224 protein-coding genes, 1 tRNA gene and 1 pseudogene (1 of these 226 cut by a window edge) are annotated in these 229,309 nt (G+C 57.3%); 97 read left to right on the top strand and 129 right to left on the bottom strand.

Annotation, left to right across the window (positions count from 1 at the left end; genetic code table 11):
- Positions 1-372, top strand: the end of a protein-coding gene (locus ACR0LN_RS04110; protein ID WP_480427950.1) for a hypothetical protein. It extends 1,335 nt beyond the left edge of the window; the window shows 372 of its 1,707 coding nt (coding positions 1,336-1,707); its start codon lies off the left edge, out of view; the stop codon is at positions 370-372.
- 96 nt (positions 373-468) lie between these two features.
- Positions 469-1,158, top strand: a complete 690-nt coding sequence (locus tag ACR0LN_RS04105) for a M48 family metallopeptidase (protein ID WP_480427949.1) — start codon at positions 469-471, stop codon at positions 1,156-1,158.
- Between the two features lie 69 nt (positions 1,159-1,227).
- Here ACR0LN_RS04105 and ACR0LN_RS04100 read toward each other — a convergent pair whose 3' ends face one another.
- Genes ACR0LN_RS04100 through ACR0LN_RS04080 form a run of 5 tightly spaced genes read right to left on the bottom strand, consistent with a single transcriptional unit; the run spans position 1,228 to position 6,442 of the window.
- Positions 1,228-1,770 carry an RSP_2648 family PIN domain-containing protein gene (locus ACR0LN_RS04100; protein WP_480427948.1) on the bottom strand — a complete coding sequence of 181 codons (543 nt, stop codon included), beginning with the start codon at positions 1,768-1,770 and terminating at the stop codon, positions 1,228-1,230.
- Entirely contained in the window at positions 1,767-2,969 is a 1,203-nt protein-coding gene (locus tag ACR0LN_RS04095) for an RSP_2647 family RNA methyltransferase (RefSeq protein ID WP_480427947.1), read from the bottom strand. Before ACR0LN_RS04095 ends, ACR0LN_RS04100 begins: the two co-directional genes overlap by 4 nt.
- Before the next feature lie 38 nt (positions 2,970-3,007).
- Positions 3,008-3,280: a hypothetical protein gene (locus tag ACR0LN_RS04090; RefSeq protein WP_480427946.1), complete on the bottom strand. Its 273-nt coding sequence runs from the start codon at positions 3,278-3,280 to the stop codon at positions 3,008-3,010.
- A complete protein-coding gene (locus ACR0LN_RS04085) occupies positions 3,267-6,056 on the bottom strand; it encodes a [protein-PII] uridylyltransferase family protein (RefSeq protein ID WP_480427945.1) in 2,790 nt (929 codons plus the stop codon). The genes ACR0LN_RS04090 and ACR0LN_RS04085 overlap by 14 nt, the downstream gene beginning before the upstream one ends.
- Complete coding sequence (locus tag ACR0LN_RS04080) at positions 6,053-6,442, bottom strand: DUF4440 domain-containing protein (protein WP_480427944.1); 390 nt, start codon at positions 6,440-6,442, stop codon at positions 6,053-6,055. Before ACR0LN_RS04080 ends, ACR0LN_RS04085 begins: the two co-directional genes overlap by 4 nt.
- Positions 6,443-6,594: 152 nt before the next feature.
- Here ACR0LN_RS04080 and ACR0LN_RS04075 point away from each other — a divergent pair, with 152 nt between their 5' ends.
- The 4 genes from ACR0LN_RS04075 (at position 6,595) to ACR0LN_RS04060 (ending at position 8,814) form a co-directional block, all read left to right on the top strand.
- On the top strand, positions 6,595-7,017 hold the full coding sequence (locus tag ACR0LN_RS04075) for a DUF2852 domain-containing protein (RefSeq protein ID WP_480427943.1): 423 nt from the start codon (positions 6,595-6,597) through the stop codon (positions 7,015-7,017).
- A gap of 66 nt (positions 7,018-7,083) precedes the next feature.
- Positions 7,084-7,515, top strand: a complete 432-nt coding sequence (locus tag ACR0LN_RS04070; RefSeq protein ID WP_480427942.1) for an RDD family protein — start codon at positions 7,084-7,086, stop codon at positions 7,513-7,515.
- Positions 7,516-7,593: 78 nt separating this feature from the next.
- Positions 7,594-8,418 (top strand): arginyltransferase, encoded by an 825-nt coding sequence (locus ACR0LN_RS04065; protein ID WP_480427940.1) that lies wholly within the window; start codon positions 7,594-7,596, stop codon positions 8,416-8,418.
- 6 nt (positions 8,419-8,424) lie between these two features.
- Positions 8,425-8,814: a VOC family protein gene (locus tag ACR0LN_RS04060; RefSeq protein ID WP_480427939.1), complete on the top strand. Its 390-nt coding sequence runs from the start codon at positions 8,425-8,427 to the stop codon at positions 8,812-8,814.
- A 133-nt stretch (positions 8,815-8,947) separates the two neighbouring features.
- Here ACR0LN_RS04060 and ACR0LN_RS04055 read toward each other — a convergent pair whose 3' ends face one another.
- From ACR0LN_RS04055 to ACR0LN_RS04045, 3 genes are all read right to left on the bottom strand, one after another.
- Positions 8,948-11,302, bottom strand: a complete 2,355-nt coding sequence (locus tag ACR0LN_RS04055; protein WP_480427937.1) for a TRAP transporter large permease — start codon at positions 11,300-11,302, stop codon at positions 8,948-8,950.
- Between the two features lie 17 nt (positions 11,303-11,319).
- The gene (locus ACR0LN_RS04050; protein WP_480427936.1) at positions 11,320-12,255 is read right to left on the bottom strand and encodes a TRAP transporter small permease subunit; all 936 of its coding nucleotides are present in this window, start codon (positions 12,253-12,255) and stop codon (positions 11,320-11,322) included.
- A 121-nt stretch (positions 12,256-12,376) separates the two neighbouring features.
- Complete coding sequence (locus tag ACR0LN_RS04045) at positions 12,377-13,462, bottom strand: TRAP transporter substrate-binding protein (protein ID WP_480428357.1); 1,086 nt, start codon at positions 13,460-13,462, stop codon at positions 12,377-12,379.
- A gap of 234 nt (positions 13,463-13,696) precedes the next feature.
- Between ACR0LN_RS04045 and ACR0LN_RS04040 the strand changes: the two genes are divergently transcribed.
- Positions 13,697-15,130, top strand: coding sequence for a cache domain-containing protein (locus ACR0LN_RS04040; protein ID WP_480427935.1), 1,434 nt, complete (start codon positions 13,697-13,699; stop codon positions 15,128-15,130).
- Positions 15,127-15,765, top strand: a complete 639-nt coding sequence (locus ACR0LN_RS04035; RefSeq protein WP_480427934.1) for a response regulator transcription factor — start codon at positions 15,127-15,129, stop codon at positions 15,763-15,765. The genes ACR0LN_RS04040 and ACR0LN_RS04035 overlap by 4 nt, the downstream gene beginning before the upstream one ends.
- Positions 15,766-15,844: 79 nt before the next feature.
- Here the strand turns inward: ACR0LN_RS04035 and ACR0LN_RS04030 are convergent, their stop codons facing one another.
- A complete protein-coding gene (locus ACR0LN_RS04030; protein ID WP_480427932.1) occupies positions 15,845-16,228 on the bottom strand; it encodes a bleomycin resistance protein in 384 nt (127 codons plus the stop codon).
- Between the two features lie 45 nt (positions 16,229-16,273).
- A complete protein-coding gene (locus tag ACR0LN_RS04025) occupies positions 16,274-17,119 on the bottom strand; it encodes a HalD/BesD family halogenase (RefSeq protein WP_480427931.1) in 846 nt (281 codons plus the stop codon).
- Positions 17,120-17,542: 423 nt separating this feature from the next.
- Here ACR0LN_RS04025 and ACR0LN_RS04020 point away from each other — a divergent pair, with 423 nt between their 5' ends.
- The 3 genes from ACR0LN_RS04020 (at position 17,543) to ACR0LN_RS04010 (ending at position 20,965) form a co-directional block, all read left to right on the top strand.
- Positions 17,543-19,294 carry an acetolactate synthase 3 large subunit gene (locus tag ACR0LN_RS04020; RefSeq protein WP_480427929.1) on the top strand — a complete coding sequence of 584 codons (1,752 nt, stop codon included), beginning with the start codon at positions 17,543-17,545 and terminating at the stop codon, positions 19,292-19,294.
- Between the two features lie 60 nt (positions 19,295-19,354).
- Positions 19,355-19,915 (top strand): acetolactate synthase small subunit, encoded by a 561-nt coding sequence (ilvN, locus tag ACR0LN_RS04015; protein ID WP_480427928.1) that lies wholly within the window; start codon positions 19,355-19,357, stop codon positions 19,913-19,915.
- Positions 19,916-20,212: 297 nt separating this feature from the next.
- Complete coding sequence (locus ACR0LN_RS04010) at positions 20,213-20,965, top strand: helix-turn-helix domain-containing protein (RefSeq protein ID WP_480427927.1); 753 nt, start codon at positions 20,213-20,215, stop codon at positions 20,963-20,965.
- 2 nt (positions 20,966-20,967) lie between these two features.
- Here ACR0LN_RS04010 and ACR0LN_RS04005 read toward each other — a convergent pair whose 3' ends face one another.
- The 6 genes from ACR0LN_RS04005 to ACR0LN_RS03980 form a co-directional block, all read right to left on the bottom strand.
- Complete coding sequence (locus ACR0LN_RS04005) at positions 20,968-21,750, bottom strand: DUF2189 domain-containing protein (protein ID WP_480427926.1); 783 nt, start codon at positions 21,748-21,750, stop codon at positions 20,968-20,970.
- 28 nt (positions 21,751-21,778) lie between these two features.
- Positions 21,779-23,173 (bottom strand): amidase, encoded by a 1,395-nt coding sequence (locus tag ACR0LN_RS04000; RefSeq protein WP_480427925.1) that lies wholly within the window; start codon positions 23,171-23,173, stop codon positions 21,779-21,781.
- Between the two features lie 174 nt (positions 23,174-23,347).
- Positions 23,348-24,472 carry a peptide chain release factor 2 gene (prfB, locus tag ACR0LN_RS03995; protein WP_480427924.1) on the bottom strand — a complete coding sequence of 375 codons (1,125 nt, stop codon included), beginning with the start codon at positions 24,470-24,472 and terminating at the stop codon, positions 23,348-23,350.
- An 89-nt stretch (positions 24,473-24,561) separates the two neighbouring features.
- Entirely contained in the window at positions 24,562-27,048 is a 2,487-nt protein-coding gene (locus tag ACR0LN_RS03990) for a penicillin-binding protein 1A (protein ID WP_480427922.1), read from the bottom strand.
- A 95-nt stretch (positions 27,049-27,143) separates the two neighbouring features.
- Positions 27,144-28,364 (bottom strand): N-acetylmuramoyl-L-alanine amidase, encoded by a 1,221-nt coding sequence (locus ACR0LN_RS03985; RefSeq protein ID WP_480427920.1) that lies wholly within the window; start codon positions 28,362-28,364, stop codon positions 27,144-27,146.
- A 66-nt stretch (positions 28,365-28,430) separates the two neighbouring features.
- Positions 28,431-29,594 (bottom strand): pyridoxal phosphate-dependent aminotransferase, encoded by a 1,164-nt coding sequence (locus tag ACR0LN_RS03980; RefSeq protein ID WP_480427918.1) that lies wholly within the window; start codon positions 29,592-29,594, stop codon positions 28,431-28,433.
- On the opposite strand from ACR0LN_RS03980, the gene ACR0LN_RS03975 reads away from it, so the two are divergent.
- The 3 genes from ACR0LN_RS03975 to ACR0LN_RS03965 all read left to right on the top strand — a co-directional run bounded on the left by ACR0LN_RS03975 (position 29,593) and on the right by ACR0LN_RS03965 (position 32,516).
- The gene (locus ACR0LN_RS03975; protein WP_480427917.1) at positions 29,593-30,975 is read left to right on the top strand and encodes a M48 family metalloprotease; all 1,383 of its coding nucleotides are present in this window, start codon (positions 29,593-29,595) and stop codon (positions 30,973-30,975) included. The genes ACR0LN_RS03980 and ACR0LN_RS03975 overlap by 2 nt on opposite strands.
- Positions 30,972-31,730 carry a DsbA family protein gene (locus ACR0LN_RS03970; protein ID WP_480427915.1) on the top strand — a complete coding sequence of 253 codons (759 nt, stop codon included), beginning with the start codon at positions 30,972-30,974 and terminating at the stop codon, positions 31,728-31,730. Before ACR0LN_RS03975 ends, ACR0LN_RS03970 begins: the two co-directional genes overlap by 4 nt.
- 213 nt (positions 31,731-31,943) lie before the next feature.
- Positions 31,944-32,516 (top strand): Rieske (2Fe-2S) protein, encoded by a 573-nt coding sequence (locus tag ACR0LN_RS03965; protein ID WP_480427914.1) that lies wholly within the window; start codon positions 31,944-31,946, stop codon positions 32,514-32,516.
- 15 nt (positions 32,517-32,531) lie between these two features.
- Here ACR0LN_RS03965 and ispG read toward each other — a convergent pair whose 3' ends face one another.
- From ispG to hemA, 3 genes are all read right to left on the bottom strand, one after another.
- Positions 32,532-33,653, bottom strand: a complete 1,122-nt coding sequence (gene ispG, locus ACR0LN_RS03960; RefSeq protein ID WP_480427913.1) for a flavodoxin-dependent (E)-4-hydroxy-3-methylbut-2-enyl-diphosphate synthase — start codon at positions 33,651-33,653, stop codon at positions 32,532-32,534.
- A 71-nt stretch (positions 33,654-33,724) separates the two neighbouring features.
- Positions 33,725-34,936: a helix-turn-helix domain-containing protein gene (locus ACR0LN_RS03955; protein WP_480427912.1), complete on the bottom strand. Its 1,212-nt coding sequence runs from the start codon at positions 34,934-34,936 to the stop codon at positions 33,725-33,727.
- A gap of 128 nt (positions 34,937-35,064) precedes the next feature.
- Entirely contained in the window at positions 35,065-36,288 is a 1,224-nt protein-coding gene (gene hemA / locus ACR0LN_RS03950; RefSeq protein WP_480427910.1) for a 5-aminolevulinate synthase, read from the bottom strand.
- Between the two features lie 315 nt (positions 36,289-36,603).
- Here hemA and ACR0LN_RS03945 point away from each other — a divergent pair, with 315 nt between their 5' ends.
- The gene (locus tag ACR0LN_RS03945; RefSeq protein WP_480427909.1) at positions 36,604-37,989 is read left to right on the top strand and encodes a M20/M25/M40 family metallo-hydrolase; all 1,386 of its coding nucleotides are present in this window, start codon (positions 36,604-36,606) and stop codon (positions 37,987-37,989) included.
- A gap of 132 nt (positions 37,990-38,121) precedes the next feature.
- On the opposite strand, the gene lpdA is transcribed toward ACR0LN_RS03945, so the two are convergent.
- Entirely contained in the window at positions 38,122-39,516 is a 1,395-nt protein-coding gene (gene lpdA / locus ACR0LN_RS03940; RefSeq protein WP_480427908.1) for a dihydrolipoyl dehydrogenase, read from the bottom strand.
- Positions 39,517-39,732: 216 nt separating this feature from the next.
- Here lpdA and ACR0LN_RS03935 point away from each other — a divergent pair, with 216 nt between their 5' ends.
- Positions 39,733-40,167 carry a hypothetical protein gene (locus ACR0LN_RS03935; protein ID WP_480427906.1) on the top strand — a complete coding sequence of 145 codons (435 nt, stop codon included), beginning with the start codon at positions 39,733-39,735 and terminating at the stop codon, positions 40,165-40,167.
- On the opposite strand, the gene ACR0LN_RS03930 is transcribed toward ACR0LN_RS03935, so the two are convergent.
- From ACR0LN_RS03930 to ACR0LN_RS03915, 4 genes are all read right to left on the bottom strand, one after another.
- Entirely contained in the window at positions 40,164-40,742 is a 579-nt protein-coding gene (locus tag ACR0LN_RS03930; RefSeq protein WP_480427905.1) for a DUF924 family protein, read from the bottom strand. The two genes, ACR0LN_RS03935 and ACR0LN_RS03930, sit on opposite strands and share 4 nt — an antisense overlap.
- Before the next feature lie 110 nt (positions 40,743-40,852).
- Positions 40,853-42,124, bottom strand: a complete 1,272-nt coding sequence (locus tag ACR0LN_RS03925; RefSeq protein ID WP_480427904.1) for an MFS transporter — start codon at positions 42,122-42,124, stop codon at positions 40,853-40,855.
- Between the two features lie 111 nt (positions 42,125-42,235).
- Positions 42,236-43,282: a tRNA preQ1(34) S-adenosylmethionine ribosyltransferase-isomerase QueA gene (gene queA, locus ACR0LN_RS03920; protein WP_480427902.1), complete on the bottom strand. Its 1,047-nt coding sequence runs from the start codon at positions 43,280-43,282 to the stop codon at positions 42,236-42,238.
- A gap of 31 nt (positions 43,283-43,313) precedes the next feature.
- Positions 43,314-46,697 (bottom strand): YhdP family protein, encoded by a 3,384-nt coding sequence (locus tag ACR0LN_RS03915; RefSeq protein WP_480427901.1) that lies wholly within the window; start codon positions 46,695-46,697, stop codon positions 43,314-43,316.
- Positions 46,698-46,765: 68 nt separating this feature from the next.
- On the opposite strand from ACR0LN_RS03915, the gene ACR0LN_RS03910 reads away from it, so the two are divergent.
- The 6 genes from ACR0LN_RS03910 (at position 46,766) to aqpZ (ending at position 51,839) form a co-directional block, all read left to right on the top strand.
- Complete coding sequence (locus tag ACR0LN_RS03910) at positions 46,766-47,227, top strand: peroxiredoxin (RefSeq protein WP_480427900.1); 462 nt, start codon at positions 46,766-46,768, stop codon at positions 47,225-47,227.
- 85 nt (positions 47,228-47,312) lie between these two features.
- Positions 47,313-48,128, top strand: coding sequence for a ferritin-like domain-containing protein (locus ACR0LN_RS03905; protein WP_480428355.1), 816 nt, complete (start codon positions 47,313-47,315; stop codon positions 48,126-48,128).
- A gap of 179 nt (positions 48,129-48,307) precedes the next feature.
- Positions 48,308-49,633 (top strand): DUF5930 domain-containing protein, encoded by a 1,326-nt coding sequence (locus ACR0LN_RS03900; RefSeq protein WP_480428354.1) that lies wholly within the window; start codon positions 48,308-48,310, stop codon positions 49,631-49,633.
- Positions 49,623-50,123, top strand: a complete 501-nt coding sequence (locus tag ACR0LN_RS03895; protein ID WP_480427898.1) for a bactofilin family protein — start codon at positions 49,623-49,625, stop codon at positions 50,121-50,123. The genes ACR0LN_RS03900 and ACR0LN_RS03895 overlap by 11 nt, the downstream gene beginning before the upstream one ends.
- Before the next feature lie 96 nt (positions 50,124-50,219).
- Positions 50,220-51,029: a M90 family metallopeptidase gene (locus ACR0LN_RS03890; protein ID WP_480427897.1), complete on the top strand. Its 810-nt coding sequence runs from the start codon at positions 50,220-50,222 to the stop codon at positions 51,027-51,029.
- Between the two features lie 123 nt (positions 51,030-51,152).
- Complete coding sequence (aqpZ, locus tag ACR0LN_RS03885) at positions 51,153-51,839, top strand: aquaporin Z (protein WP_480427895.1); 687 nt, start codon at positions 51,153-51,155, stop codon at positions 51,837-51,839.
- Positions 51,840-51,881: 42 nt separating this feature from the next.
- Here the strand turns inward: aqpZ and ACR0LN_RS03880 are convergent, their stop codons facing one another.
- Both ACR0LN_RS03880 and ACR0LN_RS03875 read right to left on the bottom strand, forming a co-directional pair.
- Entirely contained in the window at positions 51,882-52,430 is a 549-nt protein-coding gene (locus ACR0LN_RS03880; protein ID WP_480427894.1) for a peptidylprolyl isomerase, read from the bottom strand.
- Complete coding sequence (locus ACR0LN_RS03875) at positions 52,423-52,929, bottom strand: peptidylprolyl isomerase (RefSeq protein ID WP_480427893.1); 507 nt, start codon at positions 52,927-52,929, stop codon at positions 52,423-52,425. The genes ACR0LN_RS03880 and ACR0LN_RS03875 overlap by 8 nt, the downstream gene beginning before the upstream one ends.
- Before the next feature lie 135 nt (positions 52,930-53,064).
- Between ACR0LN_RS03875 and ACR0LN_RS03870 the strand changes: the two genes are divergently transcribed.
- The 5 genes from ACR0LN_RS03870 (at position 53,065) to ACR0LN_RS03850 (ending at position 58,547) form a co-directional block, all read left to right on the top strand.
- Complete coding sequence (locus tag ACR0LN_RS03870; protein ID WP_480427891.1) at positions 53,065-54,255, top strand: phosphoglycerate kinase; 1,191 nt, start codon at positions 53,065-53,067, stop codon at positions 54,253-54,255.
- A gap of 124 nt (positions 54,256-54,379) precedes the next feature.
- Positions 54,380-54,679: an FtsB family cell division protein gene (locus ACR0LN_RS03865; RefSeq protein WP_058280581.1), complete on the top strand. Its 300-nt coding sequence runs from the start codon at positions 54,380-54,382 to the stop codon at positions 54,677-54,679.
- Between the two features lie 176 nt (positions 54,680-54,855).
- On the top strand, positions 54,856-55,845 hold the full coding sequence (gene pdhA / locus ACR0LN_RS03860; RefSeq protein ID WP_480427890.1) for a pyruvate dehydrogenase (acetyl-transferring) E1 component subunit alpha: 990 nt from the start codon (positions 54,856-54,858) through the stop codon (positions 55,843-55,845).
- Positions 55,846-55,860: 15 nt separating this feature from the next.
- The gene (locus ACR0LN_RS03855; RefSeq protein WP_480427889.1) at positions 55,861-57,231 is read left to right on the top strand and encodes a pyruvate dehydrogenase complex E1 component subunit beta; all 1,371 of its coding nucleotides are present in this window, start codon (positions 55,861-55,863) and stop codon (positions 57,229-57,231) included.
- Between the two features lie 14 nt (positions 57,232-57,245).
- A complete protein-coding gene (locus tag ACR0LN_RS03850; protein ID WP_480427888.1) occupies positions 57,246-58,547 on the top strand; it encodes a pyruvate dehydrogenase complex dihydrolipoamide acetyltransferase in 1,302 nt (433 codons plus the stop codon).
- A gap of 66 nt (positions 58,548-58,613) precedes the next feature.
- Here the strand turns inward: ACR0LN_RS03850 and cysE are convergent, their stop codons facing one another.
- On the bottom strand, positions 58,614-59,423 hold the full coding sequence (gene cysE, locus ACR0LN_RS03845; RefSeq protein ID WP_480427887.1) for a serine O-acetyltransferase: 810 nt from the start codon (positions 59,421-59,423) through the stop codon (positions 58,614-58,616).
- Positions 59,424-59,507: 84 nt separating this feature from the next.
- On the opposite strand from cysE, the gene ACR0LN_RS03840 reads away from it, so the two are divergent.
- Positions 59,508-59,846: a TraR/DksA family transcriptional regulator gene (locus ACR0LN_RS03840; protein WP_480427886.1), complete on the top strand. Its 339-nt coding sequence runs from the start codon at positions 59,508-59,510 to the stop codon at positions 59,844-59,846.
- Here the strand turns inward: ACR0LN_RS03840 and ACR0LN_RS03835 are convergent.
- Complete coding sequence (locus ACR0LN_RS03835; RefSeq protein WP_480427885.1) at positions 59,827-60,123, bottom strand: DUF7742 family protein; 297 nt, start codon at positions 60,121-60,123, stop codon at positions 59,827-59,829. The two genes, ACR0LN_RS03840 and ACR0LN_RS03835, sit on opposite strands and share 20 nt — an antisense overlap.
- 8 nt (positions 60,124-60,131) lie before the next feature.
- The gene (locus ACR0LN_RS03830; protein ID WP_480428353.1) at positions 60,132-62,402 is read right to left on the bottom strand and encodes a phage tail protein; all 2,271 of its coding nucleotides are present in this window, start codon (positions 62,400-62,402) and stop codon (positions 60,132-60,134) included.
- Positions 62,403-63,345: 943 nt separating this feature from the next.
- On the opposite strand from ACR0LN_RS03830, the gene ACR0LN_RS03825 reads away from it, so the two are divergent.
- Positions 63,346-64,602, top strand: a complete 1,257-nt coding sequence (locus ACR0LN_RS03825; protein WP_480427884.1) for a DEAD/DEAH box helicase — start codon at positions 63,346-63,348, stop codon at positions 64,600-64,602.
- A gap of 34 nt (positions 64,603-64,636) precedes the next feature.
- On the opposite strand, the gene mltG is transcribed toward ACR0LN_RS03825, so the two are convergent.
- The 7 genes from mltG to fabD all read right to left on the bottom strand — a co-directional run bounded on the left by mltG (position 64,637) and on the right by fabD (position 70,955).
- Positions 64,637-65,797, bottom strand: a complete 1,161-nt coding sequence (mltG, locus tag ACR0LN_RS03820) for an endolytic transglycosylase MltG (RefSeq protein WP_480427883.1) — start codon at positions 65,795-65,797, stop codon at positions 64,637-64,639.
- Positions 65,798-67,063, bottom strand: coding sequence for a beta-ketoacyl-ACP synthase II (gene fabF, locus ACR0LN_RS03815; protein WP_480427881.1), 1,266 nt, complete (start codon positions 67,061-67,063; stop codon positions 65,798-65,800).
- 194 nt (positions 67,064-67,257) lie between these two features.
- Entirely contained in the window at positions 67,258-68,001 is a 744-nt protein-coding gene (locus ACR0LN_RS03810; protein WP_480427880.1) for a 1-(5-phosphoribosyl)-5-[(5-phosphoribosylamino)methylideneamino]imidazole-4-carboxamide isomerase, read from the bottom strand.
- A gap of 119 nt (positions 68,002-68,120) precedes the next feature.
- Positions 68,121-68,660, bottom strand: coding sequence for a GNAT family N-acetyltransferase (locus ACR0LN_RS03805; RefSeq protein ID WP_480427879.1), 540 nt, complete (start codon positions 68,658-68,660; stop codon positions 68,121-68,123).
- A gap of 136 nt (positions 68,661-68,796) precedes the next feature.
- Positions 68,797-69,030, bottom strand: a complete 234-nt coding sequence (locus ACR0LN_RS03800; RefSeq protein WP_008756330.1) for an acyl carrier protein — start codon at positions 69,028-69,030, stop codon at positions 68,797-68,799.
- Positions 69,031-69,238: 208 nt separating this feature from the next.
- Entirely contained in the window at positions 69,239-69,976 is a 738-nt protein-coding gene (fabG, locus tag ACR0LN_RS03795; RefSeq protein WP_480427878.1) for a 3-oxoacyl-[acyl-carrier-protein] reductase, read from the bottom strand.
- A gap of 40 nt (positions 69,977-70,016) precedes the next feature.
- A complete protein-coding gene (gene fabD / locus ACR0LN_RS03790; RefSeq protein ID WP_480427877.1) occupies positions 70,017-70,955 on the bottom strand; it encodes an ACP S-malonyltransferase in 939 nt (312 codons plus the stop codon).
- A 170-nt stretch (positions 70,956-71,125) separates the two neighbouring features.
- On the opposite strand from fabD, the gene ACR0LN_RS03785 reads away from it, so the two are divergent.
- Positions 71,126-72,352, top strand: a complete 1,227-nt coding sequence (locus ACR0LN_RS03785) for a cytochrome b/b6 domain-containing protein (RefSeq protein ID WP_480427876.1) — start codon at positions 71,126-71,128, stop codon at positions 72,350-72,352.
- Positions 72,353-72,408: 56 nt separating this feature from the next.
- Here the strand turns inward: ACR0LN_RS03785 and ACR0LN_RS03780 are convergent, their stop codons facing one another.
- From ACR0LN_RS03780 to ACR0LN_RS03770, 3 genes are all read right to left on the bottom strand, one after another.
- Positions 72,409-72,993 (bottom strand): YceI family protein, encoded by a 585-nt coding sequence (locus tag ACR0LN_RS03780; protein ID WP_480427875.1) that lies wholly within the window; start codon positions 72,991-72,993, stop codon positions 72,409-72,411.
- Positions 72,994-73,291: 298 nt separating this feature from the next.
- Positions 73,292-73,882: a YceI family protein gene (locus ACR0LN_RS03775; RefSeq protein WP_480427874.1), complete on the bottom strand. Its 591-nt coding sequence runs from the start codon at positions 73,880-73,882 to the stop codon at positions 73,292-73,294.
- Between the two features lie 126 nt (positions 73,883-74,008).
- Positions 74,009-74,518 (bottom strand): hypothetical protein, encoded by a 510-nt coding sequence (locus ACR0LN_RS03770; protein WP_480427872.1) that lies wholly within the window; start codon positions 74,516-74,518, stop codon positions 74,009-74,011.
- Positions 74,519-74,820: 302 nt separating this feature from the next.
- On the opposite strand from ACR0LN_RS03770, the gene rpsF reads away from it, so the two are divergent.
- The 6 genes from rpsF to ACR0LN_RS03740 all read left to right on the top strand — a co-directional run bounded on the left by rpsF (position 74,821) and on the right by ACR0LN_RS03740 (position 78,573).
- Entirely contained in the window at positions 74,821-75,174 is a 354-nt protein-coding gene (rpsF, locus tag ACR0LN_RS03765; protein ID WP_155151103.1) for a 30S ribosomal protein S6, read from the top strand.
- Positions 75,175-75,201: 27 nt separating this feature from the next.
- A complete protein-coding gene (gene rpsR / locus ACR0LN_RS03760; RefSeq protein ID WP_005608650.1) occupies positions 75,202-75,429 on the top strand; it encodes a 30S ribosomal protein S18 in 228 nt (75 codons plus the stop codon).
- Between the two features lie 12 nt (positions 75,430-75,441).
- Positions 75,442-76,062, top strand: a complete 621-nt coding sequence (gene rplI / locus ACR0LN_RS03755; protein WP_480427871.1) for a 50S ribosomal protein L9 — start codon at positions 75,442-75,444, stop codon at positions 76,060-76,062.
- A 151-nt stretch (positions 76,063-76,213) separates the two neighbouring features.
- Entirely contained in the window at positions 76,214-76,690 is a 477-nt protein-coding gene (locus ACR0LN_RS03750; protein ID WP_480427869.1) for a transglycosylase SLT domain-containing protein, read from the top strand.
- A gap of 235 nt (positions 76,691-76,925) precedes the next feature.
- The gene (locus ACR0LN_RS03745) at positions 76,926-77,627 is read left to right on the top strand and encodes a LuxR family transcriptional regulator (protein WP_480427868.1); all 702 of its coding nucleotides are present in this window, start codon (positions 76,926-76,928) and stop codon (positions 77,625-77,627) included.
- A 97-nt stretch (positions 77,628-77,724) separates the two neighbouring features.
- Positions 77,725-78,573, top strand: a complete 849-nt coding sequence (locus ACR0LN_RS03740) for an acyl-homoserine-lactone synthase (RefSeq protein WP_480427867.1) — start codon at positions 77,725-77,727, stop codon at positions 78,571-78,573.
- A gap of 98 nt (positions 78,574-78,671) precedes the next feature.
- Here ACR0LN_RS03740 and tig read toward each other — a convergent pair whose 3' ends face one another.
- From tig to ACR0LN_RS03725, 3 genes are all read right to left on the bottom strand, one after another.
- Entirely contained in the window at positions 78,672-80,003 is a 1,332-nt protein-coding gene (gene tig, locus ACR0LN_RS03735) for a trigger factor (RefSeq protein ID WP_480427866.1), read from the bottom strand.
- Positions 80,004-80,186: 183 nt separating this feature from the next.
- The gene (locus ACR0LN_RS03730) at positions 80,187-81,311 is read right to left on the bottom strand and encodes a porin (RefSeq protein WP_480427865.1); all 1,125 of its coding nucleotides are present in this window, start codon (positions 81,309-81,311) and stop codon (positions 80,187-80,189) included.
- Between the two features lie 304 nt (positions 81,312-81,615).
- A complete protein-coding gene (locus ACR0LN_RS03725) occupies positions 81,616-83,352 on the bottom strand; it encodes an NAD(P)H-hydrate dehydratase (RefSeq protein WP_480427863.1) in 1,737 nt (578 codons plus the stop codon).
- Between the two features lie 169 nt (positions 83,353-83,521).
- Between ACR0LN_RS03725 and ACR0LN_RS03720 the strand changes: the two genes are divergently transcribed.
- Complete coding sequence (locus ACR0LN_RS03720; protein ID WP_170325301.1) at positions 83,522-83,860, top strand: P-II family nitrogen regulator; 339 nt, start codon at positions 83,522-83,524, stop codon at positions 83,858-83,860.
- A 33-nt stretch (positions 83,861-83,893) separates the two neighbouring features.
- On the top strand, positions 83,894-85,300 hold the full coding sequence (gene glnA / locus ACR0LN_RS03715) for a type I glutamate--ammonia ligase (RefSeq protein WP_480427862.1): 1,407 nt from the start codon (positions 83,894-83,896) through the stop codon (positions 85,298-85,300).
- 53 nt (positions 85,301-85,353) lie between these two features.
- Here the strand turns inward: glnA and ACR0LN_RS03710 are convergent, their stop codons facing one another.
- Positions 85,354-86,715, bottom strand: coding sequence for an MFS transporter (locus ACR0LN_RS03710; protein ID WP_480427861.1), 1,362 nt, complete (start codon positions 86,713-86,715; stop codon positions 85,354-85,356).
- Between the two features lie 191 nt (positions 86,716-86,906).
- Between ACR0LN_RS03710 and ACR0LN_RS03705 the strand changes: the two genes are divergently transcribed.
- Positions 86,907-87,704, top strand: coding sequence for a lytic murein transglycosylase (locus tag ACR0LN_RS03705; protein ID WP_480427860.1), 798 nt, complete (start codon positions 86,907-86,909; stop codon positions 87,702-87,704).
- A gap of 199 nt (positions 87,705-87,903) precedes the next feature.
- The gene (locus ACR0LN_RS03700; protein WP_480427858.1) at positions 87,904-88,818 is read left to right on the top strand and encodes a hypothetical protein; all 915 of its coding nucleotides are present in this window, start codon (positions 87,904-87,906) and stop codon (positions 88,816-88,818) included.
- Between the two features lie 36 nt (positions 88,819-88,854).
- On the opposite strand, the gene ACR0LN_RS03695 is transcribed toward ACR0LN_RS03700, so the two are convergent.
- Entirely contained in the window at positions 88,855-89,595 is a 741-nt protein-coding gene (locus ACR0LN_RS03695) for a heme-dependent oxidative N-demethylase family protein (protein WP_480427857.1), read from the bottom strand.
- Positions 89,596-89,718: 123 nt separating this feature from the next.
- Here ACR0LN_RS03695 and dddP point away from each other — a divergent pair, with 123 nt between their 5' ends.
- On the top strand, positions 89,719-91,062 hold the full coding sequence (gene dddP / locus ACR0LN_RS03690; protein ID WP_480427856.1) for a dimethylsulfonioproprionate lyase DddP: 1,344 nt from the start codon (positions 89,719-89,721) through the stop codon (positions 91,060-91,062).
- A gap of 4 nt (positions 91,063-91,066) precedes the next feature.
- Here dddP and ACR0LN_RS03685 read toward each other — a convergent pair whose 3' ends face one another.
- Positions 91,067-91,258, bottom strand: coding sequence for a hypothetical protein (locus ACR0LN_RS03685; RefSeq protein ID WP_480427854.1), 192 nt, complete (start codon positions 91,256-91,258; stop codon positions 91,067-91,069).
- A gap of 223 nt (positions 91,259-91,481) precedes the next feature.
- Here ACR0LN_RS03685 and ACR0LN_RS03680 point away from each other — a divergent pair, with 223 nt between their 5' ends.
- On the top strand, positions 91,482-92,696 hold the full coding sequence (locus ACR0LN_RS03680; protein WP_480427852.1) for a bifunctional alpha/beta hydrolase/OsmC family protein: 1,215 nt from the start codon (positions 91,482-91,484) through the stop codon (positions 92,694-92,696).
- A 10-nt stretch (positions 92,697-92,706) separates the two neighbouring features.
- Here the strand turns inward: ACR0LN_RS03680 and ACR0LN_RS03675 are convergent, their stop codons facing one another.
- From ACR0LN_RS03675 to ACR0LN_RS03665, 3 genes are all read right to left on the bottom strand, one after another.
- Complete coding sequence (locus ACR0LN_RS03675) at positions 92,707-93,045, bottom strand: hypothetical protein (RefSeq protein WP_480427851.1); 339 nt, start codon at positions 93,043-93,045, stop codon at positions 92,707-92,709.
- A 12-nt stretch (positions 93,046-93,057) separates the two neighbouring features.
- The gene (locus ACR0LN_RS03670; RefSeq protein WP_480427849.1) at positions 93,058-93,618 is read right to left on the bottom strand and encodes a hypothetical protein; all 561 of its coding nucleotides are present in this window, start codon (positions 93,616-93,618) and stop codon (positions 93,058-93,060) included.
- A gap of 140 nt (positions 93,619-93,758) precedes the next feature.
- Positions 93,759-94,091 carry a hypothetical protein gene (locus ACR0LN_RS03665; RefSeq protein WP_480427848.1) on the bottom strand — a complete coding sequence of 111 codons (333 nt, stop codon included), beginning with the start codon at positions 94,089-94,091 and terminating at the stop codon, positions 93,759-93,761.
- Positions 94,092-94,179: 88 nt separating this feature from the next.
- On the opposite strand from ACR0LN_RS03665, the gene purB reads away from it, so the two are divergent.
- The 4 genes from purB (at position 94,180) to ACR0LN_RS03645 (ending at position 98,588) form a co-directional block, all read left to right on the top strand.
- Positions 94,180-95,484: an adenylosuccinate lyase gene (gene purB, locus ACR0LN_RS03660; protein WP_480427847.1), complete on the top strand. Its 1,305-nt coding sequence runs from the start codon at positions 94,180-94,182 to the stop codon at positions 95,482-95,484.
- Positions 95,485-95,863: 379 nt separating this feature from the next.
- The gene (locus ACR0LN_RS03655; protein WP_480427846.1) at positions 95,864-96,409 is read left to right on the top strand and encodes a tetratricopeptide repeat protein; all 546 of its coding nucleotides are present in this window, start codon (positions 95,864-95,866) and stop codon (positions 96,407-96,409) included.
- 68 nt (positions 96,410-96,477) lie between these two features.
- A complete protein-coding gene (locus ACR0LN_RS03650) occupies positions 96,478-97,566 on the top strand; it encodes a flagellar motor switch protein FliG (RefSeq protein WP_480427844.1) in 1,089 nt (362 codons plus the stop codon).
- A gap of 98 nt (positions 97,567-97,664) precedes the next feature.
- Complete coding sequence (locus ACR0LN_RS03645; RefSeq protein WP_480427843.1) at positions 97,665-98,588, top strand: lysophospholipid acyltransferase family protein; 924 nt, start codon at positions 97,665-97,667, stop codon at positions 98,586-98,588.
- On the opposite strand, the gene ACR0LN_RS03640 is transcribed toward ACR0LN_RS03645, so the two are convergent.
- On the bottom strand, positions 98,589-99,290 hold the full coding sequence (locus ACR0LN_RS03640; protein WP_480427842.1) for a DUF1223 domain-containing protein: 702 nt from the start codon (positions 99,288-99,290) through the stop codon (positions 98,589-98,591).
- 221 nt (positions 99,291-99,511) lie between these two features.
- Here ACR0LN_RS03640 and acnA point away from each other — a divergent pair, with 221 nt between their 5' ends.
- Positions 99,512-102,202, top strand: a complete 2,691-nt coding sequence (acnA, locus tag ACR0LN_RS03635; protein WP_480427841.1) for an aconitate hydratase AcnA — start codon at positions 99,512-99,514, stop codon at positions 102,200-102,202.
- 111 nt (positions 102,203-102,313) lie between these two features.
- Here acnA and ACR0LN_RS03630 read toward each other — a convergent pair whose 3' ends face one another.
- The 10 genes from ACR0LN_RS03630 to yajC all read right to left on the bottom strand — a co-directional run bounded on the left by ACR0LN_RS03630 (position 102,314) and on the right by yajC (position 109,210).
- The gene (locus ACR0LN_RS03630; RefSeq protein WP_480427840.1) at positions 102,314-102,850 is read right to left on the bottom strand and encodes a DsbE family thiol:disulfide interchange protein; all 537 of its coding nucleotides are present in this window, start codon (positions 102,848-102,850) and stop codon (positions 102,314-102,316) included.
- Positions 102,843-103,001, bottom strand: a complete 159-nt coding sequence (gene ccmD, locus ACR0LN_RS03625) for a heme exporter protein CcmD (protein ID WP_480427839.1) — start codon at positions 102,999-103,001, stop codon at positions 102,843-102,845. Before ccmD ends, ACR0LN_RS03630 begins: the two co-directional genes overlap by 8 nt.
- Positions 102,998-103,771 carry a heme ABC transporter permease gene (locus ACR0LN_RS03620; protein WP_480427838.1) on the bottom strand — a complete coding sequence of 258 codons (774 nt, stop codon included), beginning with the start codon at positions 103,769-103,771 and terminating at the stop codon, positions 102,998-103,000. The genes ccmD and ACR0LN_RS03620 overlap by 4 nt, the downstream gene beginning before the upstream one ends.
- A gap of 61 nt (positions 103,772-103,832) precedes the next feature.
- Entirely contained in the window at positions 103,833-104,489 is a 657-nt protein-coding gene (gene ccmB / locus ACR0LN_RS03615; protein WP_170414442.1) for a heme exporter protein CcmB, read from the bottom strand.
- Positions 104,486-105,100, bottom strand: coding sequence for a heme ABC exporter ATP-binding protein CcmA (gene ccmA, locus ACR0LN_RS03610; RefSeq protein ID WP_480427837.1), 615 nt, complete (start codon positions 105,098-105,100; stop codon positions 104,486-104,488). Before ccmA ends, ccmB begins: the two co-directional genes overlap by 4 nt.
- 56 nt (positions 105,101-105,156) lie before the next feature.
- Positions 105,157-105,510, bottom strand: a complete 354-nt coding sequence (locus ACR0LN_RS03605) for an Mth938-like domain-containing protein (RefSeq protein WP_480427836.1) — start codon at positions 105,508-105,510, stop codon at positions 105,157-105,159.
- A gap of 8 nt (positions 105,511-105,518) precedes the next feature.
- Positions 105,519-106,277 carry a sulfite exporter TauE/SafE family protein gene (locus ACR0LN_RS03600; RefSeq protein ID WP_480427835.1) on the bottom strand — a complete coding sequence of 253 codons (759 nt, stop codon included), beginning with the start codon at positions 106,275-106,277 and terminating at the stop codon, positions 105,519-105,521.
- Positions 106,258-107,226 carry a protein translocase subunit SecF gene (secF, locus tag ACR0LN_RS03595; protein ID WP_480427833.1) on the bottom strand — a complete coding sequence of 323 codons (969 nt, stop codon included), beginning with the start codon at positions 107,224-107,226 and terminating at the stop codon, positions 106,258-106,260. The genes ACR0LN_RS03600 and secF overlap by 20 nt, the downstream gene beginning before the upstream one ends.
- A gap of 1 nt (position 107,227) precedes the next feature.
- Positions 107,228-108,889 (bottom strand): protein translocase subunit SecD, encoded by a 1,662-nt coding sequence (secD, locus tag ACR0LN_RS03590; RefSeq protein WP_480427831.1) that lies wholly within the window; start codon positions 108,887-108,889, stop codon positions 107,228-107,230.
- Positions 108,890-108,922: 33 nt separating this feature from the next.
- A complete protein-coding gene (yajC, locus tag ACR0LN_RS03585) occupies positions 108,923-109,210 on the bottom strand; it encodes a preprotein translocase subunit YajC (protein ID WP_480427830.1) in 288 nt (95 codons plus the stop codon).
- Positions 109,211-109,412: 202 nt separating this feature from the next.
- Between yajC and ACR0LN_RS03580 the strand changes: the two genes are divergently transcribed.
- Together ACR0LN_RS03580 and serS are read left to right on the top strand one after the other, a co-directional pair.
- Positions 109,413-111,077 (top strand): mechanosensitive ion channel family protein, encoded by a 1,665-nt coding sequence (locus ACR0LN_RS03580; RefSeq protein WP_480427829.1) that lies wholly within the window; start codon positions 109,413-109,415, stop codon positions 111,075-111,077.
- Positions 111,078-111,148: 71 nt separating this feature from the next.
- On the top strand, positions 111,149-112,441 hold the full coding sequence (serS, locus tag ACR0LN_RS03575; RefSeq protein WP_480427828.1) for a serine--tRNA ligase: 1,293 nt from the start codon (positions 111,149-111,151) through the stop codon (positions 112,439-112,441).
- Positions 112,442-112,496: 55 nt separating this feature from the next.
- On the opposite strand, the gene ACR0LN_RS03570 is transcribed toward serS, so the two are convergent.
- The 5 genes from ACR0LN_RS03570 to ACR0LN_RS03550 form a co-directional block, all read right to left on the bottom strand.
- Entirely contained in the window at positions 112,497-113,099 is a 603-nt protein-coding gene (locus tag ACR0LN_RS03570) for a helix-hairpin-helix domain-containing protein (protein ID WP_480427826.1), read from the bottom strand.
- Positions 113,100-113,192: 93 nt separating this feature from the next.
- Entirely contained in the window at positions 113,193-114,179 is a 987-nt protein-coding gene (locus ACR0LN_RS03565) for a fatty acid desaturase (protein WP_480427825.1), read from the bottom strand.
- Between the two features lie 163 nt (positions 114,180-114,342).
- The gene (der, locus tag ACR0LN_RS03560) at positions 114,343-115,806 is read right to left on the bottom strand and encodes a ribosome biogenesis GTPase Der (RefSeq protein ID WP_480427824.1); all 1,464 of its coding nucleotides are present in this window, start codon (positions 115,804-115,806) and stop codon (positions 114,343-114,345) included.
- Positions 115,807-115,854: 48 nt separating this feature from the next.
- Positions 115,855-117,177: a PQQ-like beta-propeller repeat protein gene (locus ACR0LN_RS03555; RefSeq protein ID WP_480427823.1), complete on the bottom strand. Its 1,323-nt coding sequence runs from the start codon at positions 117,175-117,177 to the stop codon at positions 115,855-115,857.
- Positions 117,178-117,212: 35 nt separating this feature from the next.
- The gene (locus ACR0LN_RS03550) at positions 117,213-117,884 is read right to left on the bottom strand and encodes a hypothetical protein (RefSeq protein WP_480427822.1); all 672 of its coding nucleotides are present in this window, start codon (positions 117,882-117,884) and stop codon (positions 117,213-117,215) included.
- A gap of 224 nt (positions 117,885-118,108) precedes the next feature.
- Here ACR0LN_RS03550 and ACR0LN_RS03545 point away from each other — a divergent pair, with 224 nt between their 5' ends.
- Positions 118,109-119,341, top strand: coding sequence for an efflux RND transporter periplasmic adaptor subunit (locus ACR0LN_RS03545; protein WP_480428352.1), 1,233 nt, complete (start codon positions 118,109-118,111; stop codon positions 119,339-119,341).
- Positions 119,338-123,120 (top strand): efflux RND transporter permease subunit, encoded by a 3,783-nt coding sequence (locus tag ACR0LN_RS03540; RefSeq protein ID WP_480427821.1) that lies wholly within the window; start codon positions 119,338-119,340, stop codon positions 123,118-123,120. The genes ACR0LN_RS03545 and ACR0LN_RS03540 overlap by 4 nt, the downstream gene beginning before the upstream one ends.
- Before the next feature lie 58 nt (positions 123,121-123,178).
- On the opposite strand, the gene ACR0LN_RS03535 is transcribed toward ACR0LN_RS03540, so the two are convergent.
- The 3 genes from ACR0LN_RS03535 to ACR0LN_RS03525 all read right to left on the bottom strand — a co-directional run bounded on the left by ACR0LN_RS03535 (position 123,179) and on the right by ACR0LN_RS03525 (position 126,643).
- Positions 123,179-123,583: a DUF2147 domain-containing protein gene (locus tag ACR0LN_RS03535; protein ID WP_480427820.1), complete on the bottom strand. Its 405-nt coding sequence runs from the start codon at positions 123,581-123,583 to the stop codon at positions 123,179-123,181.
- 63 nt (positions 123,584-123,646) lie between these two features.
- Positions 123,647-125,452 carry an ABCB family ABC transporter ATP-binding protein/permease gene (locus ACR0LN_RS03530; protein ID WP_480428350.1) on the bottom strand — a complete coding sequence of 602 codons (1,806 nt, stop codon included), beginning with the start codon at positions 125,450-125,452 and terminating at the stop codon, positions 123,647-123,649.
- A 78-nt stretch (positions 125,453-125,530) separates the two neighbouring features.
- Entirely contained in the window at positions 125,531-126,643 is a 1,113-nt protein-coding gene (locus ACR0LN_RS03525) for a LysM peptidoglycan-binding domain-containing protein (protein WP_480427819.1), read from the bottom strand.
- 255 nt (positions 126,644-126,898) lie between these two features.
- Here ACR0LN_RS03525 and ACR0LN_RS03520 point away from each other — a divergent pair, with 255 nt between their 5' ends.
- Positions 126,899-127,450, top strand: coding sequence for an LOG family protein (locus ACR0LN_RS03520; RefSeq protein ID WP_480427818.1), 552 nt, complete (start codon positions 126,899-126,901; stop codon positions 127,448-127,450).
- Between the two features lie 35 nt (positions 127,451-127,485).
- Here the strand turns inward: ACR0LN_RS03520 and ACR0LN_RS03515 are convergent, their stop codons facing one another.
- The 3 genes from ACR0LN_RS03515 to ACR0LN_RS03505 all read right to left on the bottom strand — a co-directional run bounded on the left by ACR0LN_RS03515 (position 127,486) and on the right by ACR0LN_RS03505 (position 129,637).
- Complete coding sequence (locus tag ACR0LN_RS03515) at positions 127,486-127,944, bottom strand: host attachment family protein (protein ID WP_480427817.1); 459 nt, start codon at positions 127,942-127,944, stop codon at positions 127,486-127,488.
- 208 nt (positions 127,945-128,152) lie between these two features.
- A complete protein-coding gene (locus ACR0LN_RS03510; protein ID WP_480427816.1) occupies positions 128,153-129,034 on the bottom strand; it encodes a metallophosphoesterase in 882 nt (293 codons plus the stop codon).
- Positions 129,035-129,037: 3 nt separating this feature from the next.
- Positions 129,038-129,637, bottom strand: coding sequence for a superoxide dismutase (locus ACR0LN_RS03505; RefSeq protein WP_480427815.1), 600 nt, complete (start codon positions 129,635-129,637; stop codon positions 129,038-129,040).
- A gap of 102 nt (positions 129,638-129,739) precedes the next feature.
- Here ACR0LN_RS03505 and ACR0LN_RS03500 point away from each other — a divergent pair, with 102 nt between their 5' ends.
- Positions 129,740-130,501 carry an FkbM family methyltransferase gene (locus ACR0LN_RS03500; protein WP_480427814.1) on the top strand — a complete coding sequence of 254 codons (762 nt, stop codon included), beginning with the start codon at positions 129,740-129,742 and terminating at the stop codon, positions 130,499-130,501.
- Positions 130,502-131,348: 847 nt separating this feature from the next.
- Here the strand turns inward: ACR0LN_RS03500 and ACR0LN_RS03495 are convergent.
- The 4 genes from ACR0LN_RS03495 to ACR0LN_RS03480 form a co-directional block, all read right to left on the bottom strand.
- The gene (locus tag ACR0LN_RS03495; RefSeq protein ID WP_480427813.1) at positions 131,349-131,915 is read right to left on the bottom strand and encodes a sarcosine oxidase subunit gamma; all 567 of its coding nucleotides are present in this window, start codon (positions 131,913-131,915) and stop codon (positions 131,349-131,351) included.
- Positions 131,908-134,922 (bottom strand): sarcosine oxidase subunit alpha family protein, encoded by a 3,015-nt coding sequence (locus tag ACR0LN_RS03490; protein WP_480427812.1) that lies wholly within the window; start codon positions 134,920-134,922, stop codon positions 131,908-131,910. Before ACR0LN_RS03490 ends, ACR0LN_RS03495 begins: the two co-directional genes overlap by 8 nt.
- A 43-nt stretch (positions 134,923-134,965) precedes the next feature.
- Positions 134,966-135,295: a sarcosine oxidase subunit delta gene (locus ACR0LN_RS03485; RefSeq protein ID WP_480427811.1), complete on the bottom strand. Its 330-nt coding sequence runs from the start codon at positions 135,293-135,295 to the stop codon at positions 134,966-134,968.
- 76 nt (positions 135,296-135,371) lie between these two features.
- Positions 135,372-136,616, bottom strand: coding sequence for a sarcosine oxidase subunit beta family protein (locus tag ACR0LN_RS03480; RefSeq protein WP_480427810.1), 1,245 nt, complete (start codon positions 136,614-136,616; stop codon positions 135,372-135,374).
- 196 nt (positions 136,617-136,812) lie between these two features.
- On the opposite strand from ACR0LN_RS03480, the gene ccmI reads away from it, so the two are divergent.
- The 3 genes from ccmI to ACR0LN_RS03465 are packed head-to-tail and all read left to right on the top strand — an operon-like array spanning position 136,813 to position 138,740.
- Positions 136,813-138,033 carry a c-type cytochrome biogenesis protein CcmI gene (gene ccmI, locus ACR0LN_RS03475; RefSeq protein WP_480428349.1) on the top strand — a complete coding sequence of 407 codons (1,221 nt, stop codon included), beginning with the start codon at positions 136,813-136,815 and terminating at the stop codon, positions 138,031-138,033.
- Positions 138,030-138,494, top strand: coding sequence for a Holliday junction resolvase RuvX (gene ruvX / locus ACR0LN_RS03470; protein WP_480427809.1), 465 nt, complete (start codon positions 138,030-138,032; stop codon positions 138,492-138,494). The genes ccmI and ruvX overlap by 4 nt, the downstream gene beginning before the upstream one ends.
- 18 nt (positions 138,495-138,512) lie before the next feature.
- The gene (locus ACR0LN_RS03465; protein ID WP_480427808.1) at positions 138,513-138,740 is read left to right on the top strand and encodes a DUF1289 domain-containing protein; all 228 of its coding nucleotides are present in this window, start codon (positions 138,513-138,515) and stop codon (positions 138,738-138,740) included.
- A gap of 274 nt (positions 138,741-139,014) precedes the next feature.
- Here the strand turns inward: ACR0LN_RS03465 and ACR0LN_RS03460 are convergent, their stop codons facing one another.
- From ACR0LN_RS03460 to dusA, 4 genes are read right to left on the bottom strand one after another with little or no spacing between them, the layout of a single operon-like run.
- Positions 139,015-139,743, bottom strand: coding sequence for a SpoIIAA family protein (locus ACR0LN_RS03460; protein WP_480427807.1), 729 nt, complete (start codon positions 139,741-139,743; stop codon positions 139,015-139,017).
- A 34-nt stretch (positions 139,744-139,777) separates the two neighbouring features.
- Positions 139,778-140,560 carry a hypothetical protein gene (locus tag ACR0LN_RS03455; RefSeq protein ID WP_480427806.1) on the bottom strand — a complete coding sequence of 261 codons (783 nt, stop codon included), beginning with the start codon at positions 140,558-140,560 and terminating at the stop codon, positions 139,778-139,780.
- Positions 140,557-141,381 carry a sulfite exporter TauE/SafE family protein gene (locus ACR0LN_RS03450; RefSeq protein WP_480427805.1) on the bottom strand — a complete coding sequence of 275 codons (825 nt, stop codon included), beginning with the start codon at positions 141,379-141,381 and terminating at the stop codon, positions 140,557-140,559. Before ACR0LN_RS03450 ends, ACR0LN_RS03455 begins: the two co-directional genes overlap by 4 nt.
- 35 nt (positions 141,382-141,416) lie before the next feature.
- Positions 141,417-142,412: a tRNA dihydrouridine(20/20a) synthase DusA gene (gene dusA / locus ACR0LN_RS03445; protein ID WP_480427804.1), complete on the bottom strand. Its 996-nt coding sequence runs from the start codon at positions 142,410-142,412 to the stop codon at positions 141,417-141,419.
- Between the two features lie 442 nt (positions 142,413-142,854).
- On the opposite strand from dusA, the gene ACR0LN_RS03440 reads away from it, so the two are divergent.
- From ACR0LN_RS03440 to ACR0LN_RS03420, 5 genes are all read left to right on the top strand, one after another.
- Positions 142,855-143,958, top strand: a complete 1,104-nt coding sequence (locus ACR0LN_RS03440) for an ABC transporter ATP-binding protein (RefSeq protein WP_480427803.1) — start codon at positions 142,855-142,857, stop codon at positions 143,956-143,958.
- The gene (locus ACR0LN_RS03435; protein WP_480427801.1) at positions 143,958-144,887 is read left to right on the top strand and encodes an ABC transporter permease; all 930 of its coding nucleotides are present in this window, start codon (positions 143,958-143,960) and stop codon (positions 144,885-144,887) included. Before ACR0LN_RS03440 ends, ACR0LN_RS03435 begins: the two co-directional genes overlap by 1 nt.
- Before the next feature lie 3 nt (positions 144,888-144,890).
- Positions 144,891-145,700, top strand: a complete 810-nt coding sequence (locus ACR0LN_RS03430) for an ABC transporter permease (protein ID WP_480427800.1) — start codon at positions 144,891-144,893, stop codon at positions 145,698-145,700.
- Between the two features lie 19 nt (positions 145,701-145,719).
- Positions 145,720-146,757, top strand: coding sequence for an extracellular solute-binding protein (locus ACR0LN_RS03425; RefSeq protein WP_480427799.1), 1,038 nt, complete (start codon positions 145,720-145,722; stop codon positions 146,755-146,757).
- A 99-nt stretch (positions 146,758-146,856) separates the two neighbouring features.
- Positions 146,857-147,219, top strand: a complete 363-nt coding sequence (locus ACR0LN_RS03420) for a cupin domain-containing protein (RefSeq protein ID WP_480427798.1) — start codon at positions 146,857-146,859, stop codon at positions 147,217-147,219.
- A gap of 130 nt (positions 147,220-147,349) precedes the next feature.
- On the opposite strand, the gene argE is transcribed toward ACR0LN_RS03420, so the two are convergent.
- The 7 genes from argE to ACR0LN_RS03385 form a co-directional block, all read right to left on the bottom strand.
- Positions 147,350-148,498: an acetylornithine deacetylase gene (gene argE, locus ACR0LN_RS03415; protein ID WP_480427797.1), complete on the bottom strand. Its 1,149-nt coding sequence runs from the start codon at positions 148,496-148,498 to the stop codon at positions 147,350-147,352.
- A 124-nt stretch (positions 148,499-148,622) separates the two neighbouring features.
- Positions 148,623-149,561, bottom strand: a complete 939-nt coding sequence (locus ACR0LN_RS03410) for a LysR substrate-binding domain-containing protein (RefSeq protein ID WP_480427796.1) — start codon at positions 149,559-149,561, stop codon at positions 148,623-148,625.
- 25 nt (positions 149,562-149,586) lie between these two features.
- Positions 149,587-151,083, bottom strand: coding sequence for an aldehyde dehydrogenase (locus tag ACR0LN_RS03405; RefSeq protein WP_480427794.1), 1,497 nt, complete (start codon positions 151,081-151,083; stop codon positions 149,587-149,589).
- Between the two features lie 15 nt (positions 151,084-151,098).
- A complete protein-coding gene (locus tag ACR0LN_RS03400) occupies positions 151,099-151,773 on the bottom strand; it encodes a DUF1028 domain-containing protein (RefSeq protein ID WP_480427793.1) in 675 nt (224 codons plus the stop codon).
- An 84-nt stretch (positions 151,774-151,857) separates the two neighbouring features.
- The gene (locus tag ACR0LN_RS03395; RefSeq protein WP_480427792.1) at positions 151,858-152,274 is read right to left on the bottom strand and encodes a RidA family protein; all 417 of its coding nucleotides are present in this window, start codon (positions 152,272-152,274) and stop codon (positions 151,858-151,860) included.
- A gap of 17 nt (positions 152,275-152,291) precedes the next feature.
- On the bottom strand, positions 152,292-153,572 hold the full coding sequence (locus ACR0LN_RS03390; protein WP_480427791.1) for a flavin-containing monooxygenase: 1,281 nt from the start codon (positions 153,570-153,572) through the stop codon (positions 152,292-152,294).
- Positions 153,573-153,745: 173 nt separating this feature from the next.
- Positions 153,746-154,543: a helix-turn-helix transcriptional regulator gene (locus ACR0LN_RS03385; RefSeq protein ID WP_480427789.1), complete on the bottom strand. Its 798-nt coding sequence runs from the start codon at positions 154,541-154,543 to the stop codon at positions 153,746-153,748.
- 157 nt (positions 154,544-154,700) lie between these two features.
- On the opposite strand from ACR0LN_RS03385, the gene ACR0LN_RS03380 reads away from it, so the two are divergent.
- Positions 154,701-156,770, top strand: a complete 2,070-nt coding sequence (locus tag ACR0LN_RS03380) for an oxidoreductase (RefSeq protein WP_480427788.1) — start codon at positions 154,701-154,703, stop codon at positions 156,768-156,770.
- Positions 156,771-156,923: 153 nt separating this feature from the next.
- Here ACR0LN_RS03380 and ACR0LN_RS03375 read toward each other — a convergent pair whose 3' ends face one another.
- Entirely contained in the window at positions 156,924-157,841 is a 918-nt protein-coding gene (locus ACR0LN_RS03375; protein WP_480427787.1) for a LysR substrate-binding domain-containing protein, read from the bottom strand.
- A 131-nt stretch (positions 157,842-157,972) separates the two neighbouring features.
- Between ACR0LN_RS03375 and ACR0LN_RS03370 the strand changes: the two genes are divergently transcribed.
- Complete coding sequence (locus ACR0LN_RS03370) at positions 157,973-159,130, top strand: aromatic ring-hydroxylating oxygenase subunit alpha (protein ID WP_480427786.1); 1,158 nt, start codon at positions 157,973-157,975, stop codon at positions 159,128-159,130.
- Complete coding sequence (locus ACR0LN_RS03365) at positions 159,127-160,260, top strand: aromatic ring-hydroxylating oxygenase subunit alpha (RefSeq protein ID WP_480427785.1); 1,134 nt, start codon at positions 159,127-159,129, stop codon at positions 160,258-160,260. The genes ACR0LN_RS03370 and ACR0LN_RS03365 overlap by 4 nt, the downstream gene beginning before the upstream one ends.
- Before the next feature lie 99 nt (positions 160,261-160,359).
- Here the strand turns inward: ACR0LN_RS03365 and ACR0LN_RS03360 are convergent, their stop codons facing one another.
- The 5 genes from ACR0LN_RS03360 to ACR0LN_RS03340 all read right to left on the bottom strand — a co-directional run bounded on the left by ACR0LN_RS03360 (position 160,360) and on the right by ACR0LN_RS03340 (position 164,381).
- Positions 160,360-161,016 carry an SDR family NAD(P)-dependent oxidoreductase gene (locus ACR0LN_RS03360; RefSeq protein WP_480427784.1) on the bottom strand — a complete coding sequence of 219 codons (657 nt, stop codon included), beginning with the start codon at positions 161,014-161,016 and terminating at the stop codon, positions 160,360-160,362.
- A gap of 173 nt (positions 161,017-161,189) precedes the next feature.
- The gene (locus ACR0LN_RS03355; protein WP_480427783.1) at positions 161,190-161,696 is read right to left on the bottom strand and encodes a nuclear transport factor 2 family protein; all 507 of its coding nucleotides are present in this window, start codon (positions 161,694-161,696) and stop codon (positions 161,190-161,192) included.
- An 86-nt stretch (positions 161,697-161,782) separates the two neighbouring features.
- Entirely contained in the window at positions 161,783-162,730 is a 948-nt protein-coding gene (locus ACR0LN_RS03350) for an alpha/beta hydrolase (RefSeq protein WP_480427781.1), read from the bottom strand.
- A 129-nt stretch (positions 162,731-162,859) separates the two neighbouring features.
- Positions 162,860-163,747: a helix-turn-helix domain-containing protein gene (locus ACR0LN_RS03345; RefSeq protein WP_480427780.1), complete on the bottom strand. Its 888-nt coding sequence runs from the start codon at positions 163,745-163,747 to the stop codon at positions 162,860-162,862.
- Between the two features lie 25 nt (positions 163,748-163,772).
- Entirely contained in the window at positions 163,773-164,381 is a 609-nt protein-coding gene (locus ACR0LN_RS03340) for a TetR/AcrR family transcriptional regulator (protein WP_480427779.1), read from the bottom strand.
- Between the two features lie 139 nt (positions 164,382-164,520).
- Here ACR0LN_RS03340 and ACR0LN_RS03335 point away from each other — a divergent pair, with 139 nt between their 5' ends.
- The 7 genes from ACR0LN_RS03335 (at position 164,521) to ACR0LN_RS03305 (ending at position 173,370) form a co-directional block, all read left to right on the top strand.
- On the top strand, positions 164,521-164,985 hold the full coding sequence (locus ACR0LN_RS03335; protein ID WP_480427778.1) for a (2Fe-2S)-binding protein: 465 nt from the start codon (positions 164,521-164,523) through the stop codon (positions 164,983-164,985).
- A gap of 3 nt (positions 164,986-164,988) precedes the next feature.
- A complete protein-coding gene (locus tag ACR0LN_RS03330; protein WP_480427777.1) occupies positions 164,989-167,175 on the top strand; it encodes a xanthine dehydrogenase family protein molybdopterin-binding subunit in 2,187 nt (728 codons plus the stop codon).
- A gap of 137 nt (positions 167,176-167,312) precedes the next feature.
- Entirely contained in the window at positions 167,313-168,632 is a 1,320-nt protein-coding gene (locus ACR0LN_RS03325; RefSeq protein ID WP_480427775.1) for a glutamine synthetase family protein, read from the top strand.
- A gap of 58 nt (positions 168,633-168,690) precedes the next feature.
- On the top strand, positions 168,691-169,371 hold the full coding sequence (locus ACR0LN_RS03320; RefSeq protein WP_480427774.1) for a type 1 glutamine amidotransferase: 681 nt from the start codon (positions 168,691-168,693) through the stop codon (positions 169,369-169,371).
- Positions 169,371-170,729: a glutamine synthetase family protein gene (locus tag ACR0LN_RS03315; RefSeq protein WP_480427773.1), complete on the top strand. Its 1,359-nt coding sequence runs from the start codon at positions 169,371-169,373 to the stop codon at positions 170,727-170,729. Before ACR0LN_RS03320 ends, ACR0LN_RS03315 begins: the two co-directional genes overlap by 1 nt.
- An 8-nt stretch (positions 170,730-170,737) precedes the next feature.
- Positions 170,738-172,042, top strand: coding sequence for an NAD(P)/FAD-dependent oxidoreductase (locus tag ACR0LN_RS03310; protein WP_480427772.1), 1,305 nt, complete (start codon positions 170,738-170,740; stop codon positions 172,040-172,042).
- Between the two features lie 113 nt (positions 172,043-172,155).
- Positions 172,156-173,370 carry a DegT/DnrJ/EryC1/StrS family aminotransferase gene (locus ACR0LN_RS03305; protein ID WP_480427771.1) on the top strand — a complete coding sequence of 405 codons (1,215 nt, stop codon included), beginning with the start codon at positions 172,156-172,158 and terminating at the stop codon, positions 173,368-173,370.
- Here ACR0LN_RS03305 and ACR0LN_RS03300 read toward each other — a convergent pair whose 3' ends face one another.
- The 4 genes from ACR0LN_RS03300 to ACR0LN_RS03285 form a co-directional block, all read right to left on the bottom strand.
- Complete coding sequence (locus ACR0LN_RS03300; protein WP_480427770.1) at positions 173,371-174,126, bottom strand: trypsin-like serine peptidase; 756 nt, start codon at positions 174,124-174,126, stop codon at positions 173,371-173,373. It lies immediately after the preceding gene.
- 10 nt (positions 174,127-174,136) lie between these two features.
- Positions 174,137-174,691, bottom strand: a complete 555-nt coding sequence (gene phaR, locus ACR0LN_RS03295; RefSeq protein WP_480427769.1) for a polyhydroxyalkanoate synthesis repressor PhaR — start codon at positions 174,689-174,691, stop codon at positions 174,137-174,139.
- 135 nt (positions 174,692-174,826) lie between these two features.
- On the bottom strand, positions 174,827-175,273 hold the full coding sequence (locus tag ACR0LN_RS03290) for a phasin family protein (RefSeq protein WP_480427768.1): 447 nt from the start codon (positions 175,271-175,273) through the stop codon (positions 174,827-174,829).
- Between the two features lie 130 nt (positions 175,274-175,403).
- Positions 175,404-177,206, bottom strand: a complete 1,803-nt coding sequence (locus ACR0LN_RS03285; RefSeq protein WP_480427767.1) for a PHA/PHB synthase family protein — start codon at positions 177,204-177,206, stop codon at positions 175,404-175,406.
- Positions 177,207-177,319: 113 nt separating this feature from the next.
- On the opposite strand from ACR0LN_RS03285, the gene phaZ reads away from it, so the two are divergent.
- Positions 177,320-178,591: a polyhydroxyalkanoate depolymerase gene (gene phaZ, locus ACR0LN_RS03280; RefSeq protein ID WP_480427766.1), complete on the top strand. Its 1,272-nt coding sequence runs from the start codon at positions 177,320-177,322 to the stop codon at positions 178,589-178,591.
- A 4-nt stretch (positions 178,592-178,595) separates the two neighbouring features.
- Entirely contained in the window at positions 178,596-179,180 is a 585-nt protein-coding gene (locus ACR0LN_RS03275) for a DUF6151 family protein (protein WP_480427765.1), read from the top strand.
- Here ACR0LN_RS03275 and ACR0LN_RS03270 read toward each other — a convergent pair.
- The 4 genes from ACR0LN_RS03270 to ACR0LN_RS03255 all read right to left on the bottom strand — a co-directional run bounded on the left by ACR0LN_RS03270 (position 179,171) and on the right by ACR0LN_RS03255 (position 182,349).
- The gene (locus tag ACR0LN_RS03270) at positions 179,171-179,887 is read right to left on the bottom strand and encodes an alpha/beta fold hydrolase (protein ID WP_480427764.1); all 717 of its coding nucleotides are present in this window, start codon (positions 179,885-179,887) and stop codon (positions 179,171-179,173) included. The two genes, ACR0LN_RS03275 and ACR0LN_RS03270, sit on opposite strands and share 10 nt — an antisense overlap.
- Positions 179,888-179,972: 85 nt before the next feature.
- Positions 179,973-180,587 carry a hypothetical protein gene (locus ACR0LN_RS03265; RefSeq protein ID WP_480428347.1) on the bottom strand — a complete coding sequence of 205 codons (615 nt, stop codon included), beginning with the start codon at positions 180,585-180,587 and terminating at the stop codon, positions 179,973-179,975.
- A 20-nt stretch (positions 180,588-180,607) separates the two neighbouring features.
- The gene (locus ACR0LN_RS03260; protein ID WP_480427763.1) at positions 180,608-181,600 is read right to left on the bottom strand and encodes an alpha/beta hydrolase; all 993 of its coding nucleotides are present in this window, start codon (positions 181,598-181,600) and stop codon (positions 180,608-180,610) included.
- Positions 181,600-182,349: an alpha/beta hydrolase gene (locus ACR0LN_RS03255; RefSeq protein ID WP_480427762.1), complete on the bottom strand. Its 750-nt coding sequence runs from the start codon at positions 182,347-182,349 to the stop codon at positions 181,600-181,602. The genes ACR0LN_RS03260 and ACR0LN_RS03255 overlap by 1 nt, the downstream gene beginning before the upstream one ends.
- A 216-nt stretch (positions 182,350-182,565) precedes the next feature.
- Here ACR0LN_RS03255 and thrS point away from each other — a divergent pair, with 216 nt between their 5' ends.
- The 5 genes from thrS to ACR0LN_RS03230 all read left to right on the top strand — a co-directional run bounded on the left by thrS (position 182,566) and on the right by ACR0LN_RS03230 (position 187,245).
- Positions 182,566-184,524 (top strand): threonine--tRNA ligase, encoded by a 1,959-nt coding sequence (gene thrS, locus ACR0LN_RS03250; RefSeq protein ID WP_480427761.1) that lies wholly within the window; start codon positions 182,566-182,568, stop codon positions 184,522-184,524.
- A 222-nt stretch (positions 184,525-184,746) separates the two neighbouring features.
- On the top strand, positions 184,747-185,034 hold the full coding sequence (locus ACR0LN_RS03245) for a BufA1 family periplasmic bufferin-type metallophore (protein WP_480427760.1): 288 nt from the start codon (positions 184,747-184,749) through the stop codon (positions 185,032-185,034).
- Positions 185,035-185,105: 71 nt separating this feature from the next.
- Positions 185,106-185,963 (top strand): MNIO family bufferin maturase, encoded by an 858-nt coding sequence (gene bufB / locus ACR0LN_RS03240; protein ID WP_480427759.1) that lies wholly within the window; start codon positions 185,106-185,108, stop codon positions 185,961-185,963.
- Positions 185,960-186,721 (top strand): HvfC/BufC family peptide modification chaperone, encoded by a 762-nt coding sequence (locus ACR0LN_RS03235; RefSeq protein WP_480427757.1) that lies wholly within the window; start codon positions 185,960-185,962, stop codon positions 186,719-186,721. The genes bufB and ACR0LN_RS03235 overlap by 4 nt, the downstream gene beginning before the upstream one ends.
- Positions 186,718-187,245 (top strand): DoxX family protein, encoded by a 528-nt coding sequence (locus tag ACR0LN_RS03230; protein WP_480427756.1) that lies wholly within the window; start codon positions 186,718-186,720, stop codon positions 187,243-187,245. The genes ACR0LN_RS03235 and ACR0LN_RS03230 overlap by 4 nt, the downstream gene beginning before the upstream one ends.
- Position 187,246: 1 nt before the next feature.
- Here ACR0LN_RS03230 and ACR0LN_RS03225 read toward each other — a convergent pair whose 3' ends face one another.
- Genes ACR0LN_RS03225 through ACR0LN_RS03215 form a run of 3 tightly spaced genes read right to left on the bottom strand, consistent with a single transcriptional unit; the run spans position 187,247 to position 188,139 of the window.
- Entirely contained in the window at positions 187,247-187,615 is a 369-nt protein-coding gene (locus tag ACR0LN_RS03225; protein WP_480427755.1) for a hypothetical protein, read from the bottom strand.
- 41 nt (positions 187,616-187,656) lie between these two features.
- Positions 187,657-187,974 carry an ArsC/Spx/MgsR family protein gene (locus ACR0LN_RS03220; protein WP_480427754.1) on the bottom strand — a complete coding sequence of 106 codons (318 nt, stop codon included), beginning with the start codon at positions 187,972-187,974 and terminating at the stop codon, positions 187,657-187,659.
- A gap of 24 nt (positions 187,975-187,998) precedes the next feature.
- Positions 187,999-188,139 (bottom strand): hypothetical protein, encoded by a 141-nt coding sequence (locus ACR0LN_RS03215; RefSeq protein WP_480427753.1) that lies wholly within the window; start codon positions 188,137-188,139, stop codon positions 187,999-188,001.
- A 51-nt stretch (positions 188,140-188,190) separates the two neighbouring features.
- Here ACR0LN_RS03215 and ACR0LN_RS03210 point away from each other — a divergent pair, with 51 nt between their 5' ends.
- Positions 188,191-188,397, top strand: a complete 207-nt coding sequence (locus tag ACR0LN_RS03210; protein ID WP_008758035.1) for a cold-shock protein — start codon at positions 188,191-188,193, stop codon at positions 188,395-188,397.
- Between the two features lie 83 nt (positions 188,398-188,480).
- Here ACR0LN_RS03210 and ACR0LN_RS03205 read toward each other — a convergent pair whose 3' ends face one another.
- Both ACR0LN_RS03205 and thyX read right to left on the bottom strand, forming a co-directional pair.
- Positions 188,481-188,681 carry a hypothetical protein gene (locus ACR0LN_RS03205; RefSeq protein ID WP_480427751.1) on the bottom strand — a complete coding sequence of 67 codons (201 nt, stop codon included), beginning with the start codon at positions 188,679-188,681 and terminating at the stop codon, positions 188,481-188,483.
- Positions 188,682-188,842: 161 nt separating this feature from the next.
- Entirely contained in the window at positions 188,843-189,754 is a 912-nt protein-coding gene (thyX, locus tag ACR0LN_RS03200) for an FAD-dependent thymidylate synthase (RefSeq protein WP_480427749.1), read from the bottom strand.
- A gap of 176 nt (positions 189,755-189,930) precedes the next feature.
- Between thyX and ACR0LN_RS03195 the strand changes: the two genes are divergently transcribed.
- From ACR0LN_RS03195 to ACR0LN_RS03185, 3 genes are read left to right on the top strand one after another with little or no spacing between them, the layout of a single operon-like run.
- Complete coding sequence (locus ACR0LN_RS03195) at positions 189,931-190,359, top strand: VOC family protein (RefSeq protein WP_480427747.1); 429 nt, start codon at positions 189,931-189,933, stop codon at positions 190,357-190,359.
- Positions 190,356-191,057, top strand: coding sequence for a DUF1194 domain-containing protein (locus tag ACR0LN_RS03190; RefSeq protein WP_480427745.1), 702 nt, complete (start codon positions 190,356-190,358; stop codon positions 191,055-191,057). The genes ACR0LN_RS03195 and ACR0LN_RS03190 overlap by 4 nt, the downstream gene beginning before the upstream one ends.
- Positions 191,057-191,767 carry a DUF1194 domain-containing protein gene (locus ACR0LN_RS03185; protein ID WP_480427743.1) on the top strand — a complete coding sequence of 237 codons (711 nt, stop codon included), beginning with the start codon at positions 191,057-191,059 and terminating at the stop codon, positions 191,765-191,767. Before ACR0LN_RS03190 ends, ACR0LN_RS03185 begins: the two co-directional genes overlap by 1 nt.
- On the opposite strand, the gene ACR0LN_RS03180 is transcribed toward ACR0LN_RS03185, so the two are convergent.
- From ACR0LN_RS03180 to ACR0LN_RS03170, 3 genes are all read right to left on the bottom strand, one after another.
- Positions 191,768-192,265, bottom strand: coding sequence for a MarR family winged helix-turn-helix transcriptional regulator (locus tag ACR0LN_RS03180; RefSeq protein ID WP_480427741.1), 498 nt, complete (start codon positions 192,263-192,265; stop codon positions 191,768-191,770).
- Positions 192,266-192,342: 77 nt separating this feature from the next.
- On the bottom strand, positions 192,343-192,600 hold the full coding sequence (locus tag ACR0LN_RS03175) for a succinate dehydrogenase assembly factor 2 (RefSeq protein ID WP_480427739.1): 258 nt from the start codon (positions 192,598-192,600) through the stop codon (positions 192,343-192,345).
- The gene (locus ACR0LN_RS03170; RefSeq protein WP_480427737.1) at positions 192,597-192,989 is read right to left on the bottom strand and encodes a helix-turn-helix domain-containing protein; all 393 of its coding nucleotides are present in this window, start codon (positions 192,987-192,989) and stop codon (positions 192,597-192,599) included. Before ACR0LN_RS03170 ends, ACR0LN_RS03175 begins: the two co-directional genes overlap by 4 nt.
- 91 nt (positions 192,990-193,080) lie before the next feature.
- Here ACR0LN_RS03170 and ACR0LN_RS03165 point away from each other — a divergent pair, with 91 nt between their 5' ends.
- The gene (locus ACR0LN_RS03165; protein ID WP_480427735.1) at positions 193,081-194,283 is read left to right on the top strand and encodes a pyridoxal phosphate-dependent aminotransferase; all 1,203 of its coding nucleotides are present in this window, start codon (positions 193,081-193,083) and stop codon (positions 194,281-194,283) included.
- Between the two features lie 12 nt (positions 194,284-194,295).
- Complete coding sequence (locus ACR0LN_RS03160; RefSeq protein WP_480427733.1) at positions 194,296-194,697, top strand: hypothetical protein; 402 nt, start codon at positions 194,296-194,298, stop codon at positions 194,695-194,697.
- Between the two features lie 4 nt (positions 194,698-194,701).
- On the opposite strand, the gene ACR0LN_RS03155 is transcribed toward ACR0LN_RS03160, so the two are convergent.
- The 3 genes from ACR0LN_RS03155 to ACR0LN_RS03145 form a co-directional block, all read right to left on the bottom strand.
- A complete protein-coding gene (locus ACR0LN_RS03155) occupies positions 194,702-196,066 on the bottom strand; it encodes an MATE family efflux transporter (RefSeq protein WP_480427732.1) in 1,365 nt (454 codons plus the stop codon).
- Between the two features lie 94 nt (positions 196,067-196,160).
- Positions 196,161-197,084, bottom strand: coding sequence for a polyphosphate kinase 2 (gene ppk2, locus ACR0LN_RS03150; protein ID WP_480427731.1), 924 nt, complete (start codon positions 197,082-197,084; stop codon positions 196,161-196,163).
- A 129-nt stretch (positions 197,085-197,213) separates the two neighbouring features.
- A complete protein-coding gene (locus tag ACR0LN_RS03145; RefSeq protein WP_480427730.1) occupies positions 197,214-197,822 on the bottom strand; it encodes a carboxymuconolactone decarboxylase family protein in 609 nt (202 codons plus the stop codon).
- A 124-nt stretch (positions 197,823-197,946) separates the two neighbouring features.
- Between ACR0LN_RS03145 and ACR0LN_RS03140 the strand changes: the two genes are divergently transcribed.
- Positions 197,947-198,780, top strand: coding sequence for a class I SAM-dependent methyltransferase (locus ACR0LN_RS03140; protein WP_480427728.1), 834 nt, complete (start codon positions 197,947-197,949; stop codon positions 198,778-198,780).
- A 148-nt stretch (positions 198,781-198,928) separates the two neighbouring features.
- The gene (parE, locus tag ACR0LN_RS03135) at positions 198,929-200,887 is read left to right on the top strand and encodes a DNA topoisomerase IV subunit B (protein WP_480427726.1); all 1,959 of its coding nucleotides are present in this window, start codon (positions 198,929-198,931) and stop codon (positions 200,885-200,887) included.
- A 55-nt stretch (positions 200,888-200,942) separates the two neighbouring features.
- On the opposite strand, the gene ACR0LN_RS03130 is transcribed toward parE, so the two are convergent.
- Complete coding sequence (locus ACR0LN_RS03130; RefSeq protein WP_480427725.1) at positions 200,943-201,593, bottom strand: hypothetical protein; 651 nt, start codon at positions 201,591-201,593, stop codon at positions 200,943-200,945.
- Between the two features lie 387 nt (positions 201,594-201,980).
- On the opposite strand from ACR0LN_RS03130, the gene ACR0LN_RS03125 reads away from it, so the two are divergent.
- Entirely contained in the window at positions 201,981-202,262 is a 282-nt protein-coding gene (locus ACR0LN_RS03125) for a hypothetical protein (RefSeq protein WP_480427724.1), read from the top strand.
- A 14-nt stretch (positions 202,263-202,276) separates the two neighbouring features.
- Here ACR0LN_RS03125 and ACR0LN_RS03120 read toward each other — a convergent pair whose 3' ends face one another.
- The 11 genes from ACR0LN_RS03120 to ACR0LN_RS03070 all read right to left on the bottom strand — a co-directional run bounded on the left by ACR0LN_RS03120 (position 202,277) and on the right by ACR0LN_RS03070 (position 213,690).
- Complete coding sequence (locus tag ACR0LN_RS03120) at positions 202,277-202,717, bottom strand: alpha/beta hydrolase (RefSeq protein ID WP_480427723.1); 441 nt, start codon at positions 202,715-202,717, stop codon at positions 202,277-202,279.
- Positions 202,698-203,045 (bottom strand): alpha/beta hydrolase, encoded by a 348-nt coding sequence (locus ACR0LN_RS03115; protein ID WP_480427722.1) that lies wholly within the window; start codon positions 203,043-203,045, stop codon positions 202,698-202,700. The genes ACR0LN_RS03120 and ACR0LN_RS03115 overlap by 20 nt, the downstream gene beginning before the upstream one ends.
- A 67-nt stretch (positions 203,046-203,112) precedes the next feature.
- Positions 203,113-203,952: an EamA family transporter gene (locus ACR0LN_RS03110; RefSeq protein WP_480427720.1), complete on the bottom strand. Its 840-nt coding sequence runs from the start codon at positions 203,950-203,952 to the stop codon at positions 203,113-203,115.
- Between the two features lie 75 nt (positions 203,953-204,027).
- Positions 204,028-205,173 carry an iron-containing alcohol dehydrogenase gene (locus tag ACR0LN_RS03105; RefSeq protein WP_480427718.1) on the bottom strand — a complete coding sequence of 382 codons (1,146 nt, stop codon included), beginning with the start codon at positions 205,171-205,173 and terminating at the stop codon, positions 204,028-204,030.
- Positions 205,170-206,552: an aldehyde dehydrogenase family protein gene (locus tag ACR0LN_RS03100; RefSeq protein WP_480427716.1), complete on the bottom strand. Its 1,383-nt coding sequence runs from the start codon at positions 206,550-206,552 to the stop codon at positions 205,170-205,172. Before ACR0LN_RS03100 ends, ACR0LN_RS03105 begins: the two co-directional genes overlap by 4 nt.
- Before the next feature lie 90 nt (positions 206,553-206,642).
- Positions 206,643-208,004 (bottom strand): glutamine synthetase family protein, encoded by a 1,362-nt coding sequence (locus ACR0LN_RS03095; RefSeq protein ID WP_480427714.1) that lies wholly within the window; start codon positions 208,002-208,004, stop codon positions 206,643-206,645.
- A gap of 57 nt (positions 208,005-208,061) precedes the next feature.
- The gene (locus tag ACR0LN_RS03090; RefSeq protein ID WP_480427713.1) at positions 208,062-209,747 is read right to left on the bottom strand and encodes a Na/Pi cotransporter family protein; all 1,686 of its coding nucleotides are present in this window, start codon (positions 209,745-209,747) and stop codon (positions 208,062-208,064) included.
- 146 nt (positions 209,748-209,893) lie between these two features.
- On the bottom strand, positions 209,894-210,928 hold the full coding sequence (locus ACR0LN_RS03085) for a TRAP transporter substrate-binding protein (RefSeq protein ID WP_480427712.1): 1,035 nt from the start codon (positions 210,926-210,928) through the stop codon (positions 209,894-209,896).
- A 52-nt stretch (positions 210,929-210,980) separates the two neighbouring features.
- Positions 210,981-212,300 carry a TRAP transporter large permease gene (locus ACR0LN_RS03080; RefSeq protein ID WP_352988147.1) on the bottom strand — a complete coding sequence of 440 codons (1,320 nt, stop codon included), beginning with the start codon at positions 212,298-212,300 and terminating at the stop codon, positions 210,981-210,983.
- Positions 212,297-212,881, bottom strand: a complete 585-nt coding sequence (locus ACR0LN_RS03075; protein ID WP_480427711.1) for a TRAP transporter small permease subunit — start codon at positions 212,879-212,881, stop codon at positions 212,297-212,299. The genes ACR0LN_RS03080 and ACR0LN_RS03075 overlap by 4 nt, the downstream gene beginning before the upstream one ends.
- Positions 212,878-213,690, bottom strand: a complete 813-nt coding sequence (locus ACR0LN_RS03070) for an N-formylglutamate amidohydrolase (protein WP_480427710.1) — start codon at positions 213,688-213,690, stop codon at positions 212,878-212,880. Before ACR0LN_RS03070 ends, ACR0LN_RS03075 begins: the two co-directional genes overlap by 4 nt.
- Before the next feature lie 108 nt (positions 213,691-213,798).
- Here ACR0LN_RS03070 and ACR0LN_RS03065 point away from each other — a divergent pair, with 108 nt between their 5' ends.
- Together ACR0LN_RS03065 and ACR0LN_RS03060 are read left to right on the top strand one after the other, a co-directional pair.
- A complete protein-coding gene (locus tag ACR0LN_RS03065) occupies positions 213,799-214,659 on the top strand; it encodes a MurR/RpiR family transcriptional regulator (RefSeq protein ID WP_480427708.1) in 861 nt (286 codons plus the stop codon).
- A gap of 67 nt (positions 214,660-214,726) precedes the next feature.
- Positions 214,727-215,473, top strand: a pseudogene (locus tag ACR0LN_RS03060) (hypothetical protein); the annotation flags it as partial.
- 7 nt (positions 215,474-215,480) lie between these two features.
- Here the strand turns inward: ACR0LN_RS03060 and ACR0LN_RS03055 are convergent.
- Positions 215,481-216,155 (bottom strand): TIGR04283 family arsenosugar biosynthesis glycosyltransferase, encoded by a 675-nt coding sequence (locus ACR0LN_RS03055; protein ID WP_480427707.1) that lies wholly within the window; start codon positions 216,153-216,155, stop codon positions 215,481-215,483.
- A gap of 73 nt (positions 216,156-216,228) precedes the next feature.
- Here ACR0LN_RS03055 and ygfZ point away from each other — a divergent pair, with 73 nt between their 5' ends.
- On the top strand, positions 216,229-216,966 hold the full coding sequence (gene ygfZ, locus ACR0LN_RS03050) for a CAF17-like 4Fe-4S cluster assembly/insertion protein YgfZ (protein ID WP_480428346.1): 738 nt from the start codon (positions 216,229-216,231) through the stop codon (positions 216,964-216,966).
- Between the two features lie 105 nt (positions 216,967-217,071).
- Positions 217,072-218,016 carry an ABC transporter transmembrane domain-containing protein gene (locus tag ACR0LN_RS03045; RefSeq protein ID WP_480427705.1) on the top strand — a complete coding sequence of 315 codons (945 nt, stop codon included), beginning with the start codon at positions 217,072-217,074 and terminating at the stop codon, positions 218,014-218,016.
- Positions 218,017-218,074: 58 nt separating this feature from the next.
- Here ACR0LN_RS03045 and efp read toward each other — a convergent pair whose 3' ends face one another.
- A complete protein-coding gene (gene efp, locus ACR0LN_RS03040; RefSeq protein WP_480427704.1) occupies positions 218,075-218,638 on the bottom strand; it encodes an elongation factor P in 564 nt (187 codons plus the stop codon).
- A 218-nt stretch (positions 218,639-218,856) separates the two neighbouring features.
- Between efp and ACR0LN_RS03035 the strand changes: the two genes are divergently transcribed.
- Positions 218,857-219,177, top strand: coding sequence for a DUF6280 family protein (locus ACR0LN_RS03035; RefSeq protein ID WP_037310273.1), 321 nt, complete (start codon positions 218,857-218,859; stop codon positions 219,175-219,177).
- Positions 219,178-219,244: 67 nt separating this feature from the next.
- Here ACR0LN_RS03035 and ACR0LN_RS03030 read toward each other — a convergent pair whose 3' ends face one another.
- Positions 219,245-219,814, bottom strand: a complete 570-nt coding sequence (locus ACR0LN_RS03030; protein ID WP_480427703.1) for a cobalamin biosynthesis protein CobQ — start codon at positions 219,812-219,814, stop codon at positions 219,245-219,247.
- Positions 219,815-219,874: 60 nt separating this feature from the next.
- Here ACR0LN_RS03030 and ACR0LN_RS03025 point away from each other — a divergent pair, with 60 nt between their 5' ends.
- Positions 219,875-221,332 (top strand): cobyric acid synthase, encoded by a 1,458-nt coding sequence (locus tag ACR0LN_RS03025; protein WP_480427702.1) that lies wholly within the window; start codon positions 219,875-219,877, stop codon positions 221,330-221,332.
- Positions 221,333-221,335: 3 nt separating this feature from the next.
- Here ACR0LN_RS03025 and ACR0LN_RS03020 read toward each other — a convergent pair whose 3' ends face one another.
- The 3 genes from ACR0LN_RS03020 to ACR0LN_RS03010 form a co-directional block, all read right to left on the bottom strand.
- Positions 221,336-222,133, bottom strand: coding sequence for a hypothetical protein (locus ACR0LN_RS03020; RefSeq protein ID WP_480427701.1), 798 nt, complete (start codon positions 222,131-222,133; stop codon positions 221,336-221,338).
- 75 nt (positions 222,134-222,208) lie between these two features.
- Positions 222,209-223,627, bottom strand: a complete 1,419-nt coding sequence (locus tag ACR0LN_RS03015; RefSeq protein ID WP_480427700.1) for a TolC family outer membrane protein — start codon at positions 223,625-223,627, stop codon at positions 222,209-222,211.
- Positions 223,628-223,723: 96 nt separating this feature from the next.
- The gene (locus ACR0LN_RS03010; protein ID WP_480427699.1) at positions 223,724-224,377 is read right to left on the bottom strand and encodes a protein-L-isoaspartate O-methyltransferase family protein; all 654 of its coding nucleotides are present in this window, start codon (positions 224,375-224,377) and stop codon (positions 223,724-223,726) included.
- Between the two features lie 229 nt (positions 224,378-224,606).
- Between ACR0LN_RS03010 and ACR0LN_RS03005 the strand changes: the two genes are divergently transcribed.
- Positions 224,607-224,680 (top strand) — tRNA-Cys (locus tag ACR0LN_RS03005).
- 83 nt (positions 224,681-224,763) lie between these two features.
- Positions 224,764-225,567 (top strand): site-specific integrase, encoded by an 804-nt coding sequence (locus tag ACR0LN_RS03000; protein WP_480427697.1) that lies wholly within the window; start codon positions 224,764-224,766, stop codon positions 225,565-225,567.
- Between the two features lie 328 nt (positions 225,568-225,895).
- Here the strand turns inward: ACR0LN_RS03000 and ACR0LN_RS02995 are convergent, their stop codons facing one another.
- Entirely contained in the window at positions 225,896-226,687 is a 792-nt protein-coding gene (locus tag ACR0LN_RS02995; RefSeq protein WP_480427696.1) for a hypothetical protein, read from the bottom strand.
- 336 nt (positions 226,688-227,023) lie between these two features.
- Between ACR0LN_RS02995 and ACR0LN_RS02990 the strand changes: the two genes are divergently transcribed.
- Together ACR0LN_RS02990 and ACR0LN_RS02985 are read left to right on the top strand one after the other, a co-directional pair.
- Entirely contained in the window at positions 227,024-227,722 is a 699-nt protein-coding gene (locus tag ACR0LN_RS02990; RefSeq protein ID WP_480427695.1) for a hypothetical protein, read from the top strand.
- A gap of 366 nt (positions 227,723-228,088) precedes the next feature.
- The gene (locus ACR0LN_RS02985) at positions 228,089-228,733 is read left to right on the top strand and encodes a thermonuclease family protein (protein ID WP_480427694.1); all 645 of its coding nucleotides are present in this window, start codon (positions 228,089-228,091) and stop codon (positions 228,731-228,733) included.
- The last annotated feature ends 576 nt before the right edge of the window (positions 228,734-229,309 follow it).

The following is a 229,309-nucleotide window of genomic DNA, read 5'->3' as shown; positions in this document are numbered from 1 at the left end:
GCTGCAGCGAATGAGTACTATGACTTGCGATCCGACCTGTACGATGCCCGTCGCGACCTGCGTGACTTGAACGAACGATATGATGGGCGCAGCAGCGACGAGATCGCGGATGACATCACCGACCTTGATCCAGGCGATCCGAATTATGACGAAAAACTCAGCAATTTGGAGAAAGAACTACGCGCAGCGACGATATACGAAGAAGCCCGCGATGATCTGCGTGCAGACGTAAAATCTCTTCGAGTTGATACGGCAGTCGCACAGAAGCAAGCCGAACATGCGTTTTTTGATGCGTCGAAAGGTGCAGTTTTAACGCCAGAAGCACTAGCCGAACTAATGAAGGTATTGGAACTTTCTTCAGCAGCAAACTGATTGTTGCAGACGGTGCAATCCTTTCCCGAGCGGCAAATTGGAAGGGCTAAGCAATTGCGGCTTGCTTCAAGGTTCGGCGTTGCCCATATCTTAACCATGCTCCGACTTACACCAATCCTTTTGGCCATAGCATATGCGTTTGTAATGTATCGGATTTCCGTCTGGCGCACGCATCGCGAACTGGATGCCAAATCAACCGAACTGGCGGACCCGGCACTCAAGCGCATGACCGACCGATTGGCTGCCGCGCTCGAGATCGATCGGGTGCCAGTTTATATCTATGAGATTGATCCGGTGAACGGGTTGGCCGCACCAGACGGTCGGATATTTATTACCCGTGGATTTTACCGCAAATTCCGAAGCGGAGAGGTCTCGGCCGAGGAAATGGCTAGCGTCATCGCGCATGAGTTGGGGCATGTGGCGCTGGGGCATGCGCGGCGGCGGATGATAGATTTTTCCGGCCAGAATGCGATGCGGGCCGCGTTGATGATGCTGCTAAACCGGTTCATTCCCTTCATCGGCGCATGGATTGCCAATATGTTGACCCACCTTCTGGCCTCGCGCCTGTCGCGGGGGGATGAGTATGAGGCAGATGAGTACGCAGCTGCCCTGTTGACCAAAGCTGGAATTGGAATCGGGCCGCAGAAATCGTTGTTTCACAAACTGGAAGACCTGACGCAGCAGCGCGCTGGTGTTGTGCCCGCGTGGTTGATGAGTCACCCCAAAACAGATGAGCGGATCGCGGCGCTGGAGGCGCTTGAACGGCGTTGGGGCGCTGGCGGATAGGTCTGAAAGCGAGGGGCCAGCCCCTCGCGCTCCCCGAGGTATTTTTAGCCAGATGAAGTTAGATCCTGTTTAGGCGGTGAGGGCTTTGCCTAGCCTTGGCAAGCGGGCTTTTTTCATCAGCGCGCGCAATGTCCATTGGTGGCCGGACAGTCGGTTGGCCTCTGCCAAAACGCGATTGGCTAAGTCGATCATGCCCTCGGGGTCGGTTTGCCAGAAACTGTGCAAAAAGCTATCGGGGTCGCGGCGGTCGAGACCTTCTTCCAACAGGATGTTCTTTGGAAAATCTTTTGCGTTGACGGTGACGACAATATCAGCCGAGGCCGCCACAGCAGTTGCAAGAACGTGGATATCTGCGCTGTCAGGCAGCCAGAGGCGCTGTTCGAGCCCCGGATTGGCCGGACGTTCAGCTTTTGGCCAATGCGCTTGTGTCAGAGCAATTTCAGCACGGGCTTGAGCTTCCCCTTCCGGACCCAATTTGCGAGCGGCGCGGGCCCATTCTTCGAGGATACGGGCGGACCAAATGGGGGTGAAATGACCGATTTTGGCCGCACCCAGCAACATCTCACGCATCACCGTGGGATAGATGACACAGGTATCCAGAACCGCCTTCACAGCCGGTAGAACACGGCTTTGAGGTATCCGCTTTCGGCCAGTTGCGGAAGTTGCGGGTGGTCGGGACCTGCGAACCCGGTGTGGATCAGTTGCGCCTGCCGCCCTGCCCGGCCAATCCCCCGGGAGGAAGCGTCACGGAAGCGGCCAAGATCGGCCGCGTGAGAGCACGAGCACAAACCCAGATACCCACCTGGCTTAACCAGAGGTGCTGCCAGCCGGGCGATCCGCTCATAAGCGCGCAGGCCAGCGTCCAGGGCCTGTTTCGATGGCGCAAAGGCGGGCGGGTCGCAAATGACCACATCAAATTGCGCACCCTCTTCACCCAGTTGGGTCAGCACTTCGAAGGCATCGCCCTGTCGGGTTTGGAAGCGGTCGAAAAAGCCGGACGCCTCAGCGCCCTGTGCGGCCAGTTCCAAAGCAGCGGCGGAACCATCCACGGCAAGCGCCTGCCCGGCCCCACCAGCCAGCATGGCAAGACCGAACCCACCTACGTGGCTGAATACGTCCAACACTTGCGCGCCCGGATGCACCAATCGTGCGGCAAAGGCGTGGTTTGGGCGTTGGTCATAGAACAGGCCGGTTTTCTGGCCTCCTTTCAGGTCGGCCATATAGGTCGCGCCGTTCATTGGTACCGGCAGCGGCGCGTCAGGGGCGGCGCCGCGGAGCGTTTGGTTCACGTCGTCCAGCCCCTCAAGGCCACGTGTCCGGCCCGATGCGTTTTTCAGAACGGTTGTCACCCCCGTGACGGCGACCAAAGCCTCGGTCAGTGTTTCCAGATGCGCCTCGGCCCAGGCGGCGTTGGGTTGGATTACGCAGGCGTCTCCGAACCGGTCGATGATCACGCCGGGAAAGCCATCAGCCTCGGCATGGATCAGGCGGTAGTAGGGGGCGTCAAACAGCCGTTCGCGCATCCGGAGTGCGCGGCGCAGGCGAGTTTCGAACCACGTGGCGTTCAGGTCGGCGTCAAGGTCGCGATCCAGCACGCGGCACATAATTTTGGACTCGGGATTTACCGCCACCAATGCGATGGGCGAGCGCTTTTCATCCTCAAGCACTGCAAGCGCCCCAGCCGGAATTTTGCGGGTACGCCGGTCGGTGACAATGTCATTGGCGTAGACCCAAGGGAAACCGTGGCGCAAGCCGCGCGCGTTGGCTTTGGGTTTCAGGCGGATACGGGGACGGTCGGAGGCTTGGGTCATGACGCCCTCTTAGAGGCGAACGCGCCGGGGGGAAAGCCCTAGCGGGGCCGGGAACGCCAGCCGCCGCGCCGTTTAGGGGCCTGCGCCGCTTGCAACCCTTCGGCCAGCACTTGTGTCATCGGATGATCGGCCTCTTGCGCGGCATATAGCGCGTGCAAATCAGTCAGAGCCTGCGTTTGATCGCGGTCAGCAGGCAGGCTGAGAGCCCAATCCAGAAAGATGCTGCGACACTCGGGCAGCGATATGCCCTCGATCCGATAAGCCTCGCGGATCAGGCCCTTGTGATCATTTGGGTCGTCATTGCGCGGCATCTTTGCCCTCCCCGATGACGCGACCGATGATCTCGGCCGCGGCGGTGTATCGTTCCTGTAATGCGGCCTGAAGCTGTTCGACCTGTTCGAATCCGGTGGCGCGGCACAGGAATGCCGCACCGCCTTCGCCGATCTTGTCCGCCTCAATAACTTTACCAGACAGCAACCGGGCTGCGCATTGCACCGACCAGCATAGATCGTAGCAGTCTTTCAATGTTTGCGCCTGAGCGACGTCAAGTAAGTCGGCAGCGACAGCGCCATCCAGCCCCGAAGACACGTCACGATGCGTGACGCCGGACAACAGCGCCCCGGTTTCAGCCATCAGCTCGATATCCATCATCCGGCCCGCGCCGTTCTTGGCATCCCATATCCCCGCCGGAGACTTGGCCGCCGCCAAACGGGCCCGCATTTCAGCCACTTCTCTCAGAACTTTCTGACGGTCTTCGGGCTGCGACAGAAAATCGGCACGGAAGATTTCGATATCCCGCGCCAGACTTGGGTCTCCTGCGACGACTCGGGCGCGGGTAAGGGCCAGATGCTCCCACACCCAGGCTTCGTTCTGCTGGTAGTTGGTGAAGCTGGCCAAGCTGGTCGCCACCGGACCTTGGTTGCCCGAGGGGCGCAGGCGCATATCAACCTCGTACAACCGCCCCTGCGACATCGGCGCGGACAGCGCTGTGATCAGCGCCTGCGTGAACCGTGCATAGTAGGTGCGCGTCGCCAGAGGGCGCGGACCATCGGACATATCCTGATCCAGCGGATCATAGATCACGATCATATCCAGATCGGACTGGGAATTGATCCGCCTTGCGCCAATCGAGCCCATGCCTAGCACGGCTGCGCCCCGACCGGGCGCAGGCCCATGTTTCTTTGCGAATTGCTGGGTCACACAGGGCAGGATGGCCGCGATGACCGCACTCGCCAGTTCCGCATATTGCTGCCCCGCCTGGGTTCCGTCGATCAAGCCCCGCAAATGATGCACGCCGATCCGAAAGTGCCATTCCTTGCACCAACGGCGCGCGAAATCGAGTTGGGTTTCGTAATCCGCCTCTTGCTCAAGCGCCCGCTCCAGTTCCGCCTGCAAAGCGGCTTGGCCCGGCCATTCGGTGAAAAAACTACCTCCAATTACTGCATCAAACACTGAAGCATTGCGCGAGAGATGCGCCGCCAAAGCGTGAGAGGTGCCCACAATGTCCACCAGCAGGTCGATCAGATGTGGGTTGGCTTCGAACAGAGAAAATAGCTGCACTCCGGCGGGCAAGCCAGACAGGAACCCATCCAGCGCCAAAAGCGCCTCGTCTGGTTTCGCGGTTTTCGAAAGGCGCGAGAGAAGTTCGGGCTTGAGACGTTCAAATATCCGCGCGCCCCGCTGCGACCGCAGGGCCGGATAGGTCGGCCAGCGGGCCAGAACGCTCTTGTCAAAGTCGACCTCTTTGGCCGGAATCGGGGTGGAAGACCCAGGCGCAAAGAACCCCTCGGTCAACTCATGCACCTCGGTCAGGCGGTGGGTCAGTTTGGCAGTGAGTTCGGCACTGTCGATCCCCATCAGACAAGCGACCCGTTCGATCCCGTCTGGAGACTGAGGAACTTTGTGCGTTTGCGCGTCGTGCACCATCTGGATGCGGTGTTCGACCTCACGATGGGCACGGTAGTGGTCGGTCAGTTTCACTGCCACGTCCTGTGGTATCCAGTCTTTTCCGGCCAACGCGGCCAAACCCGGCACAGTGCCGCGTACACGCAGATCAGGATCGCGCCCGCCCGCAATCAACTGGCGGGTCTGAGTGAAAAACTCGATCTCGCGGATACCGCCCTGCCCGAGCTTCATGTCATGCCCGGGAATCGTCAACGCACCACCGGTGCCCTTATTTTCGCGAATGCGAAGGCGCATGTCATGAGCGTCCTGAATGGCGGCAAAGTCCAAATGTCGACGCCAGACAAAGGGGCGCAACGTGTCCAAAAACCGCTGCCCAGCCTCCAAGTCGCCCGCACAGGGGCGGGCTTTGATATAGGCCGCCCTCTCCCACGTGCGGCCAAGGCTTTCATAATAACGCTCGGCCGCCTCTGTCGCCATGCAGACGGGAGTCACCGCCGGATCGGGTCGCAGACGCAAATCCGTGCGGAAGACATAGCCATCAGCGGTCTTGTCGCTCAGCGTGGCGCAGAAATTGCGCGTTGCCCGAACCATTCCCTGCCGGGCGTCGTAAAAATCATCGGGGTCAAAGCGGGTTTCATCAAACAGCACGATCAGGTCGATATCTGAACTGTAGTTCAGCTCATGCGCCCCCATCTTACCCATCGCCAGAATGATCATCCCGGCAGCGGTTTCCACGTCGCCCTCGGTCATCCCCGGCAGTTTGCCACGCCGGATCAGCGCCGCGATCTCGGTCTTGGCTGCAACATCCGCAGCCAAAGCACCGAAATCAGTCAGTTCAGCTGTCACCTTTTCCAACGGCCACGCCCCGGCCAGATCAGCCAGAGCCGTCAGCAAAGCCATGCGCCGCTTGGCCTGACGCAACCCGGGCTTCAGCTGATCCGGTGGCAACATGCGCGCTTCGGTCATCACATCGGCCAGTGCCTGCTCGGGCTGGTGCAGAGCCTGCGGCAACCACGCGCATTCACGCTCGATCAGACCTTTAAGGTAAGGGCTGGATCCCGCCGTACCGGCGACCAATTCCCTCTGCTCGGCGGTTAGGTCCGATAGCCCATTCAGCACCTCGCTTCCCAGCGATTTGTCAAAGGCACGTGGAACGCGATGGATGGCAAGCGAGTCAGTCATTGCACCTCCAGCGGGGTGTCCTGGCTGAAACTGTTGACCCAGACGCCATGGCGTCGCTCCCACAGGGACGAGATCAACATAGCCTCCCACGTCTCATTCCCAGGTCGCTGATAGTCGGCACGATAGGACAGCAGCACTATGTCAGGAGTTAGAATGCGCAACTGCGTTTCGCTCAGCTCGTAACGTGCCATCGTCGGAGCATCCGCAAATTGCCCAACATGATCATCCCGGTTGGCAAAGCCAGTGGTGTAGACCCCCAGAAAATCTGCGCTCAACAACGCACGGTCTGCTTGAGGATCACCTTCAACCAGTGCGGACCAGACCTGTTTTTCCAAATCCAGAATTTCGGCAAGCGATGGGGCGGTTTTTCGTTCTGTGACAGACATTTTTGCAAATTGCTTGGTTCCCCGAGTGACGTCAACCAAGCTTGGCTGATACACCCAATGTAAATCTTTTTCACATCCCCCTCTTGCAACCTGCAATACACTTCCCATCTATTCAATGTGAAAACGATTTACATCAACCCCGGAGACACCAAATGACCGCACTGTCCGACCACGCCGTCCCTGAAAACCCGGGATGGCTCTATCGTGCCGAAGCCTGGATGGATGACAAGGGCAAAGGGGCCTGGATCGCCGCCATGGTCCTTGGTTTCATCTTCTTCTGGCCCGTGGGCCTGGCCCTTCTGGCCTACATGATCTGGAGCAAACGCATGTTCAGCAAATCCTGCAGCCGCCGCAAATCCTGGCAAAGTCACATGAGCACCATGAAGCCCTCGGGCAACAGCGCATTTGATGCCTATAAGGCGGACACACTGGCACGGCTGGAGCGTGAACAAAAAGACTTCGAAGCCTTCTTGCGCCGCCTACGCGATGCAAAGGACAAAGCAGAATTTGACCAGTTCATGGACGAACGCGCTCGTGAAAACCACGACGAGGTTGAAAACGGCGAACGCGCCTGATCAAGACTTGCCCTGTTCCGCCAATCGGGACAGGGTGATTTCCAATCAATATCCGGACATTATAATATGAATAACCTGCCCGATCCCGACAGCCAGCCCGAGTTCTACCAGTCGGTGGCGACCAAACGCTTTGTCGCGTGGCTCTTTGATATCGCCTTCATTTCGCTGCTGTGCATTGTACCGGTTTTACTAACACTCGGCGCAGGGGTATTCTTTTTACCCCTGATTTATGGTGTCGTCAGTTTCATCTATCGGGTCGTCACAATCTCAAACGGCTCGGCAACTTTAGGCATGCGTTTCATGGGCATCGAACTGCGGGACGCATTCGGGTCTCGTATGGATATGGGCAAAGCCGCCGCCCACACCGCCGGATATTTCATCAGCATGACCTTTTTCGTTGTTCAGCTCATCTCAGTCATCATGATGCTGACCAGTGCCCGCTGTCAGGGGCTGACGGACTCGTTCCTTGGAACGGTGATGATCACCCAACGGGCGTGAGAAAAATCAGCAGCGTGAATCACTTGGCGGCTTGGGGAACCGTTGTTATCATCCCTGCTCAGGAAACACGGAACCTACATGCGACACACGCTGCCAATCGCGCCGCAATTCTATGTGACGGCTCCCCAACCCTGCCCTTACCTCGAGGGCAGGATGGAGCGTAAGTTGTTCACGGCCTTGCAGGGCGAAGGTGCGGATCAGTTGAACAACTCGCTTTCCCAACAGGGGTTTCGCCGATCCCAGAATGTGCTCTACCGCCCTTCATGCACCGATTGCGCTGCCTGTTTGTCGGCACGTATAGACGTGTCGGCCTTTCGGCCCAGCAAAAGCCAGAAACGCGCCACCAAACGGAACGCCTACCTACAACGCCGGGCGAATTCACCCTGGGCAACAGATGAGCAATACGATCTGTTCCGCCGTTATTTGGATACCCGCCACGCAGATGGCGGTATGGCAGACATGGACGTGTTCGAATTCGCTGCGATGATTGAAGAAACTCCGATCCGCAGTCGCGTGGTGGAATATGCCGACCCTGACACCGGCAATTTGATTGCCGTCAGCCTGACTGATGTTCTGGATGATGGGCTCAGCATGGTCTACTCATTCTATGACCCGGAACAGCCGCAAAGCTCTCTGGGGACATATATGATCCTCGATCACATCGACATCGCACGCGAGGCTGGACTGCCCTACGTTTACTTGGGCTATTGGGTGCCAGGCAGCCCCAAGATGGGTTACAAAGCACGGTTTTCGGGGCTCGAAGCCTATATTCAGGGCGACTGGAAACGCATCAAAAACCCTTCCGCTTTGACGGACGGCAATCATCATCCCCTTTCCACGGCACCGATTGCCGAACAGGTGGCCAGCATCCAACTGCCAGATCGCCATCCGACCAAAGGCTAACCGACAATGCGTCAAACCCTGCATGCGGTCACCCTTGTGGTGCCGGACTACGATGCCGCTATCGCATTCTATACCCAAACCCTGAACTTCACGCTGAGTCAGGACATGGATCTGGGCGATGGCAAACGCTGGGTGCTGGTAACCCCTCCGGGATCAGAGGGCGGCTCCTTACTGCTGGCTCAAGCCATCGGGCCGGATCAGATCGCCGCCGTCGGCAACCAATCCGGAGGTCGCGTCAGCTTCTTCCTGCAAACCGATGATTTCAAACGCGATCACGCCGCGATGCTGGAAGCGGGTGTAGAATTCGAGGAAGTTCCGCGCCATGAACCCTACGGGTCCGTTGCCGTTTGGCGTGACCCGTTCGGTAATCGCTGGGATCTGATCCAGTTCACCTGATCCGATCTTCATCTGGCCCGAAATATCTCGGGGTTGAATTGGCCAACGGCCAAGAAGGGGCTGGCCCCTTTCTACAACCAATAAAGCAAAGGGGGCCAACCGGCCCCCTTTTTCTTTGGATCGCACTGTACAATCACTTCGGTATCAGATCCGGCACAATTGTCACGATTGACGGGAAGGACCACAGGATCGCAATCCCCACAACCTGAATGATCACGAAGGGTATAATCCCGCGATAGATATGACCTGTCGTCACCTCTTTCGGCGCGACCCCCCGCAAATAGAACAGCGCAAATCCGAACGGAGGCGTCAGGAACGAGGTCTGCAGGTTCACCGCCACCATGATCGTAACCCATTTCGGATCGAACGACCCCCCATAGATCACCGGCCCCACGATGGGGATCACGATGTAGATGATCTCAAGGAAATCCAGCACGAAGCCCAGAATGAACAGCACCAGCATCACGATCAGGAAGACCGTGAACTCGTTGTCAAAGCTGCGCAGGAACTGCTGGATATAGTGCTCGCCCCCGAACGAAATCACCACCAGGTTCAGCAGCTGCGATCCGATCAGAATGGTGAACACCATCGAGGTCACCTTGGCTGTCTCACGCACCACGGGCGTCAGAACCCCGCTCGAGAACAACACCCAGCAGGCATAGATCAGCCCGAACAGCGCATAGAGATAGGCCGCATAAGCAAAAAGGAAGGCGATCCAGCTTTCAACCGAGACATCACCCTGATTGATCCGCAGGTCGAAATTGATCCCCATCAGCATGCAAATGATGATGGCAAAGGTCGACCAGATGATGACCTTGCCCGAGCGCCCCTGATCCTGCAGCTTGCGATAAGCCGCCAGCATGATCGCACCGCCCGCCCCTAACGCCGCCGCTGGAGTCGGGTTGGTGATACCGCCCAGAATCGAGCCCAGCACCGCGATGATCAAAACCAGTGGCGGGAAGACCACGCGGATCAGATCGTTGGTGGCGCAGCGCTCGGCCGCGAATTTGCACCCGTAGATGGCCAGCGCAAAAGGTATCGCCAAGATCAGGAAGGTCGCCCCGGACGATGTTGTCGGAGATATTACGACAAGATCAACCAGCAACATCAGCAGCAAACCAATGGCCCCAAGGATCAACGGTTGCGTCGATTTCGAAGGAGCGATACCGCGTCCCATCAGCAAAGTCAGTCCCAACAGGACAACAATCACCGCAACGCCGGTTCCAATGGGCGCAGCGGCAGCGATCTTGGCCTCGTGTGCGGCGGCCAGTTCTTCCTCGGTCAGACGCACAGCCTGACCGACACCACCGGCTTCGTCCAGCGCTTGCTGCTCGGCCACGGCCTGATCCCAGGCGGGTTGACCGTGCAGCTCGATCATCGATGCCTTGCACTCTTCCGACACATTGGTACGCAGCGAAGCCCCTTCGCCGATATCCGAAAACGCCGAAACGGTGATGTTCTGGTTTCCGATTACGCCCGCGCTGCCAAGCAAAAATGCACCAACGATCAGAGCAACCGGCGCACCCAACAACCACGTCAGACCTTCGCCGCGAGTGATCGGTTCACCGCCACCGCCGCCCAGTTCCACCGCAGGGGCCTTCTCGGGATTCATCAGCGCATAGCCAAAGGCATAAAGCGCATAGAGCAAGGCCAACATAATCCCTGGCAACAGCGCCGCCTGAAACAGCGTCCCCACCGAGACGACCGCAGGCTCACCCAGATAGGTCAGCGCATCGGTACACCCGGCCTCAACCGCACGGGTTTCCTGAGCGGTCGAATACAGGTCTCCGGCCAACGTGCCCAGAAGAACGATCACGATAGAGGGCGGGATGATCTGCCCCAGCGTACCTGAGGCCGCGATCACACCGGTCGCCAATTCTGGTGAGTAATTGTTCCGCAGCATGGTTGGCAACGCCAGCAGGCCCATCGTTACAACGGTCGCGCCCACAATCCCGGTGGAGGCCGCCAGAAACGCGCCCACAACAACGATCGAAACAGCCAAACCACCCGGCAACGGACCAAAGACACGCGCCATTGTGGTCAGCAGGTCATTCGCGATTTTCGAACGCTCTAACGTGATACCCATCAGAACGAACATCAAAACGGCCAGCAGGGTTTCGATAGATTGACCAGCCAGAACCCGCTCGTTGATACGGTTCACGATAAAGGAAACGTTGCGGTCCAACGCAGTTTCCCAGCCTGATGGGAAGACCGGTTCGCCATAGGTTGGTAATTCCGGGTATCGGAACACAGATATCGTTTCCGGCTTGACGCCAGAATTCACAAGGTCCCGATAAGCTTGAGTGCCTGTGTCCACCGCCTGATGGATCAGCAACCCAGCGCTGTCTAACGCTGCGATGATCCCAAAGGAAATGATACCGGCGCCACCGATGGCAAAGGCCACCGGAAACCCGGAAAGGATGCCTCCGAAAAGGCAGAAGAATACGATAATGAGGCCTATTTCGACGCCATCAAGTCCGAATAGCATTGTCTGGGTCTCCGTCCTTAATGCGCGCCTTCGTAGGCTTCTTCACCCTCACCAAGGCTGTCCTTGTCGAGGTACTTTCCTTCACTCTCTGGCCCTTCCACGTATTCCAGATACGACCGGTACAGGAATGCGATCGCCTGCAGGAACACGAGCCCGGCAAAGGCCACCAACATGATCTTGAACAGGAAATACGCGGTGAATCCGTTGGGGCTGAAGCCGATGGTTTCGACATTCCAACGCATCGCTTTCGACTTCAGCAAAAGACGATCCAATGTGTCACTGGCCGAGGGTTTCGGCACGATCAGGTGCCGCCACATGAAGTACCAGCCATACATCCAGACCATCACCGCCAAGGGCATCATGAAGAATACCGAGCCCAGCATGTCGATCACCTTCTTGGTGCGGAACCGTGCCGGGGCATAAAACAAATCGACCCGTACATGCCCGCCCTGCACAAAGGTATAACCTACACAAAGTGACACAACCAAAGCGTTGTAAAACTTCAACATTTCAGCATACCAGCTGATGTCGTACTGCAATGGGATACCAAAGGCGATCACAATGTCAGGTCGGGTAAAAATCCGTTGCATGATCACGATGATGATCTGTTGCAACACCATCAGAAGACCGGCCCAGGCAAAGAAACGGCCCAGAGTGTTGGTGAACCCCTCCAGCCCCCGCACACAACCCCACATGAAGTTGGTGCGGACCATTCCGATGATCGTGATGACAAGAAAAATCGCAAAAACTGCAAAGAAGAACTCAACCGATCCGCCGTAGTAGACGAAGCGCATGACAGCTTCTTTGTCAGACCAGTCCAGCCAAAGGCTGGGATGGGTCACCGCATAGCCAATATTGTAGAAGGCTTGCGCCACATTTTGCAGAACCCAGACAATCCCGCCGCCCACTGCGGCAAGAGCGTCGGTCAAACCAACCGAGCTGCTGTCGTCCATGATGTCCCTCACTCAGCTGAATATCTGTCGCCTCTACCTTAGCAGGGGCTACAGGATTCAGAGAATTTGTATTGAAAAGAGGCCTCACTTGCGTGAGACCTCAGAGATTTCAAGGGCTTACTCAGCCGCCCAGAACGCGAACACGCTGCTGGACATAGTAGCCGTCCGACTTGTTGATCCACGACGCCGACGTGGCCAGCGAGTCTTCGAACGAACCACGGATTTTGGCGAACAGTTCGTCACCCATATTCTCGTCCATGACCTCAGCCGAGGCTTTGCCGAACGCATCCCAGACATCGTCCGAGAATTGCAGCGTTTTGACGCCTTGGGACTGCAGACGCGCCAGCGCCGCACCGTTGTTGGCCAGTGTTTCGGCCAGCTGATAGTGAGTCGTTGCCATCGACGCATAACGCATGATCGCCTGTTGAGCTGGCGTTAGCTCGTTCCAAACATCCAAGTTGACCGACGCGGCTAGACCCGAGCCCGGCTCGTGGAAGCCCGCAGTGTAATAGACCTTGGCAACCTCTTGGAAACCCGCGCGTTCGTCAGCCATCGGGCCAACCCACTCCAGTCCGTCCAGCGCACCCGAAGACAGCGCCTGATACAGTTCGCCGCCCGGAATGTTCTGAACCGATGCGCCCAGTTTACCCAGCACCTTGCCGCCCAGACCAGGCATACGGAACTTCAGACCGTTGAAGTCTGCGGCCGAGTTGATCTCATTCCGGAACCAGCCACCAGACTGCGAGCCCGAGTTACCAGCCAGCAGGCCCTTGAGATTGAAGATCTGACCCAGTTCATCGTGCAGCTCTTCGCCGCCGCCGAAATAGTACCAGTTGGTCAGTTCCTGCGCGGTGCCACCAAAGGGCACGGCAGTGAAGTAGGCATAACCCGGGTGCTGACCGATAAAGTAATAGTCCGCCGAGTGATACATGTCGGCCTGCCCCGACGACACGGCGTCGAATACTTCCAGCGCGCCCACCAGTTCGCCCGGTGCTTTCTTTTCGATGGTCAGCTGACCGTCGGACATCTCGCCGACCATCTGCTCCATATAGCTGGCAGCGTCATCCAGAACGGCGAAGCCGCGCGGCCAGGATGTCACCATGGTCAGGGTCCGCTTGCCCTGCGCATAAGCCGGAGCCGCCAGTGTTGTCGCAGCGGCAGCGGTGCTTCCCAGTGCGGTGGTTTTCAAAAATGAACGACGATCCATCAAGTCAGTCCTCCCAAAGTCGTGATCTGCCTCTTGGGGCAGTTGATCGTTGTCGATGGCGTGGATCATATCGCCGCATTCATTGATGAAAATACCTACTACTACGTAGAAAGGCCCAATATTGCGCCCAAACCATTGGATTTACCGCGAAATTGACCTGCTCTGACCTTTGCGCACCCCACCCCACCCGGCTGGACTTTGCATTTTTCGTGAAATTTGCCTATCGCAGATAGCATGGGGAGATTCCGCAACGCCTTTCGACCAAACTATGCGCAGAAGTTGTCTCTGCTGGCGACGTTGCCGCTGATCGTGGCCGTGGCTGCAATTGCAATTCTCGTCGCGCATCAATCCCGCAAACTGGCCGAGCGCGAGATTGACCAACTTGAGGCACAGCTGATCGAAGCCAAGAAAGCCGAGTTGCGGAACTACGTCACACAGGCGCGTAATGGCTTCTATTTTGTCTACGGCTCCGCCCAACCCGATGATCAGAACGCCAAGGATCAGGTCGCGCAGATATTGTCGGCGATGATCTACGGCGATGACGGGTTCTTTTTTGTCTACGACTATGACGGTACAAATCTGGTCAGCCCACGCCAGACCGAGTTCATCAACAAGAACTGGAGCGGCTTGACCGACAGCGAGGGCACGCCAGTCGTGGACGAGTTGATCAGGATCGCGCGTCAAGGCGCAGGGTATCACACTTATCTGTGGCCCAAACCCTCGACAGGGGAAGAGGCACAGATGATCTCTTATGTCACAAGTTTCCCAAGCTGGCAGTGGGCGGTGGGCACCGGGGTTTTCATCGACGACGTCGTTGCCTCGATCGCTGCTGCTCGGGCCGAAGTTGAAGCCCGCGTACGCCGGACATTCTACTATATCGGTGGGATCACCCTTGCAGCGGTCTTGATCGTTTTTGCTTCGGGCATGGTCCTGAATTTCCGTGAGCGGCGTCTGGCGGACGCCAAGCTGAAGGAACTCACCCAACGGGTTCTGGATACCCAAGAGGAAGAGCGCGGTCGCGTCGCACGCGAATTGCACGATGGGATCAGCCAGATTCTCGTTGGTGTGCGCTATGCGTTGGACAATGCCCGGCGCCGTCTTGAACGCGGCGATGATGACGGTGCCCAAGATCCCCTGAACAAAGGTATCGACAATCTGGGCACCGCCATTACCGAAGTCCGCCGCATCAGCCGCGATCTGCGCCCCGGCGTGTTGGACGATCTGGGCCTTGGCCCGGCGGTCAAGGCTCTGACCGACGATTTCAGCGAACGCACCGGGATCGAAACTGAATTCTCAACCGTCGTTTTCCGTAACCGGCTGGACCAGGACGCCAAAATCGCTCTGTACCGTATCGCGCAAGAGGCCCTGACGAATATCGAGCGCCACGCAGACGCGACGCGTGTTACAATAGACCTGCGCGGCCACAAAAAGGGCGCGACCATGCGCATCACCGACAATGGCCGCGGCCTGCCCCGCGAGACGGACGGCGTCAGCACCGGAATCGGGTTGCGCAACATGCAGGAACGTATCGAACAGCTTGACGGGTCCCTGCGCATTCTGTCATCACGCAGCCCGCATGGCGGAACCGTCATCGAAGTCACCCTGCCGCTGAGCCACCTGCTCCCGCCGCAGGAGGACGCAAGTCAGAACCGAAAGGCCGGCACATGACCATCCGAGTTCTCATTGTCGATGACCACCCGATGGTGGCCGAAGGGATACAATCGATCCTCGAAAGCTATGATGAGATCGATGTGGTCGGAACACTCGGAACCGGGCAAGAGGCTGTCGATCAGGTCAGCGCCCTCGCCCCCGACGTCATCCTGATGGATCTGAACATGCCCGGCCTGGGCGGGCTCAGCGCCACCGAGATCATTCTGGAACGATTGCCAAACACGCGCATTCTCATCCTGTCGATGCATGACAGCCCGGAATATATCTCGACCGCGCTAAGCCACGGCGCCAAGGGGTATGTCCTCAAAGACGTCCCCACCGACGAGATCAAACAAGCCATCGACGCAGTGATGCGCGGTGAACAATACCTCTGCACGGGGGCCAGCGGATCATTGCAACCCAAGGAAGGCGGTGCTCGCGAAGCTTTGACCGGGCGCGAGCAAACCATCCTGCTGGAGCTTGCCCAAGGCAAATCCAACAAAGAGGTCGCGCAGACGTTGGAAATTTCGGTTCGCACGGTCGAAACCCACCGCAAGAACATCAAGCGAAAGCTGGGCATTTCATCCACTGCGGGCCTGACCCGCTATGCACTGGAACACGGCGTCCTACAGGGCACCAGCCCCGGTTTCTAGGCGCACCCGCAGCGCGCAGCGCTGCCCGGCCCAACCGGCGAAGATGCGCCGCAGGCGCATCGACGACGGGCGGGAGCCCTTACCCCTTCGGTCGAATGTCCTGCCCAAAGAACACCAACGTCCCGTCTTCGTCGATGACGTGGAACTCGCGCTGCAAATAGGGCTGATCGAAGGGCGGCCTGACACGCTCCTCAGGCAGGTCCACAAGACCCGGGCGCAGAGTTTCGAACAGCGCGTCGATCTCATCCACATCTATGTAGAAAGACTGATTGTCCCCTAACGGGCGACCGTCATCCCTGGGCGGACACTCCAACAGCCGAATGGCCACTGATCCAAGTGACAGAAACGCGTAATTGCCCTCCCGAAACCCGCAGGAAAACCCTAAACGGTCACAATAGAAATCAATCTGCTTTTGCAAGGAAGAGCATAAAACAAATGGTGTAAGCTGCAAAATCTTGGGCACCAGAGCCTCCGGTCATCAATTGATCCGGTGTCAGTCTACCACAGCTCAATCCAGCAACTGATCCTTTCTCAACCCTTCGCGCTCATGATGATGCGGCAACACGCGCCCATAAAGCTGCCGCGTGCGCTCGACGCCGCCACACATCCCTTCGGCTTCTACGAAGGAGAAAATTCCGACGTACCGGCTACGTTCGCCCTTCACCGGAGCAACCCTATGCAGGGAATATCGCCCTTTGAAAATCTGCAGATCACCCGGTTGCAGCTCCAACTCTCGAACCCGCGCCCTGTTTCCATCCAAAATCGCAGAAACGGACTTGAAATTCTCGTCCTCTGATGTGCGCAGGTTCGGCACGTATTCAAACATGCCCCCGGCCTCACCGTTCTGAATTGCCAAAGTGACGGTGTAATTGTTCGTATCGAAATGCCAGGGAAAGCCCTGCCCCTCTTCCACCACATTGATGATCACGTCGGCCAATGGATCATCATAGCGAAAAAACCGGTCTTCGGGTTCGTTCAGCGCATCCCTTACAAAGGGCATAAACCACTCATATTCATAGATACGGCGCAGCGGCCCGGAGGTGGGAAAATTATCCGCGGGGACAAAGGCGTTTGAACGGTCATAAAAACGGCGGACCGGATGTCCGATCCCAAAGCGCGGGTCATCCTTAGTGAAATAAGCATTTGTTCTATTGAAGGACCGGTGCGCGTTGGGGGCGACCTCGTCCGCTTCACGCACCAGCAGTTCCAATCCCTCCGCATGAACAAAACCGGGCAGTACCGCGCACCCATCCTGATCCAGTTCCCGCCGCAAATCGGCAATCATCTGGTCATAGGCCCGAGAACCCGGCCGATCGATCGGATATCGCCCAAGATCAACCAAGTCTTGTAGCATACTGCGCCTCCCTGAAGTGTTCCCTGAAGATCAGCCTGCCGCAGAGAACCGGGCCGCTCATGTCAAATTTAGACATTGCGTTGACGCTTTCTGACCTAAAGAAATCACGTGCAAGCCCTTCGCCACGGCAGGAATTCGCGGAAATTCCCAACCTGCGGCAATCTGCGCAATAAAATGTCGCAAAATTCGTCATTCAAGTTACAAAATTGGTGCGATTGCCTGTTGACGCCTTCATCGCCCGCCCATAATGTCCCTGCACGCAAAAAAGGAGCCTCTGGCGATGAAAACGCTAGTCGTAATCGTAGGAACCACGCGCATGGGCCGGTAACGGTAAACCATAATCGAACCCATGCGCCTCCGAAAAATCTCGGGGGCTTTTTTTTGGCAAAACGCAAGACACATGTCGCGAACGGAGCAAAGCAGATGACACGTGAGATGACCGGCGCAAAGATGGTGGTTCAGGCCCTCAAGGATCAGGGTGTGGACACGGTATTCGGATACCCCGGCGGCGCCGTCCTACCCATCTATGATGAGATCTTTCTGCAGAACGATATCCGCCACGTCCTGGTGCGGCATGAACAAGGCGCGATCCACGCTGCCGAAGGGTATGCCCGCTCGACCGGCAAGCCCGGCGTTGCACTGGTGACATCCGGCCCCGGGGCCACCAACGCGGTGACTGGGCTGACAGACGCGTTGCTGGATTCGATCCCGATCGTGGTTCTGACCGGTCAGGTTCCGACCTTCATGATTGGTTCGGACGCATTCCAAGAGGCCGACACCGTTGGCATCACTCGCCCCTGCACCAAGCATAACTGGCTGGTGAAGGACACGGATTCTCTGGCCGAGACCATGCACGAAGCATTCCACGTAGCCACTTCGGGCCGTCCCGGTCCGGTGCTGATCGACATCCCAAAAGACGTTCAGTTCGCTTCCGGAGAATACAGCGCGCCGAAACCGTCAACATCGCACTACCAACCTGTTCTGAAGGGCGATCTGGAAGAGATCACTGAACTGGTTGCCGCAATGGAAACGGCGAAGAAGCCTATATTCTACACAGGTGGCGGCGTGATCAACTCTGGCCCTGCAGCCAGCCAGTTGCTGCGCGAATTGGTGGACGCGACTGGTTTCCCGGTGACTTCGACATTGATGGGCCTTGGTGCCTATCCCGCGTCGGGTGAGAACTGGCTGGGTATGCTGGGGATGCACGGTCTTTATGAGGCCAACCTGGCGATGCATGACTGCGACCTGATGATCAACATCGGCGCGCGGTTCGACGACCGGATCACCGGGCGCATCGACGCGTTCTCGCCGAACTCGAAAAAGGCGCATATCGACATTGATCCCTCGTCGATCAACAAGGTCATCCGCGTGGACATCCCGATTGTTGGGGACGTGGCTCATGTGCTTGAAGATGTGCTGAAGGTTTGGAAGGCCCGCGGTCGCAAAACCGATGCAGCGGCGGTCAAGGCATGGCAGGGCCAAATCGCCGATTGGCGCAAGGTTAACTGTCTGGCCTACACCAACAGCGAAAAGACCATCAAACCTCAATACGCGCTGCAACGCCTTGAAGAACTGACCAAAAAACACGACCGCTACATCACCACCGAGGTCGGTCAGCATCAAATGTGGGCCGCGCAGTATTTGGGCTTTGAAGACCCCAACCGCTGGATGACTTCGGGCGGTCTGGGCACAATGGGCTATGGCTTCCCGGCGTCGGTCGGCGTGCAGATGGCGCACCCCGACGCATTGGTGATCAACGTGGCTGGTGAGGCGTCCTGGCTGATGAACATGCAGGAAATGGGCACCGCCGTTCAGTACCGCCTGCCGGTGAAACAGTTCATCCTGAACAACGAGCGCCTGGGCATGGTCCGCCAATGGCAGGAGCTGTTGCATGGCGAGCGCTACTCGCATTCGTGGTCCGAGGCACTGCCGGATTTCGTCAAACTCGCCGAGGCGTTTGGCGCGAAAGGTATCCTGTGTTCCGACCCAGCCGATCTGGACGACGCGATCATGGAAATGATCAATTACGACGGTCCGGTGATCTTTGATTGCCTGGTTGAAAAGCATGAAAACTGCTTCCCCATGATCCCATCGGGCAAGGCGCATAACGAGATGCTGTTGGGTGAAGCCGAGACGCAAGGCGTAATCGATAGCAAAGGATCGGTTCTGGTTTGACGAAATACAGTTGGGCGTCCCGTTACGCCCAGCACCACAAGGATGATGAAAGGGACATAAATGTCTGCCCTACATATCAAAAAAGGCTCTACACGTCACTCGGCCTACAACCTACGCCCCACCTTCTCGGACGTGCAGGAACGGCACACGATTGCGGTTCTGGTCGAAAACGAACCGGGCGTTCTGGCTCGCGTGATCGGCCTGTTCTCGGGCCGCGGTTACAACATCGAAAGCCTGACCGTAGCCGAAGTTGATCACACAGGCCATCTCAGCCGCATTACCATCGTCACCACCGGAACACCGCAGGTGATCGAACAAATCAAGGCGCAGTTGGGTCGCATCGTAACAGTGCACGATGTGCATGATCTGACCGTCGAAGGTGACGCGGTCGAACGCGAACTGGCGATCATCAAAGTCGTTGGTGCCGGTGACAAGCGGGTCGAGGCGCTGCGTTTGGCGGATATCTTCCGTGCTAATGTGGTGGACAGCACCCTGAGTTCCTTCATCTTCGAAATCACCGGCGCGCCTGACAAGATTGACGCCTTTGCTGATCTGATGCGCCCGCTGGGTCTTGTCGAAGTGGCCCGTACTGGCGTTGCAGCGTTGCTGCGCGGCGAGTAAATGGAGCCCCCACCCTGCCCGTATCATCGATCGGGGTGGGGGAAGCTCAGGCAAACCCATTCGACCTTCAGGCCAGATTTCGCCTATGGGAACATTTTGAATGCAATTGCCAGCAAAAGATCACACAAAATAAGATAAAGCCTATTGCGTTTGTAGCTTTGAACGTTAGCCTCAGGGTACAATGCGGCGTTGGGATGCGTCCGTTTGTGCAATCTATACGTTGTTAAATAGTGCCGACCGACTGGTCGAATGTGTAGCGTTTACAAAAAAAACGAGTCGCTAGAACCTGGGACGCCAATGACCAAAGACATCCGTAACCCGGACGAATTGCGCAGGATGTTCGGAGCCAACCTCAGACACCTTGCCCAGCAATACACGTCTGTGTCAGAGCTTTGTCGGCACTTGGGGATAAATCGAACGCAGTTCAATAGGTATTTGGGCGGTGAAAGCTTTCCCCGCCCCGACGTGTTGGACCGGATATGCCGTTTTTTCGAAGTTGATGCCCGAATTCTGCTGCGGCCATTGGACGAGATCGACCGCCCGCCCACGCATCCGGCAGCATCGGCTCTGATTGATTTCTTGGGGTCAGGTCCCTCAACCCTGAAAGAGAGCCTATTTCCGGCTGGTTTTTATTATGCCACCGAAACCGAGTTAAATGAGACGCAGCCCTCGCGACATCGGCTATTCCACGCGCGTCGACTGCCGCAATGCACCTTGGTTCGAGGATACGAACCTCGCCCCGGTATGCCCGGTGCAGCCCCAAATGAGCGCGAGGTTCAAGGCATCGCCGCCTGCGCCGGACGGCAGATTTACATCCTGATGTCCAGCCGAGCATCCCAGAACAGTCGTATCTATCTGGTGACGCGCGGGTCAGAGAACAATTCGGACCGCTGGCGTGGCGTTGCAATCTGTCTGTCAAAAACCACGGCCAACGCGACGACGACCCGGCGTATTTTGCTGCGGCATTTAGGCGAAGACCCATCAGCCGTTCTGGCCGCGGCACGCACAGCGCGCCGTTCAGAAAACGTGATGCCGCAACCTGTCGGCTAACGCTAAGCACCGCCTTCTTTTGGAGCCTGAGTGATCAAGCGGTAGAGATGCCAACTTGCGTGCCCAAGCAGAGGTAGCACTACCAGCAACCCCAAAAACCACGGGATCATCGCCACAAAAGTAAGAATTGCGATGAATGCGCCCCAGACCAGCATCACGCCCAGATGGTCGCGAACATAGCCAAAACTGGCAATCATGGCGGTCACAAAATCCAATTCCCGATCCAGTAACATTGGGATCGAAAGCACGGTAATCATGTACAAAACCGTCGCAAACACAGCCCCCACGACCGTGCCCACTGCAAGCATCGTCAAGCCGTTAGCGGTCAGGTAGACCTCTAAAGACGTGGACACATTGGTCATGGTCGATAGCCCCATGAACAGCGCAAATATCATGTGCCCCAGAAAGAACCAGAACAAAAACATCACCACAATGATTGCGCAGATTGATGGCAATTGCCGCCGCCCTTGCTGGACGACAACACCAAAAATCGAACCGAAGTCCAGCGGCTCGCCCTGCTCTAGCCGATGCGAGACTTCATACAAACCCACTGCCGCAAACGGCCCCAACAACGGAAACCCGATTGCCGCCAGCACCAACCAGTATGAAGTACCCGTCCGGACAGTGACCCAAGCGATCGCCCAACCTGCAAGCACATAAAAACCTGCGAACAGCAGGCCGAAGACGGGCGCACGGCGAAAATCGGCCCAGGCCCGGCGCAGTGCCTCGCGTAGCATTCCCACATTGACTGCTCCCATGTCAGGAACACCAAATGGCTTGTCCATCTTGTCTCTCCTCCCTTGCCAGCCTTGTTTAAGCCGGTCGTTTTTGCGGCCACGTTGTGGCTAGGTGATAGGCCTCGCCAATCGACAGAATGCGGGCGTCTGAACCACGTGTGCCAAAAATCTGCATCCCCATCGGCAGGCCATTCGTACCAAATCCAACCGGGACTGACAGACACGGCAAACCGATCAAGCTAACCGGCACCATCACCTCCATCCAACGATGGTATGTATCCATTTGTTTCCCGGCAATTTCTGTTGGGTACGGCGTTTCGATTTCAAATGGCCAGACCTGCGCCGACGGCAGCACCATCGCATCAAAGTCCTGCATCAAGTCGGTCGCACGCCGGAACCAAGCTGTCCGAATGACGCTGGCCTCATGCACCTGCATCGCAGTCAGCGCCATACCCCGGTCCAACTCCCACAACGCGGTGGCCTTCAGCGTCGCGCGATGCTCGGTCAGCGGGGCCAGACCGGCCGCAATACTCCACGACCGCAAGGTAACCCAGCTCTCCCAAATGTCTTCGGCTTGGAATGGCGGCGCTACGGGAATGACCTCGGCCCCCAGCCGCCTGAAAATGGAAAGCGCCTCGCCGCATAAATCACGGATGCCGTCCTCAAACGGATAGGCACCACCCCAGTCATCCAGCCACCCGATCCTCATTCCCCGCAAATCCGCCGCCTGTACCGGAGAAACCACCGGGCTGACATCCCCGTACGGCTGCCGTGGATCGGGACCAGAGATCACATCAAGCAGCAAAGCCAAGTCCGCGGGGCTTCGCGCCATCGGCCCCAGCGTGGAAACCCGGTGCAGGTACCCATCACCCAAAGGCTCGGACGGAACACGTCCCCAGCTAGGCCGGAATCCATAAACGTTGTTCCAAGCGGCCGGGTTGCGCAGGCTGCCCATCATGTCAGACCCATCCGCCAAAGAGACCATACCAGTTGCCAGCGCCACGGCCGCACCGCCGGACGATCCTCCGCAAGTTCGCGTTGGGTCATAAGGGTTCCTTGTGGCCCCGTAAACCGGGTTGAAGGTATGAGAACCCAACCCAAACTCGGGAACATTGGTCTTGCCAATCAGGATCGCGCCAGCCGCCCGCAGCCGTGCAGCAATCAAATCGTCGCGCTCCGGCACGTGGTTCTGAAAAATAGGCGATCCCTGCGAGGATACGATCCCGGCAACATTGGCCAGGTCCTTGATCGCAATGGGCAATCCCTGAAGCGGCCTCTTGGTCCCCCCGGCATCCGACGCTCGAGCTTCTGCCAGCAGGTCGTCTGCCGCACGCAGGGCCACGATCGCATTGGCCGCCCCGTTGACCGCCCCTATTCGATCCAGCGTGTGCTGCATCAACTCCTCGGCAGTCAGCGTCCCTGCGGAAATCGCATCCACCAAGTCAGAAGCAGTCGTTTGGCTCAAATCCATCCCAGGCTCATCTCCCTTGTAAGATCAGCCTAGCGGGGGCATTCCCCCAATTAAACCCACAGTTTCAATGTATCTTTTCCAGTCCCGAGCAGAACCGGGATCCGCTTCATCTGGCTAAAAATATCTCGGGGGAGTCTCCGCCTGCGGAGACGGGGGCAGAGCCCCCTGCCCACCTCAGTCGCCTTGCGCCTCGGACCGGCTTTTGCCCGCGACGTTCAACGCCAGCGTTGCCGCCATGAACCCGTCCAAATCCCCATCCAGAACGCCTTTGGTGTCCGACGTCTCATGGTTGGTGCGCAAATCCTTGACCATCTGATACGGCTGTAACACGTATGACCGGATCTGGTTGCCCCAGCCCGCATCGCCCTTCGCCTCATGCGCCGCGTTGATATCAGCGTTCCTGCGATCCAGCTCCTGCTGGTACAGGCGCGATTTCAGCGCCTTCATGGCAATGTCACGGTTCTGGTGTTGCGACTTCTCGGACGAGGTCACAACGATCCCTGTCGGGATGTGCGTGATCCGAACCGCCGAGTCCGTGGTGTTCACATGCTGACCACCCGCACCCGAAGACCGATACGTATCGATACGGATATCCGACGGGTTCACCTCAATCTCGATATTGTCGTCGACCACTGGATAGACCCAGACCGAGCTGAAGGAAGTATGCCGCTTGGCCGCCGAGTCATACGGCGAAATGCGCACTAGCCGGTGAACACCACTTTCCGACTTCAGCCAGCCATAGGCATTATGGCCGGAAATCTTGTAGGCGGCGGATTTGATCCCGGCCTCTTCGCCTGCGGTCTCGGACTGCAGCTCGACCGTATAGCCCTTTTTCTCGGCCCAACGCACATACATCCGCGCCAACATCGAGGCCCAGTCGCAGCTTTCTGTGCCGCCCGCACCCGAGTTGATTTCGAGGAAGGTGTCATTTCCGTCGGCTTCACCGTCCAACAGAGCCTCAAGCTCTTTCTTGGCCGCTTTGGCTTTCAACTTTTTAATGGCGTCTTCCGCATCGGTGACGACTTCTTGATCCTCTTCCATCTCACCCAATTCAATCAGCTCGATATTATCGTTCAGATCGGTCTTGATGGATTCATAGGTCTCGATGGCGTCAACCAGCAACTGGCGCTCGCGCATCAGTTTCTGCGCGTTTTCGGGATTGTCCCACAGGTTCGGGTCCTCAACGCGCGCATTGAATTCCTCTAGACGATGAGGGGCGGTTTCATAGTCCATACGCTGCGCCAGCAGCTCCAGCGACTTTTCGATTTCCGCCACGGTATTCTGGGTTTCGGCGCGCATGGTCTTGTCCCAACTTGCTCAATCAGGCCTGCGTGATAGCAAGAGGTTCGGGGCACCACAAGACAGCGGAGCCCCGAAACCGTCAGTTGTCAGTAAAGGCCGCCGCCCTGTAGATCGCCCTGGCTTGCATTGGGGCCAACAGTGATCGTGTCGCCCGTCGAAGTGGTGACCTGACGGCCTGAGCTGGCTTCCTCGAACAGCGGCAAATCTGACCCCATCGCAAATCCGCCATCGTAGACACGGTCGATAAACCCGTCGACGCCGTCACGGAAGTACTCGGCTACAACATAGTCACCGGTCGCATCCGCGGGCAGGCGTGCACCGCTGAAACGGTCGATCTTGATGAAGTGACCACCCTCGGGCACTTCGAACGGGCCACCACCATATTTCTCAACGGCTTTTTCCATGAAACTCTGGAACACCGGCCCGCACATGGTGCCACCGTAAGCCCCCCGCCCCATCGGACGAGGGCGGTCATAACCGATATAGCATCCCGCCACGATGTTCGAGGTGAAGCCAATGAACCAGGCATCCTTGGATTCGTTGGTCGTGCCAGTCTTACCGGCGGTCGGCACCGGCAGGTTGATATGGGCCGACGCGGTGCCACGTTCCACCACACCCTTCATCATCGAGGTCAGCTGGTACGCGGTGATCGCGTCCATAACCTGTCTACGGTCGGTCTCGATCGTCGGGGATTCGTCCGGCTCCAGCCAGCTTGAGTTACAATCAAGGCACCGCCGGTCATCGTGGCGATAAATCGTTTTCCCGAACCGGTCCTGAATACGGTCGACCAGCGTGGGTTCGAGCCGCTCACCACCGTTGGCGAACATCGCATAGGCGGTGACCATCTTGTAGAGCGTCGTTTCCTCTGACCCCAACGAATTCGCCAGGAAGGCACCCATCCGGTCATAGACACCGAAGTGTTCCGCATAGCCTGCGACAACCGGCATCGTGACCTCTTGCGCCAGACGGATGGTCATCAAGTTCCGCGACTGCTCGATCCCGGTACGCAGAGGTGTCGGGCCGTAGAATTTGTTTGATGAGTTCTTGGGCCGCCACAGACCTTGCGGTGTGTTCACCTCGATCGGCGCGTCGACCACGATTGTTGCCGGGCTGTACCCACTGTCCAACGCGGCAGCATAGACGAAGGGCTTAAAGCTCGACCCCGGCTGACGCTGCGCCTGCGTGGCGCGGTTGAACACGGAGTCCTGATACGAGAACCCGCCCTGCATCGCAAGAACCCGGCCCGAGTTCACGTCCATCGCAACAAAGCCGCCCTGCACTTCGGGTACCTGACGGGCGGACCATTGGCCCTCTTCCCCGGCCATCACCAGAATGACGTCGCCGCGTTTGAAGTTTTCTTGGAAATTGCCCTGCATCCACTGGATGTCCGAGCGGGGGATCACACCATCCGACGGTCCGTCCTCAATTCCCACGGTCAGGGATTGGTCGGCCACATTCAGAACAACTGCCGGATACCATTGCGTGGGCAGCACTACATCACGAGGGATTTCCATAATCGCGAGCGCCTCGCGCCACTGTGCTTCATCTGCCAGCTTTTCCTCGGCGATGACCTCGCCGGTGCCGCGCCAGCGCCCGCGAGAGCGGTCGTATTTCTGCAAAGCTGTGCGGAGCGCCTTGGCGGCCTCAACCTGCATCTCTTCATCCACCGAGGCGCGGACGGTGAAGCCGCCGGTAAAGAACTCACCCTCGCCAAAATCTTCGCTCAGTTGGCGACGGATTTCATCGGTGAAGTAATCGCGCGGCGGCAGCGCGGTACGGAAGCTTTCAAAGTCGCCGTTCTGGACCGAACGCAGGGGCATTTCGACCTCGGCCTCATAGGTCGCCTGGTCGATATACCCGTTCTGCTGCATCTCGCGCAGCACGTAGTTACGACGTGCCAACAGCCGGTCTTTCTGCCGAACCGGGTGGTAATCCGAAGGTGCCTTGGGCATCGCGGCCAGTGTTGCGGCCTCGTGCGGTTCCAATTCCTGAAGCGTCTTGTTGAAATAGGTTTGGGCTGCGGCGGTCACGCCATAGGAGTTCTGACCCAAAAAGATCTCGTTCATGTAGAGTTCGAGAATCTGTTCCTTGTCCAGCGTATCCTCAAGCCTGGTGGCGAGTATGATCTCTTTGATCTTGCGCTCAGCCCGGCGGTCGCCGGACAGCAGGAAGTTTTTCATCACCTGCTGCGTGATCGTGGACGCGCCGCGCACGTTTTCACCCTTGGACTTTACCGCCTCAACCCCTGCGGCGATGATCCCGCGCGGGTCATAGCCCTGATGGGTATAGAAATTCTTGTCCTCCGCCGAGATGAAGGCCTGCTTCACCAGATCGGGGATTTCTTCGGACGGTGTGAACAGCCGCCGTTCTTGCGCGAACTCATCGATCAGTTGCCCCTTACCCGAGTAAATCCGGCTGATCGTTGGCGGCTTGTACTGGGCCAGTGATTCATGGCTGGGCAGGTCGCGCCCATACATCCAGAATACCGCGCCGATCACCAGCGCAGCCATAAAAATACCCAAGGTGACGAGGCTGAAGATCGCCCCGAAAAACGAAAGAATGAAACGGATCACGTTACTGCCTTTTACTCGCGGTGCCGCCTATATAGTGGTGCCCCGGCGCAGGGTCAAAACACGATGGCCAATATTAGCCTGTTTGCGCCGCAGGGTCACTGTCCAATCAGGGACCTTTTGACCAGATCATCCTGTCGCCATTGGTCAAGACCGTTCAGGATACCCAACGCCATACCCTTGCGCCATTCGGGATTCATGATGTTTTTCAGATCTCTGGGGCTGGACAAAAACCCAAGCTCAACCAGCACCGACGGAATGTCTGCCGCCTTGAGAACCGAAAACGACGCCGTTCGGATCGGCCGGCTGTTCATTGGCCCACCTTGCTGTGTCATCCCCTCCGCCAATGCCCGAGCCAGCGCATCTGTGCGCGGCTTGGTTTCCTGACGCGCAATATCCAGCAAAACATCCGCCACTTGATCGTCCGCGCCGCTGAGGTCTACGCCCGAGATCAGATCGCCCCGGTCGTGCCGCTCGGCCAGTTTGTGGCTGGCAACGTCCGAGGCATCGTCAGAAAGCGTATAGACCGCCGCACCGTGCGCGCGACCCTCAGAGAGAATATCGGCATGTAGTGAAATGAACACATCCGCCCCCGCCCGGTGCGCCAGCGCGATGCGACGTTCGAGGCTGACGAAGTGGTCATCCACGCGGGTCAGCACCACCTGGTATCCCCCTGCCCGCAATAGCGTTTCGCGCAACTCGCGGGCGAAGGTCAGCATCAGGGTTTTCTCATCCGTGCCTCCCGCCTCGGCACCCGGATCAATGCCACCATGTCCTGGGTCCAGCATCACCAGCAGGGCGCGCGATCCATCGCGGCCGGGCCTTGCAGGAGTCACCGCAGGCTCGGGCAAATCCCAACCGGGTTGACGCGGCGCACCGGCAGTTGCAGTAAAGCTGTCAAAGTCTGTGCCGCGCAGGCCAAGCGATAGACTAGCCGTTCCGGCAACCTCATCCACCCTCAAGTCAGCGCTGTCCACAGCCAGCGGCGCGCCAAGCTCCAGCACCATACGCGACCAGCCCGGTACGTAGGCACCAAATTGCACACCGCTTATCCGATCGGTTTGCAGAAACGCTTCCGCATCTAACCCAGTCCAGTCGACCTCTTGAAAGTCAAGGACCACACGGTAGGGATCGCGCAATGTGAACACGCGGTATGGCACGCCTTGGCTCAGGCCAAGCTCGACCTGCACCCCAGCGCGGCCATCTTCGATAATGCGGCTTTGGTCTGGCAACACACGCGCAAGCGCGCTGAAATCATGCGCAAAGGCAGCACTGGTCAGCGTCCAGATCAGCGCGATAGCGTAGAATATCCTGCTCATGGCCTCAAGTTTTCCCGAGATCGTTTGGAAGATATCCTAGCCGACCAACGTGATTTTGTGAACGGGTTACGCGGGGGATGTGATCGCGCCTCGCTCGGCCATGAAACGTTGTAGACGAAGAAGCCCCTCCTCGATATCCGCCGACGAGCGTGCGTAGGAAAACCGCAGCGTTTGGTGGCCGCGTTCGGGATCGAAATCCAGCCCCGGCGTGACGGCCACGCCTGCTTTTTTCAGTATCTCAGCCGCGAAGGCTCGGCTGTCATCGGTCAAATCCGAGACATCCGCATAGACATAGAACGCCCCGTCAGGCGGCGCTATATTGGTGAAACCGGCTTTGGGAAGGCCATCCAGCATCAGCGCACGGTTGCGGCGATAGACATCCAGATTGGCCTGCAATTCTTCTTCGCAATCCATTGCCGCCAGAGCGGCGACCTGACTGGCATGGGGCGCGCAGATGAACATGTTCTGGGCGATGCGTTCGACCACACGCACCTGATCCTCGGGCACAACCATCCAGCCCACGCGCCAACCGGTCATCGAGAAGTACTTGGAGAACGAATTGATCACATAGCACTCATCCGTCAGTTCCAGCGCGGTGACGGCTTTGGCCTCATATTCCAGACCGTGGTAAATCTCGTCACTGATGAACGAGGCTCCCTGCCCGTGCGCGGCTTCGATCAGTGATCCCATCGCGGCGTGGTCCAGCATGGTGCCGGTGGGATTGGCCGGTGACGCCACCATCAGCCCTTGCAGGTCCAGCCCGGCGAAATCCGCAGGCACCGGCTGCAGACGATTTTCCGGAGCCGTCGGCAAATCGACCGGCACCAGACCCAGCGCTTTCAGAATCTGGCGGTAAGAGGGGTAACCCGGTGCGCCGATGCCCACGCGATCCCCACTGTCGAACAGCGCCGTGAAGGTCAGCAGAAACCCACCTGACGAACCCGGAGTGATCACCACGCGTTCGGGATTCAGATCGACATTATACCACTCGCCATAAAGCCGTGCGATCCGTTGCCGCAGCGCAGGCAGACCCAAGGCGACCGTATAGCCCAGTGGCGCTTGGTCCATTGCAGCGGAAAGCGCAGCGGTCGCTCCTTTGGGCGCACCTGTACCGGGCTGACCGACCTCCATATGAATGATGTGGCGCCCGGCCTCTTCGGCTTTGCGCGCGGCCTCCATCACGTCCATCACAATAAACGGATCGACCCCGGACCGGGTTGAGTTTCTCATGCCCATCTCCCATGTTGCACCCATGGCTTTTGAACGCTTATCCAGGGTGCCGTCAATCCCGGCCCTGTTGCTGATGGCAGTGACATTGATGGCAAGCGGTGTGCCAGCGACTGCTCAGGGCCTGATCCGAGACCCAGATATCGAACACGGGCTGCGTGAACTGGCCTTTCCGATCCTGCGCGCGGCCGGGCTGAACACTAATCGGGTCAGGATTTTCGTGGTCAACGACGGCACGTTCAACGCCTTTGTCATCGACTACAACGCGATTTACCTGAATTACGGATTGATCCTGTCCGTCGACAGCCCCGAGATGTTGCAGGCCGTTATTGCCCACGAGGCAGCCCATATTGCCAACGGCCACCTGGCCCGGAGGGTGGAAAACCTGCGGACTGCCAACCGCAATGCCGGGTATGGTACCGCGCTGGCTTTGATCGCCGCGATTGCAGGTGCAGGCGAAGCGGCCGCAGGCATCGCGGCAGGCACCCAAAGCGCGGCGCTGCGCACCTTTCTGGGGCATACCCGGGCTGAGGAATCTTCGGCCGACCGCAGTGCGGCCAGCTATCTTCGATGGGCTGGGATTTCACCTGCCGGAATGGTTGAGCTACATCGCAAATTCGCGGGTCAGGAATTGCTGAATGTCGCCAATCAGGATCCGTATATGCGCTCGCACCCGACCAGCCGAGAACGCCTGCGGGCGGCCGAAGCGTTTATGGAACAATATGGCGATTGGTCTAAGGCTGATCCGAATGCTGACTATTGGTTCGCGCGGGTCAAAGGCAAACTGTCTGCGTTCTTGAGATCACCCTCGTGGACCATGCGGCGCGCAAAAGAGGAAAGCGCGCAGGATGTCCGCCTGATGCGCGAAGCATCGGCCTATCACCAGAACCGGGATCTGATCAACGCCCGCGCAGCGATTGACGGTGCGTTGGCGATACGCCCGGATGATCCGTTCTACTATGAACTCAAAGGTCAGATTCTACTGGAAAACCTTCAGGTTCGAGACGCGATTTCGGCCTATGAGCATGCGGTCAAGATGGCGCCAAATGACTCATTGATACTGGCGGGATACGGGCGCGCGATGCTGGCTGATGGTCAGGTCAATAACGCCTTGCAAGCACTTGAAAAAGCGAGACAAAGAGACCATAGAAATGCCCGCTTGATGCAGGACCTTGGATTGGCCTATGCCAAAGTGGGGAACAACGGAATGGCCTCGGTCGTGACGGCCGAGCGATACGCGTTGCAAGGCCGTTTGGACGACGCGGGCATTCATGCAAAACGAGCTGTCAGGCAACTTCCAGAAGACTCACCGGGTTGGCAACGGGCACAGGATGTGCTGATTGCCTCAGAACGCGCTAGTAAAGCAAAAAGGAAACGGAAATGATCCTCAGACACGCAGCACCCGCCCTTCTGGGGCTTTCCATGATCACCGGCCCGGCCCATGCGCTGGACCTGAATGCGCTCAGCGAGGCAGAAAAGGCAGAATTTGGTGCGCAGGTTCGGGAATACCTGCTGGAAAACCCCGAAGTTATCATTGAGGCAATCAACGTTCTGGAACAGCGCAACGCCGTGGCCGAGGCCGCAGCAGATCAAGAACTGGTTGCAGCGAATGCCGAAGAACTGTTCAACGATGGATACAGCTGGGTTGGCGGCAATCCTAACGGCGACATCACGCTGGTTGAATTCATGGATTATCGCTGCGGCTATTGCCGACGTGCGGTGCCCGAAGTGGCCAGTTTGCTGGCCGAAGACGGCAATATTCGTTTGATTATAAAGGAATTCCCTATCCTGGGTGAGGCATCGGTCGTGTCGTCGCGCTTCGCTGTGGCCACCAAGCATGTCGCCGGAGACGATGCCTATAAACAAGTCCACGACGCCCTTTTGGAATTCAGCGGTGAACCGAACGAAGTGACGCTGCGCCGAATCTCTGACGGCTTGGGTTTGGACAGCGACGCGATCATAGCAGCGATGGATAGCGATGAGGTGTCGGAAGAAATCTCACGTACCCGAGCTTTGGCGCAACGGATGAAAATTGCTGGAACCCCATCCTTTGTATTGGGTTCGGAACTGCTGCGTGGCTTCTTGCCTGCTGATCAGATGGGGCAAATTGTCGACGCCGTGCGCGCCGAGCGAGGCTGAGCACTCGGGGCGGCCGAGCCGCCCCGCATCCCACAACCGTTTTTCGATCTCAGTGAAAGTACTCGACTTTTCCAAGTCCATTCAGGCCTCAAGAACTCGAGGGCTTTTTCAATTTATTCAGGCAGACCCTAAGCTAGCTTATCAATAGCAGTGTATTGCTCTAAAAATTCTACCAGAACGCGACTAACTGAACCAATTTAGAGCAGCTATTAAATGAAGAAGAATGTATTTCTGTACTACCTGACCGCAGGGTGGGCCCTGTTCACGGTCGCAACCGGGCTGTACTTTCTGTTTTCCAGCACGAAACCAACGGCTGACATCGTAGCCTACTACAAAAACAGGCCAGGCACTGTCCAAACAAAAAGCTGGGCGCCCGGTGATGCGAAATTGCTGAACATCAAAGGAAAGCCGGTTTTAGTTTGGCGTCGTGACCTCACAGAGATGGCGATTGCCATGGAGCAATTCGACCCCAGTATCCCTGTGGAAGATTGGTCTGAGGTGTTGAACAACGGCGCGCTTGAGCGGGAACTTGGTCCTGAACGCTTTGCACGCCTTGAGTGGTTCATCGTCAGCCCGATAAGTACAGCGGGGCTTGGGTGTATTGTGTATTCAAAGGCCGGAGACTTCGATGGATTCTTCGATCCGTGCCGAGGTGCGCATTACGATATGTGGGGCCGCCGCCGAAAAGGCCCAACCAACGAAAACTTAAAGGTGCCACCTTACAAGATCGGCGAGCACGGACAATTTGTTGTTATTGATGTCTCAAGACTGCCATCACCGAGATAGGTGACCCAACCCGCCCTACTCAGCCGCTTCTGCCGCCGCGTCCAGTTCCGCCGCTTTCTTCTCGACCTCTTCCACGATGTGGTCGATCATCTGGTCGTTGGACATCTTGTGGCTCGCCTTTCCAGCCAGATAGACCATGCCCGATCCTGCCCCGCCGCCTGTAAAGCCGACATCGGTCATCAGCGCCTCACCGGGGCCGTTCACGACGCAACCGATGATTGACAGGCTCATCGGGGTCTTGATGTGTTCCAGCCGCTGCTCCAGCGCTTCCACCGTCTTGATCACGTCAAACCCCTGTCGGGCGCAGGACGGGCACGAGATGATGTTCACGCCGCGATGACGCAGCCCCAGAGATTTCAGGATCTCATAGCCAACCTTAACCTCTTCGACCGGATCGGCGGACAAGCTGACGCGGATCGTGTCGCCGATCCCCATCCACAGCAGGTTGCCCAGACCGATGGCGGATTTGATGGTGCCGGACACCAGGCCTCCGGCCTCGGTGATGCCAAGATGAATGGGCGCGTCGGTGGCCTCGGCAATGCCCTGATAGGCAGCAGCCGACAGGAAAACGTCGCTGGCCTTCACGCTGATCTTAAAGTCGTGAAAATCGTTGTCCTGCAGAATGCGGATATGCTCTAGCCCGCTTTCGACCATCGCCTCGGGGCACGGCTCACCGTATTTTTCGAGCAGATGTTTTTCCAGGCTACCAGCGTTCACCCCGATGCGGATCGAGCAACTGTGGTCACGCGCAGCCTTGATGACCTCTTTCACACGTTTTTCATCGCCGATATTGCCGGGATTGATACGCAGACAGGCCGCACCAGCCTCGGCAGCTTCGATCCCGCGGCGATAGTGGAAATGGATGTCAGCCACGATCGGCACCGGGCTTTCGCGGACAATCTCTTTCAGAGCTTTTGAAGACGCCTCATCCGGGACAGACACCCGCACAATATCGGCCCCCGCTTCGGCCGCGGCCTGCACTTGCGCCACGGTTGCTGCCACATCAGTCGTCAGGGTATTGGTCATGGTCTGCACAGCGATAGGCGCATCGCCACCAACGGGAACATTTCCGACCATGATCTGACGGGATTTGCGGCGGTAGATATTGCGCCACGGGCGAACGTGATTAAGCGACATGAGGACGGATCCAAGACAACCTGAGTTGTGTCTTTAGATAGTCTGGCTAGGGGGCCATCGCAATGGCTAGATCACTCAGCTGGTTCTTCCGAAACCTGCGCCTGAAGTTCGGCCACCAACTGTTTGAGCGCGCTGTTCTGTTCAGCCTCAAGATCGGCTACGGCATAAGCCTCAGCAACCGCATCCTTAGACAGAACCACACCCTTTGCCACGGTCCCAGGCGCACCGACCGGTCCGAAATGTTCTCCGTTCATCGAGAAGAACACAGATCCGGCTGCACCAGCACGCAACTGCGGCGGCTCTTCGGTTAGTGGCACTTCAAACACACTGCCCTGCTCGACCGTTCCGAGTGTCCCTTCGAAAATCACACTGCCATCAGCGGCGGTAACGCGCATCCAGGCGGGGTTAACCGCGACTATCTTGAGTGTCGTATCAATCTGCTCGACCACTTGGGGTAGTGCCGGGCGTTCAACGGTGTGCACCTCGGCCACTTCGATCTTGGGTGGCTCCTGCGGCAGGAAAGTGCCAACCTTTCGCGGATCAAGCGTGGAAATTGGCGCATCGCGGGCGACCAGAACGGGAATATCCAGCGCTTGTGGGCGATACAAACGGTCCAGCGCCTCGGCACTGGGCGTATCGGCGACGGTAATCTCAGCTTCAACGCTTGTACGAGCCGCATCCAGCGGATCGAGATCAGACAAGACCACTGGCGCCTGTTCAACAGGACTGACCTGCACCTGCTGAATTTTGTTTAGAACCGACCAACCGCCGTAACCTATCCCGCAGATAACCGCGATCAGGACCAGCGATGAACCGATAGCGCGCGGCTCAATCTGGCTGACAATGGACTCGCGCCCCGGAATGTAGGGTGTATTGGGCGAAATAAACGGGTCACGGCCCATTGGACCACGCGCTGGCAAGTCACCCGAGGGTTTGCGCACCACCGAGGCTTCGGCGGACATACCATGCGCGACTTCGAATCCGCTTTCCTTGCAAAACGCTGCAAAAGTCTCGTCCGGATTCATCCCCAGATAGCGGGCATAAGAACGCACATACCCGGCGATAAAGCCGGGCGTGTCGAATGCGTCAGGATCGGCATCCTCAATGGCAGCGATGTAGTTGGCTTTGATCCGAAGTTCGCGCTGCACGTCCAATAGAGACTTGCCCATGGTAGCGCGCTCACCGCGCATCATGTCGCCTAGCCGTACCTCGTAATCGTCGTAACCTTTCGGTCCAACGTCGGTATCATCCTTGGAATCGCGCTGAGATCTGCGCCCAATCATCCCTGCTGCCCCATTCTGCCTGCGCGTGTTTCACGCTAACGGCGAATCGCCCCATTAACGATTCGTCCGTTGATTTTGTTAGCTTAAGCTTAGCACATAGCAAACACGATGCACACTTTGGCGTGAGGTTAACCCGCGAGTTCGGCGCGATTTAGCGCACAATGTGACCAAAGTTCGTCCATGGCCTGCACCAGACGGTTCATTTCGTCGGGTCCGTGAACGGGTGAAGGCGTAAAGCGCAAACGCTCGGTTCCGCGGGGTACGGTCGGGAAATTGATGGGCTGAACGTAGATGCCGAAGTCATCCAGCAACCGGTCGCTCAGGATTTTTGTATGCACCGGGTTGCCAACGATCACTGGCACAATATGGCTGCCGTGGTCGATCAACGGCAGGCCCAAACCTTTCAGGCGCAGCTTGAGGATCTTGGCTTGTGTCTGGTGCTGCTCACGCAGTTCTGGCGCAGTTTTAAGGTGCGCCACCGACGCCGCAGCACCTGCCGCAACCGCGGGCGGCAGTGACGTTGTAAAGATGAAACCCGGCGCGTAAGAGCGCACGGCGTCACACATTTTTTCACTGGCCGCAATATAACCACCCATCACGCCATAGGCTTTGGCAAGGGTACCATTGATGATGTCGATGCGATGAGCCAGACGATCGCGTTCGGTGACACCACCGCCACGCGGGCCATACATGCCAACGGCGTGCACTTCGTCAATATAGGTTAGCGCGCCGAATTCGTCGGCCAGATCGCAGATCTCTTCGATCGGACCAAAATCACCATCCATCGAATAGACAGACTCGAACGCGATCAGCTTTGGCGCTTTGGGATCGTCCGCTTCCAGCAGCTTGCGCAGATGGGCGACGTCATTGTGCCGGAAGATACGCTTGGCACCGCCATTGCGACGCACACCTTCGATCATCGAAGCATGGTTCAGCGCGTCAGAATAAATGATCAGGCCGGGGAACAGTTTCGGCAGAGTGCTCAGCGTCGCGTCATTGGCGATGTAAGCACTGGTGAACAGAAGCGCGGCTTCTTTGCCATGCAGATCGGCCAGCTCCGCCTCAAGCTTTTTGTGATAGACCGTCGTGCCAGAGATATTGCGTGTACCACCCGACCCTGCCCCGGCGGCGTCAACAGCCTCGTGCATCGCGTTCAGGACAACCGGATTTTGCCCCATGCCCAGATAGTCGTTGCCACACCACACAGTGATATTCTGCTGCGACCCATCTGGGCGCGTACGTACCGCGTGCGGGAAATGACCATTACGGCGTTCGATATCAATGAAGGTTCGGTAACGTCCTTCATCATGCAGCCTGGCAATCGCTGTATCGAGCTGAGCAGTATAGTCCACCGGTGTCTCCTTGCGTGCCCAACCAACGCTTGTATCGGCCGGACGTTCTTTTATGACACTTGCATCGGATGAATCCGAATTTGCGTCAATGCGTTCCCTTGAGCCACTACGTATAAACGACACAGAGATCACATATTTGATTTGCATCAAATATCCCTTCGCACCCGTCTCGACAAGTAAAGTTACGGCACACGGACGCGAGGAAACGACGCAGGCAACCGAACATATATCCAACATGGTATCACAAAGCATACTGGACGGCACCGATGGCGCTGTTAGGGTTCGGGCAAATATCATTCCAAGCAGGAGCCCCCTATGTCGCTGGACGCTGTTCTGAACCGCATCGACACCGATCTGCAAACCTCGATCGACCGCTTGATGGAACTGCTGCGCATTCCGTCGATTTCCACCGATCCGGCCTATAATGCGCAGGTCGATCAGGCTGCCGACTGGTTGGTCGCTGACCTGCAAAGCATTGGCATCACGGCGGAAAAACGCGAAACTACCGGCCACCCGATGGTCGTCGGCCATGTCGGCGAGGACAGCAACGCACCGCATGTTCTGTTCTACGGGCACTATGACGTGCAACCCGTTGATCCATTGGAGCTGTGGAACCGTGACCCGTTCGATCCGGCGATTGAAGACACCGACAATGGCCCTGTCATCCGTGGCCGCGGATCTTCAGACGACAAGGGCCAGTTGATGACCTTTGTCGAGGCGTGCCGCGCATGGAAAGCCGTTTATGGCTCCCTACCCTGCCGCATCACGTTTTTCTTCGAAGGCGAAGAGGAATCAGGCTCTCCGTCCCTTGTACCGTTCCTGCGTGAAAACGCGGCTGAGTTGAAAGCCGATCTGGCGCTGGTCTGCGACACCTCGATGGTCTCGCGCGGCGTACCGTCCATTGCGTCGCAACTGCGCGGCATGCTCAAGGACGAGTTCACCATCATTGGCCCCCGCATCGACCTGCATTCGGGTCACTACGGCGGTCCCGGCCTGAACCCGCTGCGCGAACTGTCGAAAATCGTCGATTCTTTCTATGACGACGAAACTGGCCGTGTGGCCGTAGAAGGCTTTTATGAAGGTGTCCACGAAGTGCCCGCCGATCAGCTGCGCCAATGGGAGAGCTGCGGCTTCGATGAAGCCGAGTACCTCAACTCAGTTGGCTTCTCTCAACCGCATGGTGAGAAAGAGTATTCCACCCTGGAACAGCAATGGGCGCGACCAACGCTCGAGGTTAACGGTCTTTGGGGAGGCTATAACGGAGCCGGGTCAAAAACGGTTATACCATCGCAAGCTCACTGTAAAATTACCTGCCGTCTGGTCGGAGATATGAATCCAGACGCCTTACGCGACAAAATCCGCAAGCACGTGGAAGAACGCCTGTCACCTGATGCCAAGGTTGAATGGGATTATGACCTCGAAGGAGCCCCTGCCTCGGTCATGAACCTAGACCGCCCGGAATTCGAAGCCGCCCGCGGAGCCCTTTCAGATGAATGGGATCGAGAAGCCGTATTTACCGGAATGGGCGGTTCGATTCCGGTTGTGGGCTATTTCAACACGGAACTCGGGTTGGATTCGATGCTGGTTGGCTTCGCCAACGATGATGACGCCATACACTCTCCGAACGAGAAATATGACGTGAAGAGCTTTCACAAAGGCATCCGGTCGTGGGCCCGCATTCTGGATGCTTTGACGAAGTAAGAATTTTGCGAGGCTCTGCCTCGCACTCCGAGATATTTTAGGCCAGATGAAGTTCGGATCCCTTGCTTCATCTGGCTCTAAATATCTCGGGGGAGTCGCGGCTTGCCGCGGCGGGGGCAGCGCCCCCTTCCGTTACATGTGAATTACGCGTCCATAAGCATCCAGCACACTTTCGTGCATCATTTCTGACAAAGTCGGGTGCGGGAATACCGTGTTCATCAGGTCTTCTTCCGTGGTCTCCAACTGGCGACCGACGATATAGCCCTGGATTAGTTCTGTAACTTCCGCACCGATCATGTGGGCGCCCAGAAGCTCTCCGGTCTTGGCGTCGAAGACGGTCTTGATCAACCCCTCGGGCTCACCCAAAGCAATGGCCTTGCCGTTTCCAATAAAGGGGAAACGACCCACCTCGATGTCATAGCCCAACTCCTTGGCCTTCGCTTCGGTGTAACCAACCGAGGCGACCTGTGGCTGGCAATAAGTACAGCCCGCGATACTTTCGGGTTTGACCGGGTGCGCGTGCTTGCCGGCGATCAGCTCGGCCACCATGACGCCTTCATGGCTGGCTTTGTGCGCCAACCACGGCGCGCCAGCGATATCCCCGATAGCATACAGCCCTTCCACACCGGTGCGACAGAACTCGTCAGTAATGACATGAGTGCGGTCGATTTTCACGCCCAGAGCTTCAAGCCCAAGATTTTCGACATTGCCGACGATGCCAACGGCTGAGATAACTGTATCAAAGTCGTGTTTCTCGACCTTACCCTTGATCTCGATATGCGCAGTGACTTTGCCCTTGGCGCGGTCCAATTGCTTGACCATCGCCTTTTCCATGATGGTCATACCTTGTTTGGTAAAGGCTTTTTTGGCCAGCCCACTAATCTCGGCGTCTTCGACGGGCAACACTCGGTCCATTACCTCGACGACAGTCGTGTCAGCGCCAAGTGTGTTGTAGAAACTGGCAAATTCGATCCCGATCGCACCCGAGCCAATGACCAGCAGCTTCTTGGGCATCCGCGGCGGCTGCAACGCGTGCTTGTAGGTCCAAACCAGGTCGCCATCAGCTTCCAGTCCCGGCAACTCACGTGCACGGGCGCCTGTGGCCAGAACGATGTTCTTGGCAGTCAGCTCTTCGGAACCTTTTTCGGTTTTGACCGACACCTTACCCTTGGCGGGGATGGTTGCCTCGCCCATCACAACCGTGACTTTGTTCTTCTTCAGCAGATGGCCAATGCCACCCGAAAGCTGCGCAGCCACCCCACGCGAACGTTTGACAACCGCATCCAGATCGTAACCGACCTTGTCAGCCTTTAGACCAAAATCCTTGGCGCGCTCCATCAAGTGGAACACCTCGGACGAGCGCAACAGAGCTTTCGTCGGGATGCAGCCCCAGTTCAGACAGATACCGCCCAGGTGTTCACGCTCAACAACGGCTGTTTTCAGACCCAGCTGTGCAGCGCGAATAGCCGCAACATATCCGCCAGGACCGGCGCCGATTACGATCAGATCAAAAGATTGTGCAGCCATGTTTTCCTCTCGGCACAGGTCGATGTGAAAATTAGTTTACCATTAAACTAAATTGAGCAACGCATCAACACACCTTACCCGCGACAAAAGCGACGCAGGGTAAAGAGCGGTGGTTTCCGCGGTTTTCAGCCTATACCGGACATTCAACAATGGCTAGAACATAGGGGTCGGGTATACTCGCTCTTTCATAAACCCAAGTCATTCGAGAGGCTTACCATGGCCAATACGCTCAAGGATCTGCTGCTTGCTCTGCTCAATGCCACTCTTATCCTGGTGGCGTTATGTTTGTTTCTGGGGTGGAAATTGGCTTCTACCGTAGAGAACGTGACCGCAGTCTTTTCTGAAAAAGTGCAAGTTGTCGCGCCATTGAAGGATGAAATTCGCGGTGTAAGAGGCGAACTTGCAGCCCTGCGAAGCGATTTGGCGACAATTCAGGCTACGGATTTTTTTGCTGATGATGCCGCCAGCGAGCGCCTGACCGCGGTGCTGAGCAAGCTTGATACTTTGGAAGAAAGAATGCAAGGCGCTCAGACCCAAGTAGCTGAGATCACCGAATCCCCGGATGCTCTTATTAACACGGCGATAGAAAAATCGGCCGACACGGTAGCCGACCGAATTATCGCTATCAGAGGATGCGTGCCGGCGTCTTAACCGGCGGCCTGCAGTTCGCGAACTGTCGCACCGTAGCCGCCCATATTCACATAGGCCACTTCATGCTCTGTCATCGGGCGTTCCAGCGCTTCATTGCGATAGGGGAAACGACCAAACTTGCGGATGACTTCACGGTGCGCGCGAGCGTGCAACAGATTGCCTTGATCGCTGTCCGTCATGTTTTGACACATTAAACGCACGCAACGTTCCTGATCGCACAGATTTTCCGAATGCATCATCGGCAGGTAAAAGAACTGCCGGGCGGGTTCGTCGATCTTCAAATCCCAACCCTTGTCCACCGCGCATTTCGCTGCTGAAAGCGCCGCCCGATCAGACGCGAAAGCCTTGGCGCTGCCCCGGAACATGTTGCGCGGGAACTGGTCCATCAGGATGATGTAAGCAAGCGAGCCGCTGGGGTATGTCAGCCAAAGCGAAAACTTGCCTTCATTCGCGGCTTCCCACGTGGTCAAAAACCGTTCGCGAATTTCGGCATCCAAAGCGTCGTCTTGTAGATACCAACCCTTGGGACCAATCTCATCTAACCAAAAACTCAATACTTCTTCAGGACCTGCCATTGCCCTAAACTCCGTCGTGTTGCCCTCCCCAGGGACGTAAGGTCATTTAAAGCCGTTTTACAGTTTTGTTACAGTAAAAAATTGCAACACTTGCGACATAATCGTGTTTCCTAAGCAACATCTTGCGCCTCGGCCTCGGCTTCGGCAGCTTCGATCGCAACTTCCTGCGCCACTTCAAGCGCCACAGGTGAGGCAGTTGGGTAGAACGGCGACATGGTTCCGGTTTCATCAACCGGAATCGCGGCACGCTGGGTCGTGCGGTACAGGGCGTAAACAGCCATAGTTACAAGCAGCGCTGCAATGAACAGGAAGAAACCTTGCGGACCGAAGACAGCATCGCCCATCAGCCAACCCGTGATGAGCGGACCTGCAATGGCACCCAAGCCGTTGATAAACAGCAGCCCACCCGAGGCTGCGGCCATATCTTCGTGATCCAAAAAGTCGTTGGCGTGGGCAATCAGCAGTGAATAGAGCGGGTTTGACATGCCGCCAATCACGAAGGCCGCACCCAAGAGGATCGGAAAAGTAAAGCCGAACATCATGCCCGCGATAGCAGCGGCTGCCCCTACCCCGGCTACAAGCATAATAAGCGTACGCCGGTCCATTCGATCTGACATCCAGCCCAATGGGTACTGCAATACCAAAGCGCCAATGTAGAACGCCGCAATAAACGTGGATATTTCAACAAGCGTCAGACCTGCCCGAGCGCCGTAAACCGACGCCATACCGAACTGTGCCGAAAACACTCCGCCCAAAAGGAACATCCCCACGCAGCCCAGCGGCGAATACCCGAACAGCTCACGCAGTGTCATCGGCTTGGTTGTGTCGAACGCCGGAGTTGGCGAGATCGAAAGCAGAATGGGTGCAAATGAAATGGAAACCAGAATGGAGGCGACCACAAAAGTGTCAAATCCAGCCGGATCACCCAACAGCACCAACCCCTGCGCAGTGATCACGCCCGTCATCTGGAAAATCATGTAAAGCGACAGAGCCTGACCTCGGTTCTCGTTACTCGCCGCATTGTTCAGCCAGCTTTCTGCCGTCACATATACACCGGAAAAGCAGAACCCGATCACCACGCGCCCCAGAATCCAGACCACCGGATTGGTCATCAACGGATACAGGATCATCACAGCAGAAATGAATGAAGCCAGCGCCGCAAAAACCCGTACATGGCCGACTCGTCGGATCATCTCAGGTGCCAGGCGCGATCCCCCCAGAAAACCCAGAAAATACGCGGACATCACAAAGGACATTTCCAGGGTGGAAAAGCCTTCAATCTCGCCACGGACACCAAGGATCGTTCCCTGCAGGCCGTTTCCGACCATCAACAGGCAAATACCGAGAAGAAGCGCCCATGCGCTGGACAGAACCTGAAGCATTTAGGTCTCCGAAAAATGCCGACCGGATTATGGATTCGTTTTGATATGAAAAACGGCTCTGGTCGTGCTTGTCTACGACATTGACATGGACCGATCCCGACAACGCGCCCCTTATGGGATCAAAAGCGACGCATCGCCATAGGAAAAGAACCGGTATTTCTGTTCGATTGCATGGGCATAGACGTCACGCATCCGGTCCTGCCCCATCAAGGCCGAAACCAGCATCAGCAGAGTTGATTTTGGCAGATGAAAGTTGGTCATCAGCGCGTCTGTCACGTGAAATTCGAAACCGGGATAGATGAAGATATCTGTATCGCCTTCCCAAGCTTCGATCTTGCCTGAGCGCGCCGCGCTTTCGATCAGACGCAGCGCAGTTGTACCCACGGGGATAACCCGCCCTCCGGCGGCTTTGGTAGCACGGATTTCCTCGGCAGCTGTGGCGCTGACCCTTCCCCACTCGGCGTGCATCTTATGGGTCGTGACATCCTCGACCTTGACCGGCAGGAAGGTGCCCGCGCCCACATGCAGCGTGACATGGCTGAGCGTGACGCCGCGCTCGGCAAGGGCCTTCATCAGCGCTTCGTCAAAATGCAACGATGCCGTCGGTGCCGCAACCGCACCCGAGTTGCGCGCCCAGATCGTCTGATAGTCGGTCTTGTCCTGCTCGTCCGCCGGGCGTTTGGCGGCAATGTATGGCGGCAGAGGCATCGCACCGGCCCGTTCCAACGCCGCGTCGAAATCATCGCCGGTCAAATTGAACCTCAGATAGGCTTGCCCTTCATCGACCCGGTCCAACGTTGCGCTAAGATCGTCCGAGAACTGGATTTCTTCACCCGGCTTGACCTTTTTTAACGGCTTGATCAGTGCCGCCCAGGTTCCATCGGCTTGAGGGTCAAGCAAAGTCGCCTCGATCGCAGCCGAAACCGGACCTTGCGCGCTGTCGCGATGGCGGCGACCATTCAGGCGCGCGGGAATGACGCGTGTGTCGTTCAACACCAGCCGATCGCCGGGCTGCAGCCAATCGGGCAAATCGAACGCATGCGCATCCGAGACGACATTGCCATGGGCCACCAGCATACGTGCGGACGACCGCGGGCTGGCAGGCCGCGTGGCAATAAGGTCTTCGGGCAGATGGAAATCAAAATCGCTGAGTTTCATGGCCGCGCCATACAGCGCCGTTCAACCCAATTCAACGTTCCTCTGCACTCGACCCGAACGTCTTTTTGGGCTGATCCGGTTTGACTGGTTGCGCATTTGGCCCATCGGAGACTTTCGGCGCTGGAGGCCTCAGCAGGTTCCGCAGAAAAAGTGGAGCCAACCCGGACAGCGGATTGACCGACACTTTCGGCTGCCGCAGTGGTCCGGTCAGGGTATAGTTGAAACCGATGACACCCTCACCCTTTTTGGTGAAAACGCTGCCAATCGCATTCACCAGATAGATCGGAGAGATCGCTCCGCGAAGGTTCAGCATCCCCGAAACGGTATCAATTGTACCGTCGAACGACAGGCCCATCGACGGCCCAACCGCGCTACCGCTAAGAACTTTTACCTCGGTCGGCGTAATCCGCATCCGGCTTTCGATAGTCGCAAAAAATATGCCCTGACCTGCCATCTCGTCCAGCAAACCAACCAGACTGATAGCGTTTAGCAAAGCAGCCATGGCCGGGGCGTCCTTGATCCGTGTGTTCGAGATTTTTGCGATTACATCGTAGTTTCCGGGTCCTGCCACCGGCTCCAGTTGCACGTTCAAGGACCCACCCCGCGCCTGAGTAATCATGCCCGCTGACCGGAGCACCGCACCCGCATCGCCAGATGTCAGCGTCACCGCACTGCGGCCCGAACGCGGAGAGACCTGCCCGCGCACAGGGGCGCCTCCGTTCACGCTGGCATTGAATGAGCCATTGACGCCGCCCGTGGTTTGAAACGCGCCTTTGAACCCGGTCAATGCTATGGTCTCGGTGACTTGCAGGCGATCCAGCGCCACATCCAGTCGGGGCCCGGCGCCAGATCCGCCGCCGCCGCCGCCGCTGCTGCCAAATGTTGCGCGCCCAAGGTTCATCACTCCGCCGAGAACGCGGATGTCGGGCACCGAACCCCCACGATTTACCAGTTCGGCCGGAACCGCCAACCAGTTCCCCAAATCGAACGAACTGAACTGAACGCGGTCAAAATCTCCCTGATTGAAAGAAATTGACCCGGTGGTGCGCAATCCTGCTGCGTTCAGCTTGAGTTCATCCACGCGCAGGTTTTCCCCTAGCGTTGCTGCAACCGTCATCGTGCCTTTTGTGCTTGCCCCCTTACGCCACCCCAACTCCGGGATCGCCAAGGAGACCCCCACCAGATCGGACGAAGCTGTGAGTTTCGGTGGCTCTCCCGCACCCATGCCCAATTCAATATCGGCAGTGCCCTGACCGGTCAGCATCCCCTGCGGCAAACCTGCCTTTAGTTCAGTCATAAGACGAGGAGACAACTCAATCTGGCCGGTCAATTCGCTGCGTTGGGTTTCAGTGCCGCCAATCGGTTGCCGCCAATTTGCCTGTATCGGAACATCACCGAACAACCCGGCACCTCCGACCTCGACCTCTGTCTGGTCACCTTCAAGCGTCAGAAGGTCGGCACTGACCGAAAAACCGGGCACAAGTCGGTCGCTTTGAACGTTGTCGATTTCACCGAGGAAATGAAATTGAGTCTCATCGAACTTGAGCCCCTTTTTCATGGGCAACGCCAAGGTTCCCGAGAGCGCCACCTGCCCGTTCGCCACATCCACTGGCAAGTTCGCCTTGGTCAGCAACTGCAATGGCGGGCGGTCGAGCAAAGACATAGCCGCCGTCACGCTGCCCTTAGCCGTAATCCGGGTGATCGAAGGGGACACACCTTTGATACTGGTATCGGGGATGATGAACGAAGTCCCCGTGGCATCAACCGCACCACCCTGATCAGCGATGACAACCCCAGCTTCCGCCGTGGCGGTAAATCGGTCATTGATCAGGCTGGCCTGACCCTGAGCTTTCTGGATAGGTGGTAGGGTCTTGGCAAACCTGATCTTGGCTTCGTCAAAGCCGAAATCCAGATAGATATCCGGTTTCGCATCGGGTTTCAGGCGCAATGCGAAATCCACGTCTGAAAACTGACCCTCGAACAGGTTTTCTGCCACCCATTTACGCGGCTTCGAGGCCAACCGTTCCGGCCAGTAGTTCAGCAAATGATCTGCGTTCATACTGTCCAGATGCGCATCCACTTGTGCCGACCATCCCTCTGATTCACCGCGTAGATTTCCCGAAGCCAGCAGCCGGTAGTTCGCGTCTTCGACCATCACTTGACCCAGGCGCATTTCGAACGGGGCAAGTTTCATCTGCAAATCAAGATCGGCGCGCGCAAGATCCAGTGGTTCAGGAAACAGGTTCGCAGGATTGATGTTGATATTGCTGAGACTCAACTGAGAGGTCAGGCTATCCAGCGCGCCGTTTTCGATACCATGCAAAAATGCCTTCCCCTCGGCCTGAAAAGCTCCCCAAGCCGAGACCACTGCCATCTCGTTGAAATCCAGTTCCTGACGGCTGGGGTCATAAGTAAAGTAGGTGCTGGCCGACTCAAACGGTATCGGGCGCGTTTCCTGCGTCGGTTGAACCGCTCCTGAACCAAGATTTAGCGTCGCATAAACCGGGCCCAAAGCTGCATCGGCATCCACGCTCCCTCGCAATGCCCCGGAAATCGGTGCCTTTAAAACCTGCATCCACGACAGCGCAAGGCTTTGACCCGCAAGATCTTCGGCGGGCAAGTCATTGATTGAAATTCCAAACTGCGCCTGCGGCGTCCCTAGAAGGCTGGTGTAATTGGCCTCAATCGAGCTGGCGTAATCTCGTCCGGTCAGAACCGAAAAGCCAGTGGCCAAATGCATCTCATCGCCGCTGCGGTTAATGGTGATGTGACCGCCGTCAAAAATCCAGGCCCGACCAAGGCGCAGGTCCTGATAGTCCAACGTCAGCGATTCCAGCTCGACCGACCGCAGACCTGACAATATGGGCGACAAAAATACATCGTCGGATTGCTCGATCAGCTGCGCCAGATCCGGCGCCTTTTGCACCGGCGCACTGCCCGCTCCGACAGTCAGTGTCAGCGCGCCGTCCAGACCGCGGGTCAACGTAAACTGCGCATCCTGTACATGAATGCGCCTTGGCCGGATCTGTCCACGCAGCAAGCCGCGCATGGACAGCCGGGTCTGCAGTTCAGACACCTGAGCAATCTGCTGACCTGCTGCGTCGCTGATCGTGACATCTGTAAGCCGCAACCGAGGCCGCCACTCTTCATTCACGATAAAGCTGGCGTCACCAAATCGGAATTGCAGACCACCAAGACTTTGCTCGAGACGATGCTCTACCTTCTTTCGCAGCCATTCGGGTGCATGCAGGTTCTGACCAAACAGAAAAAACCAGCCCGCAAACAGTAGCAGGCCCAGCGTCAGAATTGTCCAACCGGAAAAATGCGCAGCTTTACGACGGCGCGAACGGCGGTGCCGGGGCTTCTCCGGTCGCGTCGCACTTTTTTCTTCGTGCTGCACCAATTTTCTATCCACGCCTTTTAACCCGCTCGTGCCGCCCTATGATGACGGGCAGCCCTTAAAAAACTTTAGCGGAGTTTCCAATGCCCGACGTTTCAGACATCGCCCCTGATTTCACTTTGCCCCGCGACGGGGGGGGCGAAGTTACCCTGTCCGCCCTGCGCGGTGGCACCGTAGTTTTGTTCTTCTATCCCCGCGATGATACGCCGGGCTGCACGAAGGAATCCATCGGTTTCTCGGAACAACTTCAAGCCTTTGCCGATGCGGGTGCTCAAGTTTTCGGCATCTCGCGCGATAGCGTGGCCAAGCACGACAAATTCGTCGCCAAACATAACCTGACAACCCCGCTGTTGTCAGATGAAGGCTCTACCGTATGCGAGGACTACGGCGTGTGGGTCGAGAAGAACATGTACGGGCGCAAGTCGATGGGCATCGAGCGGTCAACCTTTGTCATCGACGCCGAAGGCAAGATCGCCAGGCTGTGGCGTAAGGTCAAAGTCCCCGGCCACGTGGATGAGGTACTTGAGGCCGTCCGCGCGCTGTGACCCCTCTCGACCACGGTCGTCATCCGGTTTAAGACCCGAAAAATAACGTACGCGGAGACATGCAGTGTCCAAAACACTGACTGAGATGGCGACCGAAGTTCTGAACACGGCAGATGGGCGGGAAAAAACCGCCCTGTCCAAACGCTATGCCGCCGCTTGGTTTGCGTCGCGCAAGGGCGATGCGCTCACGATCGAGGTCGGCACCGCGATACCACCATTGCAGCCAGCCCGCCCGGATCGGCCCGAACTGCTGTCTCCGCGCGAGGTGCCAAAGCGTAAACCCGGAACCGAGGCGGGCCGGATCGCCCTTCTGCACGCGGTTGCCCATATCGAGTTGAACGCAGTCGATCTACACTGGGACATCATCGCCCGCTTTGGTCACGTGCCGATGCCGGTTGGGTTCTACGACGACTGGGTCAAATGCGCCGAAGAGGAATCGCGCCATTTCGAGATGGTCTGTGATTGTCTGGAAAGCTTTGGCAGTCACTATGGCGCCCTGCCCGCCCACGCCGGGATGTGGCGCGCAGCCGAAGATACGGCCGAAGACCTGATGGGACGTTTGGCGGTTGTCCCGATGGTGCTTGAGGCGCGCGGGTTGGACGTAACTCCGGGCATGATCGACATCTTCCGAAAGGCCAAAGCCGAGCAGGCCATCGCCGCGCTAGAGGTTATCTACGCAGAAGAGGTCGGCCATGTGGCCTATGGTTCGAAATGGTTCCATTTCCTGTGCGGGCGCGAAAACGCAGACCCCAAGGACGTATTTCACCAACTGGTCCGCCGTTACTTCCATGGCGTCCTGAAACCGCCCTTCAACGAAGAAAAACGCGCCGAGGCCGGGTTGCCGCCCGATTTCTATTGGCCGCTGACCGAGGATCTGCCTGCGCCTGGATCCGTGCGATAAACGCACTCAACCTGACGTTATCGGCAATTTCCTGCCGAGAATTGGCGGGAAATAGATGGTTTCATGTGTGAACTAGTTAACATTCTTGCCCAAAGCACGCGTGCCCTCTATGCAATGCGTCCAAGGGACGGCGATCACTCATGACCGATCCCGATCTTGGGGATGAGAGGTATAGACGCGTGCGAACCCGTCTGACGATCAAATTACACTCACTGCTTGAGCGGCATTTCCCGGAGCGCCGGGTTTTCCTGAAATCTGACAATGACACGCGGTTCATCCGGCTCAGCTCGGAAACTCAGATCGCCGCGGTTGCCGGGGTTGCCGTGATCGTAGGTTGGACAGCGGTCGCTACGGCGATCCTGCTGATGGACAGCATCGGATCGGGCAATTTCCGCGAGCAGGCAAAGCGCGACCAGGCGACTTATCAGCAACGTCTGAACATCCTGTCCGCAGAGCGCGATGCTCGGGCACAAGAAGCCCTGGCTGCGCAAGACCGCTTTAACGCGGCGCTCGAACAGATTTCAGTGATGCAGTCCGAGCTTCTGGCGTCGGAAAACCGCCGCCGTGAGTTGGAAACAGGGATTGAGGTCATCCAGACAACCCTGCGAACCACAATGAAACAACGCGAAGAAGCCCGGACCGAACTGGCGGGCATGCAGGCCGAAACCGGTGACGGCGACATGTACGTGACCACTGTTGCCCATCCCGACCAAATGAATTTCATGACCGAGGCGCTGGTCCGCACGGCAGCTGAACGCGACCAGATTGCCGCCGACGCTCAAGACGCGCTTGACCAGCGCGCAGAGCTTGAGTTGGAAATCCAGCTGATGCAGGAACGCAGCGACGAGATTTTCCGCCAGCTGGAAGAGGCGATGGTGATCTCAGTCGAACCGCTGGACAAAATGTTCCGACAGGCCGGTATGCCTACCGACCGAATTATCGAAGAAGTTCGCCGTGGGTATAGCGGCATGGGTGGACCCCTCACCCCTATCTCTTTCAGCACGCGCGGTGAGGACCTGACCCCCGACGAAATCCGCGCGAACGTGTTGCTGCAACAGATGGATCAGCTGAACCTATACCGCATCGCCGCGGAGAAGGCCCCCTTTGCAAGCCCGGTACACGACGTCGTGCGTTTTACTAGCGGCTTCGGCACGCGACGCGACCCCAAGACTGGCGGTCGTCGCATGCACAATGGGGCTGATTTTGCCGGCCCCCACGGCACCGATATCTTTGCAACCGCTGATGGTGTGGTCACTCATGCAGGCTGGCAGTCCGGTTTCGGCAGGCTGGTGAAGATTAAACACGCCTTCGGAGTTGAGACACTTTATGCACACAACACAAAGATCCGGGTCAAGGTTGGCCAAAGGGTCTCGCGCGGGGATCATATTGCTGATATGGGTAGCACCGGACGGTCTACCGGCACGCATCTGCACTATGAAGTACGCGTTGACGGTGTGCCCAGAAATCCAATGACTTACATTAAGGCTGCGAGAAATGTTTTCTAAGAACAAAATCAACGAGCCCGCACCGAGCACCGCTGAAACGGCAAAGCCTGCCGCTCCGGCGACACCTGCGGCCCCTGCCCCGACGGAAAGCAAGGCCAGCACCGCGCCCAAGCCCAAACCTCCGGCATCGGTTCTGTCCTCGGATCTGCACATCACCGGCAACCTGAAGACCACCGGCGATATTCAGGTTGAAGGCACGGTTGAAGGCGACATCCGTGCGCACCTGCTGACCATCGGCGAAACCGCTACCATTAAAGGCGAAGTGACCGCCGATGACGTCGTCATCAACGGCCGCATCGTGGGCCGCGTACGTGGCCTGAAAGTGCGCCTGACCTCGACCGCACGCGTCGAAGGCGACATCATCCACAAGACCATCGCCATCGAAAGCGGTGCGCATTTCGAAGGTTCGGTGCAGCGTCAGGACGACCCATTGAACCCAGGCCGCAGCGCCAAGTCGGGCGCCAACCCGGCAGCGGAAGTCAAGCAGTAACGCTGACCTCATACTCGTATTTCCGAACGCCGCAGGACATCCTGCGGCGTTTTCTTTTGCCCTTGCCGCGGGTCATGGTCGGTATAGGGTTCTGACATGTTGATCTTTTTCTCCGCCCTGCTGTTGATCGTTGGTTTTTTCCTTTATCGCCACTGGAGCAAATCTCAGGCGCGTCAGGAACTTCTGGCCACACCGTTGACCCGACATCAGCATGCCCTCATCGAACAACAGGTGCCACTGATCCGCCGCCTTCCCTCGGACCTGCGCACAAAACTTGATGGCAAGGTGAACCTGTTTTTGAACCAAGTGCAGTTCCACGGTTGCGATGGATTGGAGGTTACGGAAGAGATGGAACTGGCTATCGCCGCGCAAGCCAGCCTGCTGCTGGTTAACAGCGACCAATGGTATGACCACCTAACGACAATTCTGATCTACCCCAGCGCGTTCAAATCCCGTCAACGCAGACAAGAGGGTTATGTCGTCAGCGAGAAAGAGATCATCCGCACCGGCGAAAGCTGGGACCGCGGGCCGGTGATCCTGTCGTGGTCCCACAGCAAGCAAGGTGCAGCGAACGACCATGACGGCCAGAATGTGGTTCTTCACGAGTTTGCGCATCAGGTCGATGACCTGTCGGGCGGCACCAACGGCGTTCCAATCCTTAGCGATGGGCAGAGCTTTGCCGAGTGGGAGCGCGTTTTTCTGACCGCCTACGACGCTCATGTGCGCGCCGTTGAACGCGGCCAGCACACTGTAATCGACCCTTATGGAGCGGTGGGGCATGAAGAGTTTTTTGCCGTCTCGGTCGAGGTGTTTTTTGAACAACCTCGCCAATTAAAAGCCGCTGTACCCGAGGTGTATGACCAATTGTCCCTATTGTTCCGTCTGGATCCGGCGAGTTGGGATTAATTGCACATTTGCCCTTCGAAGTTTTACTCCTGCACAAGGCCAACAAAATTTCCCTCACTCCATCGTTTCACAAAATGTGATTTTTGAATTAACCTTAAATCAGTGTTTTCAGGAGGATAATTTATGTCATCAAAACTTATGGCCGAGTTCTTCGGCACGTTCTGGCTGGTGCTGGGCGGCTGCGGCAGTGCCGTTCTTGCAGCAGGCGTTGCCGATGTGGGCATAGGCTGGCTGGGCGTTTCCTTTGCATTCGGCCTGACGGTTCTGACCATGGCCTATGCAGTTGGTCACATCTCGGGCGGACATTTCAATCCGGCCGTCAGCCTTGGTCTGATGATAGGCGGCAGGTTCCCAGCAAAGGATTTGATCCCCTATTGGATCGCGCAGGTAATCGGCGCGATTGCCGCCGCCGCCGTACTGTACCTGATCGTCAGTGGCGCGCCGGGCTTCGAAGGCGTCGGAGGGTTTGCCTCCAACGGGTACGGAGACGCCTCGCCCGAAGGCTATTCGATGATGTCAGCCTTGGTGATCGAGATCGTGATGACCGCGTTTTTCATCATCGTAATTCTTGGCGCAACATCCAATTTTGCCCCCGACGGGTTCGCCCCGATCGCCATTGGCCTATGTCTGACACTGATCCACCTGATTTCGATCCCGGTGACAAACACGTCGGTCAACCCGGCCCGTTCAACCGGGGTGGCCCTGTTTGCCGATAGCCCTGCTTTGGCACAGCTTTGGCTGTTCTGGGTCGCGCCGCTAATCGGTGCTGCCATCGGAGCGCTGATCTGGCAGGCAATGGGTGACGACTAAGCTAAGAAAGCCCCGATGTGATTTGCATCGGGGCTTTTTGGATTACTCGGTAACAGTGACCTTTTTCATCGCGTCCGGCTGACCAATCACCGCGCCGTTTGGGCCGTCGCCACGTTTGATCGCGTCAACCACGTCCATACCGTCTGTGACTTGACCAACGACCGTGTATTGGCCGTTCAGGAATGGACCGGGTTCAAACATGATGAAGAACTGTGAGTTCGCGCTGTCAGGGTCTTGAGCCCGCGCCATGCCCACAACGCCACGGTCGTAGTTATAGTCCGAGAACTCGGCGGGTAGATCAGGACGATCCGAGCCACCCGTGCCAGCGCGGCGCATGTCCCCACCGATACGGCCAAACTCGACATCGCCGGTCTGTGCCATGAAGCCGTCAATCACGCGGTGGAAGACCACTCCGTCATACTTGCCTTCGGCGGCCAGGGCGCTGATCTGCTCAACATGTTGCGGTGCGAGATCTTCGAACAGGTCGACGGTGACGGTGCCGTTGGCGCCCTCACCTTCGATTTCGATCTGAAGCCCAGTGGCCAGCGCGGGGCTGGCCAGCAGTGCAAAAGCAGCGGCCAACTTATACATCTGCTGCGACCTTGACGCTGATCATACGATCAGGGCTCGCAGGCGGTTCACCACGCACGATTGCGTCCACATGTTCCATGCCGTCGATGACGCGGCCATACACGGTGTATTGGCCGTTCAGGAAGTGGTTGTCTTTGAAGTTGATAAAGAACTGCGAGTTGGCCGAATTCGGGTTCTGTGAACGTGCCGCGCCCAGGGTACCGCGATCATGGGGCAGCTTGGAAAATTCCGCCGGAACGTTCGGCAGCGACGAGCCACCGGTACCCGCCATACGAATGTTGAACCCGTCTTCCATGTCGCCATGCTGCACGTCGCCGGTTTGCGCCATGAAGCCGTCGATCACACGGTGGAAGGCCACGTTGTCATACTCACCACCCCGGGCCAGCTCTTTCATCCGGGCGCTGTGCTGGGGGGCTACGTCGGGCAGCAGCTCAATGACGACATTGCCGTCTTTCAGCTCGATGATGATGGTGTTTTCGGGATCCTTGATCTCGGCCATGAGGCCCTCCTGTCGTTTGTCTTGCGCAAATACCTATGACGCGAGCACATGAATGCCAAGTGACGCATTGACCTGAGGGCAAAATGAAGGAAAAGAACCGCCTAAATCTGTTTCAAATCTCTGAAGGATCGCACGATGGGCTGGAAAACTCTGGACGATATGGACCTGAACGGCAAACGCGTGCTGGTACGCGTCGATATCAACGTGCCAGTTGTGGATGGGGTCGTGACCGACGCTACCCGCATTCAGCGCATCGTACCGACGGTTCGCGACATTCTGACCGCAGGCGGTAAACCTATCCTGCTGGCCCATTTCGGTCGTCCGGGTGGCGAACGGCGCGAGAACCTGTCGCTGAAGCAACTCGTCCCCACGTTGGAAGATGCGTTTGGCTGTACAGTCCTGTTCGCTGCCGACTGCGTTGGCACTGAGGCTGAACTGGCCGCTGACGCCCTGCAGCCCGGTCAGGTCCTGCTGCTAGAGAACACCCGTTTCCACGCAGCCGAGACCAAAAACGACGCCGATCTGGCCGCAGGTATGGCCAAGCTGGGCGACGTTTACTGCAACGATGCCTTTTCCGCCGCGCACCGCGCCCACAGCTCGACCGAGGCCATCGCCCGCCTGCTGCCTGCCTGTGCCGGTCGCCTGATGCAGGCTGAGCTGGAGGCGCTGGAAGGCGCGTTGGGTGCGCCTAAACGACCAGTGACCGCCGTTGTTGGTGGCGCGAAAGTGTCAACCAAGCTGGAACTGCTGGGCAACCTGATCAACAAGGTGGACTATCTGGTGATCGGCGGCGGCATGGCAAATACCTTCCTGGTCGCTCAGGGCCTAAACGTGGGCAAATCATTGGCCGAGACCGCCATGAAGGACACCGCGGCTGAGGTTCTTGCAAAGGCCGAAAGCGCGGGCTGTACAATCGTTCTGCCGACTGACGTTGTGGTTGCGGAAAAGTTCGAAGCCAACGCGCCGCATCAGGTGCTGCCCGCCGATCAATGCACCGATGAAGGCATGATCCTGGACGCCGGCCCCGACAGCGTCACCGCCATCAACGACATCTTCGCCAAAAGCCAGACCCTGATCTGGAATGGCCCGCTGGGTGCGTTTGAAATCGAACCTTTCGACACCGCCACAAATGCCGCCGCCCTCAAAGCGGCAGCCCTAACAAGATCCGAGCAACTGATTTCGGTCGCAGGCGGTGGAGACACCGTGGCCGCGCTGAACGCTTCAGGTGCTGCCAAGGATTTCTCCTACATCTCGACCGCTGGTGGTGCTTTCCTGGAATGGATGGAAGGCAAGACCTTGCCCGGCGTTGCCGCGCTGGAGCAATAAATTCCGACAGCCTCAGCATTTTTGTCGGATCAGGGGATTCACAACCCGAATCACCTATGACATAGTGTTCGCAGATGTCCGGAAAGGGCACGGTATTGAGGCAGTTCATACGGCGGTAAACAGAGTGTCCCGTTCCCATCGGCCCGGTTTGGGCGCAGTCGTTTTCTTCATGGTGGCATTTATGCTGGGTGTGTATTTCACCTTCGCCGCCGTGCAGGGCGACTATGGCCTGTTCAGACGGGTCGAAATCGCAGCGGAACGGGACGCCCTGTCACAGGATTTGGCCAAGCTTGAGGCTGAGATCGCTGAAATGGAGAACCTGACCCGCCGGTTGTCAGATACCTACTTGGATCTTGACCTTCTGGATCAGCAGGCGCGCTCAGTTCTGGGCATGATCCGTTCGGACGAAATCGTTATTCGGTAATCCCGAGCCAAATTTTTCATCACAATTGCCCGTCCGACTGTACACTCAGGCCGATAATTTGGCCTGATTTCGCACGAAACGACGCTGCGTCACATTTACACTCGCCAGAAAGCCGTAAATGCTTTATGAGATAGTTTAACGCTAAACTATCTGTCCGAAAGGGGGAGATCGCCACAATGGCTGCGCGAAAAACCACAAAGAAACCAAATGTTTCTGCAGAAGAGCTTAAAACCTACTACCGAGAAATGCTTCTGATCCGTCGATTCGAAGAAAAAGCGGGTCAGCTTTATGGCATGGGTCTGATCGGTGGGTTCTGCCACCTCTATATCGGGCAGGAAGCCGTTGTTGTGGGCCTTGAGGCCGCAGCTAAAGAAGGCGACAAACGCATCACATCATACCGCGACCACGGTCATATGCTGGCCTGCGGCATGGAGCCCGGCGGTGTCATGGCCGAACTAACCGGACGCATTGGCGGTCTGTCCAAAGGCAAGGGCGGCTCAATGCACATGTTCTCGAAAGAGAAGCATTTCTACGGCGGCCACGGCATCGTTGGCGCGCAGGTCCCGCTGGGTGCAGGTCTGGCTTTTGCCGACAAGTACAAAGAGAACGGTGGTGTGACCTTTACCTATTTCGGCGACGGCGCGGCAAACCAGGGTCAGGTTTACGAGACCTTTAACATGGCAGCCATCTGGAGCTTGCCGGTGGTGTTCGTGATCGAAAACAACCAGTACGCGATGGGCACGTCTCAGGAACGCTCGACCTCGACCAAAGATATCTATCACCGCGGTGAAGCGTTCGGCATCCCGGGCGAAATCGTCGACGGTATGGACGTGCTGGCCGTCAAGGCCGCCGGTGAAAAAGCAGTAGCCCACTGCCGTGCAGGCAAAGGTCCGTACATTCTGGAAATCAAGACCTACCGCTACCGCGGACACTCGATGTCCGACCCGGCCAAGTACCGTACCCGCGAAGAGGTTCAGAAGGTTCGCGAACAAAGTGACCCGATTGAACACGTGCGCGAGATGCTGCTGTCTGGCAAACACGCCACCGAAGATGACCTGAAGGCGATCGACAAAGAGATCAAAGAGATCGTGAACCAGGCCGCCGAATTCTCAAAAGAAAGCCCCGAGCCGTCGCTAGATGAGCTTTGGACTGACATTTACGCCTGAGAGGACGAATAAGACATGGCAACCGAAATTCTCATGCCCGCACTCTCACCCACGATGGAAGAGGGCACGCTGGCCAAATGGCTGATCAAGGAAGGCGATACCGTATCTTCGGGCGACATCATGGCCGAGATCGAGACCGACAAGGCGACGATGGAGTTCGAAGCCGTTGACGAAGGCATCGTCGGCAAAATCCTGATCGAAGAAGGCACCGAAGGGGTCAAAGTGAACACCCCAATCGCAGTTCTGGTCGAAGAAGGCGAAGACGCCTCTGCCCTGCCAACGGCTGCGCCCGCAGCCGCAGCGGTGGCCGAGGCCGCCCCGGCGGCGGTTGAGGCGCCCGCTCCTGCCGCTGCCCCTGCTGCGCCGGTGGTCGATCTATCGCCCGACTGGCCCGCAGATGCCGAGATGAAATCCGAAACCGTACGCGAAGCACTCCGCGATGCGATGGCCGAGGAAATGCGCGGCGATGAAGACGTCTATCTGATGGGCGAGGAAGTCGCCGAATATCAGGGTGCGTATAAAATCTCTCAAGGACTGCTGGACGAATTCGGCGCCAAGCGCGTGATCGACACTCCGATCACCGAGCACGGTTTTGCCGGTATTGCGGTTGGTTCGGCTTTTGGTGGTCTGAAACCGATTGTCGAGTTCATGACTTTCAACTTCGCCATGCAGGCGATTGACCAGATCATCAACTCTGCAGCCAAGACGCTTTATATGTCCGGCGGTCAGATGGGCTGCCCGATCGTGTTCCGTGGCCCCAACGGTGCTGCGGCACGCGTGGCCGCGCAGCACTCTCAGGACTACGCCGCATGGTACATGCAGGTACCCGGCCTGAAGGTTGTCATGCCCTACTCGGCCGCCGACGCCAAAGGGCTGCTGAAATCGGCGATCCGCGACCCCAACCCGGTCGTGTTCCTGGAAAACGAAATCCTCTACGGTCGCTCTTTCGACGTACCGCAGGTGGATGATCTGACCATTCCGCTGGGCAAGGCTCGCATCTGGCGCGAAGGTTCGGACGTAACCATCGTCAGCTTCGGCATCGGTATGCAGTTCGCATTGGAAGCCGCCGACAAGCTGGCCGAAGAAGGCATCAACGCTGAAGTGATCGACCTGCGCACAATTCGCCCGATGGACACCGGGGCAATCATCAACTCGGTGATGAAAACCAACCGTCTTGTGACTGTCGAAGAGGGTTGGCCGCAAGGCTCGGTTGGCAGCTACATCTCGTCCGTGGTGATGCAAGAGGCGTTCGATTATCTCGACGCACCAGTCATCAATTGCACCGGCAAGGATGTTCCGATGCCTTATGCCGCAAACCTCGAAAAACTGGCGCTTGTGACCACCGACGAGGTGATCTCCGCCGTCAAACAAGTGACCTACCGGTAAGGAGCGACAGACAGATGCCCACCGAAATTCTGATGCCCGCCCTTTCACCGACCATGGAGGAAGGCACGCTTGCCAAATGGCTGGTCAAAGAGGGTGACACCGTCTCCTCCGGCGACCTGCTGGCCGAGATTGAAACCGACAAAGCCACGATGGAGTTCGAAGCCGTCGACGAAGGCACCGTCGGCAAAATCCTGATCCCTGAAGGCACCGAAGGGGTAAAGGTCAACACCGCCATCGCGGTTCTGCTGGAAGAAGGCGAAAGCGCTGATGATATTTCAGCCGCGCCTGCCGCTGCACCAGCGGCTGCCCCCGCAGCCGCCGCGGGCAACGAGGCTGCCGCCCCAGCGGCGTCCGAGGCGCCCGCCCCTGCCCCTGCCGCTCCGGTCAAGGCAGATGGCGGTCGTATCTTCGCGTCCCCTCTGGCCCGTCGGATCGCAGCGCAGAAAGGTCTGGACCTTTCTCAAGTTACCGGGACAGGTCCGCACGGCCGTATCGTCAAAGCCGATGTCGAAGGTGCGACAGCGGCGGCTCCGGCCGCTGCCCCCGCGCCTGCCGCCGCAGCCCCTGCTACCGCTGCTCCGGCAGGTCCTTCTGCGGATGCCGTGGCCCGCATGTACGAGGGCCGGGAATACGAGGAAATCAAGCTGGACGGCATGCGCAAAACAATCGCTGCGCGCCTCTCCGAAGCCAAGCAGACTATCCCGCACTTCTACCTGCGCCGCGACATCAAGCTGGACGCGCTGCTCAAGTTCCGCAGCCAGTTGAACAAGCAGCTGGAAGGCCGTGGCGTTAAACTCAGCGTCAATGACTTTATCATCAAGGCCGTTGCCAACGCGCTGCAACAGGTTCCCGCCTGTAACGCGGTATGGGCTGGTGATCGCGTTCTGCAACTGAAACCGTCGGATGTGGCTGTTGCGGTTGCGATCGAGGGTGGTTTGTTCACCCCGGTTCTGCAGGACGCAGATACCAAGTCGCTTTCGGCCCTGTCGACCGAGATGAAGGACCTGGCCGGTCGCGCACGCGAACGCAAACTGGCACCGCATGAGTATCAGGGCGGCACGTTTGCAATCTCGAACCTGGGCATGTTCGGCATCGACAATTTCGACGCCATCGTGAACCCGCCGCATGCTGGCATTCTGGCCGTGGGTTCTGGCGTCAAGAAACCAGTTGTTGGCGATGACGGAGAGTTGGCAGTGGCGACCGTCATGTCCGTCACCATGTCGGTTGATCACCGGGTCATTGACGGCGCGCTGGGTGCAGAACTTCTGCAAGCCATCGTCGACAACCTGGAAAACCCGATGGTCATGCTAGCCTGACGGACCGCTTGAAACAAAAAAGCCGCCTCAGTTCCGAGGCGGCTTTTTTCGGTTACACGGCATATATTACTGGTCCTTACCCAGCATGTGGTCCATCGAAATCGCGGGCTGATCGCAACCGGCTTCGCCGACGATCTTGGCAGGAATACCAGCCACGGTCTTGCAGGCCGGAACCTCTTGCAAAACGACCGACCCCGCCGCAATGCGGCTGCAGTGACCAACCTCGATATTGCCCAGAACCTTGGCTCCGGCACCGATCAGAACGCCGTTTCCGATTTTCGGATGACGCTGCTCTTCTTCCTTGCCGGTCCCGCCCAGCGTTACCGAATGCAGCATCGACACATTGTCGCCGACCACAGCCGTTTCACCGATCACGATTGAGTGCGCGTGGTCGATCATGATCCCCTTGCCGATCTTTGCAGCAGGGTGGATGTCGATCCCAAAAATCTCGGACGAGCGCATTTGGAAGAAATACGCCAGATCGTGACGTCCCTTCTGCCAGAGCCAATGCGCCACACGATAGGCCTGCATCGCCTGATACCCTTTGAAGTACAGAATCGGCTGCAACAAACGATGGCAGGCCGGGTCGCGTTCGTAGACAGCCATCAGGTCAGCCCGTGCTGCCTCAATCAACGAGGGATCGTCGGCATAGGCTTCATCCACGATTTCACGCAGAACCATCATCGACATTTCGTTCGAGCACAGCTTGGCCGACACCCTGTATGACAGCGCGCGCTCAAGGCTGCGGTGGTGCAGGATACAGGCGTGAACCAGCCCTCCCATCAACGGCTCGCTCTCAACCGCTGCCTGAGCTTCGGTCGTGATACGGTTCCAAACAGGGTCGACAGGAGTAACCTGACTGCGCTTTTCCAACATGGGCTTTGTTCCTTTGCTGCGCCTAGAATGCCATTTAGTTGTAAAAACACCAAACGCAAACCCGTGATCTGCAAGGTAACGAAAATGAATGAAACAAAAATGGCAGAGTTTAAGTCACGGATACAGGTACGTCTGGCCGAACTGGCAGAACATTCGGAATCCGAAAAAGACGCCCAATCGATCGTCGAATTGGACCAACAGGCCGTCGGTCGCCTCAGCCGAATGGACGCGCTGCAGAATCAGGCAATGGCCAAAGCACAGCAAGCCAATCGGGATATTGAGGCGCAAAGGTTGCAAGCCGCTTTGATCCGTATTCACGACGGCGAATTTGGGTATTGCGAAGACTGTGGCGACGAAATCCCGGAAGGTCGGTTGCTCTTTGATCTCGCGGCCACAAAATGCGTCAGCTGCGCATCCGGCTGATCTTCAACCGGATCAGATGACGCAGAACCAACTCGAAACATTGACAATATTGCAGATCATCAAAGCTTGGCTCATCCACCAATCTCCTGTTCCGGGCGGCCGCCATAAGTGAGCCATTGCCAAACATCGGGTGGATTTTCCCTGTCTGGCCGACATGCTTGTCGGCCAGTTCCGCTTCGTGGATCATCCGTGTGCACAAACGGTCCCGTTCGGCCGACGGCGCGGCCAACAAGGCCCGCGCCGCGGCGCTGATATCGCCATGGAGAACAGGGCGCATCGATTGTTTCACTCTACAGTTAAGTTGGCCGCTAATCCCGGCCCATAGCTGGCCGAAATTTGCGCCACCCGAACATCGTAAGGCCCGCTTACACCATCAACTGCCTTCATCGATGCAGTGTACGCCCAGTTCGGTTGGCTCACGACATGCTCTCGCAGCAAAGAGCCGTTCTCGCGAATTTGAACCAGGTAAGACTCGCTTTCTTCCGCCAACGGAACGTCCAACGCAGCCCAATCGTCCCCATCCAAACGAGTGCGCCGTATCCAGGAAAACTGATCTCCTGCGGCCGAAATGGAAGATCTCAAGTGCACCGGAGAATATGGTCGTAGTCCATTGCCGTCGAAGGCTTCGACAAGATGAACAAATGACGGATCGTCATAACCCCTTGTCGCCGGGCCGATACGATAATGCTTGGTCACCCTGCGCTCGGACCGCAACAGGCTGGTCTGGTAGATGCGCTGATCCATAAGCACGAACATCGAACCCTCCGGCCATGCATCCGGCATGAGCGCATCCGTCCCCAACTGCCCACGCAATCGCCCGGACAAAGTGTAGATGCCGCTACCCACTAGCGTAGCATTGGCAAATTGGAAAAGCTCCCAATTGCCGGGTGTTCCGTCGCCGATTGCAGCCAGATTGGCACCATTGAGCAGTGCATGGCGTGGGCGGGATTCCAACACACCATCGATCAGATTGACGCGCAGTGACGCACCCTCGTCCCAGACGCCAGCACTCGCCCGTGTCATGGGGTTTTCCGTGAAACCGATGACAGCCTGCCCAGAAATTACTTCCTGCAGTTCGTAATCTTCGTCATTGGCGGCTGAAAAAACTGCAACGCTGCCCGGCCACGGATCGGCGGACGTGGCGAGGTATGGCGCGTGAGGCTGCTCTGATCCGGTAATAAGTGGCAGGTCCATGAACACGGGCAGTACGGGAACCGGTGCTACGAAAGGTGTGGCTGTCACGACGTCATCCGGCAGATCAGACGGCGTGTAAACGCTTGGCTCAATTCGAACCGCCTCGGCCAGTTGCAGTTCAGCCTGCTCAAGGCGATCGATGCGATAGCGATCACCGCGACCCTCCTTGCGCAAACTGACAACATCGCCTGCCCCCAAATGCAGCATCGATGGCGGCAAGGCAAATCTGGCCGTATCGCGCGAGACCCGCGCTTCGCTCAGCCAACGCTCAACGGTTTGCCGACCTTCGACGCGAGTCATCGACAGAGGCATTTCATTCTCAGATACCGAATGTGTACGGGCGTCAGGCAAAACAGCTTCTTCCGAAACCACATCGTGATCGGCATCCGACTGAACGAACCTTAATCGCACGCGACCCGTCAATTCGGCTTCGGCTTCTCTGCGAAATTCTACTTGCCCTTCAATATCAGAGCTTTCAGCCAAAGTATCGATATCCAGCTCAACTGCATGACGCCCATCGCGCATCTGGAACAGCAACACTCCGTCCCGCTCAATGGCGTCGAAACCATAGCGCAGCATCAAAGGCTGCAACGCTGCGCGGGCGCTGCTTACGTCCTCGACCGCATATCCCCGCACCACGCCATAAAGACGCGATACATCGATATCCCTAACGCCGGCTCCATGGCAGATTTCTGTGACCACTGACGCCAGCGTACGCGTGCCCGACCGTCCATTCAGCCAGTGACCGCGGGAATAGTTTTCTCCATCGCTCCACTGACTGCGCAGGTTTGGAAATGTTGGATAAGGGCGGGCATCCCAAGCCCAAACATACGCGTTCTGCATGTCTATCATCCGACCATCGTACTGATCCGAGGCTGGATTGATAGCGGGATCAGACCAATAACCCAATACGGCCTTCAGGTACTGCACCTGAATAAAGTCATCACGTTGACCATTTGAATATTGCGGCAGGCTGGATTCCGAGGATTTGGGGTCAAGGAACTTGTTCGGTTGGTTGGTGCCCTTGTCCACCGCCGCGCAACCAAGCTCATCCACCCAGGCTGCATCGAACTGAGGCCCCCTCAGCCCCTCGGGGTCATGCGCCGAGAACGCCTGCGCCTCGGCCCCGTTGGGCCAGATCAGCTTGCGCTCGGACGCCTTCCAAACCGGACGCCGATCCGGCGGCGAGCATTGCAATATCCCGCTATCGCCAAAAATCATCACATCGCGCACCTGATCAAAGGTTTCACCAACCAATGCCACACGACTGGCCTCACCCTTATCCAAAGGCTTAGCCCCTTCGACCATCGACCGTACCCATTCGGACCCCGCGCGCGTCTTACCCGCACCGCGCCCGCCCATGATCACCCAGGACCGCCAATCGCCCTCGGGCGGCAGCTGGTGCGGCAGCGCCCAGAATTCAAACAGGAAAGGGAGGGCGCACAGCCCTCCCTCCCCGATCTCACTCAGAAATCTTTCCTGCACCGCAACAGGTGCGGAGGCGAGCCAGTCTGCACCCGACCTCAAACCGAGCCCGGTCAAGGTCGAGTGCATACCCTCCTTGGGCAATTCCGGCTTGTCTGTGATGTTGTTCGACAAAGCTTGTCTCCACTTTCTGACAACTTCGGATCAGCCCCTCTAGCTGCCCAAGTTGCTTGCCTGTTCCGGCAAGGTCTGCATCCTCCCCGGCGCCGATCTGCTTGCGCAGTTCTTCCGCTGCTTGGCGCAAACCGCGAATGGACATCTCAAGCGACTGCAAAAGTTCCGCCGTCTGGGACATCCGCTCTTCCGGGGTAATCAAAGTCATGTTTGCCTGTGACCTCATGCGTGAGTTTTTCCGCACGAGAGAAACGAAAAACGGCCACCGGGTCGCCCCGGGGCCGTTGCCCACCTCTTCTAGCATGACACAAGTGATACGAAAAAAAGCGCACAAAGTCAATGATTTGCGCAACAGCGGCGCAACGGGCAGCGCACGGTCGAGATTAAGAAAACCTCAACACATCCAATTGAGATCGTTGGATTGCCGTCCCACCGGCGCAGAACCAAAGCTTGACAATCTCAGACCAAACGCGCATTAGCGCCCGACCACAGCGCTAACGCGTGAGCTATTGGGCCTTCAGCCCCCACAGCGCACTACACATCTCCTAGTTCCCCTTCACGCAGGGTTCTTGATGCGAAAGCCGGATATACGGGACTCGCCTGTATGCCCTGAGGCTTCGCAGAAACCCTGCCGGTCGCGCTGTAGGCGTGGCCTTACGCTCTTGTCCGGTGCGGAACGCTGTACCGGATCATAAAGGAATGATACTTGTTCGACTTTGACATGCTGGGCCTTGCCCCAGCCCTGAACGAGGCGCTTGAGCGCGCCAATTTCACCCAGCCAACTCCGATCCAGAACCAGGCGATCCCTCTGGCGCTGCAAGGCCACGACATTCTTGGGCTGGCCCAGACCGGCACCGGCAAGACACTGGCCTTTGGCTTGCCTCTGATCGACCACCTGTTGGCTCAACCCGGTAAACCTGCCCCCAAAACCGTCAAGGCTCTGATCCTTGCGCCTACGCGTGAACTGGTGAACCAAATCGCCGAGAGCCTGCGCAACCTCACCAAAAAGACGAAACTGCGCGTGGCAACTGTGGTCGGAGGTCAGTCGATCGGTAAGCAAATCTCTTTTCTGTCGCGCGGCACCGACATTCTGGTTGCTACCCCCGGCCGACTTATAGACCTGATGGAACGCGGAGCCGTTGACCTTAGTTCAGTGCGCCATCTTGTGCTGGATGAGGCCGACCAGATGCTGGACATGGGCTTTATCCACGCACTGCGCAAAATCGAGCCCGCTCTGGGAACACCGCGTCAGACCATGCTTTTCTCGGCAACAATGCCGAAACTGATGGAAGAGCTCAGCCAGTCCTATCTGACCAATCCACAGCGCGTTCAGGTCTCGCCTCCGGGCAAGGCGGCGGACAAGATTACGCAATCCGTGCATTTCCTCAGCCGGGCGGAAAAACCGGGAAAACTGCGCGAAATCCTCTCGGCGGACACAGACGCTCTCACGCTGGTCTTTGCCCGCACCAAGCACGGGGCCGAGAAACTGATGAAGGGGCTCGTGGCAGATGGCTTTAACGCAGCCTCGATCCACGGGAATAAAAGCCAGGGCCAGCGTGATCGCGCGATCAAGGCGTTTCGTGCTGGCGAAATCAACGTGCTGGTTGCCACCGATGTGGCCGCGCGCGGCATCGACATTCCCGGCGTAGCCTATGTGATCAACTATGACCTCCCCGAGGTGCCCGACAACTATGTCCACCGGATCGGCCGCACCGCTCGCGCCGGACGTGAGGGTGAAGGCATTGCGTTCTGCGCACCGGATGAACTGGATCAACTGCGCCAGATCCAGAAACTGATGAAAATTGAAATCCCGGTTGCTAGCGGAACGATGCCAGAGTTTGCAGAACCCAAGAAACCCCGCAATCGTGGCGGTTTCCGCGGACGGAAACCGCAGGGAGCCAATTCGGCGTCAAAACCCTCGTCATCCAAGCGTCGTCGTCAGCGCAGACGTCCAGCCGCATAAAAGAAAGGGCCGCGTTCAAACCGCGGCCCTTTTCTTAATTGCTCGAGCTGTTTCTCTCAGCCTCAATCTCACGCCATTTGGCGACGTTTCGGTTGTGCTCATCCAGAGTTTCAGCAAACGCGTGACCGCCGGTACCATCCGCAACAAAGAACACGAAGTCAGTTTGTTCCGGGGCGACGGCTGCTTCAAGACTAGCCAGTCCGGGATTGGCAATCGGAGTCGGCGGCAAACCATCAATGACGTATGTATTCCAAGGCGTTGCCCGGCGTAGTTCACTGCGGCGCAATCCGCGTCCCAACACACCCTGACCTTTGGTGACACCATAGATCACCGTCGGGTCCGTCTGCAGCTTCATACCCCGCTCCAGCCGGTTCACGAATACACTAGCCACCTGCCCACGCTCATGCGGGACACCGGTTTCCTTTTCAATGATCGACGCCAGGATAAGCATCTCTTCGGGGCTGGAGATCGGCAAACCGTCCTGCCGATTTTCCCAAACTGCATTAATCCTGAGCTGCTGCTTTTCCTGCATATCCTGCAGAACCGATGTTCGGTTGTCACCTGGCGTAACCTCATAACTGTCGGGCGCCAACATCCCTTCAGCTGGTATCTCCGTCACATCGCCACTCAGGGCGTCGATCCCCTTCAAAGCCTCGGCGACCTGCCACGAGGTCACACCTTCAGCGACCGAAACGCGATACCGCGTGTCAGCGTCCTGACGCTTTTCGGCGTATTCCGCAGGGGCGTCTTCCTCCGCAGCTTCAAAATTGGCAATCTCAACGAATTCCAAAGTCGACGGATCCAACTCGCGCACACGTGTCTGAACCCTGGTCACACCGATCCGATACTCAATCTCAGATCCGCAGGTGCTGGCACCGCTGCTGGTGATGTCGTCGATGATCTGTTCCATCGACGCGCCTTCACGAACAAGAAAACTGCCCGCTTTCAGCTGTTGCGCCTTTTCGGTGTAATCCGCAGCCAGACGGAAGATCAGAGCGCTGTTGATTGCGCCATCATCCTCAAGCTGTTGGCTGACGGCGGTCATGTTCGAACCGCGCTTTACCTGCAGGCACATGGCGGTATCAAGAGGGCCTTCGGACTTGTACTGCGACTGCCCCCATAGGATCAGACCACCAACCAGGAACAGGCCGACCACCAGGATGGTCAGCGCGTTCGATGCCAAGGCCCGCCACATTTAGCTGACCTTCCCGAAGATCACGCTGGCGTTGGTACCGCCAAAGCCGAACGAGTTCGACAGGGCGATGTTGATCTCACGCTCGCGTTTCGCATTCGGAGCAAGATCAATCGGGGTTTCGACCGCGGGGTTGTCCAAGTTGATCGTCGGCGGGGCCACCTGATCGCGGATCGCGAGGATCGAAAAGATGGCCTCAATCGCACCCGCAGCACCCAACAAGTGACCCGTGGCCGATTTGGTCGAGGTCATGGTCGCATTACCGGCATGGTCACCCAGCAGACGCTCCACCGCGCCCAGCTCAATCGTGTCAGCCATGGTCGAGGTGCCATGCGCGTTGATATAGTCCAGATCCTTCGGCTCAAGCCCGGCGCTGCGCAGGGCGGCCTTCATAGAACGCTCAGCCCCGTCGCCATCTTCGGACGGTGCGGTGATGTGATAGGCATCGCCGGACATGCCATAGCCCAGAACCTCGGCGTAAATTTTCGCTCCCCGCGCTTTGGCGTGTTCGAATTCTTCCAGAACAACGATGCCAGCACCCTCGCCCATGACGAACCCGTCACGATCAACATCGTATGGGCGGCTAGCCTTCTTAGGATCATCCGCATATTTGGTCGACAGCGCCTTGCACGCGTTGAAACCTGCGATACCGATCTCGCAGATGCAGCCCTCGCCGCCGCCCGCAACCATAACATCGGCGTCGCCCGCACGAATGATGCGGCTGGCGTCTCCAATCGCATGCGCACCAGTCGAACACGCCGTCACGACCGAGTGGTTCGGCCCCTTGAACCCATGACGGATCGAGACCTGACCCGAGGCCAAGTTGATCAGAGCGCCAGGAATAAAGAATGGCGACACACGACGCGGACCTTTGTCGCGGATCAGGTTGGCCGTGTTCGCAATCGACCCCAGACCACCAATGCCCGAACCGATCAGAACCCCAGTCCGCAAACGCGCATCTTCGTCCTCGGGCAGCCAATCGGCATCCTTGCAGGCCATTTCTGCGGCCGCGATGGAATACAGAATGAAATCTTCGATCTTGCGCTGCTCTTTCGGCGGCATCCAATCGTCAGGATTAAATGTCCCGTTGGTACCGTCGCCGCGCGGCACTTCGCAGGCATAGGTCGTGGTGACCCCACTTGCCTCAGCATCAAACTGAGTGATCGGGCCCGCACCGGATTCTCCGTCCAGCAGCCGTGACCAGGTTTCCTCGACCCCACTGGCCAACGGAGTGACCAATCCCAGACCGGTTACAACGACTCTGCGCATGAAATGCCTCTTGCCTGCTTCCTGTTTGAGAACCGCTCATACCCCGGCCCGGGGTCCGGGGGCAAGAGCAACGGTCTATTCCCTTCCGGCATCATCTTGCCAAAACCGAAAGAAATTTCACTCATTGCTATTCGAAAGGTAAAAAATGCCCCCCGCCGGAACAGGCAAGGGGCAGCTTTCTTCATGACCGTTTCTTACTGGAACTGTGCGACCGGCTCGTGTGCGGTCTTCGCCACTTCCAGCGCGTCAGCCAGGCTCAGTGTCTTGCGGAACAACGCGCGCCCGACAATTGCGCCAGAGATGTTGTGGATATACGCCAGTCGCGAGATGTCGTCTGCCGTGCGCACCACGCCGCTGGCGACAATCGGAGTGCGGGATTTTTCGGCAAGCCCCGAAATCAGCCCCAGCTGCGCCTCGACGTCTTCCATGTCACTATCGATATCAGTCACCACGATTGCAGCGAACGGAGTATCTGCGAAGGCTTCGATGAACGCTTCGGGTGTAAACGCGCTCTGACTGCGCCAGCCTTCGGTCATCACAAACCCCTGCCAGACGTCAACTGCCAGAACGATCTGATCCGGGTGCAGCTTGGCCAGTTCTTTGACCAAAATGGGGTCCCGCGCTGCAAGCGTGCCGATCACGACACGACCCGCGCCTTTGTCTATCCAATGCTCAACCTGCTCACGGCTACGCATGCCGCCGGCCAGCTGCACCGGCATCTCGGCCGAGCGGATAATCTCTTCGACCAATTCGGCATTGGTATCCCGGCCCTCGATCGCATCGAAATCCGTCAGTTGCATCCATTCCGCCCCGGCGGCAGACCAGCCGCGCGCCGTTTCTACCGGGTCCACGTGCCAAATCGTGGCATTGTCCAGACGGCCTTTGTCCAATGTAACACACCGGCCGTTCTGCAGTTCCATAGTGGGATAAACCCTCATGAGCCCGCTCCTCCGCTCAATCGCATTGCAATCCAGTGTACCATACACGCCGGACGTCGGGCTGTTTTTACCAGTTTCGGCAAACTGAGGACATTTTGCGGCATCGCCGCACACAGATTTTATACGTGTCTCGGCGGGCCGTCTCGGCGTAACAACACAACCGAAGACCCATTATACTCGCTGTCACGCATTGGGGTGTAGCCCAGCTTTTCGGCCAGCTTTTGCGAGACCGCATTCGCCGAATTGACCATTGCAACCAACGGCCCAGGCATGACGCGGTCGAACCAGTCATGGGCTGCCTGCGCGGCCTCCAAGCCCAATCCCTGCCCCTGCGCCTCGGGAACCAAAATCCACCCGGCCTCGGGAAAACTGTCAAAATCTTCTCCCAGTGCGCGGTTCCCGTAGAAGAATCCGGCCTGTCCGATCAACTGCCGATTCGACTGCTGCAGCACGCCCCAGTAACCAAACCCCGCCATCTGCCAATGTCCGGCATTCCGAAGGAAGGAATCCCAAGCCTCACCACGCGAGCGTGGTTTCCCACCGATATGACGCACGATACAAGGGTTGCGCCATATCTCGGCGAACCGGTTGAAATCCTCGGGCCGCATGGCGCAAAGCATCAAGCGTGCCGTGTTTATCGTCGGGGTGGATCGTATCATGCCCTGCCCGCTCGGAAATTTGCCTCTTTGCAAACTGTGCTTAGCGGAAATGCGTCAAGCAAGGATGAATTTGCAGTCGGCACAAAAAACGGCGCCTCCGTTGCCCGGAAGCGCCGCTTTCAAGGGTTTGAAGCGATTAGGACGCTTCAGAGATGAATTTGACGGCGTCGCCAAAGGTCTGGATGGTTTCGGCTGCGTCATCCGGGATCTCGATGCCGAACTCTTCTTCGAAGGCCATAACCAGCTCAACGGTGTCCAGGCTGTCTGCGCCCAGATCGTCGATGAAGGAAGCGTTTTCCGCTACTTTGTCTTCTTCAACACCCAGGTGCTCAACAACGATCTTTTTTACGCGATCTGCGACGTCGCTCATATCTATTCCTCATTCCATTTCAGGGCGTACTGCCCGGTTCAGCCCTTGCCCGCTCAGGCTGGCTTTGATTTGCCCGGTCCGGGCGGTTGGGTCCCGGAAGACCGGGAAAGTAGAAGGCCGACCAATCGGTCGACCTCTGCATGCATGTGCCGCCTATAGCACAGACAACGCTCGAGGCAAACGCTTTCGCGCCCACCCCGACGTGCGATCACAACATGGCCATGCCGCCATTCACATGCAAGGTCGTGCCTGTGATATAACCCGCTTCGGGGCTCGCAAGGTACAGAACTGCGGCAGCAATTTCCGACGGCTCGCCCATTCGGCCAGCCGGAACTTGACCCAGAATGCCGGATTTCTGATCGTCAGTCAGCTTGTCTGTCATCGCCGTTGTTATGAAGCCCGGAGCAACCGCATTGGCCGTGATTCCTCGGCTTGCGACCTCATAGGCCAGCGACTTGGTCATGCCGACCATACCGGCCTTGGACGCGGCATAGTTGACCTGTCCCGGATTGCCCGTAGCACCAACCACGGACGAGATATTGATGATCCGACCCCAGCGCGCCTTCATCATGCCACGCAAAACGCCTTTGCACAGCTTGGCGGTGGCGGTCAGATTCACATCGATGACGCTTTGCCATTCTTCGTCCGACATGCGCATGAACAGATTGTCCCGCGTGATACCCGCGTTATTGACAAGAATATCGACCGAACCCATCGCATCAGCGGCCTGCTTCGGCAGCGCCGCAACGGCTTCGGGATCACTCAGGTTGCAAGGCAGCACGTGCGCGCGTTCGCCCAGCTCATCGGCAAGCGCCTGCAGCGGTTCAACCCGCGTTCCAGAAAGCCCGACGGTGGCCCCAGCGCCATGCAAAGCACGCGCAATGTCGCCCCCGATACCGCCCGAAGCGCCCGTGATCAGCGCGTTCTTACCTGTCAAATCAAACATTCGGTTTCCCTCTTGGTGCGTCCGATGGGACGTTTTCAGCTTACGATTCGGCCCCGATGACCTTTTGCACGTCGTCCGGCGTACCAACGGCTTTGCCTGCGATGTCACGGTTGATCTTACGGATCATGCCCGATAGCGCTTTGCCTGCACCGATCTCCCATGTCTCGGTCACACCCTGCGCCGCCATGTACTGAACACTCTCGCGCCAACGAACCGAACCGGTGACCTGCTCGATCAGCAACTGCCGAATCAAATCGGGGTCAGAGACCGCTTCGGCGCGCACATTCGCCACCAGCGGCACAGCAGGGGCCTTGATTTCAACGGCGGCCAAGGCTTCGGCCATCACGTCGGCGGCAGGCTGCATCAACGCACAATGGAACGGAGCACTCACCGGCAGCATCACTGCGCGCTTGGCACCTTTTTCCTTCGCAATGTCAGCCGCACGTTCAACCGCGGCTTTGGCACCCGAAACCACAACTTGCGTTGGGTCGTTGTCGTTCGCAGCCTGACACACCTCGCCCTGCGCGGCCTCTTCGGCAACTGCACGCACTGCGTCCAGATTAAGGCCCAGGATGGCCGCCATAGCGCCCTCACCCACCGGTACGGCGCTTTGCATAGCCTGACCGCGGGTCCGCAGCAGACGGGCCGTATCGGCAACCGACAGCGCGCCTGCAGCAGCCAGCGCCGAGTATTCTCCCAGCGAATGGCCGGCGACAAATGCCGCATCTGTTATCGACACACTTTCGGCCTCCAGCGCACGCATCGCTGCGATCGAGGTCGCCATCAGCGCGGGCTGCGCGTTCTGCGTCAGAGTCAGGTCGGCAATGTCACCTACCCAGATCAGGGCGCTCAGCTTTTCACCCAGCGCTTCGTCGACCTCGTCGAACACAGCCTGAGCAGCCGGGTAAGCCTCGGCCAGAGCCTTACCCATCCCAATGGTTTGGGCGCCCTGCCCCGGGAAAACGAATGCGCGTGTCATTGCGACCTCTTGGATGACTTTAGGTTGCGGCGGGGTGTAAACCGTGTGACCGCGCGGCACAAGCATTGCCTGACCTCTGCACGTTGGCACCGCGACTGTGCGCATCTCGCTATTGTGTCCTGACCCCATGACCTTAACTTGATCGCAACCACCCCATCCCGGAGCAAACGATGCCCTCGACCAACACCTTTTCCAGCTACGGCAGCGTGACCAAGACCTTTCACTGGCTCACCGCGCTGTTGATCTTCACCGCCCTACCGCTGGGTTGGTTCGCCAACGAGCTGGCGCATTCGATTTACGACCCTTCCATCCCAACCACCGAAGACGACATCTCACGAGCCGTCCGCTTGTTCTCTCTCCATAAAACAGTGGGGATAACCGTTTTCTTTGTTGCGCTGGCGCGCATTCTCTGGGCCATCACCCAAACCAAACCAGGACTACTAAACGCAGACAACAAGCCCGAGGCCTTTGCCGCCGAAACCGTCCACTGGATGCTGTATTCATCACTGGTGCTTGTGCCACTGACCGGCTGGCTTCATCACGCTTCAGCAGAAGGGTTCGCTCCGATCCTGTGGCCGTTTGGTCAAAACCTGCCATTTGTGCCCAAATCGCCCTTCATGGCCGAAGTTACGGCAAGCCTGCATTGGCTGTTCATCCTGGTTCTGGCCGGATCGCTCGCGCTGCATATCGCCGGCGCCTTGAAACACCACGTCGTAGACAAAGACAGCACGCTGCGCCGTATGATGCCTGGTCGGTCCGACGCCCCCCAGCCACCGGATCAGCACCATTCGCCTGTGCCCGCCCTTGCAGCACTGTTGACATGGGGCGCGGTGCTACTTGGCGGCTGGTCTCTAGGCGTGTTCACCGATCATTCGGCCGCTGCAACGGACACTGCCGAGTTGACCGAGGTTCAATCCGACTGGCAGGTCCAAGACGGCTCGCTTTCAATCACTATCACCCAATTGGGCAGTCCGGTAACAGGTAGCTTCTCTGATTGGACAGCCGCAATCGCCTTTGAGGACCCGGCAGAGCCGGGACCGGCCGGAACTGTGGACGTCACGATTGGTATCGCTTCATTGAGCCTTGGCACGGTCACAAATCAGGCATTAGGTACTGATTTCTTTGACAGCGCACAGTTCCCAACTGCCCGGTTCAAAGCCGACATCTATAGAACGGATACCGGGTACGAGGCGCGCGGCCCACTGACAATTCGCGACAAGTCACTGGACGTTGTGCTGCCATTTACCTTGGACCTGCAAGACAATAACGCCACCGTATCTGGTGAACTGGAACTGAACCGAATGGATTTCGATGTCGGCACCTCCCAGCCGACCGAGGACTCGCTGGGCTTTGGCGTCGTTGTGACGGTCGATTTGACAGCTGAGCGTCTGGAGTAAGAAAACCGCCGGGCGACACCCGGCGGTTTCTTTTCAAATCGTAGGACTAAATCTGATCAGCCTTCTACGTCTTCTGCCTTCTGCGCCTCAACCGAAATCCGAATTTCGACCTCATCGCTAACAAAGGGTGCGAACTGACCCAGATCGAAGTCGCTGCGGATCAGTGTGGTGGTCGCATCAAACCCGGCCCATGGCTTGTTCGCCATCGGATGCTCGCCAACCTGGTTCAGTTTTGCGTCCAGAACGACCGATTTGGTCACACCGTTCATAGTCAGATCGCCGGTAATGTTGGCGGTGTTTTCGCCGGTCACCTCGATGGCTGTCGACGTGAAGGTCACCAGATCACCTTCGGCAGCACCAAAAAAGTCTCCGGTCATAAAATGGTCTTCGCGCGGTTTCCAACCCGTGATCATTTCGACAACAGGCATCGAGACAGTCACGCTGGACGCAGCAGGGTCTTCCTGGTCGAACATAATCTCGCCTTCAAAGCCCGAGAACATGCCATAGGTGGTTGAAAAACCCAGGTGGTTGTAGCTGAAGACAACCTGGCTGTGGCTGGGGTCCAGGGTGTATTTCTCGGCGCTGGCAAATGCCGACGTTGCCGACACGGCAATAGCAGCAGCAAGAAGGGTGGATTTCATGACAATCTCCGCTTTACTTTTGAGTATGTTTACGAGCAATCCGTTTTGGGTTGCTTAAAAATAAATGTGCCGCGCGGTGTCAGCACACAAGTCCAATAGAGTCACACCCTCTGTGCTTTTCTGAACAGGAGTGTGGTCAGGCTAATATTGTTACGCTTTGGCTCAATTGGCCGTTAACGTTCGGTCGGTAACCGCCGACTACAGCGGCAATTTTTTCACAAAATTGCCGCCGACGTTAACCATATTCACTTAAATATCCTCGATCTGCGCCAACCAAAGAAAGGTGGGCCTCGGTGGGCTACTGAGCCTTCAGTTCCGCATTGATAACAATTTCGAGCTCATCACCATCGGGTGGAAAGAATGCGCCCATATCCCAATCCGAGCTCTTGATCATCGTGACTGCAGTGATGCCAAGCCACTTTCCCTTGTAGTAGTCGAAAAACTGCCCAACAGGATGATCTCCGAATGCATTAACCGTTACTTCGAAAGTCGCCGGTTTCGAAATATCCTTAATTGTCAGGTCGCCAACTACGTTGAGCGTGTTATCCCCTGTCTGTTCTACCGAAGTCGACACAAATTGGACAACTGGGAAGTTCGCTTCATTGAACAAAGCCTCGCCAAGGATGTCCGAATTGAATTGATCGTTCCCTGTAACGACGCTGCTTACCGGAATGCTGAAACTTGCTTTTGCATCAGCGACAGCGCCTTCCGAGAACTCTAGTTCACCTTCAACGGTGCCAAACTCGATGGATTGCCGTGAAAAACCGGCATGGGAGTAATACACCCGAACTTCAGTGTGACCCGGATCCACTTTCCAGGTCTCTGCAATTCCTGCTGAAGCCATGGTCGCAGCGGCGAATAGCGTAGTGGCAAGAAGTTTGGTTTTCATGACAATCTCCGCAAATTTGTGAAAGCAAACCGTATGGGATGCTAAATAACCAAAATGTGCTGCCAAAGGGCAGCACACAAGTTATATTATCTCACGGTTTCTGTTCCTAGATGAACAGAGTAAAAATCAGGCGAAGATTGTTACACTTCCGCTCAATTGCCCCTTAAGCGCCCGGCTTACATCCGCCGATTGCAGTGGCAGTTTCATCAGCAAGCTGCCGTCGACATCGAACAGTTCGACCTGATCTTCGGCGAAACGGGCACCGCCCAGGGTGTCATAGCTACGGCGCAGCACGGTTTGCGGGCGACCGTTCTCGTTCTTTTGCAGAACGCGGACTTCGCGGCGGATCGGGTCAAAATATGCGTCCGGGCGAGCATCCAGAAGCTGGATGGTCAGCAGGCTGACGCCGACCAGCAAAAACAGCAACGACGCGGCAAGTTTAATTGGCCATACTTCGGTCGCCATTGCAGACCCTGGCACGAGCCACATTGAAAATGCCATCACGACGAGAAAGGCTCCGACTATGCGTGCAAGAACCATTCGAACCTTCCAGTTCGGAGCGAATGTGATCAGCACTGGTACAGATTTCTCATAGCCAGCTTTGGCCGCCGACTCTCCGAATGTATTCGTATTCATGACACTCATATCTTTCGCCCTGTCTTCAGGTTACCGTTCCGGGTTCCGTTGGTTCGGGTTGTCCCCGGTATGCAGATCAACTTTGAGCCGAAAAGCGTCAGGAATTGGGCAGTGCAATGTTAATTGGTTGTTTTTAGCGGGACACCACCAAGGCGCAGTCGTGGGCTTGCCCCCCACGCAGAAACGTGTATATGGGGCCATCCTTCGCAAATCACATGAATCGCGCAGCCTCTCGTGGCAGGGTCGCGAAGGACCAAATGGCCCCGCCTATGAAATGCGCCTTGATAGAAACAGGAGTGCACATGCCACTGTATGAGCATGTAATGATCGCGCGTCAGGACCTGTCCAACGCGCAGGCAGAAAGCCTCGTCGAACATTTCGGCACCGTTCTGGCTGACAACGGCGGCAACGTCGTCGAAAGCGAGTACTGGGGCGTCAAGACGATGGCTTACAAGATCAACAAAAACCGCAAAGGCCACTATGCCTTCCTGAAGACCGACGCTCCTGCTGGCGCCGTTCAGGAAATGGAACGCCTGATGCGCCTGCATGACGACGTTATGCGCGTTCTGACCATCAAGGTCGACGAGCACGCCGAGGGCCCCTCGGTCCAGATGCAGAAGCGCGATGAGCGCGAAGGCCGCCGCGAGCGCCGCTGATCAACGCCTGACGAAAGGACATAAACCATGGCCGCAAAACCATTTTTCCGCCGCCGCAAGGTCTGCCCGTTCTCGGGTGAGAACGCGCCGAAGATCGACTATAAAGACACCCGTCTGCTGCAGCGCTACATCTCTGAGCGCGGCAAGATCGTACCTTCGCGCATCACCGCCGTTTCGGCGAAAAAGCAGCGTGAACTGGCCCGTGCTATCAAGCGCGCCCGCTTCCTCGCCCTGCTGCCCTACGCCGTGAAGTAAGGAGAGACTGACATGCAAGTTATCCTTCTGGAACGCGTTGCGAAACTGGGTCAGATGGGCGACGTCGTTGACGTTAAGCCCGGTTATGCCCGCAACTTCCTGCTGCCCCAAGGCAAAGCTCTGAGCGCATCGAACGCCAACATCGCGTCGTTCGAAGCCCAGAAAGCTCAGCTGGAAGCGCGCAACCTGGAAACCAAGAAAGAAGCTGAAGCACTGGCTGAAAAGCTGGATGGTCAGCAGTTCATCGTGATTCGCTCGGCTTCGGATGCCGGCGCTCTGTACGGCTCGGTCACCCCGCGTGACGCCGCAGAGGCCGCGACTGAGGCTGGGTTCACCGTCGACAAGAAACAGATTGCCCTGATCGCACCGATCAAGGAACTGGGTTTGCACTCGCTGGCAGTTAAACTGCACCCCGAGGTCGAAGTTGAGATCAAGATGAACGTCGCTCGTTCGGAAGAAGAAGCCGAACTCCAAGCGTCGGGTAAATCGATTCAAGAACTGGCAGCCGAAGAAGAAGCCGCTGCTGAATTCGAAATCGCCGAACTGTTCGACGACATCGGATCCGCCGCATCTGACGACGACGAGCTGGTTGCCGAAGAAGCTCCGGCTGAAGACGACGAAGCCAAATCCTAATCCGGTTTAGCAGAATTTGAGAAGGCCGCACATTTTGTGCGGCCTTTTTTTATGCCCGCATCTGGCGGCAAAATTCGGCCAGATTTTAGACCTACGCTTGTAGCTGGCGCACAGTCTTCTATCTTCGCGCCCTGAAATTCGGAGTTCAAAGATGACATCTTTCTTGCGCCGCGGCGTGCTGGCAATGTTACTTACAATTCCCTTCGCAGCTTGCGGCGGGCCAGACACACCAACACAGGATGCGTTCGATCCGCCTCTTTATCCCAATGAGACCCCGGAACTGAGGGCCTCGATCAATAAGTGGGCCGATCATTATGAACTCCCACGCGAGCTTGTGCACAAATTGGCTATTCGGGAAAGCACCCATCGTCCTTGGGCCGTGAACCGTCCGTACTACGGCCTGCTGCAAATCCTGCCCGCTACTGCGCGCTCGATGGGGTATAGCGGCAATGCACAGGGGCTACTGGACGCGGATACAAACCTGGAATTCGCCGGGAAGTACCTGCGCGGCGCGTGGTTATTGTCAGATGGCGATCAGCAACGGGCAATATTTCTGTACGCTAAAGGCTATTACCCAGAAGCGAAGGCCAGAGGTATGTTGGTCGAAACCGGACTAGAGCCGCAATAAGGTCCCTGCACATTGGCGTTCAATCCCGCTCACTGACGCGAAATCGCGTAAACATGAGTGGATTTTCGCTCAAATCAGGCAAAATCGCGTATTTCCGGTGCTTGAGATACGCATTATGCCTGTTCGATATGAACAATCCGCTTGCGAATACCCCTATGTTGACGCAACGTAGGCTTGAAATCGGATATACTAGGCGCTCCTGGGGGTAATAGGCGTCAATGTAAAGGTTGGACAGGTGAAACTCATAGACTTGGCCGCAATCGACCATGAGGAGAAGTCGGCCGCAGACATCATAAATTCCGTCTGTGAGGAGTTGGGATTTGACTATGCCTCTTATGCGACCATGAATCCGGTCAAAGGGGACGTTCAGGGATATGCAAATTACCCTGATGAGTGGAAGATTCACTACGGCAGCCACGGTTTCCATCACTTCGATCCTACCTTGTATAAGTCGGCGCTTAGCATCGCTCCGGTAGATTGGGCGCGGTTCGAACAAGATGAAAAGTTCAACTCGGTTTTCCGGGATGCTCACGACTTTGGGATTACATCACGCGGGCTGACCGTGCCAGTGCGCGGGCCATATGGCGAGTGCGGGCTGCTGAACGTCACGCGGGATTGTTCGGATGCCGAATGGGAAAAGCTAAAAAAGCACGTTATGGCTGACCTTCAGCTGGCAGCTGTTCAGGCGCACGACACAGTCATGCAATCTGGGCTGCTCGCAAAGGCGTTGTACCTCCCTGCCCTTTCCACCCGTGAAAAAGAGATCTTGCAATGGGTGGCCGTTGGAAAGTCTCAGCAGGACATTGGCGATATCCTGTCCATTTCCCATCGAACCGTTGAAGTGCACATGCGATCCGGGCGTGAAAAACTGGGTGCATTGACCACGCCTCAAGCCATTGGACGAGCTATTGGCTTGGGCTTAATAGCACCAGGATAAAGAAAAAATCCGCAAAAATACGGGAAACCCCCAATAGCGTCTGATCACGACTTGGTTAACTCTGAGTTCATGGTAACCAGACTGCAGGGGGATGGATATGATCATCGTAATCGATGGTATCAACCAACATATGTTTAGTGACGTCCTGGACGAGATGTACAAGCTTCGCGCACGCGTGTTCGGAGATCGCTTGGGCTGGGAAGTCAATATAAAGGACGGACGCGAACGTGACATGTTCGACGACCTCAATCCTGCTCATGTAGTAAGCATCGACGACGAGGGGGAAGTCGTTGGGTGCATGCGGCTGTTGCAGACGACGGGTCCTCACATGCTTTCGGACGTCTTCAACTCGATCCTGGACGGTGAGCCACCGCTGCGCAGCTCGCAGGTGTGGGAAGCAACTCGTTTTTGCGTCGACACCAAAAGGCTCGGACGAGGTCGCGGCAAGAACTCCGTCTCTTACGTCACCAGCGAGGTTATGATTGGATCGTTCGAATACGCCAAGACGGCCGGTGTCCTGGACTCGATCGCCGTCATTGATCCTGTGATGAACCGCGTCCTCCAACGCTCGGGCAATGCGCCGTACGACTATCTGGGAACCGCCAAACCGATGGGCAAGGTGGTTGCAATGGCCGCGATGATGGATTGCTCGGACGAGCGGATTTCCGGGATACGCGACTATGCGGGTATCGAACATGATGTCTTTCTGACCGAGGAACAGGCGCTGGCGCGTTTCGCCCGCAGCCAGACCCAAAAACCTGCGAATACCGATCACAAGCCATTGACCGAACTTGAGAAATACTTTGTCGAACAGATGCATTCGGCAAGGACGAAAGCCGAGGTCAACGCTGTACTGAAATTGATCGAAGAGCTTTCAGACCGATTTACACCAGAGCAGAAAATCGCTCTGCTGAGTACCCCCCGTGCTTTTGCTCATGAGGCCTGACCCCCTCACCTCATAAGTACAAAAGCCACCCAACGGAGCCGTCTAATTTAAAGACGGCTCCGCCTTTTTGAGCCCATGCCAAGATGGGTGAAAGAGGATTATTCCTCTTCCAGTGCTTCAACGGCTTTCTGCAGGTCGTCTTTGCTGACTTCCTTGTCGGCAACCTGTGCCAGTTCGAAAACATAGTCGATGACTTTGTCTTCAAAGATTGGTGCGCGCAACTGCTGCTGCATCTGAGCGTTCTGCTGCACGAACTCAAAGAACTGGCGTTCCTGACCTGGGTACTGACGTGCTTGGTTCATGATCGCTTGGGTCATCTCGGAATCGGTGACCTCAACCTCGGCCTTTTGACCCAGCTCAGCCAACAGCAAGCCTAGGCGCACGCGGCGTTCAGCTAGTTTGTTGTGCTCCTCTGTAGGCTCGATCGGATCGTGATCGTGGCCTTCAACCTCAGGGTTTTCCTCGTGCCACAGCTGATGTGCGATCTGTTTGGCTTCGGCTTCAACCAGCGACGGCGGCAGGTCGAACGAAACCTTCTCGTCCAGCGCATCCAGCAGGGCACGCTTCATGACTGCGCGCGATGCACCGTTGTATTCTGCTTCCAGACGCTCGGCGATCTGAGCTTTCAGACCAGCCAGATCTTCGGCACCAAATTTGGTTGCCAGCTCGTCATTGATCTCAGCAGCGACAGGTTCTTTCACTTCTTTCACGGTGCAGGTGAAGACGGCTTCTTTGCCCGCCAGATGCTCAGCGCCGTATTCCTCGGGGAATTTGACGTTCACGTCTTTTTCTTCCTCGGCCTTCACACCAACTAGTTGCTCTTCAAAGCCAGGGATGAAGCTGTTGGAACCCAGAACCAGCGGATAGTCCTCAGCCGAACCGCCTTCGAACTCTTCACCATCCACTTTACCAACGAAGTCGATCACAACCTGATCGCCGTCCTTGGCTTTGGAACCCTTACGACGTGCCTTGAAGTCTTGCGCGGTTTCGGCCAGGCTTCCCAGCGCTTCTTCGATGGCCGCATCGTCAGCTTTGACGACCAGCTTTTCCAGTTCGACGGATTTCAGGTCAACTTCCGGAATCTCGGGCAGAGCCTCATAGGACATCTCGACGTGAACGTCGTCGCCTTCCTTCCAGTCTTCATTGGTCATCTTGACTTCGGGCTGCAGCGCCGGACGCTCACCGCTGTCTTCGAAGTGTTTGTTCATGGCACCGTCGATGCTTTCCTGCATCGCTTCGCCCAACAGACGCTGGCCGAACTGCTTTTTCAACAGTGCCATCGGCACCTTGCCTTTGCGGAAGCCCTTCATCTCAATCTCAGGCTGTGCTTCGACCAGTTTTTCGTTCACTTTGTCGTCCAGCTCAGCCGCGGATACGACGATGTTATAGCCGCGTTTCAGACCTTCGTTCAGCGTCTCGGTAACCTGCATTATGGTAGTCCCCATAGGATTCGGGGCGCGCAAAACGGCGCGCCGGGCAAATTTGACGCCTTCTATTTGCCCTACCGCCCGCGTGCAAGGGGCAATGCCCAAGTCAGCTTTGATTTGCCGCCGATTTGAACAAAAAAACGCCCCGGAGAGAACCGAGGCGCTTTGAATTGAAGTGGTACGTCGTCAGAACTTCCAAATTGCGCCCAAAACCCACGCTTCGTTCTTGTCGAAATCAACGGTATCGTCGAAATCGTGGTTGCGATACTTCAGGTACGCATCGGTATTGATGCTGTCGATCCGCTGAACAACCGCGATACCCCAAGACTTGGTGCTGGAGCCATCGTTCTCGAAGTCCGAGCCATCAAAGTAGTCGATACCAACACCGGTTTTACCCCAGGAGACCCAGTCCCCTTCATAGGCCAATTTGGTGTACCAGTAATCCGGGTCACTTGCCCCCGTCGCGGTATCGTCACGCGACCCGAGAGCCGCTGTAAAGCTGAAACCACTCGGCAGCAGTACCGAGGCTGAGCCGATCGTATCTTTCCGTTCACCCGGGTTATCGTCGAAGTCACGCACCGCGTAGGCAACGCTTGCCGCGAACTCCACTCCATTGGCGAAGGTGTTGCCGTAGTTGATCGCAATGTCGTAATAGTCATCGTCATCGCTGCTGGACAGGATGTTCTGCCCATAGGCAATCGCGGCCGAGAACCCGTTGAAATCTGGGGTGTCATAGCGGATGCGCCCACGACGTGCGCCATCAAAGTTGCTTGCCGAGTCCCCAACGGTGATATCGCTCAGGACACCGTCGGCACCGCGGTAGAAAAAGGCTCCGTTTTCATCGTTGGTAAACGAATACAGGGCAGTTCCTACATAGGACAGGTCTCTTTCTGCGGCCCCGTCGGACGCCATGCTTCCCTGACCGGCCGAGAATTTGCCATACCCACCTTTAAGCGAGAAATCGACATGGCGGATGTCTTCACGAGTCCACCCGTTGGTATTTGTTCCATCCTGGTTGGCCGTTCCGGTGCTTGGCAAACCCAAGCCGGTTTCAAAACGGAACATGAACTCGTTGCTGCCGTAAGGCTGCATCAAGCGCAGACCCACCCGGCTGTTGGACAGGTCGTTGTCCAGTAAACGAGTCTCGGTTTCCTCGCCGTCATCAACAGACACGATCACCGGGTCGAACTGACCATACAACAGCACATAACCGCCGCTGTTGTTTTCGTATTTCAACTCCGCCGCCGCTGGAAGTGCCGTTGTCATAACCAGCATCGCAGCGATTGAGGACAGTTTTTGTTTTTGGGTCATTTCATTCACCTTGAAAATTCCGGCTTTCGATGCTCATCAATCGCGTGCACACAGCCAAAGTACCAGCGGCCACCTCCAATACTTTCGATGTATTGCATGTCTGCCACTCAGAGTACGAAAGTCAGAAGTAATTCCCATTTTAATCAACGTATTATCTGCAGAAAGACCGCAGTCGGAGTCCCCCTCCAAGAGAATTCTGACGTCTAGCCATGCGTCTGGCAAACACTCGCTTTGACTACATCGCAGACCCGTCGGCCAATTGCCGCCGAAGGGTGACTGGATCGGCCAAAACCCGCTCAAGCAATCAAATATTCAATTGTTTAAAAGCTTTAGGCAATTGCTCGGGCAAATCTTCGGCAATCAAACCCGGGCCAAATGCTCGCGCACATTCCACATGCAACCAAGCGGCCGTTTCCGCCGCCTGCATCGCGCTGAACCCTCGGGCAAGAAGCCCAGCAATAAAGCCTGCCAGCGCATCGCCCGCACCCGCAGTTGCCAGCCAAGGAGCCGCGCGCTCATACACAGCCGCGTTAATCGAACACTGCCCATTTGAGGCGGCGATCACCGTGTCCGGCCCTTTGAACAACACCACGCACCCTGCCCTTTCGGCGGCCTCGCGGGTGGCGTCCACCTTGGAATAGGCTGGGCCTTTGGTTGGTACTGCCGCCAGTTTCTCGGCAATGTCCGGGAACAACCGCGAAAACTCTCCGCCATGTGGCGTCAGAACACAGTTTTCGTGGAGTTGAGAGAACAACACCGCCGGATCATCCGCAAAAGCGGTCAAAGCATCGGCATCCAAAACCGTCGCGCGTTTGGCCGCCAGAGCAACCGGTACCAACTCTCGCGAGCGCTCCACTCCCAGGCCGGGACCGAGGCAAAGAGCATTCAGCCGTTCATCTGCCAGCACTCCGGTCAGACCATCAGCGCCTTCAATACGCTGCAACATTATGGTAGTGACCTGAGCGGCAACCTCCAATTGGGCGGATGGAGGCACACCCAACGTCACCAACCCTGCCCCAATGCGCAAAGCACCCCGTGCCGCCAGCCGCGCAGCCCCGGTTTTCGCGGAGCCGCCTGAAAGAATGAGGGCATGGCCGTGGGTGTATTTGTGATGCTGTTTGAATTTGGGCAAACGATAGAGGGGCAGCCCGCCCCATGTTCGCTCGTCCTTCACGCGACCCGGTGACTCAGAAAGGGTCAGAAAGGCAGGGCGACTCGCCCCGGGAAAATGTGTGGGGCCAAATGTGAATGCACTGTCATATGATTCGCCGTTAAAGCGACAACGCTGCTTGGAGATACCGATGTCTTTGACAACAAGCGTGCCACACAAATCTGGCCCTTGCGCCAGAAAATGCCCGGGCTTTGGGCTGTCGAAACACACGGTCAACCGAGCAAAACGGTCGCGCAAAGCGTGCGCGCCGCCCGCGTTGGCAGCCTTGTGCCGCACCCCTGCAGGAACACTGTCTAGCAACTCGCGAGGCCATAGGCTCAAAGGCTCTTGATGCAACACCCGCCCACTGTCCAAACACAAGCCGGATGGGGCGTCGATACTGACCATTCGGTCTGTGTAGTAGTCCCCATCCACACCAGAAAGATGCCGAACGACGTTGAATAATTCACCGTCCAAACCGCGTTTCAGTCCCGTCCCGAACAGAGCGTCAACGTAAAGATCGGCAAAATCACCCTTGCGCATGCCCTGTTCGGTCAGCGGTACAACCTCCCCTGCCTCCAGCCATAGATCGTAATTCACTCGCGCATCCGGCGGCAGCTTTTCGGGATCGCCATACAGAAAAACCTCGACCTCCCACCCCTGCTCCTTCAACAGCCGCGCGACCACAAACCCATCGCCCCCATTGTTCCCCGGCCCGCACAAAACCACAGCCCGGTCAGGTGATTTTGCCAGTTCCGGCCACTCTTCAATGATCGCCTCGACAACGCCCTGCCCGGCCCGCTCCATCAACTCCAGCCCGGTCACCTCACCGGACTCAATCGCGGCCTGTTCGATGGCCCGCATTTGCGCAGCTGTCAGCAATTCCGTCATCACAAATCCCCCGGCGATTCAATTTTGATTAATTTTTGTGCAAGTCGGTTAAAATTTCACCTGCCGCCTATTTTCTCCGCACAAGGGTGCGGCCATTTTCGCAATCAGATTGCCGACCGATCTTAGACGTGTTCAGTGCCATCCTGACAAGTGTTAAAGGGAGCCCGGGATGAAGAAGATCGAAGCGATCATCAAGCCGTTCAAACTGGACGAAGTAAAAGAGGCACTGCAGGACGTTGGCGTCCAGGGCCTCAGCGTGATCGAGGTGAAAGGGTTCGGCCGTCAAAAAGGCCACACGGAACTCTATCGCGGTGCGGAATACGTTGTCGACTTTCTGCCCAAGGTAAAGGTCGAGGTCGTTTTGGATGACGATCAGGTTGATGCCGCAATCGAGGCCATCGTGTCCGCAGCCAAGACCGACAAGATCGGCGACGGCAAGATCTTTGTCTCGCCCGTAGAACAAGCCATTCGCATTCGTACCGGCGAGACCGGTTCGGAAGCACTGTAACAAACCACTCTTCAACTCAGAGGAATAGCAAGTATGAGCAAGGACGCAGTTCTTCAGCTGATCAAGGACGAAGGCGCCGAGTACGTCGACGTTCGTTTCACCGACCCGCGCGGCAAGTTGCAGCACGTGACCCTGATGGCCGACCAAGTCGACGAAGATTTCCTGGACGAAGGCTTCATGTTCGACGGTTCGTCCATCGCGGGCTGGAAGTCGATCGAAGCATCCGACATGAAACTAGTGGTCGACACCGAAAGCGCCTATGTCGATCCGTTCTATGCGGAAAAGACCATCTGCGTTCACTGCTCGGTTGTTGAGCCCGACACCGGCGAAGCCTATGAGCGTGACCCGCGCGGCACGGCGCAGAAGGCAGAAGCGTACCTGAAATCTTCGGGTATTGGCGATGCAGCTTTCTTCGGTCCCGAAGCCGAATTCTTCCTGTTCGACGACGTCCGTTTCTCGAACAGCATCAATAAGGTATCCTACGAAGTTGATGCGACCGACGCGTCGTGGAACACTGACACCGAGTACGAGATGGGCAATATGGGCCACCGTCCGGGCGTCAAGGGTGGCTACTTCCCGGTCAACCCAATCGACGAGGCGCAAGACCTGCGTTCGGAAATGCTGTCGACCATGAAGCGTCTGGGCATGAAAGTTGACAAGCACCACCACGAGGTTGCTTCGTGTCAGCACGAACTGGGCCTGATCTTCGACAGCCTGACCAAGCAAGCGGACGAGCTGCAGAAGTACAAGTACGTCATCCACAACGTCGCACACGCCTACGGCAAATCGGCGACCTTCATGCCGAAGCCGATCGCAGGCGACAACGGCACCGGTATGCACGTGAACATGTCGATCTGGAAAGACGGCAAGCCTCTGTTCGCTGGCGACAAATACGCTGATCTGTCGGACGAAGCGTTGTACTTCATCGGCGGTGTTCTGAAGCACGCCAAGACCCTGAACGCCTTCACCAACCCGTCGACCAACAGCTACAAGCGTCTGATCCCGGGTTTTGAGGCTCCTGTCCTGCGCGCCTACTCGGCTCGTAACCGTTCGGGTTGTGTCCGTATTCCATGGACTGAAAGCCCGAAAGCCAAGCGCGTGGAAGCTCGCTTCCCTGACCCAGCTGCGAACCCCTACCTGGCGTTTGCCGCTCTGCTGATGGCTGGCCTGGACGGCATCAAGAACAAGATCGATCCGGGCGAAGCCATGGATAAGAACCTGTACGATCTGCCTGCCGAAGAACTGGCCGACATCCCGACCGTCTGCGGCAGCCTACGCGAAGCTCTGGAAGCACTGGCGGCTGATCACGACTTCCTGCTGCAGGGCGACGTGTTCACTAAAGACCAGATCGACGGCTACATCGCACTGAAGATGGAAGAGGTCGAAACCTACGAGCACACGCCGCACCCGGTTGAATACGGCATGTACTACAGCTGCTAAGTCAAGCTGTGCACTAAATTTGGGGCGTCCCGCTGCGGGGCGCCCTTTTTCGTTTAGGCGCTGTCGGATCTAACGGGGTCTGTCTGCGCCAACGCGAGATAAGCGTAGATAAGGATCGCAGCGGCAAAGGCGGCAGTGATCCAGAACACCGCCGAGAAAGAGCCAGTCATGGCATAAGCCGTGCTGCAAATCGCCATCCCGAACGTCCCGCCCAGCAACTGGCTGCTGAGCACAATGCCCCCCGCCTGCCCCTGCATCCCCATCGGCACCGACATCATTACGGCGCGTTGTGGCGGCACAAACAGGAATGAAATGGCAATGCCTGACAAAAGCAACCCGGCGTAGATGAACATGTTGACCCCGACTTGCATGCCGGCAGCCATCGCGATCAGACCAATCAGCGTCCCCAGAACTCCTCCTAAAGACGGCAGTCGCGTCCCATAGAGGTCAGCTACTTTTCCGGCATAAGCCGCCGTCAGAACCGGCGGCACGACCGCTGGCAACAAGGCAACGCCGGACATCAGTGGAGATAGTCCAGACACTGTCTGAAAGTACATCGCGCCAAAGACAAAGGTGGCGATTTTCACGAACTGCGCCAGCAGAACGATCATGTTCGATGCTGCAAATGTCCCGTTCGAAAACAGCCGCATCGCGATCAACGGGGCCTGCACGCGCAGTTCGGTCATTACCAAAAGGATCAGCATCACGACGCCAATCGCCAGCGGCCCCAATACATCCAGTCGGCCCCAGCCGCGCTCGGGGCCTTCCATGATTCCAAACACTGTCAAACCAAGACCGCCGACCAGCAAAAGCAGCCCCGCCCAGTCAAAGCCCGGCTCTTCCCGGTGGGGCGGGTCACGCCAATAAATCCAGGTGATACAGGCAACGATCAGGACGATCGGCGGATTGATCCAGAAGATCCAACGCCAAGACAGATAGTCCGTCAGCAATCCGCCAACCACCGGCCCCAGAGCCAAAAAGCTGGTGCCGATGGCCCCATAGATGCCAAGTGCCATACCACGTTCAGCCTCGTCAAAGGACATCGACACAAGAACGAGCGAAAGCGGAAAGATCAACGCGGCCCCCACACCCTGCACGGCTCTTGAAACGACAAGCGCGGTTCCGCTTTGGGCGAACCCCGCCGCAAGCGACGCAAGACCGAATATCAACAGCCCCACCACCACAAGGTTGCGCGTACCGATTGTGTCACCAAGACGACCCGCCGCCCCCGCCAGTGCAGCAAGGACCAGCAGGTATATATTGACCACCCAATGCGACTCCAGACTGCTGAGGCCGACTTCGGATTGGATTGTGGGCAGCGCAACACCCACCACGGTTTCATCCAGCAAGATGACCCCAAGAATTGCGCCCATCGCCCCAAGTATCCACCAACGCCGGTTCACATCTGTACCCATGGGCAATCCACCTTAAACTAATGAATTCCACCTCATAGAACACGCCCAAGGAAAGCTCGGTCAAGGGCGCTGTGGTACAGTGGCCGGCAGAGCCCACCGTTTTCCAAGCTGCTTGGTCATTTCACTTCTATGCGATGATCGGGCCGGTTATCGTATGAATAATCGTCCTTCTGATCGAAAGTGAGTGGCATATGAAACTGTTCATCGCCCCGGTGGCTGCACTGGTCATTTCCATCGCCTCTTCAGGATTGGCTGCATCCTGCGGCAACACAGGTTCAGGCTTTGAGGCATGGAAGTCGAGCTTTGCGAAGCAAGCCCGCAAGGCCGGGGTAAAAAAGAAAGGACTGCAAGCGCTGGCCCAAAGCCAATATGCCACCCGCACTATTGCGGCAGACCGCAATCAAAAAAGCTTTAAATACTCGCTGGACAAATTCATGCGCGTCCGGGGCGCCGACACTATCGTAGCGCAAGGGCGAAAGCGCAAAGCGCGCAACCCTCAGTTTTACGCCGCGTTGGAACGCCAATACGGTGTCCCCAGCGGTGTACTGATCGCCATCCACGGGATGGAAACCGGGTTTGGGAATTTCATGGGCGATAGTCAGGTTGTGTCAGCAATAACGACTCTGGCCTATGATTGTCGCCGATCCGAGTTCTTTATCCCCCATGCCATCGGAGCCCTGAAACTGGTCGATCAAGGCAGCATTACGACGGCCACCAAAGGCGCAAAGCATGGCGAATTAGGGCACACTCAGTTCCTGCCCGGTAACGCGTTGACCTATGGTGTCGATGCCACGGGTGATGGACGCGTCGATTTCTACAATATGACCGATGCGCTGGCCTCAACCGCCAATTTCCTTCGGCAGAAAGGGTGGAAACCGGGCCGTGGCTATCAACCTGGACAACCGAACTTTCAAGTGATCCAGCAATGGAATGCAGCCTCGGTTTATCAGCAGTCCATTGCAATTATGGCAGCCCGAATCGACGGCTGACCTTTGCCACAAACTTGCGCGCGCCCTTCGCAATCCGGCCACATTATTGCCACAGACATTAAACGGCCCCTAAAATGCCTAGGTTTCCAAAGAGTAATCAATCTTAGCGTTTTCTCATTTTTCTCCATTTCTGCCCAAATCTGTCCCATATCCATTGTTAACCTGTTTCCTAAGACAGGATGCGACAAAGGAATGCGCAGTGACTCCGAAGCACAGCTATCACGGTGGTCTTCAATTTAACGGTGAGACCGAAGGCGCGATTGAACGCTTTGGCACAATCGTCGCCGCGACGTTGGAAGACTACGGCCACCTGGTTGAGCGCAAGAACATCCTTAGCGAAACCGAGGCCAGCGTTGTGTCCAGCCAGTATTTGGTGCGCCTGACCTTGGACGTTCAAGTCGCCTGCGCCGAAGACCGGTTCGAACGGTTGGACCGCGCAGTCGGGTTAAAGACCAGCCCCAGACCTATAGTGACTGTACCGAATAACCGGCTGTCGATCACCATCTCGCCCGTCTCTGCCCTGCTGGACGACACCGAGGTTTCTGAGCTTATGCTGGTGGTCATCCTGTATCGTATGGTCGATATCTGCGCGACGCAGCGCGTTGAATGGTTGTCACCCAATACAGTGCTTACCATTGAACAATTTATGAGCGCCTTTGACACTTTAACACCCACCAAATCACGCAACAGAAAACAAATCTTTGAGGCAGTTTCAGGCCCGTTTGCGGGACTGAGCATCAGCGATGACGACGAATTGGAAGAGCCACAAAAAGAGGCGCTGAAACCAGCAGCCCGGCCAATCCAACTGTCGGACGAGCAATTGCTCAACATCGCTTTTCGGACAGAACCAATCGAGCAACCTACTGATGGGGACGCAGACGCACACCCCCTCGACCACGACAAACCCAGCGATATCCTGCGACTTACCACATGGGGATTAACTGGTGCCGTGGCTAGCGTTTCGGTTCCCATTGCGGCCTCCCTCGCCGCAGTTAACCTGATCAAGGGTGAAGATTTTCGCCTTAATACTCAGGTACTTGCCTACTCCGTCGCGATCTCCGCTCTCAGCACAAGCGGAGCGCTCGCCGGTGTCGCCAATGCGTTGGGCATGTAGCACTAAACCAGAAGACCCTCCTTGGAGGCCCCGCCATCAGGCGGGGTTTTCCATTTTTGGCAGGTACTCAGCCTCAAGCACATAGGTGTGGATCGAAAAGACCACCGCCCGCGTTTCCGGCAATCGCAACAGCGTCTGTCGCTCGCTCCGCATATACGGTGCGCCCCCCGGAGTTTTGATATCGCGCGGTTCACTGGCACTACGGGGTTGAAACAGCTCGGCGTCTTCGTACCAAAGCGCGTTGAACCGCCAAAGGGGGCGTCCCGTCTGAATCCCATCAAACAAACGCTGCACTCTGCGCGCGATGCTTTCGTCATAGCTGGCCACCGGAACGTGGATGTCGATCAGTGGGCGCATGAACTTTTCTGACAAACGCCAACTGGCAGGAAAGCACAGGATGGCTCCGGTCAGTACGTGCTCGTCCCCGTGCTTTTGCAGGATGCAAAAGTCTTCTTGTACCAACTGACACAACGTCTCCAGAGGTTTTGCGCGGTCAACATCGACGACTTGCCCATCAGGACGGGTGACATAGTCCGAACTCTCTGGATAGGCATACATCAGGACTAAATCCAAAAGCTCTTGCGCGGCAGGTTCTGCACTTGGATTCAGCGCCAGAACCTCTTCTTTTCGTTGGGCCAACAACTCTGCCCGTCGCCGCATCTGGGAGGCAAATGCCTCATCACAATGCAGCCAGTCATCCATGCTGGCGGGCTGAATGCCCGGCAACGGTCTTGGCGTCAGCGGATCATATGGGATTGAAGTCTGAAGGATCGTCATAGATTGGACCTAGCACCTGTTTGCCCGGTTGTCGGTCAAAAAGCGACCGGTGCACGGTCGCAAACCAAAAAGACGCGAAGCAAATGATTCTCCACGCTGCAAAATCAGGCAGGGAGACCCAGAATGAACCAGCATTACCGCGACAGCCGCAAGATCGACCCGACCAAAGGCGCGACCCTTGGCGACGGCACCCCGAATGAGAATGACCGGATCGAGATCGGCCCAACACAACTGGCCTTTGCCGAATGGGAAGCCGCAGGGCTTGCCCTGCCCGATCTGGCACGGATGCGGGAATATCGCTGGAAGCGTTTGACCAAAGCGATCGTTGATCGCGGCTATGGCGGGCTGCTGATGTTCGATCCGCTGAACATCCGCTATGCCACCGACAGCACCAATATGCAGCTTTGGAACACCCACAACCCGTTCCGTGCGGTGCTGCTGTGCGCGGATGGATACATGGTGATCTGGGACTATAAGAACTCACCCTTCCTTTCGACTTTCAACCCGCTGGTACGCGAACAGCGTTCGGGCGCGGATCTGTTCTATTTCGATCGGGGCGACAAGGTGGATGTGGCGGCCGACGTATTCTCGAACGAGGTGCGGCTGCTGATCGAAGAACACAGCGGTGGCAACAAACGTCTGGCCGTCGACAAGATCATGCTGCACGGCTTGCGCGCGCTTGAAGCGCAAGGGTTTGAGATCATGGAAGGCGAAGAGGTCACTGAAAAGACCCGCGCCATCAAAGGCCCGGACGAGATCATGGCAATGCGCTGCGCCCACCATGCCTGCGAGTCCGCCGTGGCCGAGATGGAGAAATTCGCCCGCGCCAATGTGGGTGACGGCAAAACTTCCGAGGATGATATCTGGGCCGTTCTGCACGCCGAAAACATCCGGCGTGGCGGTGAGTGGATCGAAACCCGCCTGCTCGCCTCAGGTCAACGCACCAACCCTTGGTTTCAGGAATGTGGTCCGCGTATCACGCAAAAGAACGAAATCATCGCCTTTGATACCGACCTGATCGGGTCCTACGGCATCTGCATCGACATCTCACGCACGTGGTGGATTGGTGACGAGAAACCTCGCCCCGACATGGTTTATGCCATGCAGCACGCGCATGAACACATCAGGACCAATATGGAGATGCTCAAACCCGGCGTGATGATCCCCGAGCTAACGGCGAACGCGCATAAGCTGGATGACAAATTTCAGGCGCAGAAATACGGCTGCCTGATGCATGGTGTGGGTCTGTGCGATGAGTGGCCACTGGTCGCTTATCCAGATAAGGCCGTTGCGGGCTCTTACGATTATCCGCTTGAGCCCGGCATGGTTCTGTGTGTCGAAGCCGCCGTGGGCGAGGTTGGCGGCGACTTCTCGATCAAGCTGGAAGATCAAGTGCTTATCACCGAGGACGGGTATGAAAACCTCACCACTTACCCGTTTGATCCACAGTTGATGGGTCAGGCGTAAGGGCTCAGTCCGGCCAGGTTGAGCGCCGAACGTTGCCGTGCCAGTCTTCGGATGGAATGGCGGCTTCGACTGTTGTTGACGCCGCCGGTTTCCAGTTCTGCCCGACGGTGAAACCCAGCACTCCGGTCAATGCGATAATGACCAAAAGATCAGGGCGGAAAACAACGCCACGTGGGGCGGATGCGGTATGTGCCATGTAAGCCTCCTTGGCTTGCCGTTTGTGACAGCTGCAACATGGGGGCATTCGGTGAATAAGAAAAACGAATATTTGCGCGCACCAACATCACAAAATTTGAACTTACCATTTTTCAATTAGCCCCGAATTTTCCTCACCTTCCCGTGACGCTTCTTACAATGGGGTTGAGCCCTCAGACGGTAGCACACAATATTGGGTGCATCCCGATATGTAAGGAAGTGTCATGCCCACCGAACGCATTACTTTCGCCGGCCACGACGGCAACCAACTGGCTGCGCGCCTTGATCTGCCGGATGGGCCGGTGCTGGCGACTGCGTTGTTTGCGCATTGTTTCACCTGTTCCAAGGACATTCCCGCGGCCCGCCGGATCGCCTCCCGTTTGGCCGCTATGGGCATCGCTGTTTTGCGCTTTGACTTCACGGGCCTGGGGCATTCCGGCGGCGAGTTCGCCAACACCACCTTCACCTCGAACGTCGAAGACCTGATCGCCGCCGCACATTTTCTGGCCGGGCGCAACATGGCCCCTGCTCTGCTGATAGGTCATTCACTGGGCGGGGCTGCTGTCCTGCGCGCCCGTGCGGGTATTCCCAGCGTCAAGGCAGTGGTCACGCTGGGCGCACCTGCCGATCCGGGTCATGTCGCGCATCACTTCGAGGACGCTCTGCCGCAGATCGAACAGGATGGCTCGGCCGAGGTCATGCTGGGGGGCCGTCCTTTCCGAATTGGCAAAGCCTTTGTCGATGACATCTCGGAAACCGCTTTGATGCCCGCGATTGCCGATCTGAAGGCCGCGCTGCTGATCCTGCACGCCCCGCGCGATGAAACTGTCAGCATCGACAATGCCAGCACCATTTTCCTCGCCGCTAAACACCCCAAAAGCTTTGTTACGCTTGATGATGCCGATCACCTGATCTCGCGCGCGCCCGACGCCGAATACGCGGCGGATGTGATTGCCGCCTGGGTGAAGCGTTACGTCACCCTTTGCCCGCCAGCGCCGCCTCCGGGTGCCCCCGAAGGCGTCGTACGCGTGACCGAGGTCGACGCCGCAGGCTTCCTGCAAGACATCCAGTCCGGCCCCCGGCATCACGCCGTAGCAGATGAGCCCGAGTCTTACGGCGGCACCGACAAGGGCATGTCGCCCTATGGGTTTGTGTCCTCTGGACTGGGTGCTTGCACATCGATGACGATCCGCATGTATGCGCGGCGCAAACGGTGGCCTCTGACAGGTATCACCGTCGACGTCTGCCACAATAAGGTACACGGGCAGGATGCGGGGTTGGCCGGAGATGGCAAAATTGACCAGTTCCGGCGAAAAATCCGTCTTGAGGGCCCGCTGGATCAGGAACAACGGGCCCGTCTGTTGGAAATTGCCGATAAATGCCCCGTTCACAGAACGTTGGAAGGGTCAGCCCACATTACAACTGAATTGCTGGCCTGACCCGCATAACCTATCGCCGCGGCCTGGGTGCAGGACGATGGATCGGAGGCCTTGCCGTCGGCGGGCGCGCCACTGGTGGACGCGGTCGCGATGGGGGTTTTGCAATTGGTGGCTTTGGCCTTGCCGGAGGTTTGCCTGCGGGCGGCTTGGGACGCGGGGGGCGGTCAACGTCAATATCCACGTCAACATCGCGCCGGTAATAGTCGTTCCACAGCATCGAGTCATAGAACGGGTCATACCCGTAACCGTAGCCAACCCCGACCGACACGCCATCGCAGGCAGACAAGGTGAAACCTGCTGCCCCAAGCCCCAGGGCGAGGATGACACGTTTGATGCGTTTGGTAATCATCTGCGCCCCTCCTTACTGCAAAGCCCGAAACGACGCGAAAACGGCGTTCAAGTCGTCCGTATAGGCCGGATCGGCCCCATTGCGCAGGATAGCCACAACCACGGCCACACGACCGTTTGGCAGATCGATCACTGTGGCGGTAAAGTTGATGCCGCGCCCATCACGCGTACCGGTACCCCGGATCACCCGCGCGGGCAAACCGCCGATACGGGTATCAGAGGTGCTGGAGATTGACGGATCTTCGACCAGAAACTTGTCAATATCCTCTAGATACCGCAGCCCGCCTTCAATCGAGGCGACACCAGAAGGAGAGACAAACCCCATCCAGACATTATCATCCGTCACAGGCCGTATGGCCATGACACGTGCGACCGCGCGGAGGTCACCCAGTTCGGTGTCCTCAATCTCACGCGGGCCGCCCGTGCGCACGGCCCAGAAGTCTGGTACGGCAAAGCTGAATAACGCGCGACCTGAATCCGTATAGGTGACCGGAGTGTCCGCCGATGCCGGAGCCATAGCACCCAGCCAAAGGGCCGCACAGGCGGCTAGGGTTGAGCCAGTAACAATACGCATATCTTAATAACCTGATGATTTCTTTGGTACAGATTGAACTCTATCAACCGGTTTTGTCCAGTATCACTTGAGTGGGAAAAATCTTATGCCTTTCCCAGAGCGTTGTTCAGGCTTGATACTGGAAAGAAGGTTTAACCCTATCAATCCACAAGTTTCCCGTCAGTGGCATCGCCATTGTCATCGACAAACCGGATTTCGTCGCCGTTCCTTTGCACGTCGTAGCAGGCCCACAAATCCGACGGAGGCCAAAGCGAACAATACCGATCCTCGCGCACCGCCCAGCGCCCCGAACTGGGGCTGCCCGAGTAATACTGGGTCAGCATTGTATCGTCGAAGGTCTGCCAAACACCGTTCCCGTAATCTAGCTTTTGGCCGGTCAAAGCCGCCAGAATCTGGTCTCCGGTCAGCGCTCGGAACTCGTCTGCGGCCAAAAGGCCGGGCCAAAGGGCCAAAATCAGGGCAAACCGTCTCATACCTGCACTCGTACCTTGTTCCTTGGGGATTGCGGGTTTAAACCGCCCGCGAACGCCCTATCCCAAGCACAAAAAGGTCTCGCCGCCAATGATTCCACGTTATTCCCGCCCCGACATGGTCGCCATCTGGTCGCCCGAGACCAAGTTCCGCATCTGGTACGAGATCGAAGCCCATGCCTGCGACGCCATGGCCGATCTGGGCGTGATCCCGCGCGAAAATGCCGAGGCCGTTTGGAAAGCCAAGGATGTGGAGTTCGACGTGGCCCGCATTGATGAGATCGAGGCCGTCACCAAACACGACGTCATTGCCTTCCTCACACACCTGGCCGAGCATGTCGGCAGCGAAGAGGCGCGATTTGTCCATCAGGGCATGACCAGCTCGGACGTGCTGGACACCTGCCTGAACGTCCAGCTGACCCGCGCCGCCGACTTGCTGATCGCCGACCTCGAAGGTCTGCTGGCTGCCCTGAAACGCCGCGCAATAGAACACAAAGACACAATCCGCATCGGCCGCAGCCACGGAATCCACGCTGAACCCACCACCATGGGCCTGACCTTCGCGCGTTTTTATGCCGAGATGGACCGCAACCTGTCACGTATGCGCGACGCCCGTGCCGAAATCGCTACCGGCGCGATCAGCGGTGCCGTCGGCACCTTTGCCAACATCGACCCGCAGGTCGAGGAACATGTTTGCGACAAGCTGGGGCTGGTGCCCGAGCCGATCAGCACTCAGGTTATCCCGCGCGACCGTCACGCTGCCTTCTTTGCGACCTTGGGCGTAATCGCCAGCAGCATCGAAAACATCGCCATCGAAATTCGCCATATGCAGCGGACCGAGGTTCTTGAGGGGGCCGAGTTCTTCTCGATGGGTCAGAAAGGCTCCTCGGCGATGCCGCACAAGAAAAACCCGGTCCTGACCGAGAACCTGACCGGTCTGGCCCGCATGGTGCGCGCAGCCGTGATCCCGGCGATGGAGAACGTGGCGCTCTGGCACGAGCGTGACATCTCGCATTCCTCGGTCGAACGGATGATCGGCCCGGATGCCACGATCACGCTGGACTTTGCACTGGCCCGCCTGACCGGCGTGATCGACAAAATGCTGATCTTCCCCGAGAACATGATCGAAAACATGAACAAGTTCCCCGGTCTGGTTATGAGCCAGCGGGTTCTACTGGCCCTAACCCAAGCCGGTGTCAGCCGTGAAGATGCCTATGCCATGGTTCAGCGCAACGCGCTGAAGGTTTGGGAACATCGCACCGATTTCAAAGAGGAACTGCTGGCCGACCCCGACGTTACCGCCGCGCTGAGCCCGGAAGAGATCGAAGAGAAATTCGACCTCGGCTATCACACCAAGCATGTCGACACGATCTTTGCCCGCGTGTTTGGCGAATAATCCCTGACGTTTCAAACGCTTCAACGGGCCCGGTTCGCTTGACGCGATCCGGGCCTTGTTCTTTTGCCAGACGGTGCAAATTCGGCTATGCTACAAAGGCATTTCCTAACCGGAGAAACATCATGGTCCGCACACTGATTTGCGCATTCGCCCTTTGCTGTTCCGCATCCGTTGCACTGGCATGCAGTGCTCATACCAAGCAAACCCAGTCTTGCGCGGAAGGAACCTATTGGGATTCTGAAACGCAAACCTGCGCAAAAATCACCAACAGCTAAGAATATTCTTTCCTACTTGTGAATAAAAGCGAGGGCGCGATTGTTAGCTTTTTATCAGATCGCGCTATGCTTGTTCAGAGCAGCCTAAAGAATGGAGTAGGAAAATGCGTCTCGTATTGGTTTCAGCTATTGCCCTTCAGGCTTTTGCCTTCGCACCGGTCGTATATGCGGCCGGCGGTGGCGGTGCTACCACCCCACCCAAACCAACGAATACGACTAAGAAGTGCTTGTTCGGCCGCGTCTACGACAAGGACGCCGGGCGTTGTGTCAAACCGAACAAGACCAACTTTACCCAGGATGAATTGTACGACGCCGTTCGCGAGCTGGCCTATGACGGCCAATTCGAAAATGCTCAAGACATTCTGCGCATCATGGACCAAAACGATGATCGCGTTTTGACCTATTGGGGCTTTACCTACCGCAAGATGGGTGAGCTGGAGCTGGCCAGTGTGTTCTACAACAACGCCATCGAGGCCAACCCCGATAACATCCTTGCCCGCAGCTATATGGGACAGGGGTTTGTCACCGAAGGCAGAACCGATCTGGCCATCGAACAATGGCGCGAGATCAAGGCGCGTGGCGGTGAAGGCACATGGGCCGAGGCATCGCTGCGCGAAGCAATCCGTACTGGTCTGACCTACAACTACTAAACTTCAGGCTTTCTTTACCCGACTCTCCCTAATCTGCCTGTGGAACGAAATTTTGGCACCGCAGGCAGATGCAGGACACAAATACATTGGTTCAAGTGGCACCGGGCGCGAACCGCGGGCTGGATCAGAATGACGAAACACCGCGCGTCGTCCCACGCGCGCTCAGCAACCGGCAGAAGGCCGCAGTCGTTGTACGCCTATTGCTGAACGAGGGCGCTGATATCCCGTTAGAGGAACTTCCCGACGATCTTCAGGAAAAACTGACCCATCAACTGGGACAGATGGGTTTGGTGGACCGGGTCACGCTTGACGCCGTAGCGCAAGAGTTCGCTGAAGCGCTTGAGGGTCTTGGTCTGTCTTTTCCGCATGGGCTGGCTGGTGCGTTGGATGCGGTGGACGGTAAAATCGCCCCGTCAACGGCGGCACGTCTGCGCAAAGTCGCCGGGGTGCGCCAGATCGGCGACCCGTGGCAGCGTCTACGCGAAACGCCGACCGAGGATTTGGCCACTATCGCTCAGGCCGAGAGTACGGAAATCGCAGCGGTCATACTGTCAAAGCTAGAGACATCGAAAGCGGCGCAGCTACTTGGGCATCTGCCTGGCCCAGTTGCGCGACGGATCACCTATGCAATCTCCAAAACCGCAAACGTGACGCCCGAAGCGGTCGAACGCATCGGCTGGTCGCTGGCGGCGCAGTTGGATCAACGCCCCTCGCAGGCCTTCGCCGACGGCCCCGGCGCGCGCGTGGGTGCGATCTTGAACCAAACGGCGGCCTCAACACGCGATGGTCTACTTTCAGCTCTGGATGAGCAGGACTCGGATTTCGCCAGCGTTGTACGCCGTTCTATCTTTACCTTTGCGCATATTCCGGCTCGGGTCTTGCCCCGTGATGTCCCGGCAATTTTACGGGACGTGGATCAAACCGATCTGGTCACCGCGCTGGCCGGGGTAACAACGGATGACGATCAAGCCACGGTGGAGTTTCTACTCGCTAACATGTCTTCGAGAATGGCTGACAACCTCCGCGAAGAAATCGGGGAGCGTGGCAAAGTCAAGCAAGTTGAAGCCGAAGAGGCAATGACACGGATTGTAGGCGCGGTCCGCCAACTGGTCAAAGAAGGGACGATCACTCTGGTCGAAGAAGAAGCAGACGAATAGTTGACGTCCACGCCACCTGTACATTGGAACGCTTGTGGTCAGCGGAAGCGCCTTGTATGTCTGACCCGGCAAATCGAAACAGCCGGTGAGACCAACATATGCCCGTCGAAAAGTCGGAACTTAGCCGAGGGGCGCTTCGGAAGTACTATGTCACCGGGCTGTTTCTGAAAGGCTTGATTGGCGCCATGCGCATGCTGCCCTATGAGCGGCGCATCGCCACGATGGGAGCCATTGTACGAGGTGTTGCCCCTTTAGTCGGGTTCACGAAACGCGTGCAAAGCAATCTGAAGCTGACCTGCCCCGACCTTCCCGCCTCCGAGGTCAAACGCATCTGCCGAGCAGTTCCCGACAATGCGGGCCGCGCGATAATGGAGCATTTCTCGCCCGAGGATTTCACCGAACGCCAAGCCAAAGCCAAGATTTCCGGCCCCGGACTAGCAAAGTTTGACGCGGCCGTGGCCGAGGGTCGACCGGTTATGATGATTACGGCGCATTTCGGGCACTATTTGGCCGCCCGCATAGCGCTGCAACACCGCAGCGGACAGCCCATTGGTTGCCTTTATCGCCGCATGGCGAACCCCTACTTCAACGACATGTATGTCGACGCCTTTTACAAAACCGGTGCGCCGATGTTTGAACAGGGCCGCCGTGGGATGGTTGAGATGGTGCGCTCTCTCAAAAAGGGCGGCATTATTGCCATTGTTTCAGACCTGCATGCCCATGGCGGTGAAGAACTGACTTTTTTCGGAAAACCCGCGGTGACGTCAGTTTTGAACGCGGAATTGGCGATGAAGTACAAGGCCGACCTCGTCCCCTGCTATGCCATTCGCCAGCCGAACGGCATTGATTTTGAGATTGTTTTGCACGATCCGGTGCCGCATACAGATCCCTCAACCATGACTCAGTTCACCAATGACGATCTTGAGGCTGTCGTCCGGCAGCATATGGGTCAATGGTTCTGGATTCACCGGCGCTGGAAAGCTTGGAAGCGTTTGGGTGTGCAGCCCGAAGACATGCCCTGACTACTTAACTTTGGTGGCCGCTACGATTGGACCATGACCGGCCCTTTGCACCAGCACCACAGCTGGCAGGTCCGATGCCAACACCGCCGAAAACTGCTGCGGCGCGACCCCGTCCCATTGCCCGGCCACCCGCCAGGATTCCACTACATTCGCGTAATCAAGTTCGTGCCCCGCAAGCTCTCCGCGACGAATTGAGGCGTGACGCATTGGCGAGTACTGGATCAATCGCACATCGTAGACATCACCGTCCTGCAACTCGACCGGAGTGACATTCACCGTCACGTCATTTCCTGATCGTGTCGCTTTGACCTCAGCCTCTGGAGCAGCTTTGAGGTGCGCGTCAATCAGACGGTCCAATTCCCGCGATTGCGCGCCAACCACGTCTTGCTGCCCGTTCACGACCATCTGCGGTGTGTAGATCATTGATCGACCGCCCTGCCGGGCATAGGCGCGCTGACGGTAGGTGTGATCGGGGTTGGCGTATTCGTCCGCCCAACCGATATAATCCCAATAGTCCACGTGCAGGGCCAGCCCTATCACGTCATCGCGCTGCGCCAGATCGTGCATCAGCCGGTCGGCGGGCGGACAAGACGAACATCCCTGCGACGTGAACAGTTCGACCACAACCGGGTCACCTTCGGACATCGCCGAAGAGGCAAATAAAAGGGAAAGACAAATGGTCGCTGGAGCAATTCTGAACATATGAAAACTCGGGCTTTCAGGGTGCTCAACTGGTTTAAACGGATCGGCGTTCAACCTCCAATCAAGGTTTCTTGAGATTTTTGACGGAGCCCCCTTGCATAGTATACCTTTGCATACAACTTTAAATTCAAGGTATATATGCCTTGAACGAACAGCAATCATGCTAAAGAAAACAAACAGCGAATCCCAAAATCTAAAATATTTGAGAGGGAGGCCATCACATGCCCATTAAAGTCGGTCAGGATACCGCCAAGACACGCCGCAGCCTGAGCGTGAATGGCAAATCCATTTCTTATTACTCGATCCCCGCCGCGCAAGCGGCCGGTCTGGGCGATTTTTCCAAGCTGCCGGCTGCGTTGAAAGTTGTGCTCGAGAACATGTTGCGGTTCGAAGATGACGGTTTCTCGGTCTCGGTCGATGACATCAAGGCGTTCGGCGAGTGGGCGGCCAATGGCGGCAAAAATCCACGCGAGATCGCCTATCGCCCGGCCCGTGTCCTGATGCAGGATTTCACTGGCGTCCCGGCGGTAGTCGATCTGGCCGCGATGCGCGACGGCATCAAAGCTCTGGGCGGTGACGCGCAAAAGATCAATCCACTGAACCCGGTGGATCTGGTGATCGACCATTCGGTCATGATCGACGAATTCGGCAACCCGCGCGCGTTCCAAATGAACGTAGACCGTGAGTATGAGCGGAACATGGAGCGGTACCAATTCCTGAAATGGGGTCAGAACGCGTTCAACAATTTCCGCGTTGTGCCACCTGGAACCGGTATCTGCCATCAGGTAAACTTGGAATATCTGGCCCAGACCGTCTGGACCGACACTGACCAAAACGGAGAAGACGTCGCTTATCCTGACACGCTAGTCGGCACTGACAGTCACACCACGATGGTCAACGGCATGGCCGTTCTGGGTTGGGGTGTTGGCGGTATCGAGGCAGAGGCCGCAATGCTGGGTCAGCCGATATCGATGCTGATCCCCGAGGTTGTTGGCTTTGAACTGACCGGCTCTATGGTCGAAGGCACCACTGGTACCGATCTGGTCCTCAAGGTCGTTGAAATGCTGCGCGAAAAGGGCGTTGTCGGCAAATTCGTTGAATTCTACGGCGAAGGTCTGGACCGTCTGCCTCTGGCCGACCGGGCAACCATCGCCAATATGGCCCCGGAATACGGTGCGACCTGTGGCTTCTTCCCGATCGACGGCGAAACCCTGCGGTACATGCGCAATACCGGGCGGGATGAAGATCGCCTTGCGCTGGTCGAAGCCTATGCCAAGGAAAACGGGTTCTGGCGGGATGAGAACTATGCGCCGATCTATACCGACACGCTGACGCTGGACATGGGCACTATCGTTCCGGCGATCTCTGGGCCGAAACGTCCGCAGGATTACGTCGCGCTGACCGATGCCAAGTCCGCCTTCACCAAGGAAATGGCTGAGACTTTCAAACGCCCGATGGGTAAACAGGTCGAAGTCAAAGGTGAAAACTACGGCATTGAATCGGGCAAGGTCGTGATCGCCTCGATCACCTCCTGCACCAACACCTCGAATCCCTATGTAATGATCGGGGCTGGTTTGGTGGCAAAAAAGGCGCATGAACTGGGCCTGAACCGACAGCCCTGGGTAAAGACGTCTCTGGCCCCCGGATCGCAAGTTGTGTCCGAATATCTTGAGGCCGCCGGGCTGCAACAGCATCTAGACGCCATCGGGTTCAACCTTGTGGGTTACGGCTGCACCACCTGTATCGGCAACTCAGGCCCGCTCCAGAAAGAGATCAGCGAAGCGATTGCCGAGGGCGATCTGGTCGCCACATCAGTCCTGTCTGGCAACCGTAACTTCGAAGGCCGCATCTCACCCGATGTGCGCGCCAATTATCTGGCCTCACCGCCGCTGGTCGTCGTGTATGCACTGGCGGGCACGATGGATATCGACCTGACCTCGGAACCGATCGGTCAGGACAGGGACGGCAATGATGTCTTCATGAAAGACATCTGGCCCAGCCAAGGCGAGATCGCAGAGTTGGTCGAACAGACAGTCACCCGCGACGCGTTCCAGTCAAAATATGCAGACGTGTTCAAAGGTGACGAGAAATGGCGTGAGGTAGAGGTTCCACAGCAGGAAACCTATAACTGGCCGCCAACCTCGACCTACATTCAGAACCCGCCTTATTTCCAAGGCATGGGGCCTGAGCCGGGCACAATCTCGAACATCGAAGGTGCCAAGGTTCTGGCCATTCTGGGCGACATGGTTACCACCGACCATATCTCGCCCGCCGGGTCGTTCGCGACCACCACGCCCGCAGGCAAGTACCTGATCGAACGTCAGGTGCAACCGCGCGAGTTCAACTCCTACGGATCGCGCCGTGGCAACCACGAGGTCATGATGCGCGGCACCTTCGCCAATATCCGCATCAAGAATGAGATGCTCGAAGGCGTCGAAGGCGGTTACACCAAAGGGCCGGACGGCGAGCAAACGTCGATCTATGACGCATCTATGGCCTATCAGGCCGAAGGCACCCCGCTGGTGGTGTTCGGTGGCGAGCAATACGGCGCGGGTTCGTCCCGCGATTGGGCGGCCAAGGGCACGGCTCTGCTAGGCATCAAGGCGGTGATCGCGGAAAGCTTTGAACGTATCCACCGTTCAAACCTTGTGGGCATGGGTGTGATCCCGTTCGAGTTCACCGGCAGCGACAATCGCAAGACACTGGGTCTGAAAGGCGATGAGACCGTCTCGATCCACGGGCTGGACGCGGTCGAACCGCTGCAAGAGGTTCCCTGCACCATCACTTATGGTGACGGCACCGAAAAGACCATCACCCTCAAGTGCCGCATCGATACCGCGCCCGAGATCGAGTACATCGAGAATGGCGGTGTGCTGCAATACGTGCTGCGCAATCTGGCGAAGGCTGATTGATACAACAAAGCCCCGGCCAACGCGCCGGGGCTTTCGCTTTCCAAGGGCTATGATCACAAGCCCAAAGATAGAGCGCGTGCCGCAGGCACGCTCCGCTTGGCAGCGTCGGGGCTACTGACCGGCCTCTTCCAACGCTGGACGGATCGTGCTTTCGATCACACGCTGGGTTACAGGTCCGGCAAAGCGCAGGATGATCTTGCCGTCGCCATCGACCACATAAGTTTCCGGCACGCCATAAACGCCCCAATCCAGCGCCATACGCCCCTGTTCATCGCGCCCGATGCCCTTGTAGGGATCACCCAGCTCGCTCAGAAAGGCCTCGGCATTGTCCAACTGATCTTTGTAGTTGACGCCGTATACCGGGATGCCTTCCTTGGACAGCGCCTCAAGGTTCGGGTGTTCCACTCGGCAGGGCGCGCACCAGCTGGCCCAGTAGTTGACCAGTTTAACTTCACCATCCCGCAGAGTCGCATCGTCGAAAACCGTCTTGCCCGGAAACTCGGTCAGAACCACTGGCGGCGCCGGCTGGCCTTCACGAGCCGACGGCAACGCATCAGGATCATCGCGGAACATTCCGATGCCCGCCAGCACCGCAAAAGCACCAAAGATCAGCGGCGGCGCAAGCATCAGGGGCGATATCTTAGCCATTGCGCGTCATCCTTTGTTCGACCTTTTCCATCTCGGTTCGTACTTTGCGACCGCGCATGATGCTGAACACGATCAGCAGCACCAGCAGCACAATCGAGGCCGCATAGGACCACAGAACCGTATCGGCGTATTTTCCAAGATCAGGCATCATCCGTTTACCCTTTCCCGTGCCAGCAGCGCCTTGATCCGACGCGCGCGAATTTCAGTGCCCGTGCGATACAAAACCAAAGCGATGAACAGCAATACGAACCCGATGATGCACAGCAACAGTGGATAGAAATAGATGTTGCTCACCTTCTCTTCGGTGTCCGCCCCGGTTACTGCCGCCGCACGCATCACAGACGCGCCCTGATGCAGCCCCTGGTTCCAGAAATTCACAGCATAGCGGCTGAGAAGCGCAAAGACCGACCCCACCAAACACAGGACCGAGGTCAAGTCGGCCGCAGTATCGGGGTCTTCGATCGCTTCCCACAGGGCGACATAACCAAGATAGAAAAGGAACAGGATCAGGAACGACGTCAGACGTGGGTCCCACGCCCACCAGGTCCCCCACATCGGTTGACCCCAGATTGCCCCGGTCGCCAATGCGATCAACGTCATGACGACACCCACGGGGGCCGCCGCTCGGGCCGCCAGCGCGCTGACGTGGTGTCGCCGTACTAGCCAAACCAACGAAGTCGCCAGCATCATCAGCCAGCAGTTGATGGCCATCAGCGCCGCCGGAACATGCAGGTAGATGATCTTGACGGTCGAGCCCTGCTTGTAATCGTCTGGCGTAAAGAAGAACCCCCACACAAGCCCCACCACGATGCAGACAGCAGAAGTGATCCAGAAAAACGGCAGTACCCGTTCGCTGGTCGCAAGGAACTTTCGCGGGTTGGCATATTCCCACAGGGCGTTGGCTTTGGCTGCGATAGACATGGGCCTTATCTAGTCCGAGTCGGGGTTGTTCTCAATTGACATCGGTCAAAGTTTGACCGCGTCACCGAAGGTTGATGCGCAGCACTGCGGCGCTGGCAAATGGAAGCAGGGCAATCGTGGCTGCGGTGATCCCTGCCAGCATCAGCAGTGGCGTTTGTGTCTCCATCCCTGTTGCACCACGACGCGCGACCTCGGCCCCAAAGATCAGGGTCGGCACATAAAGCGGCAAGACCAAAAGCGACAACAACAACCCTCCGCGCTTGAGGCCAACCGTCAGGGCCGCGCCAAAAGTTCCGATGACGCTCATGGCCGGTGTGCCAATGAGTAACGAGATCACCAACCAAAAGAACCCTGGCACCGGCAGGTTCAGTAGCACACCCAGAAACGGTGCAGCCAGAACCAGAGGCAGCCCGGTGGTCAGCCAATGCGCCAAAGCCTTGATCGAGACCACGGCTTCCAGCGGCAGTGGTGCGGTCGCCAGCAGATCTAGCGAGCCATCCTCCCAATCCAACGCCAATAGCCGGTCCAGCGACAGCAGACAGGCCAATAGCGCGCCCAGCCATAGGACACCCGGCGCGATTGTGGACAGCAGCGAAGATTGCGGCCCCACCGAAAACGGCACCAGAACCGTTACAATCAGGAAAAACGCCAGACCGAGGCCAAATCCGCCGCCCGCGCGGAAGGCCAGTTTCAGGTCGCGCAGCAGCAGGGCGATCACAGGAAGCCTCCGTCAAAGTCTTCAATGGGTTTGGGTTTGGCCTTGTTGGGACCAACGTCCAGAACCTCTCCGTCCAAGCCAAGGTCGATATGGGTGGCGATCAGGGCGGACCCGCCCTGCCCCAGATGCGCGCGCACGGCGTCGGCGAACATCTGCACCGCGTGGCGGTCCAGCGAGACGGTTGGCTCATCCAACATCCAGATCGGCCGTCCCGTGACCAGCATCCGTGCCAGCCCCAAACGACGTTTCTGACCCGCCGACAGGTTGCCCGCGTGGCGATCTGCCAGCTCATTCAGGGCAAAGGCGTCCAACGCGGGCTGGATGTCGTTCGTGCCAAAAACCGAGGCCCAGAAGGTCAGATTTTCAACGACCGTCAGCGTCGGCTTCAACCCGTCGGAATGCGAGGCATAGGCGATCTGATCCTCGGCACCGTCAATTTGCCCGGCCAGCGGCGGTTGCAACCCGGCCAATGTGCGAAGCAGCGTGGTTTTACCAATTCCATTCGGTCCGCGCAGAATCAGCGCCTTACCAGGGGGCAGTGAAAAATTCAGCCCCTCAAGTACGGGAACGCCGCCACGGGTGATGGCCAGATCAGTTACGGTCAATGTCATGAGACCCGCTTATCTGATTGCCGTCAGGGGCAAAAGGCGAGATTTGACGCAGGTCCTCAGACCGGCAACAAGGCCAGAGCTATGCGGCGACCTTCGGACAGCAGCACGTTGTACGTCCGGCATGCGGCTGGGGAGTTCATGATCTCAACGCCCATTCCGGCGCTTTCCAAGGCGGAACGCAGGTCCGACGGGATATGCGCCAGATCGGCCCCCGTACCGATGAGCAGGACGTCCACGGCCTCAGCCAGGGCCAATAATGGCGCGTCGTCCTCGTACCCACCCCATGCTGCCGTTCCCGTTGGGCCGGTCAGAACGCCGCCCTCAAAAACCTGTCCCCCGATCCGAAAAAAACCGGGGCCATACCCGTCGACCGGGGCGGAGTTGTTATAGGTGATCTCATTCAGGCGCATGGCGTCTTCTAGCCCCAAAGCGGCAGGCCCGACAAGGCCGCAAGCGCGATCGCCAGATAGGCGGCAGCGCGGTAAACCCTCTCACGGTCAGGTCGGAACAGCCATCCTCCCAGCCAATTGCCAACAAGATTCGGAACCGCGAGGACAAACCCCAATGCCGCAGCGGACCAGGTAATCCGATCCATACCGATCAAGTACCCCAAAAGCAGGAAATCAAAGCCGAACAGAAACAGCAGGATCGTGGCGCGGATAACCGCAACCGGTACAGGGCGCGACATGTAGAACAGGATCACAGCCGGGCCTGGCAAACCCGCGACACCCCCAAGAAAGCCTGCCGCCGCCCCGATGCCAGCAACCATCCACCGGCCAACACGCCCATTGTACCGCACCCCCAGGATCAAAACGGCCAGCATGAAAAACGCCAGCAGGCTGACCGCATAGCGAAACACCTCGGGCTCTACCAGCGTAAGAATCCACAACCCGACCGGTAGCAAAAGCGCACACCCGACCAGCAAGCGCAGCAGATCCTTGCGATGGACGACGCTCCACGCCCGGCGCAGGTTGGGCAAAGGCCCGAAGATGTCCATGATGGTCAGGCCGATCAAAGCACCGAATGGGCCAAGATAGGGGGCGGAAAGGGGCAGGAAAATCAGCGCGGTGCCAAAGCCGGAGAACCCGCGTACAATGCCGCCAAGGAATGCGGCGAATAGAATAACGGCCAGCCCCGCAGGGGACTGGCCGAAGAACTCAGGCGTCGATGTTGGCAAACTGATTGCCTGCCGTGTTCGACGGCTTGGACCAGTCGCGCTTGACACCCAGCCACAGCAGGATGGTCGAGGCTACAAAGACCGAGGAATAGGTCCCGACGATCACGCCCCAGATCATCGCGAAGACAAAGCCGCGGATCACATCGCCGCCCAACACGTAAAGCGAGATCAGCGCCAGCAATGTGGTGACAGAGGTCATCACCGTCCGGCTGAGGGTTTCGTTGATCGAGATGTTCAGGACCTCTTTCAGCTCTTTCTTTTTGTACTTCCGCAGGTTCTCTCGCACTCGGTCAAAAACAACCACGGTGTCGTTCAGCGAATACCCCACGATAGTCAGAAGGGCCGCGATAATCGCCAGATCGAAGCGGATTTGAAGCTCCGAAAAGATACCGATGGTCAGGATCACGTCATGCACCAGCGCGGCCACAGCCCCCAGCGCGAACTGCCACTCAAACCGCAACCAGATGTAGACAAGCACCGCTCCGATCGCCAGAACGACGGCGATCACGGCGGTCTGGATCAATTCACCTGACACCTTCGGGCCAACGGATTCGACCGAGACGAACTCGATATCCGGCGCGGCGACCTTCAAAGCCTCTTCCACTGCTGTGACGGTGGCAGCTGAAACAGCCTCAGCATCGGCCTGCGCCTGAATGCGGATCATGGCGACATTCTGATCTTCGCCAAAGGTCGGATCAAAAATCTCGGTAATCGTGACATCGCCAAGTTCCAACGGCGAGATGGCGTCGCGATACGCGCCGACGTCGATCTCTTGCGCGCTTTCTGTGCGGATCGTAGTGCCGCCGCGGAAGTCGATACCGAAATTCAGGCCTTGCAGCATGAATGAGGTAAAGGCCACGACCATCATCAGGCCCGAAATACCCAGCCAGAGCTTCCAGCGGCTGAAAAAATCGAACGAGGTGTTCTGGGGTACGAGTTTCAGTCTCATGTCAAACCTCGATCATTTTCGGGCGGCGGCGTTCAAACCACATCACGATCATCAGGCGCGTCACGAAGATCGCGGTAAAGACCGAGGTCAAAATACCCAGCCCCAACGTAATCGCGAAGCCGCGCACCGGGCCACTGCCCATGGCAAACAGGATCGTTGCCGTGATGAATGTGGTGACGTTGGCGTCCAGAATGGCCGACAGCGCCTTTTCATAGCCCAACTCGATGGCGCGCGCCGGGCCTTTGGCGGATTTCAGTTCCTCGCGGATACGCTCAAAGATCAGCACATTGGCGTCGACCGCCATACCGACGGTTAGAACGATCCCAGCGATACCCGGTAGGGTTAGTGTTGCCCCGATCAGCGACAGCAACCCAAACAGCAAGCCGACGTTGACGATCAGCGCGATGTTGGCGAATACACCAAACAGGCCGTAGCTAAGCGCCATGAAGGTCAGAACCGCGACAAAAGCCACGATGGTCGCAACCTTACCTGCGTCGATGCTGTCCTGTCCCAGTTCAGGGCCGATGGTGCGTTCTTCAAGGAACTCCATCCCCGCGGGCAAAGCACCGGCACGCAGCAGGACGGCGAGGTTCGTGCTTTCTTCAACGGTGAAGTTGCCGGTGATGATACCCGACCCACCCGGGATATGCGATTGGATCACAGGGGCCGAGATCACCTCATCATCCAATACAATGGCAAAAGGCGCGCCGATATTTTCCAGGGTGTAGTCGCCAAACTTGCGCGCGCCGGACGTGTTGAACCGGAAGCTGACCGCCGGGCGGCCGTTCTGGTCGAACGAGGGCTGCGCGTCTACCAGCTCCTCACCCGTCACGACGGGAGCGGCGTCGAGCGTGTAATACACACCCTCTTCATCTATCGACGGTACAACCTTTTGGCCGACGCCCGGTACGGCATCCGGGTCACTGCCACGCCCGGCAACCGGGTTAAAGGTCAGCTGTGCTGTAGTGCCGATTATCTCCTTCAACTCACCCGCGCTGCCGATGCCCGGCACCTGAATCAGGATACGGTCCGCGCCCTGACGCTGAATAGTGGGCTCACGGGTGCCCACCTCATCAATCCGGCGGCGGATGATTTCCAGTGCCTGACGCACGGTACGATCGTCAGAGGCTAGTTTCTCGGCCTCGGAAAGCTGCACAACGATGGTGTCACCCTCGGCGCGGGCTTCGATGTCAGTTGCCCCCACCCCGGTCAGGGTCTGCACCTGACGGGCCAGACCGCGTACAACCTCCAGCGCGCGGGGCATGCCCTCGGGCTGGCTGAGGCGGACGCGAATCTCATCCGGGGCGGAGTCCTGTTTTCGAATGGTTCCAACGGTTGCACGTTCGTCCCGCAGGGCATCACGGATTTCGGGCCACATCGCCTCCATCCGGGATTCGTACACATCTGCGACCTTCACTTCGGCCAACAGATGCGCCCCGCCCCGTAGATCGAGACCCAGATTGACCAGAGACGACGGCAACCAGTTTGGCCACTGCGCCGCTTCGGCCTGCATCTCGGGGGTGTCGATGCCAAGCTCGATCGCGGCCTTGGCATCGTTGGATTGCTCGACGCGCGTATAAAACGCATTCGGCAGGGCCAGGAAAAGGCCGATCACACAGACCGACCAGATCAGAACCCGCTTCCAGGTATAAATTTGCAGCATTACCCTGCCTTTTCAAGGAATTATCGCGCGAAGTTACTTCGCCGGTTCGGTCTTGTTCAGAACCTGCGCAATGGTCGATTTGACCACGCGAACCTTGACGTTCTCGGCCAGTTCGACCTCGATCTCGTTCTCGCCTTCTTTCACCTTCGACACCTTGCCGATCAGACCACCCTGGGTAACGACCTGATCGCCCCGGCGCACGGCTTCGACCATGGCTTGATGCTGCTTCACTTTTTTCTGCTGCGGACGGATCAGCAGGAAATACATGATCGCAAAGATCAGGATCAGCGGGAGAAACTGGGCGATTGCGCCACCTTCCATGGGATATTCCTTTTGGTTTGGTACTGCGGAGGGGCTCCGCAAATTTGGCGAGAACCTATGCTTAGAGTTGCCCCTTTGCAAGCAAAGGCGGCGCTGTGACCCACTTGAACCTGTCCCTATCGCAGCAAGAACAGACAAAACGTTGCAGATATGTCCTAGGAACATGACCAAAACTGGGTATAGTTTGCGTTAAGGGGGACATATGGCACGGCAATTCAAGCCCTTCCTTTTATTGTTTTATTTCCTGATCTCACTGGCACCGAGCCTTTGGTTTTCCAGTGTGGTTTGGGCACAGGAAACACCCACCGAAAACGCGTCGCCCGAGGTCGAGGAATCGGATGATTTCGTGGCCCCGGTTATCGTGGACGGAGATGTTTTGTTTCGGGTACGGGGGTCCAGCGCCCTGCCCGCGCCAGAGCGTGCAGAAACCGTGCAAGACGCGATTATTGAAATCGCCGAAGCCTCGGACGCGACTTCGGTTGAGATTACATTTGAAGAAACCCAGTTCGGCATTTGGATCATTGCCGATGGGGAAAGAGCCTCTATCGTCACGGTTGCGGATGCTGAACTTGAGCAGATCGAACTGGACGTTCTCAGTGTCCTGCACGGAGAAGCCATCAAGGAATCCATCGAAGCCTACCGTGCCAACAGAACCGAACAAGCACGTGTGTCCGGTGCCATCGAAGCTGCAGCGTGGACATTAGGTTTTGCAGGGTTCGTCGCAGCGATCCTGTGGCTACACCGTAGAATCAGGCGGCGGACGCTCAAATTCGTAAAACGCCACCTCAGGGATGTGGAAACCGCCACCGCCAAAAGCGTTCAGGCCGAAGCGATTGCCGCCTTAGTGCGGTACGGATTGAATTTCGCCCTGCTAGTCATCTTTTTCTTAGGTTTCTACTACTACCTATCCTTCGTTCTGCTGGCTTTTGCCGAAACCCGCTATTTCGCGCAGCTTCTGCTCACCTACCTGACCGAACCTGTCCTGCTGATTTTCAGAGGCATTCTCAGCTACATCCCCAACTTGATCATGTTGGGTTTGATCACATGGGTGACGATGTACATTATCAAAGGCATGCGTGTGTTCTTTGATGCGGTCGAGGCTGGCTCATTCGACATGGGCGATTTCGAGAAGCACTGGGTTAGCCCAACCTTCAACATTGCCCGCGTGGTCGTGATCCTGATCGCCCTGGTCTTTGCCGTACCCTACATACCGGGCTCGGATTCTGCGGCGTTTCAGGGGCTGACAATTCTGGTTGGTGCGATGCTGTCGCTGGGCGCAAACTCGGTCGTTTCAAACATGCTGGCGGGGCTGTTCGTGATCTATCGCCGGTCAACCTCGATCGGGGACCGCATCCAAATCGGGGATCACGTCGGCGACGTTGTTCAGATCAAGCTGATGGAGACGCATCTGAAGTCCATCAAGAACGAGTTGATCTCGATCCCCAACGCACAGCTGATGAATTCGGATGTGGTCAATTTCTCAAAGAAGACAGACGGCAGTGGCCTGTTGCTGCACACCACCGTCGGCATCGGCTATGAGGAACCGCCTGAAAAGGTCGAGGCGATGCTGATCGAAGCGGCCTTCCGCACCAAGGGGATCAAGTCCAAACCGGAACCCTTTGTTTTGTGGACTGCTTTGGCCGACTACGCGATAAATTATCAAATCAACGGCTATACCACGCGGGGCAGCATCATTCCCAAAATCCGGTCCGACCTGCACCGCAACATTGTGGCCGTGTTCAACGAAAACAATGTGCAGATCATGACGCCATCATACATGGCTGATCCGGCCGAACCGAAGATCCCCGTCGAGGAATGGGATGGCCATCTGGCGCATGAAACGCACGAGGATGCCGATAAGTCGTAACCGGTGCTACACCCCGCCTTTCAGATGGTGCATAAGCGGTCCTAGTGATTCACCCATTAAGGATCTGAACTATGCACGACATCCGCGCCATTCGCGAAAACCCTGACGCCTTCGACGCCGCTCTTGCGCGCCGTGGGGACGCGCCGGTGTCGTCAGACTTGTTGCGGCTGGACGAAAGCCGCCGCGCCAAGATTCTTGCCGCTGAAACCGCTCAGGCCGAACAGAACAAAGCCTCTAAAGAGGTCGGTGCCGCCAAAGGGCGCGGCGATGAAGCCGAGTTCGAACGCCTACGCGCACTTGTCGCCGAGAAAAAGGCCGAGGTCGCGCGGATGCAGACCGAAGCCAAGGATTTGGACGCCCTGTTGGCCGATCAGTTGATCCGCATCGCCAACCTGCCCGCCGAGGATGTGCCAGAAGGCGCGGATGAGAATGACAATGTCGAGATCAACCGCTGGGGCACTCCGCGCGCGTTGGACTTTGCACCCAAAGAGCATTTTGAGATCGAAGCCGTTCAGAGCGGAATGGACTTTGAAACCGCCGCCAAACTCTCGGGCTCGCGCTTTGTGCTGCTGTCTGGCGGCGTCGCGCGCATTCACCGCGCGCTGGCGCAGTTCATGCTGGACACACATATTAACGAGAATGAACTGACCGAGGTGAACGGCCCGGTTCTGGTCCTGTCCGAGATGATGCAAGGCACCGGGCAACTGCCGAAATTTGGTGAGGACAGCTATCAGACCCGCGAAGGCTGGTGGTTGATCCCAACCTCCGAGGTCTCGCTGACCAATATCGTCAACGACACGATGATTGACGAAAGCTACCTACCCCGCCGCTATACCGCGCATTCGCTGTGCTTCCGCTCCGAGGCCGGTAGCGCCGGTAAGGACACGCGCGGAATGTTGCGTCAGCACCAGTTCGAAAAGGTCGAAATGGTCTCGGTCACCCTTCCTGACAAGTCGGATGAAGAACAAAAGCGTATGCTGCGTTGTGCCGAGGGTATTCTGGAAAAGCTGGGCATCCCCTACCGCACTGTCATCCTGTGTACTGGCGACATGGGCTTTGGCGCTCGCCGCACGTATGACATCGAGGCATGGCTGCCCGGTCAGGACACCTATCGCGAGATCAGCTCGGTTTCCACCTGTGGTGATTTTCAGGCGCGCCGGATGAATGCGCGTTTCCGTCCTGAAGGCGGAGGAAAGCCGGAATACGTTCACACCCTGAACGGTTCGGGACTGGCTGTTGGGCGCTGCCTGATCGCTGTGCTGGAGAACGGCCAGAATGCCGATGGCACTGTGACGCTGCCCGAGGCTCTGGCCCCGTATCTAGGCGGAAAACTGACGCTGCAACTGGACGGCACGCTGGTATAAAAACCGGCAGCCGCGCTAGGCGGTGCCGGTCAAAAAACACTGAGGCGAAGAGGGCTTACTTCTTCGCCTTTTTCTTATCCTTCTTTTTGTCTTTCTTCTTGTCTTTCTTTTTGTCCTTCTTGGACTCGTCTTTTTTCTTGTCGTCTTTCTTGGACTTTTTGCCCTTCTTGGCCTTGGCCTTCACATTGTCCTTGGCTTTCGAGAACGCGGCTTCCATTTCTTGCAGCTTTTTGGCCGCCTTCTCAGCCTTGGCCTTGGCTTTGGCCTTTTTGCGTGCCTTTGCCTCAGCAGCTTCGGCGGCGGCTTTTTCTTCGGCGGCTTTGCGCGCGGCCTCTGCTGCGCGTTTCTCAGCAGCAGCAGCGGCGACGGTCTTACGCGCAGCCGGTCTGCGCGCGGGTGTGCGGCGTGTGGCTGGTTTGGCTGCGGCGGGCTTACTTGCCGCCGACTTCGCTGCGGTCGTCTGCGTTGCAGGCTTAGCAGCAATCGCCTCTTTCGCCGCGGCGATCAGCACTGGTGCGCGCGCGGCACCTATGCGAGGGACTTTGACCAGCTCGGCAGGGTTGGCTTTGGCGATGGCTTCAGCAGTCTTGAAACCATTGGCGATCAGCGCCTGTCCTAACGCCTCACCCACACCCTTAACTTCGGTCACTGCGGTCATTACGAGTCCTTCCTTTCTCTCCCTATTTTCTTACCGTATATACACAAGATATACACGACAGCAAGTCAACGGCCAAAACAAAACCCAGCAGTTTCAATTACTGTGGGCCAGAGTGGCGGTACTGTCCTTTTTGGGGAATGGCACAAGGCGTTTTGCATCCTCATCCCAAAGTTTCAGGTTCAACGCCGCCACCGCTTCGGGGAATTTAATCCGGCGCGGTGTATATTCGGGCGGCAGGTTATAGTGGCAGGCACGCAACCGATAGGATGGTATACGCGCGTTGAAATGGTGGATGTCGTGCAAGGTAATGCACGCCACCGCGTTGTCGAACCACCAGCCGAAATCCAACGCGGACGAGCCCTGGAGCGCGGCCAATTGCGGATCAAGGTCAGGGCGCCGATCCCAGTAAGTATCCTCGAAATTATGCTGAAGATACACGAGGAAAACACCCAGCATACCGCCCAAAAGCGAAAACACCAGCCAGACCAGAATGCCCGTCGTGCCCGCAATCAGATAAAGCAGGCCCAGAAACACCACGATGGACAGATTGTGCAGCACTACGCCCCTGGCCCCGAACCGCACCGTGTTCTTGGGCCAGCGGTAACGGATGAAATAAGTAAACAGCGCACCGACCGGAACCAGGATGAACGGATTGCGGTAAAGGCGATAGAACAAACGCTTTTTCCAATCCGCCTCGTTCCATTCGCGCAATGTCATCGTATGTATTTCACCGGTCTCACGGTGTTCCAGGTTGCCGATGCCGGAATGGTGCAGGTTGTGGTTCTGCTTCATCACCTCAAACGGCGCGAAGGTGAATGGAGACAGTCCGTGCCCGGCCCATTCATTCTGTTCACGCGTTTCGAACAGGGAATGGTGGCCGCAATCATGCTGCAGCACATAAAGGCGCACGGCTGAGAACGCGAAAACGATCCCTGCGGGAACCATGATGTACCAACGGTCAACATAAGTAATCGCCAGCGCCAGCGATGCAAAATAAACGGCGAAAGTTCCAAAATAGCTCAGCGCGGCAAGCCGGTTGTCTTGCACCGCATATTGTCGTGTGTATTCCCGCAAATTCATTTAGCCTGTCCCACGTCTGGCTCAGTTAATATCAAAGAGAAACTATTTGCGTTTTACTCATATACAAGCCGCGCACACAAAAACAAATGCACGCAGGTGAATGCTAACCTGCGACACCGGGACTGTCACGCCCCTCAGCCGAAAATGCTGAAAATTGGCGCAGTTACGCGCGACCTTTGAGATGTTTGGCCAACGCACCCGCGTTTTTCTTACGCCGACCCTTGTACGGGTTCTTGTCGCCCTGCCCGCGCAAAGTCAGGCGGATCGGTGTGCCCGGCATGTCGAAATCCTCGCGCAGGCCGTTGACCAGATAACGCGTGTAGCTGGCAGGCATCTTGTCAGGGTGCGAGCACATTACAACAAACCCCGGCGGCCGTGTCTTAGCCTGTGTCATATAGCGCAGCTTGATCCGGCGGCCTTGGGGGGCTGGCGGGGGGTGCTGTTCCAGCATCGCGGTCAGCCAGCGGTTCAGGGCAGCAGTCGGGACTCGGCGGTTCCAGACATCATGCGCGCGCAGGATGGCGGCGCGCAGACGCTCTAGCCCCCGGCCCGTTTTGGCCGAAACAGTAATCAGAGGCGCGCCGCGCAGTTGCGGCAGCAGACGCTCAAAGGACTCTTTCAGATCGCGCAGTTTTTCCTGCTTGTCCTCTTCAATGTCCCACTTGTTGACAGCGACAACAACGGCACGACCCTCGCGCTCGGCCAGATCGGCAATGCGCAGGTCTTGCTGTTCGAACGGAATGGCCGCATCCAGCAGTACAACAACCACTTCGGCAAATTTCACCGCGCGCAGACCGTCCGAGACGGACAGCTTCTCGAGTTTTTCCTGTACCTTGGCCTTTTTACGCATCCCCGCAGTGTCAAAGATCCGCATTGGGGTGCTGTCGCCATCAGGATCAGCCCAATCAACCCGCAAGCTGATCGCGTCGCGCGTAATTCCGGCCTCTGGCCCAGTCAGCAAGCGATCTTCACCGATGATCTTGTTGATCAGAGTAGACTTCCCGGCATTCGGACGCCCAACAACCGCAACCTGCAGCGGCTTGGCATCAGTGATCAGCGGTGTTTCGCCCTCACCATCCTCGTCCAGTTCGATATCGGTTTCCGGTGTATCGCCCGCGGCCTGCTCTTCGGCCGCGTCAGCCAGCGGCATGAGGTGAGTATAGAGGTCGGTCATCCCCTCGCCATGTTCACCCGACAGGCGCACGGGCTCGCCTAGGCCCAGATTGTAGGCTTCAAGCACACCGGCATCGGCGGCTGAGCCTTCGGCTTTGTTCGCCGCAAGAATGACGTGCTTGGAGCGTTTGCGAAGTATCTCGGCAAACATTTCGTCAGTCGGAGTGATACCGACGCGTGCGTCGATCATGAACACGCAGACATCTGCCATATCCACGGCACGCTCAGTCAGACGGCGCATCCGGCCTTGCAGGCTATCGTCGGTCGCGTCTTCAAGACCCGCCGTGTCGATCACGGTAAAGCGTAGATCACCCAGACGCCCTTCGCCCTCGCGTAGGTCACGGGTCACACCGGGCTGGTCGTCGACCAACGCCAGACGTTTGCCCACAAGGCGATTGAACAGTGTGGATTTGCCCACATTCGGGCGCCCCACGATAGCGAGGGTCAGCGACATGATACTCAACTTTCAAGACTCAGACGCGCCCTTTAGCGCATCTTGTGGTCAACGGAAAGCGTGCAGTTCGCCTTTGGCCGAAACCACGTACAGCGTTTGCCCTGCGACTACGGGCGCAGTTGTGGCGCCACCGGGCACTTCGACACGGTTGACCAGCGTTCCATCGACCGGGTTATAGAACCGCAGGAAGCCGTCATTCGAAGCAATCACAATACGCCCTCCGGCAACGATCGGACCATAGTGGGCAACGACCGGACCACGGCGCCCCGGCTTGTCTTTAACAAACCCGGGCAGGTCTTGTGCCCAAACGATTGTTCCATCCGAGATGTCCAGTCGAACCAACTGGCTTCGGTCACTGATCAGGAACAGGCTGTTTCCTGCAGGCCAGACTGTATCGACAGCGCCCTCATCCGCGGTCCAGATCCGCTCGCCCGATCCTGCATCAAATGCTACAGTGCGACCCGAGTGGTTTCCGATATATATCGTATTGCCAACAACCATCGGTCCGCCGGTTACGTCCACTATCTGCGCAACCGCGCGCCCCCGGCGCCCGCCAGCAACCGAGGCGTTCCAGCGCCGAATCCCCCCTTTTCGGAATGTGGCGGCGATATCGCCCGAGCCGAAAGCAAAAATAGCAAGATCGGACGCAATAACAGGTGCCGGTGCACCAAGCACGTTGCCCACACTTGGGGTTCCCGGAATCTGCCAGGCAATCCGGCCATCCTTGGTGTCGACGACCCAGCCCGTCTCATCACCCGCGACCAGATATAGCAGACCATCATTCACCAGCGGCGCGCCGCTTCCGGTAGCATTCAAGCGCTTTTGCCACTTGATCGCACCGGATTTTCCATCCAGTGCCGTCAATCGGCCAAACCCGGAAGACACGTAAAGCACACCGTTGGCGAATGCCATCCCGCCGCCTGTCGCGTCCCTGTCGCCATCGTTTGTGGGGATCAGATCAGTGCGCCACGCGACCTGCCCCTGTGGGGTGACGGCTGAAACTGTTGCGCCTGCATCCAACGTATAAATCAGGCCACCGGCAACTACAGGCTCTGCGGTGATGCGACGCTTGCGCGAATCCCCTTCTCCGATTGACGTGGACCAAACGCGCTGTGGCGTTGCGCGCAAAGCCGAGTTGGTGGTGCGGTACGCAGGCGTTCCGGCACTTTGGGGCCAGCTGGCGTTTGCCTTCTGTGCAGGCAAGCTGATCGGTTTCGAGCCACGCGTAACGACTGTTGCATTGTCCGTAGTAGGCCGAACATCCTCGCGCGCACCCGGCAGGATGACCTCGGGCTCTTCGCAGGCCGCAAGCACCGTCAGCGATAACGCCGCAACAGGCAAACCAATGCGGGAGAATAAACTTGTCACCATGCTACGAACTCGCCTGTCATTCTTTAGCCGTTGAATCAACCCTGCCGGGCCACAAGCGGCTCTGGTTCGCCGCCAAGCGCGACAATCAATTGCGCGGCGCGCTGCTGAAGATCGACGCTGATCTCTGCATCCTGACGCATCGTTTGCAGCCGTTCGAGGGCAGCATCGACATTCCCTTCTGAGATGTCGATCAAGGCCAGCTGTTCTTCGGCCAACAACCGCAAAGGCGCTCCGGGTGCTGCCAATGCCTCAAACTGCTGGCGGCGCTCAGCCACAGGCATTGTTTCCGTCTGCAGCAGCAAAGCCTTGAACGTTGCAATGGCGCGATAGATTTCCGGCAACTCACCCTGCACCGCAACAGCATTCAAGCTTGCGACGGCCTCATCCCGCGATCCGGTTTCGATTTGCGAAGACGCCAGCAACATGTTGAGAACCGCATCGCCACCGGGTGTGGCCGCATCAATTTCCGCCAGACCCGAGACGCGGTCAGCCGAGTCATTTTGCGACAGTGCGCCCAGGATCGAGTCACCCAAATCCTGCGCCTGGCCGGTGGTGCGGGCTTTGCGAATCTCGTTGAAAGCAGCGCCCCCGACGATCAGGACCACGGCCAGAACCCCAATCCATCCCCAACGGCGTAGCAGCAGAAACAGGCGATCCCGGCGGACCTCTTCCGTCACCTCATCAATGAAACTGTCGACGTCGCTCATCCCTGCTCCCCGGGCTGTGTGCTGTTACATGGCGCCATGTCATACCCCGCTGTCCCTGCCAAGCCAAGGGCCCGATTTCGCACATTTTCGCGGGAACACGCCACCCTTGCTTAAAAAAGTGAACCGAACTATTCAGTTTAGTGTGGAAATACTACATGCGTGACCCCATTTTCATGCATGCACGCCGAAGGACATTCGGTGAAGAACTCTGGGAGAGCCCCCGTATGCGTGTGATTTCATTCGTCAATGCGATTTTGGTTGTTACGGCATTGTTCTTTTTGATCTTTGAAAGGGACGCTCTGTTTGCCTTTGCCGGTCGTGGTGACGCCGAGACCGACACAGCCGCAGAAGCAGATCCCGCGGCGGATTCCGGTCTTGATCAGAACGCCATTGGCGTGGTTGCGATGCGCTCGGTCGCGCGCGAAATTGATAGTGCGGTGCTGGTACGGGGGCAAACAAAGGCCAACCGTCAGGTCGAAGTTCTGGCTGAGACAACCTCCACAGTGGTCTCAGAACCGAAACGCAAGGGCACTTTCGTCGAAGCTGGCGATCTGTTGTGCGAGTTGGACCCGGGGACCCGCCCTGCCAGTTTGGCCGAGGCTATGGCCGCGAAGTTGGAAGCCGAAAGCCGCATCCCCGAAGCCGAGGCCCGTCTGGAAGAGGCACACGCTTTGGTCGCCGAAGCGCAAATCAACCTTACCGCAGCCCAGAAACTGTCCGAAACGGGATTTGCATCTGAAACTCGCCGGATTTCCAGCGAGGCTGCGATGCGTTCGGCCGAGGCTGGCGTGAAGTCTGCAGAAGCTGGTTTGGAGGCCACCCGTGCCGGGATCGAGGCCGCAACCGCAGCAGTCAAAGCCGCGCAGCGTGAGATTGACCGCCAGACCATCGAGGCACCATTCAAAGGGCTTCTGGAAAGCGACACGGCCGAATTGGGAAGCCTGATGCAGCCCGGATCGTTATGCGCTACCGTCATTCAGTTGGACCCGATCAAGCTGGTCGGATTTGTCCCTGAGGCCGATGTGAATAAAATCATTGTTGGCTCGGAAGCCTCCGCGCGACTGGTTACAGGTTTGCAGGTTGCGGGCCGCGTCACATTTCTCAGCCGATCGGCAGATGAGACCACGCGCACCTTTGAGGTTGAGATTACCGTTCCGAACCCGGAACTGACCATCCGCGACGGTCAGACCGCTGACATCCGCATTTCTGCCGAAGGGGCCAAGGCGCATCTGCTACCCCAATCTGCCCTGACTTTGAACAACGAAGGGCAAGTGGGCGTCCGCACCGTGGGTACTGGAAACATTGTTGATTTTATGCCGATCCAACTGCTGCGTGATACAGCCGAAGGCGTTTGGGTCAACGGTTTACCGGAAACGTCTGACGTCATAGTCATTGGGCAGGAATTCGTGACACAGGGCGTTGCGGTCAAGCCCACTTATCGGGAAGCCACTCAATGAAAGGTCTTGTCGCATGGGCCGCAAACCGGGCCCGCATGGTTCTGGCCTTCATTGCGATCTCGCTGATTGTTGGCGGGTTCGCGTATGTGGGCCTGCCCAAAGAAGGCGAGCCGGATATCGAGATCCCTGCCCTGTTCGTCTCGGTCCAGTTTCCCGGGATTTCCGCTGAGGATTCCGAGAACCTACTGATCAAGCCGATGGAAACCGAACTGGCGGATCTGGATGGCCTCAAGGAAATGACCTCTACCGCTGCAGAAGGGTATGCCGGTATCGCATTAGAGTTCGAATTCGGTTGGGACAAGACCGCTATTATGGCGGATGTGCGCGATGCGATGAACAGCGCGCAGGCGGAATTCCCGGAAGGCGCCGAGCAGTATTCGCTTTATGAGATCAACTTCTCGGAATTCCCGATCGTCATCGTCAACCTGACTGGCGCGGTGCCGGAACGCACAATGGCGCGCATCGCCAAAGACTTGCAGGATGAGCTTGAGGCGCTGGATTCGGTGCTTGAAGCCGGGATCGCGGGCAACCGGGACGAAATGCTCGAGGTGATCATCGACCCGCTCCGGCTGGAGTCGTACAATGTTTCCGCCGACGAGTTGATCAGTGTTGTACAAAACAACAACCAGCTGATCGCGGCTGGTGAGGTGGATACGGCGCAGGGGACCTTCTCGGTCAAAATCCCGTCTTCTTTCAAAACTGCAGAAGATGTCTACAGCTTGCCCGTCAAGGTCAATGGCGACCGCGTCGTGACGATGGGTGAATTGGCGCAGATCAACTACACCTTCGAAGACCGTGAAGGAACTGCTCGGTTCGACGGTGAATCCACGGTGGCCCTGCAGGTCGTCAAACGCAAAGGTTACAATCTGATCGACACTGTGGATGACGTCAAAGCAACTCTGGCTGCCGCACAGGAAAAATGGCCCTTAGAATTGCGCGCCGCAGTGGAATTGGGCACTTCGAACGACCAGAGCCGTATCGTCGCCTCGATGGTGCGCCAGCTTGAAGGCTCGGTCCTGACCGCCGTCGCACTGGTGATGATCGTTGTTTTAGCCTCTCTGGGTACGCGCGCTGCACTGCTTGTGGGTTTTGCGATCCCGACCTCATTCTTGCTGAGCTTTGCCTTTCTGGCTGTCATGGGCGTCAGTATCTCGAACATGGTGATGTTTGGGCTGATCCTTGCCGTGGGGATGCTGGTCGACGGCGCCATCGTGGTTGTGGAATACGCTGACAAGCGCATAAAAGAAGGTATCGGCCCGATGCACGCCTATGTCGAGGCGGCGCAGCGGATGTTCTGGCCCATCGTGTCGTCCACCGCAACAACGCTTTGTGCCTTTTTGCCGATGCTGTTCTGGCCGGGTGTACCGGGCGAGTTCATGAAGATGTTGCCGATCACGCTGATCTTCGTGCTGTCCTCTTCGCTGATCGTTGCGTTGATCTACTTGCCAGTTGTAGGTGGTGTATCGGGCCGTCTCAGCCGCGTATTCGATCGCACCTCGAACTGGTTGCGCGGTGTGGCGCCTTGGTGGGTCCGCGCGGCATTGGTGCCGCCGTCGCTGTATATGATCTTCCTCGGTGCGATGCAGATGCTGAACCCGGACTATCTGCTGCCTGGCGGTGTGGTGTCGGGTGCCCTTCTGTTCATCTTCGGCGGCTTTGCCGGGTCAGTAACCCTAAGTGCGGCCAAGATCGAACGCCACCGCAAGGAACGCATCCATACAGCGCGCGAGCACACACTTTTTGGCTCGGTCGTCAAATTCCTGGTCGGCAACCCGATCATGCCAATCGTGTCAATCGCTGTCGTTGCCGCCGGCGTCATGGCCGTATTGTTCTATTTCATGGCTAACAATCGTGGAGTTGAATTCTTCGTCGAAACCGAGCCGGAACAGGCCACCGCCTATGTTCGCGCTCGGGGCAACCTGTCGCTGCAGGAAAAAGACGCGATGGTGCTGGCCGCCGAAGAGGTGATCAGCGCGCACCCGGCCGTAACCAACGTCTTTTCTTTTGCCGGTGAGGGCGGTCTGAACCAGAATGATGGCGGTGCGCAGGCTCCGGCGGATACTGTGGGTCGTGTGCAGTTCGAAATCACCCCATGGGAAGACAGACCCAACGTGTCAGAACCCGTTTTGGGCGGGCTGTTCGATCGCCAGATCATCGACCCCGAGTATGACGGCGACTACGTTCTGGATCAGTTGAACGCGGAACTTGCCAAACTGCCCGGTTTCATCGTTGAAATTCTGCCGCTGGAACAGGGCCCTGCCTCGGCCAAACCGGTGCACCTGCGCATCAAGGCCGATGGGTGGGAGGAGCTGACCACGGCCACTCAGTCCGCGCGGGCCGTGTTTGACGAAACGCCGGGTCTGATCAAGATCGAAGACACTCTGCCCCTGCCCGGCATCGACTGGCAGATCGACGTGGATGTCGCTAAGGCGGGTCGCTTTGGCGCAGATGTTGCCACAGTGGGTGCGATGGTGCAGCTTGTGACGCGCGGCCTTCTGCTGGGCGAAATGCGCCCCGACACCACCGATGAAGAGGTTGAAATTCGCGTTCGCCTGCCCGAGCAGGACCGCGTGCTGTCGACGCTGGATTCGCTTAAGGTCCGCACCGCGGACGGGCTGGTGCCACTTTCTAACTTTGTCACCCGCCAGCCGGTCGCCAAACTGGCCGAAATCAACCGGATTGATCAGCAACGGTACTACGACGTAAAGGCGGATGTGGAACCCGGTCTGTCCAAGGTTGTAGTTGAAGGATCTGACGGAGCCGAGCAGCGTTTGGCCGTCGTCCGCGCAGTCGAAGAAGGTGCGGAGCCAAATGGGGCAACCGTCACCGCGCCGAACGGATCGGTATACGAATTGTTCCAACTGACCGGGGCCGAAACTGTTGACGACCTGCGCGCGGTTATTGAGACCGGAGACGCTCAGTTCGCGCTGATCAACCCAAACGAACGGATCGCGGTGCTGACCGAATGGCTGAACACCGACCCATTCTCAAGCGCCATCAGCTGGGAATGGACCGGCGATCAGGAGGATCAGGAAGAATCCGGCGCCTTCCTGATGAACGCATTCATGGGTGCGCTGGGTCTGATGTTCGTGATCCTGCTGGCTCAGTTTAACTCTTTCTACAACTCGGTACTGGTACTTCTGGCGGTCGTGCTGTCGACCACCGGTGTGCTGATCGGGATGTTGTTAATGAACCAGCCGTTTTCGATCATCATGACCGGGACGGGCATCGTGGCGCTGGCGGGAATCGTGGTGAACAACAACATTGTTCTGATCGACACCTATCAGGAATACAGCCGCTACATGCCGCGGATCGAGGCGATTGTCCGCACCGCCGAAGCGCGCATTCGCCCGGTCCTGCTGACCACGTTGACCACTGTGGCGGGTTTGACCCCGATGATGTTCGGCCTGTCGCTGGATTTCATCAATGGCGGCTATTCGATCAATAGCCCCACCGCATTGTGGTGGAAACAGTTGGCCACGGCTGTTGTGTTCGGGTTGGCAACTGCAACGGTGCTGACGCTGATTGTGACGCCCTCGCTGCTGGCATTGCGGGTTTGGGTCACGACTTACCTAGTGTGGTTTGGCCGGGTTCTTGCCCGTGCCACAGCGGGACGGTCCAGCCAGATTGCGCAGGATATGGCGATCGGCAAAGCGGCGCGTCAGGCGCAGGCGACAGAAGTGATCTGGGACGACGAAATGGTTCCCGACGCCCCCATGTCGGACCTCGAACAGGACCCGAAACACCCGCCGACTTCCCCCCTGAAAGCGGCAGAATAAATGAGAATGGCGCGCCCTCGGGCTCGCCGTTTACTTTCTGGCTACACCAAGCGGCACGTCACTTGGGCAAACGGGTCCAGGTCTGATGCCCACAGACCGCATGTTCACAGCCACGCACGGTCAGAGAGTTGCCACTTAGCGTCATCTGCGGCGCGACATCCACATTGACCATCGGTATCCAGAAATCTCCGCCGCCATACTTGCCGCCCCCTTCGCTGGCCACATCCCAGAACAGCTGCTTACCGATATTAGGAGTTTTTACCTCTTTTCCCGATTGGTCATAGGCAGACTGTATCTGACCACAGAACTTATCCCCGCACGCAGAGATTTTGACATGCGAGATCAGGTTCTTGCGATCTGGTTCGGTCTTCCAGACACCTACAATCGGATCAGCAACTGCGACGACTGGTACAAAAACGGTCAGCATCGCTGGCAGAACGGCGTTTAGAAAAATACTTCGCATAAAATCCACCTTCATCGAATCCCAGCCACTATACCACACAAGCAGGTTCGGGCCGGTTTCGGTTCAGGCAGCCTGCTCATCCGCTTGCTGGCGGTTCCACAGTTGAGCATATCGGCCGTCGTGTTTTAGCAGTTCGTCATGGGTGCCTTGTTCAAGGATTTCACCCTGCTCCAGCACCACGATCCGATCTGCTTCGGCAATGGTGCTGAGGCGGTGCGCGATAGTCAGAACCGTCCGTCCCTCCCCAACCCGCGCCAGGGCATCCTTGATGTCCTGCTCGGTATCGGTGTCCAGCGCTGAGGTTGCCTCATCCAACAACAAGATTGGAGGGTTTTTCAGCAATGTCCGCGCAATTCCGACGCGCTGCTTCTCACCGCCCGACAGTTTTAGCCCACGCTCGCCCACCTTGGTGTCGTAGCCTTCGGGCAAAGTGGAGATGAAATCGTGGATCTGAGCGGCTTTGGCGGCGGCTTCAACCTGTTCTTGCGAGGCGCCGTCGCGGCCATAGGCGATGTTATAGCGGATGGTGTCATTAAACAGAACTGTATCCTGCGGCACGACACCGATAGCTGCATGCAGGCTGTTCAGCGTCACGTCGCGCACATCCTGCCCGTCGATCTTCAACGCACCGCCCGTCACATCGTAGAACCGGAACAACAGACGTCCAATAGTAGATTTGCCCGACCCTGTGACCCCGACAATCGCTACGGTTTGCCCCGCAGGAACCGTCAGCGAAACGCCCTTGAGGATTTCCCGATCCGCGTCGTAGCCAAAGCGCACATTATCCAACGTTACCTCGCCGCCGTTGACCACAAGGTCGGGGGCATCAGGTTTGTCGGTGACCTCGCCAGGTTGTTCCAACAGATCAAACATCTGCCCCATGTCTACGAGCGACTGGCGTATTTCGCGGTACACAGTGCCCAGAAAGTTCAGCGGTACGGTGATCTGGATCATGTAGGCGTTGACCATCACGAAATCACCGACGGTCAACGTGCCGTTCTGCACTCCGACAGCGGCCAGAACCATGACGCCGATCAAACCGCAGGTGATCAGAAAGGACTGACCGAAATTCAGGAACGCCAGCGAATAGGCCGTTTTCAGCGCCGCCCCGGCATAGGCCTTCATCGACGCGTCATATCGGTTAGCTTCGCGCTGTTCCGCGTTGAAATACTTGACCGTTTCGAAGTTGAGAAGGCTGTCGATGGCGCGTTGGTTGGCCTCGGTATCCTGATCGTTCATTTCGCGCCGCAGCTTCACGCGCCACTCGGTCACCGCAAACGTAAACCAGATATAAAGCGCGATGGTCACGGCCACGACGACCAGGTACCAGACGTCGAACAACCACATCAGGATGATGGCAACAAGCAGCAGTTCCAGGATCAGCGGACCGATTGAGAACAGCAGGAACCGCAGCAGGAAGTCCACCCCCTTCACGCCCCTTTCAATGATCCGGCTAAGCCCCCCGGTTCGGCGCGTCACGTGATAGCGCATCGACAATTGATGGATATGCTGGAAGGTCTCTAACGCCAGCGCGCGCAATGCCCTCTGCCCCACCGGCGCAAAGGCAGCATCGCGCAGCTGCTGGAACCCAACGGTCATCATGCGCGCGACGCCATAAGCGACGGTCAGCCCGATGGCACCCAGCGCCAATGGCGGCACGCCCTCGCCCGCCAAGCCATCGACTGCGCCCTTGTAAAGGATAGGCGTGTAGACAGCGATCAGCTTGGCCAACACCAACATCCCCAAGGCGATGACGACCCGGCGCTTTACCCAGAGCTCATCGTCGGGCCAGAGGTAGGGTGCAACCTTCCGGATTGTGCGCCAGCCAGAGCGGCGCTCGTCAGTTTTGGGCATGTCGTCTGAATGCATCGGGGCCAATCGTCTCATCACGTACCTGTTTTGCGGTCAGAGATAGGCCCCTGCCCCAACAAGGGCCAGAGGCAAACGTTACTCGGGGATCGTAAAGATTTGACCGGGATAGATCAGATCCGGATCGCGGATCGCATCCCGATTGGCTTCAAACAGTTTCACATACAGAATACCTTCGCCGAACCGATCACGCGAAATGGCCCAGAGTGTGTCACCCTCTTGGACCGTAACCGAGCGGATCGGCACTTCACCCGGCTCCGCCTCAGGTTCATCGGTGGCTTGAGCAGCGCGCAGAACCTCTAGCGGTTCACGCTTGAACGGGGTTTCAAGACGGCTCACCACCGTGCCATCCGATGCGACCTCATCCACGCGCAGAGTGTAGACACCGGGCTCAATCCCGTCGATCTCACTGCGCCACTGGCCATCATCGGCCGGGGAAAGATCGTCCACCAGCTTGTTATCCAGATAAAGACGCACCACGGAACCGTCTGGCACACGACCCGTTAGCTCGACCTCACCTTCATCTGAATAGCCGATCGTGTCCAACGCGATCTGTTCTGGGGCCTGTGGTTGCACGGTCGGGGCTTGCACAAGCTCAACCCCATCCTCACCAGACCTCAGAACGGCAACCTGTTGGTCCTGCGTTTCCTCAATCGTGTCTTGAGTTGCTGATTGAGCGGGCTCTTCTGCCTGAACTTCGGTCTGATCCTCTTCTACGGCAGCCACTTCCGAATCAGACACGGGGCTTTCTTCGATTTCGGCGACAGCAACCGAGTCCTCTGCACGTTTCGGTTCAGGAAGCGCGGCAATCACGTAGTCATCCGAACGCACCGGCTCATCGCCTTGGGTTTCCAGAGTCAGGCCACGCGCATCGTCAGAAAACGGGACCGAGATGAATTCAGCGAATTGACCGCTGGTATCAACTGTGAAGCTGTGCACAGGTTCTCCGTCCAGCAGGACGTTCACCTCGGTGCCGGGTTCGGCAGAACCGGAAAGAAGTGTAATACCATCCGGTTCCACGAAAATCTGATCCAAGGACGGTGCGACTTGCGATGCGGATTCTTCGGTCACTTCGTCGTCGCTTGGGGATTCCTCGGGTTCAACAGGTCGGTCAGCCGTCTCAGGCGCTGGGTCACTATCTTCGGATTGAACAACCCCCTCGGATTGAACAGCGACTTCCGTCTGTGACACTTGCTCTTCCGGTGCATCTTTGAAAATGCCCGAGAGGTACAATCCGCCCACTCCAGCTAAAACTGCAATACCCGCGATCCCCCCCCAAAAGAGAGAACCAAAGCTTCCGCTTCCCGACTCGGCGTTCATTCTTTTCCTTTCACTCCGCAGTGCAAGTGCTTTGCGTTTAACACATTCTGCCTGACGGTTGAGCCAATCTATCAATCCCGCTATCAGGGGTCAAAACCCTTGGCACAACCCCGGAGAGTGGTTCCGATGGCTCAGAAATCTGTTTGTGTGTATTGCGGGTCACGCAATGGCGCCAATTCCAGCTATTCCGAAGCTGCAAGCACATTCGGAACGCTGTTAGCACAGGAAGGCTGGCGACTGGTCTACGGTGCCGGAGATGTGGGCCTGATGGGTGAGGTCGCACGCGCTGCGCAATCTGCCGGGGGCGATACATTCGGTGTGATCCCGGTGCATCTGTTGCGGCGCGAAGTCGGCAAGACCGATCTGACCCGTTTTGTGATTACCGAGACGATGCACGAGCGCAAAAAGGTCATGATCATGAATGCGGATGCGGTCGTTGTGCTGCCGGGCGGCCCCGGGTCTTTGGACGAACTGTTCGAAGCGCTGACCTGGCGGCAGCTTGGCCTGCACGACAAACCCATTCTGGTGATGAATGTTGATGGCTATTGGGACGCGTTGCATGAGTTGTTGCAGCAAGTCATAGGTCAAGGATTTGCGGATGGGTCATTGGCGGACTTCATCACTTGGGTGAAAGATCCGACAGATGCCATGTCCACTCTGCGCGGGCTCCTGACTTGAAAAGTGGTCGGGCGACCAAGGGCCGCCCGCTGTAGTTACGCCAATTGAGCAGCAGGATTCAGACGGCTGGTCAGCAGTTTTTCGACCTTGTGAATCGGATGATTGGTCAGGGTTTTATCAACCTCGGCCACGACTTTGGCCAGAACCTCACTGTGAAGACGTCGGCGTAACAGCCCCAGAACATGGGGGCTGGCTACCAGCACAAGCCGATTGAATGCCCCTTTAAGCCCCTTGCGATTCAACAGATTTGCCACGTCCTGAACGAACAGGGATTTCGCGTGGGTTTTCCAGTTTGGCTCCTCGACAGCCGATTTTTGATTTGGTCCGGTATCATATCGCCGTCCGGCCCGATCGGTGGGGCGGGCAGACGTGTCCTGCTCTTCAACCGAGACAACGACCAGATTGGGGTCTTCGGCATCGGTAATGTTCTCGACAAACAACGCCTTTTCCCCATCGGCAATCACAACCCAAGTTCCCTGTTCTAGTGCGACCATCGTGCTCTCCTATAGTGGCTTCAGTGGCCATCCCTCATCCATCAGGCACGACCTAGCCGTGACGCGCCTGCAAGTGCATGACACGTTGCCTGAATGATTTCCTATGGTTAGCGGTTCTCTCCCTCCGCCTCACCTAAGGTAAGTATTGCGGGGCAGCGTACAATCCTGTCTCACAATGAAACTTTCTTCATCGGCGGGTTTTCTCCTGTCAGGCTGACAGTTCTATCAGAGTGATCTCGGGCGTTACGCCAAAGCGCACCGGTAGAATGGAACATCCGATGCCTCCCGACACGACCAGATCGCGCCCGCCTTCCCGCACATGTCCGTAGGCATAGCGGTTCCCAAAGCGGGACGGCACAACCGGCGACCAGCCAAACAAGCGCAACTGCCCGCCATGGGTATGGCCCGACAGTGTCAAAGCCACACGGTCCGGAACATCCGGAAAAATGTCAGGCTCATGCGCCATCATTACCACCGGTGCTTCATCGGTGATCTGCGCCAACGTACCCGGCAAGTCATCTAACCCCTGAAACCGTCCACCGCCCTTAGCAATGGCAAGCTGATCCTCTAACCCAGCCAGCCAAATGCCGGGACCGTCCAGTTTTACCGCCTCATTCGAAAGCACCGGAATACCGTTCTGCCGCAAAGCATCAGCGTATAAGTTTGGACCGCCGCCTCGCTTCTGGGCCGACAGGTCATCCCACCAATCGTGATTGCCCAACACCGCAAAAACACCATGTTTTGCCTGCAACCCGGCCAACACTGGCGCCAAGTCAGCTATTTTGACCGGATGCGCGACGAATTTGTGCCCCGCCGCAAAATCCCCCAGCAGAAGCACCAGATCGGGAGCCAGAGCATTCGCACGCCGTACCACTTGCCGAATCCTGTCCAGCCCGACATGCGGCTCCCCCACATGCAGGTCAGCCAAAACGGCAATACGCAAAGGTGCGGCGGTCCAGTCCGCGCGTTTCAGACGCCATTTGCGCACGCGCAAGCGCAGCGCCGGTTCGATGAAAAAACCATACGCTGCAACAAAAAAGCCTGCCAGCGTCACCGCCAGCAGGCCCTTTATGAACCCTCGTCGGGTCAAAGATTACATCCGCGATGCAACGTTTTCCCAGTTCACAAGGTTATCGAGGAAGTTCGACAGGTAAGCCGGGCGCTTGTTGCGGAAGTCGATGTAGTAGGAATGCTCCCACACGTCACAACCCAACAGCGCGGTTTGGTTAAAGCACAGCGGGTTCACGCCGTTCTCGGTTTTGGTCACGGCCAGCGAACCGTCGGAATTCTTGACCAGCCACGCCCAGCCCGAGCCAAATTGACCAGCACCAGCGGCGCTGAACTGCGACTTGAATTCGTCAACCGAGCCAAAGCTTTCGACCAGCGCATTCTCCAGTTCACCAGGCATAGCGTTGCCGCCGGGGCCCATCATTTCCCAGAACTGGTTGTGGTTCCACAGCTGGCTGATGTTGTTGAAGATGCCGATCTGCGCAACGGCGTTCGCGTCGTAGGTGCCAACGATGATTTCTTCCAGCGACTTGCCGTCCCACTCGGTTCCGGCGATCAGCTTGTTGCCGTTGTCGACATAGGCTTTGTGGTGCAGGTCGTGGTGATATTCCAGCGTTTCCGCGGACATACCCTTGGCTGCCAGCGCGTCATGTGCATAAGGAAGATCAGGAAGTTCAAAAGCCATCTCGGCCCCCTGTTGAAAATGAAGTTTGCGGTTTCCAAAGGTTACATGCTTTGGCAAGCGCCGCAGGTCAAGGGCCGCGACAATAAAACCCGGAGGTCCGCGATGCTGACACAGGCGCGCAAGATGTTTTACCGCGCCCGCGGATACTATGCAGGCAACCTGAACGGAGAGCCATTTCGGCTGGACCCCTATCATTCGAAATTCTGGCGTAAAGCATCGGCAGGCGCGTGGGAGCCGGAAACCTTTGCCGTTCTGGACAAATACCTGTCGCCCGAGAAGGACTATCTGGATATCGGCGCATGGATCGGCCCCACGGTCCTTTACGGCGCGCGGCGCGCACGTCACGTCTGGTGTTTCGAACCCGATCCAACTGCTTTCCGGCATCTCGCGTGGAACCTTGACCTGAACGGCATTAAAAACGTCTCGGCATTTGGCGTCGCGCTGTCAGATCAATTTGGCGTGGCTCGCATGGCCTCAGTTCGCGGCGAACCGGGTGATTCAACAAGTTCCTTGCTGCATGATGGCAAGCATGGATCGGATGCCCTGACGATCGCATGGGATCAGTTCGAGGCTGTGAATGATTTGTCTGGGGTGTCGTTGGTTAAGATGGATATTGAAGGGGCAGAGTATTCGGTATTGCCCACTCTAGTACCTTGGTTGAAAGAGCACCGCCCCACGCTTTATCTTTCTACGCATGCAGGTCTATTGGCCCCAAATACGCGAGAGGATCGTATGGCAGAAATCGCAAACCTTCTGTCTTTCTACTCGAATTGCCAACAAAGCAGTCGGCCCGGACAAGGTTTTGAGGGCTTTACCAATGACCCAGCTCTATCTGGATTCGATACGTTCCTGTTGACGGCCTAAGTTTTGAAATCAGCCCGTCAACATGGTGTCGACCTAGAGCAGACACTCAGAATCTATCGGCGTGCATGCTCCTTTACCTTACGGGCGGGTCGATACGTTTGCTTGTGGGAAACTGACACGCATAGCAATCGCATTGCTGCGGGGGTCAAGCGTTGCAGTATATGCAACTTTGTAGTCAACCGTCGCCCTTGCATGCAGTGTTACACACCAGGACAGGCGGTATTCCCTTTGCCGCGTCATCTTGTATTCCGCCTCAACTGAACTTTCCGCGGCAATGTTTGCCAGCTCATTTGACGCTCGAATTGCCCCATCGTAGGCCCATGCACGCTTGACTTCTACGTTCACACTCGAGAGCAACCTCCGCAGAATCCATCCCTGATCCTGTGTGCTATGAAGATCGCATTCATAGCTTTGCACCTCTGCCTGCGCAGCAGGTGCTGACAAACTTAAAGCCGTGAAAAGAGAAGTTTGTTTCGTAAACTCTGCTTCTTACTATCGTCTTCCGCACCTTCACTTTGCTGACTTTTTCCGCCCCTCCAGTGTTGCATTAACGCGTTACAGGCTGACAGCACTGACTGGTTTTGGGCGCATTTCCCTAAAGCGCCGCTGCAAAATTTCGGGCTTTACTTGAAAGTCAATCAAACAAACGACATTCCGATTTACAATCAATCCTCTAAGTCTGACGATTTTTCGTATTTAGCGCGAAAATTTTGATGCACTTTCCCCAATGAATGTAAGCTGCTTGTAGTCGAGCCGCGCAGATTTGACTGATGCGGAACGCCAGGCCCCGTGCAAAAAGCCGCCCACGACTAGCGGGCGGCTTTTTCCAACAAGGCTCATACAGCGACTAGTAAACCCCGACCTCGCTACCTGGCTGCGCCGCAACCTTGAGCAGGTTGAACACGTAATCCGCCGCCGATCGGAAGCAAACAACGCGAAAAGTTTCCGCATCATCCATCCAGAACGCGCCCGCCACCTGGGCCAGACGGGAGCGGTGGATTTGGCCGGGCTGGAATGCCTCGGCCGACAGCTCGACCGGGGCCAGTTTGCCCAACACTTCGCGTGCGCTGGCACCCGAGATGCTGAACACAGCACGTGCGTCCGAAACATTGACGGCCAAAGCATGCGTGTCGCTGAGCGCGCTGGTCATTGCGGCTAGCTTGGCCCCGACCTCGGCGTAAGGAACTAGCACGAGCACTTCATCGGTCGACATCCAGCAAACGCCGGTTTCGCCATTGACCAAAGCTTCGCGCTGACCGGGCATTTTCTGCCCTGTGGCGTCCTTGACTGCCTTGGCTAGCACCTTGTCGGACAGGTCGCCACGTAGGGTGATCATACCCTGAAGCCCGCATTCCTGGACTTTGGCGATGCCTTCATAGCTGGCGTGGTTCAGTGCGCTGATGGGTTCAGACATTCTGCTTCTCCCCGTCTTTGTCATAGAAGATCGGGTCCACGATCTTGGCTTTGTAGGTTTTACCGTCGGTGCCCGGGAATTCGACAATCTCACCCATCCGGTCGGGTCCATGCTTGATCAGACCCATGGCGATGCCACGGTCCAGATTGGCCGAGTAATAGGTCGAGGTTACACGACCGATCATGTTGCGCTGACCGTTGGCATTGACACCCTCGCCGACTGCGTAAGCGCCGTCAGGGATGACGGAACCATCCACAGTCTCCAGACCCACCAGTTTCCAGCGCTCGGGATCGGCCATATGGCTGCGCGAATGGGCGCGTTTACCGAGGTAGTCCTCTTTCTTTTTGGACAGCGCCCAGTGCAGCCCCAGATCCTGCGGGATCACGGTGCCGTCGGTCTCGTCCCCGATCATGATAAAGCCCTTTTCGGCCCGCAGGATGTGCAGACATTCGGTGCCATAAGGCATCACCCCGAACTCCTGCCCTGCCTCGATCAGAGCATCCCAGAACGCCTGCCCCTGCGACGCAGGAACCGCGATCTCATAGGACAGCTCACCCGAGAAAGAGATACGGTAGGCACGGCAAACAAAATCACCGATCTTGCCGTCACGCCATTCCATGAACGGTAGCGCCTCTTTGCTCACATCCATGCCGCCCAACTTCTCCAACACCTTGCGGGCGTTGGGGCCAACCACAGCGACCTGCGCATATTGCTCGGTCACGTTGGCAACGTAGACTTTCCAGTCCCACCACTCGGTCTGCAGCCACTCTTCCATGTGACCATGAATACGCTCCGCTCCGCCGGTGGTTGTGTGGCACAGCCAGGTATCCTCGTCTATACGGGCAACAACGCCGTCGTCGATCAGGAAGCCGTTTTCCGAGCACATCAGGCCATAGCGGCATTTGCCAACCTTCAGCGTGGACATCATGTTGGTATAAAGCATGTCCAGGAATTTACCGGCATCCGGGCCTTTGACGATCAGCTTGCCTAGCGTCGAAGCATCCAGCAGGCCGAGGTTCTCGCGGGTGTTTTTCACCTCGCGGTTCACCGCATCATGCACGGATTCACCGGGACGGACATAGGCGTAGGTCCGACGCCAGTGACCGACGGGCTCCCAATCGGCGCCGTTCTTGTCGTGCCAAGCGTGCATCGGAGTCCGGCGGATCGGCTGGAACACCTCTCCGCGCGCTTCGCCGCCAATCGCACCCATCGAGATCGGCGTATAGGGCGGACGGAAGGTGGTGGTTCCCACCTTGGGAATTTCCGCGTCCAGCGCATCAGCAAGAATCGCCAAGCCGTTGATATTACTTAGCTTACCTTGATCAGTTGCCATACCCAACGTTGTGTAACGCTTGGTGTGCTCGACGCTTTCATAGCCTTCGCGCGCCGCCAGTTGAACGTCTGACACTTTGACGTCGTTCTGGAAGTCCAGCCAGGACTTCATGCGCAACCCGATCTCCGCATTGGCAGGCATGAGCCAGACCGGCTCCATCGCTGCCTCTGCCGTGGTTTCGCCCTGTGGCGCCTTGGTGTTCTTGGGTTTAAAGCCCACTGCTTTTGCAGCGGCTTTGCCTGCAGCATCCGCGTCGGCCAGAACCTCTCCCAAAGCCAGCGGACCGCTCGAAGACCCAGCCGCCAGAACGAAACCTTCGCCATTTGCACCCAGCGGAGGACGTGACGGATCGGGCCGGAAATGAGCGTTCTCCTCATCCCAGATCAACTTACCGCCGCAATGCGACCACATGTGTACGACCGGAGACCAGCCCCCCGACATGGCGACCGCATCGGCTTCGACCTCTTCACGTGCGCCGCCGATACCTTCCTGGTTGCAGATCGCAACTTTCTTGACGCGCTTGCCGCCTTTGACTTTGGCGACGGCTTTTCCGGGATCAACCCGGATACCCAACTCGCGCGCCTCGTTCGCCAGATTGCCCGCTGCCGGGCGTGCGTCGATGATGCGCAGAACGTCCACACCGGCCTGTTTCAGAATGATCGCGGTGCGGTATGCATCGTCATTGTTGGTCGCAACGATCACACGCTCACCGGGCGTCACGCCCCAGTTCACCACATAGTCGCGCATGGCCGAGGCCAGCATCACGCCGGGAACATCGTTGCCAGCAAAAGACAGCGGGCGTTCAATCGCGCCAGTCGCGGTCACGACCTGTTTCGCGCGGATACGCCAGAGGCGATGACGCGGCCCCTGCGTACCCGGCGTGTGATCGTTCAGGCGTTCATACCCCAGCACATAGCCGTGGTCGTAGACGCCCGCGCCCATGCAGCGCGAACGCAGCGTGACGTTGCCCATTGTTTCGAGTTCGGAAACAGTTTGTTCCACGAACTTATCCACAGGCTCGCCATCAATCGTCCCGCCATCAACCGGCGCGCGGCCACCCCAATGCGCGGTTTGTTCGATCAGCATAACCTTGGCACCAGATTGCGCTGCCGCTTTGGCTGCCTGAAGACCGGCAACACCGCCGCCAATGACCAGAACATCGGTGAAAGCATAGAAGTGTTCGTACGTGTCTGCGTCGCGGCTGTCCTTGTCCGGCGCTTTACCCAGGCCCGCAGATTGACGGATAAACGGCTCGTAGATGTGTTTCCAGAACGGTTTTGGGTGGATGAACGTCTTGTAGTAGAAGCCAGCCGGCAGGAACCGTGCCAGCGCAGTGTTTACCGCGCCAATGTCGAATTCCAAATTCGGCCAGTGGTTCTGCGAGATCGAGGTCAAACCGTCGAACAATTCGGTCGTAGTGGCGCGCTGGTTCGGCTCAAACCTGTTGCCCTGCCCCAGACCGACCAGAGCATTCGGCTCTTCCGCTCCACTGGCGACAACCCCGCGCGGACGGTGATACTTGAACGACCGGCCCATCATCATCTGGTCGTTGGCCAGCAACGCCGAAGCGAGCGTATCGCCCTCGTACCCCTGCATCGAGGTGCCGTTGAAAGTAAAGGTAACCTGTTTCGACCGATCAATCAGCCGGCCTTGTTTTGCGAGACGGGTGCTCATGGTGCGGACCTTTCGCAGAAGGAATTACAGATGGCGGCGCGGATCATTCGTATTCTCTCCACGACCAGCCAGGGCGCTTTGCAGTGATCGCGTCCTTGATTTCTTGGGGCGGCTCGGTCGTCTGGGCCGAATAGGTTCCGAACACTTCGAGCGTCTGAGTGCAGCGTGCCGCGTGAAACCACTTGCCGCAGCCATTGCTGTGCCGCCAGCGTTCGAAATGAACACCTTTGGGGTTTTCACGCATGAAAAGGTAGTCGTGGAAATCGTCATCCGACGATCCAGGGCCATAGCGCTTCAGATGCGCTTCGCCACCAGCGGCAAGTTCGGTTTCTTCGGCATCTACGCCGCAATACGGGCAATTCAGGATCAGCATATGGTCATCCTTTTGGCGGTTGGTCGGTGCAGGGACCGACCCCAATTCAGTTAGCTGGCCACCTCGAGCAGTGCCCTCAGTGTGCCACCCCGGCGGCGACGCTTTCGTCGATGAAGCGGCCCTCTTTGAAGCGGTCCAGCGAGAACGCTTCGGTCAGCGGCGAATGGCCCGTGGCCATCAGCTGTGCCATGCCCCAGCCCGAGCCCGGGATCGCTTTGAAGCCACCAGTGCCCCAACCCGCGTTGATAAAGCAGCCTTGCAAGGGCGTTTTGGACAGGATCGGTGAGCGGTCGCCGGTCATGTCTACTATACCGCCCCACTGCCGCAGCATCTTCAGGCGCGAGATCATCGGGAATGTCTCGACCAGCGCACGGACCGTTTCCTCAATATGGTGGAACGAGCCCCGCTGAGTGAAGTTGTTATAGGCGTCGGTGCCGCCCCCGATCACCATCTCCCCCTTATCGGACTGAGACATATAGCCATGCACGGTGTTGGCCATAACGACCACGTCCATACAGGGTTTGATCGGCTCGGATACCAGCGCCTGCAGGGCGACGGCCTCAAGCGGCAGACGGAAGCCTGCCATCTCGGCCAGCTGACCCGAGTGACCTGCGACTACGATACCCAACTTGTCACAATCAATTGCACCTTTGGTGGTATCGACCCCTACCACGCGGCCATTGTCGGACCGCACACCGGTGACTTCGCATTGCTGGATGATGTCCATGCCCATGGCCGAGCACGCGCGGGCATAGCCCCACGCCACCGCGTCGTGGCGCGCCGTGCCGCCGCGCTCTTGCCAGAGCCCGCCCAGAACCGGATAGCGCGGACCGTCGAGATTGATGATTGGCACCAGTTCTTTCACACGCTCGGGTCCGATCCACTCGGTCTTTACTCCCTGAAGCGCATTGGCGTGTGCCGTACGCTGATAGCCGCGAATTTCATGTTGAGTCTGCGCCAGCATGATCACACCGCGCGGGCTGAACATGATGTTGTAGTTCAGATCCTGGCTTAGATCCTCGTACAGGCCACGCGCTTTTTCATAAAGCGCCGCCGACGGATCCTGCAGATAGTTCGACCGGATGATGGTCGTATTTCGACCGGTGTTCCCACCGCCCAGCCAGCCTTTTTCGATGACGGCAACGTTCTGGATACCGTAGTTCTTACCAAGATAATACGCGGTAGCCAGACCATGACCGCCAGCACCAACAATGATGACGTCGTATTTCTTCTTGGGTTCGGGCGAGCGCCACGCGCGCTCCCATCCGGTGTGATAGCGCAGGGCCTCCCGCGCCACAGCAAAGGCTGAATAGTGTTTCATGAGCGAATCCATCCGGTTCGGTGATTGGCGCAGGTATGCCGTGTGCCGACAGTTTAACCCTGCCGGACAACGCCACAATATCGAACTATTGCGACATGGGGTCCATTATTGCGGTATGAGCCCCCCCTCGCGGCCATTTGTCCCTTTTGTCGGCACGCCGACAGGTCTAAGTCAGGGCAGCAATATCGGAGAAACCATGTCGTTCCTGGTCGTGACACTTCTTAGCGCGCTGCTGGTTGCAGTGATATTGGGTTTTTCCCTGCTGCGTGGTCGCACCACGCGCGAGCCTGCGGCAGCTTACGACCTGCGCGTCTATCGCGAACAATTGGCAGGCGTCGATCGGGATTTGGCCCGTGGTGTCATCGGCGAGGCGGACGCCGAGCGGGTGCGCACTGAAATCTCGCGACGTATTCTGGCTGCAGACGCGCAAATGCAGGCTGGCGCCGAACACGTCGGACCGCCGCGTTGGGCCACTGTTGCTGCCTTTGCCGTCATAGCTCTGGTCGTGGTTGGCGGCGCCGTTGGAATGTATCGTCAGATGGGGGCCGCAGGACTGCCGGATCAGCCTCTGACGCAACGGTTGGAACGCGCCGAATCCTTGCGCGCCGAACGCCCAACTCAGGCCGAAGCCGAAGAGGCTGCCCCGCCCGCGCAGTTGCCGCAGCTAGAGGAGAGTTATGCCAATCTTCTGAATCAGTTGCGCGACACTGTCGCAAAGCGCCCGAACGACCTGCAGGGCCACATCCTTTTGGCGCAGCATGAGGCAAATGCGGGCAACTTTCCCGCCGCCTATAAAGCGCAACAGCGCGTGATCGAACTGTCAGGCGACAACGCCCCGGCGGATGCCTATTCGCATCTGGCTGAGATGATGATCCTGTCCGTGGGTGGCTATGTTTCACCCGAAGCAGAAGAAGCACTGCGGCAGGCATTGCGGCGCGATCCGCGTCATGGCCCGGCGCAGTATTATCTGGGTCAGATGATGGTGCAGATCGGACGCCCGGATATTGGTTACCGTGTATGGGTGGATGCTCTGCGCGACGCGCCTGCCGGTGCACCGTGGGCGGACGCGATCTATGCGCAATTGGATGATCTGGCCTTCCGTGCAGGGGTGTTCAATGCACCGAACATCCACCCCCCGTCAGGCCCCAGTCAGGATGACATTGATGCCGCCGCAGCACTGACCCCGGAAGAACGGCAAGAAATGATTAAGGGCATGGTCAACCAGTTGTCCGACCGTCTAGCAACCGAAGGCGGGTCGCCCGAGGATTGGGCCCGTCTGATCGCCGCATTGAGCGTTCTGGGCGAAGGCCAACGCGCCATCGACATCAAGAACGAAGCCATGGAAGTCTTCGCAGGAAATACCGAGGCGCTTCAAATCATCGACGCTGCGGCGTTACAGGCCGGGATCGCACAATGATCCACGACGATTTCGAAGACTTCGCTGCAGCCCTGCCGACAATGACCGCGCTGATGGGGTTGGATCTGGGCGAGAAAACCATAGGCGTTGCCGTCTCTGACAGAATGCGCGGCGTGGCCAGCCCTCTGGAAACCGTGCGCCGCAAGAAATTCACCCTGGATTCCGCCCGCCTGCTTGAGATCATCGCAGACCGCGAGATTGGCGGTGTCATTCTTGGTTTACCGAAAAACATGGACGGCACCGAAGGCCCACGCTGCCAATCGACCCGTGCTTTTGCGCGGAATCTGTCGCGCTTGACCGAAGTTTCCATCGGGTTTTGGGACGAGCGACTCAGTACCGTTGCCGCCGAAAAGGCGCTGCTTGAGGCGGATACGACACGAAAACGTCGCGGACAGGTTATCGATCACGTTGCTGCTGGCTATATTCTGCAAGGAGCGCTGGATAGGCTGCGCTTTCTTTAATTGCGACGGGATACGGCAATGACGAACATGGTTTGGCAAAGGAATGAGGTCGAAAGCCCTTGTGTACAGATTTGTGTCGTTCACCCGACCGAACGCATTTGCACCGGTTGCTACCGGACGATTGACGAGATTTCGCGCTGGTCCAAAATGGATAACAACGAGCGCGCCGATATCATGGAAAACCTGCCCTCCCGCGCCCCGCAGCTTACAAAGCGGCGCGGCGGTCGTGCTGCTCGGCTGAAATAGATCAACTCGTTTTTTCGAATGTTACCCAAACCGAGCCTGCGCCGCTGCAGGCCGGATGGAACTTCGAGGGGGTCAAGTTCAAACTCAGGTGCTGAGTGAGTGACAACCCACAGCGGCGCGCTTCGGTATATTCACTCTTCAGAAGTGGTCAGCCCGAAGAGCATGCTTTGGTTAACGCTTATTTGACCAGACGATCAAGAATTAGAAGTGACTTGCACCCCGTAACCTGACGTCAACGTAAAGGTGCGGCACGCAGCCCCGCCCCTCTGCTTGTTTAACCTGCGGATAACCAGGACTTGGCGTTTTCAATCTCGTCCGAAGCAAAGAATTCAGTTCTGGCACCCAGTATATGACGCGCAACACGCTGCGCCATGTGCTGCCATGTTTTATCCCCGACAATCGCGGCGCGATCCAGCAACCCGACGTGCTTTCGAACCAATTGAAAATGCGACGCAAGGGCCGTTAATCCCTGCCACCCGTCAAATTCCCGAAGATCGATCAGCAAGCGGAATCCCTCCTTTCCGACCATCAGGTTATCCAGATCAAGTTCTGCGCTCTCATATTCTTTGGGGTCCAGCTTTCCCAGCAAACTGATCTGGACACAGGAGCCACCCAGATCAATGACGTGGATGGCGCCCAGTGACTCACGCATCCAGCGGCGCGCGGCTTCCAGTTCAGACAATTCAAAGACTTGAGTCGGGCAAGGAAGAATCGGGGCCGCCAGCCGAACACTTGTCTGCACCCAACCTTGATCGGCTACCACAGCAATGCGGTCAAACCCCCGCCAATGGCTCAGGCCCAGCTTTGTGTCAGCCCAAGCCGCCCCCAAGTCGTAACCCTTGAACTCGGGCTGCACCACGGCCAGCAGGCTTACCGTGTCATGTTCTGCCAACGCGGCCTCAATCGCCGGGACCAGAACCTCTCTATAGTCAGCGCTTGTCACCTCGCCAGACAGCTCGACTTCGAGCAACGCGCCATCAGAATTGGTGTGGACCGTTATCATCTAAAATCCTCCAAATCATAATAATGGCAGGAGGTTAGGCAGATTCGATCCATTCGGCTACTCCCCCAGGACATTCGGGGCGGAAATAGGCAATCATTCGTCCGTCCGGGCCGGCAGATGCACCCTCTCCCCAGGGCGCGACCCCGTGCAAACAGTGCCGATGCAACAGGTAGGCCTCGCCCGGTTTCGCGGGCAATTCGATCCGTGGGCAGGTGTCGAACACTTCGCGGCGGGCAGCCTGATAGATATCCGTGACGTCAATCAGATGCAGGCTGTCGCGAGTCTGCCCGCGCAATGCGTATCGGAAAGCATCGCGCAGAATTTTGTGGCTGCCTTCCCAAAGTACCATCGGGGCAGCATTCGCGCTGGCGTCGTTTAAGGGAACACCTAATATCCACGCGTGGGGCTCATCCACGCGCCGCCGTCGATCCGGCCCGTTCGGTCGCAACCCGTCTACATGAGCTGCATCCCTTTTCAGCCGATACCGCCCGGCGCTTTCGCTTTCACCCTGCCGGGGACGTGGATAACCGGGATAGATTACCGAGACCTGCCCCTTGTGCAGCGGGATATCACCGTACTGCCCAGAGATGAATTCCATGGCTTGCCCGGACAATGGCTCCGAATTCCCTACCCTACCTTGCGGGTCGTTATCCAAGGCATCGACACCGATGAACCACGTCCCTTCGCAGTCCAACCACTGAGCATGAGCCGGATCGGTTACCGACGCTTGGGCGGCTGGTAAGGCATGCCCCACCCATTCCGCCAGCACTGGATCGTACGGAAACTTGACCCAGCCCTTTTCGAGAAAACCTCTCACAAGCCCAGCGCCTTGCGCAGCATGTTCAGGGCCACTAGCGTCAGGAACACCGCAAAGACCCGTTTCAATGGTTTTGGGTCCATCGCATGGGCCAGCTTTACCCCCCAAGGTGCCGTGATCATCGTCATGGCGACCACGATGGCAAAAGCGACCAAGTTCACCGCACCGATGGTCAGCGGCGGACGGTGCTCCGGGGCGATATCGAGAAATAGAAAACCCAGCACCGAGGGCACAGCGATAATCACGCCGAACCCAGCCGCCGTGGCAACGGCCCGGTGGATAGGCGTATTGAACAGGCTCATCAACGGCACACCGAAGCTGCCGCCTCCGATGCCCATCAGCACGGAAAGAAAACCCACCGACGGAGACAGAACCGCGCGGCGAACACCCTTGGGCATGGCATCACCCAGCCGCCATTCGGACTTACCCAGCCCAAGATAAGCCCCTATAACCATACCCAAAATGCCGAACAGCGCCTGCAGAGCCTCGGTTCGTAGCGCCGAAGCCACCGTTACGCCGACAATAGCACCAACGGCGATGCCCGGCCCCCAGCCGCGCAAGATATCCCAATCCACGGCACCTTTCTTGTTATGCGCCAGCACGGACCGCAAAGAGGTTACGATGATCGTCGCCAGTGATGTGGCCAGACACAGCTGCATAAGCTGCGGCCCACCATACCCAAGCGTTTGAAAAGCATAGAAAAAGGCAGGCACAAGAACGATGCCTCCACCGACCCCCAGCAACCCGGCCAGCACTCCGGCCAGCGCCCCGATCACAAGCAAAAGGCCCAGCATCTGGGCCAGCAACATCGCTTCGGGCATCTTTCCCCCATACCGGCCTCAGGCCGTAACTTCGTTCAAACCTCAGCCAGAGGCGCCACACGCTCCAGCGCTTGCAACATTACTTCGGGTCCTGCGCCCTCATGCACTGCACCTTCGGACAAGGCCCGCCGCCATGCCCGCGCACCGGGACGCCCGGTGAACAGGCCCAGCATATGACGGGTGATCTGGTGCAACCGACCGCCCGAGGCAAGGTGATCCTCAACATAGGGCACCATTTTTTGAACAACTTCAATCGGGTCAGCAGCCTGACCGGTGCCATAGATCAAAGGGTCGGCCTCAGCCAGAATATCGGTCGGCTGGTGATAGGCTGCGCGCCCGATCATGACCCCATCCAGCCCGGCCTCAAGATGGATCCGTGCCTGATCCAGAGAGGTGATCCCGCCGTTGATCGAAATATGCAGGTCCGGAAACGCCGCTTTCATGCGGTGAACAAGATCGTAGTCCAAGGGCGGGATATCCCGGTTCTCTTTGGGGCTGAGTCCTTGAAGCCATGCTTTGCGCGCGTGGATTGTGACCCGTTCGCACCCGGCTGCGCGAATTTTCCCGAGAAACGCAGGCAGGACCTCTTCGGGGTCTTGGTCATCCACGCCGATGCGGCATTTAACGGTAACCTCAACATCGACCGCCTCACGCATGGCGGCCACGCATTCGGCGACCCGAGCAGGGTCTTTCATCAATACCGCCCCAAACGTACCCGATTGCACCCGGTCCGAAGGACAGCCGCAGTTCAGGTTGATCTCATCATACCCCGCTTCCGCACCGAACCGTGCCGCCTGCGCTAGCTCCTGCGGATCCGAACCGCCCAGTTGCAACGCGACCGGATGCTCTTGGGGGCTGTAACCCAACAGATGCATCGCCCCGCCGCGCACCAGCGCAGGAGCCGTGACCATTTCGGTGTAGAGCAAGGTCTGCCCGCTCAGAAGCCGATGCACATATCGGCAATGCCGGTCCGTCCAGTCCATCATGGGTGCCACGCTTAAACGCGCTGCTTTTTGAGCGTTATTTTTCAAAGCGTTCGATCCATATACATGCAAGTCGTTTCAGATAATAACCTAAGGGATTTTGCCTCAGTCCCGAGGGAATTCGATTCGAGTGGGCTACGGTGTATCACATCAACGAAGCGCGAACAGCGGTCTGGGTAAGGCGGCGCCCAGTCGTCACGAAAATATTGGGGTTTTATGATCGCTTTTAACTTGGGCGGTAGGTTCCCTTCGTCCAGTCCCCTGATTGAGGTGTTCGAGAGCTCTGGTATTAACAAAGCCAAAAACGGCAAGACGGCATCAAAGCGTTGTCGGTTTTTCTGTTCACTGCAAAACAGGCCAATATCAGGCATCCATATGTTTTCATTAAATAAAAATAAATGATTAGGCTAATCCTAATGTTTGATGAGGAACTCAATTCTTAAGAGGACCGCTTGGCCCGTATATACCCGAACCTGACTTCGCGGTGCATATGGAGGCGAGTTTGGCCGATACTGAACAAATCGCGATTGACGTACGGGATGCGGTTAAACGCTATGGTGACTTCACCGCGCTAAAGAAGATCTCTCTGTCAATCATGGACAATGAGTTTTTCACGCTTCTGGGCCCATCCGGTTGTGGCAAGACAACTCTGTTGCGCATGATCGCAGGCTTCGAAGATGTGACCGAAGGCGCAATTTTCCTTTTTGGTGAAGAGATTGAGAACCTGCCGCCCAATAAACGACCCGTAAATACGGTCTTTCAGAACTACGCCCTATTCCCGCATATGACCATTCTCGAAAATGTGGCCTTCGGGCTGGAAATGCGCGGAACGACGAAGTCTGATGCGCTGAAGAAAGCGGGCGAGATGTTGGAGCTGGTGCAGCTCAGCCAGTTTTCGGCGCGCAAACCAAGCCAGCTTTCGGGTGGCCAGCAACAGCGCGTGGCATTGGCCCGTGCACTTGCCCCGCAACCGAAAGTTCTGCTGCTGGATGAACCGCTGTCCGCACTGGATCTGAAGCTACGCAAAGCGATGCAACTTGAGCTGAAGCATTTGCAGCGCGAAACCGGGATTACCTTCATATTCGTGACCCACGATCAGGAAGAAGCTCTGACCATGTCCGACCGGATTGCCGTGATGTCGGCAGGTGAAATGCAGCAGCTTGGCACCCCGACCGACATCTATGAACGCCCGCACAATATGTTCGTGGCTGACTTCATCGGTGAGACCAACCTGTTGGAAGTTTCCGTCGACGGTATCGATAATGGCCGCGCAACCTGCCATCTTGGCGGTGGGCACGAGTTGACCTGCAATGCGGTGGACGGGATTGGAGTTGGGTCCAAAGTCCACATGTCGATCCGCCCGGAACGCCTGTATATGTCCTCCGAACCGGTTGAATCCGAAGGGCTGCACGGGCGGGTCAAGGAAAACATCTTTGTCGGCACCGACATCACCACCATCGTGCATCTGGATGAAGGCCCGGATTTTGTCGTCCGAACCTCGAATTCGGATCGCGGGAACAAGCGCATCTTTGAACCGGGCACCGAGATGTTCGTCAATATGGAGCTGGGGGCCGCGCGCCTCCTGGCGGACTGATGGCGGCGGGTGCGGCAAGCGGCGGCAGCGCAACCACAGATACTTACAAAGAGGCGCGCACCTGGCTGCTTTTGCCCGCCTGGGTCACGCTGGCCATTTTGGTGCTGGCTCCGGTGATCATGATGCTGATCTACTCTTTCCTTACGAAAGAGTTTCGCGGTGGTGTGATCTGGGAATTCTCGCTGGCCGCCTATGATCAGTTCTTCTTTGACCGTGGATTGTTCGGGGACGAACCGCCAAAGATCGAGTGGACATATGTCACTATCTTCTGGCGGTCGATCTGGCAGGCGGGAGCGGCGACGATCCTCAGCCTTATCATCGGTTTCCCAACGGCCTATTTCATTGCCACGCGCCCCGCGCACATGCGCCCGATATGGGTGTTCCTGATCACCATCCCCTATTGGGTGAATCTGCTGATCCGAACCGTGTCGATGAAGTTCCTGTTGCGCGACCAAGGCCCACTGAACGATTTCCTGATGAATATCGGCCTGATCAACAGCCCTTTGCACATCGTGAACACCAATTTCGCTGTGCAGCTCGGCCTGTTCTATTCCTACCTGCCGTTCATGGTCTTGCCGATTTACGCGGCGGTCGAACGCTATAACTTTGCCCTGTCCGAGGCAGCCGCGGATCTTTACGCAAGCAAATGGACAACGCTGCGCCGTGTCCTGCTGCCCGCTGTCAAGCCGGGTGTGTTTGCAGGATGCATTCTGGTCTTTGTTCCGTCGATGGGGTCGTTTCTGGCACCTGACCTGTTGGGCGGCGCAAAGAACTTTATGATCGGGTCGCTGATCGAAGAACAGTTCAAGGGCAATGCCGGCAACTGGCCCTTTGGGGCTGCTGCTTCGATGATCCTGCTGACAATGGTTCTGATCATCCTGATGTTCTCGGCCCGGCAACAAGCCAAAGCTGACAAGGCCGGAGGCTGACCAATGGCAAGCAAGCAGTTCGACATCAAATCCTACACCGGTTTCAAGGCGATGACGCTGTTCTGCCTCGTGGTCCTGTACGCGCCACTGGTGGTCGTTACGATCTACAGCTTCAACGCATCGCAATCCCTGACCAACTGGGAAGGCGTATCACTGCGCTGGTACGCGGATGTTTTTACCGGCCCTGAAAGCGGCAAGTTCAAAACGGCGGCCAAGAACAGTTTCATCATCGCGATTGTCGCAGCAACCGTTGCGACCACCATCGCCACGCTTGCCGCAACCGGTATGGTGCGCGGGGGCAAGTTCCGTTTCCGCACCGTGTCCTTCGGGCTGATCAGCTTGCCGCTCATGGTGCCCGAGATTGTTCTGGCTGTGGCAACCCTGATCTTTTTCAACTCGATCGGGTTCGAGCGCGGACTGCTGACCATCCTGCTGGCCCATATCGCGTTTTGCATCCCGTTCGCCTATCTGCCGATCTCGGCCCGGATGCAGGGGATCGAAGACAGCTATGAACAAGCCGCGCTGGACCTTTATGCCACCAAACGGCAAGCGTTTACCAAAATCCTTCTGCCGTTGATGATGCCCGGCATCATCTCGGGCTTCTTGTTGGCCTTCATCGTCAGTCTGGATGACTTCATCATCACCAACTTCGTAAAAGGTGCAGGTGTCGAGACCCTGCCAACCGCGATCTTCGGATCGGTAAAGCAAGGGATCAAACCAAATATCATGGCGATTTCGACCATGTTGCTGAGCGTGTCCGTCGTGATGGTCACGATCAGCTATTTTGTCAGCAAGTCTGACAACACCAAATGACCACCAGAGGGAGAGACAAATGAAACACTTGATGAAAAGCGGCGCCGCCGCTCTTGCCCTGACATTAGGGGCCAATGCCGCTGCAGCCGAAGGTGAATTGGTCATTTACCATTGGTTCGAGTACATCCCGCAGGAGCTGCTGGATAAATTCTCTGAAGAAACCGGCATCAACGTAACGATGGACACCTACGACTCGAACGAGGCGATGCTGGCATCGCTGAAAGCGGGCGGTATTGGCACCTATGACGTTTCCGTACCCGGTGACTATATGGTCGCGATCATGGCTGGCGAAGGCATGCTGGACACGATCGCCGACGGTGAGCTGAAGAACAAAGGAAACATTGCGCCGGAATGGGCGGATCCCAACTTTGACCCGGGCCGGCAATCTTCGATCCCGTATCAGTGGGGTTCGACCAGTTTCGCCGTCAGCCGTGATGCATATGACGGCGACATCCAAACCACCGACATCCTGTTCAACCCGCCTGCCGAGCTTCAGGGCCGTATCAACATGCTGGATAGTCAGGGTGAAGTCATGGCAATGGCCGCGCTTCACATGGGCATCCCGCAGTGTTCAAGCGACCGCGAGCAGCTGAAAGCGCTGAACGCCATGCTGCAAGAGGCCAAACAGCATTGGGCCTCGTTCAACTCGGACACCGCGAAAGAGGTTCTGGTGTCCGGTGATGCAGCCGTCGGTCAAATCTACGACGGGTTTGCAGCCAAGGCGCGCGAAGAAGGCGCCAATGTCGAATACGCCTATCCGACACAAGGCTATATCGCATGGATGGACAACGTTGTGTTACTGAAAGATGCACCCAACCGCGAAAACGCGCTGATCTTCATGGATTTCCTGCTGGAACCTGAAAACATCGCCGCTGTGACAAACTTTGCGCAGTACAACGCTGGCGTGAACGGCGTGGATAGCTTTCTGGACCCGGCACTGGCAGCTCAGCCTGAAAAGAACCCCCACGCGAACGCAGGCCCGGGCGTCTTTATCGAGGTCTGTTCCGAGGAAGTGCAATCGGTGTACGATCAAATCTGGACCAACTTGAAGAAATGAACCTATTCTTCTGAATTGCAGCTCTCCGGTTCAACTTTACTGTCCCGGGGAGCCATTTTCTTTCATGGCCACATTGGCCGCAAAGAAGGAAACAGCACTATGCAAAAACCAATTCGCCTTCTCTCCAACGGCAATCCTGAGACCGGTTTTGTCCCGTCATCTCTGGTGGCAGAAAACGATTTCACCACTGATGACAGGACCGAAACTATCAGCAGCTTTTTTGAAAGCCGGGACGAGAAAATCTCGGTTGGTGTTTGGGAATGCGCCCCTTGCCGGGAAGTCATCGACGCCTATCCTGTGGACGAGATGATGACGGTAATCTCGGGTTCAGTGACCCTGACTGGCGCGGATGGTTCACCGCAGACATTTACTGCGGGAGACACGTTTTTTGTACCCAAAGGTACGCCCTGCACCTGGGAAATCACCCAGACCCTGCGCAAGTACTATATGATTGCCGAGTAACACCGGCGCGATGCCTTCTACTTCGCGCCGCGCAGAACTCGAAACACCGTCAGATAACAGACGCAGATGATGCCCCCAGAAGGCTGAGGTCATCAACGAACGAAAGGTCTTGAAGCAGGTTCATCGGCCGTCAGTGGCTGATGTCATCTAGGATACGGTCCATCATCGCATCGCAGGCTTTCAGTTGCCCGATCTCCAGATACTCATCTGGTTTATGGCCCTGCCCCTCCATCGAGCCTGGCCCGCAAACGACCGTTGGGATGCCAAGCTCGCTGAAAAACCCCGCTTCGGTTCCAAAAGCGACCTTTGTGGTTGTATTGCTTTGTGCCAGTTTCTGGGCATAGCCGATCACCGCATCGGACTCAGCGACATCCAACCCGGGATAGGCGTTGTATTGTTCAATTTCGACCCGTGCATCCGGGCAGATGTCCTGATACCGCGCACCGACCCGGTCTGCCACATCCTGTATCTGGCTCAGGATGTCTTTACCGTGATCCGAGGCAAGATGGCGATATTCAAAGGTCAGCTCGGCCCGGTCTGGCACAATGTTCAATGCCTTTCCGCCCGACATCGTTCCCACATGGAAGGTGGTGTACGGTACCGAATAAGCCGGGTCACTGTATCCGCTTTCGGCATAGGTTTTCTGCAGATGTCGCAGCTCGCCAACAAAATCGGTCGCCAAATGTAGCGCGTTAACGAAATTCGGCGCCAGAGCTGAGTGCCCGTTTTGCCCATGACACACGGCGCGCAACGCAGCTTTTCCTTTGTGGCCGATGGCGACCTGCATTTCTGTGGGCTCACCAACAAAACAGGCCCGAGGCTGGCCAAGCATCGGGGCCAAGCGGTCCAGCATGTGCTGAATGCCAACGCACCCCACCTCTTCGTCATAGGATAAAGCGATCTTGAGCGGCTCGCGCAAGCTCACGTCAGCGGCACGATCCGCCAGCGCCATGACAGAGGCCACATACCCTTTCATATCAGTAGTGCCACGCCCATAGACGCGACTGCCGTCGCGGGTCAGGCGAAAGGGATCTTTGGTCCAATTCTGACCTTCAACCGGCACAACATCGGTGTGGGCGGACAACAGGACCCCGTCGCCCTCTGGCCCTTTTTCCGCAAAGAGACCGGTTTTCTCTCCACCAGGGTCGGTAATGCGGTGAACGGCAAATCCGCGCGCTTCCAGAAACGCTTCAACATACGCAGCCAGTTCGAGATTGGAATTCTTGCTGACGGTATCGAAGCCGACCAGTTTTTCCAGAATATCAAGGGTTTCTGTCATGCGATTAAAGCCTGCCTTGCCGCCGGAACGAGTGCGCGTCCTTGTTACAGATCAGCCTACACAACGCACGGAAAACATAAATCCAAGAATGGCGAAGCACCGGTTAGGACAAGCCGAAGCCGCACTAGGTTTGCGTCCCGACATAAAGGCCGGGAAGCGTGCCGGATTTCACTGCTTGTTCGCAGTGCTCAACAAAGGCTTTTCTTGTGTTGGTTTCATTTTCGCTCCGCGCGCTGAGAAGGCCCAGCTTCATCGGCCTGAGACCGCCCGTCAACGGCACGAAGATCAGCTTTTTGCCGTCCGGTGACAGCGCGTTGATGGGCTGTATATTCGCAATCGAAAACCCGAACCCATTGGCGACCAGCGAACGCATGACCGACATATCCGCCGTACGCTCGGCGATGTTCGGCTTGACATTCGCTTCGCGAAAGAATGACAGGAAGTATTCGCCACTGAATGGCAGGTCCAGCAATACCATCGGGTTATCCTGCAGATCCGAGATTGCCAGTTCGGACCGGTCCGCCAACGGATGATCCTGACCAAGAACAACGTAAGGCGGCAGCGCGTGCAGTGGCCTGAAATCAAGGTCTGCAGGGATATCCAAATCATATGTCAGCGCGATGTCCAGTTCAGCACGGCGCAGCTGACTGAAGATGTCGGCCTGATTAAGTTCCCTCTGTTCGATACGCACTTCGGGATAGATATTCTCGAACTCCCGCCGCAACCCCGGCAAGATGATCTGTGCAAAGGTCACCAGACACCCGACTGAAAGCACGCCCTGAACCTTACCAGTGATTTCCCCGGCGAGAGTGGCCAAAAGCTCGGCCTCGCGCAGCACGAACTCGGTGCGTTCCATGAATTTGTGTCCGGCCTTCGTCAGCGACAGGCCGCGGGCGTGCTCACGCACAAATAGGCTGACGCCGAACTCGACCTCAAGCTGGGTGATCGCCGCCGAGATTGACGGCGATGACACGTTCAGCTTATCGCTGGCGGCGGCAATGCTGCCTGCTTTTCCCACGGCCACAAAATACTCAAGCTGCCGCAGCGTGTATCTGAAAGGCAATGGCGCATCCCCGCTTGCTCGCGGATCAAGCCTTGTACTTGATCCACGTGGTCTTCAAAGCAGTATACTTTTCAAGCGAGTGCAATGACAAATCGCGCCCAAAGCCCGACTGTTTCATTCCGCCAAATGGGGTCTGCGCTGACAGCGCATCCACCGTGTTCACCGATACAGTTCCGACCATCAGCTTTTCCGAAACCCGGCAGGCCCGAGACAGGTTGTCGGTCCAAACCGATGCCGCCAGCCCATAGATCGAGTCGTTCGCCATCCGCACAGCGTCTTCTTCGGTGTCGAAGGGAATGACCGAAAGGACCGGGCCAAAGATTTCGTCCCGCGCAAGTGGGTTGTCATGCGCCACATCGTCAAAGATGGTTGGTTGCACGAAACATCCTTTGCCATCGACCGTGACGCGTTGGCCACCTGTCACCAGATTTGCGGATTTCCTACCCTCTTCGACGAATTGCATGATGCCCTGCGTCTGCTTCTCATCGACAATCGCGCCCATCTTCGAAGCCGGGTCCAACGGATCACCCGGTTGGGTCGCTTGTGCTCGGTCGATCAGTTTCTCGACGAACGCATCCTTGATCGAGCGTTCCACATACAGCCGCGAGTTGGCCGAGCAGACTTCGCCCTGATTGAAGAAGATACCAAAGGCGGCCATGTCGGCGGCGGCGTCCAGATCCTCGCAATCGGCAAAGACCAGATTGGGGCTTTTGCCCCCGGTTTCCGGCCAGACCTGTTTCAGGTTCGACTGGCCCGAATACTGCATGAACATCTTGCCAATGGTGGTCGAGCCGGTGAAGGCCAGACAATCCACGTCCATATGCAGCCCCAGCGCCTTGCCCGCAGTGACACCAAATCCGGGCACAACGTTGAAGACGCCATCGGGGATGCCAGCCTCTGCCGCCAATTCCGCCAGTCGCAATGCAGACAGGGGCGATTGTTCGGCGGGCTTCAACACAACCGAGTTGCCAGCGGCCAAGGCAGCGGCCGCTTTCCACGTGGCCATATCCAGCGGGAAGTTCCAGGGCGTCACCGCACCGACGACGCCTAATGGCACACGGCGGACCAGCGCCAGATCGCCGGGGCCTGTGGGTGCGACCTCGTCATACACCTTGTCGATGGCTTCGGCGTACCATTGGAAGAAATGCGCCGAACCAGGCGCGTCGATGGTGGCGGCATCCGTCACCAGCTTGCCCATGTCAAGGCTGTCGAGCAGCGCCATCTCTTCCAGATTTTCGCGGATCAAGTCTGCCAATTTTAGCATCACCGCCTTACGATCCCCCGGCGCCATGCGCGACCAGCGTCCGTCCTCAAATGCGGCGCGGCCTGCGGAAACGGCGCGGTTTACGTCTTCCTCATCACATTCAGCAACCGGGGTCAAAACCGCGCCGGTGGCCGGGTTGATGCTGTCGAAGGTTTTGCCTGATGCGGCATCGACAAACTTGCCGTCGATGAAAGCCTGCCCGCGAAATGACAAACCCGCAGCGCGGCTTTTCCAGTCTTCGTGTGAATAGTCCAACATGCTGTCTCTCCCTGCTTATTCGTCGCCGGGTACGCCGTAAGAAGGCGCTTCGCGCGGGTCGAGCGCGCGTTGAATGTAGGCGTCCAGCTGCGGTTTGTAGACGTCCCAAGCTGTTGCTATGGCCTCAATGGGGCAGCCTTCGGTCCAGTCACAACGCAAATCGGCGACCGGCCAGCTGACTTTGTCTACGATCTTCATACCGGCCGAATGCACCGGCCCCGCCTCGCCCCCCGCAGCCAGCCCTGCGCGCATCGCAGCGATCAGGCGGTCTCCGATATGTCCCGAGGCAGACAGAAACCCGTCGACGATGGCCTGCGGGATACCCTCGTTGGCTAGGAGATTACCGCCCGAGGCGACATTCTCGGCCTGCGCCTGCGTCCAGATGCCTAATGAGTTAGGGCCGGAATGGATCGCCGTGCGACCGGCGGCATCCACCGCCAAAACCTGACGGTATTCAATGTAATTCGCGCGAGCCTTCATCTCTTCGATGGCCTCCGGCGCGGATTTGCCCTGCGCCATAAGGTCCAACGTCAGCGGCCCAAGGCTTGGATCGGTCACGTTCTGCGACGCAACAGCGCCAACCCCAGCGCGCGCAAAGGAACAGCGCGCGGCCACTGCGGGCGACGAAGACGATATCGCCAGACCGAACATGCCGGTTTCAGCGCAACGAGCTACCAACGAAAATGTCATTCGGACCTCCTTAAAGACAAAGACCGGGTGGCGCGGGGTGAGAGCGTTTCAGCGCGACCCGGTTTCCTGAGATGATCGGCCAGATCAGTCGGGAATGACGGCGGTGCCGTCGATCTCGACCAACCATTCAGGGCGTGCCAGTGCCTGGACAACCAACCCGGTCGAGACCGGATGCACACCTTTGATGTACTCGCCCATGGTGCGGTAGACGGCCTCGCGATGGCGAACGTCGGTGATGTACACGATAACTTTGACCAAATGTTCCATCGAGCCGCCGCATTCCTCGATCAACTGCTTGATATTCTGCATAACCTTGTGGGTCTGTTCGACCGGGTCGTGACTGTCGATGTTTACCGCATCGTCCAGATTTTGCGGGCACTGGCCGCGCAGATAAACGGTCTTCCCCCCCTGAGTGACAACAGCCTGACACAGATCGTTGTCGAGGTTTTGCTCGGGGTACGTCTCTTTGGTGTTGAATTTGCGAATGCGTGTATGCGCCATTTCGAAGTCCTGTTTGGCTATTCTGCTGCGGCGGTGGAGACGATAGCGGCCGAGCCGTCATAGTCGGCATAGGCGCGTTGGATCGCGATCTGATCGGCGATGTATTTCGCATCATGCCATACGCCCCACAGGAAGGTTGAACCGCGGCGTGACTGCCAAGGCAGGCCAAGGAAATACACGTCTGGTTCAACGGACACGCCACGCTGATGGATCGGCGCGCCTTTTTCGTCGAACGCATTCGCCTTGATCCAGCTGAAGTCCTGACGGAAACCTGTGGCCCAAATGATCGTGGTGATGCCCTCCTTGGCAAAATCGACCGAGGTCAGTGGGTTGGCTAGACTGCCTGGGTCGGCAAAAGCCTCTCTCGCTTCGGGTTCTTCCGGCAATTCGATGCCGGTGCGTTCCACATAGGCGTCTGCCAAGTCCAGCATCTCATGATAGTTGGCGTCGCCCGCAGCCACGTTGCGCTGCAGATCATCGGCAAAGCTGAGAACACCATTCTCGAAGCTTTTGGTCATTCCGACCAGCGTGACACCCTCGTTCCCGAGGCGACGGAAATCCATTGTATGGCCCCCATAAGCCCCGCTGACCGAGATCGTCACATGCTCGGTACCCGGCTTCATCGCGGCCACGTCCCACAAGCCCAGAACACCCAGCCACCAGACAAAATCACGGCCACGATAGCGGCGCGGCGGGCGGTCATGCGGACCCACAGACAGAAACACTTTGCGCCCAGCGCGGTTGAGCTCATCCGCGATTTGCGCCCCGGACGACCCTGCGCCGACGACCATCACGGCCCCTTCAGCCAGCTGATCGGGGTTCTTGTAGTAAAACGAATGAATCTGATCCACACCCGCCGATTCCGGCACGATCGGAGGAATGACCGGGTGCTGGAAAGCCCCAGTTGCAGCCACAATGCGCTTGGCGTGGATTTCGCCGGCCGTGGTCTGAACGCGGAAACCGCCCTCGCCCGGCAGACGTTCGGCCTTGAGCGCTTCAACACCTTCGCGGATCGGGGCGTTCACCATCTCGGCATATTCGACCAGATAGTCGGCCACACGGTCTTTCGAAACGAAAGCATCCGGGTCATCGCCATTGAACAGCAAGCTTGGGAAGCGATCATGCCAGGCTGGACCGTTGGCAACCAAAGCATCCCAGCGCCCGGTGCGCCATGCCTCGGCAGTCCGGTTTTTCTCAAGAATGATGTGGGGAATGCTGTTGTTTCCCAAGTGCTCGCTCAGCGCGATGCCGGCCTGTCCACCGCCAACAACCAGCGTGTCGGTTCTTTCAATGGGCATGTATCGGTTTCCTTTTTGCATCCTGATCCGACCTGAAAGGCCATAGATTGCTGCGTCGTACTGTACCGCTCCAGCACGCCCTGCGCGTTTCGTCAGCAAGTTCCCACAAGTTGAAAACCGGCGAAATTATTGTCTGACTTACCCCTAATTAGGCTTTGGCTAATCCGTTTGGCTTAACCCTGCGCCTGTTCCGACAGATAAGGCGCGATGAGATAATACAGCTCGCCCTGAGAGGATATCCCGCATTTCTTGTAAAGTTGCTTGCGAATGACCTTCACGGTCTGCGGGCTTATCCCCAACGTAAGGCCAATGGAAACAGATGAATGTCCCTGCAGAATCAAGATCGCGATTTCAGCCTGCCGCGCGCTCAGCCCAATACCCCGTTCCGATTTCATGCGTTGCCGCAGCTGATCAACGACGCCTGCAGATGAGTCTTGGCCGCGCGGGCTGATCCCTGCCCAGTTCTGCCGCACCAACGCATTTACGATTGGGGCCAGATGTTTTGCCTGTTTCAGGTCACGCGACGAAAACTTCGATCCGGTTGTGGCGTCGCGCCCGATGCAAACCGTCATCGAAACATCCTGCGACGGCCACGAGAAAAACGCGACCTCATCAGCCAGCGTGGTGCGTTCGTAATACGACTTGTAGTACTCATTGCGCTGAAACTGATCCGGCGCGATATCGGCCAAACGGTACATCCCTTCCCCTGCTCGGTTTGTGTGGAGGGCATAGAAAGGGTCCAGCAAATAGGCTCCGGTCACGTAGTGGCTGTTCATGCGCTCGAACACGCGCCGCTCGGCCGAATGGGCCAGAAACACCTCTGGCTGGTGTTTGTCGAAAAACGCGAGAATGGTCACGTTGTCGAAGCGCAACGAGGCGCTGAGCCATCGCTGAAGCCTTTGCGCAAACCCAGATGAACCGATGGCCTGAATTACATCTGCCAAGAGTTCAGGTTCAGGAATCTGTGTCATGGTCTCATACCTCTTTGGGGGTATATACCCCTTAGATCATCAATATTACTAATAGGTAGCGGATTAGGGGGTTATTCTAGATTTAATAACCTCTCCGATCATCAGATGAGCGGCCAGAAAAGGTCGAAACGGCCAGAGTCCCAAGGGAGACCCAGCAATGCGCGATCCACGCTATGACATTTTGTTCGAACCGCTGAAAATCGGCCCTCACACTGCCAAGAACCGGTTCTATCAGGTGCCTCATTGCAATGGGGGCGGGTATCGGGACCCATCGGCAGCGGCCGCGATGCGGGGCATCAAGGCCGAAGGTGGATGGGGTGTGATCTTCACCGAACAGTGTGAGATGCACCACACGTCAGAGATCACGCCCTTCATCGAACTGCGCCTGTGGGAAGACAAGGACATTCCGCAACTGCGAAAGATGTCCGAGCGGATGAAAACGCATGGCGCTTTGGCCGGGATTCAGTTGGCCTATTCCGGCATCAACGGTCCTAACCTGTACACAAAGGAAGTGCCGCTGGCCCCCTCGGCCCTGCCAATCCGAACCTTTACCAATGATCCAGTTCAGGCGCGGGCGCTGGACAAGCAGGATATCAAGGACCTGCGCCGTTGGTTCGTGAACGCCGCCAAAAGATCGAAAGAGGCGGGGTTTGATCTGATCTGCCTGTACGGTGCGCATGGGTTCGGCATTTTCCAGCACTTCCTCAGCCGTGCCACCAACCAGCGCAGCGACGAATATGGGGGCTCGTTAGAAAACCGCGCCCGGTTCAGTCAGGAAGTCATCGCCGATATGCGCGATGCTGTCGGCGATAAAATCGCGATCACCCTGCGGGTGAGCCTGGATGAAACCATCGGAGAGCTCGGTTTTTCAAATGCCGAAGTGCGCGACTATATCGAGATGAACAAAGACCTGCCTGACCTGTGGGACTTGGCGCAAGGCACGTGGGAAGACTGCTCGGGCCCGTCACGTTTCAAGGAAGAGGCCGCGCAGGAACAGCTGGTGCGGGGTATTCACGAGCTGACCGTCAAACCCATCGTAGGCGTCGGGCGGTTCACCTCGCCCGACGTCATGGCCAAGATGATCAAGTCCGGCACGCTGGACTTCATCGGCTGCGCCCGCCCGTCGATTGCCGACCCGTTCTTGCCGAAAAAGATCGAGGAAGGCCGGATCGAGGACATTCGGGAATGCATCGGCTGCAACATCTGCATCACAGGTGACATGACAATGTCGATCAGTCGCTGTACGCAGAACCCGACCTTCATGGAAGAGTGGCGCAAAGGTTGGCATCCGGAAGTGATGAATGAAAAAGGTGACAGTTCGAACGTGCTGATCGTTGGCTCGGGTCCAGCTGGGTTGGAAGCCGCCTGGGCGCTGTGCCGGCGCGGGTACGACGTTGCGGTCGCCGAGGCCCGCGACGTAATCGGAGGCCGTGTTACACGCGAACGTCAATTGCCGGGCCTGTCCGCATGGGGCCGCGTTGTGGATTATCGGGATTATCAGCTCAGCCAGCGCCCGAATGTCGAAATCTATCGCGAAAGCGAACTGGACGCCGAGAGCATCCTTGAGTTCGGATTTGAAAATGTCTGCATCGCCTCCGGCTCAACCTGGCGGCGCGATGGTGTTGCTCGCCAGCACGTCGTTCCAATGCCCATCGCTGATGGTGCCAAGGTCTATACCCCAGACGATCTGATGGATGGAACCATACCGACCGGGCGGGTCGTGGTGTATGACGACGACCATTACTACATGGGCGGTGTTCTGGCCGAGTTGCTGGCCAAGAACGGTGCGCAAGTCACTCTGGTCACGCCCTCGGCCTATGTCAGCGACTGGACAAACAACACACTGGAACAGATCGCCATTCATCCGCGACTGGTCGAAGCTGGGGTTGAGATCGTGCTCAATCAGGGTGTGACCGAGATCCACTCGGATCACGTGGTATCGAACTGTGTCTATACAGACCGGACATGGAAGATCGAGGCGGACGCGGTTGTGATGGTGGCATCGCGGTTGGAAAATAACGCTGTCTTCAACGCTCTTAAAGCGAAAGAGGCAGAGTGGGCCGACGCAGGGATCAAATCCGTCAAACTGATCGGGGACGCCAATGCACCAGGTCCAATCGCGTGGGCAACTTACGCCGGGCACCGCTATGCGCGCGAGCTTGATGGCCCAGATCTGGGCGATGCCCTGCCCTTCCGCCGTGAAATCACAGAACTGGCGGTGGATTGAAGCCATTAAACCGGCGAAACGCGGTGGAGGCTGAATCCCGCCGCGATTGGAATTTGGAAGGCGTCAAACCTCCACTTCTATCGCTGTTGATCCGGGTCTTGACTTTAAGGCAAAGCCTGACGTTCAACCGATGATCAAGGAGCAGTTGGCCATTCAATCCTCTTCCCCTGACAAGCCACCCAAATGCGCCTGCGCAAAGTTTTGAAAACTACTGATAAACTTGCCCTGTCGGTTTTCGTGATAGGCAAGTACGATGTTCAAAGGTCTGAGTTTCTCGACCAATTTGAGGGCCTTCACGGTACCGCCGCTATAGGTCGTCGTTGCCTCTGGCACCATGATCAGAAAAGAAAAACCGAACCCTTCGGATACAGCGCTTCGCACTGTTTCAAGCGAGTTTGAGACATAGGCTATTTCCGGGTAAAGAGCGGCCTCGGCCAGCAAATCTTCGAAATAAATTCGACTGCCCGGACCGTCGAACATGACATAGGGGATATCCTGCAAATCGGACAAATGGACATGTTCATTCCGTGCGAGCGGGTGGTCTGAAGAGATAATCACCTTGGGCTGTAAAGCGGTAAGTTTGATGACCTTCACCCCTTCCAGCGACCACCCTCGGTCATAGGTCAGCGCCAGATCGACTTCACCGTCTCGCAACGCATCGCCAAGCGCAGCAAGCCCGTATTCCTTTTGAAAAACGCGAACGTCTGGGAAATTTTTCTGAAAATCCCGAATGAGCGTCGGCAGGAAAAACGGCGCAAGGGTTTGAAACGCACCAAGACGCAGCTCACCTGCCGTTTCCGAAACCAGAGCCTTTGCCTGAATATCCACATGTTCTGCCTGCGCTTCCAATTCCAGAACATGTTCCAGAAACAAGCGCCCCTGCAGCGTAAGCGTCAATCCACGTGCATGGTGGCGGTCGAACAGGATCAGGCCGGTCACGTCCTCAAGCTTTTGTATCGCCTGCGCCACCGATGGTTGCGAGATGTTCAGGACCCGCGCGGCCTGCGCAATCCCGCCGCACTCGGCAACCGTTCGAAAATAGGTGCATTGGCGCAGAGTGAAGCGAACCATATTTTACCTTTCTCGATGTAATGTTTTTTAAGTTTTTATATTTTCCAACAAAGGCGCAACCTAAAAATACCCGAGCGAGACAGGACGAATCTGCCTGCTGATCGGTTCACCGCATGATTGAGGAGCCACCTATGTCGCTGGACCAGGCCGTTACCGAATTGTTGGATGCCGCGCATCGTCCGATGGAAAACGCGGTTGCCATGCCCCCATCTGTCTACACCAGCCAGGATTTTCTGCGCAGCGAGTTGGACAACGTCTTTGGCAAAGACTGGGTCTGCGTGGGACGCGCCAGTCGACTGGCGAATACCGGTGACTACATTTCGCTTGAAATCGCGGAACAACCCATCGTCGTTCTTCGGGACAGGTCCGGAGAGCTGCGGGCCTTTTCAAATGTCTGCCTGCACCGCATGTCCACAATCGTTGAGGGGGAAGGAAACGCCCGCGTTCTGGTTTGCCCCTATCATGCCTGGACCTACGACCTTGAAGGTAACCTGCGCGGCGCACCGTTCATGAAAGAGACGACCGGGTTTTGTAAGGAAAGCTACAAGCTTCCGAAGGTTCGCTGTGAGGAATGGTTGGGTTGGATCTATGTGTCTCTGAACCCGGACTCTGCCCCTGTGACCCGGCAGTTTTCAGAACTGGAGAGCATGATCTCGCAATACGGCATGGAGAACTATGTGGAGTGTTTCCGCGAGACCCATGTCTGGGACACGAACTGGAAGGTTCTGGCCGAAAACTTCATGGAAAGCTACCACCTGCCGGTCTGCCATGCGGATACTGTTGGCGGCCACTCCAAACTGGAAGAGATGGATTGCCCGCCGGGGCTTAGACATTTCAACTATCACTGGATCACAAAAGAGGCGTCGCTGCCGATGGGCAACGCGCATCCCGACAACACTCGGCTTGAAGGGGACTGGCGCAAGACCACTGCCTTGCTGACGCTGTATCCAAGCCACCTTATCACCCTGACACCCGGCTATTTCTGGTACCTGTCGCTGCATCCCAAGGGGACCGGGCAGGTTTCGATCATCTATGGCGGCGGGCTTTCACCCGAATTCATGGCCGACACAAAGGCGGATGAGTATGTTGCAACGTTGAAGAAGCTGCTCGACGACGTGAACGTCGAGGATCGCGGGTGCACTGAGAAAGTATTCAAAGGTCTGAACTCCGAAGCCGCACGGCCCGGGCATCTGTCCTATCTTGAAAGACCGATTTACGACTTCACGCAATATCTGGCCGAGAAAACAGCCGGCTTCAACCGCGTCTTCGAACAGGAGGCGGCGAGATGAAAATGCAACTGATCCAAAAGCAGCGTGTCACAGAAATGGTTGAAACGCTCCATCAGGTTGCGGCCTTGCCAGAATCCGAGGCCCAATGCCTGCCCGGCTGGTTTTATACCGACCCCGAATTCTTTGATTTGGAAGTAAAAACCTTCCTCAGCAAGGAATGGCATTGCCTGGGCCGCGCTGATGAAATCCCCAAACCCGGTGATTACTTTACAGCGCATCTGTTTGATGAACCCTTGCTGGTGGTTCGCGGAGATGACGAACAAATCAGGGTGCTGTCGAATCTGTGCCGTCACAGGGGCATGCCAATTGCCGAAGGATCGGGATCAACGCGCAAGTTTGTGTGCAGCTACCACGCCTGGAGTTATGCTCGGGACGGAGAGTTGCTGAACGCCCCTCGTATGCGCGACAAGGGCGTCACGAAGGGCAGCTGCGCCTTGCCCGAGTTTCGCTATGAGCAGTGGAACGGGTTTATCTACGTCAATCTCGACGACGAAGCGGAACCGCTCGCGCCGCGGCTTGAACAGCTTGAAGTTCTGCTTGCAAATTATGAAACGGACAGGATGCGCCACGTCGCCACCTTTGAGGAAGACTGGCACACGAACTGGAAGTGCCTTGTCGAGAACTTCATGGAAGCGTACCACCTGTCGGTCGTGCACCCGGAAACGCTGCATCCCTATACGCCAACAGGTCTGAGCCGTAAGGCGCTGTCTGACGATACGTTCACTGCCTATTGCGCGAATTACCCATCCAGCGCCGAAGCCCGAGGCATGGGGGCGCCCGGTCTGTCCGAAGACGAAAGGCGCCGCTCGACCTTGTTCAATGTGTTCCCCGCTCAGGTGGCCAGCCAAGCCGCGACCTTGTTGGTTTCGCTGTCAATCAGACCCTTGTCCGTGGACTGCATCCGCGTGCGATGGACGTTGTCCACGTATGATGATGAGCTGACGCAGGACGAATTAGACGAACGCATCGCCCTGTGGCACGAGGTAAACCGCGAAGACCGTGAGAAGTTAGAAAAAATGCAGGTGGCGCTCAGCTCACGCCACGCGCCGTCCGGCCATCTTGCACCAAGCGACTATGAAGGGACGATCTGGGACTTTTACCGTTACCTGTCGCGTCAGTTTCCCGCCTAAGGACAGGCTATGAAAACCAAAACCAGCCTGCAATCGGGTCCAGCCGGGCAAACCAATCAGCAATGAAGACACGAATTTTGTCGTGCCCGGCTATGGTACTTACCATTCGATAGGTCTGCGATCACGGAAGAACCCTCCGGTCGGGCCATTGGCATCCAGTGTCGCCAGCCAGATCGCCGTATCCGCGCCTTCTTCGGGGGCGCGGCTGGCCCCTGCCCCGCCCATGCGGGTGCGCACCCATCCGGGGCACATCGCATTGACCTTGACGTTGTTCGGCAGGGTTCGGGCTGTTGCCACGGTCAAAGCGTTCAACGCCGCCTTGGCCACGCCATAGGCGGCAGGCCCCGCGACACCGTCCGAAAACGCGCCCCAACCGGATGAGACATTGACAACACGACCGTAGCGTTGCGCTGCCATATACGGCGTCAAATGGTGCATCAGCAGATAAGGCCCGTGCACCATAACAGCCATCGAATCCTCAAAGTCCTGAGGGTCGTTCAACAAGTTACCTGACCCCAGGATTCCGGCATTGTTGACCAGCACATCCACCGGCCCCGCTTGCGCAGCAGCCCTTGCAATGCTGGCTGGGTCGGAGACGTCCAACTGAATAGCGGTCGCTCCGACCTTGTTCGCAGCCTTTCGACCTGCATCCAGATCGCGGGCGCCCAGCAAAACCTCAAGCCCCTGATCTACAAGACCCTTGGCGATGGCCAACCCAATCCCCCGGTTGCCCCCGGTAACGAGTGCGCGTTTCATCTTTTTCTCCTTACGCCGCAGGACCAGCCCCAAAGCCTGAATAATCCGGCTGGGGCTGGTTTGTACATTGCACGATTACATCACGGCTTGAATTGCATGCTGACGTCCTGTGCCCGTCCTATAGACTTATCCGACGAGCGCAGCGAGCGTGCCCAGCGCGATGCACACTGCGATCAGTTGCCGGTGCTGGCCCGCTCGGCGGCTTGTCCGACTAGATCACGCGAACCGGTTTCCCACAGAGCAGTCATCGTCAGCCCCGAAACCTTCCAGGCCCCATCCACTTTGGTCAGCGTGTAATCATACCGGCCACCCAGAACCCACAACTCATCGCCAATTCGGTGTGTTGCCGTGAAGTCCGCCTGTGCAGTGGCCTGATTGCCGTCTATCGACGTGATTGTTTCGTTGGTTACCATGTGATGTGTCACATCGAATCCCGGAAGAAAACCGGACCATTGGGCGATGATGTCATCCGCCGGTGCAATTGCTGGCTCACCGCCCCAAAGGCTGGTGTAGTCCAGTGTAACCTCATCCGCGAACGCGTTTCGCACCCGGTCCCAGTCGTGCCGATCCGCGCCAGCAGCAATGCTGGTGATTGCTGAGTTGATCTGAGCGGCATCCGCTGCAAAGGCCGGTGACGCTGCGGCATAGGCGGCAACCGCCAAGGTCGGCAAAAGTTTCATTGGTCTTCTCCCTTGTATCGTCGTTTTATGTTGGATCGACGCGCCGCCATTGGACGGCGCGTACCGAAAATTCCTTAGCCGTCCTACTACGAACCTGCCGCGAAATGAGCAGCCACCGTGTCAGAGGCACGGGTCACGTCCTCGGGGTTGCCGTAGAAATCAAACTGCGTGACGTCTTCGAGCATCTGCAGCGTGGCATCGCCTGCAAAACCTTCCAGAAAGGTGCGCACACCCTGCGGAATAGCGGCCGATTCCGAATGTACGACCGCCAAGGGCTGTGTCAGGCGACCGGGATTATCCGCCGGGTAATAGGTCAACCAGCCTTCCCAGCCTGCGTTGTTCCACTGGTTGTCATATTCCGGGATCGCGCCGCGCTCGGGCTCAAAATAGTATCCGCCAATCGGCATTAGCACACCTTCGGCCCCTTCGGGACCGGCTGCGGGTATGATCTGACCACCGGCAGCCTCGGCTGTTCGGCTGACGTCGATCAGACCGGATACACCCTCTTCGCCGCCATAAACTGCCTCGACAATCTCGGCGTTTTGCAGCCAAGGGGCCACAAGGCCAATCCGCTGAACCAGATCGTTGCCTGAAACGGCGTCAACCATGTATCCAGCCGAAGCGCAGATCCCCAACCCGTTGATATGCGCCGCGTCGACCTCGGGCAGAGTGGCGACGAATTCAAATGCGGCGCGGATGTCGGATGTCTTCGCCTCGGGGCTTTCTACAAAGCGAACATGCTGCGGCAGGTCGCCGGATTTACCCCAGCCACGGAAATCAAAGGTAAACGCGGCAAAGCCACGTTCGACCATTTCTTCGGCATAGACGCGGGGCATCTGCTCTTCCACTGATGTCCAGGCACCGGTGACGACCACGGCAGGCAGTTTCTCACCGTCATATCCTTCTGGCAGATAAAGCGTGCCCGACAGCGTGGCACCTTCGTTTTCAAAACTCACAGTGCGCGTTTCTACCTGAGCCATTGCAGCGGTCGAAGCCATAAGCAGCGCGGCGGTTCCAAGGGCTGTTTTGTTCATTGCCGTATCTCCTGATCTCATGCGGTGAGGCATTCACCTGATGATCAGAAACTATCCAGCTCGCTGTTGGTTTTATTGAACCCGACAACCAGATTTTTGAACGATCGCGCCTAGTTTGTTCAAAACACCTCAGACCCCGTTTGACGCGCGAAACTCTTTCGGGGTCTGCCCGGTGACCTTCTTGAAACTGCGCGAAAAATGCGCCTGATCGGCGAACCCGCACGCGGCGGAAATGTCGGCAAAGCTGCGCCCAGGCTCTGTCAGCATCCTGGTCGCCTGCTCAATCCGGTAAGCCATGACATATTGCATGGGCGTTGTACCCAGCGTCTCTTTGAAAACGCGGTTGAAATGAGATTTGCTCATCGCCGTTTCGGCAGCCAAATCATCAACCGTTATCGTCTGGTCCAGCCGAGCGCGGATATAGGCCAACACTTTGTTGTAGTGGGCCGAGGTAAACCGCGCGCTCAAAGCCACATCCTCGGCTTGGCGCCGACCGTATTTCTGCAAAAGCTTCACCAGAAATACGCGGCTCATCGCCTCGAACATGACCGCCGAAGACATATCGTCATTCTCAAGCGCATCTCGCAAGATCACCCCAGCGGCACACAGGTCGGGATCTGAAAACTGCGGCAGATCCTCGAACTGATTGGGCTCCAACAACGTTCCCAGTTCAGATTGCGCGAATTTCTCAACCTTCTGCGTGTCGAGCGTGATGACAATCACGTTCGATTTCCCGAACCAGCGCCAACCGGACCGCGTTCCGGCTGGGGTGACGATGATATCATGTAAATTGAAGGTGAAATCCCGCAACTCACCATTGCGCATGTTCTGCACCCGATGTGCAATTGGCTGCAGGTTCAGCAGAATATGATGCTCGTCAAACACGCCTTCCGGCATGCTGTCGGGTTCGGCGCGAAAATACCGCACGGACATCAATGCAGCCGCCGATATATGGGTCGTGCGGTCGCTGTTGAGCAACGGAGCGGAAGGATAGATCTCGTTATAGAACCGCGGCACGTTTCAGCGACCTCCGGTCGTTTGATTAGCCATCAAGCCCATAGCGGCTGATCATCATTTCAACGCTACTTTCAACAGTTTCTGTCATCTCGGCTTCGTTCAGAACGGAACCCGTGAACAGCAACGGCCAAAAGGCACGTGCCTTGATCAGACCGATAAATTCGCGGCCAGCCTGTGCCGCGTCGTCGATCCGCAATTGGCCGTCGGCAGCCGCATCGCGCAGCATTCCAGTGAAAACAGCCGTTTTATCCAGCTTGTCCGTCGCCTCTGCCGCAAGTTCCGGGCTGCGCAAAGTTTCGCTGATAACCATTCGGGCCATGGCCATCACATCAGGCATCATCAGAATGCGCCCTTCGGCCCAAGCCAGATCAGTCAGTTGTTCGCGAATGTCGCGCCCTTTTTCGTAGCGTATTTCAAACATTTCGGAAAAACGGCTGGACAGTTCTACAACAATCGAGCGAAACAGGTTTTCCTTGCTTTCAAAATACTTATACAGCGTACGCTTGGACACCTCGGCCTGCGCCGAAATGCGATCCATGCTGGCCGCGGAAAAGCCCTTGTCCTGGAACTCGGCCACGGCTGCTTCGATGATCTGTGCGTACTTGGACGCGTTCGGCACACTGCATTCGGTCATGACAAAGCTATAGACCTATTGACACTGGGCGGTCAAACCCTAGGTAAACGCGGCAGTTTACACGTGCAAGATTCTATGGCACTAGTAAACGCGCCAGTTTACCGATTCAGGTAACCAGCCCAACATGGAGAGCCCCCTCATGGCACTGACATTGAAACTGAACGGCGAGACCCACACGGTTGACGCCGAACCCGGCACGCCCCTGCTGTGGGTGATCCGGGATGAGCTGAAGCTCACCGGAACCAAATTCGGCTGCGGTGTCGCATCCTGCGGCGCTTGCACCGTGCATCTGAATGGCGAGCCCGTACGCTCGTGCCAGACATATATCGAAGATGTCGAAGATGCCGAGATCACCACAATCGAAGCTGTTGGCGAAGACAAGATCGGCGCCGCGGTGCAACAGGCATGGGTCGAGCTGGACGTGGTTCAGTGCGGCTATTGCCAGTCAGGTCAGGTGATGTCGGCGGTCGGATTGCTGTCGGAAAACCCAAAGCCCTCGGCTGAAGAAATCGACGAATATATGTACGGCAACGCCTGCCGTTGCGCCACTTATCAACGCATCCGTGCGGGCGTTCAGCGCGCGTCCGAAATTCTGGAGGCCTGATCCATGACCATCAACACTTCTCGCCGTGGCTTTCTAAAAGGCGCCGCTGCTGCCGGTGCCGTACTGCTGGTCGGTGCTCGCCCGGATGGTGCGCTGGCCGTAGCCTCGCCCGAATCAGCGCAGTTCAACCCTTTCGTGAAGATTGACGCTGACGGCACCGTGACCGCCATCGTCAAACACATTGAATTCGGCCAAGGCCCGGCAACCGGCCTGCCAACGCTCATCTCCGAGGAAATCGGCCTGCGCATGGACCAGATCGAATACGATTTTGCGCCTTCAGACCCGACAGTTTACGCCAACCTTGCCTTTGGCCAGGCACAGGGAACCGGCGGCTCGACCGCACTCGCAAATTCCTGGCTTCAATATCGTCAGGCGGGTGCCGCCGCGCGCGAAATGCTGATCGCCGCTGCCGCGCAAGCATGGGGCGTGGATGCCGCTGGCATCACCATCGAAGAAGGCATCGTCAAAGCCGGTGACAAGTCGGCCCCGCTGGCCGAATTTGTTGCTGCCGCCGCACAGATGGAGGTTCCAGCTGAGCCACGTCTGAAAGACACGTCGGAATTTGTGCTGATCGGCAACGAGTCGGTTCGCCGCACGGATTCGGCGATCAAAAGTAACGGTCAGGCCATCTATGGCATGGACCTGCATCTGCCGAACCAAATGGTCGCCATGATCAAGCGCCCTGAAGCACGCGGTGCAACGGTTGTAGGCTTTGACGACAGCGCGTCGAAAGAGGTCAAAGGCTTCATCAACGCCGCTGCACTGCCCAATCAGGCTGGCGTCGCGGTTTACGCTGAAAACACTTGGGCCGCGATCCAGGCGCGCGATGCGCTTGAGGTCGAATGGGACGCATCCGCTGCCGAATCGCGCAGTTCTGACCAGATCGAAGCCGAAATCCTGGCCGCACTGAACGCCGAACCACAGTACAACGTGAACAAGGCGGACGCTGCAGCCGTGGCAGCTACCATTGACGGTGCGGATACCGTGCTGGAAGAAACCTTCTACTTCCCCCTTCTGGCACATGCCCCGATGGAGCCTATGAACTGCGTCATCGAACAGTTGGACGATGGTGGCCTTCTGGTGCATGACGGTGCGCAGTTCCCCACAATTTCGCATGGCGCACTTGCCCAAGCGTTGCAACTGCCGCCGGAAAAGGTCCAGATCAAGACGCTTCTGGCCGGTGGATCCTTTGGCCGCCGCGCAACCCCGAATGCGGATTATCAGGTCGAGGCCGCGCTGGCATTTACCCTGACCGACCGGACACGCCCGGTAAAGCTGGTCTGGACGCGCGAAGACGATATCCGCAGCGGTTACTACCGTCCTGCCTTTGGTCACAAAGTCCGTGTCGGGCTGGACGGTCAGGGCAACATCGTCGGCTGGCAGCACCAGGTCGCAGGTCAATCCGTCCTCAAGGGCACTCTGTTCGAAGGGTTCCTGGTTCACGATGGCGTCGACCACAGCTCGGTCGAAGGCATCGCCGACAGCCCCTATACGATCCCCGGCATGTCTTTGGGTCTGTCCGACATCGAAAAAGCGACCGAGGTTCTGTGGTGGCGTTCGGTGGGCCACACCCATACCGCCTATGCGATGGAAACCATGATGGACAAAGCCGCCGAAGCGGCTGGCCGTGATCCGGTTGAGTTCCGTCTGGCCTATCTGGCAGACGCCTCCGATGCTGATCAGGCCCGCAAATCGGGCGTCCTGAAACTGGCCATCGAAAAAGCGGGTTGGGGCAATGTCCCCGCTGGTCACGCGCAGGGTATTGCCGTGCACAAGTCCTTTGGCTCGTACGTGGCCCAAGTGGTCGAGGTGTCGGGCGATGCCACTGACGGCATCAAGATCGAAAAGGTCACATGTGCCGTCGATTGTGGTATTGCCGTGAACCCCGATACCGTGCGGGCGCAGATGGAAGGCGGCATCGGCTATGGTATCGGGCACGTGATGCGTGACCAGATCACCCTGACCAACGGTGCCGTGGATCAGTTCAACTTCCCTGACTACGAACCACTTCGCATTGGCGACATCGCGGCGATTGACGTCCATATCGTGCCGTCCGCCGAAGCCCCCAGCGGCGTGGGTGAGCCCGGCACACCGCCCTCTGCCCCGGCGCTGGCGAACGCGATCCGGGCGCTTTCGGGCGTCAAAGTCACCTCTCTGCCGATGGCAGAGAACGGCGTAAGCTTCGTCTAACGCCTACGCTCCGCGCCTTCCCCCTCGGGCGCGGAGCTTTTCGTCGGCGGATCGCGGCGAAAATAATTTGATCAAATTTCGTGACAAGACGCGCGGTGTCTATTACATCTCGGACAAGCCGAGTGATGGAGACCCCGATGGACCTGAGCGCCTTGCACAGTTTTCGCGTCGCAGCCTGTGACCTGAACGGTCAGATGCGCGGCAAGCGCGTGCCGCCCTCTTACGCCGACAAGCTAACCAAGGGCACGGTACGAATGCCCTTTTCGGCGCTGAATGTCGACTTGTGGGGCGCGGATATAGATGGCAGCCCTTTGGTTTTCGAATCCGGTGACGCAGACGGGATGCTGTTGCCGACGGATCGCGGCCCGGTTCCCACACCCTGGCTGACGGCGGACACGGCGCTGGTACCCATGTGCCTGCACGACGACGCGGGCACGCCGTTTGCCGGTGATCCCCGTCACGCTCTGGCTGCTGTACTGGAGCGCTACGCCCAGCGCGGCTGGTCCGTCATCGCGGCGACCGAGTTGGAGTTCACTCTGCTGGATGCGTCGGGCGCTCAACCACGGCCTCCGATCAACCCGATCACCGGGCGCAGGCTGGTGGACGAATCCGTCCTGTCCATGGCGGAAATGGACGCATTCGACGCCTTCTTCACCGAGCTTTATAACGGTTGCGCCGCGATGGGTATCCCCGCACAAACCGCCATTTCCGAAAGCGGTATCGGCCAGTTCGAGATCAACCTGAACCATCAGGACGCCATGCGCTGCGCCGATGATACGTGGCTTTTCAAGACCTTGACGCGCGGCCTAGCCCGCAAACACGGGTTTACGGCCACGTTCATGTCCAAACCTTACGCGGACGACGCGGGGAACGGAATGCATGTGCATTTCTCGGTCGTGGACGGTCAGGGCCGCAATGTCTTCGACAATGGCGGGCCCGAGGGCACCGATCTGCTGCGCTGGGCCGTTTGCGGGTGTCTGGCCGCGATGCCGGGTTGCACGTTGATCTTCGCACCGCACGGCAACTCTTACACCCGGCTTGTTCCGGGCGCACACGCCCCGACCGGTGCTAGCTGGGCCTACGAAAACCGCACCGCAGCCTTGCGCATCCCCGGAGGAGCCCCCGCCGCACGCCGGATCGAACACCGCGTGGCTGGAGGCGACATTAACCCCTATCTGATGTTGGCCGCAGTTTTGGGTGCCGCATTGAATGGGATCGAGGATGAAACAGAACCGCCCGCTCCGATCTCGGGCAACGCATATGAGATCGACGGACTGCCGCAACTGGCAAGCGACTGGGCCTCGGCCATCGCTGCGTTCGAAACCGATCCGCATGTGGCGCGTATCTTTCCCGCCGACCTGATCCGCTTTTTCGCCATGACCAAACGGCAGGAAATCCGGCGCTTTGCCGACCGACCGCCTGAGACCCACTGGCTCAGCTATCTCGAAGCGGTATGACTCTCTTGCCCGCCCGGATTTGGTGGGCTAGAATAAATTTGATCAAATTTGGTGACCCATGAAAATCGGCATCCTAGTGACCGGCCACCCACCTGACGAATTGCGGGACCAATTCGACGAATACGACGCGATGTTTCGCGATCTGTTGGACGGCAACGGTTTCACATTTTCGACCTATGCCGTCGTCGACGGCCAGTTCCCCGAAGACGAATACCAAGCTGATGGCTGGGTCATTACCGGATCGCGCCACGGCGCCTATGAAGATCACCCGTGGATACCCCCGCTAGAGGATCTGATCCGCGCGATTCAGCAAAGCGGTCGCCCACTGATCGGCGTGTGTTTTGGCCACCAGATCATTGCGCAAGCGTTGGGGGGCAAGGTTGAAAAATTCAATGGCGGCTGGGCGGTCGGACGCACTGAGTACGACTATGGCAGCCAAACCGTAACATTGAACGCCTGGCATCAGGATCAAGTGGTTGCCTTGCCCGACGGCGCACGCGTGCTGGGATCGAACGCATTTTGCCAAAACGCCATGGTGGCGTATGGCGACACGATATGGACGGTACAGGCACACCCGGAATATGGTGATGCCTTCATTCAGGGTCTGATGCGGACGCGCGGCAAAGGCGTGGTTCCAGACGCATTGATGGAGGCTGCCGCCAATCGCCTGCCCGCCCCCAACGACAATCCGAAAGTTGGGCAACTTATGGCGGACTTTTTGAAGAAAGAGAGGGCCTGATGGCCGACTGGAAAGATCAACTGCCACAGGCAGCCCGCACCTATATCGAAGGCCAGCGTCTGGACGAGGTCGAATGCGTTATCGCCGATCTGCCCGGCATTGCGCGCGGCAAGGCTGTGCCCGCCTCAAAATTCGCCAAGCAGGCTTATTTCCACCTGCCCGACAGCATCTTTTACCAAACCATCACCGGCGACTGGGGAGAAGCCGCAGGCGAGGACGGCTTTATCGAACGGGACATGATCCTGAAGCCTGATTTCTCAACCGCGTCTGCGGCCCCGTGGACAGGCGACTGGACGTTGCAAGTGATCCATGACGCCTATGACCGCGACGACAACCCGATCCCGTTCAGCCCCCGCAACGTGCTGAAACGCGTTGTGCAACTGTATCACGACAAAGGTTGGAAGCCTGTCGTCGCGCCTGAGATGGAATTCTTTCTGGTTGCCCCAAACGTAGACCCGGCACAGGGGATCAAGCCGATGATGGGCCGCTCGGGCCGTCCCGCTGCGGCACGTCAGGCGTACTCGATGACCGCCGTGGACGAGTTCGGCCCGGTGATCGACGATATTTATGACTTTGCCGAGCATCAAGGTTTCGAGATCGACGGCATCACGCAAGAAGGCGGCGCCGGTCAGCTGGAAATCAACCTGCGCCATGGCAACCCGGTCAAACTGGCCGATGAGGTGTTCTATTTCAAACGTCTGATCCGCGAGGCCGCCCTGCGTCACAATTGTTTCGCCACCTTCATGGCAAAGCCAATTGCGGACGAGCCGGGCTCGGCGATGCACATCCATCACTCGATCATTGATATCGAGACCGGGCAAAACATCTTCTCTGGTCCGCAAGGGGGCGAGACCGACGCGTTCTACAATTTTATCGCGGGGCTGCAAAACCACCTGCCTGCAGGGCTGGCCGTGATGGCTCCTTACGTGAACTCGTACCGCCGCTATGTGAAAGACCACGCAGCACCCATCAATCTGGAATGGGCGCGCGACAATCGCACCACCGGCATTCGGGTCCCTCTGTCCGGCCCCGAAGCGCGCAGGGTCGAAAACCGCATCGCCGGGATGGACTGCAACCCCTATCTGGGCATCGCACTGTCGCTGGCCTGTGGTTATTTGGGGCTGATTCAGCAGGAGCGGCCCCGCCGTCAGTTCTATGGTGATGCCTATGAAGGCGACGGTGACATCCCGCAAGTCATGGGCAACGCGCTGGACCTGTTTGACGGGGCAACAGCCCTGCACGAGGTTCTGGGACCCGAATTCGCCCGCGTCTATGGCATCGTCAAACGGGCCGAGTACGAAGAGTTCCTGCAGGTGATCTCTCCGTGGGAGCGCGAGCACCTGTTGCTCAACGTCTGAGGCGCGCGATGAACCTGCTCTATTCCAACGACCGCAAGGCCGAATACCCGGCCAGTTGGTATGCGGCGACAGCCAATCCGATGGATCGGTTTCCTGCTTTGTCGGGCGATACCAAAGCCGATGTCTGCGTCGTGGGTGCAGGCTATACCGGTCTGTCCGCTGCTCTGCATCTGGCTGAAACCGGTTTCGACGTTGTGCTGCTTGAGGCGCACCGCGTGGGCTTTGGTGCCTCGGGTCGCAATGGAGGTCAGTTGGGCAGCGCGCAGCGCATGGATCAAGAAGATCTGGAGCGTCTGGTTGGCAATGAAGACGCCGCCAAACTGTGGGATTTGGCCGAGGACGCGAAGGATCTGGTAAAGTCCCTCATCACGAAGCATCGGATCGATTGCGACCTGAAGCCCGGCGTCGCCGTCTTGGGCCTTAGCTCGGGCGAACAATCAGAGCTTCATACACACGCCGCCCATTTGTCCGGCCAATATGGATATAACCAGATCGAGTGTCTGGATGAAGCAGCCGCGCATGCCCTGTGCCCTTCACCCGCCTATAAGGGTGGGTATCTGGATATGGGCGCGGCCCATCTGCACCCCCTGAACTATGCATTGGGTTTGGCGAAAGCAGCGGCAAAAGCCGGGGTTCGCATACACGAAAGCACCGAAGTCACTGGCATCGAGGAAGGCCAACCCGTCAAAGTGCGTACAGCCAACGGTACGATCAGCGCCGACCACGTCATTCTGGCCTGCAACGGCTATCTGGGCGACCTGAACCGCAAGGTGGCGGCGCGGGTCATGCCCATCAACAACTTTATCGCTGCAACCGAGCCCTTGGGGGCCGAGGCCGCACGTGTCCTGACCCGCGACGTCGCCGTCGCCGACACGAAATTCGTGGTAAATTACTTTCGCCTCAGCGCGGATGGACGCCTGCTGTTTGGTGGTGGCGAGAGCTATGGCTATCGCTTCCCCACCGACATTGCAGCCAAAGTCCGCAAACCAATGACCGAAATCTTCCCGCACCTTCGGGATGTGAAGATCGACTATGCCTGGGGCGGAACGCTGGCTATCACGATGCGCCGCATGCCCTATCTGGCGCGGGTTGCGCCAAATATCCTGTCGGCTTCGGGGTATTCTGGCCACGGAGTTGGGACCGCAACACATGCCGGACAATTGATGGCACTGGCGGTTCAAGGCCAAGCCGGGGGCTTTGACACCATGGCCCGCGTGCCCGCCGTATCCTTCCCCGGAGGCCCCGCCCTGCGCAGCCCGCTTCTGGTGCTGGCGATGACGTGGTTCGCGCTGCGGGATCGCCTCGGGGTCTGATCTTAACAAAGTACGACAGATTGGTGAAATTTCGCCCACAAAGCGTTTGAGGGGTTTTATTGCCAAAAAATTGGCTTTATGTTTTCCAAAGTTAGAATTTGGGAAAATCAAATATGACGCTTCCTCCAAACGTTCATGACGCCGAACCCATCCCCGCAGCAGCAAAAGAAGCCATCGACGCCCTGATGCAGTCAGGCGACCTGTTCCGCTATACCGCACCGCAGGATGCCCCGGTGGCCTTGCTCGAAGCAGAGTTTGCCGAATTGCTGGGCACGAAATACGCGCTGGCGGTTTCTTCTTGTTCGGCGGCATTGTTCCTGTCGCTCAAGGCATTGGGCCTGCCGCGGGACGCACGTGTTCTGATACCCGGTTTTACCTTTGCAGCCGTACCCTCGTCGATCGTACACGCCGACTGCATTCCGGTCTTGTGCGAAGTGGGCGAAAACTACCGCATCGACATGGAAGATTTCGCCGCCAAGCTGGACAACGTGCAGGCGGTGATCATCAGCCATATGCGCGGCCACACGTCTGACATGGACGCGATCATGGCCCTGTGCAACGAGCGCGACATCCCTGTGATCGAGGATGCGGCCCACTCTCTGGGCACCACTTGGCACGGCCAGAATATTGGCACCATCGGCAAGGTCGGTTGCTTTTCGTTCCAGTCCTACAAGATGATCAATGCGGGCGAAGGCGGTATCCTGATCACTGACGATGCCGATCTGGTGGCCCGCGCTGTGATCATGTCCGGTGCCTATGAGCATAACTGGAAGAAACACAAAGGCCCCCACGGCGACAACTCGCCCGAGCTGGAAGAAGCCTTTGCACGCTGGCAGAACCAACTGCCGCTGTATAACTTGCGCATGAGCAACCTGAGCGCCGCCGTAATCCGCCCGCAAATCCCGGAACTGGCACGCCGCGTGCGGGATGGCCTGTCCAACCATGACTATGTTGCTGAACGCCTGAACACGTCGGATTACATCCTCGTCCCGGCCCCACTGACCCCAGAGCGCCGCGCACCGGACTCGATCCAGTTCAATCTGGTCGGTCTGAGCGCGGACGAAATCCGCGCCTTTGCCACCGCTTCTGAAGCGCGCGGGGTAAAGGTTCAGGTATTTGGCCTTAGCGAAGACAACGCACGCGCCTTCTGGAACTGGCAGTTTCTGCCTGAAAAGTTCGAGCTGCCACAAACACGCGACATGCTGATGAAGGCTTGTGACGTCCGATTGCCGGTGCGTCTGACGAAAGACGAGCTGGACGTGGTCGCCGACATCCTGCTTGCTTCGGTGGGTGAAGTCACAGGCCCGGTGCCCGTCTATGGCACCTGACTAGTCGTCCAAGCCAAACACGTCGACAGACAGAAACAACGCTGTGATCCCTTCGGGGGTTGCAGCCACCCGGGACAGGATTGCGGCAACTTGCACCCCGTCGAGCGTTTCGACCAATAGCGGCGCACCGGAATCACCCATCATGACAGGACATATTACCAAAAGAATCTCGCCTTCCTTTCGCTGTGGGCGGCATGCTTGGGTCCGGCTGAGGACATGTGGACGAAGCCCCGGATACCCCGCAACGAAAGGTTCATTCCCCGTCTCCGCAAGCGACAGGAAACCGACTTCGTCACCAAGCGGCTCATTGAGTTGCAGCACCGCCCAATCTAGTTCCGCGCGGTCATTGAAGTTATCCCCTACGCCCTGCTCTGGGTGCATCTTATATCTTTCGACGCCCGAGACTGCTGAGGCCTCGCCACGTTGGTATCCCGCCGCAAATCGGATGCTGGTCGGAGGAAGCCAGCGTTGCCGCCGTGTGTTGTATAGGCAATGCGCGGCGGTCAGGACCAATCTGTCCGACACAAGAACGCCAGTGCAATGAGACCTCTGATCCCGGCTGGCAAAGTTGATACGACCAATGGCACGCCATGGTGCTGCGCTTGCATCCAGAATCTCACGCGCGCGAATGTCGTCGCACCCATCCTCGGACTGCGAACCCAGTGTACAGATTGGTGACCAATTTTCTGAAAACCGGCCCTGAGACAGCGCAGGCTGCGTCCACAGCACTGCAGCAATCAGGGCCAACCAGCGCATTAGACGGCCGTTAGTTCAGTTTGGATAACTTTTGCTGCAGCTCGGCCAATTGCTTTTTGATGTCGTCCAAATCTTCTTTCGACTCAGGCTTGGAGTCGTCGTCCTTTTCCGGCCCGGACCATCCGCTGGACAATCCACCGGTCATCGCCTTCAGAAACGCCTGTTGCTGCGCCTGCATCGCCTCGAACCCCGGCATCTGCGACATCGGGTTCATCGCGTTCATGTTTTCCATCATCTTGCTCTGGCTTTCGCGCAGCATCTCGAATGAACTTTGCAGAAATTGCGGCATCATCCCACCTCCGGGGATCATGTAGCTGCGCACGAGGTCGTTCAGAACATTGACCGGCAACACGTTTTCGCCGCGGCTTTCGTGTTCAGCGATGATTTGCAGCAGGTATTGCCGCGTCAGATCGTCCCCGGTTTTCAAGTCGATGATCTGTACTTCCCGACCGTCGCGGATAAAGGTCGCTATATCTTCAAGCGTGACATAGTCGCTGGTCTCAGTGTTATACAGCCGACGGCTGGCATAGCGTTTGATCAACAGCGGTTTTTCTTGTTCTGCCACCGTTTACCCTCCCCGAAAATGATGCGTTGCAGCAGAGGTTATGCGACTGCAGAACAAAAAGAAAGGGCAGGTCAATTGACCTGCCCAACGCGATTGCACCAGATGGGAGGAACGGGTGCGCCTCGCGGCCTTCTCTTATTTTGCAGTTGCGGCTTTCTTAGCAGCAGCTGTTACGTCGTTGGTTGCTTTTTTAACGGCAGCAGTTGCGTCTTCAGCAGCTTCTTTGCCAGCAGCCATCAGCAGCTCGACAGTTTCCGACTGCAGTTTCTTCGCGATTTCTGCGAAGGCAGCCATGTTTTCAGCAGCAACTTCAGCCGACGCGCTTGCGAAATCGGTTGCAGCTTTTGCATAGTCAGCAGGCTCTGCTTTTGCTTTCGACATCTCGTTCAGTTTGGCCAAGGTGTCTTTGGTCCATTTGTTCGAGATTTCAGCCGACTTCTCAGCTGCTTCCAGAGCAACGCCCGACAGTTTTTCGTTCAGAGTTGCGGTCGATTTGAAGGCACCTTCCAGAGCGGTGGTGTCAACAGGGAACGCGCCCATCATTTCTTTCAGAGTCGCGGTAAAGTCTTGAGTCTTTGCCATTGTCCTAATCCTTATGCCGAACCGGGCCCACCCCGGCTTTCATCAGCTTGAGGACAATATGATTGCTGCACCGCAGCATTGCAAGTTTTTTCTTGCTGCGGTGCAGAATATTTTTGGTTTCAGAATGAAATCAGCCGTTTGGATTAGCCACAACATAAGTGCCGGGCGCCGGGGCAAGCCGCGGATGATCCGAATCGCCCGTGTCGCGCGCGGGGACCTGCTTGCCCGACCGCTTCTTCAGCCACGCCTCCCACATGGGCCACCACGAGCCTTTGTTGAAGTCGGCCTCTTTCAGCCAGGTGTCGGCATCCGCCGTCAGGTCTGGATTGGTATAGTGGCCGTATTTCTTCTTGCTGGGCGGATTAACGATTCCTGCTATATGACCCGACTCTGAAACCACGAAAGTCTTAGACCGCGAGCCCATCTTCTGCACGCCGCGATAACAGTCTTTCCACGCGGCGATATGATCGGTCTCGCAAGTGATCGCCATAAGCGGTACGTCCACGTCGTTTAGGCGCAGCTTGTGCCCCAACACTTCAAACCCGTCGGTGGCAAATTCATTGCGCTGACACAGGCCGCGCAAATACTCCACAGTCATCTTGGCCGGAAGGTTTGCCCCGTCGCCGTTCCAGTACAGCAGATCAAAGGCGGGCGGGACCTCGCCCATCATGTAACTGCGAATTGCCGGACCGTAGACAAGATCGCGCGAGCGCAGGAAGGACATAGTACGGGCCATAATCCATGACCGCAAAATGCCCTCTTTCTTTACCTCTTCCTCAACACCATCAATGAAATCGTTCTGAAGGAAGGGTGTGAACTCACCCTGATCCGAGAAATCGGTCAGCGCGGTAAACAAAGTGGCAGATTTGACCGACTTGTCACCGCGCTGCTTCATCAGCGCCAAGGTCAAGCTAAGCGTGGTGCCGGCAATACAGTAACCGATCGCGTTGACTTGCTTGACGTTGCAGATCTTCTTGGCCTCTGCGATCGCGGTCAGGAAACCGTCCTGCACGTAATCCTCGATACCGGTATCAGCGTAGCTTTCATCCGGGTTGACCCAGCTGACCACGAACAGCGTATAGCCCTGCTCGGTGATCCATTTGATCAGGCTGTTCTGCGCTTTGAGGTCAAGAATGTAGAATTTGTTGATCCAGGGCGGGAACAGCACGATGGGCGTTTCGTGTACTGTCTCGGTCGCAGGTTTGTACTGGATCAGCTCCATCATCCGATTGCGATAGACCACATCACCCGGTGTCGTCGCAAGATTTCCGCCAACTTCAAAGGCGCTTTCGTCGGCCAGCTTGACCACCAACTCGCCATCGTTCGCCTCAAGGTCTGAAACCAGGTTCTCAAGCCCCTGGATCAGTGACTCCCCTTCGGTTTCAACGGCCTTTTGCAGCGCATCCGGATTGGTGGCCAGAAAATTCGTCGGTGCCATCATGTCGATGATCTGCTGCGAGAAATACCGCAGGCGCCGCTTATCCTTCTCATCCATATCCTCGACCGAAGCAACCGCCTGAGAAATTGCTGCTGCGTTGGTCTGGTACTGCTGTCGAATAAGGCGGAAATAGGGGTTTGTTTCCCACAGAGGGTTGGTAAAGCGCTTGTCGCTGGATTTGGCTGCTTCGTCTTCGACCTCGCCCGTCGCCAAGGCCTGCTGCGCTTCGGCAAAATTCATAACCGATTTACCCCAGTACTCAATCTGCTGCTCCAAAAGCTTGGCGGGGTTTTGCAAGGCTTCGGACCAATAGACCGTTGCTGCTCGTGCAAAAAGTTCTTGATTCGGGGCGTCCAGAGCGGGTGTATGCGGCTTTTTCACCGCCATCACTTCGATCAATCGTTTCGACAGCTCCTCGACCCGTTCCATATTTTCTTTAAGGCGTTCAATACTTTCGTCATTGGCTTCTGGCATCTGGTGTTCACTAGTTGTCATTTTAACAATTCCCCCGTAACCTTGCTGCTATGCAGAATAACGTCGTGGGTGTCGGGGGGCAAAGCGGCGAATGGTCCGAAATAATAGGCTGACATTTAGGAGGCCCCTTTCCCATGCGCTATATGATTACATACGATCTGATGGAGACGTTGCGCAACACCAACCAATGGATGGGCGCAACTGCCAGCGCAATGGCATCGTACCCGATTTTGTCCATGGTCCCCAACCCCGCATTCAGCATGATGGCTGCTTGGGGAGAGGTAACCGAACGCACGTTCCAGCGCATGGTCGTCAAACCCGACTGGGGTATCCGCACCTTCACCTGCGAAGACGGGAAGGACCATCTGGTCGATATCACCACCATCGTCGAACGCCCATTTGGCGATCTTTTGCATTTCCGCGTAAACGGTCGTGAAGAGCAGCCGCGCAAGGTTTTGCTGGTTGCGCCGATGTCCGGGCACTATGCCACACTGCTGAGATCGACCGTAAAAAGTCTGCTGGTCAATTGCGAAGTCTACATTACCGATTGGCATAATGCGCGTGACATCCCCGTGTCGGAAGGCAAGTTCGATGTTGAGGACTATACCCTCTATCTTGTCGATTTTATGAAAGAGCTTGGCCCGGACACCCATGTTGTCGCCGTGTGCCAGCCTGCCCCGCTCACCCTTGCCGCCACAGCGTATCTGGCCGAGGTCGAACCCAAGGCGCAACCCAGCACCCTGACTCTGATTGGCGGTCCTGTAGATCCTGACGCCACCCCGACCGATGTGACCGATTTTGGCCGCCGTGTCACAATGGGCCAGCTGGAAGAGACGATGATTCAGCGCGTTGGATTCAAGTACAAGGGCGTTGGCCGCATGGTCTATCCCGGCCTGCTGCAACTGGCGTCTTTTATGTCGATGAACGCCGAGCGTCATACTCAGGCATTTACCGATCAGATTCAGCGTGTCATGCGGGGTGAGGCTTCAGACCATGATGCCCACAACCGGTTCTACGACGAATATCTGGCCGTTATGGACATGACCGCCGAGTTCTACCTGTCAACGGTCGAGCGTGTCTTTAAAAATCGCGAAATCGCCAAAAACGAGTTCGTTGTGGCGGGCCACAAGGTGGATATCGGCAAGATCACCGACGTCGCGGTCATGACAGTCGAAGGTGCGAATGACGACATTTCCGCCCCCGGTCAATGTATCGCGGCGCTTGATCTGTGCACCGGTCTGCCGGATTCGAAAAAAGCCAGCCATGTAGAGCCGGGTGCCGGGCACTATGGCATCTTTGCCGGGCGCAGCTGGCGCGATAATATTCGCCCCTTGGTCATCGACGTCATGAACGCCAATTCACGCAAACCACGTCGGCGGGCTGCCAACAGCAACAAGGTCGCCTGATTAAATGGGCAGGAGAACGGCGCAGCCGTTGGCCTTCTCCTGCACCTGCGGTTCGCTGCTCGGTCACATCACCGCTGCCGGAGTGCGCTCGGGCACCCATGTTGGCTGTTTCTGTAACGATTGTCGTGCGGCGCAACTGTACTTTGGGCAACCGGACCCCGCCCCTGGGCCGATCAGCATTCTTCAGATGAGCTCGGAAGAAATTCGCTTCGACAAAGGCGCGGAACACCTTGCGATGATGCAGCTCAGCCCCAAAGGGATGCTGCGATGGTACGCCAAGTGCTGCAATGCACCGCTTGCGACGACAGCGCGGTCCGCGAAAATTCCGTTCGCCGGGTTTATTGTCAAGCGTGTCTCCGACCCCAGCGCGCTTGGTCCGATCATGACGCGAGGATTTGTTCCCCGACCGGACGGCAAACAGTCGCACGAGAAGCTGCGTTATGCTGCTGTTGGACTGCTGACAAGGCTCGCGAAATCCTGGATGTCCGGCAGCTGGAAGAACACGCCCTTCTTCGAAACGGGCAGCGGCAAACCTGTTGTCGCGCCCAAAATCCTCAGCAAAGCCGAGCGCGCAAAATTCTACCCATAGGCCATCCGCGCAGGAGTGCCGAGCCACGCTGCCAATGCATCATTCACAATTTGAGGCGTTTCAAGGGTCGGCAAATGCCCAGCTTCGTCGACGATCTTCAGCTCGGCCCCCGGGATCAGTTCTGCCATGAACGCATGTTTACGCACCGGTGTCAGCGTGTCGTGCGCCCCGCATAGAACCAGAGTCGGCACAGCGATACGCCGTAGCTCGCCTTGCTGATCAGGACGCCGCTGCAAGGCGCGGACATGCCGCTCGAACACCTCTGGCCCTTGATCCATCGCCATCGCGATGAAGTCATTCAATATCGGAACACGTTGCGGCCCCGGCGCCAATGCGTCGGAGCTGATGATCATGCGTATGACGTCCTCTAGCCGTCCAGCTTTGGCACCCACCAACAGTTCTTCGCGCGCGGCTGCCAGTTGAGGCGTATCGGCCTGGGCATCTGTCGCCATCAGGCACAGGCGCGACACACGGCTTGGCGCGCGTCGAATGATCTCCAGCGCAATGACGCCGCCGATGCCCAACCCACACAAAGCAAAGCGGTGCGGCAGTTGGTCCAGAAGGGCCGAAGCGTTTTCTTCAACCCGTTCTCCCAGCGAAACCGGCGCAACCGTGACTGCGCGTTGCTGCGACAGGCTGCTGAGTTGGGGCGCAAAAAGCCGTGCGTCGCACATCATTTCTGGCAGGAAAACCAATGGCTCGATCACGCAGGGCCTCGCGAAGCTTCAAAAATTCAATCGGTATACTCAACTGATAGGATGAAAAGTTTTGCCAGTCCGGGCAAGTTAAACTTCAGGGATAGATGATGCCCCTGAATGTCGGAAAATCCGCATACCGGCTGCGTCGGGTAACCAAGTCTTCGCCCGGCTCTGCGCCGGGGTGCAAAAGGCATCCGCGCGGTGCAATATAGCTATCGATCCGGCGGTGGGGTTTGGGCCGCCAGACCAGATTGAAGGCGCAGAGCTTAGGAAAGAACCAGATCTCGGAATAATCCAAATGGTCATGCATCCACCACGCCAGATCGCGCCAGTCCCGCCCGGTTTCGTACTGATCGGCGAACCAAGGAATGACGATTGAGGCACCTGCGATCCGTGCGTCCCCCTCACCACGATCCCAGATATGGCACTCCAACGGATTGTCATTGCGGGCACAATTCAGGCGGTTTTCATTCCCGAATTGGTTCAAAGAAGGCGAACGATATCCAGACCGAACCGCAACCCGACCAAACGTCTCTTCCAGCGGATCAAGCAAGGTCTGGCAAAACGCGCGCCCGGTTTCGATGGCCAGGTCAGGATTGTCGGGAAGGTTCTGCTTTTCATGAAAATTCCCGATCTCGGAATACAGAAAATCCCGCATGAAGAAATGCCGGGACAGGCGCACGCGGCCAAGCGTTTCAAGGCTCCACATGCTGCCCGGCTTGCGCATCGCTACTCCACTCCAATCCCTTTGAGCCAGTCCAGAATACCTGCCACAGTCGCGTCGGTCTGCCCCGGAGACATCAAACGCCCCGCGATCACGTGAGACATTGGATCATCTCCCGGCCCCATCGTCACCAGTTCGACCGTTGCAGGCCCTCCCCAAGCGTCGGCCACCTTGTGCGTCAGATCGGGCCGCACCACCTGATCATCATCCGAGAACCAGAACAGCGCAGGCACCTGCGCACCCGAGAAATCCAGCGCATAGACAGTTTCAACCAAAACGGTCATCGGCACCACTGACTCCCACGGATAGACCGCCGTCCAGTATTTGTTCTTCTCCGGGTCCGGGCCGGATACGTCTCGCTCCTCGCCCATCACCAAAGGCAGCCAGGTCCGCGCCCACGGCAGGCCGGGGATCCACGCGCCTGGGGAGTTCACCCCGAAATTAGGAGAAACGAAAACCAAACCGGCAATATCCTTGCTTAGCTCATCATCCAACGCGGCAGCAGCGGCCAGTGTCCCACCGGTCGAGGTGGACATCACAACAACCTTGTCCCCTACGGCCCGTGCCGCAGCCAGCCCTTCGGCCATATCCTGCATCCAGCCCGAAGCCGTCACCTCGCCCATCGCGCGACCATCCCGGCCATGGCCTTGTAGCCGCGTGTAGACCAGATTGGCCCCCAACGCATCAGCGATCATGTCAGGCACTGGTCGAATTTCTTCGGACGAGGCCGAGAATCCGTGGACATAGAGAACCGAAACCGGCGTGCGCTGTTCCTGGAACCCATCCTGCCAGATCACCCGTTTCTCTACACCCGGCACGATGTCGTCATAGCCCGATTCAGCGCTTTCGAAATAGACCTGAACACCTTCACCGAACTTTCGCGGATCAAACCGAGGATGCAGGTTGACCTCTTCACGCGGGCCAAACCAATAGATCAGCCCACCGATGACAATCAGCGCCAGCAGCAGGCGTCCAAGCAGCCATCCAAAGCGCTGCATCAGGTGTTGCCCATCACTTCAAGAACTGCGCGTTCAATTATGCCCAAACACGGCCCGTCCGAGAACCGATGATCCGCGTCCTTGACCAGCAACAGCCGCATATCCGGCCCGGTGGCGTGCTCCAACAAACGTACAGCCGTTTCCGTTGATACGGCCGTATCCGCCGTACCCTGCAAGAACCGAACCGGGAAAGACAATTCCAGCGCATCCCGCAAAACAAGCCGCTGCCGTCCGTCCTCGATCATCCGTTTGGTGATGACGTAGGGCTCCATGTAATCTGAAGGCAGTTCAACATGGCCGACACTGTCCAGCACCGCTTTCTGTTGATCGCTGAACGACGCCCAATACCCGTCCTCGGTGAAATCCGGCGCGGCTGCGATCGTGACCATACCTGCGATGCGCTCAGGCATCGCTTTGGCCAGCAACAGCGCCTGCCACCCGCCCATGGACGAGCCGACAATGATCAGCGGCCCCTCGGTCAGCGTCGACACAGCCGCGACGGTATCCTCATGCCAATCTCCGATGCAGCCATCTGTAAAGTCTTCGGAACTCTCCCCGTGCCCTGAATAGTCGAACCGCAAAAAGGCTTGCTCTCGCGCCTGCGCCCAAGCCTCAAGATGCACCGCCTTTGTGCCCTCCATATCCGATTTCAGACCGCCCAGAAAAACGATGGTCGGTCCTACCCCATCAGTCTTGTGATAGGCCAATCGCCGCCCCTGCGGTGTTTCAAGAAATTCCGTCACTGCCATGAAACCCTCTTTCCTTTTCCAGCATCATGCACGCCCCCCGCCCAAGTGCAATTCCGTGATCCCTCTTCATCTGGCTAAAAATACCTCGGGGAGCGCGAGGGGCTGGCCCCTCGCCCCAGCCACTTGACACAAGCACCCCCACCTGCCAAAGCAGCCAAACACCATAACCCGCAACCGGGCGTTCAGTGGGCGCCAAACCGACGAGGAGAGCCAACCATGGCTTTAGACTCACAGTCAGTCTCTCTCAAATTTCCCGATGGCAATTCACGTTCCTACGACGCTGGCGTCACGCCCGCGCAGGTCGCTGCTGATATTTCAACCTCGCTGGCTAAAAAGGCCATCTCGGCTACGGTAAATGGTCGGCACTGGGACCTGCAGTGGCCCATCGAAGCCGACGCCGACATTGCCATCCACACGATGAAGGATGAAGAACAGGCCAATGAGCTGATCCGCCACGATCTGGCCCATGTCATGGCCCGCGCCGTGCAGGAAATCTGGCCCGCCACCAAAGTCACCATCGGCCCCGTCATCGAAAACGGCTGGTACTACGACTTCGACCGGGCTGAGCCGTTCACTCCCGAAGATCTCGGCCTCATCGAGAAAAAGATGAAAGAGATCATCAACAAACGTGATCCGGTCACCACCGAGGTCTGGGATCGTGAGCGCGCGATCGAGTTCTACAAGGCCAATAATGAGCCCTACAAGGTCGAGCTGATCGAAGCCATTCCGGGCGACGAGCCGCTGCGCATGTACTGGCACGGCCACTGGCAAGACCTGTGCCGCGGCCCGCATCTGCAACATACCGGCCAACTACCGGGCGACGCCTTCAAGCTGATGTCCATCGCGGGGGCCTATTGGCGCGGCGATAGCGACCGCGCCATGCTGCAGCGTATCTACGGCGTGGCCTTCACCGGCAAGGAAAAGCTGAAAGCGTATCTTCATATGCTGGAAGAGGCCGCCAAGCGCGACCACCGCAAGCTGGGCCGAGAAATGGACCTGTTCCACATGCAGGAAGAGGCCCCCGGCCAGATCTTCTGGCACCCGAACGGTTGGAAAATCTACACCACCCTGCAGGACTACATGCGTCGGATGCAGGAACGTGACGGCTATGTCGAGGTAAACACCCCTCAGGTCGTTGACCGTAAACTGTGGGAAGCTTCAGGTCACTGGGACAAGTACCAAGAAAACATGTTCATCGTCGAAGTGGACGAAGATCATGCCCGCGAAAAAGCGATCAACGCTTTGAAGCCGATGAACTGCCCTTGCCATGTGCAGGTGTTTAATCAGGGCCTGAAATCCTATCGCGACCTGCCGCTGCGGATGGCCGAGTTCGGGTCGTGCGCACGGTACGAACCTTCGGGTGCTCTGCACGGTATTATGCGGGTTCGTGGCTTTACGCAGGATGATGGTCACATATTCTGTGCCGAAGATCAGATCGAATCCGAAACCGCAAAGTTCATCGCCTTCCTGTCCAAGGTCTACGCTGACCTGGGCTTCCATGACTGGACGATCAAGCTGTCTACCCGCCCGGAAAAACGTATCGGGTCTGACGAAAGCTGGGATCTGGTCGAAAAGGCTCTGGGCGATGCCTGTAAGGCCGCCGGGTACGACTATGAGATCCTCGAAGGCGAAGGCGCGTTTTATGGCCCCAAGCTGGAGTTCACACTGACCGACGCCATCGGTCGGACATGGCAATGCGGCACGCTGCAAGTTGACCCCAACCTGCCCGAGCGTTTGGACGCCAGCTTTATCGGGGCTGACGGTGCGAAACACCGCCCGTTCATGCTGCACCGGGCAACGCTGGGTTCGTTCGAGAGGTTCATCGGCATCCTGATCGAAGAACATGCAGGCAAGCTGCCGTTCTGGCTGGCGCCTCGTCAGGTCGTTGTTGCCTCGATCACGTCCGAGGCCGATGCCTATGTGAACGAAGTGGTCGAGACTCTCAAGGCCGCTGGTGTCCGGGCCGAAGCCGACATCCGCAACGAGAAGATCAACTACAAAGTGCGCGAACATTCGGTCGGCAAAGTTCCGGTCATTCTGGCCGTCGGTCATCGCGAGGTCGAAGAACGCACCGTCAGTGTCCGCCGTCTGGGTGAAAAACAGACCCAGGTCCAACCGCTTGACGTTGTAACAAATGAGCTGTCCAAGGCGGCAACCCCGCCCGATCTGCTGTAACATTCGGCCACAAATTGCCGGAAATCCGGCCCCGAAATTGGGGCCGGATTGAAACAATTTCCAATTTTCATTTCAAAAACAGTTTGTTAACCTTCAAGAGGGCATGTCATTTCCTGACGGGGTTGTGAGACACGGGCTCGTGAATTCAAGTGCAGCCCAGCAAGTACTACCTTTGTCATTGTCACAAGAAGACATACGCAGTCATCAAAAGGGATTACCGAGATGTCGAACACCGCAAAAACACTGGTCATCGCAAGCGCAGTCGCAGCCGCCGTATCGGGCGCAGCAACCACTGCCACTGCGCAAGCCAAAGAGAAATGCTATGGCGTATCGCTGGCCGGTCAGAACGACTGCGCCGCTGGCCCCGGCACCACCTGCGCGGGTACATCGACCGTGGATTATCAGGGCAACGCCTGGACCTTGGTCGACGCGGGCACCTGCGCCGATATCGAACTACCGGACAACCGCAAAGGCTCGCTGGAACCGCTGGAACGCGACCTGCCAGCATAAGCCTGAGCTTTCGAAGAACTGAAGGGGCGGGCCATATCGCCCGCCTCTTCGTTGTGACTGGGAGCACGCACATGTTGGATAAAACGACCAGATCGAACAAGCTGCCTGCCGCGCCTGGCGTCGGCTACAAACCCCAGCACTTCGCGCAGATACTTGACGATGCGCACCCGGTGTCATGGCTTGAGATCCACGCCGAGAACTACATGGGTGATGGTGGCCGTCCATTGGCCCAATTGCGCCATCTATCGGAACACTTCCCAATCTCGGTCCACGGTGTTGGCCTGTCCATTGGCGGCGAAGGCCCGTTGGACCAAGGTCACCTTGCCCGGCTGAAACATCTGATCGGCTGGCTGAACCCGGCGAGCTTTTCCGAGCATCTGGCTTGGTCGACCCATAATAGCCATTTCCTGAATGACCTTTTGCCCCTGCCCTATACCGACGCCACACTGACCCGCATCTGCGAGCATATTGATCTGGTGCAAGAAACCGTCGGGCGGGAAATGCTGCTGGAGAACCCATCCAGTTATTTGGCGTTCGAAGAAAGCACATGGTCCGAACCCGACTTCTTGCGTGAGATTGCTCGCCGCACCGGCTGTGGCTTGCTGCTGGACGTAAATAACGTGTTTGTATCGGCCACCAACCTGGATTTCTCGCCGCAAGGATACATCGACGCCTACCCCTTGGAAGAAGTAGGTGAAATTCACCTGGGTGGGCATGATGAGGACGAGGACGACCACGGCCACCCGCTGCTGATCGACAGCCACGGGCGCGAGGTGGTCGATCCGGTCTGGGCGCTGCTGGATTACGTTCTGGACCAGTCTGGACCGAAACCTCTGCTGATCGAATGGGACACGGATGTCCCCGACTGGCCTGTCTTGCGGGCCGAAGCAGACCGCGCACAAACGGCCCTGGATCGGGTGCCGGCATGAATGTGTCGCAATCCACTTTCCACACAGCTTTGCTTGACCCTTCGGCAGCTATCCCCAAGGGGCTATTGGACGCCGACGCACAGCCCGCCGGCCGCCGGTTCAACGTGTACCGCAACAACGTCGCGGTGTCGCTAACCGAAGCCATGCATCAAGCCTTTCCAGTCATCACCAAGCTGCTGGGCTCGCAGAATATGGACGGATTGGCTGGGATTTTTCTGCGTAAGCACCCACCCTCTTCACCGCTGATGATGTTCTATGGCGAGGAATTCCCAAGCTTTCTTGCTGGCATGGAACAACTCTCACATCTGGGCTACCTGCCCGACGTTGCGCGGCTGGAACTGGCACTGCGCCGGTCGTACCACGCCGCCGATAGCGAAGCCGCCCCGGCGGATGCGCTGGCAATTCCACCCGAAGACATTATGCGGGCGCGGTTGGGATTTGCTCCGTCGATTCAGGTTCTGCAATCGGACTGGCCTGTGTTCTCGATTTGGCGCTTCAACACCGAAGATGGCGCCCCCAAGCCAACAGCCAGCGCCGAAGATATCCTAGTTACCCGACCGGACTATGATCCTGTTCCGCATCTGCTGCCACAAGGCGGCGCGCATTGGATCGCGGGTTTGCAGGTCGGGCAAACCATAGGCCGCGCGTTTGAAGAAACGGCGGCCCATTTCCCCGAATTTGACCTTGGGGCCACTCTGGCGCTGCTTTTGCAAGGTGGCGCAATAACCTCTGTGACTATCGAAAGGCTGGCAACATGACTGCCCTGATCTCATTGCACAACAACACCCTGGGACGGTTGGAAATGACCTCCGGCTGGTTGACACCGACCTTGGCCCGTCTGGTCTTTGCGGCAACGTTGCTGGTGTATTACTGGAACTCGGCAAAAACCAAACTGGGTAGCGGGTTCTTCGGGTTCCTGTCCCCATCCGACGGTGCCTATGTGCAGATCTTCCCCAAGGCAATGGAAGCCGTCAGCTATGACAGCTCGCAACTGGGTTTCATGTATTGGCTCATCGCCACAGTAGGAACATGGGCTGAGTTTATACTGCCCGCGATGATCGTTGTTGGATTGCTGTCACGTGTCGCGGCGATGGGCATGGCCGTTTTTGTCTGGGTCCAAACGGTCGTGGACGTCAATGGCCACGGAACTGAACTAGGCAGCTACTTTACGAACGCCGTCAGTTTGCTGGATGACCGGACGCTTTGGACTTTCATGTTTCTGGTGATCGTAATCAATGGCGCTGGCCCGCTGTCGCTGGACCGCGTCCTGCGCATCAAATGACCTAGAAATGCGCCTTGGGCTCGTCCGGTTTACCCGCGGCCAGCCCAAGGAGGCCCGCAACGGCCGCAAACGCCACCGGGAACATGGTGAACACGTTGAAGCCAAAGGCGTAGTACATCCCGGCTGCCGAAATCAGCAGCAACGCCCCGCCGACCAATGCCCTGGCATGCGCCATCGCACCACCGGCAATCGCCAGCAAAGGCGCGATGATTGAGGCAAGCTGAATGACCTGAGCATTATCGACCTGTTCGGCCAGCCCTTCGATCTCGCCATACCGGTCGATCAGTTCGACGTACCCATAGCCAAAAAAGCCCACGATCATGCCAATCAGGCCGGCAATTACGCCCAAAATCATTGCTGCGTTGCGCATTTAAAACCCTCTAACTTGCGTCCATTGACATAGGCACCAGCTCACGCAACGCCAAGCCCTGCCTTTGTTTCCGGGGTCCAGCCCAAAAACAATGTACCGTTTTGCTCGATCAAAGGTCGCTTCATCAGGGTTGGATGTTCCGCCAACAGCTCAATCGGAGGGCGCGCGCGCTGCGCTTCGTCCAATCCTCGCCAGGTTGTCGACCGCGTATTGAGCAAAGCCTTGCCGAAAACCTCAAAAGCCTGTGACAACACCGAATCCGGCACGCCGTCTGCCCGCACATCGAAAAATTCTGCATCTTCCAGTGATTTCAATGCCTTGCGACATGTATCGCAGGTTTTCAAGCCATAGAGGCGCATGAACGGGGTTCTCCTGTATGTGGTTCAATTTTCGGCAAATTTGCCTGCTTGTTTCGGTAATTCTTGATTTTTTACTTCACCGTGCAATGTTGAAAAAGACGAAACACGCAATTCGGGCTGTATCGTGTGGGCGATACAGTGATGTTTTGCGGCGGCGTCAATCACTGCCCCCACCAATTATGTGGGACAACGTGTAAGTAGAAGGAGACACGGGAAATGCCAACTGGCACCGTGAAATGGTTTAATACCACTAAAGGCTATGGGTTTATTGCCCCTGATGAAGGTGGCAAGGACGTTTTTGTTCATATCTCGGCCGTTGAACGGTCCGGCTTGACCGGGCTCGCTGACAATCAGAAAGTCTCGTATGAGCTGCAAGACGGACGTGACGGCCGCCAAATGGCAGCTGATTTGAAGCCTCTGTAATACAGCCCCGCATTTCGCGGGAGATCAAAACAGGCCAACGGCCAATTTCAGGCCGTTGACCGATTTCCAAAGGTTAGAAAACCTTACCCTCGCGCCGGGCCGTCCTTGGCATGAGTGAACCAGTCTTGCCCCATCGCCACAATGCATGACGTCCCGGTGGCGTAGGTAACCACCATAGTCCAATCACCCGATTTGCTGGCCCAGACCTCCATCACCTGCTCGGGTCCACGTATGCCGGTTGCCGCCCTTTCCGCGCCAAACTGCCGTTCAAGTTTCTCGTGCATGCGTTCTGTCGGCTCGCAAATCACCTCGGCAATCGGAGATTTAGCAACAGCCGGTGAAGCCAGCACAAGGCTAAGGCAAACAATTCGGGTAACGCTAAAACATGTCATGAAGCAAATGTAACAGCTTCATGACAGTGCGTATAGACAAATGATATGCGCGATTAGCCTTCGCGAATGACGGCCTCAAACTCGCGCCATTCCCGCGCGGTCATACCCGAGGTTTCCTGTGTGACCGCCTCACCCGCCAGCATACGGCGCAGGCTATCAACCATCTGAGCCGAGAGGTTTACCGCACCCAAGCGGTAATCCTCGAATGCCTTGTATGCAAAGGGAACCCAGTCGGCGACGATCTTGCACATCGTGTCGGCATAGACGCGGATTTCATATTGGGCGTGCGGGTCGGCCCGCAGACGCAGGAAGTGGAACAGGTTGTGCAGGTCGACCTTCCAATACCACTGCGTATAGATATTCGCAGGAAGGTTCATCCGCGCCAGTTCACGCGCCAGCCCCTGCTGGCCATCCTGGCTGATCATTGCCTCGTAATTGTCGTAGCAGCGCGCGCTATCGGCCTTGAGCATCTCAAGAACACGCGCGGCCTCTTCGCCTTGCAGTGCGTCACCCCGCCCCTGATTGTTCACCTCTGATTGGGCGGCCACATGGTCGGGCGCTGGGATATAGAACTCTCGGTCGAGGATCGAGTACCGCGCCGAATACTCGTTCACATTCGCCGTACGGTGACGAATCCACTGCCGGGCCACAAATACAGGCAGTTTGACGTGCAGCTTAATCTCGCACATCTCAAACGGGGTCGAGTGCCAGTGACGCATCAGATAGCGGATCAGACCCTCGTCATTCTGCACCGACTTGGTGCCCTTGCCGTAAGACACCCGCGCAGCCTGGCAGATCGCCGCGTCATCGCCCATATAGTCAATCACGCGTACAAACCCGTGATCCAGCACCTGATGCGCCGTATAAAGATGCTCTTCCATACCCGCAGCCACAACGCGGCGTGTTGGATGCGATTGCGCCCGTTGCGCGTCGATCTCGGCCAGTTGATCAGAGGACAGCGGCATGAAATTTCCTTTCCAGCAATGAGTCGCCCACCACTATATCTCGGCAATTCCCCAACCGGAACCGCGATATGTGCGCTCATTTCCTGTTATTACGAATTGTGTCCCTTCTGCCCCCTCGACACGCATGCCCCGCGCGCTAAGGTGCTGCGCATCACCTGAACAGAAAGGAAGCCACAATGGGGCTGAGATATCTTCACACCATGGTCCGCGTGAAGGATCTGGAGAAGTCGATCGCGTTTTATGAGCTGCTGGGCCTGAAGGAAACCCGCCGCTATGACAGCGAAGATGGGCGATTTTCGCTGATCTTCATGGCGCCTCCGGGGCAAGAGGATCGTCCGATCGAGTTGACCCACAACTGGGATGGCGACGACGCCTTGCCCAGCGACAGTCGCCATTTCGGGCACCTGGCATACGGCGTCGACAACATCTATGAGACCTGCCAGCACCTGCAAGACAACGGCGTCGTGATCAATCGCCCGCCACGTGACGGTCGCATGGCCTTTGTACGCTCACCTGACAATATCTCGGTCGAGTTGCTGCAGAATGGTGACGCGTTGGAACCAGCCGAACCCTGGGCCAGCATGGAAAGCACCGGCCACTGGTGATCCGCTGGCTGACAGCATTGGGGTTGGCCTTGGTGGCCAGCCCGCTTAGGGCCGAAACCTGCCGCCTGGCCCTGGCGCTGGCCATGGACATTTCAACATCGGTGGACAGAACCGAAGACGCCCTGCAGCGGCAGGGATTGGCCGCCGCAATGTCCGCGCCCGAGGTTATCGAGGCGTTTTTTTCATCACCAATGCCCGTGGCCCTGGCTGTATATGAATGGAGCGGCCGTTCCTCGCAGCGTATTATTCTGAACTGGACGCTGATCCGCACACAGTCCGATCTGCTGGCGGCGGCGGCGACCGTGCAAAACTCTGTCAGATCCGACAGGGGTTCTGCAACGGCCATGGGGCATGCGCTGGCCTTTGGCGCGACGCTGATGCAACAGGCGCCCCCCTGCCTTTTCCAGACCATCGATCTGTCCGGCGATGGGACAAATAACGACGGATACGGCCCTGAATCGGCCTATCGGCACTTTCCTTTTCAGAACATCGTCGTCAACGGGCTGGTCATCAATGCCGCCGATTTCGAGGGTGAACTGTACCTGATCCCCTTCTTCGAAAACAACGTCCTACACGGTCCCGGCGCTTTTCTGGAAGTGGCACAAGGATTCAAGGATTTCGAACGCGCCATGCGGCGGAAACTGGAACGAGAATTGAAAGGGCTGCAAATCGGTGCGCTTCAGGAGGCCGATCAGTGATGGTCAGACTTCTGGCAATAGTTCTAGCCACTATTGCCGGTCCTGCCGCTGCAGATTGTCGGCAAGCTCTGGCATTGGGGATGGATGTGTCTGGATCCGTGGACAGCGGCGAATATCGTCTGCAATTGGATGGCATGGCGGCAGCTTTGCAACGGCCGGAAGTCACTCAACTGATCCTGTCTGACATTGCCTCGCCGATACGTCTGGCAATCTTTGAGTGGAGCGAACCCGGCCACCAGCGATTGTTGCTGGACTGGACAGCCATTCAATCCGCCCGTGACCTCGAAAACATCGCAAGTCTTTTGAACAACACCCAGCGCAGCACTGCCCCACGGGGCACGGCCGTCGGCTCGGCGATGCTGTTCGGGGCTGAGATGCTGTCACAACAATCAGAGTGCTGGAAGCGCACGCTGGATCTTTCTGGCGATGGCAAACATAATCTCGGCCCCCATCCACGCGAAACCAAGAATGCTCTTGTTTCCTCAGGTATCACCATCAACGGGCTGGTTATTGGGGCGGACGACCCGAGCCATAGTGACAAACGTTATATTCAGGTCGGCGAACTGTCTGCCTATTACAATGCTTGGGTCATTCTTGGCGCGAACGCATTTGTCGAGGTCGCCCTGGGTTTTGAGGCTTACGAAGAAGCCATGACCCGAAAGCTGATACGGGAGCTCGAAGGGCTGGTCTTGTCCGACGCACGTCCCTGATCAGTAAATGTACCGAATCTGATCGGTCCAATAGCGTTCTACCCGACGCAGCGACGTGGTGATGTCGTCAATCCCTTCCAGCCCCAATACACCCCGCGTCTGCAATCCTTCGGCATGGCGAGAAAACAATTCAGCCACGGTATCGCGGATTTCCCGACCACGCGGCGTTAACCTGACCCGCACCGAGCGCCGGTCGATCTCACACCGCTGGTGATGCATATAGCCCATTTCCACCAGTTTCTTGAGGTTGTAGCTGACGTTGCTGCCCTGATAGTAACCCCGGCTTTTCAACTCACCGGCCGTGACTTCATGATCGCCGATATTGAACAGCAGCAGGGCTTGAACCGCGTTGATTTCAAGCACGCCTACCCGCTCAAACTCATCCTTGATCACGTCCAGCAAAAGGCGATGCAACCTCTCGACCAAGGCAAGTGCCTCAAGATAGCTGGTCATAAATCCCTTGGTTTCCGGCGCGGAGACCTGCATTTCCATACTCATCCGACCCTCCGATTCAGTCGCGCTGTTTCAGGCAGCATGAATCGAATTCCCGAACAATCGGTTAAGCTGGATTTTCTTTATTTTTGAAAGGTCTGCGCGATGTCCGCAATCAGGGGCCCGAACACGTCCGGCGGCTGGACCTGTCCGGTAACCCATTGATACAGATCCTGATCGTTTTCATGCAACAGCGCGTCGAACAGATCAAGACCGGCCCCGTCCATACTTGCCAGATTGCGCTCGGCGTAGGCCGACAGGATCAAATCCATTTCTTTGATCCCACGGCGCATGGACCGCATCTTCATGCGCTTGATCCTGACGTCCCGCGTTTCGGTCACTTTCCCTGCTCCAACATTAGCCGCAGTTTCTTCTCAAGCCGCGCGGCCCGTTCAGCGCTGGCGCGCATCTCGCCCCGGATGGCGCGCAACTCTGCCACCGCGTCCGACAATTCAAGATTGGCTTCGCCTTCGTCGACGGGGGCTTCCATACCCTCACCTTCCCCGGTCAACAACCACATGATCGAGACGTTTATCATCCCCGCCATCATCGACAAACGATTGGCGCGCGGTTCCGAAAGATCGTTTTCCCAGGCAACGATCGTCGACTTTTTGATGCCAAGCCGCCGCGCCAGTTGGGCCTGCGTCATTCCCGCTGCTTCACGCGCGCCAGCCAGCCGATCCCCAAATGTAGCTGCCTCTGGTCCAAACCAGTCGTTTTCGTCGTCCATCGGGGTCTCCAGTTCTTCAATTCATTCGGCTTGATCGTCATTCGGGCGCACCCTATGACAGTCAAGTTGAACATACAAACTGAGGCCGACCATGAGTTTCCTGTCTGCGACACTGTCACGCGTAAAACCATCACCCACCATCGCGATGACGGCGAAAGCTGCCGAGCTAAAGGCCGCTGGGCGCGACGTGATTGGTCTGAGCGCGGGTGAGCCCGATTTCGACACGCCGCAGAACATCAAGGATGCAGCCGTCGCTGCCATCGCAGCAGGCAAGACCAAATACACTGCCCCCGACGGCATCCCCGAGTTGAAACAGGCCGCCTGCGCCAAGATGAAACGTGACCACGGGCTGGACTATTCGCCTGCGCAGATTTCCGTCGGAACCGGCGGCAAGCAGACGCTGTATAACGCGCTGATGGCGACGATGAATGACGGCGATGAGGTGGTTATTCCCGCCCCCTACTGGGTCAGTTACCCCGATATGGTGCTGCTGGCCGGTGGCACGCCCGTCGTTGTCGAGACGACGCTGGAGAATAACTTCAAACTCACTGCCGAACAGCTTGAAGCCGCGATTACGCCCAAAACCAAATGGTTCATCTTCAACTCGCCGTCGAACCCGACCGGTGCCGGGTACAGCCGCGATGAGTTGAAGGCGCTGACCGATGTATTGATGCGTCATCCGCATGTCTGGATTATGTCCGATGATATGTATGAACACCTCGCCTATGACGGGTTCGAATTCTGCACCCCGGCCGAGGTCGAACCGGGCCTCTATGACCGGACACTGACCTGTAATGGTGTTTCTAAGGCATATGCGATGACCGGTTGGCGCATCGGCTATGCTGCTGGCCCGGTTGAGATCATTGCGGCGATGCGCAAGATCCAATCTCAGTCAACGTCAAACCCTTGTTCGGTCAGCCAATGGGCAGCGGTTGAGGCGCTGGACGGCACACAATCCTTTCTGGCCCCGAACGCCGACACCTTCAAACGCCGCCGCGATCTGGTGGTGAGCATGCTGAACGAGATCGACGGCGTCTCATGCCCCACGCCCGAAGGCGCATTCTACGTCTATCCGTCGATTGCCGGGCTGATCGGCAAGACGACCCCGGCGGGCACGGTGATCGACTCGGATGAAGCATTCGCCACCGCCCTGCTGGAAGAGGCCGATGTGGCCGTCGTATTCGGCGCAGCCTTTGGCCTGTCGCCGAATTTCCGGGTCAGCTATGCGACTTCGGACGAGGCATTGACCGAGGCCTGTACCCGCATCCAACGCTTTTGTGCGTCCCTCACCTGATCGGAGATCACGATGACCGCCGAGCTGCCCGAGTATTATTTCCGTATTCGCGAGAATGGCGCGGCGGTTTTTCGGATCGACACTGAAAATCGCAAGCGACGGATCGAGATGGATCAGATCGCGGTAATCAACATCCGAAACGGCGAGGTTAAACCGCAGGGCCAGCGCACCCTGACCGAGGCGGACCAGGCGGAAATCGCCCGCTGGATGGCGGAACGCAAAGCCATGTTGGCCCAGCGCGACATCGACGATATTCACCGGGCGGTCGACTATTTGAACCTGACAACCCAATGGGCGCAATCCAAAGCGACCGATGAGCAGCTTGAAGATGTCACTGACCGGTTGTTGCTGGCGATGCACGACCTGCGCACGGTCCTGGTGCGCAAAAAGGCGGATCGGCTGACCAAAGGTTGACCGGCTATACCGCCGGTACTCCGATCTCGCGGACTGAACGCAACCAGAATCGCGCCATCAGCAGAACAGCGGCGCAGGCAAGGCCCAGAACGAGGCCCAGCCAAACCCCGATCCCGTCCATGCCTTGCACGAAGCCAAAGTAGTACGACGCCGGAATGCCGATAACCCAATAACTGAGCCCGGCCATCACCATCGGAATCTTGGCATCCTGCAAACCCCGCAGCAGGCCCAGCGCGATCACTTGCGCCCCATCCACCAACTGGAACAGCGCAGCCATCGCCAGCAAACCGGTGCCGATCGCCAGAATTTGCGGTCGCTGCGGATCATCGGCCTCCATGAACAGCGAAATCAGCGGCTCGGCGCAGGTCAGGAACAGGATGACTGTCAGCACGGACATCACCAAGGACATGCCCGTCACCGCAATCGCGCCCTTCTCAAGATGCGAGCGGTCTTTCCGACCCAGAGCATTTCCCGCCCGGATTGTCGCCGCATTGGACAGACCCAGATGCACCATGAACGTGGCCGACGCCAGATTCAGCGCAATCCCATGCGCCGCCAGTGGCACCTGCCCCAGCCAACCCATCATGATGGCCGACATAGCAAACAGGCTGACCTCGGCCAGCGTCGTCAAACCAATCGGCACACCAAGGCGCAGGACACTGAAAAAGAACTCCCAATCCGGGTGCCAGAAGCGTTGGAACAGGCTGTGTTCGGGCAGCACACGCACCGCGTAGATCACCACGAACACCAGCGACACAATCTGCGTCACGACCGACGCAATGGCCGCGCCCATTACGCCCAACTCAGGCGCACCCCAGTTGCCAAAGATCAGCGCATAGTTCGTCAGCGCATTCACAACAGCGGCGGTGACGGTGATCCACAGAACGATCTGCGTCCGCTCTAACGCGGCCAGATAGGATTTCAGAACCATCACGATCAAAGCCGGGAACAGGCCCCACCCTGCCACGCGAAGGTATTCTGACGCAGTTTCAGCAACTTGCGGGTGTTGCTTCAAGCTGATCAGGATGGGGTATGACCACCATAGCAATGGCATCATCAACGCCGAGTAGATCAGCGACAACCACAACCCCATGCGGGTCGAACGGCGAATGCTGGTCTCGTCCTCTTCGGCGGCAGCTGTTGCGACCATGGGCATTACGGCCCAGCCAAACCCAGCGCCAAACAAGAACAACACGAAGTAATAGCTGCTGGCCAAAGTCACGGCGGCCAGTGCCTCGACCCCGTACCAGCCCAGCATGATTGTATCGGTCAGGCCAATAGCAAACTGCGCCAGATGCCCGCCGATCAACGGCAAGCCCAGCACAGCGATGGCCCGAAAGTGGCCGCGATATGTCATCACCTTGTTCATTGCACCAGCCTTATGCCCGGCCAAAGGCCGGGACAAGAGGCGATCAATGAAATTTCAAGATGAGACCGATCACGCGATCAAATAGCCCGCCGCTTTACCGCGCGTCGGGATGTAGGGAATTGCCCAGAATATGCTCGGATCGGTGGATGACATGATGTGCTTGCCCAACGATCAGAGGATCAGGTTCGCCGACAACCTCGTGGTTCTTATCCGGGTAGTCCAAAGTCGACAGGAAATGACGCATCGTATTCAAACGGGCACGTTTCTTGTCGTTTGATTTCACAATGGTCCAAGGCGCGTCTGCGGTGTCGGTGTAGAAGAACATCGCCTCTTTGGCCTCGGTGTAGTCATCCCATTTGTCAAGGCTGGCCTTGTCGATGGGCGACAACTTCCACTGCTTCAGCGGGTCGGTCTCACGGCTTTTGAACCGGCGCTGTTGTTCGGACTGCGTCACCGAGAACCAGTATTTATAGAGCTGAATGCCCGAGCGCACCAACATCCGCTCCAACTCGGGCGTCTGCCGCATGAATTCGAGATATTCGTTGGGGGAACAGAACCCCATCACACGCTCGACACCCGCGCGGTTGTACCAAGAGCGGTCGTAGAAAACCATCTCACCAACCGTTGGCAGTTCCTGAACATATCGTTGATAGTACCACTGGCCTTTTTCTTCCCAGGTCGGCTTGTTCAGCGCTACAACACGTGCCTGGCGAGGGTTCAGATGCTCCATGAACCGTTTGATCGTGCCGCCTTTACCCGCAGCATCCCGGCCTTCGAACAGCAAAACGAACCGCTGACCCGTCTCTTGCGCCCACAGTTGCACCTTCAGCAATTCGGCCTGCAACTGGGCCTTTTGTGCCTCGTACGTGCTGCGCGCCATCTTGCGGCCATAGGGGTATTTTCCGCTTTCGAACGCCTGCCGAATACGCTCGGGGCTGGGTTGAGACGGCTCACGTGTCGGTGTGGGGACTAATTTGACAGAGGGTTGTTTTTGTTCAATTTGTGCCGCAGCTTCCATTCAAACTTTCCTTTTTCACTATCCGCGGGAACGTCTAGCAAAAGGTGCGGCTCTTCGCCTTGATGCGCGTCAAAGTTTGGGCCCCAGCACAAGATTTTTTTGGGTACAGAGGGCGCTATGGCTAGGCGCTTAGCGATGCCCCCAATCCGCTGGATCGTCTGAGTTGTTTGGGGAAAGGCCCAAAATATCCCCTTCAGTCGAACATCCCAGTCCAAGTACAGTCCGGTTCGCGTAGGCGAAGTATGCGCAGACCTGATTGATCTCAAGGACTTCACCGTCGTCCCAACCCGCATCCCGCAGGGCCTGCACATCCGCTTGCACCATCTCGGCCGGGGCTTCGGTCAGCTTGCGTGCATATTGCATCGCCGCGATCTGCGCATCATCCAAAGACGCGGTGCTTAACTCTCTCGCCTCTATCGCAGTACGGATAGCGCTGCCCCGAGCTGGATCGTTCAACAAACGTTGCAACCCGCTGAAATGGTGTTCAACACAATACCCGCACTGGTTCAGCGAACTGACCCAAACGCCCAGCACCTCAAGAAACCATTTCGGAATTCTATTGGCCGAGTGGTGCAGGACGTTTTTATATAGGGCCATATGGCCTTCCATCGAATGAGGCCGCAGGGAATGCGCCATCATGATGTTGTCAACGTTGTTGTCCGGCCCAGTGACCCGCTCGTACAGTTTTCTCAGCTTGCCCGTTGCGTCGCCAAACGGAACGGTTTTTATCCAAGTCATGTTTTCACCATCCTGTTGTCCTGTCTCTCCCACCCCGCCCTGATGTCTTTCCCAGACGAAACTGGATCGGTCCACCATGTCAGGCTAAGCTGACTTAAGGCAAGGGAGGGAGCATCTTATGGAAATGGCGGAAAAAACTGTCGCGGAATGGTATGCCAGCCATCCAATTTCGGCACCGCATATATTGACGAAGCTGACAACCATCCGTGGGTCGACAACGGACGTGACCCCCCAGGACCTCTTTCCTTATGATCAGGATCACTACGACGGGCTGAACGCAAACGCCCGGCTGGCCGACAAAACTCAGATGAAATCCGGTGATCGCGTGCTGGATGTCTGTGCCGGGCTGTGCGGACCTGCACGCTGGTATGCGACCGAGCACGGCGTTGATGTAACAGGTGTCGACATCAGCCCCAATCGCGTCGAAGGAGCGAAAGAACTGAACACCCTTGTTGGGTTGCATGACCACGTCCACCCGGTCTTGGGCAGTGCAATGGACCTGCCCTTCGATGAAAACCAGTTCGACGCTGCGGTCAGTCAGGAATCATTTTTGCACATTCCCGACAAAGCCAAAGCGCTTTTCGAAATTTTTCGCGTTTTACGCCCCGGCGGGCGATTTGCGTTTACGGACTGGGTAATGCACTCCCCCCTCCCTGAGGATGAATTGGAGCAATACCGCCAGCGCTTCGCCTGTCACTCATTGCTCAGCATCCCTGAATACGAAGCCCACTTGGAAATGGCCGGATTCGAAATCGTCTCTTCAGATGATGTCACTGCGTCTTGGGGCGAAATTCTGGCGCGGCGGTTCAGTATGTATCAAACACTGGATGCCGAAGCTGAACGCGCGGGCAACCCGTCCAAAGGGGATGAATTCCTGAAAATGTACGCTCAATTCGTGAGTGACGTGCAAAATCGACGGATCGGCGGTGTACGCTTGACGGCTGAAAAACCTAAATAACTCTGATTTGATCTGCCTCCCAGCAGACACGGGGGGCTTACCTATTCGGTCTTGATGCAACCAAACGCCCACAAGACCTCGGGGCCCTCTTCCCCCGGACCACATCACCTGCCATAATGGGTCAAACTCAAGAACAAGAGCAGCCCATATGCCCGACGATCTGTTGACGCCCAGCGCGACCGCCACCTATGACGCCTCCTCGATTGAGGTGCTTGAAGGTCTGGAGCCGGTCAGAAAACGCCCCGGTATGTATATCGGCGGCACCGACGAGCGCGCGCTACACCATATGGTTGCTGAAATCCTCGACAACTCGATGGACGAAGCGGTTGCAGGCCACGCCAACCGGATCGAGGTCGAACTGCACGCAGATTACGCCCTGACCGTGCGCGACAACGGACGCGGTATTCCGATCGACCCGCATCCAAAATTCCCCGACAAATCGGCGCTTGAGGTAATCCTCTGTACTCTGCACGCGGGCGGTAAATTCTCGGGCAAAGCCTATCTGACTTCAGGCGGTCTGCACGGTGTGGGTGCGTCCGTAGTGAACGCGCTGTCGGATTCGATGGTCGTGCAGGTGGCGCGCGACAAGCAATTGTTCGAACAGCGGTTCTCGCGCGGTATCCCGCTGGGTCCGGTGGAAAAGGTCGGCGCGGCTCCGAACCGACGCGGCACGACCGTGACCTTCCACGCGGATGCCGAGATCTTCGGCCACCACAAGTTCAAACCGGCACGCCTGTTCAAATCGATCCGCTCCAAGGCCTACTTGTTCTCGGGCGTTGAAATCCGCTGGAAATCGGCCATCGACGACGGCGAGACCCCGACCGAGGCGTCATTCCACTTCCCCGGTGGCCTGTCGGACTATCTGAAAGAGACCATGAACGGCTCCTCGACCTATGCCGAGCAGCCATTCGCGGGCACCGTGGACTTCAATGAGAAGTTCGGCACCCCCGGCAAGGTCGAATGGGCAATCAACTGGACGCCTTCGCGCGACGGGTTCATCCAGTCCTACTGTAACACCGTCCCCACCCCCGAAGGCGGCACTCATGTGGCGGGTTTCTGGGCGGCGATCCTCAAGGGGATCAAGGCGTATGGTGAGCTGATCAACAACAAGAAAGCGGCACAGATCACCCGCGACGACCTGATCACCGGCGGCTGCGCGCTGGTGTCGTGCTTTATCCGCGAGCCGGAGTTTGTGGGTCAGACCAAAGACCGTCTGGCCACGGTCGAGGCGCAGCGGCTGGTCGAAAACTCGGTCCGCGACCACTTCGACAACTGGCTGGCCGCAGACACGAAATCCGCCGGCGCCATTCTCGACTTCCTCATTCTGAGAGCCGAAGAACGTCTACGCCGACGGGCCGAGAAGGAAACACAACGTAAGTCCGCCACTAAAAAACTTCGTCTTCCCGGCAAGCTGGTGGACTGTAGTAGTTCAACACGCGACGGAACCGAATTATTCATCGTCGAGGGTGACTCGGCGGGCGGTTCGGCCAAAATGGGTCGTGACCGCAAGACTCAGGCCCTGCTGCCCTTGCGCGGCAAAATCCTGAACGTGCTGGGCGCGGCCAGTTCGAAACTGGGCACCAATGCCGAGATCAACGACCTGACGCAAGCGCTGGGTGTGGGTCTTGGCACCAAGTTCAACGTCGACGACCTGCGCTATGACAAGATCATCATCATGACCGACGCGGATGTCGACGGGGCGCATATCGCCTCGCTGCTGATGACGTTCTTCTTCACCCAGATGCGCCCGATGATCGACGCAGGCCATCTGTACCTCGCCTGCCCGCCCCTCTACCGCCTGACCCAAGGCGCCAAGCGCGTCTATTGCCTGGACGAGGCTGAGCGGGACGAATGGCTTGAGAAAGGTCTGGGCGGCAAGGGCAAGATCGACGTGTCCCGCTTCAAGGGTCTGGGTGAGATGGACGCCAAGGACCTGAAAGAGACCACGATGGACCCCGCGTCCCGCAAGCTGATCCGCGTCACCATCGACGAGGACGAACCCGGAGAAACCGGAGACTTGGTCGAGCGTCTGATGGGCAAAAAACCCGAACTGCGGTTCCAATACATTCAAGAGAACGCGCGGTTTGTGGAGGAGTTGGATGTTTGAGCATTCTTCGCAGCGCGAAACAAGCTTCTGACTTCACACAAAAATATCACGCCACTTACTTTGTTACCGGATAGGCGTACGAGCCAACTATTTGGCCGGCTTCCGAAAGACTCAAGTTTACTTCGTACTTCAGGACCAATTCGAAACCAGTAAGGGAAACAAACAAAGAGGGTGCCCGTTCTCGATATTGCTCAATGGACCAATATGCAGCAATGAAGCCGACTGGCTGATTCTCTTCATAAGAAACGAAGTCTTCACTCACAACTCTGTGAGGGCCATCAACTCTAAAATCGTGATAGGTTAACCAATCTTGGATACCATCAAGGTCTGCAAGACTTCGTGAAACGCGAAAAATACAAACGTCTGCGCCGCTTCCGTAACCAACTCTTTCCCAATCGAACTTAAGTAAATTTGGTCTTTCTTTGTATTGTTCTTCTTCTGTCAAACAACTTTCTACATCTGGATAGTTGCGAATAGCTTTTCTGTACTGCTTCCATCGCGCTTGTTCGCTGTCCATAACGTAACCTAAGAACAGAAACGGCTCGGTGGTTTGGTCGGAAAGATGGTCATATTCGATCACACATGTATCGGTCGGTCTGCAGGACTCCCAAATATCCACCTCGGCCTCCTCCGCCGCCGTAGGTTTTAAGGTGACAAGAAATGCACCTGCAATCACCAAGATTCCAATAGCTGAATTTCGCCGCATTTTCCCTAGAACCCTTGGTTGAGAAGTTGCTCTGGAAGAAGTTGAACCCAATTACCAACTTTCACAAAGTAGGGTTTACCCGACCTCCAAAAGGCCTGTGTAATAGAATTCGAAGATAAGGCACTTTGATAGCATCCTAGTGAACCTCGCGCTCACATATATCGACGGTTCGGACGCGTGTTGGATGCACTGCATCAAGTATTGGTCGGATGGAGCGGGACGTCTCCACAACCCGTAGGCAGGGCTTCAGCCCGGCACCCGCAAACCTCTTGCCTAACCCGTTGATCTCGTTCACACTTACCCCAACCCGTCATTCAAGAACGACATTTGAGGTTCCGAGCGTCCAAGACCCAAATTTAAAAACGGATATCCGAACGGGAGGACGACATGAAAACACTATCACTCGGGCTGGCCTTTGCCCTGCTCGCCAGCCAAGCCAGCGCACAGCAGATGCTCAGCACAGCATCCCCTATTCCGGACGGCGCAGAGTCGCGGTTCTGCTATTACGACGGCATGGCCTATTCGCAGGACGCCTTTGTATTATTGACCGGCGACAACACCGTTACCGAAACGATCAGCACCATCCAGGAACGCCTGTTGCGGTGCCATCGCGAAAGTGACGGCACCCTGAAATGGAAACCGCAGAGCACGTTCTCGACCAATAACTGAACGCCCAGGGCGTCTTAGCCCAGCTTCTGGTCCAGCCAGTCCGCGATCTGTCCGGCGGGTCTCTCCCAGCCGGGCTCCATGAACAGGAAATGCGCGTGGTCTTCCACGGGCATAAAGGTCGCGCGGTCTCCGTAGCGTTTCGCCAAGGCACGGCAGGTGTTGGGATTCACGGCCCGGTCCTCGGTGCCCGAGACGACCAGCACCGGACAGTCGACCTTATCCATATCCACTTTCATCGCGTGGTGGTCGTCGAACATCCAGAAGAACATCTCAAACATCACCCTCCCGCTTTCAGCACCCAGCTGGTCGAACACCGCGTGCTGCTGCGCCTCGGGCATCTTGTTCAACGCAAAGGGGGCCATCAGGCCAAACTCCACCCGCATGGGCTGTTTCCAGAACGCCCCGCCCTCCATCAGCGCGCGGGGAATAGCGCGTTCATCGTCGGTTTCGGGCAAGGTGCCCCACGGCGTTCGGGTTGATCAGAACGATGGTACTGGCAAGCCCGCGAGAGGCCACCTGCTGCGCCACCACACCTGCAATTGCGTGGCCAAGGATGACAGGCCTGCTGTCCAGCCCCTGCACGAATTCTGCGATGTCATTGGCGTAGTCCATCACGCTGGTATCGGTCAGGCGGGGATCGGGTTCGGCTTTGGGGTCGCCACCATGATAGCGCAGCGCGGGCGTGTGCACGGTCCAGCCTCGGTCGCGGAAGAACCCCGCGTAATCCTGCATGCACCACGGCCCGGCAAAGGCTCCGTGGATAAGAACAATCTCTTTGGTCATGAAAACGCTCCTTCCTATCTCATCAGTATGAGAGATCGGTGGCGTTTTCGGCAAGGTTCTCATTGGTCTAGACGGCTAGACCAATCAGCGCCACGCCAAAGGCCATCAGAACGGCTGCCCCCAGCCGCCGTATCCAGTTACCCTCATGCAGGAAGACGAACCCGATGAGCGCTGCAAAGATCACCGAGGTTTCCCGCAACGCCGATACGGCCCCCAGCGGAGCAAAGTTCTTGGCATAGAGCACCAGCCCATAGGCGGTCATCGAAACCAAACCGCCCAGAATGCCGATCATCCAGACTTTGGCGGGCAGTGCGGCCAGCGTGTGTCGCTTTCGCAGCCCGACGAACCCGGCGATGAACAGATGCAGAAACGCGCCCCAAGCCCAGTAGCTGAGCGTATTGCCCGACAAGCGCACTCCGATCCCGTCGACCACCGAATAGACCGAAATGCAGATACCTGTGCCGACGGCAAAGCCCAACGCCGCAAGACCCACGCCCGAGCGCAACGCGCTCCAGCTGCTAAGCTGAATGCCCAACGCAATCAGGGCGATGCCAGCCCAGGCTTGCAAGGGCAGAACCTCGCCCACCAAAAGCATCGCCCAGAGCGACACCAGCGCGGGCACGATGCCGCGAGCGATGGGGTAAAAGACGCTGAGGTCGCCATGCTGATAGGCTTTGCCCAGCATGAAGTAATAGCCGAAATGCACCACGGTCGAGAGCAGAATGTAGACAAAGCTCTCGGCGCTTGGCAGCGGCAGGAGCACCACCATGACTGAAGCCGGAATGACATGCCCCAGCGCCACCAGACCAAGGGTGGTCGTCCGGTCAGCGGCGGTTTTGACAATGGCGTTCCAAACCGCATGCAGCAAAGCCGCCGTCAGAATGATGACGATGACAAACACAGTCACGGCTGACCCTCCCACCCAATAGAGAACCGGCCCGTCAAACAGGCCGGTTTCGCTGTTGACACAGCTGATCGGTGATCACAATGCGGTTTTGAACAGCGCGGTCAGATTGTCCTCGGTCAGTTCAATCGGGTTGCCACCACAAGACGGATCAATGATCGCGCCCTGCACCAGATCTGGGATTGCATCCTCGGTTACGCCCAGATCGGACAGTTTGCGCGGGATGCCCAGCGAGTCATTGAACTCCTGCACGAAAGCGCGGAAGCCATCAAAGCCGCCGTCAATGCCCAGATAGTCGGCTGCCATCTGGAAACGATCGGCAATGGCCGGAGCGTTGAATTCCAGCACGGCAGGCATGCAGACAGCGTTGGTGGTTCCGTGGTGCGTATTGAAATGCGCGCCGACGGGATGGCTCATGGCGTGAATGGCGCCCAGACCTTTCTGGAATGAAGTGGCACCCATGGACGCCGCGCTCATCATATGTGCCCGGGCTTCGATGTCGCCACCATCGGCGTAGGCGCGGGGCAGATACTCTTTTACCAACCGCATGCCTTCCAGGGCGATGCCCTGGCTCATCGGGTGGTAATGCGGGCTGGAAAACGCCTCGACGCAGTGGGCAAAGGCGTCCAGACCGGTGCCAGCCGTGATGAACTTGGGCATGCCGACGGTCAGTTCCGGGTCACAGATCACAACTGTCGGCAGCACCTTGGGGTGGAAGATGATCTTCTTGGCATGCGTCTCAGAGTTGGTGATGACACTCGCACGGCCAACCTCCGAACCCGTCCCGGCAGTTGTCGGAACAGCGATGATGGGCGCAATGGCGTCGGCATCGGCGCGGGTCCACCAGTCGCCAATGTCCTCAAAATCCCACACAGGGCGCGTCTGACCGCACATGAAGGCAACCATCTTGCCCAGATCCAGCCCCGAGCCACCGCCAAAAGCGATCACCCCGTCGTGTCCACCTGCGTTATAGGCGGCAACACCGGCATCGAGGTTCTTTTCATTCGGGTTCGGGTCCACGTCACTGAACAGACCCCGCCCCAGGCCTGCGGCCTCCATGATGTCCAGCGTAGCCGTGGTGATCGGTAAATCGGCCAGCCCCTTGTCGGTGACCAGCAGAGGTTTTTTCATCCCTGCCGCCGCGCAAGCCTCGGGCAGTTCCTTGATGCGGCCAGCGCCGAATTTGATTGCGGTCGGATAGGACCAGTTTCCAACAAGGCTCATGATGTTACTTTCTTCAGATGGTAGGATTTGGGGCGAGTCAGGTTGTGGTAGCCAATGACCGAAAGGCCACCGCCCCGCCCGGTGTTCTTGCAGCCGGTCCAGCACAGGCCCGGGTCCAGATAATCGGCCCGGTTCAAGAATACGGTACCGGTTTCGATCTGATCGCCTACGCGCGCCGCCCGATCCACATCACGAGTCCATAGGCTGGCGGTCAGACCAAATTCGCTGTCATTCATCAGTGAAATGGCTTCCTCGTCCGAGGATACCTTCATGATACCCACCACGGGACCAAAGCTTTCATCCCGCATCACCCGCATATCATGGGTGACATTGGTCAGGATTTGAGGTGTCAGATACGCGCCTCCGTCATCCTCGGGGAAGGTGTCGATATGCGCCACGGCACCCGCCGCGATGGCCTCGGCGATCTGCGCCCGCACCTCATCGGCAAACCGCACATTGGCCATCGGGCCGATCGTCGTTTCGGCATCCAGCGGATTGCCCAGCTTGTAGCCCTTCACGATCTCAACTGCCTTGGAAACGAAATCGTCATAGAGGCTTTCATGCACGTAAATCCGCTCGATCCCGCAGCAGCACTGACCCGAGTTGAACATGGCGCCGTCGATGAGTGTATCGACCGCGGCGTCCAGATCAGCATCTTCCATGACATAGCCGGGGTCCTTGCCGCCCAGTTCGGTACCGACGCCGGTAAAGGTGCCCGCCGCAGCGTGTTCCATCGCCTGACCACCACCGACCGAACCGGTGAAGTTCACAAAGTCAAACGCATTGCCTGCGATCAGGTCGTTGGTGACGTCATGGCTCAGGAAAACGTTCTGGAACACATCCTCGGGCACGCCTGCGGCGTGGAACGCCTGCGCCATGCGCTCTCCGACCAACAGGGTCTGCGTCGCATGTTTCAGGATGACCGTATTGCCCGCGATCAGCGCCGGAGCCACCGTATTAATCGCCGTCATGTAAGGGTAATTCCAAGGCGCCACCACAAACACCACCCCATGCGGAATGCGTTTGATGTAACGTTTGAACATCTCATCCTCGCCAACGGCAATATCGGCTAAAGACGCCTCGGCAATCTCAGCCATGTGGCTGGCGCGCTCGTTGAACCCGCCAAACTCACCGCCGTACCGCACCGGACGGCCCATCATATGCGCCAGCTCTGGAACGATTTCATCGTTCATCGCGCCCACTGCCGCAACACCTGCCATCACAAGATCAACCCGCTCTTGCAACGGCCTTGCCGCCCACATGGCCTGGGCCGCCCGCGCCCTATGCGCAACCTCAAACGCCGCGTCCCGAGACAATACTTCTCGCTCCGCAAAAACCGATCCATCGATCGGCGAGACACATTTCAACATCTGCCCCATTTTCACTCCATTTCGAAAGAAACAGGATCCCCTGCTTCATCTGGCCATAAATACCTCGGGGGTCTGGGGACAGAGCCCCCAGCCAGCCCTCTACGCCCGTTCAAAACCGCGGGCGATTTCCCAATCGGTCACCACACGCTCGAACTCTTCGATCTCCACTTCAGCAGCACGCGCGTAGTGATCGACCACCTCATCGCCCATGGCAGCCCGCAACATGGCCGAGCCATGCAGCGCATCCCGTGCCGCGCGCAGGGTGCCTGGGATCATGCCCGTATCGCCCTGATACACATCGCCTGTGGCGGCGGGCTGCAACTCCAACCCTTCTTCTATGCCTGCGATCCCCGCCGCCAGCATCCCGGCCATCGCCAGATAGGGGTTCATGTCCGATCCCGGAATTCGGCACTCAACCCGCACCGCCTTGGTGCCGTCGCCACACAAACGATACCCTGCGGTCCGGTTATCCACCGACCAGATGATCCGCGTCGGCGCAAAGGTGCCCTTCATGAACCGCTTATAGCTGTTGATGTAAGGGGCCATGAAATAGGTGTAGTCAGCGGCGTATTTCAGCAGACCGGCCATGTAGCTTTTCATCAGCGCCGACATGCCTAGCTCATCCGACTTATCGAAAAACGCCGGTTGCCCATCCTTCCACAACGACTGATGCACATGGGACGAGCTGCCCACCTTGTCGTGATGCCATTTCGGCAGGAACGTCGCCGCATGGCCGTGCTGCCATGCGATCTCCTTAACGGCATTCTTCGCGATCGAGTGATACTCGGCCGTCTCCATAGCCGAGGCATATTTGATGTTCAGTTCTTCCTGCCCGGTCTCGGCCTCGCCCTTTGTGTTCTCAACCGGTATCCCCGCATTCCAAAGATGGTTGCGGATCGGTCGCATCACATGCTCTTCCTTGGTGGTCTGAAGGATGTGATAATCCTCGTTGTAGCCCGAGATCGGCTCTAGGTCTCGGAAGCCTTCCTTGCGGATCTGATCAAAGCTTTTCTCGAAAAGAAAGAACTCCAATTCGGTCGCACACATCGCGTCGTAGCCCATGGCTTTCAGCCGGTTCACCTGCTTTTTCAGGATCGAACGCGGAGCATGCGGTACTTCCTCATGTGTGTGGTGATCCAGTACATCGCACATCACCATCACTGTGCCCTCAAGCCACGGCACTGGGCGCAGCGTGCTCAGGTCCGGTTTCATGACATAATCGCCATAACCCCGTTCCCAGCTTGTTGAGGCGTAGCCGTCGGGTGTGCCCATCTCAAGATCAGTCGCCAGCAGATAGTTGCAGCAATGCGTTTCTTCCCATGCGCTTGCCACAAAATGTCCTGCGTGGAACCGCTTGCCCATCAGCCGCCCCTGCATATCCACCATACAGACCAGCACAGTATCGACCTCACCGGCATCGACCCTAGCCTTCAGGTCGTCCAAACGTGCTTCATTGCCCATCGTGTTTGTCCTTTGTCACCCTAAGAGACTGTAGTCTCTTGCTTGCGTTCCTGGCCGTTAGTCCTCGGCCGTGTCCTTTTCCATTTCCATAACCAACCGCGTTTCCAGAACCTGCCCGCTTTTGTAGAGGATCGGATAGGCAATGGCGGCGATGTGTCCGTGCAGGTCCCGCATGGCCCGCAAAGTCTCAAGATGCAGATCGCTAGACCGGAAGCTTTCAGTTTGCCCACGCTCCAGCCGTTTCAGATGCGCCTTTCGGCTTTGGCGCGACAGCCGTTTGACTTCGGCCTTGTCCAGCACCAGACGACGGGCGCAATCCATGTCGTCGACCAACAGGACATGACGCGCCAGCGAAAAGCTTTCCAGAACGGCGGCATGCAGATCCTTCAACTCTTTCCAACCTTGAGTGGAAAACTCGCTTCGTTCCGTGTGTTTGATCTGTGCGGTACGCGTCATCCGGTTCGACACCACGTCGCCCGCTGCCTCCAATCGGATGGCATATTCCACCAGACCACGCGCCGTTTTGACCTGCGTCTTGCTCATATTCTGACGTGGCATTCGCGCGACAAAGCGCCGGATGTCCGTCAGTTGTGCATTCACCCTTTCATCCTGCTGCCACAGGGCTGAAATGGCGTCGCTGTCATCCTTCTCGTAGATATCCAAAACCGGTCGGAACATGCGTTCGACCTGCGTGACCATTTGCAACAGCTCATGCCGGACCGAGGACATCGCCACCTTCGCTCCCGATGCGTCAGGCTCGCCCAGCGGGCTGAGCGCGTCTGAAAACTGATCCATCACATTTGTCTTGGCCTTGGGTTCGGGCAACAGCAGAGCAATCGGTTCTTCCATCCAGTTCACAAAGCCAGTGGCCAAAACAAAGACGGCCAAGTTGAACCCGATATGCGTCAGAATAAGCGACTGCCCTGCCCCAGCGACCATCAGCGCGTGGTGCGCGACAGTCACATTGACCACGATCAGCGTCACCAGCGCCGCACTCCCCCGCAGCAACAGGTTGGCAAGTGGAATACGCCGGGCCGAGATGGTCAGGTCGCGCGTCAGCCAAATCGGAATAATGGCTGAGCCCAAATTGGCCCCCAGCACCAAAGAGAGCCCTGCTGCAAATGGGATCGCGCCGATCTGCACGAGCGTCACACACATAAGGATCGTCGCAACCGAGCTGTGCATAACAAAAGCCAGCACCGCGCCAACAATAAAAGCGCTGAAATAGTCGCTTTCCAGATAACCCGCGATAGCTGGTAAAAAGGCGCTTTCGCGGATCGGTTCTACAGCGTCACGCAGAAACTGGAGCGAGATGAGAATGAATGCAATGCCCAGAACGATCCGCCCGATCAGACGCACATTAGACCGCTCGGATTTCAGATAGAGCCAGCCGCCCAGCGCCAGCAGCACCGGCTGCAACCATCCCAGATCGTAGGACAGTACCTGAATTACCAGCGCCGCGCCCAGATCGGCCCCCAGCACTCCGGCCAACGCGAGACCAAAGCTTACCATCCCCGCCGCCGCAAAGCCTGTCAGCAGAACCGTCACCGCAGCCGAGCTTTGCAGGATTGTGGCCAGAACCATACCGGCCCCACCTGCAACAAAGGTGTTCGAATGGCGCGTTAGGATAGATTGGAACAACGCGCCAAACCGACGTTCGATGCCTGTGCGCACCAATCGCACGGCAAACAACAGCAACATGGTCGCCGCAAAAATCTCGATTAAAAATCCTGCAATAGCCATCAGTTTTCACCCCGCCGTATAGGGTCGCGCTGTTGCACCCCCAAGTGTCCGCTTCCTATTCTCGTGATGAGAGATTGCATGCGAGGTGTCGTGTCCGTTGTTTCAATCCCGACGCACTATCTTTCGCGCGCGTCGGGACATTGGGTTTAGCTGTACCGATAAGGCCGTCCGGCCTTGAGCATTTCAGCGTTGTAGCGTTTGAAGATGTCGACAACCTTTGCCTTGGTTTCCGACTCGGCTGCGATCTCATCCCAGAACTTGACGGCGGCTTCTTCGACGGTTGCCCATTCCTCGTCCGGGATTGTGGTCAGCTTCAACTTGGTGCCGTTGACCCGCAGGTTGGCTTCGCCACCCCAATACCACCACTGCCGGTAATAGTGGGATTGATCACAACAGACCTTAAACAGAGTTTGCAGGTCCTCGGGCAGTTCGTTCCAGCGATCCATGTTGGCAAAGAAGTGACCTGCCCAGGCGCCAGAGATGTTGTTGGTCAGGAAATAGTTGGTCACATCGGCCCAGCCGACTGTGTAATCCTCGGTAATGCCAGACCATGCGATCCCGTCCAACTCGCCAGTCTGCACGGCGACTTCGATATCTTCCCACGGCAGTGTGACAGGCACCACGCCAAACTGGCTCAGGAACCGGCCCGCTGTTGGAAAGGTAAAGACACGCTTGCCCTGAAGGTCCGCAAGACTGTTGATCGGGTCCTTGGTTGCGAAATGGCACGGGTCCCAAGCACCGGCGCTGATGTGCTTGACGCCGACCTTGGAGTATTCCTCGTCCCAGATCTCGTTCAGGCCCCACTGGTTGAACAACACGGGCACGTCCAAAGAATAACGAGACGCAAAAGGGAAATAACCTCCGAAAACAGTGACTTCAGTCGGCGAGGCCATCGAGTCGTCGTCCGACTGCACCGCGTCGATGGTGCCCTTCTGCATGGCGCGGAAAAGCTCTCCTGTCGGGACCAGTTGATCGGCGTAGAACAGCTCGATCTGCATCCGGTCGCCAGCTATCTGGTTGAACATCTTGATCGCGGGGTCGATCACGTGCTCGGCCAGCGCTGGACCAGCATAGGTCTGCATCCGCCATGTAATGGTGTTCTGCGCCAGCGCGGGTGTAGCCAGCGGCGCGGCTGCAACGCCGACCCCTGCGGTTTGTAAGAACTTACGTCTTGTCGTCATGTTATTTTCCTCTCCGTTAAGGTTATCCGTGCCCTTTGGACGGGCATTCTTATTAATTTCCATAGACATAACCGGGCAGCCAAAGTGCGATTTCCGGGAATGCCATAATAATAATCAAGGCAAGCACCATCACGCCGACAAACGGAATGATCGAGCGGTAAATGTCTTTCAACCCAATCTCGGGCGGTGCCATCGCGCGCATCAGAAACAGGTTGTAGCCGAAGGGCGGCGTCATATAGGCGATCTGAGTGGTGATCGTATACAGCACCCCGTACCAGATCAGATCGAACCCCAACGCACCGACCAACGGTACGTAAAGCGGGGCCACGATCACCAGCATCGCGGTGTCGTCCAGAAACGTACCCATGACGATAAAGCTGAGTTGCATCAGGATAAGGATCATCCAGGGAGACAGGCCCAATTGCTCGGTAAACAGGTTCTCGATCGCTTTCACAGCGCCCAATCCGTCGAACACTGCGCCGAAACCCAGTGCCGCTAGGATAATCCACATGAACATGCAGGAAATCGCCAGCGTCTGCTTGGTGCAATCCTCGAATATTTTCCACGTCATCCGGCGTTTGACGACCGAAACAACCAGCGCTGTCAGCGCCCCAATGGCCGAGCTTTCCACCAACGATGTCCAGCCATTCACAAAGGGCACCATCATCGCCGCAAAGATGATCAGCGGCAGCGCCCCTGCCCCCAGCAGCCGAATTTTTTCGGACCACGGCACCTCATGCGCGTCTTCCATCGCGGGGCCAAGGTGCGGCTGAATGCGGCACCTTATCCAGATATACAGGATGAATAGCCCGGCCATCAGCAGGCCCGGAACGATGCCAGCCAACCACAGTTGCCCGACCGGTTGGCGGGCAATCATGGCGTAGAGTACCAGCACAACCGACGGCGGCACGAGGATGCCCAAACTGGAACCCGCCTGAATGACCCCGGTCACCATCGTTTTGTCATAGCCCCGCCGCAGCAGTTCCGGCAGAGCAATGGTTGCGCCGATCGCCATGCCTGCGACGCTTAGACCGTTCATGGCCGACACCAGCACCATCAGGCCAATCGTTCCAATCGCCAGCCCGCCATTCACCGGCCCCATCCAAACATGGAACATTCTATACAGATCATCAGCCAAGCGGCTTTCCGACAGCACATATCCCATGAAGATGAACATCGGCAGCGTCAGCAGCGGGTACCATTTCATCAGCTTCATCGCGGCTGAGAATGGGATGTCCTGCCCGCCCGTTCCCCACAGCGCCAGTGCCGCGATGGTGGCGACTGCACCAATCGCGCCAAAGACGCGCTGGCCGGTGAACAGCATCAGCATCATCAACGCGAACATGAAGATGGCGATAAATTCCTGGCTCATGCCCGCGCCACCCCGATCTCCTGCCCGTTAATCCGAGCTATGTCTTTGAAGAATTCCGATATCGCCTGCAGCAGCATCAGGAAAAAGCCGAACACCATGATGGCTTTGATCGGCCAGATATAGGGGCGCCACGCGGTGGATGATCGTTCCAGCCGACCGATCTCTTCGCTGCCTGTGATCAGGTCGATGAAATAAGAGAAAGGCTCATCGCCCCAATAGCCAAGGCTATAGGCGGTCGAGCCAAGCCCGCCGTAAAACAAAACGCCAAGATACAGGATCAGCATGATGACGGTAAAGGCGTCGAACCAGGCTTTCTTGCGTGGGCTCCAATTGTGGTAGAACAGGTCCATCCGCACGTTCGAGCCCAGTTGGATCGAATACGGCCCACCTACGATGTAATAGGTCACCATCGCGAACTGCGCCATTTCCAGCGTCCACAGCGATGGCAGGAAGAACGTTTTTGAGATCGAGGACCACAGCAGGATTCCCATCATCACAAAAAGGCCCCACATCATCACACGACCGATCCGGTAGTTGACCGCATCAACAACACGAACATATGCCGCCATCGCGCGGATCACGCCGCCTCGCCTTCCTGAAACGCGGTCAGAGTCTGGTTGATCCACTGCACCAGATATTCGGCCATTGCACGTTGTTGATCCGGTGTACGGATCAGATCGTTGCGCACCTCGATCATTACATTGGGCAATGCATTTGGATGGGCGTGCACGTCCAGAGTATGGGCAACACCATCCGTGGCAGAATAGGGCTCGTTCAGGCGGGTCACATATGGCGCGTTTACGGGTGCGGTTTCCATCATCGCCAATGCAAACCGATCGTCGCGCCCGTGCAAAACGCCCAGCTCAACCTCTCTGTGCTGCCCATGGTAGACCGGTGTGAAGCTGTGCATCGTCACCATCACTTTCAACGAGGACCGGTTTTGCGCGACTTCCTCCGAAAGAGCGCCCGAAAATGGAAGATACACATTCTCGATCCGGGATTGCCGCTCTTCTGGTGTCATCGAAATATTGGCGGGAATTTCAAACTGCTCGCTTTTGACGGGCATAGCGCCCGCAGCTTCGGGTGGACGATTGCAATCATAGACCAATCGCGAAACGCCGCCGTGAACCAACGGCGCAGACATAAGTTCCGCCATATGTTGTGCCACGCCCAGCGCGCCGGGGTCCCATGCGATGTGGCTTTGCCGCGCCTCGGCTGTCAGCCCCATGTCACCCAAAAAACCCGGGATGCGGTTCGACGCATGCTCACACACCAGCAATACCGAAGGTGCGCCATCCGCCTTTTCCGTATGAACAACAGTTCCGAAGTCCAATGTGCCGTCCTGCGATTCCGTGAAAGATATCTGTGGAAAAATTTTCACACGAAGCATTCACCTGTCAATAACTTTCCTGTATAAATCCAACCACACTTGATGGCAGTGAAAAATTTTTCACACAATCGCATAAAACCTAGTCGAGAGGACCTTTCAGTGCGGGTGATGGACAGGCTGCTGGCCCATAAGGATGAAATGACCCCGTCCGAGAGGCAGCTGATCAGCGTCCTTTTGGACGATTATCCAATCGCGGGCTTGGGAACCATTACAGAGCTGGCCGGCGCGGCCTCGGTTTCAACGACCACCGTGGCGCGGATGCTGCAGAAGACAGGTTTTGATGGCTATCCTCACTTCCAGGCCGCCCTACGCAGCGAAGTGAAAGAGATGATTTCGGACCCCATCGCCAAGCGTGATGTATGGCAAAATGACCTGCCCGAAGAGCACATCCTGAACCGCTATTCCCAGCAGGCGCTCGCCAATCAGAAGCGCACGATTGATGAGGTCGACCCCGCAGAGTTCGATAGTTTTTGCAGTCTCCTCAGTGACCCAGACCGTCGTATCTTTATCACCGGAGGGCGCATCACCGGCACGCTGGCGCAATACCTTTACCTGCACTTGCAGATGATCCGGCCAGATGTCCGGTTACTGCCCTTCGCGGCATCGTGGACTCATGATCTGCTGGATGTACGCAAAGGTGACGTGCTGATCGCGTTGGATGTTCGGCGTTATGAAAACTCGACCATGTTGATCGGGCAATTGTGCCAGGAACGCGGGGCAGAGGTTGTGCTGTTCACCGATCAGTGGCGTTCGCCTATTCATCGGCTGGCCAAGCACACTTTTGCGGCCCGGATTGCGGCACCTTCCGCGTGGGACTCGATGTCGGCCATTCTGATGCTTATGGAATGCGTGATCGCCGAAGTTCAGGAGCGCCTTTGGGATTCGGTCAAAGAGCGCACCGATGAGCTGGAACAGGCGTTTGACCGCACCAAGCTGTTCCGAAAATTCGGTCAAAGCACGGGCTCGTAACAGCAACACGGTACAACTGACCGTGAGGAGTGTTGCCAGCACGAATGTGCGCAGTCACTTTGGTGCCATGAATTTTGTGACCGAGAACCAACTGCCCCTTCTGATCCTGTTCTTTGTGGTGGGATCGATTGGAACCGCCTTTCTGTTCCGCAAACCGGCAGGCCACAGGGCGTGGAAGCTGGCCGATCTGGTCTGGGTGGTTCTGGGCGGCATCGGCGCGCTGGTGGCAGTGCTGGCAGGGCTTTACACCGCAGACAGTTCGCGACTGGACCGGCAGATCGACGTGGCCTATGCCGCGACGCTGGCCTTTGCCCGCGACGCTGCCCGGTTCCGGCTGCGCTTCTGTGACCCCGCTTATGACCCCGATACAGCCGTTCTGTGCGACAAGGTCGAGTTTCTGTCTGCCTCAACCGCCAGCAATGCTGACCTGCCCCTGTTCATCGCCGTGACCAATGAGGTCGCGCCGCTGCAAGGGCTGCATTTCCTGTTCGGACGGCAAGAACGGGACGAGGTGGACCAAATGGCTGCTAAGGCCGACGCGTTCAATATCGACCAGTTTCTGGTCTTCACCACGCTGGACGACGCAACGCAGGCTGCCATTGACAACATGCGCCGCAAGGTGCCCGCCATTGCAGGCGACTATTTGATACTGGCCCAAAGTTACGATGATCTGGTTGAACAGGTTGGGAAACTGAAAGACGAATGGGAATACCTGCAAGCGAATGCGCATATTCTGGTGTTGCAGATTGTTGCGCTGTGTCTGGTCAGCTTTGCGGCACCCTTCCGGCTGGGCAAGTCCATTGTCGAACTGCGAACGACCCTTAGCGCCGATAAGCCTGCGCCAGCCTCTCAGGATCAGCGCCCAGAAAATACCGCGTCAGTGTCCACAGATTCCGCGCCCCCCGACGCAACCACCCCGCCCGTGCATAGCGGTCCGCACTCGTGACGGCGCGGGTGTCCAGCAATGTAACACCGGGTAAACGACGCACCAAGGCCACATCCTCCATCAAAGGCTGATCCGGGTACCCCCCGACTTTTTCATAGAGGCGGCGCGGAACCAGCAGCCCCTGATCGCCGTATGGCAGCGCGAAAACCCGGCTGCGCAGGTTGGCCCAGCCTGCAACCCAACGCGGCCAGAACCCTTTGGCGCAAAAGGCCAAGTGAAAAGCGGCGGGTTTGCCCGAACGCATGTGTTCACCCACCTCCATGCTCCACCCCTCCTGCAACACAGTGTCGGCATGCAGGACCAGCAACCACTCGCCTTTGGCCTCGGAACATCCGCGGCGCAACTGCCCCCCGCGCGACGGCGCACCGGTGACGATCTTGGCCCCGGCCTCATCCGCGATTTCAAGCGTCACGTCGGTCGATCCACCATCGGTGACAATCAGTTCACGGATCAGGCCCGTATGCAGCCCTTCCATCAGGGCTGGCAACGACTCCGACAGGGCTTGGGCCGCATTCAGAGTCGGGATGACGATGCTGATCGGAGCTGACAATGCGGATACCCTCTGGTCATGGCGGCGCGAACTCCTATATCACGGGGCCGAGGGAAAAGACGAGGACCGCCCCATGCCCAATCGACGTATTCTGCGCCTGAGTGGCTCGGACACTGACAGCTTTCTGCAAGGATTGGTGACCAATGACATTGCCGGGCTGCAGAACGGGTTGGTTTACGCCGCGCTGCTGACCCCACAGGGCAAGTATTTGGCGGACTTCTTTTTGAAACGCGACGGCGACACGGTTCTGCTGGATGTTTCTGAGGGTATCGCAGACGGGTTCGTCAAACGGCTGAGCATGTATAAACTGCGCGCCGATGTTGCGATCGAGGACAGCGGACTGAACCTGCAACGCGGCACCGGCCCCGCGCCCGCGGGCGCCCTGCCCGATCCCCGACATGCGGAAATAGGCTGGCGGGCCTATACCACCGAACCCGAAAGCGACGATGGCACCGATTGGGACGCCATCCGCGTGCGCCACTGTATCCCTGAAACCGGCATCGAACTCACGCCCGACAGCTATATCCTGGAATCGGGTTTCGAAGGTTTGAACGGCGTCGATTTCAAAAAGGGCTGCTATGTTGGGCAGGAAGTCACCGCGCGGATGAAGCACAAGACCGAGTTGCGCAAAGGGCTGCGCAGCGTGCGGGTTGACGGCTCGGCGCCGGCCGGCACAGAAATCACGTCCGGCGGGAAACCAGCGGGCACACTGTATACTCAGTCAAATGGTCAGGGGATCGCGTATCTGCGTTTTGATCGCGCGACTGGAGACATGCAGGCTGCAGAAGCCACCGTGACACTCGAACCCTAATATGTTGCCAATCCGGCACGACTAACCATCGACCAATCGCTGCACTGTTTGAACCCGACATGTGGCGCTGCCACACTATGCACAGTTCAATGAACGGATGCACAAATGTTGAAATTGTATCGCGCGATCTGGCGCGTCAGTGCCGGGCGGCAGGTCATCCTTATCATCTTGTCCATCGCCATCGCAGCCCTTGCTGCGGTGCCGCTGGAGTTTCAACGCGATATCATCAACCACCTCACCTCGGACGACATAAGTACCGAGCGGCTTGTCTACCTGGGCACAGGCATGATGTCTGTCATCCTGCTGAGCCTGGCGCTGAAATGGCTGTTGGGATTTCGCGCGGGCACATTGGGCGAAGACATTATCCGATTGATCCGTCAGCGGCTATTGCTGCGATCGGCTGATTTGCATGAAACCGGTGAAACAGTGCGCAAAGGCACCATGACAACCGCTATCTCGGCCGAGGCCGAGGAACTGGGTAAATTTGCGGGCGGCGCGTTTTCTGATCCGGTTGTGCAGATCGGCACGTTGATCAGTGTGATCGGATATATCTCGGCAACGCAGCCGGGGCTGGGAATGATCGCCTTTTCCATGATCGTTCCCCAGATCGTTATCGTGCTGGTGTCCCAGCGCAAAGTGAACATCTTCGTCGCCGAACGTGTACGCATTCTACGCAGCGCGACCGACAAACTTACAATCGAAGATATAGACACTGCCGCACGCGACGTCGAAGCTCAGTTCGACGATATCTACAACACCCGCCGCCGCATGTTCTTGTGGAAGTTATCCGCCAAGTTTTTGCTGAGCGTCATCAACGGCGCAGGTACCGTCGGTGTCCTGATGCTGGGTGGGTATCTGGTTCTGAACGGGAAAACGGATGTCGGTACGGTGGTTGCTGCAACCAGTGGACTGGGGCGCATTCAAGGCCCCACAGCCTTTTTGATCGCATTCTATCGTCAAGTCAGCGCCAACCGCATCAAGTACGAACTGATGCTGGAACTGTTCGGCCCCAACCCGGAACGCTATCGGCAGGTGAAAAGCCGGCGTTAAAAAAAGACCGCAGGGCCTTTGCCGCTGCGGTCTTGAAACGCGTCCAACGGGCGTGACCTCACGCGCGTTCGGAATATTCCATGGTTTCGGTGTTCACAACGATCATTTCGTCCTGACCGATGAACGGCGGCACCATTACCTTGACGCCATTGTCCAGAATCGCCGGTTTGAACGAGTTCGCGGCGGTCTGACCTTTGACGACCGGCTCGGTCTCGACAATCTTGCAGGTCACCTTTTGCGGCAGCGTCGCATTCAGCGCCTCGCTTTCATAGAACTCGACCACGATGGTCATGCCGTCCTGCAGAAACGGGCGGCGTTCGCCCAGCAGGTCCGAAGGCAGTTCAATCTGCTCGTAAGTCTCGGAATCCATGAACACCAGCATACCATCGGATTCGTACAGGAACTGCTGATCCTTCTGCTCCAGACGTACGCGCTCGACCTTGTCCGCCGAACGGAACCGTTCGTTCAGTTTTGAGCCGTTGCGCAGGTTGCGCAGCTCGACTTGCGCAAAAGCGCCGCCTTTACCGGGCTTTACGTGATCTACTTTGACAGCGGCCCACAGCCCGTCGTTATGCTCAAGCACATTGCCGGGGCGAATTTCGTTCCCATTTATCTTGGGCATGACATAAATCCTTCACAAACGGTTGATGCGTCAGTTCCCGTCCCTATATCTGGCGGGACCACACCTGACAAGACAACGACACCTAGTGCTGCACTTGCAGCAAGCCATGCAAGTGACGCAACGCAACTATGCATTTTAGCTGTATCCGAATCACACCTAATAGGTCATAAGGACCCTCACGCCGAAAATGCAAGAGCAAGAACAACAAGGAAGACGAGATGAGAGATTTCGTTGACGGCACTGCCTTTAACAATGAGCAAGGCAATCGTGCACGCAAACTTTTCGCGGCCGTTGTGTTGGCTGCACTGGATGACGCTATCGCCGATGACAAGAAATACGGCAATGGCCCTGAACAAATCGCCCGTTGGGCACGTTCGCGCGATGGTCGCGAAGTGCTGTCCTGTGCGGGTATCGACCCGAACGAACGGGTTGTCAGCGGACTGATGGAGTTCGTAGGTCGTGGCGTGCGCACCTCGGTTGCGCTGTCGCGTGAAGAAAGCGAGCGTCGCAACGCCGCTCAGCAAGCTGAAGCCGCCTAATCTAAGGCGATTTCTGAAGGAAAAAGCGCGCTCCCGCACACCGGGGCGCGCTTTTCTTTTGGGCCGGTTAAAAGAACAAAAGCCATTGGCGCGCGACCCATAATTCGGCGGCCAATAGCAAGGCAAAGAACAGTTTGGCGGCTACCGACAGCCCTCTGTTCCACAGCACCACATAAGCCCCCACGCAGATCGCTACGGATATCGGCGCCACCCAAAGCGCATGGTGCGTACTGTCCCAATAGCTGATCGGGCTATGGAAAACCCAGTCGCTAAGCGGCCAGAACTGCGGACGTCCGTCGCCCGCATGCAGTATGAAATCCATAGCCAGATGCAACAGACCCGCAGACGCCATCACCGTCAGAAATCGCCACCCGCGCCAGAGGCCAAACGCCAAAGCCAGCCCCCATAGGATAAAGGAATTGTCGACGGCAAACACGGTCTGCCAGGCGGTCGAAAAATATAGCTCGTCAAACACTATCTGGGGCGGAATGTTCAGAACATATAGCGACACCCCAGCCATCACATAAAGAGACAGATCAGGCAGCAGAGATCCCAGTACCGCCGCCCAAAGGATCGGCCCCTTAGCTGGCCGCGCGAATGCGGCGGCACCGATCAAAAGATGCGAGGGCGTGTTCATCCGGGCTTTCCCTTTGTCCCCAAATCAGGTCATCTGCGCGTCAACGTATAGGAGACGACCATGGTTCGCGCCATCATGATTCAGGGCACTGGCAGCAATGTCGGGAAATCGGTTTTAGTGGCCGGGCTTGCGCGCGCCTATACGCGACGCGGGCTAAAGGTGGCTCCGTTCAAGCCGCAGAACATGTCGAACAACGCAGCCGTCACCGAAAACGGCGGAGAGATCGGTCGCGCGCAGGCCTTGCAGGCGCGTGCAGCCAAACGCCCCACTCACACGGATATGAACCCGATCCTGTTAAAGCCGGAGACCGACACCGGCGCGCAAGTCATCGTTCAGGGACAGCGCGCAGGCACCATGAAAGCGGGCGATTACCGCAAGGACAAATCGAAACTTCTCGGCGCTGCGTTAGAGAGCTTTGACCGCCTCTGCGCTGATGCCGATCTGATACTGATCGAAGGTGCGGGCAGCCCTGCCGAGACCAACCTGCGCAAGGGTGACATCGCCAACATGGGCTTTGCCTGTGCCGCCCAGGTGCCGGTGGTTTTGGTCGGTGACATTCACCGCGGTGGCGTGATCGCTCAGATCGTTGGAACTCAGGCGGTACTGGATGCAGGTGATCTCAAGATGATCAAAGGCTTTGCCGTCAACCGCTTCAAGGGCGATGTATCCCTATTTGACGAAGGGCGCGATGACATTGCCGCGCGCACCGGCTGGCCCTGTATGGGCGTTGTGCCTTGGTTCAACGACGCGTGGAAACTGCCTGCCGAAGATATGATGGACATCCGGTCCCACAGTGGTGGCGCCTGCAAGGTCGTCGTACCGCAACTGGAACGAATGGCCAATTTCGACGACCTCGACCCGCTGTCCGCCGAACCCGGTGTCACGGTCGAGATCATCCCGGCCGGACGCCCCCTGCCCGGAGATGCAGACCTCGTGCTGTTGCCCGGCAGCAAATCCACCATTGGTGATCTGGCGTATTTCCGGGCGCAGGGTTGGGACATCGACCTATACGCCCATGTCCGTCGCGGTGGCCATGTGCTGGGTTTGTGCGGCGGCTATCAGATGTTGGGTAAATCCATCGACGACCCGGACGGCGTCGATGGCCGTCCGGGGAAGGTTGAGGGCCTTGGCCTGCTGGACGTGACCACCATCATGGCAGGGAAAAAGCAGGTCACCTTGCGCACCGCGCGAACAGTTCCGACCGCCCTGCCTGTAACAGGGTATGAGATTCACATGGGTCGTACCGAAGGCCCCGACTGCTCTCGCGCTTGGCTTGAGATCGAGAACCGCCCGGAAGGCGCTGTCGATAAAACCGGGCGCATTCGCGGCAGCTATCTACACGGTATTTTCACATCCGACGCGTTTCGCGCCGACTATCTGACGCAACTGGGGGTTAAATCGGACCTGGCCTATGAAGACGGGGTAGAAGACACGTTGGACGCTCTGGCGGACCATCTTGAACAACACATGAATCTAGATCATCTGCTGGAACTGGCTCGTGAACCAAAGCGACCGTAAGGCTTAATCCAGTTTCTGCTCGGCCAGCGCCCGGTAGATCTCGCGCCTCACCATCTTACGGACATTGCGGGTTATGCGTTGGCCCAGCACACCTTGCAATTCCTCCCGCACGACCTGAGCAATCAGACTGCGCAGCATATCCTCATCTAAGGTCAACGACGCGGTCTTTACCTTACCATCATCAGACAACGGTTCCTCGGCAAGGTTGGGTTTCTCTGCAGGGGCTTGGCGAGGGCTTCTGACAAATGTCGCAACCGGGGCAGGTTCAGGCTCCTGCTCCACGGGTGCTTTTTCAACTTCCGAACTTCTGGCACCCGCGTTTTTGGAATCGATCAGGGCAAACTCTTCCTCGGCCCCCCAGACCAAAGTCGCATTTGGCGTTCCAGCATATTCGTCGTCACTGTCGCCGTCCGGCTCCCACTGATCTTCGGTTTTGGCGATTGCGGTTTCCAAAGCCTCGATTTTAGCACTCAGACTTTCAACCGGATCGCTTTTCGGCGCGGGGTGAGGCTGCTGCGCGCTTGACGGTTCCGCGTGCCGTACGATGTCGCAGGCTTTTAGGACCATCGGTTTCACCGAATCCTCAATATGGTACAACGCTTCGCCCCTTGAGGAATGTGTAGGTTCCTCGACACGCACGTCATCGCCAACCCGCAGTGCATCAGTCAAAACCAATCTGCCGGGTTTTCGTGCAATGATCGTCGATTGCACGGTCTCTGGTTTTCGATTGTCTTCGTTCACCAAACGCTTGATCGAGGACAAGACGTCCTCGATTCCGGTTCGTACGACTTTATCCGTCATTGCTCTCTACCGCTCTATCCTCAAGAGCGAGTTTAGCCAAACAAGCCGGACCTCACAACAGGTAGTGTTGACGCTCTAGTCCCGGCGCAATGCTTTGAGGACGCGATCCAGATCCTTGCTTTGCTTACTGACCCGAGCCGGAGCCTTCTTCACCAGGTTGTAGTACAGGGTCGGGTCATAGATCTGCACGGCCAGCCCCAGACGTTCTGCTGTCAACAATCCTTGGGCCTGCAGCAACTGATACGCGGACCGTGAGCGTTCAACGCGCGATCTGACTTCAGCCAGCTGCGCATCCAGCAAGTCCTGCTGAGCATTCAAAACATCCAGCGTTGTCCGCGCCCCAAGTGTTGCCTCCTCCCGGATACCATCAAAGGCAACCTGCGAAGCTCGGACCCGCTCGGTTGAAGCCCTCAGGCTGGCTGAAGCGGCCTGAAAAGAAGAATAAGCGTCAACAACACCCTGAGTGATGTTCTTCTGAACATTTAGAAGGTTGGCACGCGATGCGTCCCGAGTCGCCATGGACCGACGCACGTTGGCAGCCAATCGGCCGCCGGCATAAATCGGCTGATTGAAACGAAGCTCTATGGATGCATCTTCAAGGCTATCATCATTGTCATAGCTTTCACGTATACCTGCATCCGCATTCAAACTGACATTTGGACCCAGATTCGCACGCTGCTGCTGAACCCGCAGATCGAAAGAACGCACCTCGTGCTGCGCCGATAGAATGGCTGGATGATTTCGCTGAGCCAGTGCAACAGCCTCACCTTCAGACCGCGGCAGGTTGGGTAGTGCAGGAAAGCCCCCCGTACGTCCGGGCGCCTTGCCGACCGCATTCACATATTCGGCCTGTGCTTGCACAAGAAACCCGCGTTCGACCGCCAGATCCGCTTGGGAACTGGCAAGCTGAGCCTCGGAAAGTGCGACATCGGTACGGGTTACTTCCCCGACTTCGAAACGATCCTGAGAGGCCCGGAGCTCCTCGGCCGATACTTCGACGTTGTTCGTCCTGATCTGGACTGCTTCTTCTTGCTCCAAAACCAGAAAATAAGCGTTGGCGGCACGGAACAGAACGGACTGTTCAATATCGAGCAGGGTTTGCCGCGTCGACAAAACGATTTCCTGCGCCGACTGCTTGCCTAACACCGAAAAGCCGCCATCGTAGATCAACTGGCTTAGCGTTAGCCCGGTAAAAAATTCACTTGGCTCATCTCTGGCCACGCCTGTAGATGTAGAGGATCGTCTGTAGTCTTGGCTGACGGTCACGGCCCAGTTGATGATCGGGCGTAGTGCCGACAGTGCAATTGCAACGTCTTCATCAGCCGCACGCAGCAGCGCCCGGTTCTGTTCCAGCAAACCACTTGTGTTGTAAGCTCCAATAAAAGCATCCGTCAGATTATCCGCCCAAGCGGCACGACCGGGCATTGCACTCAGCGCTATCCCCGCCGTTAATGCCAACGCCTTCACAAACTTCGCACCCGTTCTTACACGCATTACGAAATCCTTCTCAAACCAAAATTACACTGCTCTGGGCGCAGTTTGCGCGTATGTTTTCAACTAATCAAGGCAGCTTTAGAATATGCGCAGGAACTATAGCGAAAATGCACACTCTGTGCGAAATGTCTGCAAAATCGGGGCGTTGGCGTTAAATGCGTGACGCCATGTAACTCTGCCGCCAGATTTGTGTCCGATCCGAACTATGCCCAGTTCACCCTCGACGAACAGGCATGCAATGCGACCGTGATCCTTCAGTTGCGCAATCAATTCGTCAGGGACCTGCTCCACCCCGCCCTGAACCATGATGACGTCATAGGGGCCGTGCTCGGTCGCGCCTTGTTGAAGAGGTCCCACATGCACGATCGCATTGTCGGCGTCCGCCTCCATCAGGATTGTCTGCGCCTCGGCGGCCAATTCTTCATCTTCCTCAACAGCAACCACCAGCTGCGCCATGCGCGCCGCAACTGCGGTGGAATACCCCAGCGCCGGTGCAATATCCAAAACCACCTCGTCGTTCGAGATGTTCAGGATATCCAGCATCTTTGCCAGGGTCCGCGGTTCAAGCAGATAACGCCCGTTTCCAAGGTCAATCACACCCTCGGCATAAGCAGTCTCGCGCTGCGCGTCCGGCACAAAATTCTCGCGCTTAACAGTGAGCATAGCGTCAATGATGGGAAACTTCGTAACATCCGAGGGTCGAACTTGTGTATCAACCATCGTGCGGCGCCGAGTTGCGAAATCTGTCATTGGATCGCTCACTTTTAATCCCAAGTATGTCCGGCTTGTGCCATATCCGGACGAAACCAGCAACGGCCCTGACGTGGAAAGTTCTATCGGATAGCAAGAACTTGGGACGGCATTGCGCCGCACACCAAAAGTAGATCGAGGTTTTTTACGCCCCACCTACTGGACGCCCCAAAAGAAAGGTGTTAAAACCCCTGCCACACCACGGCAAGTATTTGATATTACTTGAAAAGGCGAGTTGGCGGAGTGGTGACGCAGCGGATTGCAAATCCGTGTACACCGGTTCGATTCCGGTACTCGCCTCCAATCCTCAAGCCGTTGATACGGCTGCGGAAAATGAAACGAAAGGCTACCAACCATCCGTGTACACGGATTTTGAGGGTATGCCTGTGAAGATTAAGCACGCAATCGACCGTTACAAGACCGACCACCTGTCCACAATCAAGACGGGTGCGGAACGCTACACCCAACTGTCTCGCATCCTGCAAGACCATATGGAAACCGACGTTTCATCCATCACGAATGGTGATCTGTCGGACCTGCTGTCGAAGTGGAAAACCGCCACGCGGAATCGGTATCGATCCGCTCTGACCCATTTCTGGCGGTACTGTCGCGCAAACGACTGGACCGGGCTGCATCCGACCATGATGCCAGCACGTGAGGCACCACGCGATGCGGTTCTGTCTCTGGGCCAGCTACGGGCCTTGTACGATGCCGCACCCTATCAGGGCCAAGCGTGGGCGCAGTTCCTTCGGTTGCTCATTCTGACCGGGCAACGAGAGTCGGACCTGAAGCGGTTCTGTCCCAATCGGTTGCAAGGTCAGGACATGCACCTACCGACGTCTAAAAACGGCACCAGCCACATCGTACCGTTGGCGCCACGGGCGTTTGTGCTGGGTGGCATGATGCCGAATATGTTTGCTGAGTTTGCCACCACGGCACACGTCAAAAAACGCTGGTTTCAGTCCGCATTCATCCCGTGCAAACAGTACCAGCTACGCGACATAAGGCGGTCGTTCGCCACGCATCTGGCCGATGACGGGCAGGATGAAAACGACATTGATCGGATCTTGAACCATCAGGCCGCATCGACCCGCCTTGGCGTTGCTCGGACCTACAATCGTTCGCGCCGCCTCACGCAGCGACGGGCCATCATGGGCCGCTGGGAAGCGTTGTTGTTTCCAACTGGTTAACCACCCGTTGTCCCCAGTAATTTTAAGTTATCCACAAAAGTGACGCTGGACCATGAGTCTTGCAACGTACAGACTGGGTCCATGGGCAGTTATGCTCTGGACCTGATCGACGTTATCACCGTTTTAGGAACGATAGCTTCGATTGCAGGATTGGTCGTCACGCTGCGAAAACTTCGCGACAAGTAGCAGCGCAACGACCCAAGCCGTGCTGATCTAACAGCACATAACTAAATCGAGCAGACGGACACTGGTTACAGTGTCCGTCATGACTCACACTAGCCACAGCTTCACATCGGCATCAAGTGGGGCGCAAATCTTAAGGCTAGATTTAGTACGGAATTAACCCAGCTGCTCTAAGTACCGAAACCGATTGCGTCCAAATAATAAACAAGATCAGCAGAACGGACAAAAAATAGAGGAAGGACGCGAACAGAATTGACCATGGATTTTCCTGCGCAGAAAGTTCGTATGCGGCACTAGACCCACGTTGCACCACTTGCACATTGTCAAGTTTAGTTTGATCATCTTTCATTTGCTCATGAAAAGGTTTCGAAGCCTTCTTCCACGCTAAAAAAATTTGGCTCAGCATTTGATGCACACCAAGGTCTGACAGAGATTTTCCCTCCTTCACAGCTTGCAACCTCAAGGTCCAAAAGAAAGCCCAATCAACTAGGTCTTGTGTTGGAGTTTCGAAAAAATTCTTGTTTCTTTCATTAACATACTCTTCCTTCGACATTTGCTTGACAAGTTCTGGCGCACGAACCTGGTAAGCCAGGTTAGCTAGAACCGCGCATAGCGAGGCAAGAAACGCCCAAGCCCATACTAACGGTAAATTGGGATCGACCGATTGAAGTCCTGTTTCCGCGGAAAGCAACATTTCAACTGATAAGTTTGGACTAACCTCAATCGCTCGTTCAACTTCAATGCGTCGAAGAACAAAGTACTCGTTGTAAGATGAAATGGCTCCACGTGCGGTTGGCCACAAAGCGGCGAGAAAGGGAACAAAAAGCAACATGAAGTATGATGCTCTTGTAAGAATTGTAAGTTCGCCAAGCGTACGCGCAAATTCCCAATTCAAAACTACCTTAAGGGCTTTGAATTTCTTCCAAAAAGCTATCATGACTTCATCACCAGTTGAATTGGCTAAGCCTTAGTTTGGAAAGAGTAATTTGCCAACCCCCCATTGACCAGCGGGGCGATAATATCGGTTGACTTGCGCGTGAACAAAAATAGAACATATCATCATGAAAAAATGGCCCCGAACTATTCCCTACGACTTACGATGCCGACTGGAGTCGCTGCACGAGTATCGCAGCGCACCAAGCATCCAGACGCAATGGGGTGAAGTACTACAATGGCTGGAAAAGCACGGGGTGGAACCGCCAGATCATGCTTTACCGACAGAACCAGAACTGCGCGGTCCAGTTGGGCATAGTTGATTGGCTGATACCCGTTGGTGTATTTTCGTCAGCTTTTGTATACCTGCCGCATGGAGAAAGCGAAGACATGCTCGAAGTGCGGCGAAGCCAAACCTCTGGTACACGGTCGTCAGTGCCAAGACTGTAGAAATCAAATTGCTAGAAACCGTAGGCGGGCCAAAGCGGCGACGAAGCCCAAACCTATCTGCGAAGTCTGCGGCTGCGAGTTTGAAAAAACAGGAAATAACCAAAAAATCTGTAATTCCGACGCCTGCAAAAAGGCACAGATGAGGGAGTTTCAAGCGGACTTTAGGAAAACAGAGAAATACAGTTCTTGGTACGCTGATTTTTATGGGACAGGTTTGCCACCCGGAGCCGCAAAAGTGGCGGCTGCTGAAAGAGCTGCAAGCATGACGCCCGAAGAAATACGGGAACGCTACAACAAGTACGCTAAGAAGTGGCGCGAAAGTAACCGCCATACCTTTAACGCTAAAGCTGCCCGTCGCCGAGCGGCAGTTCGCGACGCAATCCCACCCTGGCTGAACGATGAACATCATGCTCAGATCGCAGAGTTTTACGCCGAGGCTCAGCGTTTGTCAGAAGTCACAGGTATCCCTCACGAAGTAGATCATATTTGTCCATTGGTGAACGACAACATCTGCGGCTTGCACGTGCCTTGGAACCTCAGTGTCCTTCCGATGGCCGACAACCGCTCCAAAGGTAATAAGATAGAATAGGTAAGCCTTTGGCTTTTCGCTCAACGCCAGCAACAAAAGAATGGCCAAGCAGTGGGCTTTGCCTTCTCGCTAGCCCGGCCTAACTACCTAACGTGTGTTGTACCACCAACACTCAGCCCCACCGGAGTTTCAGCTACGCTGCTGGTCCCCGGCAGCTAGCCAGCAAAGCCGGTGGGGCTTACTACTCTATCAATGTCTTCCCCCGTCTTAGTTGCGTCCCTAGTTCGGGCCGAGTTAGTCAACTGTTTTTCTTAATTTTTGGCAGTAACTAGAAACCTTTTGACCCAAAATCGAAAGCAATCAGGCCGACCCCAATCCTAAATCTACCAAATCTTGCAGTTGTTTAGCGTTGGGATTGTTGTGCCTATGGAACTAATTGTTTTGATCGTTATATTTGGCGGATTGTTGATTAAGGTCACTGGTTCAAGTCGGTCTATAGGTCGCTCCGTTGGAAGTGCAGTTGGTCGTTCCAGCCGGAGAAAAACCTCCCAAAAGCCAACAGTTCAACCGACTAAACAACGAACTGTTCTAAAACCAGTAATTCGACCTAACAATCGGCGACCCATCCAAAAGCCAGCATATTCAATCCCAGCAATGCCAAAGAGCATGATGCTGCATGGGCGTGCCTATGTGATTGATGGAGACACGATACGAATAAATGGAACAAAAATTCGTTTGGCTGGAATTGATGCTCCAGAATTGGACATGCCATATGGCCAAAAATCGAAATGGGCGATGGTCAACATCTGCAAGGGACAGATCATCACCGCAGAACTTGATGGGGAAAGGTCTTATGATCGACTTGTAGGTACATGCTATCTACCCGATGGTCGCGACATAGGTGCAGAATTAATCAAACAAGGATTGGCTCTTGATTTGCCAGAATTTTCTCGTGGCAAGTATCGCCATTTAGAGCCAAATGGAGTGCGGCGAAGATTGGCAAACGGCCAGTTCGGGCATGCTTCAATCCACATTCGACAGCAGACGACGATAAAGGTGAGACGTAACTGAAACCTTGCCGCAACGCACCGTCGCTACAACTGCAATGGGGAGAGGTGCTGGAATGATTGGAAAAGCACGGGGTGGAAACACCCGATAAGACTTTACCGACCGAACCAGATTAAAAGGTCCGGTCGGCAACTGGTTACAGAAAACTCGTTACCCCCTCATCCCCCAAAAACCCGCATTGTTCGGAGGGAAACCAATTGAACGACGCGGGCTTTAGTATTGGGATAAATGTGTTACGCGTCCGACTGACAGGCGGATCATTCATGTCGCAGTAAGGTCGCCCAGCTCACAAACCTAGAAAATCGCAATGATTGACTTCGCAATTAGTTACTATTGCTAAACGCCTAGTTTCAAACAAACCTCAAAAACGCCTTACCTACTGGTCCATCGCCAATTGGGAGTTTTCTAGATCCCGTTTATGTTTGCGAAAAATTCTTGTCAGAGACTGGACAGAAACCAACACCCCAGACCAATGGTTTTCGTTAGCTTGTCAACGGCGGTGAGAAAGTCTGCCATTGGGCGGAGCAAAAGTCGTCCACTGTTTGGGTTACCGGCGCCTTGGCAAACGCGCTCCCAAAT

The sequence above is a fragment of the Ruegeria sp. AA6 genome (genome assembly GCF_056542865.1).
The sequence above is the reverse complement of the archived record's forward strand: the minus strand, read 5'-3'. Positions and strand labels throughout refer to the sequence as shown.

Coding starts and splice junctions, on each gene's coding strand:
- ACR0LN_RS04105 (WP_480427949.1), top strand. CDS start 469: ATGCTCCGACTTACACCAATCCTTTTGGCCATAGCATATGCGTTTGTA.
- ACR0LN_RS04095 (WP_480427947.1), bottom strand. CDS start 2,969: ATGACCCAAGCCTCCGACCGTCCCCGTATCCGCCTGAAACCCAAAGCC.
- ACR0LN_RS04090 (WP_480427946.1), bottom strand. CDS start 3,280: ATGCCGCGCAATGACGACCCAAATGATCACAAGGGCCTGATCCGCGAG.
- ACR0LN_RS04085 (WP_480427945.1), bottom strand. CDS start 6,056: ATGACTGACTCGCTTGCCATCCATCGCGTTCCACGTGCCTTTGACAAA.
- ACR0LN_RS04080 (WP_480427944.1), bottom strand. CDS start 6,442: ATGTCTGTCACAGAACGAAAAACCGCCCCATCGCTTGCCGAAATTCTG.
- ACR0LN_RS04075 (WP_480427943.1), top strand. CDS start 6,595: ATGACCGCACTGTCCGACCACGCCGTCCCTGAAAACCCGGGATGGCTC.
- ACR0LN_RS04070 (WP_480427942.1), top strand. CDS start 7,084: ATGAATAACCTGCCCGATCCCGACAGCCAGCCCGAGTTCTACCAGTCG.
- ACR0LN_RS04065 (WP_480427940.1), top strand. CDS start 7,594: ATGCGACACACGCTGCCAATCGCGCCGCAATTCTATGTGACGGCTCCC.
- ACR0LN_RS04060 (WP_480427939.1), top strand. CDS start 8,425: ATGCGTCAAACCCTGCATGCGGTCACCCTTGTGGTGCCGGACTACGAT.
- ACR0LN_RS04055 (WP_480427937.1), bottom strand. CDS start 11,302: ATGCTATTCGGACTTGATGGCGTCGAAATAGGCCTCATTATCGTATTC.
- ACR0LN_RS04050 (WP_480427936.1), bottom strand. CDS start 12,255: ATGGACGACAGCAGCTCGGTTGGTTTGACCGACGCTCTTGCCGCAGTG.
- ACR0LN_RS04045 (WP_480428357.1), bottom strand. CDS start 13,462: ATGGATCGTCGTTCATTTTTGAAAACCACCGCACTGGGAAGCACCGCT.
- ACR0LN_RS04040 (WP_480427935.1), top strand. CDS start 13,697: ATGGGGAGATTCCGCAACGCCTTTCGACCAAACTATGCGCAGAAGTTG.
- ACR0LN_RS04035 (WP_480427934.1), top strand. CDS start 15,127: ATGACCATCCGAGTTCTCATTGTCGATGACCACCCGATGGTGGCCGAA.
- ACR0LN_RS04025 (WP_480427931.1), bottom strand. CDS start 17,119: ATGCTACAAGACTTGGTTGATCTTGGGCGATATCCGATCGATCGGCCG.
- ACR0LN_RS04020 (WP_480427929.1), top strand. CDS start 17,543: ATGACACGTGAGATGACCGGCGCAAAGATGGTGGTTCAGGCCCTCAAG.
- ilvN (WP_480427928.1), top strand. CDS start 19,355: ATGTCTGCCCTACATATCAAAAAAGGCTCTACACGTCACTCGGCCTAC.
- ACR0LN_RS04010 (WP_480427927.1), top strand. CDS start 20,213: ATGACCAAAGACATCCGTAACCCGGACGAATTGCGCAGGATGTTCGGA.
- ACR0LN_RS04005 (WP_480427926.1), bottom strand. CDS start 21,750: ATGGACAAGCCATTTGGTGTTCCTGACATGGGAGCAGTCAATGTGGGA.
- ACR0LN_RS04000 (WP_480427925.1), bottom strand. CDS start 23,173: ATGGATTTGAGCCAAACGACTGCTTCTGACTTGGTGGATGCGATTTCC.
- prfB (WP_480427924.1), bottom strand. CDS start 24,472: ATGCGCGCCGAAACCCAGAATACCGTGGCGGAAATCGAAAAGTCGCTG.
- ACR0LN_RS03985 (WP_480427920.1), bottom strand. CDS start 28,364: ATGAGCAGGATATTCTACGCTATCGCGCTGATCTGGACGCTGACCAGT.
- ACR0LN_RS03975 (WP_480427917.1), top strand. CDS start 29,593: ATGCCCATCTCCCATGTTGCACCCATGGCTTTTGAACGCTTATCCAGG.
- ACR0LN_RS03980 (WP_480427918.1), bottom strand. CDS start 29,594: ATGAGAAACTCAACCCGGTCCGGGGTCGATCCGTTTATTGTGATGGAC.
- ACR0LN_RS03970 (WP_480427915.1), top strand. CDS start 30,972: ATGATCCTCAGACACGCAGCACCCGCCCTTCTGGGGCTTTCCATGATC.
- ACR0LN_RS03965 (WP_480427914.1), top strand. CDS start 31,944: ATGAAGAAGAATGTATTTCTGTACTACCTGACCGCAGGGTGGGCCCTG.
- ispG (WP_480427913.1), bottom strand. CDS start 33,653: ATGTCGCTTAATCACGTTCGCCCGTGGCGCAATATCTACCGCCGCAAA.
- ACR0LN_RS03955 (WP_480427912.1), bottom strand. CDS start 34,936: ATGATTGGGCGCAGATCTCAGCGCGATTCCAAGGATGATACCGACGTT.
- ACR0LN_RS03945 (WP_480427909.1), top strand. CDS start 36,604: ATGTCGCTGGACGCTGTTCTGAACCGCATCGACACCGATCTGCAAACC.
- lpdA (WP_480427908.1), bottom strand. CDS start 39,516: ATGGCTGCACAATCTTTTGATCTGATCGTAATCGGCGCCGGTCCTGGC.
- ACR0LN_RS03935 (WP_480427906.1), top strand. CDS start 39,733: ATGGCCAATACGCTCAAGGATCTGCTGCTTGCTCTGCTCAATGCCACT.
- ACR0LN_RS03930 (WP_480427905.1), bottom strand. CDS start 40,742: ATGGCAGGTCCTGAAGAAGTATTGAGTTTTTGGTTAGATGAGATTGGT.
- ACR0LN_RS03925 (WP_480427904.1), bottom strand. CDS start 42,124: ATGCTTCAGGTTCTGTCCAGCGCATGGGCGCTTCTTCTCGGTATTTGC.
- queA (WP_480427902.1), bottom strand. CDS start 43,282: ATGAAACTCAGCGATTTTGATTTCCATCTGCCCGAAGACCTTATTGCC.
- ACR0LN_RS03910 (WP_480427900.1), top strand. CDS start 46,766: ATGCCCGACGTTTCAGACATCGCCCCTGATTTCACTTTGCCCCGCGAC.
- ACR0LN_RS03905 (WP_480428355.1), top strand. CDS start 47,313: ATGGCGACCGAAGTTCTGAACACGGCAGATGGGCGGGAAAAAACCGCC.
- ACR0LN_RS03895 (WP_480427898.1), top strand. CDS start 49,623: ATGTTTTCTAAGAACAAAATCAACGAGCCCGCACCGAGCACCGCTGAA.
- ACR0LN_RS03890 (WP_480427897.1), top strand. CDS start 50,220: ATGTTGATCTTTTTCTCCGCCCTGCTGTTGATCGTTGGTTTTTTCCTT.
- aqpZ (WP_480427895.1), top strand. CDS start 51,153: ATGTCATCAAAACTTATGGCCGAGTTCTTCGGCACGTTCTGGCTGGTG.
- ACR0LN_RS03880 (WP_480427894.1), bottom strand. CDS start 52,430: ATGTATAAGTTGGCCGCTGCTTTTGCACTGCTGGCCAGCCCCGCGCTG.
- ACR0LN_RS03875 (WP_480427893.1), bottom strand. CDS start 52,929: ATGGCCGAGATCAAGGATCCCGAAAACACCATCATCATCGAGCTGAAA.
- ACR0LN_RS03870 (WP_480427891.1), top strand. CDS start 53,065: ATGGGCTGGAAAACTCTGGACGATATGGACCTGAACGGCAAACGCGTG.
- pdhA (WP_480427890.1), top strand. CDS start 54,856: ATGGCTGCGCGAAAAACCACAAAGAAACCAAATGTTTCTGCAGAAGAG.
- ACR0LN_RS03855 (WP_480427889.1), top strand. CDS start 55,861: ATGGCAACCGAAATTCTCATGCCCGCACTCTCACCCACGATGGAAGAG.
- ACR0LN_RS03850 (WP_480427888.1), top strand. CDS start 57,246: ATGCCCACCGAAATTCTGATGCCCGCCCTTTCACCGACCATGGAGGAA.
- cysE (WP_480427887.1), bottom strand. CDS start 59,423: ATGTTGGAAAAGCGCAGTCAGGTTACTCCTGTCGACCCTGTTTGGAAC.
- ACR0LN_RS03840 (WP_480427886.1), top strand. CDS start 59,508: ATGAATGAAACAAAAATGGCAGAGTTTAAGTCACGGATACAGGTACGT.
- ACR0LN_RS03835 (WP_480427885.1), bottom strand. CDS start 60,123: ATGCGCCCTGTTCTCCATGGCGATATCAGCGCCGCGGCGCGGGCCTTG.
- ACR0LN_RS03830 (WP_480428353.1), bottom strand. CDS start 62,402: ATGGGCGGGCGCGGTGCGGGTAAGACGCGCGCGGGGTCCGAATGGGTA.
- mltG (WP_480427883.1), bottom strand. CDS start 65,797: ATGTGGCGGGCCTTGGCATCGAACGCGCTGACCATCCTGGTGGTCGGC.
- fabF (WP_480427881.1), bottom strand. CDS start 67,063: ATGCGCAGAGTCGTTGTAACCGGTCTGGGATTGGTCACTCCGTTGGCC.
- ACR0LN_RS03810 (WP_480427880.1), bottom strand. CDS start 68,001: ATGAGGGTTTATCCCACTATGGAACTGCAGAACGGCCGGTGTGTTACA.
- ACR0LN_RS03805 (WP_480427879.1), bottom strand. CDS start 68,660: ATGATACGATCCACCCCGACGATAAACACGGCACGCTTGATGCTTTGC.
- ACR0LN_RS03800 (WP_008756330.1), bottom strand. CDS start 69,030: ATGAGCGACGTCGCAGATCGCGTAAAAAAGATCGTTGTTGAGCACCTG.
- fabG (WP_480427878.1), bottom strand. CDS start 69,976: ATGTTTGATTTGACAGGTAAGAACGCGCTGATCACGGGCGCTTCGGGC.
- fabD (WP_480427877.1), bottom strand. CDS start 70,955: ATGACACGCGCATTCGTTTTCCCGGGGCAGGGCGCCCAAACCATTGGG.
- ACR0LN_RS03785 (WP_480427876.1), top strand. CDS start 71,126: ATGCCCTCGACCAACACCTTTTCCAGCTACGGCAGCGTGACCAAGACC.
- ACR0LN_RS03780 (WP_480427875.1), bottom strand. CDS start 72,993: ATGAAATCCACCCTTCTTGCTGCTGCTATTGCCGTGTCGGCAACGTCG.
- ACR0LN_RS03775 (WP_480427874.1), bottom strand. CDS start 73,882: ATGAAAACCAAACTTCTTGCCACTACGCTATTCGCCGCTGCGACCATG.
- ACR0LN_RS03770 (WP_480427872.1), bottom strand. CDS start 74,518: ATGAATACGAATACATTCGGAGAGTCGGCGGCCAAAGCTGGCTATGAG.
- rpsF (WP_155151103.1), top strand. CDS start 74,821: ATGCCACTGTATGAGCATGTAATGATCGCGCGTCAGGACCTGTCCAAC.
- rpsR (WP_005608650.1), top strand. CDS start 75,202: ATGGCCGCAAAACCATTTTTCCGCCGCCGCAAGGTCTGCCCGTTCTCG.
- rplI (WP_480427871.1), top strand. CDS start 75,442: ATGCAAGTTATCCTTCTGGAACGCGTTGCGAAACTGGGTCAGATGGGC.
- ACR0LN_RS03750 (WP_480427869.1), top strand. CDS start 76,214: ATGACATCTTTCTTGCGCCGCGGCGTGCTGGCAATGTTACTTACAATT.
- ACR0LN_RS03740 (WP_480427867.1), top strand. CDS start 77,725: ATGATCATCGTAATCGATGGTATCAACCAACATATGTTTAGTGACGTC.
- tig (WP_480427866.1), bottom strand. CDS start 80,003: ATGCAGGTTACCGAGACGCTGAACGAAGGTCTGAAACGCGGCTATAAC.
- ACR0LN_RS03730 (WP_480427865.1), bottom strand. CDS start 81,311: ATGACCCAAAAACAAAAACTGTCCTCAATCGCTGCGATGCTGGTTATG.
- ACR0LN_RS03725 (WP_480427863.1), bottom strand. CDS start 83,352: ATGACGGAATTGCTGACAGCTGCGCAAATGCGGGCCATCGAACAGGCC.
- ACR0LN_RS03720 (WP_170325301.1), top strand. CDS start 83,522: ATGAAGAAGATCGAAGCGATCATCAAGCCGTTCAAACTGGACGAAGTA.
- glnA (WP_480427862.1), top strand. CDS start 83,894: ATGAGCAAGGACGCAGTTCTTCAGCTGATCAAGGACGAAGGCGCCGAG.
- ACR0LN_RS03710 (WP_480427861.1), bottom strand. CDS start 86,715: ATGGGTACAGATGTGAACCGGCGTTGGTGGATACTTGGGGCGATGGGC.
- ACR0LN_RS03705 (WP_480427860.1), top strand. CDS start 86,907: ATGAAACTGTTCATCGCCCCGGTGGCTGCACTGGTCATTTCCATCGCC.
- ACR0LN_RS03695 (WP_480427857.1), bottom strand. CDS start 89,595: ATGACGATCCTTCAGACTTCAATCCCATATGATCCGCTGACGCCAAGA.
- dddP (WP_480427856.1), top strand. CDS start 89,719: ATGAACCAGCATTACCGCGACAGCCGCAAGATCGACCCGACCAAAGGC.
- ACR0LN_RS03685 (WP_480427854.1), bottom strand. CDS start 91,258: ATGGCACATACCGCATCCGCCCCACGTGGCGTTGTTTTCCGCCCTGAT.
- ACR0LN_RS03680 (WP_480427852.1), top strand. CDS start 91,482: ATGCCCACCGAACGCATTACTTTCGCCGGCCACGACGGCAACCAACTG.
- ACR0LN_RS03675 (WP_480427851.1), bottom strand. CDS start 93,045: ATGATTACCAAACGCATCAAACGTGTCATCCTCGCCCTGGGGCTTGGG.
- ACR0LN_RS03670 (WP_480427849.1), bottom strand. CDS start 93,618: ATGCGTATTGTTACTGGCTCAACCCTAGCCGCCTGTGCGGCCCTTTGG.
- ACR0LN_RS03665 (WP_480427848.1), bottom strand. CDS start 94,091: ATGAGACGGTTTGCCCTGATTTTGGCCCTTTGGCCCGGCCTTTTGGCC.
- purB (WP_480427847.1), top strand. CDS start 94,180: ATGATTCCACGTTATTCCCGCCCCGACATGGTCGCCATCTGGTCGCCC.
- ACR0LN_RS03655 (WP_480427846.1), top strand. CDS start 95,864: ATGCGTCTCGTATTGGTTTCAGCTATTGCCCTTCAGGCTTTTGCCTTC.
- ACR0LN_RS03650 (WP_480427844.1), top strand. CDS start 96,478: ATGCAGGACACAAATACATTGGTTCAAGTGGCACCGGGCGCGAACCGC.
- ACR0LN_RS03645 (WP_480427843.1), top strand. CDS start 97,665: ATGCCCGTCGAAAAGTCGGAACTTAGCCGAGGGGCGCTTCGGAAGTAC.
- ACR0LN_RS03640 (WP_480427842.1), bottom strand. CDS start 99,290: ATGTTCAGAATTGCTCCAGCGACCATTTGTCTTTCCCTTTTATTTGCC.
- acnA (WP_480427841.1), top strand. CDS start 99,512: ATGCCCATTAAAGTCGGTCAGGATACCGCCAAGACACGCCGCAGCCTG.
- ACR0LN_RS03630 (WP_480427840.1), bottom strand. CDS start 102,850: ATGGCTAAGATATCGCCCCTGATGCTTGCGCCGCCGCTGATCTTTGGT.
- ccmD (WP_480427839.1), bottom strand. CDS start 103,001: ATGATGCCTGATCTTGGAAAATACGCCGATACGGTTCTGTGGTCCTAT.
- ACR0LN_RS03620 (WP_480427838.1), bottom strand. CDS start 103,771: ATGTCTATCGCAGCCAAAGCCAACGCCCTGTGGGAATATGCCAACCCG.
- ccmA (WP_480427837.1), bottom strand. CDS start 105,100: ATGACATTGACCGTAACTGATCTGGCCATCACCCGTGGCGGCGTTCCC.
- ACR0LN_RS03605 (WP_480427836.1), bottom strand. CDS start 105,510: ATGCGCCTGAATGAGATCACCTATAACAACTCCGCCCCGGTCGACGGG.
- secF (WP_480427833.1), bottom strand. CDS start 107,226: ATGAGACTGAAACTCGTACCCCAGAACACCTCGTTCGATTTTTTCAGC.
- secD (WP_480427831.1), bottom strand. CDS start 108,889: ATGCTGCAAATTTATACCTGGAAGCGGGTTCTGATCTGGTCGGTCTGT.
- yajC (WP_480427830.1), bottom strand. CDS start 109,210: ATGGAAGGTGGCGCAATCGCCCAGTTTCTCCCGCTGATCCTGATCTTT.
- ACR0LN_RS03580 (WP_480427829.1), top strand. CDS start 109,413: ATGGCACGGCAATTCAAGCCCTTCCTTTTATTGTTTTATTTCCTGATC.
- serS (WP_480427828.1), top strand. CDS start 111,149: ATGCACGACATCCGCGCCATTCGCGAAAACCCTGACGCCTTCGACGCC.
- ACR0LN_RS03570 (WP_480427826.1), bottom strand. CDS start 113,099: ATGACCGCAGTGACCGAAGTTAAGGGTGTGGGTGAGGCGTTAGGACAG.
- ACR0LN_RS03565 (WP_480427825.1), bottom strand. CDS start 114,179: ATGAATTTGCGGGAATACACACGACAATATGCGGTGCAAGACAACCGG.
- der (WP_480427824.1), bottom strand. CDS start 115,806: ATGTCGCTGACCCTCGCTATCGTGGGGCGCCCGAATGTGGGCAAATCC.
- ACR0LN_RS03555 (WP_480427823.1), bottom strand. CDS start 117,177: ATGGTGACAAGTTTATTCTCCCGCATTGGTTTGCCTGTTGCGGCGTTA.
- ACR0LN_RS03550 (WP_480427822.1), bottom strand. CDS start 117,884: ATGAGCGACGTCGACAGTTTCATTGATGAGGTGACGGAAGAGGTCCGC.
- ACR0LN_RS03545 (WP_480428352.1), top strand. CDS start 118,109: ATGCGTGTGATTTCATTCGTCAATGCGATTTTGGTTGTTACGGCATTG.
- ACR0LN_RS03540 (WP_480427821.1), top strand. CDS start 119,338: ATGAAAGGTCTTGTCGCATGGGCCGCAAACCGGGCCCGCATGGTTCTG.
- ACR0LN_RS03535 (WP_480427820.1), bottom strand. CDS start 123,583: ATGCGAAGTATTTTTCTAAACGCCGTTCTGCCAGCGATGCTGACCGTT.
- ACR0LN_RS03530 (WP_480428350.1), bottom strand. CDS start 125,452: ATGCATTCAGACGACATGCCCAAAACTGACGAGCGCCGCTCTGGCTGG.
- ACR0LN_RS03520 (WP_480427818.1), top strand. CDS start 126,899: ATGGCTCAGAAATCTGTTTGTGTGTATTGCGGGTCACGCAATGGCGCC.
- ACR0LN_RS03515 (WP_480427817.1), bottom strand. CDS start 127,944: ATGGTCGCACTAGAACAGGGAACTTGGGTTGTGATTGCCGATGGGGAA.
- ACR0LN_RS03505 (WP_480427815.1), bottom strand. CDS start 129,637: ATGGCTTTTGAACTTCCTGATCTTCCTTATGCACATGACGCGCTGGCA.
- ACR0LN_RS03500 (WP_480427814.1), top strand. CDS start 129,740: ATGCTGACACAGGCGCGCAAGATGTTTTACCGCGCCCGCGGATACTAT.
- ACR0LN_RS03495 (WP_480427813.1), bottom strand. CDS start 131,915: ATGTCTGAACCCATCAGCGCACTGAACCACGCCAGCTATGAAGGCATC.
- ACR0LN_RS03490 (WP_480427812.1), bottom strand. CDS start 134,922: ATGAGCACCCGTCTCGCAAAACAAGGCCGGCTGATTGATCGGTCGAAA.
- ACR0LN_RS03485 (WP_480427811.1), bottom strand. CDS start 135,295: ATGCTGATCCTGAATTGCCCGTATTGCGGCGTAGATGCCGAAGAAACC.
- ACR0LN_RS03480 (WP_480427810.1), bottom strand. CDS start 136,616: ATGAAACACTATTCAGCCTTTGCTGTGGCGCGGGAGGCCCTGCGCTAT.
- ccmI (WP_480428349.1), top strand. CDS start 136,813: ATGTCGTTCCTGGTCGTGACACTTCTTAGCGCGCTGCTGGTTGCAGTG.
- ruvX (WP_480427809.1), top strand. CDS start 138,030: ATGATCCACGACGATTTCGAAGACTTCGCTGCAGCCCTGCCGACAATG.
- ACR0LN_RS03465 (WP_480427808.1), top strand. CDS start 138,513: ATGACGAACATGGTTTGGCAAAGGAATGAGGTCGAAAGCCCTTGTGTA.
- ACR0LN_RS03460 (WP_480427807.1), bottom strand. CDS start 139,743: ATGATAACGGTCCACACCAATTCTGATGGCGCGTTGCTCGAAGTCGAG.
- ACR0LN_RS03450 (WP_480427805.1), bottom strand. CDS start 141,381: ATGCCCGAAGCGATGTTGCTGGCCCAGATGCTGGGCCTTTTGCTTGTG.
- ACR0LN_RS03440 (WP_480427803.1), top strand. CDS start 142,855: ATGGAGGCGAGTTTGGCCGATACTGAACAAATCGCGATTGACGTACGG.
- ACR0LN_RS03435 (WP_480427801.1), top strand. CDS start 143,958: ATGGCGGCGGGTGCGGCAAGCGGCGGCAGCGCAACCACAGATACTTAC.
- ACR0LN_RS03430 (WP_480427800.1), top strand. CDS start 144,891: ATGGCAAGCAAGCAGTTCGACATCAAATCCTACACCGGTTTCAAGGCG.
- ACR0LN_RS03425 (WP_480427799.1), top strand. CDS start 145,720: ATGAAACACTTGATGAAAAGCGGCGCCGCCGCTCTTGCCCTGACATTA.
- ACR0LN_RS03420 (WP_480427798.1), top strand. CDS start 146,857: ATGCAAAAACCAATTCGCCTTCTCTCCAACGGCAATCCTGAGACCGGT.
- argE (WP_480427797.1), bottom strand. CDS start 148,498: ATGACAGAAACCCTTGATATTCTGGAAAAACTGGTCGGCTTCGATACC.
- ACR0LN_RS03405 (WP_480427794.1), bottom strand. CDS start 151,083: ATGTTGGACTATTCACACGAAGACTGGAAAAGCCGCGCTGCGGGTTTG.
- ACR0LN_RS03400 (WP_480427793.1), bottom strand. CDS start 151,773: ATGACATTTTCGTTGGTAGCTCGTTGCGCTGAAACCGGCATGTTCGGT.
- ACR0LN_RS03395 (WP_480427792.1), bottom strand. CDS start 152,274: ATGGCGCATACACGCATTCGCAAATTCAACACCAAAGAGACGTACCCC.
- ACR0LN_RS03390 (WP_480427791.1), bottom strand. CDS start 153,572: ATGCCCATTGAAAGAACCGACACGCTGGTTGTTGGCGGTGGACAGGCC.
- ACR0LN_RS03385 (WP_480427789.1), bottom strand. CDS start 154,543: ATGACACAGATTCCTGAACCTGAACTCTTGGCAGATGTAATTCAGGCC.
- ACR0LN_RS03380 (WP_480427788.1), top strand. CDS start 154,701: ATGCGCGATCCACGCTATGACATTTTGTTCGAACCGCTGAAAATCGGC.
- ACR0LN_RS03375 (WP_480427787.1), bottom strand. CDS start 157,841: ATGGTTCGCTTCACTCTGCGCCAATGCACCTATTTTCGAACGGTTGCC.
- ACR0LN_RS03370 (WP_480427786.1), top strand. CDS start 157,973: ATGTCGCTGGACCAGGCCGTTACCGAATTGTTGGATGCCGCGCATCGT.
- ACR0LN_RS03365 (WP_480427785.1), top strand. CDS start 159,127: ATGAAAATGCAACTGATCCAAAAGCAGCGTGTCACAGAAATGGTTGAA.
- ACR0LN_RS03360 (WP_480427784.1), bottom strand. CDS start 161,016: ATGAAACGCGCACTCGTTACCGGGGGCAACCGGGGGATTGGGTTGGCC.
- ACR0LN_RS03355 (WP_480427783.1), bottom strand. CDS start 161,696: ATGAAACTTTTGCCGACCTTGGCGGTTGCCGCCTATGCCGCAGCGTCA.
- ACR0LN_RS03350 (WP_480427781.1), bottom strand. CDS start 162,730: ATGAACAAAACAGCCCTTGGAACCGCCGCGCTGCTTATGGCTTCGACC.
- ACR0LN_RS03340 (WP_480427779.1), bottom strand. CDS start 164,381: ATGACCGAATGCAGTGTGCCGAACGCGTCCAAGTACGCACAGATCATC.
- ACR0LN_RS03335 (WP_480427778.1), top strand. CDS start 164,521: ATGGCACTGACATTGAAACTGAACGGCGAGACCCACACGGTTGACGCC.
- ACR0LN_RS03330 (WP_480427777.1), top strand. CDS start 164,989: ATGACCATCAACACTTCTCGCCGTGGCTTTCTAAAAGGCGCCGCTGCT.
- ACR0LN_RS03325 (WP_480427775.1), top strand. CDS start 167,313: ATGGACCTGAGCGCCTTGCACAGTTTTCGCGTCGCAGCCTGTGACCTG.
- ACR0LN_RS03320 (WP_480427774.1), top strand. CDS start 168,691: ATGAAAATCGGCATCCTAGTGACCGGCCACCCACCTGACGAATTGCGG.
- ACR0LN_RS03315 (WP_480427773.1), top strand. CDS start 169,371: ATGGCCGACTGGAAAGATCAACTGCCACAGGCAGCCCGCACCTATATC.
- ACR0LN_RS03310 (WP_480427772.1), top strand. CDS start 170,738: ATGAACCTGCTCTATTCCAACGACCGCAAGGCCGAATACCCGGCCAGT.
- ACR0LN_RS03305 (WP_480427771.1), top strand. CDS start 172,156: ATGACGCTTCCTCCAAACGTTCATGACGCCGAACCCATCCCCGCAGCA.
- ACR0LN_RS03300 (WP_480427770.1), bottom strand. CDS start 174,126: ATGCGCTGGTTGGCCCTGATTGCTGCAGTGCTGTGGACGCAGCCTGCG.
- ACR0LN_RS03290 (WP_480427768.1), bottom strand. CDS start 175,273: ATGGCAAAGACTCAAGACTTTACCGCGACTCTGAAAGAAATGATGGGC.
- ACR0LN_RS03285 (WP_480427767.1), bottom strand. CDS start 177,206: ATGACAACTAGTGAACACCAGATGCCAGAAGCCAATGACGAAAGTATT.
- phaZ (WP_480427766.1), top strand. CDS start 177,320: ATGCGCTATATGATTACATACGATCTGATGGAGACGTTGCGCAACACC.
- ACR0LN_RS03275 (WP_480427765.1), top strand. CDS start 178,596: ATGGGCAGGAGAACGGCGCAGCCGTTGGCCTTCTCCTGCACCTGCGGT.
- ACR0LN_RS03265 (WP_480428347.1), bottom strand. CDS start 180,587: ATGTGGAGCCTTGAAACGCTTGGCCGCGTGCGCCTGTCCCGGCATTTC.
- ACR0LN_RS03260 (WP_480427763.1), bottom strand. CDS start 181,600: ATGCAGCGCTTTGGATGGCTGCTTGGACGCCTGCTGCTGGCGCTGATT.
- ACR0LN_RS03255 (WP_480427762.1), bottom strand. CDS start 182,349: ATGGCAGTGACGGAATTTCTTGAAACACCGCAGGGGCGGCGATTGGCC.
- thrS (WP_480427761.1), top strand. CDS start 182,566: ATGGCTTTAGACTCACAGTCAGTCTCTCTCAAATTTCCCGATGGCAAT.
- ACR0LN_RS03245 (WP_480427760.1), top strand. CDS start 184,747: ATGTCGAACACCGCAAAAACACTGGTCATCGCAAGCGCAGTCGCAGCC.
- bufB (WP_480427759.1), top strand. CDS start 185,106: ATGTTGGATAAAACGACCAGATCGAACAAGCTGCCTGCCGCGCCTGGC.
- ACR0LN_RS03235 (WP_480427757.1), top strand. CDS start 185,960: ATGAATGTGTCGCAATCCACTTTCCACACAGCTTTGCTTGACCCTTCG.
- ACR0LN_RS03230 (WP_480427756.1), top strand. CDS start 186,718: ATGACTGCCCTGATCTCATTGCACAACAACACCCTGGGACGGTTGGAA.
- ACR0LN_RS03225 (WP_480427755.1), bottom strand. CDS start 187,615: ATGCGCAACGCAGCAATGATTTTGGGCGTAATTGCCGGCCTGATTGGC.
- ACR0LN_RS03220 (WP_480427754.1), bottom strand. CDS start 187,974: ATGCGCCTCTATGGCTTGAAAACCTGCGATACATGTCGCAAGGCATTG.
- ACR0LN_RS03210 (WP_008758035.1), top strand. CDS start 188,191: ATGCCAACTGGCACCGTGAAATGGTTTAATACCACTAAAGGCTATGGG.
- ACR0LN_RS03205 (WP_480427751.1), bottom strand. CDS start 188,681: ATGCACGAGAAACTTGAACGGCAGTTTGGCGCGGAAAGGGCGGCAACC.
- thyX (WP_480427749.1), bottom strand. CDS start 189,754: ATGCCGCTGTCCTCTGATCAACTGGCCGAGATCGACGCGCAACGGGCG.
- ACR0LN_RS03195 (WP_480427747.1), top strand. CDS start 189,931: ATGGGGCTGAGATATCTTCACACCATGGTCCGCGTGAAGGATCTGGAG.
- ACR0LN_RS03185 (WP_480427743.1), top strand. CDS start 191,057: ATGGTCAGACTTCTGGCAATAGTTCTAGCCACTATTGCCGGTCCTGCC.
- ACR0LN_RS03180 (WP_480427741.1), bottom strand. CDS start 192,265: ATGAGTATGGAAATGCAGGTCTCCGCGCCGGAAACCAAGGGATTTATG.
- ACR0LN_RS03170 (WP_480427737.1), bottom strand. CDS start 192,989: ATGGACGACGAAAACGACTGGTTTGGACCAGAGGCAGCTACATTTGGG.
- ACR0LN_RS03165 (WP_480427735.1), top strand. CDS start 193,081: ATGAGTTTCCTGTCTGCGACACTGTCACGCGTAAAACCATCACCCACC.
- ACR0LN_RS03160 (WP_480427733.1), top strand. CDS start 194,296: ATGACCGCCGAGCTGCCCGAGTATTATTTCCGTATTCGCGAGAATGGC.
- ACR0LN_RS03155 (WP_480427732.1), bottom strand. CDS start 196,066: ATGAACAAGGTGATGACATATCGCGGCCACTTTCGGGCCATCGCTGTG.
- ppk2 (WP_480427731.1), bottom strand. CDS start 197,084: ATGGAAGCTGCGGCACAAATTGAACAAAAACAACCCTCTGTCAAATTA.
- ACR0LN_RS03145 (WP_480427730.1), bottom strand. CDS start 197,822: ATGACTTGGATAAAAACCGTTCCGTTTGGCGACGCAACGGGCAAGCTG.
- ACR0LN_RS03140 (WP_480427728.1), top strand. CDS start 197,947: ATGGCGGAAAAAACTGTCGCGGAATGGTATGCCAGCCATCCAATTTCG.
- parE (WP_480427726.1), top strand. CDS start 198,929: ATGCCCGACGATCTGTTGACGCCCAGCGCGACCGCCACCTATGACGCC.
- ACR0LN_RS03130 (WP_480427725.1), bottom strand. CDS start 201,593: ATGCGGCGAAATTCAGCTATTGGAATCTTGGTGATTGCAGGTGCATTT.
- ACR0LN_RS03125 (WP_480427724.1), top strand. CDS start 201,981: ATGAAAACACTATCACTCGGGCTGGCCTTTGCCCTGCTCGCCAGCCAA.
- ACR0LN_RS03115 (WP_480427722.1), bottom strand. CDS start 203,045: ATGACCAAAGAGATTGTTCTTATCCACGGAGCCTTTGCCGGGCCGTGG.
- ACR0LN_RS03105 (WP_480427718.1), bottom strand. CDS start 205,173: ATGAGCCTTGTTGGAAACTGGTCCTATCCGACCGCAATCAAATTCGGC.
- ACR0LN_RS03100 (WP_480427716.1), bottom strand. CDS start 206,552: ATGGGGCAGATGTTGAAATGTGTCTCGCCGATCGATGGATCGGTTTTT.
- ACR0LN_RS03095 (WP_480427714.1), bottom strand. CDS start 208,004: ATGGGCAATGAAGCACGTTTGGACGACCTGAAGGCTAGGGTCGATGCC.
- ACR0LN_RS03090 (WP_480427713.1), bottom strand. CDS start 209,747: ATGGCTATTGCAGGATTTTTAATCGAGATTTTTGCGGCGACCATGTTG.
- ACR0LN_RS03085 (WP_480427712.1), bottom strand. CDS start 210,928: ATGACGACAAGACGTAAGTTCTTACAAACCGCAGGGGTCGGCGTTGCA.
- ACR0LN_RS03080 (WP_352988147.1), bottom strand. CDS start 212,300: ATGAGCCAGGAATTTATCGCCATCTTCATGTTCGCGTTGATGATGCTG.
- ACR0LN_RS03070 (WP_480427710.1), bottom strand. CDS start 213,690: ATGCTTCGTGTGAAAATTTTTCCACAGATATCTTTCACGGAATCGCAG.
- ACR0LN_RS03065 (WP_480427708.1), top strand. CDS start 213,799: ATGGACAGGCTGCTGGCCCATAAGGATGAAATGACCCCGTCCGAGAGG.
- ygfZ (WP_480428346.1), top strand. CDS start 216,229: ATGCCCAATCGACGTATTCTGCGCCTGAGTGGCTCGGACACTGACAGC.
- ACR0LN_RS03045 (WP_480427705.1), top strand. CDS start 217,072: ATGTTGAAATTGTATCGCGCGATCTGGCGCGTCAGTGCCGGGCGGCAG.
- efp (WP_480427704.1), bottom strand. CDS start 218,638: ATGCCCAAGATAAATGGGAACGAAATTCGCCCCGGCAATGTGCTTGAG.
- ACR0LN_RS03035 (WP_037310273.1), top strand. CDS start 218,857: ATGAGAGATTTCGTTGACGGCACTGCCTTTAACAATGAGCAAGGCAAT.
- ACR0LN_RS03030 (WP_480427703.1), bottom strand. CDS start 219,814: ATGAACACGCCCTCGCATCTTTTGATCGGTGCCGCCGCATTCGCGCGG.
- ACR0LN_RS03025 (WP_480427702.1), top strand. CDS start 219,875: ATGGTTCGCGCCATCATGATTCAGGGCACTGGCAGCAATGTCGGGAAA.
- ACR0LN_RS03020 (WP_480427701.1), bottom strand. CDS start 222,133: ATGACGGATAAAGTCGTACGAACCGGAATCGAGGACGTCTTGTCCTCG.
- ACR0LN_RS03015 (WP_480427700.1), bottom strand. CDS start 223,627: ATGCGTGTAAGAACGGGTGCGAAGTTTGTGAAGGCGTTGGCATTAACG.
- ACR0LN_RS03010 (WP_480427699.1), bottom strand. CDS start 224,377: ATGACAGATTTCGCAACTCGGCGCCGCACGATGGTTGATACACAAGTT.
- ACR0LN_RS02995 (WP_480427696.1), bottom strand. CDS start 226,687: ATGATAGCTTTTTGGAAGAAATTCAAAGCCCTTAAGGTAGTTTTGAAT.
- ACR0LN_RS02985 (WP_480427694.1), top strand. CDS start 228,089: ATGGAACTAATTGTTTTGATCGTTATATTTGGCGGATTGTTGATTAAG.